Below are 230686 nucleotides of genomic sequence, written 5' to 3'. Positions count from 1 at the left end.
GCAAGAAATGAATTTGCCCTAGCGATTGATTTCGAAGAGGAGCCACCAATGTTCCAAGTATCTGATTCTCATTATGCTGCGACTTGGTTATTGCATGAAGATGCTCCACATATCGAGCCACCTGAGGCTGTAAAAAGACGGATGAAGGGCTTCTCGACTGAGGGGGACAACAAGAATGAATAAGGATAAGATTTTAGAAGTTAAAGAATTGAAACAACATTTTCGCACAAGTAAAAAAAGTGTCATAAAAGCAGTTGATGGTATCAGCTTTGATATTTACCGTGGGGAAACTTTTGGACTTGTAGGCGAATCTGGTTGCGGAAAATCAACGACTGGAAGAACGATAATCAGACTTTATGATGCAACAAGTGGTGAAGTGAAATTTAACGGTGTCGATGTCCATAGCTTGAAATCAAAGCAAGAAATAAAATCCTTCAATAGACAGATGCAAATGATCTTTCAGGATCCTTATGCTTCGTTAAATCCTAGAATGACGGTGAAAGAGATTATTTCAGAAGGTATTGATATACATGGATTAGCCAAAAATGAAAAAGAAAAAACTGATCGAGTTCATGAATTATTAGAAACCGTTGGCTTGAATAAAGAGCATGCATCTCGTTATCCTCATGAGTTTAGTGGTGGACAACGACAGCGTATCGGAATTGCAAGAGCATTAGCGGTTGATCCTGAATTTATTATTGCGGATGAACCAATTTCTGCATTAGATGTATCGATACAGGCACAGGTTGTTAATTTAATGAAGGAATTACAACAAAAACGAGGGCTCACTTATTTATTTATTGCTCATGATTTATCAATGGTAAAATATATTAGTGATCGAATAGCAGTTATGTTTGCTGGGAGAATTGTGGAATTAGCGGATAGTGAGGAGCTATACAGCAACCCACTTCATTCCTATACCAAGTCCCTGCTTTCAGCTATACCCGTTCCAGATCCAGATTATGAGAGAAACCGTCAAAGAGTTGTTTTTGATCATGATAGCTACAATCCCGAAGGAGCCACTTTAAGAGAGATAAAGAATGGTCACTGGGTGTTATGTACAGAAGAAGAGTTTAAAAAAATGAAGTAAAAAACCGGGTGTGAACCCGGTTTTTTACTTTTTCTTCCATAGTTTGTTTGGCCAGAAGGAAAATCTCCCGAGAACGGTAGTAATGGCAGGAACGAGCAATGGTCGAACAATAAAGGTATCTAATAATACGCCAATTGCTGTAACAATTCCAAATTGAACAAGCACTTGCATTGGTAGTACTGCTAACACAGCAAATGTACCTGCTAAAATTAGCCCAGCTGAGCTAATGACACTACTTGTTTCACTGACACCTTTTGCAATAGCTTGTTTCAATGGCATCTTCTTTCTATTTTTCCATATACTTGATACCATGAAAATATTATAATCTTCCCCTAAAGCAACAAGAAACACAAATGCATAAAGCGGGATTAATCCTTGCATGGCAGGTGCATCCAGAAGATAATGAATGACTAGCCATCCTAAACCTAGTGCAGATAAATAAGACAGTACGACGGTTAGTAACAGGTAAATTGTTGCGACAATAGAGCGCAAATACGCAAGTAAAAGGACAGCGATAATTAATAGTACAACTGGGATAATAAGATTTTGGTCATCTGTCGTGATCTCTTCTGTATCATATAAGGTTGCTGTTTCTCCACCAATCCAGACATGGTCACTAGCATTATTCATTTCGGCAGCACGTAGCTTCTTTTCTACAACTGATTTGATCACAGGAATTTCATTCACTGCTTGATCGGAATAAGGATCAATAGCTAAGGTGACTTCATAGGAATGATAGTTAGGATCCTTTTCGCCAGTTGCTATATCAGATACACTCTCTACGATTTCCAAATTGGAAAGCTCATCTTTTACATCGATATCCTTACCATTTGTCTGCATTATTACTTGAACAGGTGCAATATTTCCTGGTGGATAGTGCTCCTCAATTAGGGTATAGCCTTCTCTTGAAGGCATATCCTCTGGAAAGGAATCAAGTACTCCAAATGTATAGGAAATTTTAGGGACGATCAGGGCTAAACCAATAAGAAAGACACTACATATGACAATGATGCGCCAAGGTTTTTCCGTTACTAATTTCCCAATACCTTTACGAAGCTTACTTCGTTCTTTTGGGAGACGAACCGCTTTTCCTTTCTTTTTAGCAAGATCTTCTACCATACTTTCGGTTCTTGGAATAAAAGGAAAAAAAGCGACACGTCCTAACATAGATAAAATCGATGGTAGGAAGGTCAGAACAGCAAAGCCCATAATAAATATTGCTAAACTAAATGGAACAGCGAATCGGTCATAGGAAGCATAATTAGCTAACCCAAGTGATAATAGCCCTATACATGTAGTAAGGCAGCTCATGGCTATTGCTCCACCAGAACCTTTAATAGCTTGTTGCAATGCAGTGAACTTGTTATGAATGTGCTGAAGTTCATCACGATACCTTGATATAAGGAACAAACAATAATCCGTTCCAGCACCAAATAATAGTACAGTCATAATGGAAATGGCTTGTGCATCGACTTCAATCCAACCCTTGTTAGCCATAAAACCAAGTAGGGGACTAATCAAACCATATGCTATTCCGACACCTATTAGAGGAACGATTGCCAGAATAGGTGATCGATATAAAATAATGAGTAATACTAAAACTAAAATAACCGTTGCAATTAATAAGGTTATATCGGCTTCACTAAACAATTCAACTGCATCTGTAGAAATAGCTACTGGCCCTGTTAGACGAATATGAAGATTGTCACTAGATAATTTCTCATCAAATGGATTATATTCCATTTGCTGAGTTATTTTTTCTCTTAAAGTAGTAAGTGATTCCGCTAATGCTTCTGTTTCTGTATTTTTTTCAAAGAAAATTGGAGTGATAAGGGCTGATCCATCGCCTGATGCACTTTGCTTTAAGGCCTGTAGTGGCATTTCCGCAAATGGAGGAACCATGGATTGATGTGCAAGCGGGTTCTCTTTTAATTCTTGGTATATGCGCTGGACTAATTGATAATCCTCATCTGTTAACTGATTATCATGGTGCCATACAAGTAATAACGGAATTCCATTTTCATTTGGAAATTGTTCCTCCATTATTTGGTCTGCTTGTACTGACATGGCATTTTCCGGTAATAAATGGTTAGACCCTGTTTCTTCTTCATTGACTTGTGGCCATATAGATGAAAGTAAAGCTATAATGACTAGCCAAATAATGAATGTAACAAACCGGCTTTTTTTGTTAGCGACTAGATTACCCCAATTTTCTAGTAACTTCATCTAATAATCTCTCCCTCGTTGTATGTATTTAATTAGTCTGCTTTATAGAATTAATTATATATACTGGTCGGTTAATTATCAAACATTACTTATGAAAATTATGTTATAATTGTAGAACACAAAAGTTTTATAAGGAGAGAAAATCTTTGAAAGAGAAGGGATTTAGACGCTTGGGTAGGCCAAAGGATAGTGACATAAAACAACCTACCAATGAATTAATATTACAAGAGGCATTAAGGCTCTTTCTTGAAAATGGTTATCTTAATGTATCGATTGCAAGTGTTGCAAATAAATGTGATGTAACGAAAGCTTCGGTATATTATTATTATGCTAGTAAGGCAGAATTATTTACGGAAGCCATGATTATGTTAATGATCCGTATTCGAGATCAGATACAAATTTTTTTAGAAGAGGAATTACCATTAAAGACTCGGCTAGTTAAAATAACTAAGATTCACTTAGAGAAAACAATTGATATCGATGTAGAGAACTATTTAAAGGGAGCTAGAAAGGAATTATCCGAAAGTCAGCTTGAAAAAATAAAGCAGTCAGAGGAAGAAATGTATCAAGTGATAGAGAGCGCATTTCGACAAGCGATAGATATTGAAGAGATTCGTCCATTTCATCCTGCCTTTTTGACTCATTCCTATGTTTCCTTGTTAAAGGTCGGCTATATGAATAAGCAGCACCCTACCTTAACTTATTCTGTGGAAGAGACGGCAGAGCAACTAATAGAGTTACTTTGGCACGGTATAAACGTTACTAATTAAGTCTAATGAATCAATTTTGATAAATTTCAAGGAAATTACCGATATTTTAACAAAAAACTCTATTTTTTCTATATAATGAGAGTATAAAAGTAAAAACAGGTAGGAGATTGATAAAAATGAAGAAAAGCAAGAGCATCATGGAAAAACTACTTCTTCTCATTATTATTGGCTTTATTGTTCTTCCATCATATCAAGAGACGAAAGCGGCATCGTCAGATCCATTACTTGCATACCCCCATACAAGTAAAAAACTATTTAGTGCTTTATATAACATTCCAGAAACTTTTCCTTTATTCACCTATCAATCCGGATTGGAGTTTAAGTATCCTGATGCGGTAAGAGGGATTTATGTGACAGGACCGTCTGCAGGTGGAAGTCGATTTAGCCAGTTAGTGGATCTAGTAGATTCAACAGATTTAAACTCTATGGTAATTGATGTGAAGGAGGATCATGGCAATTTAACCTTTACACCAGAGAACGACTCTCCTTATAAGGATATTTCCTTGAATTACATAAGTGATATGAAGAAGCTATTAAAAACATTAGAGCAAAAACAAATTTATCCAATTGCAAGAATCGTGGTTTTTAAAGATTCCGTTTTAGCTGAAAAACGACCGGAACTTTCCTTCACGCAAAACGGTAAAGTGTGGAAAAATAGTAAAGGTGAAGCATTTGTTAGTCCTTTCCAGAAGGAAGTCTGGGAATACAATCTAGAAATTGCCAAGATGGCTGCGAAAATGGGGTTTCAAGAAATTCAATTTGATTATGTGCGATTCCCTGAAGGTTTTGAGACGAGAGATAAAGAACTCGAATATAATCAAGGTGATTATAAGGATATGGAATTAAATGAGGTAAAAAAACGTGTTGAGGCGGTAACTGATTTTGTTGCATATGCTAAGAAGGAATTGTCGAATTATGATGTGGATGTGTCTGTGGACATATTTGGTTATGCAGCGACGATTGAGGAAGCCCCTGGAATTGGGCAAAATTTTTCTAGAATATCTAGTAATGTTGATGTTATTTCATCCATGATATATCCTAGCCATTGGACTCCTTATTTCGGAATTGATTTTCCGGATAAAGAACCTTATAAACTCGTTAATGAATATGCCAAATTAGAAAATAAAGTGCTTGGAGCATTGGAGTCGCCTCCTGTTTCTAGACCTTGGATTCAAGATTTTGAAGCTCCTTGGCTTTACAGTGGACCTACCTTCCAATATGGTAAAGAAGAAGTAGAAGCACAAATAAAGGCATTAAATGAGAATGGTATCGAGGAATTTCTTATTTGGAATGCAGGAAATAGCTACACAGAAAATGTTGATTATACGCCATTAGAGTAACCTCACAATTTTGTGGGGTTTTTCCACTAATGTTTTTTCTTAGCTTTTTAGGATTAATGCAATAAAATTAAGGGTATAGTAAATATAGTGAAAACAGATTGTCAAAAAGGGGATTCAAGATTTAATGAATTGGTATGATAAATTGAAGCAATATTTTCCGATAGAAGAAATGAAGTCAAAGGAACATATGGAAATTCTTTTAAAAGAAAAAGGGGACGTCTATTATAAGGATGAAGGTCCACATCACGTACTAATGTATGCGGAGTTTCCAACCTTTCTGTTTATAGATTATGTCTATGTATCTAAAGAGTCGAGAGGACAAGGGATTGGACATCAGCTTATGCAAAAGCTTAAGCAGAAGAATAAGCCAATTATTTTAGAGGTCGAACCTTTTGATTATAAGGACACAGATTCCACAAAGAGATTACGTTTTTATCGTCGTGAAGGGTTTAAGCATGCACAATCGATTGGTTATACACGCAAATCCTTGGCAACAGATGAAAGCAATACATTAGAAATTTTGTATTGGTCACCTAGTGGTGAAAATGAGGAACAAATCTATAACCAAATGAGAAAAATGTATGAGGATATACATACATATAAAGATGAAGAAATCTATGGGAAGTCCTATCAGCCTGTTGACGAGGTGCTCACCTATGAACAAGATATTGATGGGGATGACATATTCCATTCATTGGAGCAAAACAAAGAAAATGAAAAGAAATAGTCGACTAGGATGTTTAGTCTGTCCTTAATAGGGTATAATCTACTGAAGATAGAAATATGTAAAAAGTGAAGAAAAACACATAATACTCTATCTTTCAAACACAATATGTAGTATAATGAAAACATATCCAAGTTAATTAGATTGATTTTAATGTAATAAATGATGTAAGAGGCATCAATATTATAAATTTATCCATTTGAGGAGTGAAGTTACATGGTAACACTTTATACCTCGCCAAGTTGTACATCATGTCGGAAAGCGAAAGCATGGTTAGAGGAGCACGATATCGCATTTCATGAACGAAATATTTTCTCTGAACCATTGACGCTTGATGAAATTAAAGAGATTCTACGAATGACAGAGGATGGAACTGATGAGATTATCTCTACACGTTCCAAAGTTTTTCAGAAATTGAATGTGAATCTTGACCAATTACCTTTAAAAGATTTATTTCAATTGATTCAGGATAATCCTGGCTTACTTAGAAGACCGATTATCTTGGATGAAAAAAGATTACAAGTTGGATATAATGAAGATGAAATAAGACGTTTCTTACCACGTACTGTAAGAACATTTCAGTTACGTGAAGCCCAACGAATGGTTAATTAAAGGAAAAGCAGATCTTACATGAGATCTGCTTTTTTTCACAAAGAAGGATATCTCGTTACAGTAAATTCGTTATTATAGAAAAATAGACGAAAAATGATGTATATATCTAATGACAAATGACAAAGAATAAGCTACAATCTAAAATAATACCTTATACTTATAAAGGGTAAAAATGAAAAAAATAAGTTGTTATGTTTCCAAATAAGTGTTTATTGTCATACAATAGTAATAGCATCTTTTCCATCAGGTATGGCTTATAACAATAGGGTATAAGAAAGAAGAGGGTTTAGAAAGAAAAGGTGATTCCCTTCCAACCCAACCATTTATTCATGAAGGGAGAGTTAATGTATGGAGATCGAGAGAATTAATGAGAATACCATTAAATTTTATATCTCATATATGGATATAGAAGATCGTGGTTTTGATCGCGAAGATATTTGGTATAATCGTGAGAAAAGTGAACAGCTTTTCTGGCAAGTGATGGACGAAGTGAATTATAATGAAGAAGATTTTCAAATAGATGGACCATTATGGATACAAGTGCAAGCATTAGAGAAAGGTTTAGAAATTGTTGTAACAAAAGCACAGATATCAAAGGATGGTCAAAATCTACAATTACCAACAGAGTCTGGCAAAACGATTGATATGCCAGTTGATGACAAAATAGAATCTTTGCTGGAGGAAAAGTTTGGTCCAATGAATAAGGCGGACGAGATTGAGCAGCAGTATGGTCAGGATTTTGTAGTTGTAGTAAGCTTTAAGGATTTAGAAGATATTATTCAATTAAGTCATGTCTTTGAACCTGTAGAGGGAATGGGAGAAGAGCTATATTATTATGATGACAAATATATGCTGATCACCCGTTTTGATGAGGATTATTTGTCTGATGATGAACAAGAGGACTTAATTAGTCAAATTCTTGAATTTGGCCAAGAATCGCCTCTAACTATGTTTGTTGTTCAGGAGTATGGTAAGGAAATTTTTGAAGAAGATGCGTTAGCTCAAGTAAAAGAGCACTTTAGTTTATAGGCTAGGTATTTCAGTTATGGAATACCTAGCTTTCTTTTTTTTGCCGTCTGTATATTATTCCTTCATTGGTTATGTTTACTAGAAAGGTAATTGGGTAAACTACAATCATCAGAATAGGCTAAGTGCATATATTTCGATTTTCGAAATATATTATGTTAAGATGAAGGATATTGCAAAAAAGAGAGGAATACAATTTTATGAGTGACACTTCAACAATCAACCGTACTCCACTGATGATTGTGCTCATTTCGGGTGCTTTTGTAGCTATTTTAAATCAAACATTGTTAGGTACTGCTCTACCGCATATCATGGATGATTTAAATATTGAGACTGCTACCGCCCAATGGTTACAATCTATTTTTATGCTTGTAAATGGTATTATGATCCCAATTACGGCATTCTTAATTGAACGATTTACAACAAGAGCACTATTTTTAACAGCGATGGGTAGCTTTGCATTAGGTACTGCTGTTTGTGCCATTTCGCCAGACTTCACGGTCTTATTAATAGGTAGAATTCTGCAAGCGGCTGGAGCAGGTATTATGATGCCATTAATGCAAACGATTATGTTTCTTGTTTTTCCGATTGAGAAAAGAGGCTCTGCAATGGGGTTATTTGGTCTCGTCATCGCGTTTGCGCCGGCGATTGGTCCTACATTATCAGGATGGTTAGTAGAGCATTTCCCTTGGAGAAGTTTATTTTATATTGTGCTACCGATTGCGATTTTGGATATTATCGTAGCGTACAAAATACTCGTTAATGTTACAAAACAAACCTTTCCGAAAGTTGATCCAATTTCTATTTCCCTTTCTACTGTTGGATTCGGTGGATTATTGTTCGGATTTAGCTATGCAGGGGATGAGCATCATGGATGGGGAAGTCCATTTGTGTATATACCTTTAATTATTGGAGCGATTACGTTATTTTTCTTCATCATGAGACAATTAAGAATTGAGAAGCCAATTCTTGAATTTCGAATATTTAAATATAAAATGTTTACATTAACTACTGCTATTGGAATGATTTCCTTCTTTGCTATGATTGGTGGAGCGATCATCCTACCTATTATGATGCAGCAATATCTTGGGTTTACAGCCTTTGAATCAGGACTAGCTTTATTGCCTGGAGCAGTACTTATGGGGTTAATGAATCCTGTTACCGGACGACTATTTGATAAGTTTGGTGGCAAATGGCTTGCCATTACTGGTCTAGGACTTATTGTGATTACAACCTTCATGTTCGCTGTTTTAACAACTGAAACAACGTTTTTCTATTTAACGGTTGTGAATGCAATAAGAATGTTTGGAATTGCTATGGTCATGATGCCAGTTACAACTGCAGGCTTAAACCAGCTTCCAGCTGAACTAATGCCTCATGGTACAGCCATGAACAATACAATGCGTCAAATGTCTGGAGCAATAGGTACGGCATTACTTGTATCCGTGATGATGAATCAAGCCAATCCAGATCGAGGATTACAGGGAATGATTCATGGAGTAAATGTCTCGTTCATTGTTGCTGGTGTATTCGCACTTGTAGGTTTCGTTTTAGCCTTTTTTATTAAAAATTCTATTCCAGGAAAATTATCTAATTAAGCAGGATAAAGACACCTCTACGTCGAACTATGTGGACTGGAGGTGTTTTTTGTATGTTACAAGCCCAAAATGAAAAAGGAGAGCATATCTCCCTTTATACGTGTACAATAGAAGAAATTAATCAGTATAAAGAAACCACTACTTTTATCTGCCCAGAATGTGGGGAGAAATTAATCATTAAAGCAGGAGAAAAGGTGATCCCTCATTTTGCACATCGGTCGAATACGACATGCTCCCAAGGCGGAGAAGGCGCTTATCATGAAAAAGGTAAAATAGATTTATATCAAAGGTTTAGGAACCAAGGGATTGAGGTAAGTTTGGAACAATACTTGCCAGAAATAAAACAAAGACCAGATTTGTTAATCCAGATTGAGAATAGGCAAATACCCATTGAATACCAATGTGCGAATATTACAACGAGCGAACTGATCAAACGAACAAATGCTTATCGGAGAAGTGGTTATTATCCAATTTGGATCCTTGGTGCGAATCGTTTCCAACGACTTTCCTCTCAAACCATCAAATTAACCTTGAACGAGCAATCCTACATTCATCAATTTCATTCTACATTTCCGTTGACGATATACTTTTATTGTAGTACAGAAAGACAATTTATTCTTTTTCAGGATTTTTATTTCTTGACGAGAACAAAAGCGATTGGTAAATTAAAAGCGATTCCATTAGCAAGACTTGATTTTCGGCTACTATTTCAACGAATGTATTTAGATATGTCAGCTCTTAAATCTAACTGGCAATATGAAAGAAAAAAGTGGAGGAATAGACCAGTACCAATGCATCACTCTAAAGAAACTGCTTGGCGAAAGTGGCTTTACCTACATCAGTTTACAGTACAAGACCTTCCATCCTTTATTTATCTCCCTGTTCGTTCACAATTTTTAATGAAATCTGCTCCGTGGATTTGGCAGACACGATTATTTATTGATTTAATGAAGAAAAGATCATGCTTTTCCCTACAAGAGGCCGTCGATCTCCTCCAAAACCATCATTTAGACCCTTCACAATTTCCGTTGATTTCTTCCCCGAGCAACCCTATCGAAGAATATTTACAGTTGTTGAAACGTATAGGTATCTTAAAGGCGGAAACAGAAGATAGCTATGTGGTAACAATTCATAGTGAGAAGATGTAAAAACATCATACTGTATGAATAATGGTATTATAAGTTATAATAAAAGAAACAGATAGAAATAAAGGAGGAAGCAAAATGGCAAAAGCACAAAAATCTTTACCAACTCGTGAAGAAATTCCTGTAGAATTAACTTGGAAATTAGAAGATATTTATGCCTCAGACGAGGAATGGGAAAAAGAGTGGAAGGATGTAAAGGAGCTACTACCAAAGTTTGAAACCTTTCAAGGTAAGCTGCATGAGTCCTCAGAGAAATTATATCAATTATTTCAGTTGCAAGATGAGGTTTCTGATCGTCTAAGTACGTTGTATACATATGCTCATATGCGCTATGATCAAGATACAGCCAATTCTTTCTACCAAGCGATGAACGGAAAAGCAGAAAATCTTATCACACAAGCATCTAGTGTCATGAGCTTTATCACCCCAGAAATATTAAAGCTAGAAGAATCAACATTAAAAGAATATTTAGCACAATATGAACCGCTTCAATTATATCAGCACACACTAGATGAGATTAATCGTCAGAGACCACATGTTTTGTCTGAGAAAGAAGAGGCACTGCTAGCGGAAGCGTCAGAAGTTACAGATAGTGCTTCTCAAACCTTTGGTATGTTGAACAATGCTGACATGACATTTCCAGCAGTCAAGGACGAAAATGGCAATGAAGTGGATTTGACACATGGTCGTTATATTAACTTCCTCGAATCAAAGGATCAACGTGTGCGTCATGATGCTTTTAAAGCGATGTACGATACATTCGGTAGCTTCCGCAACACCTTTGCCTCTACTCTGCAAGGTGTGGTGAAAAAGGATAATTTTTATGCGAAGGTTAGAAATTACCAATCTGCTCGTGAAGCTGCACTAAATCGTAATAACATTCCAGAATCTGTTTATGATAACCTTATTGCAGCAATTCATGAAGGTTTGCCATTACTACAGCGCTATGTGGCACTTCGTAAAAAAGTCCTCGGACTAGATGAACTCCATATGTATGATTTATACACCCCGCTTGTTAAGGATGTTAATATGACCTTTACTTATGATAAGGCACAGGAAACGGTATTAAAGGCATTATCGCCATTAGGTAAAGACTATTTAAATGTAATGAAAAGAGCCTTTGAGGAAAGGTGGATTGATGTAGAGGAGAACAAGGGGAAAAGAAGTGGTGCTTATTCTTCTGGATCCTATAGTACGAACCCGTACATCTTAATGAATTGGCAGGACAATTTAAACAACTTATTTACTCTTGCTCATGAATTAGGACACTCCATGCATAGCTATTACACACATGAAAGTCAACCATACCGTTATGGAAACTATTCTATTTTCGTTGCAGAGGTTGCTTCGACGTGTAATGAGGCATTGTTAAACGATTATCTAGTGGAAAATACCTCTGATCCTAAGGAAAAGTTATACTTATTAAATCATTTCTTAGAGGGATTTAGAGGAACAGTATTCCGTCAGACAATGTTTGCAGAGTTTGAACACGAGATACATGTTCTGTCCCAAAATGGTGAAGCATTAACCGCAGATAAACTGACGGAGCTTTACTATAATCTAAATAAAAAATACTTTGGTGATGATTTGATAGTGGATGAAGAAATTGGACTGGAATGGGCAAGAATCCCTCATTTCTATTACAATTATTATGTCTATCAATATGCAACAGGCTATGCAGCAGCACAGTCATTAGCAAATCAAATCTTAGAGGAAAAAGAGCCTGCAGTTGAGCGATATTTAGATTATTTAAAAGCTGGAAGTAGTGATTATCCAATTGAAGTCCTCAAACGAGCAGGTGTGGACATGACAGAAAAAACACCAGTAACAAATGCCTTAAAAGTATTTGAAGAGAAATTAACAGAGATGGAAAATCTGTTAGAGGAAATCGATAAATAAAGGAAAAACGGCTGGGACAAAACCGATTAGATTAAAATCAAAAACGTGACACTCACCAACAATCTGTAGGTGGGTATCACGTTTTAATTATCGTTTATTTGTAAACAAAAGCACGAAGCACAATAAAATCAAAGAAACCACACAATAACCTTCGGCGGCGTGTCCCTATGAACCATTACAGGAGAAAGTAAAATACACATAGAACCAGTTTTTTTGATTTCTTACTCCTACTAAAATGGCTCTGATTATCTTTATAAGATAACCAGAGCCATTTTTCTGTTCTAATGTAACGAATTTTTCTCGTTCTGTTTCGGATACACTCTTATCTTTTTTGTAAGGTTAGAGTTATTTGTCCAAGAACTAGATATGGTCTTACATATAATGAGATTATTGAAGTTGTTATTAGGCAAAAAGGAGGATAGATATTTGTGAAAGTTGTTATTCTAGCGGGAGGTTACGGTACTCGTCTTAGCGAAGAAACTCACTTAAAACCAAAGCCTATGGTCGAAATAGGAGGAAAACCTGTTTTATGGCATATTTTGAAAATTTATTCCTCATATGGATTTAACGATTTTATTATTTGTCTTGGATACAAGGGACATGTGATAAAAGAGTATTTTAATAATTATTATGTACAAAACTCCAATTTAATATTTGATTTTACTAAACAATCCCACCCGTTTTACCTTCAATCGATGGCTGAACAATGGAAAGTTACTTTAGTTGATACTGGTGATAATGTAATGACTGGAGGAAGGTTGAAGAGGATACAACCATATATTGGAAATGAACCGTTTATGCTAACTTACGGTGATGGTTTGGCAGATATTGACTTGTTAAAGCTTCGCGATTTTCATAACACTCATAAAAAATTAGCTACAGTCACTTCGATTCAGCCGGCAGGAAGATTTGGAGTCCTTGAATTGGGAAGTGATTCACAGGTCAACGGCTTCCAAGAAAAACCTAAAGGTGGCAACCAGTGGATTAATGGGGGATTTTTTATCATGCAACCACAAGTTTTTGACTATATCCTGGGGGATCAAATGGTTTTAGAGGAGGAACCACTCCGCAATTTGGCAAAGGACGGTCAGCTGATGGCTTATAAACATTTCGGATTTTGGCATCCAATGGATACGCTAAGAGATCGTAATGTTCTCGAAGATTATTGGAAAACTGGAAAAGCGCCATGGAAGAAGTGGGATAGATGATAAATAAAAAGTTTTGGCAAGGTAAAAAAGTATTTCTTACTGGTCATACGGGATTCAAAGGTACTTGGCTGAGCCTTTGGTTGGCCTCTATGGGGGCGGAGGTAACAGGCTATGCCTTGACTCCTTCGACAGATCCAAATTTATACCACTTATGCCGTCTTGATGAAATGCTACATTCTATCATTGGAGATATTAGAGATAGAAAGAAGTTGACTAATGCTTTAATCACATGTAATCCAGATGTGGTCATTCATATGGCTGCACAGCCATTAGTAAGGACTTCTTATATTGATCCGGTTGAAACATATGAGATTAATACAATGGGTACGGTCAATATATTAGAAGCTGTCCGCCAAGCCAGACAAAAGGAAGTGAATGTCCAAGGATTAATCATCGTGACGACGGACAAATGTTATGAGAACAAAGAGTGGGTGTGGGGATATAGAGAATCTGATCGTCTAGGGGGATATGATCCATATTCCAGCAGTAAAGCTTGTACAGAAATAATTACATCAGCTTACCGGAATTCCTATTTTAACGGCCAAAGCAACGAGCAAGATGCATTAGGTGTGGCAACTGTCAGAGCAGGTAACGTAATTGGTGGTGGCGACTGGTCCAATGATCGATTAATTCCTGACTGTATAAAAGCTATGCTTAACCATCAGGTCATCTCCATTAGAAATCCTTACTCCATACGCCCTTGGCAGCATGTCCTTGAACCGCTTAAGGGATATCTAATGCTTGCCTCAAAACTTGTAACAGAAGGATCTGCATATAGTGGAGCGTGGAATTTTGGATCAGATGAAGCAGATTGTAAACCTGTTCGCTGGATTGTGCAACGGATTAGTGAAAAATGGGAAGGTGAAGTGAGTTATCTAGTAAAGGATGATCCGTCAGCTGTACATGAAGCAACTTTTTTAAAACTGGATAGCTCTAAGGCAAAATCGGAACTGGGTTGGAGACAGACTTGGGACTTGGATCAATCCTTGGATCGGATTGTAGAATGGACTAAAGCTTATGAAAAAAAGGAAAATATGCGTTTATTTAGCTTGCAACAAATTCATGATTATATATCTGGAGGTGATCATTATAACAAATTGTAATTCGCAACCCGTCACGGCGTTAATTACGGGTGCCTCCGGTTTTATCGGTTCTCGTTTAACTCAGAGACTGGTCCGAAATGGCTGGAATGTGCATACTATTGTTAGACTAACATCCAACTTGAACTTATTAGATTCCGTAATAGACAAGATTAAAATCCACTATTATACCAACAGTTTTACCAGTTTATCTCAGATTGTTGAAAAGGTATCTCCAGATATTACCTTTCACTTAGCCTCTGTTGCGACAATCCATTATACCCCCGAAAATATTAGAAATATGCTTGATTGCAATGTAACATTCGGAACAGAACTTGTAGAGGCAATCTCTTCATCAGGAACGTCTCATTTCATCAATACAGGCACGTTTTCACAGCACTTTGACCAACAAGATTACAACCCTAACAGCTTGTATGCTGCGACGAAGCAAGCTTTTGAGGATATACTTTGTTACTATTCTGAAACAAATCGATTGAAAGTTTTAACTTTAACTTTATTTGATAATTATGGACCTTTTGATCCGAGACCTAAAATCATGAATTTACTCTATTCATCCTATGTAGATAATAAACCATTGGTTATGACGCCAGGAGAACAATATCTTGATCTTGTATTTATTGATGATGTTATAGATGCATATATTGTAGCAGCTAATCGTTTACTTTATGGGAACTCAAAAACTCAAGAGAAATTTGTTGTGTCGAGTGGAGAGTTAATCCAGTTGAAACAGCTAGTTACCGAATTTGAAAGCATTATAGGGAAGGAATTACCAATTACCTGGGGTGGCATTGATTATCGTCCAAGGGAAATCATGATTCCGTGGAGACGTGGAACACCACTTCCTCATTGGTATCCAAGAGTATCCTTAAAGGAAGGAATTAAATCTTTTCTTAAGAATAATCAAAGGGAGGAAAAACAGGAAGATGAGCAGTCATGATTCTAAAATAAAAAATGTTGAATCAAAATGTCAACATTTTTGTATCATTGTAGGAAAGAACTATTTATTCAAGGCCATTGCATTATATAATTCCCTTGAGAGAAATGCACACAATTTCCGTTTATGGATTTGTTGTATAGATAATTTAACCTACTATACGTTTGAAATGATGAATTTAAGCCATGCAAAGCTTATTAAATTAGAGAAAGTGGAAGACAGACAACTCCTAAAGGTTAAGAAAGAACGTAAAATCAATGAGTATTGTTGGACACTTAAAGCTCCTCTCATCCATTACCTTTTAACAACAAGGATGCTCGAATCAGTTGTATACTGTGATGCAGATATATACTTCTTCTCTGATCCAACGCCTTTGTTTGATGAGTGGGGGAAGAGTTCTGTTTTTCTTTGTCCCCAGAGGGATTCGGATTGGGTAGAAAAGAATTACGGGCTATACCAGGCAGGATTAATCGGATTTAAAAACGATAAGGATGGTTTGAAGAGCTTGAGATGGTGGAGATCCCAATGTTTGGATTGGTGCTTTGCCAATCCGGTTGAAGGTAAGTTTGGTGATCAAAAATATTTGGATAAACTACCAGCCCTTTTCTCTAATATTAAGATATCTAACCACCTTGGGATCAATGCCGCCCCCTGGAATTGCATTTACAACAATGATTATAAAATAGAGAAGTTCAGCAATCATTTGCATATTGAAAAAGACCCCTTGATTGCTTTCCACTTCGCGTGCCTTCAGATATTTAGTGAAGATGAATTCGACCTTTGGTCACTAGACACACTAATTATCCAAGACGTAATAAATAGAGAAATTTATGCACCTTATTTGGAAGAACTTCAAGCCGTGATAAAAATGTTTAAGAGAATGAGACCAAAAATATTAAATAGAATAGGGATTACTCGTTCAGATGAAAATGGTTTTTCAAGTGCAAAAACTCCGTATAAGTTTACTCCTTTGAAGCGAATAATGAATCGAAGGAACGAAGTTTATCATTTCTGTACTATTGTAAGCGAAGAGTATTTAGTTAAAGGTTTAGCACTATATGAATCATTAAAGAATCAATGTGATAATTTTCATTTATGGATATGTTGTGTTGATGACCCAAGTTACTTGATACTCTCTAATATGAAGTTGAGTAATGCGTCAATACTTTCTGTAGCCGAAATTGAAACACTTGAATACCAACAGGTAAAACAAACAAGGACACTAAAAGAATATTGTTGGACATTAAAGCCTCAGCTTTCGCTTTATGTATTGGACAATTTTAAGGAAATTGATCGTCTAGTATATTGTGACGCAGATATCTATTTCTTTTCTCATCCAAAGCCACTGTTTGATGAGTGGGGGAAATATTCTATATTCATGTGCTCGCAACGGGGAACTCCAGAATTGACTCGTAGGTATGGAATTTACCAGGCAGGATTGCTTGGCTTTAGACAGGATGAGAACAGCAAGAAGATTCTCAACTGGTGGAAAGATCGTTGTTTGGAATGGTGTTTTGACGAGGAGGATCTGGAATGGAATCGTTGGGGGGACCAGAAATACTTGGAGCATATCCCCTTTTTGTTTGAGAATATAAAAATTATCCGAAATATAGGTGTTAATGCTGCTCCGTGGAATTTAGTTATGAATAACCTTTATAATATCCATAAAAATGGTGATGTTGTTAGGTTAGACGAAGTAGAGCTGGTTATTTACCATTTTGGGAGTTTGTTAATTTTGAACGAGGAAGAATTCGATTTGTGGCAAATAGAGAGATTAAGCTTTACCAAAGAGATGATAGACTATATCTATGTCCCCTATATCCAGCATCTTCAACAGATTAGATTCTCTCAAATGGAGGATGTAAACTTTCAAGTTATTGTAGAACAAGAGAAAAAGCATGATCCAAAAAATTATTTTCGTTATCCCAGTAAATAATTTACCCTTCAGTAGTATGTCCCTGCTTCTCAAAGCAAATCAAAGAAGATTACATCCTGCATATAATATTCTAGATGAAAGGTGAGTTGAAATAATGGAACAGATGAAAACGATGAATCTAATTTTCAAAAGGCTGCCAAATTACCATCAGTCATTTCCTATCATTTTGATGTGGAGCCAAAAAAGTGGCTGTACTAGCTTGCTTAGTTGGTTCTTTCACCATATTGGCTTGCTTGATATAGCCAAAAAATATCATCCATGGATTCATCAATACGAAATTAATGTGTTCAAAAAAAGAGATAATTATGTTTCAGAACTAGCTGATCAGTTATTCAGTAAAGAAAAAGAGGTTTATAAACTAGTACGGAATCCTTATAAAAGAGCAGTAAGTGCATTTCTCATGTTATACTACTACGATGACCCTTATTGGTACAGTGTATGGAAAGCGATTAGAGAGCATCAATCAAGTAATAACAATAAGGGTATTTCTTTCAAACAATTTTTATACTATATCAAGGATACAGGTTCAAATATTTCATCAACTGATCCGCACTTTGCGGAACAATATATAGATGGTGAGGAACAATTTGTAGACCATTATATTTATTTGGAGGACTTTTGTAATCAAATTGCGGAAATTGAAAAAAAATATAAATTGAAAAAAACAGATATAACCCAATTATACTCCCCCCATAATACCTCTAATCATATGATTTTTGAAGGTCATTATGCAGAGATGAGTATATCCGATCCATCGTTCCCCGTATTCCCGACTTATATCAGTTTTTATGATGAGGAAACAAAAAAATTAGTAGATGATATTTATCATGGTGATTTTACAATGTATGGTTATGAAAAAAATCTAAATTTAATTAAAGCTTAGTATCACATCATACTATCAAGTAACGGTAACCAATTGATGTTCACTCACATTCCGTCCAAGGAAGGATGGAAGCAGAAAATGCTCTCTTCATTTAATAGACTAAACGATTCTTTCTATCAAAAATAAGCACCGATTATCTAAACAAGGATAATCGGTGCTTATTATTGTGTGTTTTTTTTTCAGTCATGTCACAGCCACTATATAGTGAGATAATCGTTATTTTAAATTGTAGTCGTTAATTAGGAGTGAAACCCTTTAAATTGCTTTCGATCATGGTAAAAGTATACAGCTAGGTAAATGGATACAAATAGTATAGGGATGGTTATGTACATTGGAATAAATCGCAGTAATCCTAAAAGGTTAAGTAAGGCAGCAAATACGGCAAGTAGAATAAATATTAACCTCATTAGCATTGTCAAGCCTCCTCTATAAATAATTCTACCCAAAAATAATGTATGAAGAATAGGACCATTTTAGAAGTGTGACACTTTTGTGAAATGTTGCACATAACTATTGCCATTTGTACTTGTCCTTGATATATTCTATATGAGACGTTTTACAAACAAAACCCCTTTGTTTGACTTGAAACTTTCTCCCATCCCTTATCTTTATATAGAAAACTAGAACCTGAAGAAAGAGGACTAAAACTAGTCCTCTTTCTTCATTACCATCCGATTAAAAAACTAACACAATAGTAGAACAACCATTGTGTTAGTTAGACATTATTTATTATATTTCCAAAAGGATCCGAATTTTACAGGAACCTTTTCTACATCTTGTCGAAGCTGGAGCTTTTTCATTTCTTTTTCGGCTTTATCCATTGTCCAGTCATAGACAACAGCTACTTCCTTTGTACCAACAAATTCATAATGGGATAAGAAATCTAATAATTTCGGTTTTTTTGCTGGTAAAGGTTCTTTTTGTAGCATTTGTTTTAAGACTTTTACATAGATATCATATGGATAAATACCAGAGATCTTCAAGCCTTCTTCATTTTCTGATTCATTGAAGAAAACCATTGTTGGAATATATTCTACTTCCATTTCTTTCGTGATTTTCAGATCACACTGTAATGCTTTTTTGGCAGATTTGGAATAAAGATCATTTCGGAACTCTTCGATGTCAAGATGAACAGCTTCCGCGCAATGGAGTAAGACAGTTTCGCTTGAAATATCCTGTTTATCTAGGAAAGCCAATTCCTGAATCTTTCTAAGAAATTTCTTTCCCGCCTTTTTACCTTGAAGCTCTGCTGCCTTAATCGCAATAGAGGTTAGCCATGGATAATAAATCGGGTTCTCAATCCATAGGTCACCATCGCAGCTCATTCCCGTTCGCTTTGCCGTCTTTTCCCAAATATCCTTTAGTTTTTTGGGGCGTTCAAATTTATCCCTATGCAAATCGGTTAGTTGTCCGCTTAATACAGGTCTAATGGTGAAAAACCTTCCATACTCAACGGTCAACTTTTTTAAATAAGGTTCTAATGACCAGCATTCAGGACATAGAGGATCAACAAATACATAAATCTCAACCGGTTTTTTTAACACATCAATAAAGTGATATTGTGCTATTTGGTTACGATCTTGTGGTTGCCATGAACCGGCAGAATTCCAATTCACAATGATTCTCCTTTCTCTTTTTCAGGTTCAGGTGTGTTCATCATGTGATTGGCTGTTAAGATAAGCCGATCAAACATCGCACTTCGAAACGGTTCTTCTATTTGCGCCTCTTCCAATGCACCCTCCATGCATGTTAGCCAGGCATCTCTTCTTGTAGGTGTAATGGGAAAAGGAGCGTGTCGTCGTTTCATCATCGGATGCCCATGTTCTTGTATATATAACGGTGGTCCACCAAAGAATTGAGTTAGAAATTGTTTTTGCTTTCGAGCTATCTCTGTAAAATTATTGGGAAAAATCGGAATTAAATCAGGATGCTTTTGAACTCGAGCATAAAACGCATCTACCAATTCATTAATTTTTGCTTGACCACCAATTGCTTCAAAAATGGAGCTTGCCTCTTTCATGCTATTCCATACCTTTCATGATCATTTAAAGAAATTCTTTCACTATATTGTAACAGTGAACAGTAAGAACAAGCAAATAAAGTGATTTGGTAATCTAAACCTTTAAAGGTAAGCATTTATCTGTTATTGAACAGTTTTAACCTATAGAAACTGTTGTCCTATCCTTATGTGTATGTCTTGTACATTGTTTATTCTAGTGTATGATAAAATCGCTCAATTTTGCTAGGAGTTTCTCTTTTTTCGATCTGAAATGCATCGAGCAGCTCTGTAAAGACTTGATTGCCGTATTGCTCATCCGTTGCTTCTAACTCCAATTCAAAATCCTCTTTTCCATTATATACACTGTGATCTAGAACAAGGATTGTTTCTTGATAGTTTGTTTCTTTTCGCGTTGTTTGTAGCTTGCCACCATATCGTAGCTCTTTCCAATGAACAGATAGTTTTTCTAACAATGGAGTTATTTCATTTACATGTGTCATTTTACCGGATAGCCATAAGCCTGCTTCCTTTTCAGACAACCATTGATGGGTCTCCAATAAACCAGAACCAGATGGATTGGGCTGCTTTAAGGTTAGTTGATATTGATTTTGTTTTACACGAATTCTAAGGGCTCCACCATGTCTTTTAAGCGCGAAATCAGGTGTTTCAAAATAGTGGTTGATTTGAACAATAGGTGTAACGGAATGAAAAAGTGGATCAAGCTTTCGATACTCCTGGCTAGTAAGTAAATTTTTAAATTCAATCTCGATTTCTTGTGACATAAGAAGCCCCCTATATGGTCTATAGTACTTTCCCTTAAATATTTTCGCTGTTATAGCGTAAAATTGCAAAAAATTAATCTATTATCAAATTGAAAGGAAAATGTGGTAAAATATACTTATAAGAGAAAGTAGACTAAGGTGGTGCAGGGCATGGACTGGAGAACATTTTTGGCACCTTATGCACAGGTGGTCGATGAATTAAAGGTTAAACTTCGCGGAATGCGTGCACAATTTGAATATGAGTCTCATCACTCACCAATCGAATTTGTAACAGGTAGAGTTAAGCCGATTTCCAGTATCAAGGAGAAAATGAAAAGAAAACATATACCTTTTGAAAAGATAGAAACAGACCTACAGGATATTGCTGGGCTACGAATTGTCTGCCAATTTGTTGATGATATTCATGACATCGTCAACCGACTTCGATCAAGGGAAGATTTTGAAATTATGGAAGAAAGAGATTATATTAATCATAAAAAAGAGAGTGGATACAGATCCTATCATCTAATCATCCAATATCCAGTTGAGACGATTCATGGTTTGCGTCAAATTATTGCAGAAATTCAGATTCGAACCTTAGCCATGAATTTTTGGGCAACCAATGAGCATTCTTTAAATTATAAATATGAGGGGCAAATCCCTGAGAAGATACAAACACGATTAAAGCGAGCGGCAGAAGCGGCATTCAGGTTAGATGAGGAAATGGCCAAGATAAAAGACGAAATCCAAGAAGCGCAAAGAATATATCATACGAAAAAACATAATCATACATGATGGAGGGTATCAGTCATGCGGTTTTACATCCTTTCAAAAGGTGACCATAAATCAGATATAATAAAAGGAAGAATGAAGCAGTATTTAGAAGGATTTTCCCTTGAGTATGATGAGAAGGAGCCAGAGCTAGTTATTTCTGTTGGGGGTGATGGTACTTTTTTAGAGGCTTTTCATACCTATCAGGATCGTTTAGAGCATACTGCTTTTATTGGTATACATACAGGACATTTAGGATTCTACGCAGACTGGTTACCTGATGAGGTGGAGAAATTAATTATTGAGATTGCGAAGAAGCCTTATGAAATCGTCGAATATCCTTTATTAGATATAGTTATTTATCCAGCTGGTGAAAAGAAGGCAAAGCAGTTTTTAGCGTTAAATGAAGCGTCCGTTAAGTCAGCAGATGGCACAGTGGTTCTTGATGTATTTATTAAAGGAGCTCACTTTGAACGGTTTAGAGGGGACGGTTTGTGTATATCTACACCTTCGGGTAGCACAGCCTATAACAAAGCACTTGGAGGGGCAATTATTCATCCATCATTAAAGGCACTTCAAATCACGGAGATGGCTTCCATTAATAATCGTGTGTTTCGGACCGTTGGATCACCATTAATACTGCCAAAGCATCATGTGTGTGAATTAAAACCATTACATCATGAAAAAAACTTTCTCATTACGATTGATCATTATACCGATACGTATTCTAATATAGATACAATAGAGTGCAAAGTTTCGGAGAAAAACATCCGCTTTGCTCGATTCCGTGCATTACCATTCTGGAAAAGGGTGCATGATTCCTTTATTTCAGATGAAAGATGAAAGAAAACTTCTCAGGCGAGATGACAGAAAGGAAACGTAATTAAGTTGAAATGGATCATTAACAAGAAAGAGGAGCAAATATTGCTTAGGGAATATTTGTATAGTGTAAGGGGATTTTCAAGAAGGACGCTTGCAGCAGTGAAGCATAAGGGTGGAAAGTTGTTAATCAATGGTAAGGAAGTAACCGTCCGTTACATGCTTCAGAGAAATGATGTAGTGGAGGTTATTTTCCCCCCTGAAACTCGCAGTGAATTCATGAAGCCCCAACCAATCTCCTTTCCAATTATTTTTGAGGATGACGATGTACTAGTGGTAAATAAACCTCCCTTTATGGCAACAATCCCATCAAGGCATCACCCGGATCAAACGCTTGCTAATGCTATATTATATCATTATGATGAACAAAAATTGCCTTATACAGTACATGTCGTTACAAGACTAGATCGAGATACGTCTGGATTAATATTAATTGCCAAACATCGTTATAGTCATGCTACCCTTTTTCAGGACCAGTTAACAGGAAGAGTGAATCGTAGGTATGTTGCGATAGTAGCAGGGCATCTGAAGGAGAAGGAAGGTACGATCAACGCAGCCATTACAAGAGATCCAAGCTCTATTTTAAAAAGAATGGTGAGTGAACAAGGACAAGAGGCTATAACTCATTACAAGGTGGTAAAGGAATGCCATGGCTATTCCTTCGTACAGGTTCAACTCGAAACAGGCAGAACACATCAAATAAGAGTACATTTTACCTCCATTGGGCACCCATTAATTGGGGATTCCTTATATGGTGGAGCTATGGATAAAATGGCCCGTCAAGCATTACACTGCAATAAATTGACGTTCCACCATCCTATGACAAAGGAGATAATGAACTTTACATTAGATCTACCTAAGGATATGGCGCCATTACTAACATAGTAAGAAAGAGGCTAGGAGTCGAGATCCTAACCTCTTTTTTTTATTACCTAATAAATACTAAAATAAAAACGAACAAAGTCAAAATAGTACTTACGAGAGGATTAAATGCCAAAAAAAGAAAGATTGCTGCCAATTTGGTATTTAAAATAGGTATAAGTACCAAAATGAATTCTCATGATCATAGAATTGGAGCTAAGAATAAGTATTAGAAAAACAAATTCGTTGCTAAACAAGAGAATAAAAAGCAACCGACTAGTATGAATGAAATTTTTCTTCAACGAAGGGTTGCTTTGATGGCACAGAAATAATTTTTTCCTCTGGTAAGCGAAAGGCGGTTAATTTATTTCCAAACACACAGCCTGTATCAATATTGACGGTCTTATTAACAAATCGCGCTTCTAGGACGGGGGTATGTCCATAAACAATCCATTTATCCCCATGATAATGCTGAGCCCAATCTCGTCTGACAGGTCTTCCATCAGGTAAAGTCTCACCCGTAATATCACCATAAAGCACAAAGGTCTTGACCTTTTTATCTTTTCTGCCAATTAAATCTTCTCGAATTCCTGCATGTGCGACGATTGCATCGATCTCAGGGAGATCTAGATAAAGTGGAGCATTTTCATATAATTCGATCATTTTTTTTTGGATTTCTTTTTGCTCCTGCTTCGATAATTGCTGTAATTCAGCAACCGTTGTTTCTAAACCATGCTGTTGTTTCACATTATTGCCAAGGAAATATCGATACAATTTATTACAATGATTTCCTGGTACATAATAGCTTACCTGCTGGTTCCTCACGATTTCATAAACAAAACGAATAACATGAATAGAATCAGGTCCTCTATCGGTTAAATCACCGACAAAGGCTACTCTCCGATTCTCGGGGTGAGATAAGTTTTGATGTTCATCAATATGGTAACCTAAACGGTTTAATAAAGACAAAAGCTCTTGATAGCAACCATGAATATCTCCTATAATATCTACCTTCATGAAATCATTCCCTTTCACTTGTTATAAGTATTGTTAGGATTCATCAAACATGTAGGTTTTTATACGGTAATAAATGTTCAAAACAATTCCAATTGCTATCATATAGGTTAATGTAGAGCTCCCACCGTAGCTAATAAAAGGTAGTGGCAATCCAGTGATTGGAAGTAGTTTTACGGACATCCCGATATTTTGAAAAATCTGAAAGGCAAACATTCCAATAATTCCTGTGATCATATAGCTTCCAAAGGGATCCTTAGATTTAATTGCAATATGAATAAGACGATAAATCAATAAGAAATAAATGGTAATAACAATACTAGAACCAAAAAATCCAAATTGCTCAGCGATGGAAGTGAAAATCATATCTGTATGAAATTCTGGAATATCTTGAGATACTTCAAAGCCGCCAATTCCTTTCCCTGTCAACTGACCAGAACCAATTGCTAGCATGGCACGAATAAGCTGATAAGCATCCCCTTGAGTATTTTCATCAGTGTTGAGCCATGCATTAAACCGTCCTTCGACGTGATCTAGTCCAGTACTTTCCAAAAATGTTTCAGTCTGTTCGGGAAAACTAATATATAAAATAACCACTATACAGCCTGCAATGATAATACCTCCAAGGATGGATAGAATGATTCTCCATTTGATACCTGAAACGAGAATCATACATGCAGTAATGGCGATTAGGACGAGTACACCACCTAAGTCAGGCTGTTTTACTAAGAAAAAAATAGGGATAACTGCTGCAATGCCTATTTTAACTAGTAACCACAAATCCATTTTCACGGTATGCTCTGGATATTTTTCATTATGTGTCACCATGATATGGGCAAGAAAAATAATTAAGAACACCTTCATAAATTCGGCTGGTTGGAGTGAACCAAAGCCAGGAATTTGAAACCAACCCCATGCTCCATTAACGGATTTCGCAATACCTGGTGGGAAATGAAAAAATAACATTAATAAGGCGATGACACCTAATCCATATAGAATCCATGATATTTGTCTGAAACGGTCATAATCGAATATCATAATTACGGCAATTGCCATAGAACCAGCAATATACCAAACAATTTGTTGAATATAATACGACTGATCAAGGAAGGGATTTAATGTATATAACGTGAAAATGCTAATGATCGCTAATAATATAATAATGAAGATAAGTGTATAATCAATTTTTGAATTATAATTTTGTTGATCCATAAACCAGAACCATACCTCTTTCGTAAATTATTGTCTCTTCCTAGTATAGTGGAAAATGTGTAATTTGAGAAACAAAAATGAAAAATATGCCCGATTTTTCTTTTATCATCGTGTTAGTTGTCCGCAAGCCACCTCTGATAGAGACTAGCAAACGTATAAGACAAATTTAGATAAGTTTTTGAAAAAATAGTGTAAAATTGGCGCAATTGGTTGAAGGATATGTTATTCTTTTAAAAACAGAAAATGATTATTTTTGCTTCAGGCAAAAGATCGAGACGTCATAGAGGATTTTTGCAGCGTTAGGAGGTAGTGTGATGGAGCATTTAGAACAACAAGAGAGACAGCGAGTTTGGGAGAAAATACAAAAGGCCCTACTAAATGAACAAATTGATCAATTTAGGGCTGAATTTTTAGAATTACATCCATATGATCAAGCGAGAATATTTGAGGAGCAAGAAGAAGATATTCGTTTTCTCATTTACACGTATCTATCTCCAAACGAAATGGCTGATGTTATCGAGCATGTGGATCGTGATTTAGTTAACGAGTTTATTATTGAGATGGTACCAGCGTTTGCTGCCAAGATATTAGAAGAAATGTCTACAGATGATGCCGTCGATATTCTAAATGAATTAGACAAAAATAAAGTGGCAAGCTTCCTTACTATTATGGATAAGGAAGAGTCAGAAGAAATAAAAGAATTGCTCCACTATGAAGAAAAAACGGCTGGTAGTATCATGACAACAGAATTTGTTGTTATTCACCACCAGATGACCGTAAAGGAAGCAATGAGACATCTGCGAAAGGAAGCACCAGATGCTGAGACGATTTATTACATCTATGTGGTAGATTCTGATAAAAAGCTAGTAGGTGTTATATCTTTAAGAGATTTAATTATTGCAGAAGGGGACTGGCTTATTCAAGAGGTAATGAGTGAGCGCGTAGTCTCTGTTCCTGTTGGAGAGGATCAAGAAGAAATCGCTCAAATGATGAGAGATTATGACTTTCTTGCCTTGCCAGTTGTCGACTTTCAAAATCATTTATTAGGGATCATTACAGTTGACGATATTATGGATGTCATGGAAGAAGAGGCTAGTGATGATTATTCCAAGCTAGCCGGTATCTCTGAAGTAGAACGTTTTGGAGATACAGCAATACAATCTGCTAAGAAAAGATTACCTTGGCTGATTGTATTACTTTTCCTCGGTATGTTTACTGCTAGTATTATTGGTCGTTTTGAAGAAGCACTAGATAAAGTAGCCTTATTAGCTGTGTTTATTCCTGTTATTGCTGGTATGGCCGGTAACACTGGGACACAAGCACTAGCGGTAGCAGTACGCAGCATTTCAACAGGTGATATGAATAAAATTGGGAAAGCAACTGTCATTTGGCAAGAGGCAAAAACAGGGATTATAACAGGAACAGTCTGTGGTATCCTAATCACTGGTATTGTCGGCTTCTGGTATGGAGATCTTTATTTAGGTATCCTTGTCGGGATTTCGATTATGGCTACCCTCTTTGTTGCAACCATTGCAGGTGCCTTCGTTCCAATCGTGATGGACCGTTTTAATATAGACCCTGCAGTTGCATCAGGTCCTTTTATTACGACATTAAACGACATTATATCGATGTTGATTTACTTTGGTTTGGCAACAGTATTTATGGATTTATTGATAGGGGGATGAATGAATGGAGCATGGAGGATCAATCACTTCTCTTTTGATTGTGATCATTGCAGCTTTTTTAACACCAATCCTATTACATCGATTTCGACTAAAGATGATACCTGTCGTCGTTGCAGAGATCATCGTTGGGATTATTATTGGTAACACCGGATTGGACTTAGTTGCAGAAAGTAGTTGGCTAGAGACATTGTCCACATTAGGATTTATCTTCCTGATGTTCTTAAGTGGATTAGAAATAGATTTTACCCTTTTCTCGAGTAAAAATAGAAAGAAAACAGAGAACACCATCCCGAACCCTGTTTTAATTGCTAGTTTAATTTTTGTAGGGATATTAGTACTGTCATTTGGTTTGTCCTATTTGTTTGTATTGTTTGGTTTTATCGACAATATTTATTTAATGACATTGATCATTTCCACAATCTCATTAGGTGTAGTTGTACCAACATTAAAAGAAACACAAGCAATGCAAACAACTGTTGGACAAACTATCCTGCTGATAGCAGTGATTGCCGATTTAGCAACAATGATTTTACTGGCAGTGTTTGTTTCCTTCTTTGGAGAAGAAGCAGGAAATATGTGGTTGTTATTAATCTTGTTTGGTGTCGGACTTGTGCTTTATTTTGTTGGTAAATATTTTAGAAACCAGTCATTCATTGAAGCCATGTCAAAAGGAACGATCCAAATAGGTACAAGGGCAGTCTTTACTTTAATTATATTTCTAGTTGCCTTGTCAGAGTCTGTAGGAGCAGAGAATATATTAGGTGCGTTTATTGCTGGAGCACTGGTTTCCTTATTAGCGCCAAATCAAGATCTCGTTCAAAAGCTAGACAGCTTTGGGTACGGATTTCTTATTCCGATATTTTTTGTTATGGTAGGGGTCGACTTAGATTTACGAGCATTGTTTGATGAACCTAAGGTGTTGGCATTAATACCATTACTCTTTATTGCCTTGTTAATTTCAAAGGTATTGCCAATCGCCATATTGAAAAAGTGGTATGATACGAAAACGGTATTTGCAGCAAGTATGCTATTAACTTCTACGTTGTCATTAGTGATTGCTGCTGCAACTATTGGTGAAAGGCTAGAAGTTATTACTAGTGAGATGCATAGTGCCTTAATTATGGTTGCTGTCCTATCTTGTATCATTACCCCATCCTTCTTTAAGAAGTATTATGAAAATAAAGAAGAAGTAGAATATCAACAGACGGTTTCATTCGTTGGGGTTAACCAAGCTACGATTCCAGTCTTACGAGAATTAGAACCAAAAGATTTTGAAACATATCTTTACCATACGAAACAGGATAAACTTGAAGAAAATAATAACGGTACACGCTCTATCTTTGATATTCATCATGTAGATAATTATGAATTGAATACATTAGCCTCTGCCGGGGTGTTTGACCATGATATTGTGGTTGTTTCGACAGGAGAAGAAGAGAGAAATGAGCAAATTGCAAGATTTGCAAAAGAAGCTGGTGTGGAGCGAGTTATCGCTAGAATCGAAAGACCAGATGTGGAAAAACGTTTGAAGGAAATAGGTGTAGATGTCTTTTCCGTGTTAATGTCCACGAAAACATTGCTGAAAGCATTAATAGAATCACCAAGTGTAGTAGATATTTTGACAGGACAAGAGCATGCTTTATATGAAATTAATATGAATAATACACAATATGAAGGTGTGTTCTTACGGGAATTTCCATTTACAGGTGATGCTATCATCGTACGTATTTTCCGCGGGAAGGATTCGATTGTCCCTCATGGAGATACCGAGCTTCTGTATGGAGACCGAATTATTGTTACAGGCTCGCAGGAATATGTAGAAGAATTACAAGACTTATTGGAATATGTATAGCTGGTAGTCTTCTTATATTTGAGTAATAGGTGCGATTCAGATAAAATATTAGTAGGTACTAATAATAAGTAATAAATGGATGAGGAGGCTTTATGATGAATTTTTCCTTAGAGGGGCGTACTTATGTTGTAATGGGTGTCGCAAACAAAAGAAGTATTGCATGGGGGATTGCGAAGTCCTTACATGCTGCTGGTGCTCGACTTATTTTCACTTATGCCAATGATCGCTTTGAACAGCCTGTGAAGGACCTTGTCTCTACATTAGAAGGTCAAGATGCACTGTTCTATGAATGTGATGTAACGGACGATCAGGCAGTGGCAAAAACTTTTCAAGAAATGAAACAAGATGTTGGCACGATTCATGGACTAGCTCATTGCATTGCTTTTGCAAATAAGGAGGATCTACAGGGAGATTTTATTGACACTAGTAGAGATGGATACTTACTAGCACACAATATTAGTGCTTATTCCTTGGTTGCAGTTGCACGAGAAGCTGCCCCATTAATGACTGATGGTGGAGGCATTGTAACAATGACTTATTTAGGTGGAGAAAGAGTGGTTAAAAATTACAATGTGATGGGTGTGGCTAAAGCAAGTCTTGATGCAAGTATGAAATATTTAGCAAACGACCTTGGTAAAAAAGGAATTCGCGTTAATGCCATATCTGCTGGACCAATCCGTACACTCTCGGCAAAAGGGATTGGAGATTTCAACAGTGTATTGAAAAAAATCGAAGAAGAAGCCCCATTACGACGTACGGTTACCCAAGAGGAAGTAGGGGATACTGCTTATTATTTGTTAAGTGATCTTTCACGTGGAGTAACAGGTGAAACGATTCATGTCGATTCTGGCTACAATACTTTAGGTTTATCCTAATATAAGTGGAAAATCCTCGAACATTTGGTTTGGGGATTTTTTCTTTAAGAAAGCTTCAGACTATGATAGGTTAAAGATAGGGAGGGGAAGCAGTGAAGAAAGTGATACTATTCGATGGTGTATGTAACTTTTGTAATCACAGTGTTCAATTTATTATTAAGCATGATCCAAAACAAAAGTTTCAGTTTGCCTCATTACAAAGTAAGATAGGTGAGCAGTTTAAAAAAGATTATCATATCCCACATCATATTGACAGTATCGTATTAATAGACGAGGAAAAAGCTTATACCAAATCAACCGCTGCTCTTCGGATTGCAAAAGAGTTAAAAGGATTGTACAAAGGACTCTATGTACTACTGATAATTCCAAAGCCCATTAGAGATAAAATTTATCAAATCGTGGCCAAAAACCGCTATAGATGGTTTGGGAAAAGGACCTCCTGTATGATACCAAACCCAGAAGATAAGCAACGATTTTTAGATTAAAACCCCCATTATTGCAATTCTTGCAGTAATGGGGATTTTTGATGAGCTATTCTGCCTTTTTTCGTTTCAATGTATAGTTTCTACCTTCTTCTTGAAAAGCTTTGAAGACGGAGATGACCACAAGGATCAATATAATGGCAAATGGGAATGCGGCTATTATAGACGCTGTTTGAAGGGCTTCTAAGCCACCTTGCCATAATAATACGGCCGCAGTACCTGATTGGACAACTCCCCATGCAACCTTAATTCTTACGTCAGGATTTAAATCTCCATTTGTTGTTTGCATACCAAGAACAAATGTCGCAGAGTCGGCAGAGGTGATAAAGAACGTACTTATTAAGAGTACAGCTAAAGTAATGGTAATGGTAGCTAATGGAAAGTTCTCTAATACAGTAAATAAAGCGGCTTCTGTACCTGAATCATCCATTACACCAGAAACATCGATTCCGTTATTCATTTGTAAAGAAATAGAGGATCCACCGAATACACTAAACCATAATGCACTAAAAATGGTTGGAACAAGGAGTACCCCTAGCACGAATTCACGTACAGTACGACCACGAGATACCCTTGCAATAAACATACCGACAAACGGTGCCCATGCAATCCACCATGCCCAGTAAAATATGGTCCATCCCTCTAACCATGTAGCATTATCCTCATTAAACGGAGCCATTCGAAAACTCATTTCAGGTAAGTTGGCTAAATAGGAGCCTAATGTTGTGGTGAAAAAGTTCATAATAAAGTTCGTCGGACCTGTGAACAAAACGAAAAGCATTAACAACACAGCTAAGACAATATTAGTATTACTTAAGTATTTGATTCCTTTGTTTAGACCAGTAAGCGCTGATGACATATATAAGACTGTCACGACACCGATAATAATTAATTGAAGTGTTATATTATTCACAACATTTCCAGTTAAAAATTCAATACCACTTCCAATTTGCTGTGCCCCTAAACCTAGTGACGTTGCGACACCGAATACCGTTGCAAATACGGCAATGACATTAATGAGAGTACCTAAACCACCATTCATTTTATCACCATATAATGGCTTAAGTGTACTACTTATAAGTCCAGGCTCGTCCTTTCTAAACTGGAAATAAGCAAGCGCTAAAGCGAGTGTTGCATAAACAGCCCATGGGTGGAAGCCCCAGTGGAAAAAACTATATTGCATTGCTACTCTTGCTGCTTCTGCTTCAGATTCTGTCGCATATGGTGGAGCAGTTAAATGAGAAATAGGTTCTGCAGCTCCCCAGAAGACAAGTCCAATCCCCATACCGGCACTGAATAACATAGCAAACCATGTTATGAAATTATATTCCGGCTTATCGCCATCTTTTCCGAGAACGATATTTCCGTATTTTGAGACAATTAAGAAGATCGCGAAGATTAAAAATGTGGTTGCAACGAGTAAGTAAAACCATCCAAAGCGTGTTACTAAAAATCCTTGAATATTAGTAGTAATGCTTGCTAGATTCCAAGTTGGCCAAACTTCCTTTGGGACGATACCCCAAATGATAAATAATAATGATATGATTAAAGAAATGTAAAATACTTTAGTCGTTTTTCGCACACAACCATCCTTTCTGATATTAAGTTTGATAAATATAAGACTATATTCTCCAATTCCTTATTGGAGTATCCGCATTTCACATACAAAGACGAATTTTAACAGATGATATGGCATAAATGCAAATGATATGGATATGTTTCCCTTATATATTGGAAATAAACCATCTCATTGGCAATAGAAAAAGGACTGCTAGGCAGCAGTCCTCTAATCAGAGAAAAGGGTTCATTTAGAATAAAGATACAGCTGGTAAACAAGTGATTGCACAGAAGCAGTTAAGATCTACTGTGATACAAATTCCAGTACGTTCAAGATCTGCTACTTCCTCTTTGTTGATTTGCTCACAAGGATCGTGGCAAGCATCATGCTCATTGTCGAATACTAACAATTCTAATACAGCACAGCAGTCATCTCCGACTTCTTTTACACGGAAGATAAAGCTCTCCACACAGTCAAATTTTGCTGGACCATTTCCGTGGGATTTGAATTCCGCACCAAATCCTTTAAATGGTTTATGATCTTTTCCATATAGGATAAATGGTACAGTGTCTAAACCATTTGTAGTTACAGGAGAGACAAGGCTTCTTATTGAACGTACGCAGCTAACATCACAAGTTCTATCTGCTACGTCATCTTGAGCATCAGCGATTGTACGAACAACGTCACAGACACAATTTCCGCTTTGGATGCCACCTACTTCGTTATCATTACAGCTATCGTGGTGTTTTCCCATAAATTACTACACTCCTTTTTATAAGATTTCCTTAACAATAATAATCTATGGAGAATTAGCGAATGTGTATGGACGAATGTCTCTATTTTGTAGGTAAATTTCATTCTTCTCGCACATTTATTGGGCTCTTCACATATGATTAATATATGAATTGGTGAGATAGGGAGGAATGGACAGTGAGTTCCATTAAAAGTAATAACCAAGAACCTAAGTTATATTTACACCAGCCAAAATTAACAAAGCCCGATCGTAAAATGCAAAGCTTTTATCATGCAAAGCATCCATTGAATGATAGTGACGAAATGTCTACAGAGGATCATGGTGAAGAAATAGTGGAAGATAGAAGTTCTTCTAAAAAACGATTTAAAGATATGACAATATTGGAGAAGATAGAACACTTTTCAAGAATACCTTCATACTTACCAAGAGTAAGATGTGAAATCATAACAGAAAGAAAAAAATACTATGGATATATTCTAGGTAGTAAAAGTAATATGGCACTAGTCCAAACTGTCAGTAAAGAGGAAGAAATTTCTGTTCCTATTGAGCAGATTACGGAAATAAACCTTATTGGCTTCTAAATAGGAGTGTGACACCCAATAGGTAAAGCTGCATAGGATATATCGATAATGATTTTGGGTAAAAGGGAGTGAAACAAATTGTCAGAAAAGAAAAAAGTGATTTATGTAAAAGATTTGGTTATTAAAGCAGATAATGTCCGAATCGAACCAACACGTCATCGCGATCCTTTATTCGGGGGTGCTAGGCAGGAACCTCAAGCGGATGAGCGTGAACACCATCATGACAATGATGATGTGAGAGAAGAGAGAGATGAGAGACACGATCATGAGGAGCATGATGATCACAAGGATCGTGACGATCGCCCACCTTTTTCCTGGTTATAATGCGGATAAACAGCCAAATAGATGTTTAAGAAAACGAATATATGGGTATAGTTTTAAAATGGTGTGAATGGGGGAGGGTTTTCGATGGGGTATGTTATTCCAGTTGAGAATTATCAATATCAACAGTACCAACAGCGAGTGACGAAAAGAGAACGTGATCCTTTTCCAATTGAAAGACTATACCCAATTCAACTTGACAGTAATTATGACCGACTTCGCGAAAAGGATGTAGAACAAGCATTACTAAAAAAAGCGAGAGTAAAACAAGAGCAAAAGGATTTAGAATACATGAAATCGATAAACAATCAGATATATGCAAAAATGACGGGAAAGGGTCGTCAATTCATTGCAAAAGTATAGCCAGACATCCGTGATGTCTGGCTATATTTGTTTTCTAGAATCCTTGAATATACAGTCCGTTATTTTTATCATATTCTGCATAAAATACATCTCGTATCGAATACACTTCTTCTTTTTTTAATTCTTCCTCCAGCCAAGCTTTGTCATAGCCAATCTCGGAGAGGTTATCATAAAGAATTTCCCCGTCATTAATGATCATAAACGTAAGGGCAACACTTTCTAAAGGAAGATTGAAGTCTTTACGGACAGGTGACTGATAATTTGTCTTCTTCAATACAGATACCGTCCCATCTGTTTCCAAAATAGCATATTCGACTTCTTTAACGGAAAATACCCCTTTGGAGCGAAGTAAATGCAAGAGCTGGTTCATATCTAATTTTGCTTTCCTCATTTGCTCGCGCTGTATTTTTCCTTTATGAATCATGATCGAGGGGCTACCCTCTAATAATGAACGAGACTTTTTATATTTTTGGGTAATGATCTCTGTTACATAAAGCAAAACTCCCCATAAAATAACGGCAAAACCCATGTGGAGAATGCCGACCTCTTTATCATATAAACCATTTCCAACTAATTCTCCCAAAATTAAAGCAGAAATGAAGTCAAAGGCGGTTAATTGCTTAATTTGTGTTTTTCCAAGGCTTTTAGCTAAAATAAATAAGATAATGAACCCAAAAAAGGTTTCCAGTAAAATGGCACCATACTCCATTAGGCTTATCCCTGCCTTTATCTTTAATCTAACAATAGGATAGCCAATTTAGGAAGTATACATACCTATCTATTCCATTCGGTAAGGCTTTTGATCATTTCGACATGAGGTATTCCTGCATCCATGAATTGGTCTGATACGGTTTTATACCCAAGTTTTTGATAAAACTTTTCTGCTTGAATCTGTCCGTGTAATTTTGCCTTATTCAAACCATTTTCTTTTGCATAATTTTCCATAAACAATAAAATGTCTTTTCCGTAGCCCTTTCCACGAAAGTCCTTTCGTATACAAATCCGTTCCATTTTACCATAATCATTTTGAAAGCGAATCCGGCTTGCTGCAATAGGTTTGCCTTCACTGTAACCAACGAAATGAGTGGCCATTTTTTCTAGTTCATCAATTTCCAATTCAACTGGTACGTTCTGTTCCTCGACAAATACTTCTTTCCGCACTTGATAAGCATCTTGAAGCTGCTCATCTGTTTGTACTATTTTGATTTCCAATTCCTTCACTCTCCCAATATATGTATTAGTATTTTGCGTAAGTCCTGTTGCCAATATGTCCATGTATGATCACCATTAAATTCCTCATAAGTATAATTCGATACTTTTTTAGCTAATAAATGCTGAAAGGTACGATTCTCAGCTAAAAAATCCAGCACCTCCCCAGTCGTTATCTTTACATCTGTTTCTTCTGTACCGACGGAGTGATATACCTTTAGTCCCTGAAGTTGATTGGTTTCACGAATTTTTTTTAATACCGTTTCATTGACAAAAGGGGATTGCATAACCACTTTATTGATCGTACTAGGATAACTACTTGCAATCATAAAGGCTAACGTACCAGCAAGTGAATCTCCCATCAATGTATAGGAAAGAGGGGTTATATGTAACTTTTCCTCAAGTGATGGTATTACCTCACGGATTAGGAAATCGATATACTTCTTTTGTAGTTTCCCGTCAGGATGATATTTATCCAATCTATCATATCGATCCTGATAATGAATGCCAACAAAAATAGTTGGCTCAATCTCCATTGAAGCATGAAGCTGATCACTTAATGTTGCTATACGTCCGATTCGGAAATAATCATCACCGTCCTGCATGATACATAGCTGGTAATCATGAAAAGGTGAAAATCCCTCTGGAACGTAAATTTTAACCGTTAGAGCTTCCTGTAAATATTGACTATCAATCACTAAATCCTCCATTTTTCCTTTACGCTTCATTCTATTTCCCCCATATAAACAGTACTTTTTAAAAAGTGTATCATAATTGCTCGAAAAGAGAAGAAATTTGCATGAAACGGTTCAATATGTGCAACCTAATGAAAAAGGAAGGTGTGTCAACGAATGAATTGGAAAAAAACAACTGCCATCTATTTATCGATATTTCTTGTCCTGTTTAGTGTTACTGGATTAGCGGTAAATGCTAATGAATCAACAGGAAAAACAGCCACCGTTCAAGCTGAATATTATAAAAATAACGAACAACTAAAATATCCTCAAGTAAGTGATGTTACTGATAAAAAGATGGAAAAAAGGATAAATCAAGATTTTACAAACTATATTAAGAAAGCCTATAAGGAATATAAAGAAAATGAAAAACAAGCTGAAAAGCATGGGTTTGCAGCAGATTTTCAGACAGAATTTGAAGTGAAATATAATCAACTCCCAAGGCTTAGTATCTTAATGAGTAAATATATCTTTAGTGGTGGAGCCCATGGCAACACAACTGTTGAGTCCTTTAATTATAATGTAGAGACAGGTAAAAGGGTTTATCTAACTGATATTCTGACAACAGATGAACAGATTAAAGCTGTTACCGATTATGTTTGGGAATACGCAATTGAACGTCCGGAAATCTTCTACCCAGATCTTAAAAAAGAGGATATACAATTAGGAAAACAGACAGCATTTTATTTTAATAATCAGGGCATCACATTAGTATTTCAGCAATACGAAATTGCCCCTTATGTCTCAGGCAATCAAGAAATTGTTATCCCAAGTGAAATATATGAAGAAACCTGATTCTCTGGATCAGGTTTTTATTTCGCAAATAAAGTAAGGCAGAGTTAATTGACAAAATAAGAATAATTCCCTATAGTTATAATACAGTTACATATCATGATTCCGTAGCTCAGCTGGGAGAGCGCCACCTTGACAGGGTGGAGGTCGTTGGTTCGAGCCCAATCGGAATCATACTAGAACAGGAGTCTGTATCCCTTTTATATCAAGAGGTACAGACTTACTTATTTACAAAACACATTTTCCAATAGCCTCATTATTTTATATGGTTTCTAATTGAATAACTATTGTATTAGTGATTTGAGCATTTCTTGGTGAACTATGGACACTAAAGCTATACATTCTTTCTTCTTAAGCAATTACATTTCAATCAAAGTTTGTCATTTTTTGAATATCTAGTATCATAATCGATGTTATTTGGTAATTAACTTGGTAATCTTTTTTAAAGTTGACCGCAAAATACTTTGTCATAGTATTTTTTAAACTATCAACACATATAAAAATAATTAATGTTGTCCACCAAATGGACCATATAATAGAAAGGCCTAGACACTATTGCCTAATATGAACCTTTTAGATTTAAGTCAACAAATCACTACTTTGCGTATATTCTTTTCACAGAGTTTGCAAATATACTGCGCAATAGTATTATATAAATTTCCGCATTTTATTTATGTATGAAATGCCAGTTATTTGGACGATGACTTCTTTAACAATCTGCTCCGGTGTATGCGGATTGGAGAAATCTGCCACGGTTGATTCAAAATCCTCGTCTTCCCCGCGTTGCGCGGTGATCACAGTCGCTCCTTCGTCACGTAACCGGCGAGCAATGGCCCGTCCAATCCCCGAACGTCCTCCTGTCACTAGCGCCACCTTGTTTCAAAACGCTTCATTTGATTTGTCATTATAATAACCTCCTTATTCACAATCACTACCTTATATACTATAGCTCTTCAGAATTTTGATAAAGTGTACTGTTGTTTTGTTCACTTTTTATTATTAATAATAATTGATAATTTATAGCTCACATATTTACTTAAATCTTCCAAAAATTCTTCAAGTTTGATTAACATTAATGATGTTCCCCTGAACAAGGCCATTTTTTTCTAATTTTGCTGATGAAACAGAAATACCAAAGCCTGTTTCCAAAATATCGAGGTTTTACATAGAGGATATCGTTTTTGATGATATATTCAATTCACTAACACAAAAGTAGGTCCTTTGGAGTATTGCTAATATCCAGTTATTGCGTTCAATCACAAAAGGTTTGATTGCTCGTTCTTCACCCAATATTATGTACTTCCAATTGTCTAACCTCCATAGTATGTAGTTTAATAAAAACTTTTATTAAGAATAACTGGATAAAAAAGATCCAAAAAGGGCCAATTTGTTTAGGCGTTTTTAAAAATAATTACGCATTAATCTGACGAAGGATATCATTTACATCAACGGTTTGACTTTCATTATGAAAGGATTTGACTAAATGTTAAATATTTCAGATATGCATCAATCAAAATGATCTAAGTAGTTTCAGTTGATAAAATACCCGTATAGGTATATTATGGTTGTGGAAAACAATTGTCTGATGAAGGAGGCAAAAATAAATGGATGATAGCGATCATATCAAAAATAGAATAAAACGAAATGAAGGGCAGCTGAGAGAGATATTAAGAATGATGGGGGAGAACCAGGACTGTATAGAAGTGATTACGCAATTATCTGCATCAAGAACTGCCCTTGACCGAACCATTGATTTAATTGTCAGTTCCAATTTAATAGAGTGTGTTCGGGATGCTGATAAAAAAGGAAAAATACAGATGAATTAGTAAACCAAGCTGTAAACTTACTTGTGAAAATTAGATAGATTTGGGTATTCTCTTCATTTTTTTGAAACACGTGTATACCTATAGGGGTAATTTAAAAAGGAGATTAACAAATGGAATATATATACTACGTTGTTCTTGCAATTTTGTTATTTTTTCTGTTGCGAGGGTTCCTGCCAATAAAAGGTGTGAACAATATTTCCACAACAGAATTGAAAACAGAACTAAATAAAAAGCACAAGCAATTTATTGATGTGCGCACACCTGTTGAGTTTAAAAGAAAACATATAAAAAGCTTCAAAAATATTCCTCTTGACCAACTGGCTCAAAGAGCTACAAAGGAAATCTCTAAGGAAAAAGAAGTAATTGTGATTTGTCAAAGCGGGATGAGAAGCAAGCAGGCATCTAAAATACTAAAAAAATCTGGCTGTGCAAAAGTAACTAATGTACGTGGCGGCATGCTTGCATGGCAAGGTAATGAGAAATAGAAGCATATGAACGATTTTCTTTTGGTGATTTAAGTAAAATATATAAATAAAGGAGATGTGCAATATGACAAATAAAATTTTAATTGTTGGCGGTGTAGCTGGGGGAGCATCTGCTGCTGCAAGACTGAGAAGATTAGACGAGAATGCAGAGATTATTATGTTTGAGAAAGGCCCACATGTGTCTTTTTCTAACTGTTCGTTACCTTATCATTTAAGTGGAATGGTGGAAGATAGTAAATCTCTTGTATTATCGACTCCAGAGACTTTTAAAAAACGGTTTAATATCGAAGCAAGGGTAAATAGTGAAGTAATCAACATTAATCGTGAAAAAAGAACAATTATGGTTAAGGACGCTGTAACTGGTAACACTTACGAAGAAGGGTATGATAAGCTAATTCTTTCCCCTGGTGCAGCACCAATTCGACCTGGATCAATTGAAGGCATTCACAATAAGAACGTATTTACAGTACGAAATGTTGTGGATATCGAGCAACTTAATGCTTATATAAAAGAGAACGATCTGACAGATGTTGCAGTAATCGGCGGAGGTTTTATAGGGGTTGAGGTAGCGGAAAATCTCCGTCTAGCTAAACTTAACGTGTCTGTCATTGAATTTGCTGATCAGATTATGACACCATATGATTATGACATGGCTCAAATCTTTCACAAGGAAATGGTCGACCATGGGGTGAATTTAATTGTTAATGATGGTTTAGCAAAGATTAATGATGGTTCAATCGAAACACAATCTGGAAAACAAATAATGGTACAAGCAGTTGTGTTAGCGATCGGCGTAAGGCCTGAAACAAGGCTGGCGGAGGATGCCGGGCTTGAAATCGGTGAAACTGGTGCGATCAAAGTTGATCATAACTATGTAACTAGTGATTCTAATATATATGCAGTAGGAGACGCTATTGAAGTCTATCATCGATTATTGCATAAGCCAGCACTCCTTGCTTTAGCTGGGCCTGCACAAAAACAAGCAAGGGCTGTAGCAGATCATATCTATGGCATTCCTAACCGCAACTTAGGAGTGATTGGGTCATCCTCCATTCACTTATTTGATTTAAACGCAGCTTCTACTGGATTAAATGTACGAACGGCTGACAAAGCAGGATACAGCTGGGATTCCGTCTATATCTTGCCGGCTGATAAGGTAGGATTAATGCCAAACAGTAATGTGATGCACTTTAAATTAGTATATGAAAATCCAACAGGCAGAATTTTGGGAGCACAGGCAATTGGTAAAGGGAATATCGACAAACGTATTGAAGTGATTGCAACAATGATTACAATGAATGGGACATTAGAAGACCTGAAAGATTTAGAACTGACCTACTCTCCAATGTTAGGTACAGCTAAGGATGTGGTAAACCATGCTGCCCTGGTTGCTCTTAATCAATTATATGGAAAATACCGCGAAGTCAAAGTTGCTCAGGTTCGTGAATTAGTAGAAAATAATGCCTTTATTATTGATGCGCGCGAGCAGAATGAATATAATGCTGGACATTTGAAAAATGCTGTCAATATTCCGTTAAGTGAATTTCGAGACAGACTTGATGAAATTCCAAAAGATATGGCCGTATATGTTCATTGTCGCTCAGGTCAACGCAGCTATAACATGGTAATGGCATTAAAAAACTTAGGATTTACGAACATATTTAATATATCTGGTTCTTATTTAGGAATTAGTCTATACGAGTATTATAATGACCTTGTAACAGATAGAGAGAAAATTGTAACAACATATAACTTTAAATAATACAATTTCGCAATCCTTCTATAAGACGATTATGACATGGATCTCTTTCTTTAAGTATCCTAATTTTGAATTGAAGGGAGAATAAACAATGAACCAATGGAATGAGCGCTTTAACCAAGATCGATATGTATATGGAACAGAACCGAACGAGTTCTTGGCTGGAATTCAGAATAAATTGAAATTACCTGGTGACGAGGTACTAGCCATAGCGGAAGGTGAAGGGCGTAATGCAGCCTTTTTAGCTGAGCAGGGCTTGATAGTGACAGCTTGGGATTATGCCGAATCAGGTTTAATAAAAACAGATAAATTAGCGAAGACAAAAGGTGTAAGTGTAAATACAAAGCTGATTGATCTAAAAGATGTCGATTGGAAACAAGAAAACTGGGATGAGATAGTCTGTATATTTGGTCATTTCCCTAAAAAATTACGAACAAAGACGTTTCAGGGTGTGAAGGAAGCAGTGAAACCAGGTGGCTATTTTATAACAGAAGTTTACTCACATTATCAACTTCCTTATAAAAGTGGTGGCCCGAAAGATTTGGGGATGTTATATAGACCGGAGGAATTTCTGGATACCTTCTCAGATTGGCATATTATTCACTTTTTTATAGGTGAAGTGGTTAGACATGAAGGTGAATTTCATAATGGTTTATCACATGTTATTCAGTTTGCTGGGCTTAAACCTCTATGAATTAAACATGAACGAGCGAGCTTGTAACCCTATAGCTTAAATTAAAAGTAAAAAGAGGAATTTCACATGAAAAAAGAAGTAATAATATATACAACAACACTGTGTTCAGTATGTGCGATGGTTAAAACATTTTTCACCAATCTGAATATACCTTTCCAAGAAGTGAATATAGATTTTAATCCATTAGCAATGGTGAAACTAGTGAGCAAAACATTTCGATTGACAGTACCGCAGACCAATATAAATGGAGAGTGGGTGTTTGGGTTTAATCCAGGCCTTATGTTAGAAAAATGGAATGCTTTAATCAAGTGAAAGCAATTTCTGAATAATCGCCAATCCCGTAGACTTGTGGATTGGATTGTTTTATTAATAGTAATGAAAAACAGACAGAAATGCTTTCACAATTCTGTCTGTTAAAATATATTAGAATGAGAAGGAATCTCCATCGTTTGGTATGGAAATATTAGTGGAGAATCCTTTTTCGTCAGCAAATGTCTTTAACTCTTCTCTTGATAATGTCCAGTGGTTAACAGCTTCCATGTGAACAGCAATAATTTTTCCGTTAGAAGCAGCCTTATACACTTCATAGACATCCTCTTTACCCATTACTAGAGAACCGCCCTCATTGAATTGATTATCTCCAGCATTTACCACAATAATTTCTGGTTTATGTGTGTCCATTACTTCCTTAACGGCATCATACCACACTGTATCACCAGCAACATATAATGTTTTTTCTGTTGAATGTTTGAAGACAATACCACAAACTTGACCAGCAACTTTTAAAATTTCTCCTCTTCCATGTTCACCCTTTGTTTTAACTAATTGAATACCTTCGAAGACTGTGTCTTCTTGTAAAATCTCGACATTTTGGAAACCGGCGTTGCGAATCTCTGCAGCATCTTCTTCATTTTGAGAGAATAGTTTAATTTCTTTTGGTAATGCTTCTTTAGCTGCTTCATCCCAATGATCATAATGTAGGTGTGTGACGATGACAGCATCAATATCTATGATAATATCTTCAATAGAAGTTGGCAAACTTACTAAAGGATTATACTGATCATCTCTTGGTGCATTCGGGAACGGTGGATATGCCCCCTTGTCTGCTAACATTGGATCAATTAAAAACTTTTTACCTGCATATTCTACAACTAATGTCGCGTTACGAATGTGTTGAATATTCATATTACCCAACTCCTTTACTATGAAAATTTTCCCGTACTTAGTATATTTTAAACGATGACTTGTGAATCGATACATAGAATAAATAAAGTCTTTTATCTGATTGACTTTATTAATGAAAGAAGTTAATGAACCCTTGTCCTAATAAAAAACACGGGTATAGTTCTAAGAACTGTACCCGTGTTAATGAATATCTAAGAGCCTTATTCCTATACATTTTTTTTGCATACTTGATTATTTTGAGTACAATTCATAAATCTTCCTTATTTTTTCATCTAGTTGTTTAAAGCGAACAAAACGTCCCTCTCGTATATATTCTTTGTTATTAATCATCAGAATCAATACAGGAGCTGAGAGAATTAAAAATTTCTCGGCCACTTCTTCCACTTTCGTAGCATCAATGTGACCAAGCTGAATGAGAGGATATTGATCTAGCAATTCCGTTAGCTTGGGCAGAATAGCATGACATGTACTACAATCTGGGGTGGATACGTAAAGGAAACTTAGCTCATTATCTTTAAGAAAATCCTCTGTCATTTTAATTGAAGTTAACTCATTTATCTTTTTCAAATTGCTCCTCCTTCTAAGATGGAAGGAATAGAACATAAGGACAATTTATTATTTTCCTTATGAAGCTTTTACTTTACTGTTACTTTTCCTTCAATAGTTATTTGGGCGTCTGCTTTTTTTAATATATTTCCGACTGCACATGATTTATCAGCGGATATAAATGCTCTATCAGCTGCTTGACTTTGCTTTTCTGTTGCTTCACTTGTTAAAACAATATGTGGTTGATGGATAATTTGAATGCCGTCTTCTCTTGAAACATTTGCTTTCGACTTCATCGTAAATTCAATAACAGGCAGATCTTTTGTCTCCAGCATATAGACAAGTGTTGTTGCGTAGCATGTTGCTGCAGAAGCTAACAGTAATTCTTTAGGATCTGTGCCTTCTCCACTTCCTCCTAAAGATTGGGGTATAGCGATATCAGTTTTAAGATTTTCCCCTTGTATTTTACCATTACCTTTGGTATTTCCGTTCCAAACCATTTTTATTTCAGCCATTTCGTACCACTCCTACACAATTAATGATATACAGTTTACTAGTTAATTAGTTAACTGTGAAGCGTATTGTACTAAATAGTGTATTGCTTGTCAATCTTTAGTTTCTTACTTAGTTAATTTAGCTAATTCATATAATACTTGCATTTTTTTGTTTCCTTCATTAATCTAAATATACCTAGATAACTAGTTAAGTATGAAAGGTGAGGAATTAAATATGGAACATTCAGGATTACTTTTTAAAATAGATGCTCATTCTCCTTTACCAATTAATGTGCAGATAAGGGAACAGATAAAGTGGCTAATAGGGAAAGGATTACTTAATTCTGGAGATATACTTCCTTCGACCAATCAGTTAGCGGATCAATTATCCATTAACAGGAATACGATTCAGGGGGTATACTCTCAATTAAAGGAAGAAGGCCTGTTATTGATGCAAAAGGGACGAGGGACGCAAGTTGCCGGCGAAGAAGAAATTGAAAGATTTAAAACACAGCATTCCTATTTCAACTTTGTGGAACAAACAATAAAGGATGCTTACGAATCAGGATTTAAAATCGACGATGTTTTATTAGCTGGATTTGCCTACACCCAATTGTTTGGAGAACCCCAGAAGCAGAAGACACACTACCTCTTTGTTGAGTGCAAGATCAGCTCATGTATCTTCTATTTAGATGAATTGAGACGGGTGGCTTCCGCAGAAATTGATACAATTGATGTACAGGAGTCTCCTAAAGATCGTATTATGCAGTCCATTCGCGATGCAGATGTAATTGTAACACGGTCCGACCTTGCTGAGAGATTAAAGGAGTTTGTTGATGTCACACAGAAGAAAATCATATCTGTCGGTTCTACAAACGATGTTTCGTTGTTGCTTAATATGATAAGAGGCTAATTAAACTTAATAGCCTAGTAGAGATACTTATAGGCAAATTGTTTACATGTTTGAAAAACCAGAAAATCAGGTGGAAATTTTTATTTCTACCTGATTTTTATTTTGAAAACATATGTGTTAATAATTTTATAGCTTGACAATACATTAGGGGGGTATGGTATGATGAGGGCGAAATAAAAATTAGGAGGTAATTAAAATGACAAATACAACACTTAATGTAGAAGGTATGTCTTGTGGGCATTGTGTAAGTTCCATTGAAGGAAGTGTAGGAGAACTTAACGGTGTGGAGGCAGTTAAGGTTCATTTGGATGATGCGAAAGTTGACGTAACGTTTGACTCTGAAATAGTGGATTTGAAAGTGATTAAAGAGACGATTGAAGAACAAGGTTACGAGGTTGTTTAGAACGGTCGTACTTTAATTATAGCATGAAGCATCCCGGTAAGTTTCACTGATAATCAGTGGGGTAAAAACCCTGCTGATTAAAATCTCACTATATAGCACAATCTATATATAACAATGTTTTATCAACACAGAAATTCAAAGGGAGGAATAAACAATGAACCACAGTGAACATAATCATCACCACCATGCTCATCAGCACCATCATCATGCCAAATCAGAGATTAAGACAGATGTGACCTATGAAAATGGAAAAATTCTGATTAAGCTGGAAGATAATAATGGAAAGCCGCCAGAGCTTGCTATACAACATGAGAAAGAGATGCATTTTATCATTATTTCTAATGATTTAGAGAAGTATTATCATCTGCATCCAGTAAAGGAGCAACAGGGAATCTATTCGGTAGAACAGGTATTGAGTGATGGTACCTACCAGGCATTCGTTGACATTACACCAGAAAATAAGGCTTATCAGATAAAGCCAAATACTCTTCAGGTTGGGACACGGGCAACAAGTAAAGTCACTCTCGGTAAAAAGGATAGCTGGACAAAAGAAAGTGGAGGCAAAACAGTGACCTTAAATGCTGGGAACGCAGTGGTTGGAAAAGAAGTTCCATTAGTGTTTGATACACAAGGAGAAAAATCAGATCCATATCTCGGTGCATTAGGTCATGTGGTTATTATTGACGAAAACGTTGAACAGTATATTCATGTTCACCCGGAAACAGAAGTCACTACTAAGTTTAATGCATATTTCCCAACCCCGGGCATGTACAAAATTTGGGCCGAATTTAAGTTCGGTGAAAACGTACAAGTTTATCCATTTATCATCAAAGTAAAGGAATAAACAAGGAGGTATGGTTAGAGATGAAAAACTATCAGCTTGAAGTTTACACAAGACCAACATGCTCAGATTGCCAGGACTTAAAGAAATTCCTGCAAAATCATCATATTCCTCACAAGGAATACGATTTAGCACAACAACCATCAAAAGAAGAGGATCTTAAAAAAATTACAGGAAATAGAATTGTACCAGCACTTGTATTTTCTCGTCGATCCTTCTTGGGTATAATGAAAAAGTCAAAAAGCATGATAGGGTTCGAGAGGAATAAGAATGAAATAAAGAAACTGCTAAATGTAGGTTAGGTCACGTGATAAAACCTGAATACAATTTAGTGTGTATTTTTTTATTCAGATAAATACCCTCCCCTTGTATAGTATATATGATTTAGGAAAGAAGGGGGAATGAATATGGAGACAGATGCACCAAAAATAAAAATTGCCGTAAATGGCGGAATCGGTTTTGGAGCAAAGCTGAACGCAAAACAGCTTGTAACCATCTCCAAATACATGAATGAAGAGGATGAACTGGAATTAACGACATTCCAACAGCTTTATCTAGAAATTCCGGAAAATAGAAAAGACGAAGTCATAGAGGAATTAGAAAGCGTTGGGTTAGCTTGTTACTCAGTTGGAAATTTTGTAAAAAGTTTGCGAACTTGTAATTTTTGTAAAGGGGAAGAACGAGAAGGGATGCCGATAGCAAAAGAATTAAACCGGCGATTTGCTGAAAAACCGGTCCCTTTTACACTAAAGATGGCCTATACAGGATGTCCAGTAGGTTGCGGTGAACCTATGCTTAGTGATATCGGTGTGATGAAATTCAAAGACCATTACAATATATATATTGGGGGAAAAGCGAAAGGTAAAGATGCCGAGGTTGGTTATTTACTGAAGGAAAATCTCACACCAGAAGAGTTGTACGATACTGTAGATAAACTCATTGCAGCATATTCACAAATGGGTAAGAAACGAGAGGCATTCTATAAATTCTGTAAGAGGTTTGATATAGATCAATTAGCTAATTACTCTGTTGCAGATTAAAAGTTAGATAAAGTATTTCACCTACAGAAGGCGCTAAAGATCAGTGGAGGTCAAAAATCCCTCGCTGATCATAGTATCGCTTTATTTAAGAATCAGCATTTTAACTAAAAACAAACTAATGTAATACTGGGGGGGATATTATTATGTCAGCAAATAAACAGTCAAATTCACAACTTGATCCAAATCGATGGAAAGCACTAGCAATGTTATGCTTTGCGAATTTCCTTGTGATGATGGATTCGGCGATTATTCAGATTGCCCTGCCATCTATTAAAGAAACACTCGGTTATAGTCAGGAAAATTTACAGTGGGTAATGAGTGCATTTCTTATTTTCTTTGGGGGGTTTCTATTATTGGGCGGAAGGTTAGCCGATTTATTCGGAAATCGGCGCATATTTAATTTTGGTATTATCATTTTAATAATATCTTCCTTATTTGCAGGAATATCCTGGAGTGAAATGAGTCTCAACGTATCGAGGGCAGTTCAAGGATTAGGCTCTGCGTTCATTGCGCCAGCTGCACTTTCCTTGATTATGATCCTGTTTTCTTCCAATAGTAAAGAAATGGGGAAAGCTCTTGCATTCTGGGGTCTGTCCGGGGCAGCAGGTGGTGCTTTGGGTATCGTTATGGGTGGTGTCATTACAGAGTTTGTCGGCTGGCGATGGACATTATTGATCTATGTTCCACTTGGTATCATCGTGCTTCTCCTGTCTCCAAAGCTTTTACAAAAGGCAGGAAGTAAAGCAACTGGTCGTGTTGATTATATTGGCGCGATATTAGTGACCATTTCTTCCATGCTCATTGTTTATGGCATTGTAACAGCAGAGCATAGTGGCTGGCATTCAATGAATACAATCCTACCATTATTAATTGGGGCTGTATTGTTACTTGTATTTATCATCGTACAGTCTAAAATAAAAGAACCACTCATGCCACTTAGTATTTTTAAGACACCTTATCTTGCGATAGGAAATATTTCTGTTTTCTTAATAGCAGCATCATGGTTCCCGCTAGTATATATTCTAGTTTTATACTTGCAGCAGATTTTACAGCTTTCTCCATTTGTTGCGGCAATGGCAATGCTACCGATGCCAATTTTTATGGCAATCTTCATGGTCGCCATTGCGGAAAAGGTGATGGAAAAAATTGGTATCAAAAAGACGATGGTAACTGGATTTATTTTACTCGGAACAGCGGGAATTTTATTTTCGCAAACGGCGAGTGTAGTTGGAGACTATTGGACAAATGTATTACTAGCTTCCTTAATAGCATCTTTAGGTAATGCACTTGCTTATTTACCTGCTACAACGGCATCCGTATCAGAAGTCGAATCAGGAAGGTCTGGCATTGCATCTGGTTTATATAATACTTTTTACCAAATTGGCTCAGCGGTAGGACTAGCTGTAATAGTGGCTATTGCCGGTGCAACAACTGCTTCAAGTACAGCCGGATCACAGAGAGGTGCCTTGAGTGCAGGCTTTCAGCAGGGGTTTTTCTGGATTGGAATAATTGCATTGATTGGATTTGTGTTGGCACTTCTGTTCACACGATCTTCAAAGGGCGGAAGATCAAATAGTACCCATTAATCACAAATATTATAAAAGTTTCAAGCTTTATTGATAGGAGACGAAAGTTCTATATTATTTGACAAATATACCGTAAGGGGGTATAGTATAAGTATAAAATAAAAAGGAAGTGATTTATTTGGATAAGTTCTTACAGGATCACCCAAGTAAACCTAGAACAAAAGATGAAAAGCAAAAAGTAATCAACCGTTTAAAACGTATCGAAGGACAAGTACGCGGAATTCAGAAAATGGTTGAGGAAGACAGGTATTGTGTTGATATTTTAGTACAAATTAGTGCAATACAGTCCGCGTTAAAAAATGTTGGTTTCTCTGTCACCGAACGACATCTTAACCATTGTGTTAGTGATGCGATTAAGCAAGGTGACGGGAAAGCAACGATTGATGAATTAATGAGTGTGATGAAGCAGTTTTCCAAGTAAGGAGGAAACGATTATGGGAGAAACAAATCATGCAACACTTGGTATAATGGGAATGACCTGTGCTGCTTGTTCAACGCGAATTGAAAAGGTATTAAATAAAATGGATGGAGTTGAGGCACAAGTCAATTTAACTACCGAAAAAGCAACTGTAGATTACGATTCTGAGAAGACTTCCATTGAGGATATTACAAAAAAAATTGAAAAAGTTGGCTACGGGGTTTTAATGGAAAAAACAGAATTAGATGTTTTTGGAATGACTTGTGCTGCATGTTCAACCCGAATTGAAAAAGTCTTGAATAAACAAGAGGGTGTTAAGTCTGCTTCTGTAAACTTAACAACAGAATCTGCATCAATACAATATAATCCAGGATTGGTAAACCCGAAAGCAATCATTGAGAAAATTAAAAAGCTTGGCTATGATGCAAAGCCAAAAGTGGAAGCAGCAGAAAAACAAACACATAAAGAAAAAGAAATTAAGAATATGAAGACAAAATTAATAATTTCTGCCGTTTTAGCTGCACCGCTTTTAGTTACGATGCTGGTTCATTTATTTAATATGACAATACCGGCCATCTTTATGAATCCATGGTTCCAGTTTACTTTAGCAACACCTGTCCAATTTATTATCGGCTGGCAATTTTATGTTGGGGCATATAAGAACCTTCGTAATGGTGGAGCGAACATGGATGTGCTTGTTGCATTAGGTACAAGTGCGGCTTATTTTTACAGTTTATATGAAGCATTTAAGACCATTGGTAATCCTGAATATATGCCTCATCTATACTTTGAAACAAGTGCTGTTTTAATCACTTTGATATTATTTGGTAAGTATTTGGAAGCAAGAGCAAAGAGTCAAACGACGAATGCACTGTCTTCTTTACTTAATTTACAAGCGAAAGAAGCACGTGTGATAAGAAATGGCGAGGAAACGATGATACCAGTGGAAGAAGTTGCCGTTGGGGATCGTTTAGTTGTAAAACCGGGTGAGAAAATACCTGTTGATGGTATGGTTGTAAAAGGAAGAACATCTGTCGATGAATCGATGATTACAGGAGAATCTATTCCAATTGAAAAAGAAATAGACGCAATTGTTATAGGGTCAACGATCAATAAAAATGGTTCGATTGAAATGGAAGCAACAAAAGTTGGTAAAGATACTGCCCTTGCATCGATTGTGAAAATTGTAGAGGATGCCCAAGGTTCTAAAGCACCAATCCAGCGATTAGCTGATATCATTTCAGGTTATTTCGTACCGATTGTTGTGGGGATAGCCATTCTCACATTTGTCATATGGATAGCATTTGTCCAACCTGGCCAGTTTGAACCAGCTCTAGTTGCAGCAATTGCTGTCCTTGTTATTGCCTGTCCTTGTGCTTTAGGCCTTGCAACACCTACATCCATTATGGTTGGAACAGGAAAGGCTGCAGAGAATGGAATCCTGTTTAAAGGTGGAGAGCATCTCGAGCGTACACATGCATTAAATGCAATCGTGCTCGATAAAACAGGTACCATCACAAAAGGAAAACCCGAAGTTACAAACTTTACTGGTGATAAGGAAACATTACAGTTACTTGCTAGTGCGGAGAAAGGCTCAGAACATCCGCTGGCGGAAGCTATTGTAGCGTATGCAACCGAAAAAAATATCGAATTAGTTAATGTAGATGATTTTACTGCCATACCTGGACACGGTATCGAAGTAACGATATCAAATAAACAAATTCTTGTTGGTAATCGAAAACTCATGCAGAATCACCAAATCGACGTTGGTGGAGCTGAACAAGAATTGATTGATTATGAGATAGAAGGAAAAACAGCAATGTTAATAGCAATTGATGGACAGTTTCGTGGAATTGTTTCGGTCGCTGATACCATTAAAGAAACAGCACCACAAGCAATTAGAGAGTTAAAAAAAGAAGGCTTAGAAGTTATCATGTTAACAGGTGATAATGAGCGCACTGCACAAGCAATTGCCAAACAGGTTGGCATCGACAAAGTAATTGCTCAAGTTTTACCAGAAGAAAAAGCAGATAAAGTGAAAGAAATTCAGGATAAGGGTAAAAAGGTTGCAATGGTCGGTGATGGGGTAAATGATGCCCCAGCATTAGCAATCGCTGATATTGGAATTGCTATTGGTACGGGAACGGAAGTAGCCATTGAAGCTGCCGATGTCACGATTCTTGGTGGGGAGTTATTGCTTATTCCAAAAGCAATCAAAATTAGCCATGCCACAATCAAGAATATCCGCCAAAATCTTTTCTGGGCCTTCGGTTACAATACAGCAGGAGTCCCGATTGCAGCATTAGGTCTACTGGCGCCTTGGATTGCTGGTGCAGCAATGGCATTAAGTTCGGTAAGTGTTGTCTCTAACTCATTACGCTTAAAACGAGTCAAGTTATAAAGTCCACCTTAAAGGAGGTGAATGGTCATGGAAAAAACGTTAATCGTACAAGGCATGACATGCGGCCATTGCAAAATGTCCGTTGAAGGGGCATTAAAAGAAATAGATGGCGTGTCAGCTGCTGAGGTTAATTTAGAAGCTGGTAGTGTAGATGTAACTTATGATGAGTCTAAAGTAAATATTGATGTCATGAAAGAAGCTATTGAAGAACAAGGCTATGACATAGAAGCTTAATATAAGGAGAAGCTGGTTTTCAGTAATGAAAATCAGCTTTTTTCATTATAAAGCTAAACCACAATCGGAATCATACACCGTGCATGGTTACAGCATTTTAGGTCGAAGTGTTAACACTATTTTTTTACATTGTGTTGTGGTACCTAAGTCGTAAGTGTTCCGCCTTTTAGCGTTAAAATTATTACATAGAAGGCTTTTTAAAGGAAAATGGACATCACATAAGAGTTATAATGGTAGTACGTTTGAATGGTCAAAAAAAGAAAAAAGCAATGCCGAAAGATTAGCATTGCTCTTCATATATTATTGGTTATGCTTTTTACTTGCTCCGAACAGGAATCCAAATTTCACTATAAGCATAGTTATCATTATTATCCATTTTAGTAAATGAAAAAGCAGGAGCATTGATTACTTCATAATTAGAAGAAGGAAGCCATTCTGAATATGTTTTTGCCATTGTTTCTTGTAAAGTAGATGGAAATGGTCCTTCGTTTGGAAATATTGCCCAAGTGCATGCTTCAACGGCTACTTTATCTAATTGATCACTTACTTGATTTTTAGTCGTTAAAACTCCTATCAAGTGTGTTAAATCCCCTTCTTCTTTTAAGAAATTTGCGTCAGCATTATAAGAAGCATTAACAATTTCATAGGGCTCTATATTTTGAAGTGAATGCATTTCTTTTCTTTGTTCTTCTGTTATACTTTCTGCCAATTTTACAATTTCGTTATTTACACCTTCAAATTGCATTGGAACACGTTTACTTACACCAACTAAATTAAACGCTGGTTTATCTTCAATTCTAAATTCCATAGAAATTCCTCCTTTAACAGTAATTACGAATGAAAGTTTAGGAAATGATTTGCTTATCCTTTTTTTTATTACATCTGAAGGTAAAAAACCACACCATTTTTTAAATGCCCTTGTAAAACCATCTACTGATTGATAACCATATTTAAAAGCAACATCCGTAACCTTTTCTCCACTCAATAAATCCTTATTCGCTTCAGATAGTTTTCTGTTTTTTATATATTCATTCAGGGTCAACCCTGAAAGATGAAAAAATACTGTTCTAAAATGATAGTCCGAAACCCCAGCATATTCAGAAATGTTTTCAAGAGACAGGTCATCGGTTAAATGAACTTCAATATAGTCAATCACTTCGTTTAGTTCTTTTAACAACATATCCCTCCTTTCATGAATACATCATACCAAAGCAAGTATAAAAGTACTCGACATTTTTAACAAAAAAATATCGTGTTGTTAATGGTTATGAAAACTCTGACTAAATGCATCACATCATGGTAAGATTATTTTGGTGCAAGTTCTTGCTTAGTAACTTGGGCCTTACCTAGTTTCTGCACTAACGTTGCGTGAGTACGTCTTAATAGACAGTAGGGGTACACCTACACTTGGTGACAAAAAAAGACCGCTTAATAAAGTGGTCTCCCGTACAATGTTATTAGTTAGCGATTACTTAGTATATAATTTTACTTTTTTTATTTGATCGCTCAGTTACTTTGAATTTTAGTGTATCGTGTGGTACGACTGTTTCTTCTTTTTCGTCTATGTTTTTATTAAGTATCCAGCCTGAAATAGTATCTACATTTTCATTTATTAAAGTAATTTCAAAGAAAGCATTTACAACTTGAATTGAAGTTTTGCCATCAATTAAATACGTATTATCGTTCAACTCAATAATTTATAGCATAATATTAATCTTAAATGTTAATCTACTATTTAAACGAAACGAAAATAGTTACATACAAATATCAAAAAGGAAAATGAAAATTCAACTCGATATAAGACTATATGCACCCATATTCCCTCTAACGTACTCGAATAATATTTAAGCTTTTACGTTTCTTTATCACTGAATTTGCTTTTATTGCTTAATATTTTATAATAAAGGAAGATGAATGGAGGTGAAAAAAAGTGAGGAGTTCTTTTTTACTGTGTTTAGTATCTTTTTTCTTAACTGCGACATTGGTAGTCAACACAACAGATGATATATCTGTCAATAGAAATGCTAACGATGTGGCTGTCTCTGCACAAGAGCTGGTTATTAATGATGAAGCAATAACTGATAGTGTTTCTTATACCGTGCAGAAATTTAAGTTGTTTATTTTATTGAAAGCTGATAACGAAGCGATAAATAAAAACATCAATTCTTTAGAGAAAAACAAGTTTAATCTGACAGATGAGAACAAACAATTTTTAGAGAATTGTAAAATCGTTCAACACACCTCAAACTACCTCTAACTTACATATCTACTTAGTCTAGTCTCTTCTCTAGGCTTATTTTCACGACCATAAAATTTATTTTTTTTATTTTTGCCTTGCTTAGGCTTATTTTGTTATGCCTTAAAAACTATAATCAAAAAGAAGTGTGGAAGGAATAGATAATGAAAAATAAAAAAGAGTTTTTACAAACGGTGGAGTGCTACTTAGTTATGCTGCTTTTGTTTCTAGTATTTTTTGGCTCTATTTATATTGCGGGCGAAATATCGGGAAGTAATGAAATACTTTCTGAACTACCTGACTTTTCTTGGGATATGATAAATACATGGGATGAAATTAAAAATAAAAGTAATTAAATTAGAGGGAGAAATGGATATTGAAGGAAATTTTTATAGCATTCATATTGGGGATTGTAGAAGGGTTGACAGAATTTGCCCCCATCTCCTTTACCGGCCACATGATTATTGTGGATGATCTTCTGTTACAATCCAAGAAAACTTTTTCAACTGAAATAGCAAATACATTCAAAATTGTTATTCAGTTAGGCTCCATATTAGCCGTTGTGATTGTATTCAAAGACAGGATGAAGCTATTACTTAATCTGAATCAGAAGACAGGATATAAATCTGTAAAAAGATTAACAATCCGTCATATTGTCATTGGGCTATTACCTGCAGGTGTTCTAGGAATTCTATTCGATGATTATATTGATGAATATTTATTTTCAGTTGAGACAGTCATTGTAGGGTTAGTTTTTGGTGCGATTTTGATGATTATAGCGGACTGGAAATCAAAGCGTATGATAAAAACTAATTCTATAGATCAACTAACTTTAAATCAAGCGTTCATCATAGGAGTTTTTCAGTGTTTCGCATTATGGCCCGGATTTTCACGATCTGGTTCAACAATATCTGGAGGGGTTATTTTAGGTGTCAGTCATCGTGCAGCAGCAGACTTTACTTTCATCATGGCTGTACCAATCATGTTGGGTGCAAGTACTATTTCATTAGTAGACAACTGGCAATACTTCACATTAGATACAGTGCCATTTTTTATATGCGGATTTGTTAGTGCATTTGTATTTGCGTTAATATCCATTAAGTTTTTCTCGAGTTGATAGATAAAGTGAAATTAACTCCATTTGCTAGTTACCGATTCCTAGTAGCAAACGTAAATCCTTATAAATAAAGGATATAATGCGAGTATGTTTTTGATAGATGACCTCACTTTATTTTGACAGGGTGGAGATCGTTGGTTCGAGTCAAATTCGGAATCATAAAAATAAGCCTTAAACCTTTATAACACTGGTTTGGGGCTTTAGTTAATCAAAAAAATAATAATTTTTTTGTTGACAAAATACCTATAAGGGTATATTATAGACTTCGTCAGATCGACATCACAGTTGATATATAATAAAAATGTGATTATACTCATTTTTATTTTTTTAATATCAATTATACCCGCAGGGGTAATTGTTGAGTGAATAAATATAGGAGGATTAACATGTTGGAAAAGGGAAAAACAACCATCGTTTTATTTAGTGGTGACTATGATAAAGCAATGGCAGCTTATATTATTGCGAATGGTGCAGCAGCATATGATCATGAAGTTACCATCTTTCATACATTTTGGGGCTTAAATGCACTTAGAAAAAATGAAAAGATTGATGTCAAAAAAGGTTTTATGGAAAAAATGTTTGGAAAGATGATGCCAAAGGGTGCAGATAAAATGGGGTTATCCAAAATGAATTTTGCTGGAATTGGACCTAAAATGATTAAAAATGTAATGAAAAAGCACAATGTGATGAGCTTACCCAACTTAATTGAAATGGCTCAAGAACAAGAGGTTAAGCTAGTTGCATGTACAATGACAATGGATCTATTAGGACTTCAAAAAGAAGAATTACTAGATGACATCGACTACGCAGGAGTGGCAGCTTATCTAGCTGATGCGAAAGATGGTCATGTAAACTTGTTTATTTAAATTTTCTTCGAGAGTGATAGATTGGAAAAATCCCTAGAAAAATCTGGAATGCCATACTTGAAAGAACAAGAGAATAAGAAATTTTAAGTATTTGGAGGTATTAATATGAGAGCAATTAAAGCAAATTTGTTATTAGATGCAAAAGGTCTATCGTGTCCAATGCCTATCGTGAAAACAAAAAAAGCGATGAAGGATTTAGAAGCAGGGCAAGTTATGGAAGTGCAAGCAACAGATAAAGGATCTAAGGCTGATATACAAGCATGGGCTAATAGCTCTGGACACCAATATTTAGGGACGCTGGAAGAAGGTGACGCTTTAAAACATTATTTAAGAAAAGCGTCTGAAGAAGATACTGTAGAAAGGAACCATCCAGTAACTGCTACTAATGATGAATTGGAATCTAACCTAGATAAAGATATTGTGGTTCTCGATGTAAGAGAGTCAGCAGAATATGCCTTTAATCATATTCCCGATGCCGTATCGATTCCATTAGGTGAATTAGAGGAAAGAATGAATGAGTTGAATAAAGAGGATAAAATTTATGTGGTGTGTCGAACCGGTAGCAGGAGTGATTTAGCTGCACAAAAATTAGCAGAAAATGGTTTTTTGAATGTATTAAATGTTTTACCAGGTATGAGCAACTGGACTGGTAAAACAACTAAACTAGATGGCTAATATCACTATAGACTATAGGAAGTTAAATTTTTTTACAACAAATGATACTATAGGGGGTAATTGGTGATGGCAGTAAATAGGATGACTGCACATGAGGTAACGCAAAAAATAATAGATAAACGGGAATTATTTATTTTGGATGTACGTAATGAAGATGCATTTGAAGATTGGAAGATTGAAGGAGAAAACATTGAATATTTAAACATTCCCTATTTCGAACTTTTAGACGGAGTAGATGAAATCTTTGAAAAAATTCCTTCCAATAAAGATATATTAGTAGTTTGTGCCAAGGAAGGCTCATCTGTCATGGTAGCAGAAATGCTATCTGGTGCAGGATTAAATGTATCTTATCTTCAAGGTGGAATGAAGGCATGGAGTGAGCACCTAGAGCCTGTTAAAGTAGGTGACTTAAAAGACGGTGGAGAGATTTATCAGTTTGTCCGTATCGGTAAAGGATGTCTTTCTTATATGATCCTTTCAGATGGAGAAGCTGCTATTATTGATGCTACAAGAATGACTGATATTTTCTTAGATTTTGCTAGAAAGAAAGCGGTAAGTGTCACGAACGTGCTCGATACACATTTGCATGCAGATCATATATCAGGTGGTAGAAAGCTAGCAGAATTAACAGGTGCTAGCTATTGGTTACCTGCTAAAGATGCCGTCGAGGTAACCTTTCAGTACAATGCTTTAGAAGATGGAAATGTCGTAAAAATCGGTAAAACAGCGATAGAAATTCAAGCATTGCATTCACCAGGTCATACGATCGGTTCTACATCTTTTGTGGTAGAAGAGAAATTCTTGTTATCTGGAGATATTCTGTTTATTGATTCGATTGGAAGACCTGACTTAGCTGGAAAAGCAGAAGATTGGGTTGGAGATTTAAGGGAGACTTTATATTCTCGTTATAAAGAACTGTCAGGAGATCTAGTAGTTCTACCAGCACACTTTATGAGGATGGAAGAACTAAATGACGATGGTAGGGTTGCAGAAAAATTAGATGTTCTCTTTACAAAGAATCATGGACTAAATATCGAAGATGAAACTGATTTTCGCAAAATAGTGACAGAAAATTTACCACCACAACCAAATGCATACCAAGAAATACGTGAAACAAATATGGGGAAAATAACACCTAAGGAAGAGGAGCAAAGAGAAATGGAAATCGGGCCAAATCGTTGTGCGGTACGTTAAATAACAATTAAAGGAGGAAGAGGTAAATGGATGTAACTAAAGTAATAGATGCAAAAGGTTTAGCATGTCCAATGCCAATAGTAAGAACAAAAAAAGCGATGGATGAATTGGAATCTGGCCAAATCTTAGAAGTTCAAGCTACAGATAAAGGTGCTAAAAGTGATTTAACAGCATGGGCGAAATCTAGTGGACATGAGCTACTAAATTTTTCAGAAGAAAATGATGTATTTTTGTTTTGGATTAAGAAAAGTTAATGAAAGGGAACCACGAGGATGGTTCCCTTTTATTTAGGATAGGAAGTGTGAAAATGGATTTTGCTTTTATGATTACCGTATTTTTAATCGGTTTTGTTGGATCATATATTTCAGGAATGTTAGGGATAGGCGGTTCGATCATCAAATATCCGATGCTTTTATACATTCCACCATTATTTGGTGTGGCAACTTTTTCAGCACATGAGGTATCTGGAATTAGCGCAGTCCAAGTTTTGTTTGCAACAATTGGTGGCGTTTGGGCATATCGAAAAGGAGGATATTTAAATAAAACACTGATTGCTTATATGGGGATAAGTATTCTAATAGGTAGTTTTATAGGTGGGTATGGATCGAAGCTATTATCCGGAGGTGAAATTAATCTAACATATGGCATATTGGCACTAATTGCTGCCATCATGATGTTTGTTCCGAAAAAGGGAATTGACGATATCCCTCTAGAAAAAGTTACATTTAATAAATGGTTGGCAGCATTCTTTGCTTTAGTTGTCGGGATTGGAGCTGGAATTGTTGGAGCAGCTGGGGCGTTCTTATTAGTTCCGATCATGCTAGTCTTTCTTAAAGTTCCGACACGTATGACGATCGCTTCGTCATTAGCGATAACTTTTATCTCGTCTATTGGTGCTACTATAGGGAAGATCACGACAGGCCAGGTAGACTACTTACCAGCTGTAATTATGATTATTGCTAGCTTAATCGCGTCCCCCTTAGGAGCGAATGCAGGCAAAACAATCAACACGAAATACTTGCAGATTATTTTAGCCATCCTTATTGCAGGTACAGCCATTAATATCTGGATGGATATTTTGTGAATGGAAAGGAGTAGGCATCTATGGAGTATAATGCTCAATTGAAAAATAGAATAAAAAGAATAGAAGGCCAAGTCAGAGGTTTATTACGTATGATGGAAGAACAAAAGGATTGTAGAGATGTGGTGATACAAATGACGGCTGTAAGAAGTGCTTTAGACCGTACAGCTGCATTAATTGTTAGTACAAATCTTGAGCAGTGTATTCGTAAGGAACAACAAACTGGTGAAAAATCAGAAGCGTTAATAAAAGAAGCAGTAAATTTACTTGTGACAAGTAGGTAATAGTTTTTTTGTTTATATAACACTATTTAGGTGAAAATATAATAGAAAACTGGTTTCCATTTAATAATAATTATCCAATAAGGAGGTAGACTTATGTCTGAGAAAAAATTAATCCCGATAACGCACATAAGATAATAAGTGAAGAAAGAAGATCATTATTACCACCTGAAAAAATTTTAGCAAACTTAGCAGTAAATTTGAATGATGAGGATATTGAAACAAGACTAATTAACTGTATAGATAAATGTGTTTTTCGTTACCAATCTTAGCGATAGAGGATATTATTTTCCTTTATCGTTTTTTGCTATATTCATTAAATTTTCACAATACTTTATTATCCTAAAGGAAGGAGGGAGTAATATGCCATCTGCTTGGATGATTGGATCGCTTGTGATAAAAAGTGATTTAGTTGTATTAATTGGTAGTTTTATTGTGGGGTTTCTCTTCTTTTGGTTTATGAGCCCCCACTCAAAAATGGAAACAAAAAAGTGGATAGAAGAGGCCAGTAATCTACTGGTAGTATTTGTTATTACTTTATGGATTGGAAAGATTTTTACCAATCTTCACTCCTTTATCAGTGATCCAATTTCTATATTAGCATACCTAAGTGATTCGAAGGCGTTTTACATTGCTGTTTTACTAACGGTGATATTTGAGTCCTATAGAAAAACTAAGAGAGATAAGCAAGTCATTGATTTACTGTATACGTTTTTGAACATTTTTTTCACCGCATCTTTTACATATGAATTTATCCAAGTCATATCCAGATCAGAAATTTCATGGCAGTATCTAGGATTGCTTGTTTTAATAATCATCATATTTATCATGAAACAGGAGATATGGGCTAGAGAAACGTTAGTGTTTATCGGATTATTATGTTGGAGTGGTGGACTGTGGTTTCTGTCGATTTTTTCTTCTACGATGGTTTTTCAATTTAACCTAGATCATTGGTTTTATGTTGTTATTTTTCTAACAAGTATTCTTTTATTAATTTTTAGAAAGAGGGTGAATTAATGAGCGCAGCTACGGATATTACGATATGGATTGCATTAGGGGCAGGAATTCTTTCTTTTCTTTCCCCATGCACTCTTCCAATTTTTCCTGCTTATTTATCTTATATCACAGGAATGACAGTGAAAGAAATTCAAGGTACACATAACACAAAAGTGCGCAGTAAATTATTGATACATGCCATTTTCTTTTTGATGGGAGTTTCGATTGTTTTTATAGGATTAGGGGTAGGCGTCTCTGTATTGGGACAATGGCTTCAAGATTTACTATCAGGACAAACGGGTGTTTTTTTGCAACGAATAACAGGAATTTTTGTAATAATTATGGGTTTATTTGTCGCAGGATGGATTCAATGGAAAGGACTAATGAAAGAAAAGAGGTTACATTTTAACAAAAAACCTATCGGATATTTTGGGACAATATTTGTTGGAATCGGCTTTGCGGCGGGCTGGACTCCTTGTATTGGTCCGATTTTTGCATCGATTTTAGTCATTGCAGGTAGTAATCCAACACAAGGGACTTTTTATACGATCATGTATGTCATCGGCTTTGCCATACCATTTCTTGTATTAACCTTTTTCATAGGGTCAACGAGATGGCTAGTCCGTTATAGTCAAAAAATAATGAAATTCGGTGGGGCAGTTATGGTAATTATGGGATTACTATTATTTACAGGCCAATTAGCTAAAATCTCAAATTTCTTATTAAGACTAGTACAAGATAGCTGGCTAGTTAATTTAGGATGACAGGAGGATTTTCGAATTGAAAAAAATAATCATTACAGTTGTATTATTGGCGATGTTTGGCTATGCTGTATTTGATTTAGTAGTACAGGATAAAAAAAGTGATCATGCCACTATAAACACAAATGAAAAGACAGAGAAAGAGAATGATGAAACAAATAGCCAGACTAATCCAACTGATGTTGAGATAGGGTTAGAAGAGGGAGATTTAGCACCAGATTTTCAGCTGGAGACCTTAGCTGGTGAAACGGTAAAACTTTCAGAGTTTCAAGGACAACGTGTAATGCTAAATTTCTGGGCTACCTGGTGTCCACCTTGTCGCGCTGAAATGCCTGACATGGAAAAATTTCATCAAGAGAAGGATATTACGATTTTAGCTGTTAATTTAACAAAAACAGAGGCTACTATAAAGGATATAAACAATTTTGTGGACGAATTTGGATTATCATTTCCTATTTTACTAGATCAAAAAATTGAAGTAGCTAATACTTATCAAATACGTCCGATTCCTACATCATATATGATTGATTCAAATGGAATTATTCAGTATAAAGCGCTTGGTGCACTAAATTATGAAATGATGGTATCAGAATTTGAAAAAATGGAATAAAAATAGGTGATTCAATGAAACAAACCATTCTAGTAGTGGAAGATGATAAGATGATACGAGAGCTTATTAGTATCTATTTGAATAGGGTTGGATATAACGTAATACAGGTAGAAGATGGAGAAAAGGCTAAAGAGGCTTTTTTTACGTATCATCCATGCTTGATTATACTTGACTTAATGCTCCCTAGATGGAGTGGTGAGGAGTTTTGTATATGGGTAAGGGAACAAGCGAAGAACGAAGTTTCGATTATCATGCTATCAGCAAAGGCCCGAACAGCAGATAAGATTCATGGATTGAAGGTAGGAGCTGATAGTTATTTAACTAAGCCATTTGAGCCAGAAGAATTGGTGGCTAATGTTGAGGCTGTCTTAAGAAGGTCGGGTTTATTCTGTCAAAAAATTACTTCAAACGGATTATGCATTAAGCCAAGAAAAGGAGAAGTACTGCTTTATGATAACCAGGTTAATTTAACGAAGCATGAATTTAATCTATTATATTATCTAATGGAAAATCCAAATATGGTTTTATCGAGAGAGCAATTAGTTCAGCATTTATATCCTAATGCAGATCGAACTATATTAGATCGAACCATTGATGCCCATATTAAAAAGCTAAGAGAAAAAATAGAAGATAACCCAGGATCACCAGAACGAATTAAGACTGTAAGGGGAATGGGGTATAAGTTTGTTTCGTAAAAAAAGAAACTGGTTGCCAAAAAAGTTTATATTAAGACTGACGATTTTAAATACAATAGTTGTGACCATATTCGTTTTGTTGACTGGTTGGGGGATTTACAATACCGCATGTTTTTTAGTTGAAGGAATGGTAAATGAAGTCGATAGACAGGAACAGTTTAGAGCCTCATTATTAGAGTATTTATTATTATTCAGCCTTTTTACTGTTGTTTGTGGAAGTTTACTTCATTTCTATTTTATGAATAAATTGATCGAGCCTTTAAAAAAATTAATTCAATCGACTCAAAGAATGAAGGAAGGTTTCTATCCAGAACCAATCCAAAACCATGCTTCAGATGAAATGGGAGAATTTATTGATCACTTCAATCAATTGGTAGTACAGTTAAAAATAAAAGAACAGCAATGTCAAAGAATTGTATCTGATCTATCACATGAATTTCGCACACCATTATCCAACCTAAATGGGTATTTAAATGCATTGAAAAGCGGTTTGATTGAAGGAGATAGCAAATTGTATGAATCTCTTCTGAAGGAATCCAAACGATTAATAAAATTAGTTGAACAAATGGATCAATTAAAAGAGTGGGATGTTGATTCAGAACAGCCCTTGTCTGAAAAGGAGTCTACAAATATAGTAATTTTAATTGAACAATCGATAGAAATGTTTCGTTGGTTATTGAATAAAGAAGGGCTTCGTTGTGAGATGCAAGCAGAATATCAGAAGTTGCATCTCAATATTGGGGGAATTTCACAAGTGATTAGCAACCTAATCGATAATGCAATACGATATCATAAAGGGAATAGTCTAGTAACAATTAAAGGGGAGAGTCTCGATCAAGTGTACAGAGTCTCCATTACAAGTGAAGGTCAAACTATTCCTCAAGGAGAGCAGGCAAAAATATTCGAGAGATTTCATCGGATAGAAAACTCTAGAAGTCGTGAGCTTGGAGGAAGTGGACTTGGATTAGCAATATCAAAAGAAATTGTGGAAAGGCATAAAGGCAGCATAGGATTAATTTCAAATGGCAATAGACATACATTCTGGTTTACTTTACCAATTGAAGCACAGTAATAATAGTTGAGAAGGGTTGAAAATAAACTTTTGAAGGTAGACTTTCCTTGCCTATAGACATCTTGTTTGAAAATATAAACTGGAGAATTTATGCAAAGATCGATATGCTGTAAAAATTTTGGTATAATTACATTAAAGTGTGGAGCTTATAAGCAATTTCTAGTAGCACGTATGAACATTAAAAGCGTGAGGAGGTTCTTATATGGGGTTTGTTATGGCAATTGCTCCTGTTGTTATTATCGGTGGGATTGTAGTGTTTGTTCTGACAAGGCTTAAGCTTAAATATAATCAAGGTACCTTAGGTAAGAAAAAGTCAAAAAATGCTCAATATTTATTAGATAGTTTAATACCAATCGGAATGCTCTTTGGTTGTGCTATCGGTGTTATACTAGGTATATTTCTCCCAGTGTTTTTACACCTTACCGTTAGTTTAGGAGCTGGATTAGGCTTTTTATTTGGATACATTGCTTATGAAATTTATAGTAAGAAGGAATTTGTCATTGATAAATAGCTAAATAGAATGATATTATGGAATGTCTAAGCCATAAACCTTTAAGTATAAAGGATTATGGCTTTTTTTTGAAAATAGAAGGCTCAAATTAGATGACGATTCAGTAAATAATTAAAATGCAGAAATGTGCTAATCTGCGCCTCTGTAGTTGCTTTAGGTACAAAATCCCAACCCATTTTCTTTATATAATTTGCGTATTTTTCTTTTATTTGATTTTGTTGTAATGCCATTTCGATGTGTGCATTTTTTACATTCATATTCTTCATTAACATTGCAGATTGGTAATTTTCTATAGACATATTTTTTGCTGTACTATGTGATTCTAATGCAACCCATTTATTATTTTCATCATTCCCTGCTCTTTGGAAATTATATTTCTGTTCAAAAGTACTTAATTGCGGGACTTCTATATCGTTATGATAGCTCGGATTAATAAATGCTAACATAATCCATACATGAGTGCGCATTACTTCTTCTTGTAATTTTAGGATGTTTTGTAGTTCAGTGCTAGTTACTAAATTTTGATAGTATACTAACTTATGAATGACTCCATCATGTGCTAATAAATGCTCCGACATCAGGCCGAGATCAATTGCTGGTAACGAATTCATATAATCCCTCTTTCAGTAGGCTGATTTACTACACTATATGACTAATCAAATTTTTTGTTCTAGTACGATGAATGAAGAATATAAAAAAAATGCTGAGATCCTCAACAGGATTCAGCTATATGATCTTAATTAGAACTATAAATTTCTATTTTATTATTTTTATGAATATCTTCTGTCCCAGCATCTAATGCTTCTTGATAGTAGGAACACTTATGTTCGATGAGTTCCATCGTTTTCTTAAGTTCTTCCATTTGTGCTACTACGCTAGCTTTTCTCTCCATAAACATGTCATATCTTTCCTGTAAAGTAGAATCACCTTCAGAGCACCAATCGATAAATTTTTTAATTTCTTTAATAGGCATCCCAGTCGATTTGAGACATTCAATGACTCTTAATGCTTCGATATCAGACTCCTTAAATCTTCGTATTCCACTGTCGGTACGTTCTACGAAAGGAAGGAGTCCCTCTTTGTCATAATAACGTAATGTATATACCGTAAGATTCAATTCATGTGCCACTTCGCTAATAGAATAGGTTCTCATTATTTCTCTCCTCGTTTCATTTAAACTTCGAGTTAACTCTAAGAGTCCAAAAATATTATCACACCCATTCGTTATTGTCAAATCAATGTTTACGACAAACGTGATCGATGAAATGAGCCAAATAATCAAATAATGCTTGACCTAGAGTTAACTATAAGTAATATCATAATATTGCAAGGGAAATATTACGAATAATAGATTTTCTCTTGAATAACCAAAAAATTACTAGGAGGTTTTTATTCATGGTAATTGCTAAAGCACGGGCTGTTGATGGACCTGACAAATTATTTCGAAAAGCGGAAATTCAACGTCGTGATCTTGATTCACATGATGTATTAATTGAGATTAAGTACGCGGGTATCTGTCACTCAGACATTCATACCGCTCATGGAGAATGGGGAGAAGTGAACTATCCGCTTGTACCAGGACACGAGATTGCCGGTATTGTGACAGACATCGGTTCCGAGGTGACAAAGTACAAGGTTGGCGATCGAGTAGGTGTCGGATGTATGGTTGACTCCTGCGGTGAATGTGAAAACTGCCGTCAAGGAGAAGAACAATATTGCTTAGAAGGTAATGTCCCCACCTATGCGGGAGTGGACAAGTATGGTGAACCAACTCAAGGTGGGTATTCTACACATATAGTAGTAACGGAAGATTTTGTTGTTAGCATCCCAGAGAACATTTCACTTGATGAAGCAGCACCATTACTTTGTGCGGGTATTACAACATATTCTCCATTAAATCATTGGAATGCTGGTCCAGGTAAGAAGGTAGCGGTCGTAGGGATGGGCGGACTCGGTCATATGGCGGTCAAAATCGCACATGCCATGGGTGCAGAGGTGACCGTACTATCACAAACGTTGAGTAAAAGAGAAGATGGCTTGCAATTCGGTGCAAATGATTACTATGCCACTAGTGATCCAGCTACATTTGACAAGCTTGCGGGCACTTTTGACTTAATTATCAACACTGTAAGTGCAAAGATTGATATGAATGCTTACCTCTCGTTGTTAACACTTGATGGTACGTTAGTAAATGTTGGTGCCCCTGCAGAGCCATTGGCAGTAAATGTATTTTCTCTTATCGGCCATCGACGCTCATTTGCGGGATCCATGATTGGAGGCATTCGTGAGACACAGGAGATGTTAAATTTTTGTGCGAAGCATAACATTGCTCCAAAAATTGAAATAATTTCTGCTGATAAAATTGATGAAGCTTATGAACGTGTACTAGCTTCAGACGTGAAGTATCGATTTGTTATCGACGTTAGTACCATGTAAGAGTATATAATAAGTATAGATGTCTTAAAGACTTATCTTTAGGGCATCTCCTTATATATTCCTCATGTATTATTAAACTAAAAAAGATTTATCTATTCCAAAATAGTTTTGATGATATAAAACATATATGATATACTTTCTCTAAGCAAAAAAATGAAAGAGGTTACATGCGCATGCCGATCATCCAGTCTGTCGATAGAGCTTTAAGAATACTAGATTTATTTAATGAACATAACAGTGAAATGAAAATTACCGAAATTAGCAGGAAATTAGATCTAAACAAAAGTACCACTCATTCCTTGTTAAAAACATTAAAGGAACATGATTATATTAAGCAGGATGTAGATAGTGGCAAGTACAGCTTAGGATTAAAGCTGTTAGAACGTGGCCAGTTTATGTTAAATAGTATGGATATAAGAGAAATTGCTCGAAAGTACTTAATTGAATTATCTGTAACAACTGGTCAAACAACACATTTAGTGATATTAGAAGATATGTACGGTGTTTATATTGATAAGGTAGAGGGTGCTTCGGCAGTTGTATACTCCAGAATAGGAAAAAGAGTCCCCATCCACAGCAGTGCTGTAGGGAAATCACTAATGGCATTTAGACAGCAAAAAGAGACAGTGGAACTTTTGCAGAATTATGAGTTTTATGCTCAAACACCAAACACTATCACAGACAAGCAAGTATATCTAGATGAGCTGGTAAAGGTTAGGAAACAAGGTTATTCGGTTGATAATGAGGAAAATGAACCTGGCATCTATTGTATTGCCGTACCGATATTTGATCATACCAACAATGTAGTGGCGGCTATTAGTATCTCTACTACAAAACAAACTATTACACCAACACTGGAACAAAAAATTGTCCTTACACTTCAACAAACGTGTACGGATATTTCTAAAGCTTTGGGAAATAGAAAAATTTAAATAGACCATCAGTGGGAGAAAGAGTAACCCACTGATATGGATTTCATTTTATCTGTAAAAGGATAAATTTTTTAATAGTTATATTAATGAACTTAGTTTTATATTATAAAACTAAAGAGAAAAAAGGAGGAATTATTCAATTGAAGATAATCAGATTTAAAAAGGATTCGGGTGTAGAACAGCTTGCTGTTGTGAATGATGACAATCAAATCTATGAGTTATCTACAGATTCTTTTCAGGATCTAATTCGTCAGGCAGATAAGGCGAGCAAGAGCTGTAGCCAGATTATCGAAGAAGAAATAATAAGCAAAAAGCCAATGAATAAGGATCTAACAGAATTAGAATTGTTGACTCCTATTGTATCAGAAGAAGTGTGGGCTGCAGGCGTTACCTATTTAAAAAGTAAGGAAGCAAGAAATAGAGAAGCAAAGGTAGAAAGCAATTCTTTCTATGATAAGGTGTACGATGCGGAGAGGCCTGAGATTTTTTTGAAATCTACTGCTAGAAGGTTAATAGGTCCTAATGAACCAGTAGGTATTAGAACAGATTCAAATTGGCAGATACCTGAACCTGAATTAGCATTAGTCGTAAAAGCTGAAGGAGAGATTTTAGGCTATACAATAGGTAATGATATGAGTAGTCGTGATATCGAGGGAGAAAATCCACTGTATTTGCCACAGGCGAAAATGTGGAAGCACTCTTGTTCTATTGGGCCGTCCATTTTGTTAGCGGATACAATGATTGATCCTTATAACTTAAATATAGAATGTCGAATTACACGAGAAGGTGAAATAATATCGAAAGGGTCTGCCAACACGTCTATGTTGAAAAGGACATTTAAAGAATTAGTTTCTTATTTAATAAAAGATAACGACATTGTAGACGGAACCACGTTATTGACAGGAACATGTATTATTCCAGATGACAGCTTTACATTAGAAGAGGGAGATGTTATTGAAATAGAAATTGAGTCAATTGGCATCTTAAGAAATCCAGTTAAGTTAGCCAGCAATATTCATAAAAAGGAGAGTCTAATATGAGTGGAAATGTATTCTTGAATTATATCGGTGGAGAATGGAAGAAATCATCCTCTGGGGAATTGTTAGAAAGCTATAATCCTGCAAAAAAGAATGAAGTAGTTGGAAGCGTGCAAAACTCTACAAGGTCTGATTTAAATGAGGCAATAGCCCGTGCCAAAGATGCACAAAAAGCTTGGCGGAAATTATCCGGAGCAGAAAGAGGAAATTATTTGTATCAAGCAGCGACGTTTTTAGAAGAAAATCTGGAAGAAATTGCGACAACTATGACGAAGGAAATGGGAAAGTCCTTTCCTGAAGCACAAGGAGAAACAACTAGAGGTATTCAAATACTCAAATACTATGCAGGGGAAGGCATGAGATCTGATGGAGATCTCATCCCATCTACAGACGCTAGCGCACTTATGTTTAGTAAAAGAGTACCTATCGGTGTTGTCGGTGTGATTACTCCATGGAATTTTCCAGTCGCTATTCCAATCTGGAAAATGGCACCAGCTTTAATATATGGTAATACGGTTGTTTTAAAGCCTGCAACGGAAGGGGCGGTGACAGCTGCTAAGGTAATCGAATGCTTTGAAAAGGCTGGTTTCCCAGCAGGTGTGGTGAATTTTGTAACAGGAAGTGGCTCTGTAATAGGTCAAGGATTGGCAGAAAATAAGGATGTCCATGCTGTTACATTTACTGGCTCGAATAACGTAGGAAAAAATATTGGAAAAATTGTCGCAGCACGTGGAGGGAAATATCAATTAGAAATGGGTGGTAAGAATCCCATTATCATAGCTGAAGATGCGAATATAGAAGCAGCAGTAGATGCCACTCTAAGTGGTGGATTGAAATCAACCGGGCAAAAATGTACCTGTAGCAGTCGTGTTATTGTTCAATCCAGTATTTATGAGCAATTCAAAAACCGTTTAATTGAAAAAGCAAAGAAAATTACAGTAGGTGATGGAATGGATCCATCAACTTGGATGGGGCCATGTGCAAGTGAAGGTCAGTTTAAGACAGTCAAGCATTATATTAATAGGGGAATAGAAGAAGGAGCAAGCTTAATACTAGGAGGTAAACAACTAACAGAGGGAGATTTAAAGGAAGGCTACTATATAGAGCCAACTATTTTCGAAGATGTAACTACTGATATGTCAATAGCTCAGGAAGAAATCTTTGGTCCTGTTTTGGCTTTGATGAAAGTAGATTCAGTGGAAGAAGCAATTGATTTAGCAAATGATGTGGAATATGGACTGAGTGCATCGATTTTTACTAAAAATATTGACCACATTCTATCCTTTATCGATGATATCGAAGCGGGATTGGTTCGGATCAATTCTGAAACAGCAGGGGTAGAATTGCAAGCGCCATTCGGGGGAATGAAGGCATCCAGTTCCTACTCAAGAGAACAAGGGCAAGCAGCAAAAGAATTCTTTACGACAACAAAAACAGTTTTTCTTAAAGGATAACAAAGAAAAAAAAGCAGAAACTCCTTCATATGGGTTTCTGCTTAATAGTTTGGGTTTAATAAGTCGATTCTTTCGTCTTCCTATTTTCCCTTAATACCCTCTCTCCAGCCTCTAATACTTCGATAATACGATCGACGTCATAAACACTACCTTTCCATGTACCACCACTTACTTTTTGCAAGGCAGCCCAAAGACGTGTATCATCAGGTAAATTGTCAGATGGCTTAATCTCTTTATTCATTTTTCTGGATGCAAGGATGCGAGCACCTTCTTCTGGTGTGATTTCACGTTCCTGCGTGCCTAAAAAGTTAATCGAACCCTCCAAGTTTTTAGCATCGATTCGTACTTCGATTAAATCGCCATCTTGTATTTTACCGATAGGACCATCAGCTAATCCTTCTGGCCCAACATGACCTATACAAGCACCTGTCGATACCCCTGAGAAACGAGCATCTGTAATTAACGTTACATATTTTCCATAGGATAAATGCTTTAACGCAGAGGTAACCTGATAGGTTTCCTCCATTCCTGTACCTAGGGGACCACAGCCGGTTAGAACCATGATATCGCCTTTTTTAATTTGTTGTGTTTTGATTGCCTCAATCGCGTTTGCCTCACTAGTGAATACTTTTGCCTCGCTTTTGTGATAATAAACTTTATTTTTATCTAATCTAGACGAATCGATCGACGTAGATTTAATAACAGCTCCCTCTGGTGCAAGGTTACCTGTGGGGAAGGTAACGGTAGAGGTTAGTCCTCGTTCTATTGCTTTCTCCTTTGACATAATGACTTCATCCGCATCAATCTGATCCTCTTCCTTTAGTTTTTCCTTCATTTTTTGTCGCCGTTCCGATTGTTCCCACCAATCTAAATTTTCACTAAGAGTATGTCCTGTCACCGTCATGACATGTTCACGTAGCAAACCTAAATTACGAAGATGTAGCATGACTTCTGGAACGCCACCTGCTAAAAAAGCACGTATGGTTGGGTGTGGAGTAGGACCATTTGGTAACACACTCACAAGACGAGGAGTTTTTTTGTTAATATGATGCCAATCTTCCAATGATGGTATTTGACATTTTGCAGCATGTGCGATTGCTGGAATGTGTAATAATAGATTAGTAGATCCACCGAAAGCAGCATGTACGACCATTGCATTATGAATAGCATCATCTGTGACGATATCCTTTGTTGTTATTTTTTTATTCTCCATTGCAATAATCGATCTGGCAGATTGACGAGCCATCTCTTTCCATACCTTTTGCCCTGATGGTGCTAGTGCTGCATGAGGAACAGTCATACCTAATGCTTCCGCAACTACTTGTGCTGTGGCAGCTGTTCCAAGAAATTGACATCCTCCACCAGGGGTAGCACATGCCATACAACCTAATTCGGCAGCTTCCTCTAATGATAATTCATTGTTAGAGTATCTTGCTCCTATCGTTTGAACCTTCCCAGCATCCTCCCCGTATAACGGAGGTAGAGTAACCCCTCCTGGTATGACAACAGTAGGTAAATCGTGCATAGATGCTAATGCAATGATCATTGCAGGCAAGCCTTTGTCACATGTAGCAATACCGAGAACAGCATCCCTAGTAGGTAATGAACGGATTAAGCGACGGTATACCATTGCCGCGTCATTGCGATAAGGAAAAGAATCGAACATACCTGTTGTTCCTTGAGATCTTCCATCACACGGATCGCTAACATAGGCAGCAAAAGGGATGCCAGCTTGTTTACTAACTTCATTTGCTGCTTCCTTCATGAGTATGTCTACTTCCCAGTGTCCTGTATGGTAGCCTAATGCTAAAGGGTTACCATCTTCATCCTTTAGTCCGCCCTGTGTACTTAATAATAATACTTGCTTACCATCTAACATGTTAGGACTCCAACCCATTCCCACATTTTGTGACAACCCGAATAAATTTCCGCTTGGGGATTTCCTAAGCATTTGATCAGTCAGTGGTAGCTTGCCAATCGGACCTCTTGCCACGGTCTTAATATCATAAATCTTTTCGGAATGATGCATTAATTGTTCTAATTTATTCATCGAGACACCTCTCTTTAAAGCGTTTACATTCGTAAATTAAGTATAGAAGTTAACTAGAGATGTGTCAACAATATAAAAGAAAGTTTTATATTATAAAACAATGAGCGTGAAATTTTATCACCAAACAAAAAATATAGTTATAAACACTGTAAACTAAACATAGTTTTATAATAACAAAGCTAGTTTTGAATAATAACATCGTTTGAGGGATGAAAAGGGTGGATCGTTAGATTTTAGTCATTATTGTAAGCGTTAACAAATAAGAGGGAGTTGATAGGATGTTCAAGAAAAAAATACTTTGGTTCATGTTAGTTTTTATCCTTCTTGTTCTTGAGGCATGTGGACCCACTGATTCTATGAGTAATGAGGATTCAATTGATGAAACAAATGGAGGCGAAGAAGCGGGAGATGGTAATGAGGGTGGAGAACAGGTTACTTTAACTTTATGGCATATTGAAACAGGTCCTTCTGGAGAAGCAATCGAGGCAGCAGTAAATCGATTCGAGAAAAAACATCCAAACGTGACTGTAGAAGTTTCACAGCAAGAGAATGACCCATATAAATCTCAATTAAGTGTTGCGATGGGTGGCGGTAATCCACCAGATGTGTTCCATTCCTGGGGTGGTGGTTGGTTGAAGCAATTTGTTGATTCCGATCAAGTTGTCGATATAACAAATTCTGTTGATGCTAGTTTATATAACGAAGCAGCCTTATCTGTATCTACATTTGATAGCAAGATCTATGGTGTACCAGTGAGTATGGATGTTGTACCTGTTTTCTATAACAAAGACATATTTGAGGAATATGGCTTGGAGGAACCAGAGACGTATGAAGATTTATTAAAAATTGTCAAGACACTAGTGGAGAATGGCATAACTCCATTTGCACTGGCAAATCAAACAAAATGGACAGGTTCATTTTACTTAATGTATCTAGCAGAAAGAATAGGAGGCCCAGAGTTATTTAATGAAGCTTTTGAGCGTTCTGGTAGAACCTTTGATGATGAAGCTTATGTAGAAGCAGGTAGTAAACTACAAGATTTAGTAGAAATGGGTGCTTTCCCTGAAGGTGTTAATGGCATGAACTATGACACTGGTCAATCTCGGCAAATGCTTTATACAGAGAGTGCAGCGATGATGACAATGGGAGGATGGCTAGTAAATAACGTACGTGAGGAGATGCCAGAGTTTGAAGAGAAATTAGGCTTTTTCTTATTCCCTTCAGTGGATGGTGGAAAAGGCGCGAAGAATCACGTCGTCGGTGGAGTATCTCCTGTGTTTTCTGTGGCGAAACAAGCGGAACATCCAGAATTAGCTGCTGAGTTAGTAAAGGAACTAGCGAGCTTGAAAACAGCAACAGAAATGTCCAATAATGCAGGTTCTATTTCTGCCGTGAAAGGGGTGGAATATGACGATCCTTACATCCAGGAGATGAGCGAGGTATTAGAGAACTCGGAAGCTATGCAAACCTATTATGACCAGACATTACCACCAGAGCTTGCACAGGTACATTTGGATACGACGCAAGCATTATTTGGATTGTCGATGACTCCGAAAGAAGCGATGGCAGAAGTGGAAGCAAAAGCGCAAGAGATATTAGAAGAATAATCAGAAAGAGAACTACATTAAGGATGTCTATCATGTAGTTCTCTTTATATTATCTAGGTGGTGATAGGGTGAGTAAAGCACAGGAATTTAGTATAAATGGTATGGCACGTGTTCGTAAAAGAAAGAAAAACAAAGATACTTGGGCAATTATCGGCTTTATTGCACCTGCTTTTATTATTTATGGTGTCTATGTCATTTACTCGATTTTTATGACTTTTTATTATAGTACGTTTAACTGGACCGGTATTGATGCTAATATGGTTTTTATTGGCTTGGAAAATTACAAACAATTGTTTCAGGATGGCGTTTTTTGGACATCGATTCAAAACAATTTTCTATTAGTTATTGCATCACTTTTAACCCAGTTGCCGGTTGGTTTAATTATGGCATTATTGCTTTTTAGTCCAATTAAGGGAATCAGGTTGTTCCGTTCAGTATATTTTATGCCCTTTTTAATGTCAACGGTAGCCATCGGTATCCTATTTATTTTTATTTATGAAGGAAACTACGGTTTGTTAAATTCTATATTGGGAGCTATTGGTCTAGAATCCTTAGAGACTGCTTGGATTGGTAAAGAAAATACAGCTATTTGGGCAGTAATCGCAACGGTTTGTTGGCAGTTTGCGCCGTTTTATATGATTCTTTTCAGAGCAACTATTGTTGGAATACCTGAGGAATTATATGAAGCGGCAGATATAGATGGGGCAAGTGGGTGGCAAAGGTTTAAAAACATTACGTTACCATTATTAAGACCTATCATTATCACTTCTGCCATTTTATCTGTAATAGGTTCTTTGAAATATTTTGATTTAATTTATGTTATGACTGGTGGAGGGCCGAACAATTCTACAGAATTAATGGCCACTTATATGTATAAACAAACATTTACAAACTTTAATATGGGCTATGGTAGTAGTATTTCCTTCTCGATGTTTATTATTGCTTTTATTGTGACAGCTTTCATGTTATTAGGTGACAAATCGAACGGGGGGAATGAATGATGATTAGAGTGATAAAGGGTATTCCGTTATATTGTCTGGCAATCGTAATTTTAATGGTAACCGGACTTCCTTTTCTGATTATGACTTTAACATCATTTAAAGGACAAATGGAATTCATGACTTCCCCATGGTCTATTCCTGAAAGTTTTTCATTAGAAAATTACTTATTATTAGTAGAACTTAATTTTTTCGGATATTTCGCCAACAGTCTAATAGTATCTGTGATATCGGTAATCATTGTGATTATTATCGCAGCAATGGCTAGTTATCCATTAGCAAGGTTAAAATTCCGTTTAAATCGTCCCATTTTTATCTTATTTATGGTTGGAATGATGATTCCGATTCATACTACCCTTGTACCGATTTTTATCTTAACCAATAAAATGGGGCTATATGATTCATTATTTGGACTAATTGGCCCTTATATCGCGTTTGCTCTTCCCGTTTCCATTGTCATCTTCACACAATTTATGCGTGATATCCCAAAGGAACTGGAAGAATCAGCTAAGATGGACGGTTGCAGTCACTTAAGGTTATTCTGGAATATTATTTTTCCATTGCTAACACCTGCTGTCGCAACTGTTGCTATTTATAATTTCATTCATATTTGGAATGAATTTATTTTTGCATTAGTTTTAACGAATTCGAGCCAAAATGCCACACTTCCAATTGGTCTGCGAGAATTTTATGGAGAATTTTCTGTAAATATACCAGGAATTATGGCTACCCTTACCCTTGGAAGTTTACCACTTTTATTAGTATACTTTATAGCACAAGAGAAAATTGTTACAGGTCTTGCAGCAGGATCCGTAAAAGGTTAAAGGAAGATTTGAAGATACTTCTCAGAAATGATTTATTATAATGAAACCATTAGCTCTACCTAATCGTAACTAATATTATGGAGGTTATGTTATGTTTAAAAAATTTATGAGAAAGATTTCACATGAGATGAAAAAGTATGGCAGTAGTAGTAAAAGACATAGATACCAACGTTACAGCTCTAGTAAAAGAAAACATCGCTATTACGGGAGCAGCAGTGGTCGTCGTCACCACCATCCTTATTCAGGTTCACACCGTTATAAGCGACGCGGGTTCTTTGGAAGTAGCAGTAGCTAACTACTAAGCTCTTCCAATGCTTGGTTTACATCTATTTGTATTTCCTTAGCAGAAACGTAAGGTTTTTCAATTTGCAGTAACTTTTTCAAGATTCTCGTTGTGCGGATATGTAGATTTAATTCTTCGGTCCATGGCTGATTTTTTTTAGACTTACCATCATAGGTGGAGTATAGAATAAATAGTAAAAAGTCTCCTAAGTCATAGAAATCATCCTGGACCATTTCTTTCTTATTATCAGATTTTAATAATTCCGCTAGCCCAAAGTCGATTAAGTATGGTTGGTTGTGATGGATTATGACATTCGGAATTCTAAGATCTCGATGAGCAATTCCATGGTCATGTATAAATGAGACAAGTTTCACTAACTTTTTGAAAAATAACAAAGCCTCTTTTTCATTAAATTTCTTTTTCTTATTAAATAATGAATCCTCCAAATTAACTCCATCCATAAATGTCATCGAGAAAAATTTATTATTTTCATAAGCGAATGTTTCGAGTAAGCTAGGGATGCTTGGATGGTCTAGCTTTCTAAGTATGACTATTTCTTGCTTATACAATTCTTCATTCTCTTTCTTTTTACTTTTACGCAATTGTTTGACCACAAATTTCTGTCCTGTATTTACTTCCATACATAAATAAACAATCCCATAACTTCCCTCTCCTAATACCTTTTCAACCTGATAACGTTCGGCCAAGAGAAAGTTAGCGGGATATACCTTGTCCATAAATGCTTGCCGAATTCTTTTAATTATCCAATGTATTAGTTGCATAGTTACCTCATCGCTTTTATAAATAATAATACTATTATAACAAAAGAGAATAGCTAACACTATTTAGAAATTCTCACTAAAAATATCAAAAAACAGTATAAAATAATCAAAATAAACTATTTTTATATGGAATAATATTATGTACAATACATGTAATGTTATCGATAACGTATAATTAAGAAAGGGTGATATGGATGAGGAAGCTTCAAGTTAAGCTATTGTTAGTATTTTGTCTTATGTCGTTGTTAGTTGCATGCAATAATGAAAGCGCTTCAAGCGGAGAGGGTAATGATGGGGACAGTGATGGTCGTCCAACGATCCACTTTATGACTAACCTTTTAACTCCAAATGTCCCTAATGACAAAATCTTGACCAAGGTGGAAGAGGTCACAGGCTATAACTTAGAAATTGATTGGGTTCCTGATAATAATTATAATGAAAGATTAAATTCTGCTTTTGCCACAAATTCCCTTCCTGATGTAGTAGGTATCGGATTTCAACAAATTAATCAGTTTAAAGATGCTATTCGTGATGGTCAATTTTGGGAGATTGGTCCATATCTTGAAGAATATGAGAACTTGAGTAAATTAAAAGAAGAAATCATCAATAATTCCAAAGTAGATGGAAAAGTTTATGGAATATATCAGGGGCGTCCTTTATCAAGATCTGGTATTATTTACCGAAAGGACTGGGCAGATAATCTGGGTCTTTCAGCACCAACGACAACAGAGGAGTTCTATGAAATGGCTAAAGCATTTACTGAGGATGACCCAGATGGTGATGGAAAAGATAATACGATCGGCTTAACAGACCGAAATGATTTAATCTATGGTTCTTTTAAAACGATAGCTTCCTGGTTTGGTACACCGAATTATTGGGGAGAGAAGGATGGAGAAATAGTGCCTCAATTCATGTATCCTGAATATATCGAGACAATGGATTTTATCAAAAAATTGCATGAGAATGGATATATGAATCAGGATTTCCCTGTTACAAGTAAGGAAGATCAGACCGAGATGTTTAAAAACGGAACGGCTGGATTATACGTTGGTTCCATGTCTGATGTCAAAGCAATGTATGATGATGCATCAAAAATTAATCCCGATGTCGAATATGATGTTCAAAATTATGTAGAAGGCCCTCATGGGGAATATGGTATTTGGTCGATACCTGGATTTGGGAGTTTAATGCTGTTTCCAAAATCATCAGTTGGATCAGAAGAAGAGCTGAAAAACATATTGGAGTTTTATGATTATCTCATGACACCCGAAGTAGCTAATTTAGCGCTGTGGGGAGAAGAAGGGGTTCACTATGAATTAATCGATGGTCGAGCTAAGGTAATTGATCAAACAAAGTATGATGCAGAGGTTAGACCATATAAGATCTTTGAGATTGGTGAACCAGAAACAAGTGGAAAATATGAACCTTATAATGAATATGAACCAGCTATAAAAGCAATAGAGTTGGAAAAGGATAATGAAAATTATCTTATTAAAGATCCAACCGTCACCCTAGATTCGGAAACTTACGCGAAAAATGCTGGACAGCTAGATCAAATTATTTCAGATGCAACCTATCAATATATGCTAGGAGAAATGGATGAAGATGGATTCCAGGCAGCCATTAAAAAATGGGAAGAAGCCGGAGGATCGGATGTATTAAAGGAATTTAATGAGAGTTTGAAAAATCAATAAAATGGATAATGAATGGGTGGAATCAATTTAACAGGATGATGTTTTCACCCATTTCCATAAAAAGATGAGGTGTTTCAATGGGAAAGATACTTTGGTACAATAATCCCGCTTCTAATTGGAACGAAGCATTACCAATTGGAAATGGTCGACTTGGTGGTATGGTATATGGTGAAGTAGTAAAAGAAAAAATTCAATTGAATGAGGATTCCGTTTGGTATGGAGGACCAAGAGATAGATTGAATCCAGATGCTCTAGCTCATTTGCCCAAAATAAGAAAACTCCTATCTGAAGGAAAACTACAGGAAGCGGAGGAATTAGCTAGGTTAAGTTTCTCGGGTATTCCTATGAGTCAACGTCATTATGAGCCATTAGGTGAGTTGAATATTCTTTTCAAAGGATTGGAAGGTTTCAAAGATTATAAGCGAGAGCTTGATCTCGATACAGGCATCGTTAAGACATCCTTTTCAGTAGATAATCGTACCTACAAAAGAGAGGTTTTTACAAGCTACCCTGATCAGATTATGGTAACAAGATTAACTTGTACAGAAACTAATTCCATTACTTTCCAATTGAATTTAGACAGAGGAAATAGTAGGAACTTAGATGAAAACAGTGCTCTTTCTGATACTAGTATCTTAATGACAGGGGAGACAGGTGGAAAAGGAGGTATTTCTTTTTCTACTTTAGTAAAGGTTATTGCAGAGGATGGAGAAGTGAACACGATTGGTAATCGAATATGTGTTAATAATGCAAGTGCAGTCACGATTTTATTAAGTGCTGCTACCACTTTTCGATACCAGGATCCTACACAGCAATGCAAGAGAACAATAGAACAAGTGAAAGTGATAGATGATGAGCTTTTGAGAAGGAGGCATATAGAGGATTATCAAAAGCTATTTCATCGTGTCGAATTAGATATCACCGATCATTCTGAGACAGCTGAATTTATACCTACTGATGAAAGGTTAGAAAACCTTAAACAAGGAGGAACAGACCTAGATTTAATCAGTACGTATTTTCATTTTGGACGTTATTTAATGATTGCTTGTAGCCGGCCAAACTCTTTACCTGCGACCTTACAAGGTATTTGGAATGATCAAATGCTACCACCTTGGGATAGTAAGTATACCATCAACATTAATATACAGATGAATTATTGGCCAGCAGAAGTATGTAATCTCTCAGAATGCCATGCACCTTTACTGAAACATATTGAGAAAATGAAAGAGACCGGAAGAATGACAGCGCAAAAGATGTATGACTGTCGAGGATTTACCGCACATCATAATACCGATATTTGGGGCGATACAGCTCCACAGGATATTTATACACCAGCAAGCTATTGGCCATTAGGTGCTGCCTGGATCTGTCTCCATCTTTGGGAGCATTTCGAATATACAGGTGACATCGAGTTTCTTCATGAAGCTTATGAAACAATGAAGGAAGCTGCTTTATTTTTTGTTGATTATTTAGTAGAAAATAGCGAAGGATGGATGATTACTACACCATCTGTCTCACCTGAAAATACTTATTTACTTCCAAATGGCGAGAAAGGGAATCTATGTGAGGCACCTTCTATGGATAGTCAAATAATCTACGCCTTATTTACTAGCTGTATCAAAGCAAGTGAATTGATGAAAAGTGATGAGGTTTTTCGTCAACAATTGATCGATATTAGGGCAAAATTGCCAAAAATCCAAATAGGAAAGCATGGTCAAATTCAAGAATGGCTAGAGGATTATGAGGAAGCGGAGCCTGGTCATCGTCATATTTCTCATTTATTTGCATTACATCCTAGCAATCAAATTTCGCCAATAACTACTCCGGAATTAGCCAATGCAGCGGTCGTAACTTTAAATAGAAGATTAAAACACGGAGGAGGCCATACCGGTTGGAGTAGGGCATGGATTATTAATATGTGGGCACGTTTATTTAGGGGTGAGGATGCCTATCAGAATATTCTAGAACTATTAAAGCAATCTACCTTGCCAAATTTATTCGATAATCATCCACCATTCCAAATTGATGGAAACTTCGGTGGAACTGCTGGAATTGTAGAGATGATCGTCCAAAGTCACCTTCAAGAAATCCATCTATTGCCATCCGTTCCAAAGGCATGGAGAAATGGTTATGTAAAAGGGTTAAAAGCAAGAGGTGGTTATGAAATAGAATTAAAATGGGAGAATCATCGATTGCGATATGCTACCATCTTTTCCAGCCAATCAAGAAAGTGTCGAATAAGGATTCCTTCATCTTATAGTGTTTCTATTGATGGATCTCCATTAACAGAGGTTGATGCTTGTTTATATGAGCTTACCGTTCGTGAAGGGGAAATTTACAGACTGATTTTGCATAAGAATTGAAAACGATAGAAGAAATGCTCCGATACAGTGCATTAAGAGGGGCATTTCTATTTAGGCCTAACTAAGATGAGGTGGATAATGAAATTAACTATTATTGGAATGGATGTGACATCAGCTAAAAAGATACTCAGCTGGAAATATGAAAAACCTTATGATTTCTATAATAATGAGGTGACGAAAGAAGAGCTGAAGGAAATACTTAATGGCTCATATAAAGCTATAACAGATAATAATGGTAATATGATTGGTTTTTTATGTATAGGTGAAGCAGCTCAGGTACCAGTCGGACATCAATATGGTGTCTATAATGATAAAAATGTAGATTTAGGGCTTGGTATGCATCCAAACTATGTTGGAAAAGGTCATGGGAATGAATTTTGCACATTTATCATGAAACACATAAGAGATGAATACCTAGAGGTCCCCATAAGATTAACTGTAGCAACCTTTAATAAAAGAGCCATTCATTTATATGAAAAACTAGGATTTGTAAAAAAGGATGAATTTACTACGGATATTGCAGCTTTTGTGACGATGATTAAAGAGGGTTAATTAAGGATGTGAGTGAATATAAAAACTTTCATACATTGCCTTCTTCATGATGACATTTTTACGAGTTTATGACATAATAATAGTGTTGAATAATGCAACAAGTTAGGAGTAATGTGAAATGATTAAGGCACTATTGATCGCACCATACTCAGGTTTAGCAGAAATAGCGAAAAAAACGGTCTTACCGAATGATGTTCAATTAGATGTTGTCATCGGAAACTTGGAAGAAGGGTTAAAAATAGCTCAAAAAGCTGAAAAACAAGGATATCAATTGGTGATTAGTCGTGGTGGAACGGCTACAATGATTCAAGATGCTATTTCTATACCTGTAGTTCATATCGATATTACTGGTTATGATATGCTGCGAGTGTTTACCCTTTTACGTGGACTTGAAGGTGGTGTTGCATTAGTCGGTTATCCTAATATATCAGAAGGCGCTAACACTATTTGCAATATTTTAGAATTTAATGTCAAAATGATTACGATTAAAGATAGAAAAGAAGTTAGAGGACATTTACAACGATTGAAACATGCTAACTTTTCCGTTGTTATAGGGGATGTTATTACTGTTCAAGTTGCGGAAGAGCTTGGATTGCGGGGAGTGTTAATAGCATCTGGAAGGGAGGCGCTTATGGATGCTATCGAGGAAGGGAAGCGCGTTTATCATTTCTTTCGTAAGGTTAATCGTCATTTTAATTACTTGAGAAATGCTTTTACTAATACTCCATTGCCAATCGTACTATTGGACCAGCGACAGAACATCATTGCAAAAAATGCCAAATTCGATCAAGATATTCAACCTCAACAAGTCTCCAAATCTTCTACTATTGCGCAATTAATTCAGCGAGTAATAACAGGTGAAGGTACACATTGGACTGAATTAAGAGAAGGGGATAATTGCTATGATGTTCAAGCGTTTATCGTTAATAAAATTGAAGGAATTGTCGGATTAATATTCCATTCCCCTTTATTAAATAAAAAAATCCAATCCGTAACTATTTATAATAGTGTAGGTCATGTACCTATCCTTGGTGATAGTTCCTTTGCTCGAAGATTAAAGGAAAATATCGGACATTATGTACGTATTGATGAACCTATGTGTGTGATGGGTGAACAAGGTGTAGGAAAGCTTACTCTTGCAAAGGAAATACATTTTCAACGGTTTGGTCTGGATGCACCTCTAATGATAATTGATGGTGAAAAGGTAACAGATTCGGAGATAAAGACGATTAAAAGTAAAATAAATCGATTGGATAAAGGGACCCTGTTGATAAAAAATATAGAAAAATTGACTGGGGCATTATCAGCCACGATGGAAGAAGTCATAAGTTTATTCACTCATTTGAAAGTAATTACGTTAACGAACCGAACATTGGATCATTTAGTTGCAGAGGGAAGTTTCTCGAAAGAGCTTTATCAACAGATTATGAAGTATCCGTTACATATTCCACCATTAAGGCAGAGAAAAGACGATATCCAGGCATATGTTAATTTCTTTATTACGGAGTTTCACACGCGAGAAGGAATGGAGACATTGGGAATGAAACAAGAGGCAGTGGAACTAATGCAACAATATAATTGGAAAGGTAATCTCAGTCAATTAAAACAAGTTGTACGTGAATTAACGCTGTTATCAGATGGAAGCTATATTGAATATTCACAAGTGGATCAATTGTTAGCTCAATATGAAGACGAAGAGATAAGTGAATTATCCTTACAAGGAACATTAAAGGAAATTGAACAACAAATTATAAAAACTATCTTAGCAGAAGAAAATCATAATCAATCAAAAGCTGCTAATCGCTTAGGGATCAATCGTTCAACATTATGGAGAAAGCTGAAGTCATAATGTTTATTATGTTATAAAGATAAAAAAAGACTCGGAGATAAAACCGAGTCTTTTTTGTTGCAAAATAAAACACTTATTTTTTAAAATTTAAGTAATTTGCCTTTTTTACGAAAAAAGTGTTGCAATTTATAGTTATTTTTAATATAATCATAAATGTAAACGGTTTATGTTTTTTTGTATGTTGCAAAAGATAACAAATTAATTGTTGGGGGAGGATTTACAATGAGAATAAAAGCAACCTTAGAGAAAATACCAGGTGGAATGATGGTTGTTCCGTTATTACTAGCTGCAGTATTAAATACATTTGTACCTGATTTATTAAGAATAGGTAACTTTACTCAAGCGTTGTTTGTAGATGGGGCGAGTACATTAATCGCATTATTCTTACTATGTACTGGTGCTCAAATAAACGTAAGAAGTGTTGGTGTTAGTCTTGGAAAAGGCGCAACATTATTGGCAACAAAATGGATAGTAGGTGCTGCTGTAGGGTTGATTGCTTACATGTTTGCTGGAGACAATGGATTATGGTTAGGTCTTGCGCCAATTGCAATAATTGCAGCGATGACAAACAGTAATGGAGGACTTTATGTAGCAATGGTAGGTCAATATGGCGATAAGACAGATAGGGCAGCTTATTCGCTACTTGCTTTAAATGATGGACCATTCTTTACAATGGTAGCGTTAGCTATTTTTGGCGCAATGGGATTTGTTGATGGTATGTTCTCATTTGTATCCTTTATTTCTGTCCTATTACCAATTTTAGTTGGTATGGTACTAGGTAATCTAGACATTGAGATGAGGGAGTTTTTAGACAAAGGAAGCTCGATGTTAATCCCGTTCTTTGCATTTTCATTAGGTATGGGAATTGATTTTAAAAGTATTATTGAAGGCGGATTATCAGGAATTATTCTCGGATTATTAACTGTGTTTGTTACTGGTACAGTTGGATACCTCGTATTTAAAGCATTAAAATGGAATCCGATTGCAGGTGCTGCAGAAGGATCTACAGCCGGTAATGCCGTAGCAACGCCTGCAGCAATAGCAGCTGCTAGTGCAAGCTTTGCAGTAAATGTTGATATTGCAACTGTACAGGTTGCAGCATCAACGGTGACAACTGCCGTTCTTCTACCATTTTATATTGCCTTTTTAGTGAAACGACTAGAGAAAAAAGGGGTACGTTTACCAGACGATTACGTTATCAATGAATGAGTTTAATATCGATAGAATGAGGGATCAACATGAGTAGACTATTAGGAATTATTGCAGATGATTTGACTGGGGCAAATGATAGTGGCGTACAATTAACTGAAAAAGGAGTCAAAACCTCGGTGTTGTTTGATATCCCTGAGCACTCTCATAATTTAGATAGTGGATTAGTGATCGATACAAATTCACGAGCATTATCGAATCAAGAAGCTAGGTCAATTACAAAGCAAGCCGCTTTATTTCTTAAAGAAGCTGGTTATCGCTATGTCTATAAAAAAATGGATTCGACATTAAGAGGTCATATTGCTACAGAGTTACAAGCACTATCTGAAGTGTTTTCGCCAGAGTTTGTTATCATTGCTCCTGCCTTACCTGCATATGGAAGAACAACTAAGGATGGGGTTCATTATGTGAATGGCATAAAGCTATCAGAAACGGAAGCTGCCAAAGATCCAAAGCACCCTGTTAGACAATCATATATACCAAGTTTGATAGAAGATGAAATTGATGAAGCGGTAGGTTTATTAACTACAGAAGATATAAAAGGATCTACTTTACAGGCAAAACTACAATCTTATCAAGTAAAAAATATTCAATATATTGTTTGTGATGCAGAATCTCAAGAAGCATTATTACAAATGGCACAAAAGGTTGTAAAGATTTCTGAAAATATCATTTGGGCAGGTTCAGCAGGTTTAGCTGAAGTACTGCCAGAAGTATTAGGAATTAGTCAAAAGATGGGGAAACATTCATTGACTAAATCTGAGCATGTTATGACAGTATGCGGAAGTTTGTCTCAAGTAACACAACATCAAGTACGGTTTGCAGCGGAACAGGCGGACGTTACAGCTATTGAATTAGATCCAATTCAAATGTTTACGAATGATTGGGAAATGCTAAAAGACAATCATATTGAAAAATGTGTAGATGTGATTAAGTCAGGTGATGATATTGTCGTTTATGTGCCTTCGAATGAACAAATTCGTGACAAGGTGAAACGAATTGGACGAAAACGAGATTTGTCTGACTATCAAATCGGAGAACACATCTCACAATCAATTGGTGAAATTGTTGTAGGGGTATCTGAGAGAAATAAGAATCTATCCGGACTTGTTTTAACTGGCGGTGATACAGCAAAAGAGGTTGCTCGTCAGTTAGGTGGAATTGGCTTTCGTTTGTTGAAACAATTGGAAGCAGGAATCCCGGTTGGTACATTGATCGGAACAGAGAAAGAATTTAGAATTGTAACTAAAGCAGGCGCATTTGGCAACCAACAGTCTATTTATCATGCAATGCAAGTATTGAAGGGAGTTTTAAACAATGAGTAAAAAGCCAATTATAGGGATTACAATGGGAGACGCTGCAGGTGTAGGGCCTGAGGTAATCGTGAAAAGTCTGCAACATAAAGAGGTTTATGAACAAGCTCATCCAGTAGTAATTGGTGATGCTAACATGCTAAAAAGAGCTGCTGATATTTTGGATGTGGAGATTACAGTAAAATCGTTCGATCATCAAGCAGATTTTACAGAAACAGCTTTTGGCGAGATTGCATGTGTAGACTTAGATTTACTGCCAGAAAACCTTCCGTTTGGAGAGGTTTCTGCTGATGCAGGTAATGCAGCATTTCAATATTTGAAAACAGCCATTGAACTAGCAAATGAGAAAAAAATTGATGCGATTTGTACAGCCCCACTAAATAAAGAAGCGCTGCACAAAGGCGGCCATATTTATCCAGGCCATACCGAAATTCTTGCGGAGTTAACCGATACAAAAGATTTTTCTATGATGCTATCATCGCCTAAGTTAAAAGTGATCCATGTAACTACTCATATGGGCCTTATTGATGCGATCAACAGCATTGAACCCGAGCGTGTATACAATGTTATTCGGTTAGCGCATGATACCCTTTATAAATCAGGGATTAAGCAACCGAAGATTGGCGTTTGTGGCATTAATCCACATGCAGGAGAAAATGGCTTGTTCGGAAATGGAGAGGAAGAAGAAAAAATTGATCCTGCTATCCAACGTGCGAAGAAGGAAGGGATTGATGTCGAAGGAGCTTTACCAGCAGACACGCTGTTTTTCCGTGCGCAACGTGGTGATTTCGATATAGTAGTTGCAATGTATCATGACCAAGGACATGGTCCAATTAAAGTGCTTGGCCTTGAAGCAGGAGTGAATATTACGGTCGGACTACCCATTATTCGTACAAGTGTTGACCATGGTACAGCATTTGATATAGCAGGAAAAGGCATGGTTGATGATGGAAGTATGATCGAAGCTATACACCAAGCAATCGAATTATCACCTGAAAAATAATGAAAAGTGAAACTGGTCTATTTTTGGGATATAGACCAGTTTTTGCTACATTGTCATATCAATCCTTTTAATAGGTTGGCCACCCATTAGAATCCCAATACAAGTCATTTATTAATAATCTTGGTGCGCCATTATTATTGGCATCATATGCATGGCGGACAATTACATTATTATTATAAACATCCTGGTGACCTGGTCCGATCCAACGTTCATTACCAGCATCCAAGATGGTTCCTCCCCCATTCAGCATGTTCACACCATTTTTATCATAGTAAGGTCCTGTTATGTTTTTAGATCTGCCATAGGCAATTTTGTAGTCACTATCTACACCGCGGCAGCAGTGATCAAAGGATACAAATAAGTAATAATAACCATCCTTATAAGTGATGTTAGGTGCTTCAATGGCATGGTCTGATACATTTGGTCTTGCAGCAATGGAATAAATTTGACCAGTAGGTTTCATTGTATTAGGATCTAATTTCGTTAGTTTAATACCACTCCAAAATGAGCCAAATGAAAGCCATGGTTGGCCATTTTCATCTATGACTAAGTCTCCATCGATGGCATTAAAGTTGTCTGCTGTAGTTGAACGTATAACTAAACCATCATCTCTCCAGTTTCCAGATACGATGCTATCCGTAGAAGTTAAACCAATTAGTGAGTTGTTCGAGCCAAATGAGGAAACAGAGTAATAAAGCCAATACCTACCATTGTAATATTGAATGTCAGGGGCCCATTGATTACTTGCATGTAACGGAACATAAGTACTCCACCAGCTAAGCGGTTGAGGAAAAATTACTGGTGTTGCATGCCAGTTTGATCCGTCAAAAGAACGTAAAACACGTACACCATTTTTATCAACTTCTCCGGTACCAAACGCCCACCAAGTACTACCTTCCTGTGTAATGGAAGGATCGTGTAGCATGGTATCTCCTGATATATCCCAAAAATCCGCTGAGACAACAGGAATAAATGTGATAGTCATAAAAAGGGATAAAAATAAAGTTTTCCAAATAACCTTTAAATTTTGCTTAGGCACCATCGTTTTCCTCCTTATTATTTGCTTTTTTAATCGTTACGGTCATCATACCCTATTAATGGAAGGGCACTATATTGCTTATTTTTCCTCCTTTCCTAATATATGTTAACAATATATTGTAAGCGTTGTCAAAATAAATTCATGCAGATATGTAGGTAAATATAATGATATATTTGATTAGTTGTTCGGTTAAGTTTGCAAAAGACCTATCTTATTAAGTTTGCCCTGTGTCTTTTAAATAGTTTTCATCTATTATATAATATTAGGTAAGCATTTTAATTTCGAAAACATAGTGTTACACTATGACAAGATAAACCGGTCCAGAAACGATGTGTGACTAAATACCATCTTAGCGAGACATGATGCTTCATGCATCCTTTCTGCAATTTAAAAGGGGATAAGGAAGGTAAAAATGAGTAACACACAGACAAAAACAGACGTTATCTTAATTGGTGCAGGAATCATGAGTGCAACTTTAGGTGCTTTATTGAAAGAGCTAGCACCAGACTGGAAAATCAAAGTATTTGAAAAGCTTGGCAAGGCAGGAGAAGAAAGCTCGAATGAATGGAATAATGCAGGTACAGGTCATTCTGCACTTTGTGAGCTTAATTACACTTCGGAAAAACCCGATGGTTCCATAGATATGACAAAAGCAATCAAGGTAAATGAGCAGTTTCAGGTTTCGAAACAGTTCTGGTCTCATCTTGTTAATAGCAATTTGATCGAAAATCCACAAGATTTTATTGTGTCCCTACCTCACATGAGCTTCGTACAAGGGAAAAGCAATGTCGATTTTTTAAAAAAACGTTATGAAGCGCTTTCTGAAAATCCTTTGTTTTATGGGATGGAATATACTGATGACCCAGTCAAATTGATGGAATGGATTCCATTAATGATGCAAGAGCGTAAGGTAGATCAACCTATAGCTGCTACCAAAATCGAATCTGGTACGGATGTTAATTTTGGTGCCTTAACCCGTAAATTATTCGAACATTTAGAAGCAAATGATGTTGATTTAAAATACAAGCATAGTGTTGAATCATTGAAACGGACGGAAGATGGGGCCTGGGAAGTAAAGGTTAGGGATTTAGAGACTGGTACGACTGAGCGACAAACTGCGAAATTTGTCTTTATTGGAGCAGGAGGCGGAAGTCTACATCTACTCCAAAAATCTGGTATTCCTGAAGGGAAACATATGGGTGGTTTTCCTGTAAGTGGTATATTTATGGTCTGTAAAAACCCTGAGGTCATTGCCAAACATCATGCTAAAGTATACGGAAAGGCAAAGGTTGGTGCACCACCGATGTCCGTTCCGCACCTTGATACACGCTTCATCAATAACAAAAAATCATTATTGTTTGGACCTTTTGCAGGCTTTTCGCCTAAGTTCTTGAAGACGGGATCCATGTTTGATTTGATCACCTCAGTAAAACCAGATAATCTTTTCACCATGATATCAGCAGGTGCGAAAAATTTGTCGTTGACTAAATATCTAATTCAACAAGTGTTGCTATCTAAAGAACAACGAATGGAAGAATTACGTGAATTTATTCCAGATGCAAAAAGTGAAGATTGGGATTTAGTTATTGCAGGCCAACGAGTACAGGTGATAAAAGATACGGAAGCAGGAGGGAAAGGAACGCTCCAATTCGGTACGGAAGTAGTAAGTGCAGAAGATGGTTCGATAGCGGCCTTACTAGGGGCTTCACCTGGTGCATCAACGGCGGTTTCCGTGATGCTACAGGTTTTGGAAAATTGTTTCCCTCAACAAATCAAACAATGGGAGCCAAGGATCAAAGAAATGATCCCATCCTATGGAGTGAGATTGTTGGATCATCCCGAGTTGATTCAAGATATTCATCTAAGGACGTCAAAAGCACTTGGATTAGTAAAGGAAATGGAAAGTCTAGAATAACGGCGTCTAGATTACATTCAAGAAGTTTACTATAAAAAACACAGATGAAACCCCATCAGAATTTATTGGATGGGGTTTGTTTTCTGCCTTTATTAAAATCTTGTAGACACTTCTATCAGTTCAAATATCTGATCGGTTATTTTTGCCTGTTCTTTATTTAACTATTCCTTTAAATTTTTTCTTCCAAATAATCATTCATAATTTTAGTCTAATTGCAAATGCTAATTATGGAGGGATTGATATGTCGAAAAATAAAAGGAAGCCAATATCAAATAGTGAAAAAGTAGCGAACAATCATTATAATGTCAACCATTACAATAGCCAGGATCAAACAGAAAAAGGGTTAGCAATTACTCATGAACAAGCATCTGACAATTACATGGAAGGTACAATAGACGCTAAGATTGACGAAACTAATGAAAACGATGAAGTAACAAGTCATGATGGGGAAGAAATTCCTAGAAAAGGATATGAATAAAATGGCTAGGAGAAATAAAATTTTAGTTCCAGAAGCCCGTCAAGGTTTAGATCTGCTCAAAGCAAAGGTTGCCAATACAAATGATCCTCAACGAGCGAAATATGAAATAGCGGAAGAACAGCATGTTGAGCTTAATCAAGGATACAATGGTAATATAAAAGCTAAGGATGCTGGGAAGGTCGGAGGTCAGCTTGGTGGTAAGATGGTCAAGGAATTAATTAAAATGGGCCAAGAACAGCTCCAACAGAAACAAAATGATTCTAAATAATATTAGAAAAAGATCGGTTTAACTGGAATAAGCTAAACTGGTCTTTTTATTATTTTCGAGACATTCACCCAAACGAACTTGCACGAATATAGTGGAGTATGCGTGAGGTGATCTAAATGAAGCAATTAAATTGTCAGGATATTGCTGTAGAAGAGTCCCTTTCCACTTGGCAAAAAGAAGTGCTCGAACAATTTAAAGCGAAAATGACTGATAAGAACGATCTTTTCCCATGTATTCCTGCTACAATAGGATTCTCATTGAATCAGTTAAGATATGGCTTTTTAAAAGATTCAATTAAGCACAATACGGTGCAGGAACTGGCAAAACTATTAGGGAATTTTACTGAACATGCAGATGAATACGGGGATTATACATCACTGATTGTTTTTTATGATTTACCAGAAGAAGTAAAGAAAACATATACGGTGGAGCAATATGAACAATTATTTTGGCAGCAGCTTAACGAGCTAGTAGAATATGATGAGATAGAGTGGCCAAATGAAATTCCGAGAGAAGCTCAGCATCCACTGTGGGAGTTTTGTTTTCATGGAGAAAGATATTTCGTGTATTGTGCAACCCCAGCGCATAGTAATAGAAATAGTCGATCCTTCCCTACACTAATGCTGGCAATTACTCCAAGATGGGTTTTCCAAAAGTTTAATAAAACAAAACATGCAGATAAAATCATTCATCAAGTAAGAACAAGATTACAAGAATATGATACGATTTCAAGACATCCGGAATTAAGAACTTATGGAGATGAAGACAATTTTGAATGGAAGCAATATTTTCTGCGAGATGAGAACATTACTTTAGCAAAATGTCCATTTCATAATAAAAAATAGTAACAGGCATCCCTCTGTACTTTTTCGCTTGAATGTGCTACTTTTTGGACATAACGATCGGAAAGGGATGGAATGATGAAAACAGAAGAGCAATATTTTCAAGAAGGTAGAACCATTCAAGCATATATGAATGAAATGAGTAAATTAAAAGAGGAAAGCTTTTACGTATATGAAAATTTCCAGCTACCAAATGACGGATTAATCGAACAATTAAAAGGGAGTAGTATTCATTTTTTAACGATTACCGAGGATTGGTGCGGAGATGCGATGATGATTAATCCAGTTATTCGCAAAATTGCAGAAGAAGCTGATATTGATTCAAGAGTCACTTTAAGAGACCAAGACACAGCATTAATTGACCGTCATTTAACAAATGGTGGGAGGGCGATTCCAATTGTTTTAATACTAGATGCTAAGGGTGAACTAATTGGTAAATGGGGGCCAAGAGCACCAGAAGTACAGAAATTAGTCGATCAATTAAGAGCACCATTACCACCAAAGGATGATCCGACCTTTCAGGAAAAAAACAAGGAAGTAATCACTATATTAACAGAAAAATATCAGCATGATGAATCTCTTTGGTTGTATGTGTATCAAAGCTTTATGAATGAAGTGTTATCCTTGTTAAGGAAATAAATAGGTGGGGTCAGTGCTAGACCCCAGCTCTATTCTCCACTAATCGCATCCGTGTTATTTCCCCCAGGAGGTACGATCGGATAAACATTGACCTCTTCTTCTATAAGAAAATCCAATAGTACAGGTCCATCGATTTGAAAAGCTTCTTCCATTATTTTTTCCAGATTATCTTTAGCTGTTATTTGAAAGGCCTTAATCCCGAAGCTTTTCGCTAATAAAAGAAAATCTGGTGAAGCTATTTTTACTTGAGAATATTTATGCTTATAAAATAATTGCTGCCACTGGCGAACCATGCCGAGATAGCCATTTCTTAGAATCGCAATTTTGATATTTAATCGGTACTTTGCAACAGTGAGAAGCTCTTGGATATTCATCTGGATACTTCCATCACCAGATACACACACAACAGGTTGGTTTGGTTGGCAAACTGCTGCCCCTATTGCTGCTGGTAATCCATAGCCCATTGTCCCAAAACCACCAGAGGTAAGGAAATGTCTTGGCTGCTGAAAAGGAAAATGAAGTGCTGTCCACATTTGATGCTGCCCGACATCTGTTGTAACGATGACATGATCCTCCGCATTTTTGTACAAACACTGGATAATGCTATCTGGCTTTAACTCACTCGTCGAATAACTAAATTGAGGAGAGGTTTTTTTCCAAGTTACTACCTCTTCTTGCCAATGCCCAGCTTTCAAGGTGGATAGTTGTTGATTAACGGCTTCTAAAACTTCTTTAACATCCCCAATGATAGGTAGATCGACCATAATATTTTTATTCACTTCAACCGGATCTATTTCAATTTGAATTTTCGTTGAATGGGGAGAGAATCCTTTGGTCTTACCGGTGATTCTGTCACTAAAACGGACACCGAGACAAATAAGAAGATCACATTGATGGACAGCTTTGTTTGCTGCAAAGGTTCCGTGCATTCCCACCATTCCTAGATGAAGGCGGTTTCCCACATCTATTGCACCTAATCCCATAAGCGTACTGACAAAGGGAATTTCCGTCAAGGTTAGAAATTCATTTAATGCTTTGCTAGCACCAGATATTATGGTACCACCTCCGACCAATAGGACTGGTTTTTTCGCTTTTTTTATCTCCTCAACTATCCGTTTGATTTGATGATTTTGTATAGTGAGTGATTTAGGTGGTATTATGTGCATTTGTTTAATCGCACCATTTTCCTTCCATTCTCGCTGAAAAAGCTTGTTATCGTATTCGACAATAACGACTCCAGGTCTACCAGCATTGGCAAGCGTACATGCTTTTTCTACAATAGGGGGAAGCTCAGTTAATTGTTGGAGCTTAAAATAGTGCTTGCAAATAGGATTCATTATTGCTTCTACATCTAGAGCATGTTCCTGCTGAATAAATACGACCATTGGTACACTATCTAATTGAGCAGTTGCTATACCCGTCACAGCATTGGTGATTCCGTATTTTGTTGGGATAAAAGCAATACCTACTTTACCTGTAGCTCTTGCATAACCATCACCGGCATGAAGAATGGCTTGCTCATGTGTTAACAAATATTGTGTGAAATCCTTCTTATTAGAAGTAAACATTGGATGGCTTCTTGATCCAAAAATTGTATCGACATGTTGCTTCTCTAAGGATTGTATGAAGAGTTCTTCCCATTTTTGATATTGTCTTTCCTCCACTCGTTGCATCCTATTTCGACTCCTTTAATGATTTCATTTCATTCTATATCCTTCCTTTTCGATCTTGCAGTGATTTTTGTCACTTCCTATCTATTATGAATCGTCTATTATATCTATATATAGTTATTTATTTGTTTTAAAATACTATATATTGTGTTTATATTATGCTATAGAAAGGGGTTCTAGGATTGAAGCTAATGTTGCTAAAGACAAAGGCCTGTCCAAAATGTGAAGTAGTCTATCGATTTTTAAGCCAAATGGATGTGCCATTTCAAGTCATCGATTTGGTAGATCAACAAGAAATGGCAGAAAGCTATAAAGTAATGTCTGTACCAACTACCATTTTATTGGACAATCTCAATAGGGAGTTGAACAGATGTATAGGTGTTAATCCTATGGAGCTAGAAGAAATGGTACATATAATGAAAAAAGGAGAAGAGAGTCATGTTTAAAAATTCCGAACAAATCATCCAAAAATTCACCATGAATGGGGAGGATAAGCAAACCGATTTCTTGAAACATGAAAATAGCAATTATGTGTATTCCCTCCCATTACTCCGACATAATTTAAACAATTATGCTGAGGAGGAGTATTTGTTCACACATATTTTACCGAAAGAAATAAAAACACTCTATGATGATGGGGTAGTATATGTTCATGACAAACAGCTTGCCCCGTATTGTGTATCGATTAGCTGTTTAGATATCGCAACGAAAGGTATTCCATCTCTTGCTAAGAATATGATTTCATCAAAACCAACAAAACGATTAGCCACATTACTTCGCCACTTTAGCAATGTTGTCACTTTAATTTCACAGCAAGTGTCAGGTGCAGTGATGCTAGCACAGTTATCCACGATTGCCGCATCTTATTTACATGATGAAGCGCTACGTGGAGTAAATTATTCAGATGATGAATTAAAGCAATTGTTTCAAGGGTTAATCTGGGAATTGAATATGCCTCTTCGTTCAGGGGCTCAAAGTAGTTTCTCTAATATAACATTGGAATTTGGAAAGCCTTCAGAAGAAATTAAAGAAGAATATATTATCATTGGTGGGGAAATAAGATTTATCCAGTACAAGGACATTCCAAGCAGCTATTTTGATAGAATCAATCAAGCCATCATCGATGTGATGAGTGAGGGAACAGGTAGTGAGGGTATTCCATTTACTTTTCCTTTATTAACCGTACAAATAGATGATGCATTCAATTATCAAAATCCTCTGTTTCTCGAGCTATTGGACAAGATGTACAACTGGGGTGGAGTTTATTTTGAAAATTTTAAAACTAGTCCGTTCCAGGATCCTTATTATAAAAAGTTCAATCCATTGATTCAACCGAAGGATCAAGAGGTTAGTCGTAGTCTCTGTTGCCGTCTTCAGATTAACCTTGAGACATTGTCCAAGGCCGGTGGGGGTGTCTTTGGTTCCTCTACTGGATCTACTGGAGCAGTTCAAGTATTAAACTTAAATATGAATCGAATGCTAATAGAGTTTGGTCATGATCATGATTTGTTGAAGAAGAAAATGAGGGACTATTTAGAAATTATGCAAGCGGCCCATATGGCAAAACGCCATTGGATTGAACAGAATAAAGAGTTATATCCTACCTTTTTTGCTTACAATGATAATCTGAAAAACTATTTTAATGTTTTTGCTATAACAGGCATGAATGAAGGGCTGATAAACCTTGGATTTACAGAAGGAATAAAAGACGAAGACGGGAAGATGCTTGCCCATGAATGGATGCAATATATGACAGAGATCATTAATGAATTTATTGTACGGGATAAGGTTGCATGTGGAATCGAATACGCACCAGCGGAAAATGCGGCAATCAAATTGGCACGTCATGATGTGAAGTGGGCAGCTAAACATGACCGTGAAATTTTTGTTCAAGGAGAAGGGGAGAATCCATACTTAACGAGTGGGTGTATGACTCCATTTTCTGAGGAGAATTTTCTAGCTCAATTGGAAAATAGTGCGGAATTCCAAGGCTATGCTACATCGGGAAGTGTGCTTCACCATTTCCTAGAATCAAAGGTAACACCTGAACGTTTAGCCACTTATCTCGATAAAATTTTTCAAAAGCCCATTAACTATATTACATTAACTCCAACCATTACTTCTTGCATGAGCTGTGGTCAAAAGATTATTGCAGATGATGCGAAGAATATAAAGAAATGTCCTACATGTCATTCCGTTGATATTGCTACATTTAGTCGAGTTATTGGATATTTGAAAATGATTGCACGTAATAATATCCATGTTGATCAAAAAGGGTATTATGAAGGGAAATATAATTTTTGGTCTAAAGCGAGAAGACATGACTGGACTGTACGAAACCGTGTAAAAGACCATACATTGGAAGAGGTTGTCCGTCAATAGTAGGGGGAACACTATGAAATTTTATCAGAATTTTATCCGAACCTTTTCGGATTTACCAAATCATACGACATTACTCGTTCATTCTTTATCTGGTTGTCCACTGCATTGCTTTGGATGTCATAACTATGACGAAATCATAGCCCAGACACCGAGTGTGTATAAAACTACCGATGATTATTTTCTATACTTGAAAAAAAGTGGGTTTTTGTTTGATGCAGTTATGTTTAGCGGAGGAGAATTTTTAATCGATAGTATGAAGGAGATTCGTCCATTGCTTCTGGAAACTAGAAAGCTATTTGATGGCAAGATTATTGTGACAACAAGCGGTATCTATCAAAAGAAGGTTCAACAATTATATGATGAAAATCTTGTAGATGGCATTCATATAGATATGAAGCTTCCCTATCATGCTCTTGATGTGAAAAAGGACAAGCAAATCTATCAAGATATTATGGGAATATCTCCTTCTAAGAAAATAATAGAGAATTTACTTACCAGTATTGATTTAGTAATTGCTCATAATTCCTATCTTGATCAACTTCGAACCGTTAAATATCCCATATTAGATGATGGTTTTTTTAAGAGTATTCGAGATTATATTGAAGAACGAAAAGCATATTTTCAAAGTGAAGTCCCCTATTTCTTAAATGAATTTTTGCCCCATTAGGGCATGTATCAGTAAGAGGCCCTGAAAAAGCATTTGGATATAGAGGTGCTTGAAAGGGCCTCTTTAGTTTGAAAGCTCTTGCTGCAAACGAACCACTAATCTTGAAGATACTGCTTCAATTGCCAAAAATCATAGATTAGTATTTCCTTTCGATTGTAAGTCATTATCCCGGTTTTTTTTAATTGGTTAAAGACTCGATTAACGCTTTCTCTCGAAACACCGATCATATTGGCTAATTCAGAATTTGTAATTGGTAGATGAAGTTGAATCGTATCTTCCTTCTGCCTAATCCCGAGATCACAGACAAAATGGACTAGTATGAGCACAACTTGATGAAAGACATCCTGAGTTTGCCTATATAGTAATCGATCCTGTGTTTCTTGATAATTTTTTTCTATTATACGAATCACTTTTATTAATAGCCCTGGTTTTTGAATAAGTAAAAGCTCGAATTCCTTTATCGGAATAGATAACACATGCACATTGGTAAGAGCAATAGCAGATGATGGATATGGAACATTCTCAAAAAAACCTACATATGGAAACATATCATTAGTGTGAAGAACATGTAGTATCTGTTCATGGCCGTTTCTATTTATTTTAATCATCTTGACTAATCCTGATAAGATAAAATATACATTGGTTCGGGATTCGTCTTGGTGAAACAAAATTTTGCCTTGATTATAGCTGCGTTCCATTGAAATCTCGCTCAAATGAATTAATTCATCTTCTGTAAGATTTTGAAATAAAGGAAAATGGATATAAGGCGTGCTTGTTTGTGACATATACTCCCACCTCGATCGAAAATTCTAAAATGAATTCTTTGTTACCATCCTAGCAAATAATTCATCATAAAATAATGAGGAGAATCCCTAATTTGTTTTAAATGAAATAGATAAAAAGGAAAATTAGAGAGAATAAAATCATTAAATCAAGGGAATTCCCCAATGTTGTATTAGGTCTTTCTTTCTTATAATAGTGTTGACAAATGATACAGAAGTAGGTGTTTACATGTGGACAGAAAGAGATCTGAATAGTCGTAATAAAGCAATGAAAATGCTCGAAAATGAACACCACTATTTAAGATATTTAATGGAAGAATGGCATCCGATTGTATTAGACTTTGAGAATGATCGATTTGAAGAAAAAGAGGATGCTGTGCTAGCGTTTCAAGCTTTGAGAAACAAATTAAAGGATTTCATTGAGCCATGGAAAAAACATACGGATAAAGAAGAGAAGTATTTTTTTCCTGCTCTTGGCATGTATATAGGTAAAGAACAAGGTCCGATTGTATCGATCGAAGAAGAGCATCAAGAAATTGATGGTTATATTGGACATTTCTTCCATCATTCCCGAGGAAATATAGAGGAGATGTCATATCAGGAGCTGAAAAAAGTGGTCCAGGATGCTGGTGAAGCGTTTGAGGTGATCATGATTCATTTTGTTAAAGAAGAAACCGTTTTGTTTCCAATGGTCGATAAAGTCATGAAGATAGACGACCTTCAGCAATTAACAGCTAATCTCCATTCACTTATTACAAAATAAATGCAAACAAAAAAGAGGAGTCGTCCCTGTGACAGCTCCTCTTTACATTATTAGAACGAGAATAAAGAATAGAATGGAATTAACAATTTCAACAATTCCAGAATGGATCGGCTTGACTTGGCCATCTCTAGGTGTCAGCCAATCCTTAAGTACTCCAGGAAGAAAAGCAATCGCTAAGGACTTCCAATTTAGGAGTATCGGTAGAAGTAATAACAGGGCGTGGTAAATATTAGATTTGTATTGAAAGGATCGATTTTTTAACTCACGAATCAATGATTTCACATAAAAGGCACTACCCATAAAATAAGCAGTGATTATGAACAAAAGGATCAATAGGTCCATAGTGAACTGTTCAATCCCGATGTAGTAGCTCGCCATACCCCCAATCGCAAAAATAATGATTCCACTTAAGTCATTCCACAGTGATCGTTCATTTTTAGTCTTAATAAAATACACATTAACTGCAAAGAGTGGGAGCATAAACGAACCAAATAGTAGAAGACTTGGCATAATGATCACTAATGGAATCAAACATAGTAAGGATGGTATACCATACCACAGCATCCATGGAAGCATCTTTTTCTTCTTGCGTTTATTCCTGACCACATTAAGTAATGGGGTTGACATTAAATATAGAAAAAACCAGCCAATCAAAAAGACAACATGTAGCCCTCTAGGGTTAGATAAAAAGATGCCAAGTAATGTGGGAAGAAGGAACATGGCCCACGAACCATGTTCTTTTGGTAAAATTATTTTTGTTTTTGCCATTGTTATCACCTTATCTCTAGATTGCCCTGCTATATATCGTCTTTTATGAAGCAGTAAAACGTGGGAAGAGTATATTGTTCTCTAGATGAATATGCAGAAATAGATCTGACTCTAATTCATCTAATTTTAAATAAGTTAGCTGGTACGTATTACATGCTCCTGTTGGAATAGCGTAATCGTCTGTTACTTCACGCATCAGCTCTAGCAATCTGCCCTCATGCTCATGTTCTTCCTCGAAATGATGAATGATTGCAGCTGCTGCCTCTACATCATTATCCATTAATTTAGGAAATAGCGTGCTTTCTTCCTTTTCAAGATGTGATTCTAGTTCACTTTTTAATTGATGGAATACGGTGTAAACGGTCGTAAGCTCTGGATGTGCTTCTCCATGCACGCGTTGAACCTTTGTCACATATTTGCTTAATTCAGGTAGAACTTGTTTCAAATAACCATGATGTTTTTCCACTATATGTTCAATGAGCTCTAGATTGCTTTTGCTTGTCCAATCGATTTCATCTTGATTATTTGTTTCCTCATATAGCTGGTTTATTTCAGTCAAAACCGCTTCTTTGTCGAGCCTTCTTTTTTCTAGAGCCTCTCCAATCGGACGATTCCCTCCACAACAAAAATCTATTTTATACTGTTTGAATAGGGAACTAGCCTTTGGGAATTGTGTAACTATGTCTCCTGTCTTCATTTCTAAATCAAATCTATTCATGAAAATCCCTCCAATTTAATTGTTCATGCTAACTATATCGTTATCCAATAGTAGACTCTGTGAGAAAAATCACATTTAAATATATTATCCTAATTCTTTGTCTAAAAAATGAACATTAGAGGAAAGTGATTTACCTCACTGCGAATGATTATCAGTGAAAATACAATGAAGCTAAATAAGAAAAAGGAGGCAAATACGGTGGGAAAACAAGTGGAGAATAATAAAGAAGCTTCATTAAAAGGTGCATTCGTATCTGTATTATTTTTAGGTAGTTTCATTGCATTATTATGGTTAGGTATTTGGAGCTTATTTATGGCAAGAGTTTAGAGGAGGGAATCTCGTGCATCGTTATGAAAAAATATGGTTAATTTTAAGTTCTGTTATGATTTTAGGGTTTATGTTTATTATCGGTTATCAAGCCTTTGCAGATGAGCTTGGTCCTCCCAGCAATCAAGAGACGATTGATCCACAAAAAGTCGAGCAACAAGAGCCCTTTAATAATCCTGGCGTAAAAAAAATCGGGGAAAAGGAATATGAAGTTGTCATGACTTTAGAAATTTTTAGCTTTGACCCCATGGAATTAGAGTTTCCAGCTGGTTCAACCGTGCATTTTGTCATGACATCTAAGGATGTGGTTCACGGAATGGAGATTGCCAATACCAATGTTAATACAATGGTGGTTCCAGGTTATATCCAGAGAATCACGCAAACCTTTGATAAACCAGGAAATTATTTAGTGCTTTGTAATGAATATTGTGGAGCTGGCCATCAAGTGATGTCAACAACGATTCAGATTAGTTAGTAGAGAGGGTGAGAGGATTGACTGTACTTAAAAAAAGTATGATAGAAAGAGTAGAGAACAAGCTTGGTGCAATTCCAGAAGATGTTAAAATATCAAAATCCTACATGGTGGTCACATTCATTGCCTTGCTTGTAGGTGGAATACTCGGATTAGTGCAAGGCTTAAATCGTGCAGGTTTACTCGAAATACCGAATGGATTCAATTATTATCAAATTCTCACAGCACACGGTATTTTATTAATTCTCATTTTTACTGCATTTTTTACTATTGGTTACTTTTATGCTGGTTTGTCTCATACTTTAGGTGGTTTATCACCAAAGGTAAGAAAAATGGCTTGGATCGCCTTTGGATTAAAGATAATCGGCTTTATTATCGCTCTAATTCCTATTCTGCAAAATGAAGCATCTGTTTTGTATACCTTTTATCCACCAATGGCTGCATCTCCGATTTTTTATATTGGGCTTGTATTGATTGTATTAGGAATTTGGGTCAGTGCATTTGGCGTATTTATTAGTGTGGCAAAATGGAGAAAACAACACAAAGGTCAAAACATACCGATCTTAGCTTTTTTTGCTACAGGTGTTTTTGTTTTATTATTTTTCTCCAGTATTTTTGTTGCAGTCGAAGTATTCATGATTATCCCATGGGCTATCGGATGGGTAGAAACCATCAATGTCATGCTAAGTCGGACACTGTTTTGGGCGTTTGGACATACACTCGTTAATATTTGGTATATCACGGCTATATCTGCATGGTATGTGATCATTCCCAAAATTATTGGAGGAAAAAGATTTAGTGATACGTTAACTAGAGTTGTAGTTATTTTACTTGTTATTTTAAATATTCCAGGTGGATTTCACCATCAAATTGTGGATCCGGGAATATCAGAACCAATTAAATATATGCATGTATTTATGAGTCTTGCGATAGGATTTCCATCATTAATGACCGCCTTTGCGATGTTTGCCGTTTTCGAGCGCACAGGCCGGAAGAAAGGTGGTAGAGGGCTATTTGGCTGGTTCACCAAGCTGCCATGGAAGGATGTTCGCTTTTTTGCACCGTTTGTAGCAATGGTTGCTTTTATAGCTGGTGGAGCTGGTGGGATTGTGCAGACGATGCATCAATTAAATCAAGTGATCCATAACACACTTTGGGTTGTTGGACATTTTCATCTAACGCTTGGGATGACGGTTGCTTTAACCTTCTTTGGAATTAGTTACTGGCTTATACCCTATTTATCTGGTAGAAAGTTAACCGCAAAAGTTAATACATTAGGGATCTTGCAAACTATTCTATGGACTGTCGGTATGTCACTCATGTCTATAGCCATGCATTTAGTTGGATTGATTGGCTCACCAAGGCGTACTTCATTTTCTAATTATGGGGAACATGAGGTGGCCTTATCCTGGGATCCTTATTTAATTATTCTAGCTATTGGAGGAACCTTATTAATTATTGCGGTAATCATTCAGGTCTATGCTGTATTTCATATGATGTTTCTCTCACCTAGAGGAGAGGAAGGGTTTCCAATCGCTGAAGAGGAAGAACATGCAACACCTACGCCTTATTGGACGGAAAGATGGGGAACATGGGTATTCCTGTTATTAATAACAGTAGCCATGGGCTATGTAATTCCACTCGTTGAATTTATTGTCAATGCACCACCAGGCTCACCCCCTTTTAAAACATGGTAAGAGCGACTCCGAAAATCAGGAGGCGAATTATATTGTGAAATCAAAAAACACTTTCTCCTATGTTATAGTTCTTATTGTTTGTTTCCTTATTTATTTTTTAGGGACGGATGGCTTTCGTGCTTTCACTGCCGAGACCGCAAGGGTGAATCAATTAAAGGATCAACAGCCAAAATTGCCGGAGGTTATGTTAGAGGATCATCTGAATCGAGTTTATGGATTTGATCAGTTTGAGGGAAAATACTTATTTATCACCTTTTTTTATGCATCATGTTCTTCCATATGTATTGAATTGGAAGGGAATATGGCAAAGGTTTATGAGGCAATTCCTAAAACGTACTTAGGTAAGGATATCGTTTTTCTAAGCATTACCTTTGATCCAACAAGAGATCTACCAGCAAGATTAAAATCATATCATGATTATTTTACCGATGAACACGACTCATGGCGAATGGCCCGAATTAATAATCATGAAGAGCAAGAGCGATTATTGGAGAGGTTGGGTGTGATTGTCATTCCAGATGATCAAGGAAATTTTGCACACAATTCGGCTTTTTATTTGATAGATCAACATGGTGAGTTACTAGATGTATTGGATTATAAAAATGTCGAACAAGCGATACAAAAGGTAAAGCATATCTTGAATAGTGAAGGTGGGGAACAAGTATGACTCAACCATTCATTGGTATGTTGTTATTTATATTTTTAATTATACCGCCAATTGCTCGTTTTTTTGAATCGATTATGATCCTACACATGCATATGCAGATGCCCTTATTTATCCTGTCAGGATTTTTAATGTATCCATTCCTGCGTGAGAAGGCTCCAAATTTTTTTTTAGAATGGAACAAAAATGGTAAGCCAGGACTGTTATTGTTTTTATTGATTATTGTATATTGGACAATTCCTCGCACAATGGATGATGCGTTACAAAACTATTTGGTCGAGTGGTTTAAATTTGTTAGTTTAACCTTTTTTGCAGGAATCCCACTTCGAGACAGCTGGTCCAAGGTCCCTTCATCAGCTAAACAATGGTTGTTTGTTCTTATATTAGTATTGTTTACAGTAATGGGAGTTCTTTATATTCTATCCCCTGTTCAGCTTTGTAATAATTATTTGCTAGTAGAACAAGTTACACTAGGATGGGGCTTTATAACAATGGGAATATGTATCATGATTTATTTAATCCAGAAATGGTTCATCAATCCAGGAGATTATGAATGAAGATTTTGATGAAAGCCTGCTCTTAGTCGAACAGGGCTGGTGCTCGTTTACTTAAAGGAAATAGCTCTACTATAATCAAAAAGCTCGGCTTTTCACCGAGCTTTTTTTAGATGGGTTTTTTCTTTCTCATTGCTTTGGGAATATATACACAATATGGCTCACTTTCCAAATAGTCTCCGGTGGCAGCATACGCTCGAGAGCGTGATCCTCCACATACATGTCGAAATTCGCAAACACCGCATTTCCCCTTGTAAAGGTCAGGATCTCGTAATTCTTTGAAAATGGTGGAATTCTGATAGATATTTGCAAGAGATGATGATCTAACATTTCCAGCTTTTATCGGCAATAAACCACTTGGGTAAACATCTCCAATATGGCTAACAAAAACAAAGCCATTTCCATCATTTACTCCCTTAGGTGCACGTCCAAGACCATCAATTGTACCAGTTGCCCCTTTTATTAAGGCATCCTCATAATCAATATGGTCATGCCGATTTTTATGTTCCCTCATTTTTTGCTGGATTACAACTCGTCGGTAATGCTGTGCTGCTGTTGTTTTAATATCAAAATCCACTCTTTTACTTAACTGGTATAGCCAGCGCAAAACCTTTTCATGCTCTGCAGGAGAGATCATATCCTTCGCTTGTCCCCTTCCAATCGGGACAAGAAAAAAGACACTCCAAAGCACACATTGCAGTTTTTTTACTAATTCTGCCATCTCATCTAGTACCTCATAATTATATTTGGAGATAACCGTGTTGATCTGAACAGGTATTTCTAATTCATGTAAGTATTGAATACTTTGTATCGTTAAGTCAAATGAGCCATTTGTTCCTCTAAAATGGTCATGAATTTTTGCAGTTGGACCATCTAAACTAAATGCCCATCTTGATAAGCCGACCACCTTTGCTTTTTGAATAGCTTCTTTCGTCACGTTTGGTGTTGCACTTGGTGTCATCGACACTCTGACACCCTTCTTTACGGCATATTCTGCTAGAGCATAAACATCGTTACGCATTAAGGGGTCACCACCAGTAAATACCAAAAGTGGATTATCCATCAAGTGAATCTGATCAATTAGATTTATACCTTCCTCATAGCTGAGTTCAAGAGGATGGCGTTTATATTGTGCTTCTGCTCGGCAATGAAGACATTTTAGTTCACAGGCGCGAGTTAGTTCCCATATAACGATAAATGGATTTTTATGATAATCTCGAGTAAACATTGATGAACTCCTTCTTGTGAAAAATTTAAAATATAGATGCAGTGTAATCCGAAATGGATGTCATAATAGTGAAAAAAATCACTTTTAAAGGAAAACTTTATGACAATTTATTGAATTAGCCCTAAGAATCGATAATAATAGTGTTAGATTGTGATTTGAATCACAAAGTTATTTGATAAACTTTTCTACAATAAAGAAGAGATCTCCATCATTTGGTTACTTAGCTAAGACAATGATCTGTGGGAAGGAGCAGGTTTGGATGTCTACAAATATCATTCAGGATGTTTTATGGAATGTGCCATTATTTAAAGAATTGACCAGAGAAGAAATTGGGGCTATAACGGAAATTGCTAAAATTAAACAATATGCAACCAATAGTTATGTTTTTATGCAGGGCGAGTCCTTAGAACGAGTTCATTTCATCCATAAAGGTAAAGTCAAAATATATAAAACAGATATTAATGGAAAAGAACAAATTGTATCGATCCTCAAATCTGAGGATATGTTTCCACATGCTGGTTTCTTTAGAAAAGGTAATTATCCGGCACATGCCGAGATTATAGAGCCAGCTACTTTAGTGGAAATACCAATTCTTGCATTTGAGCAATTACTATTACAATACCCATCATTAAGCATAAAATTGTTCCGAGTAATGGGTGATATTATTGTAGATTTACAAAAACGCTTAGAAGAACAAGTACTCCATAATACGGAAGAACAAATTATCATGCTATTAATTCGCCTTTCCAAGACACATGGGAAGCAATGTACGGATAAAAATATGATCCTCACCACTCGTTTTACGAATCAAGAACTAGCGAACATGATCGGTTCCTCAAGGGAAACCGTCAGTCGAACAATTAATAAATTGAAAAGAGAGGGACTCGTCAAAGGCACGAAACAAGGCTATCTATTATTAGATATGGATTGTCTACAACATTACGATTGTTAAATAGAAGGAGTAAAAAGTCGATCAATAAATGATATGCTCCCCTTATGGTAGACAGATTAAAAAATAAAAATCTGTTTTGTCTTAAGGGGAGTTTCTATGTCAAATAAATCTTATTCAAGCAAATTTAAATATGAAGTAATAAAGGACTATCAAAACGAAAATTATACATTGAAGGAATTATGCTCAAGATATCAAATTTCAAAATATACTCTTTATAAATGGATACAGAAATTTGAAAAGGAAGGTATAAGAGGGTTAAAGAACTCAAAAACATGGAAAAGGTATTCTAAAGAATTAAAGGTAAGAGCTGTAAAGAGTTACGTATCCGGAGAGTTTTCCCAAGAAGAGATTGTTCGAAAATTTGAAATTTCGAGTCGGTCGGTATTACGTAGATGGATAAAGCAGTATAATGGTCATAGGGAATTAAAAGATACGGGAAAAGGAAGGACGAGCTCTATGACCAAAGGAAGAAAAACGACTTGGGAAGAACGTATTGAAATTGTACAAGACGCTTTAGCGAACGGGAAGAGCTATCAACAAACAGCGGAGAAATATCGAGTTTCTTATCAACAAGTTTATCAATGGGTACGTAAATACGAAAATGGTGGATGGGTGCTTTACAGGATAGACGAGGACGTTCCAAGAGGGAAGAAGATCTAACTCCAGAGGAAAAGATGAAGTTAGAGATGCGTCGAATAGAAAAAGAGAATGAACGATTACGTGCAGAGAATGCTTTCTTAAAAAAGTTAGAGGAAATCGAAAGGAGGCGAAAATAAACCAAGTAAGATTTGAAAATAAATATATAGCTATAAAGGAAATCCACGAGAATGAAGATCTTAGTATTGTTTTGTTATGTGATATCGCAGATGTTTCAAGAGCTGCTTACTATAAATAGCTAAATAGTAAACCTTCCAGAAGAGAAATCGAGAATAATAAGATTATAAAAGAAATGAAGGTGATTCATAAGAAAGTAGAGGGAATTTACGGTTACCGTAGAATGACCATAAACATCAATCGAAAAACTGAAAATAATTTCAATGGAAAACGTATTTATAGACTTATGGACATCGCTGGGATTCAATCCGTTATACGTAGAAAAAAGCAACAAAATAAACGTACCAATCCTCAGCACGTTGCAGATAATAGATTGAATCGTAAATTTGAGGCTGAAAAGCCGAATGAAAAATGGGGAACCGATGTCACCGAATTCAAATATGGTTCCTCAAAGAAAGCGTATTTAAGTGCCATACTAGATTTGTATGATGGTTCGATTGTCAGCTATGTTTTAGGTCATTCTAATAATAATAAACTTGTATTTAAAACCGTTGATCAAGCTATTAATCTATTAGATGGGGAACATCCTCTAATTCATAGTGACCGTGGATTTCAGTATACCTCACAAGGGTTTAAAAGAAGGATAGATAATGCAGAGATGACACATAGTATGTCTCGAGTTGGAAAGTGTATTGATAATGGTCCGATGGAATCATTTTGGGGAACTCTTAAATGCGAGAAGTATTATATACATAAGTATGAGACATTTGAGGATCTCTCAAAGCAATTGATGAATATATTCACTTTTATAACAATGAAAGATATCAAGAACGACTAAACGGCCTTAGCCCTAGGAATATAGAACTAAAGCCGCTTAGGTCAGTTTTTATTATTTCCGCTGTCTACTTGACAGGGGGCAGTTCAAAATTTGATTGGCTTTTCCTATGTCTTTTGTTGGAATATTATGTTAACCTTTATATAAAATTCCGTAAGCTCAAGGAGGAAATAGCTTGGAAGAAGAACAGCTTAAAATCTTTGATATGAATAAAAATGAGATAGGTATCGCTACTCGAGACAATGTACATAAATTCGGCTATTGGCATGAGGTATTCCACTGTTGGTTTGTCAGTAAGGAAGAAGATACCTACTATATTCATTTGCAACGAAGGAGTAAAGAAAAGAAGGACTACCCTAACCTTTTAGATATTACAGCAGCTGGTCATTTATTGGCAGATGAAACCGTTCAGGATGGAGTAAGGGAGATAAAGGAAGAGCTAGGTATGGATATAGCTTATGAAAAATTGGTTCCATTAGGCGTATTTTCCTATAGTGTCAAGCATGGAAACCTAATCGATAACGAATTTGCTAATATTTTTTTATATAATAGCGAACATCATCTGAATGATTTTATTCTGCAAGCTGAAGAGGTGTCCGGTATGGTGAAAGCTAGAATAAAAGATTTTGAACAATTCTGGTTAGGTAAAAAAGAGAAAATTAAAATTACAGGATTTGTTTTTACTAAAGGAGAAAAGGAATGGATGGAAAAATATGTAGGAAGAGATCAGTTCGTTCCACATCAAGATTCTTTTTATCGATTCATTATTGAGAAAATAAAAGCTCAATTAACCTAACTTCGTATCCCAATAATAATGATCTTTATAATTATATAATGAAAATGATATAAATCAGAATTAAGTAAAGGGGAGGACTTGATGAGCAATAGAGAAACAGCTGAACAAAAAAGAGAAAGGCTAAGGCAATCGGAATTAAAGAATAATCCAACAACTAATGTGAGTGATGGTTTTAGTAGAGCGCAGAATGGAAGTTTGGTTGATTTGGTCGGAAGCTTGGGCTGGAAAGGGACTGGTATTCTTCTTATTATTATGGTCGTGGGTTTTATTATTTTTCTAGTCTTCTTCCGTTAACTTTGTTAGGAGTAATTCTTCCAATTGTAGGAGTAGAGGCTGATGTATAAATAAAGCAGGGGAGCAGGTGTCTATTTCATGAAAAACGCATGGATTATCTCATTTATTCGAATTCCGTTGTTGATTGTTACGTTATTTTTTGTTTTCATACTATTAAAAATATTGGGCTTTGAACCTAATTTTTTCTTTTTACCTGATTTATCGGTCATTTACTTTACTGTTGTCAATTTGATTTGCTACGTGCTTTTATATCGAATACTTAAAAAAGAAGGACGTTCTATAAAAAATTTATTAGATTTTCATCCAAATCGTATAGGGAAAGATATTTTGTACGGTTTATTTTGGCTTTTTATTTTGTATATTCCATTTGTGATAGCTGTTATTGGAACCATGTTTATTATGTATGGCACTGAGTTTATCCACCATTTTCAAACGGTTTTTGCTGGAAATGTGGAGAATTATTCTTTCACACGACCAAGATGGCTTATATGGTTTGCCGCATGTATATCATTAATTTTCCCTTTTCTAAATGCACCGATTGAAGAGCTAATGTACCGTGGATATGCACAACGAAAGTTTATAATAAAATATAAAAGAGTATGGATTAGTATTATAATTCCTTCCATTGGTTTTGCATTACAGCACGTTATGCTAGCAGCAAGTATACAGGGTGCTATTGTCTATGCAGTGGCATTCTTTGTATGGGGATTAGGCAGTGGGTTTATTTACCTTAAACAAAAAAGATTATTTCCTCTAATCATTTGTCATTTTATTGTAAACATCGCATTTAGTATACTTCCAATTATTTTTCTTATAACAGGAGTTTATTAACAATCAAGGATTTGTGCTCTTATGGACATATTTGTTGTGAAACCTGTTGCTTAGGCTACTCGTATGCAATAGTATAAATATTAAGGAGTGAAGTAAATGAGTATTGTATCTAGTCAAGGAGATTCTATAACTGTTGTATTTGTGTATCAAAAAAATGAACAAACTGAAGAGTTGACACTTCATTCTGCCCAACTATTAGCATTATTAAACTCAAAACAAGTTTGGATTGAAGCATTTCATGCTAACTTAAAAGTAGAAAACACTGTTTGGTCTTACGCCAATGGAAAGGTTTCATTACAAGTTTATCTAAAATAAATACTAAGTATTTTAGCAAGTAAATGATAAAAAACCGTGTTGGTAGAATATCTCGATTTATTTAAAAAGTTTACTGGAAATGTGTTATCAAGAGACTGTTCCCTTTAGGAAAGTCTCTTTTTTCTTTAGAAGTATGATGATATTGATGTCATCTTTAAGTGACAAAAATCACATCGAATTTCATCGAGAATGATTATCATTAATGAAAGAACTTCTGGAGGAATAATGATGAGGGAAAATCAAAATAGCTATATTGAACTGGATGTTAGAGAAGATCTTCGATTAAATAAAGAACCCTTTCAAAAGATTATGAATGCCGTCAAGTCGTTAGATCACGACCAGGCTTTTATTTTACATGCCCCATTTAAACCATTTCCTCTCTTTAAGATAATGGAGAGAAGAGGTTTTACCTATGAGGCAGAAAAAATCGGTCATAAGCATTGGGTTGTCACATTTCGTCATAGGGGAGGTGAAGGGGAATGATTCAATTAGATAACAGAGGTCTTCAACCACCTCAGCCGATGATTCGAACATTGGAAAAATTAGAGGAATTAACATCTGGTGAAAAGCTTATGATCATCAATGATCGCAGACCAATGTTTTTGTTTCAAGAATTGGATGAACAAGGAATCCATTATGAATGTGAAGCACAATCGGATGGTAGCTACATTATCACGATTTATAAATAAAGGTGATGAACGATGAATAATTCCTTTTCTCATGTAAATATAAAACTAGCACTAGCCTTTATTCTAACAAGTTTACTAGGACTGGTAGCTTCGCAATTTATTTTATTTTGGAATTCAGAATGGTTGATCCATGGCTATTTTCGAATTCCGAGCTTATGGATGGCGTTTCATTTATTAATATTAGGCTTTGCTGTAATGGTTGTCATGGGCGCTATGTATCAAATGATTCCAGTGGTACTGTTGACGCCCATTTGGAATGAACGTTTCGGATTTTATCAATACATTATCACTATATCCGGTATCCTAATATTAAGTATTCAGCTTGGTCTTAAGCCTAGTATCGCTTTCTATGGCGGGGCAATAACGATAATTGGAATTCTAATGTTTTTATTTCAAATGTACCTGACAATAAAAGCACAGAAACAAAAAAATAGGATAACAGGGCTAGTGGTTGGGGCACTTACTTTCCTTTTTCTCACGATAATAGCTGGATTCCTGCTTGCTTGGAATATTGGCAATGGGGAGATTCTACGTCATGAAAGTATTTTTTCGTCCCATTTATTGTTTGGGCTTACCGGGTGGTTTACTCTATTAATTATTGGTTTTTCCTATAAGCTTGTTCCGATGTTTAGCCTTGCTCACGGGTTTTCGATGAGGTGGATAAAAAAAGCTTATTTTATCTATCTTCTTGGTATGTTCTTTTTAATTCTATCCTTTTGGATGAATGATTCAACCTTAAGCCAAATCGGTTGGTTATTACTATGGATCGGCTTTACGTTATTTTTATTAGATATTCGAGAAATGCTTGCAAAAAGATTACGAAGACAATTAGATAGATCCTTTCGATTTGCTTTAATGGCAATATATTTTGGCTCGGTTATTCATTTCCTAGCATTTATAGTTAGTTTAATGAAAGCAAATGCCGTTATATGGGGAGTGCTTATTTATCTATATATAATGACATGGATTATTTTTAGTATATTAGGTTATTTAAAGAAAATCGTTCCCGTTCTATGGTGGACATTAAAATATGATAAAAAAATAGGCAAAGAACAAGTTCCAGCCTTAAAAGATTTAATAAATGAAAAGAATGACATCATCATCTATTGTAGCTTTCTCATTGGAATAGTTGGAACAGTAATAGCTTTCTTGACTGAAAATATTCTGCTTATGCAGGTTTTTCAAGGTTTATTATTTGTGTCCATTGTTTTATATGGTATCACAATTATTCAAATTTTGAGGAAATAGTAGAAAGGACGGAAGCGATGAGCATAAAAGATAAGGTAGAAGCAGCCCTTTATGAGGTCATCGATCCAGAATTGAATATTAATATCATGGATCTTGGTCTCGTGTACGATATCAGTGTAGAGAGTAAAAATGTCTCAATAAGAATGACACTTACTACACCAGGCTGTCCTCTCCATGCAACCATTGTTACAGGGGTAAAGACAGCTATCGAAAAAGTAAATGAAGTGGAAAATGTCGAGGTAGACTTAGTTTGGACACCAGCATGGTCACCAGCTAACATGAGTGATTACGCGAGAGTGCAGTTAATGCATCGGTAGTTGGTACAAAAACACCCTGTTCCAGTAAATGGACAGGGTGTAATCATTGGAATTAGTCTTCTGGATAGGGATCAATGGTTTGGATCGTTCCATCCTCATTATAAGTCAATTCAGTAAATTTAACAGAGCGCTGATGATTCAATCCTTTAGATAAGGAGCTGTCATGATAGAACAGATACCACTTTCCTTTAAACTCTACAATAGAGTGGTGAGTGGTCCAACCAATGACAGGCTTCAGAATCGTTCCTTTAAAGACAAATGGTCCTAGAGGATTTTCACTAACAGCATAAACTATTTTATGTGTAGTTCCTGTTGAATAGGAAAGATAATAGAGGCCATTATATTGATGCACCCATGGTCCCTCGAAAAATCTTCGATCCTCATCGCCTGCAAGAATTGGATGACCATCTTCATCGACGATGGAAATTTCTTTCGGTTCTTCTTTAAATGTAAGCATATCCTCACTTAATTCTGCAACTTGTGGCCCTAAAGCAGGTTCAGTAGGTGCTGGCCCTTCCGCATCAGGATTAAAGCTTCCTGTTTGCCATTTTTCTAGCTGACCGCCCCATAATCCCCCAAAATAAACATATGCTTTCTCATCGTTATCAATAAAGACAGCTGGATCAATGCTGAAACTTCCAGGAATATAATTATCTTCTGCCTTAAAAGGTCCAGCAGGGCTAGAGCTTGTGGCAACACCAATTCTGAAAATGTTCTCATGATCTCTAGCAGGAAAGACAAGATAATATTTACCATTTTTGTAGGCAGCATCTGGTGCCCATAGCTGTTTGCTTGCCCATGGTATATCTTTAACATGAAGTACCTCTCCATGGTCCTCACATGCAGCGCTTACATCATCCATTGACAAAACATGATAATCTTCCATTGCATATTGATCACCATTATCATTAGATGGACGATCATGCTCCAAATCATGTGAAGGATAAATATAGAGTTTTCCCTCAAAAACATGTGCAGAAGGATCTGCTGTATAAATATGTGTCACAATAGGTTTATTAGGCTTTGTCATCGTATTCCTCCTGTTTCATAAATAATTATATATAATGCTAGTATACTAGAGGATCAGAACTTTGTATAGTCGAAAAACAAACTTTTCAGAAGAATAATAGTGGAATGGTATTTCATTTATCAATTTTATTCATTGACTTCCGTTTTTATAGTTAATATAATATAGGTATTAACTATGAGGAGTGGGAAATATGTATAAGCCTGGTCTAACGATTTGGTACAATGTCAAAAGTTTTGAGCGATCTGTAAAATATTTTACAGAAGGTTTGGGATTTTCATTAGACTTTAAGGATGAGGATCAAGGAATAGCGATAGTAACAACTAATACAAAGGATTGTTGTATTGGCTTTGCTGAGTCAGAGACAGTTGTTCCTGTTACTTCTTCCGCCGTTTTTGAAGTAGAAGACATTGATTTAGCATTTTCTGAGTTGAAAAAGAAGGGTATCCAGTTCACAGGGGACATAGAAGTAATTCCTGGTTTTGTAAAGCTTGCTACTTTTCAGGATCCAGATGGTCATAGTTTTGAATTATCCCAGACGATAGTGGATTAAATGAATTTAGAAGAGGCGATTCAACATACACAACAACTATCTGGACGGTGGATAATGCCCATTTTACTTCATCTAAAGTCATCAGGAGGGCGTTTTACTCCTTTGCAAAAACAGTTACAAATATCGCCATCTCGATTAAGTGATAATTTTTCTAGACTTGTTTCGAAACAAATTGTGAAGCGGTTATCTCCATATGAAAGGCGACATCCTTTGTTACCTGAATATGAATTGACAGAATATGGGGAATTATTATTTGTGATTACACAATGCCTTCAAAAAGCAGAGGAGACTATAGAAGCTGGTCCATTACACCGCAAATCCTGGACATGGCCACTAATGATTTCCTTATACCACGATTACACCCGATTTCAATCTTTACAAAGACTTTTAGGTAACCCTTCACCACGAATCTTATCGATGAGATTAAACGAGCTTTGTGATCTAAAACTAGTAAAAAAAGAGATAACAGAACAACCGAGCCTTCGCTATACCTATCAATTAGAGGATAGATTGTATCCGATTGTTGATATGCTATGGGGAGAATTATTAAAAATAGAAATTATTCAATAGAGCATAACGAATAAATCTATAGGTAAATGACAAAGAACCCTGTTGAAAAATACAAGGTTCTTTGTCTGTTTATCATTGAATACGGTTTTTCATCACTAAACTAAACCCAATATAAGACACAAATGATAAAACAATAGAACTTACCACTGTATGCATCCCAAATGGATCAGGGTAGTAGGCCTGAAATAAAATATAAGAGCTAATCCCCACTATCATCGAAGCAAGTGCCCCAAAACGATTTCCTTTATCCCAATAAAGTCCCATAACGATTGGCCAAATAAAAGCAGCCTCCAGTCCACCTATTGCAAATAGATTTAACCATATAATTAAATCAGGTGGATTTATAGCAAGTAAAAAAACGATAATACCTAAAATTGCTGTGATCGACATACTTAGTATTTGAACTTTTTTTCTAGTTACATTGGGATTTATGTAGTTGATATAAATGTCCTTTACGATGGTTGAGCTAACTAATAATAACAGTGAATCTACCGTAGACATAATGGCAGCGAGTGGTGCGGCTAATACAAACCCTGCTACCCAAGGTGGCAATACATCTAAAGCGATTAATGGCATCACCTTATCTCCAACCTCGATGCCAGGTAATACAGCACGTGCAAAGACACCAATTAAGTGCATATTCAACATAATAAAACCAACAACAATTGTTCCAATAATTAATGCTCGGTGAAACGATTTCGTTGACCGATAGGACATAGCACGAACGGCGATTTGTGGTAAAGCAACGACACCGACCCCTACTAAAACCCAATAGGAGGAGACATATGCCTTGGTCAGGGTTCCATCAGCTCCAAAAGGTGTAATTAAATTTGGATTCTCTACTTGAAGCTTTGTCATAATTTCTGTTACTCCTCCGCCAGCAATAATCACAGCGATTAACAAGACTAGTGTACCGATAAACATAATCGTTCCTTGGATCGAGTCTGTTAAAGTAACCGCACGGAACCCACCAAATGTAACATAAATAAGTACAGTGATAACAAAAATAAATAACGCTCCATCGTAAGAGAGTCCTGTAAGGGATTGAATTAGACGTCCACCACCGATCCATTGAGCTGCCATTGCAGAGAATAAGAATATTACGATACTAAAAGACGATAATACAACCACCCACTTTGATTGATAGCGTTCCTTCAGAAAATCGACCATGGTGACCGCATTATATTGTTTGGTGATAATCGCGAATTTTTTTCCTAGTATCATTAAGGTAAAATAACCGGTTGCTACTTGTGTAACGGAAAGCAATACCCATCCTAGTCCTTCATTATAGGCGACACCAGGACCTCCGATGAAACTACTGGCACTTCCATAGGTTGCAGTCATTGTCATGGCAAGCACAAACCCACCTAAACTACGGCCACCTAAATAGTAATCTTGTATAAAAGATGTACTTGTTTTACTTTTTCTGCTAGCAAATAATCCGATGATAAAAATAATAGCAACAGAACCAAATAATGAAATAGTCGCATGCCAATTCATTTATCTTCAAACCCTTCCTCATCAAATGACACATCCACGAAAAAAAATTTTACTATAATAAATACAAGTATTGCCATGATGGTTACCCCGATAATACAGCTGTAAAAAAACCAAGCTGGGAAACCAAAGACATAGTTATACTCATTAACATCTTGGCTTCCTAATCCATAAGCAAAGCCATACCACCAGATAAAATTAAAAAGTACTAGTCCAATTCCTACCAGTGCTTCTCTGTTGGCGATTTTAAACCGAGGATCTTTTTTGTTTAGGTTAGGCTTATTCAAAAAAATACCTCCCTTATTGAAAAAAATATATAAGAATAAATTACATGATCCTCCATTGCAATTCAAATGATCGCAATTATAAATGGCGTACATCATAAAAAAATTAAATGAGACTAGTATCTAGAATTCTAATAAACCACATAAATCTTACAAAAAATCGCTTGTCAACAGCTGATAACATGTTACAATATAGAATATCATTATACAAATCACTCGTATAATCGTAGGGATATGGCCTACAAGTTTCTACCAGATTACCGTAAATGATCTGACTATGAGTGAGCAATGAAGGTTTTACTAGTATAGCTATGCTGTTCTATTCGAATCGATGCCCAAAGATCATTGCTCATCACATAGGATGAGTTTTCGATCTTTGGGTTTTTTGTCGTTCTATTTTGCAAGAATTTAAGGAAAAAATATAGAAGAGGTGAGCATCGTGGAAAAACTACAACAAAAGATTTTAACAGAAGGGATAGCATTGTCTAATACTGTTTTAAAAGTCGATAGATTTCTTAATCATCAAATAGATCCTCATTTAATGAAAGAAATTGGGGAGGAGTTTGCTAATCGATTCAAGAATGAAAAGTTAACCAAAATTGTCACACTGGAATCATCTGGTATTGCGCCAGCTGTGATGACAGGCTTAATCCTAGATGTACCCGTGATTTTTGCTCGAAAGAAAAAGTCATTAACTTTAACAGAAGGTTTGATTACTTCGAAAGTTTATTCCTATACGAAGCAAGAAACGAATGATATTTCGATATCGAGTAAATTTTTAAACAAAGATGATCGAGTTTTAATCATTGATGATTTTCTAGCAAACGGACAGGCAGCACTTGCCCTAATTGACATTATCGCTAAAGCGGAAGCAGAAGCTGTGGGACTTGGAATTGTCATCGAAAAGGCATTCCAGGACGGAGGAGAGCTCTTAAGAAAGAAAGGATATCGGGTGGAGTCATTAGCAAGAATCAAATCCTTAGAAAACAACACGATTCAATTCATCAATGAGGAGGAAAAAATATGAATTTATCAAAAGGTAAAATGGCCTCACTAGGCTTTCAGCATGTATTGGCAATGTATGCTGGTGCTGTTATTGTTCCATTAATTGTTGGTGCAGGTATTGGGCTGACAAATGAACAGCTTACTTATCTAATTTCTATTGATATTTTAATGTGTGGAGTAGCAAGTATTCTGCAGGTATGGAAAAATCGCTTTTCTGGTATTGGACTACCAGTGGTACTCGGTTGTACCTTTACAGCGGTTGGACCAATCATTGCAATAGGAAATGAATATGGGGTTACATCTGTATATGGTTCCATTCTCGTTTCAGGGCTAGTAGTGGTTGTTATTGCAAAGTTTTTTAGTAAACTAATTAAGTTCTTCCCACCTGTCGTAACAGGAAGTGTTGTGACAATTATTGGGATTACATTAATACCTGTTGCCATGAATGATTTAGCAGGCGGAGAAGGAAGCGAGAACTTTGGTAGTTTGACGAACTTAGCACTAGGCTTTGGGACATTACTGATTATCTTACTTATCTTTCGTTTTGGTAAAGGTTTTGTTCAAGCGATTGCGATTCTAATCGGTATCCTCCTAGGAACGATAGTAGCATCCTTCTTTGGACAGGTCGATTTAAGTCCAGTGGCGGAAAGCTCCTGGTTCCATATGCCAACACCGTTTCACTTTGGTGTTCCAGAATTCCATCTTACCCCAATCCTAACAATGATCTTAGTTGCGATAGTTAGTTTAGTAGAATCTACTGGTGTATACTTTGCATTAAGTGATATTTGTGATAAAAAGATTGAAGATAAAGATTTGGAAAGAGGTTATCGAGCAGAAGGGTTAGCGATTATTTTTGGTGGAATCTTTAATTCTTTTCCATATACTACCTTTTCTCAAAATGTTGGCTTAATCCAATTATCTGGTGTAAGAACGAATAATGTTATTTATACTGCCGGATTCATGCTTGTTCTACTTGGACTTGTTCCTAAAATCGGTGCCTTAACCTTAGTGATTCCCAAATCAGTACTAGGTGGAGCGATGATCGCGATGTTTGGTATGGTTATTTCTTACGGTATAAAGATGTTGAGTAAGGTGGACTTCTCGTCACAGGAGAATCTTCTCATCGTCGCTTGTTCTGTCGGAATGGGGCTAGGTGTAACCGTGGTTCCAGAAATCTTCGCAGATTTTCCTGAAAGTGTACAAATCCTGACAGATAGTGGGATCGTGCTTGGCAGTTTAACTGCTATATGTTTAAATATTGTTTTTAATGTCAGAAAATCAAAAAAAGCAATCCTAGCAGAAAAGAAAACAGCATAAATAGCTTATCACCAGGGGTTAGAGGACTCTGGTGATTTTTTTTTGTTTCATAAGAAGGCTTTTTCACAAATTATAGGTCTAATGACACCTAAAAAAGTAAAATGAAGGGAGATAAGAACCATTGAACAATATTACCAAGTTATGAGAAAATATGTTGGTATGCTAATTAAAGTGGAGGTTAGATTGGTGTGAAAAAGCATGTCAAATGGATTTCTCTTCTAATTGCTTTATTGCTAATGACAGGTTGTGGTGATAAAGAAGATGCTTCCTCGGAGGAACAACCTAGTAAAAAAAACTCAGAAGAAGGAACGAACGAAGAGATCGATAATTTAAACTATGAAACATATTTAGTATCAACCGTTGAAGAAAGGATGCAATTAGAACCTGGTGACTATAGTGGAGAGAAATATAAGGAAGAAAAGATAAAAGATTTGATTAATCAGTTTCCTAAGGATTTATCTGGTGAGGAGTATTACTCTCGCTTACTAGCATTAACAGCTGAGGATTATCGGAATTATTATGAATTTTTCAATAATGTGGATACATCTTTTGAATCGGCAAGCTCACAGCCTGGCGAAATAGAGACACCAGACCAAGCGGAACAACACAAGGTAAATATAGAAATATTGTTTGACGCAAGTGGAAGTATGGGCGCATTAATTAATGGGAAAACAAAAATGGAGCTTGCCAAAAATGCGATTGACACCTTTGTCAGTGAACTACCAGAACAAGTAAATATTTCATTGCGAGTTTATGGACATAAGGGTACTGGAAGTGATGAGGATAAAGAGCTTTCCTGTAGTAGTACCGAAGAGATTTATCCATTGGGTCATTATGATGAAAAAACATTCAATCAAGCATTAGATAGTTTTTCGCCTGCTGGCTGGACTCCTCTTGCTAGTGCCATTCAAATAGCGAAAGAGGATTTAAGTAAGCAAACTGGTGAAAATGTTGAAAATATTATTTATGTCGTAAGTGACGGTGTAGAGACATGTGATGGAGATCCCGTAAAAGTAGCAAAAGATCTAAATGAATCAGACATTGAAGCAATCGTTAATATTATAGGCTTTGATGTTGACGATGAAGGACAACAGCAATTAAAAAAAGTTGCGGAAGCAGGAAAAGGGAAGTATTCCACGGTACGAAATGAACAAGAATTGAAGGATTACTTTGAAAAAGAAAAATCTAGCTTAATCAATGAATGGTTTGAATGGGAAAGTGAAAATGTTAATAAGTATTTTCAATCAGAATCCGAAAGAGTCAACAAGCTATTCGAAGTAGAAAATGAAATGGTGACATTAGCTCAAGAGGAAGAGAACCGCATTATAGAGCTTTCCTATTATATGGAGGAAACTTTAGAAATTGATGGTTATGACATCCGAGAAATAGCACGCGATCTAGGCTATCAGCTGAGAGAATACGCACGTGATACTGCTTATCAGTATAGAGAAGAATTAAGAAACAAAGGTTATGAAAATCGCGAAAAGGTTCGAGACGAAGCATATGAAAAAAGAGAAAAATTACGCAATGATGAGTAAGATCCGATAAAGCATACTTCTTTGAAGTGTGCTTTTTTTTATTTTCTAAAAGAAGCTTTGCAGATTGACAATTAGGAATCCAGAAACTATAGTAAATCTATCGGAATAGTTTTGTTCAAAACTGACTGAACTGTCAATCGAGGAGGATTGTTCTTTGAAAAAGGATACGAGGGATCTACTGTTAGAAGTGGCATTAGAGCTATTTGCGACCAAAGGATATCATGCGACTAAGGTATCTGATGTCGTAAAAAAAGCTGGAGTAGCACAAGGAACTTTTTACTGGTATTTCGAGAGCAAAGAGGAAATTGTCTTAAAAATTATGGCAGAAGGAAGAAAAAAATTACTAGAAGTTGTCCATAGTGGTTATCGTAAAGAAGAGGGTAACATCCGCGATATGGTGGATTCATCCAAAAGGTTAATGAAAAAGCTACTAAGCTTTGCGAGCAATAATCGTAATCTAATGATTTTACTACTGTTAAAAGGACAAGGTGGTGATGAAAAACTAAGAAATGCCATTTCGGAAACATTAGTCGCAATTGAAAAAGAATTTGCCAATAATATTCAAAGGGCGATTGAATTGCAAATGCTAGAAGATCGGGATTGTGTTGAATTTCAGGCACAAATGCTAACAAGCCTTGTAACCGGAACGATATCACGATGGTTATTTGGCCCAATGCATGAACTGAATTATCAACCAAGCCTTTCCATTGATAAGGTGGTGGATGAAATGGTCCGCTATGAATTTTTTGGTCTGATAGGACAAGGAGGCAGACAATGAAAACAACCGTTAGATCAACGAATCAAACAATGATTATCACTAATGATAATGGGACACAGATTAATGGGGGAACAACTTCAGATAAGCATGGCTACACACCAATCCAGTTATTAACAAGCTCACTGGGACTATGTATGTTTATTACTATTTCCAAATTGTTTGAGCGAGACCAATTAGAATTAGAAGAAGAGGAATTTTCCGTTACGGTTGATGCAAAAAAAGCAACAACAGGTCCTTCTAGAGTGGAACAATTTATGATAGAAATAGAATGGCCAAAAGGCTTAGATAAGGCTTATCAAAATAAATTATCTAAACTAGCTGAAAGAGCTTGTACAATTGGTAATACATTAAAAAATAGTACGACCATATCCATTGTAGAGAAAGGAGAGACTAACAATGAGTAAGAGTCATAAGTCACAGCTAGAGGATTTTTCGATTCGTACGGTTCCAATCGAAGAAAGAAAAAATACATTCAATGTCTCTATTACAAGCTGTGCTTGGATTATTTCTTTATCCACATTGTTTACTGGAGGGGCACTTGTTGCAGGAATGGACTTTCAAAGCGCTGTACTTGCGGCTGTCTTTGGTATGCTGATTCTTGCTATTTTAGGATTTTTTCAAGGATGGATGGGAGCAAAATACGGGGTTTCTACTACCATGCTAACAAGACAAGCCTTTGGTAGATATGGAGCGAATCTATTCGGTATCCTTTTGGCACTAACGATGGGTATAGGCTGGTTTGGCTGGCAGATTGCATTCTTTGGAATGACGATTGCAGAAATGTTTCCTAATCAATGGTTTGCAGAGCCAAAGATTGCAATGGTTTGGGGTGGGATCTTGATGATCTTAACAGCATTTATTGGCTATAAAGGATTGTCCACCCTAAGTATGATTGCCGTACCACTAGTTGCTATTCTATCTATTTGGGGACTTGCAGAAGCAGTGAATCATTTAGGTAGCTGGGAAGCACTTCTTAGCACCAAGCCAACTGGAGACCCCTTATCCATATTTGCTGGTATTACAATTGTTGTCGGAAATGCTGCAGCAGGAGCAGTCGTATTTGCAGATGTCACTAGGTATGGAAAAACAGCAGCGAAAGGTGGATTTGGGGCAGCAGTCGGTTACTTTCTAGGAGGAGTGTTCTGTGTTATTGCGGGTGCAGCGATGACTTTAGCTGCTCAGGTACCAACAATTGGTTCGACACCAAATATTCCTGCAGCAATGAGTCAAATTGGACTTGGATTTTTTGCCTTTTTAATTTTAGTGTTTGCACAATGGACAACAAATGATAACAATTTATATACAGGTTCACTCGGACTTCGAAATGTGGTTAATCTATCAAAGACAGTGATTGTCATCGTTCTTGGAGTACTTGGATTAGGCATTGCTTTAATCGGCATTCAAGATTATTTCGTTCCATTTTTAAATGCGCTAGGGACCTATGTACCTCCGATTGCGGGTGTGATGATAGCTGATCATTGGATTGTAAAACCAAAGATTTTACATAAAAGCTACCAATTCGGTGAAGGGACGAAATATGCTAAATGGAATGTTGCTGCAATTATCGCTACCGTAGTAGCAGGAATTATTGGATCAAGGCTAATGTTTGGCATTACCGCAATTAATTCGATTGTCATTGGATTTGTCCTTTATGTCATCATTGCTTATCTTTTAACTAAATGGAATATTCAATTTGAAATTGGTGAAAAATCAGAGGAATCAAATGGTTTTTAGGGAGGATATCAATATGAATCAAGATAAGGCAACAAAATGGGTGTTAGGTGTGGATGTGGGAGGTACTTTTACTGACCTTGTTGCTTCTACAGAGGATGGCCAACTAGTCTCAACAAAAACCCCCTCCACCCCCGATCAATCAGATGGTGTAATAAACGGAGTACAAAAAATTGCTGATTTACTGGATATTAGTATAGAAGATTTTCTAGCAAACTGTCCGTTAATTGTTCATGGGACCACTGTCGCAACAAACACCTTGTTAGAATATAGTGGGGCAAAGGTAGGCTTATTAACAACGGAAGGCTTTCGAGATGAAATTGAATTCCGTCGAGCATATAAGGAAAGTGTATTTTCCGTTAGACTAAAAGCACCACATCAAATTGTGCCAAGAAGATTCCGGATTGGAATAAGGGAAAGATTAGATAAAGACGGAAATATAATAAAAGAATTGGATGAACAAGCAGTTAGACAAGCTGTTCAACGCCTTGTTGAAGAAGGTATCGAAGCAATCGCGGTTTGCTTTTTATTTAGTTTTGTTAATCCGATGCATGAAAAAAGAGTGAAAGAGATCATAGAAGAAGAGGCACCTCACTTGTTTGTTTCTTTATCCAGTGAAGTACTACCTCAAATTCGTGAGTTTGAAAGAGTATCAACAACCATTGTGAATGCTTATACTGGTCCAAGCTTACAATCATATCTTAATCACCTTGAATCTAAATTACAGGAGCAAGGTTTTCGTGGAGAATTATTTGTCATGCAATCAAATGGTGGTGTCCAAAATGTGGAGCAGACAGGAAAATTAGCAGCAGGTAGCCTGTTATCAGGTCCAGCAGGTGGTGTATCAGCAGGTGCGTTCATCGGAGAAAAATCGGGGAATGATAATATTATTACAGTAGACATGGGCGGTACTAGCTACGATGTATCGGTTATTGAACAACTCCAACCGACCATTACAACAGAAAGCTGGATTAGTCGATATCGTGTGGCTCTACCGATGATGGATATTCACACCATTGGATCAGGTGGTGGAAGTATTGCTTGGATTGATAGCGGGGGCGCCTTACGAGTTGGGCCACAAAGTGCTGGTTCCTTTCCCGGCCCTGCTTGTTACGGTAGAGGTGGGACAGAACCAACTGTAACAGACGTGAATGTTTTATTAGGTTATATTAATCCAGACAATTTTCTTGGAGGAGAAATGAAACTTGATCGGAATTTAGCGGAGCAAGCGATAATGAAACATATTGCAGACCCGTTAGGAATTAGCCCGATAGAAGCAGCATTAGCGATATCTAGGATTGTCAATAGTGATATGTCCAATGCCGTACAGTATGTATCATCGCAAAGAGGCTACGATCCTCGTGATTTTGCCCTAATGGCAGTTGGTGGTGCAGGTGCTATTCATGCAGGAAGACAAGCCGAGGATTTGGGCATTAATACCGTTATTGTACCATCCTTAGCACCCGTATTCTCTGCGTTCGGTGATGTTGCGGCGAATTTAAAAGTAACAGAACTAAAAACAAGGTTCGAAGATCTTCCTTCATTAAATTTAGAGCAAGTAAATCAAGATTTTGAACAAATGGAGAAAATAGCCCGCGAAAAATTAGGTGGGGAAAGCATAGTCGATCATTTTGAAACACGTCGCTATATGGACATGCGTTATAAAGGGGAGGTACATGAAGTTACCGTGCCGGTTCGTTCTAGAACAAAACGAATTACTAGTCTTAATTTAGATGCGACGGTGAAGGATTTTCATGAAATGCATGAAAGGCTGTATGCCCATCAAGACCCGGAACAAACGATCGAAATACTAAACCTTCGTCTAGATCTAATTGGTGTTCGTAAAAAGCTTGTTATCACTGATGAATCATTTGGAGAGGAAGATCCATCCCTAGCAAAAATAGCGGAAAGAACGGTATATTTTGAAAATAATCCAATGACTATTCCTATATATGATGGTTCTTTATTAGCACCTGGTAATTTAATCGCAGGTCCTTCCGTCATAGAGGAATGGGGAACAACCATTGTTGTTTATCCAGGGCAAGAAGCATTAATTGATGCGAATCGGAATTGTATTATCGAAGTACAGCAGATGAGGGGGAATCAGCAATGATTGAAGCCCAAATCGTTTATTCTAAACTTCAAGCCGTTTGTCGCCAAATGGGTGAAGCCCTTCAAAGAATATCACGTTCCCCATTAGTTTCACAGGATCGAGCATTTGCTACAGCTATATTTACTAATGAACTGAAGCTTGCTATCCAGCATCAGTATGAGCCTGAGCATTTATATGCTATGAAAGATAGTGTTGATCATTTATTTGATTACTTTTCATTTGATATTTCCGATGGAGATATTTTACTTGTAGCAGACCCTTATAATGGAGGAACAAAAGGTCAAACATTAACAATGGTTGCACCACTTTTTTATCATGGAGAGCTTGTTCTGTTTCCGGCAGTTCGCGTTCAAATAGCTGATCTGGCAGGTGAATTCCCAGGTGGTTTTAATCCCGATGCATTCGAAATATGGCAGGAGAGCATGCGCATTACTCCAGTGAAATTATATAAGCAGGGACTATTACAACAGGATGTTCTACGTTTTTTATTAGCAAATAGTCGTGTCAAAAGCCTTTATCAATCAGAATTAGATGCAATGTATGCTTGCCTGCGCTATGCCCAGAAAGAACTTCAACGATTAATTAAGCAATATGGACAAAGGCTGATTGAATCAGTTTATACAATGACTAACTATTCAAACCGTAGAATAGTAGAACATATCAGTCAATATCCTAAGAAAACGATGGATTCTAAAATAACATTTGCGAGTAATGGGGAGAATATAACAATTTATGTCTCGATAAATACATCAACAAATCAAGTAGCAATAGATTTTAATGGAACAGGAATGCAAGTCAATACACCGGTCAATGCCTCTTTATCTACAACAAAGGCATTTGCTACTTGGCCAATTCTCGCACCATTAGCAGATGAAATAGCTATTAATGAAGGTGTATTAGAGGCTTTTGAGATTCATGTACCAAAAGGTAGCTTGCTAAATCCAGATTTCCCAGCTTCTGTAGGGTTTAGTACTTTTATAACAGGCCATTTTATATCTGGTGTAATCACAAAAGCATTACAACAAGGAAATACTTCTACCAAGCTTTATTCTAAGATACATGGACCTGGACCACAGGCCATTTTGTTTTCGCCCTTCGGAATGTTAAAAGAAACAGTTCCACTTTTTCTCGTACCTGGGTACCCCGAATCTAGTGAAGGCTGGGGGCCATCAGCATTGTTTGGCGATCGAGAACTTGTATCAGCAGAAGAACTTGAATTTAATTATGGATTTAAAATGGTAAAGCGGGAGAAAAAAGCAAATCAAATGATTGTGGAAATAATTAATGAGAATTTTGTCTTTAATGTGATTACCATAATTCCAGAAGTAGAGAATAACACTTATGGAAATATTACGATACAAACTAATGAAAACAGGAAAACCTTTCATAAGAGCAGTACGGGAATATCTATACGTCCAGGAAATAGATTGGAATTCGTATATGAGAGGACTGGAGGTCAATAGAAATGGATCAAAGTATGATTTTATCACAAGTAGTTGGTGGTTCTTTGGATGCAATTGCCCGGGAAATGAGTGCAACTGTAACGAGAACAGCACGATCTCCCCTTTTTAATGAAGCACATGATTTTACAACAGGAATCTTTGATTTATCTGGTAGGAAGTCTAGGCTTGTCGCACAAGCTCCAGGCTGTACACTCCATTTATATGCAGTCGTAGGAGCGGTGGATCATTTAATCGAAACATTCCGATATGACCTGCACCCTGGTGATATTCTACTTGTAAATGATCCTTACCATGGTGGATCTCATAGTTTGGATTGGACGATGGTGATGCCGGTATTCTATAATCGAAAACCAATACTACTTCCTGCAGTGAGAAGTCATATGGGGGATAATGGAGGGCCAGTAGCTGGTGGATATAATCCTAAATCAAAGGATATTTGGCATGATGGCTTGCGTATTCCTCCATTGAAGATTTATGAAAAAGGGGAAAAGCGTCAGGATGTTTTTGATATGATTGTCGCCAATAATCGTTTATCACATTGGCTGGAAGGTGATCTCGATGCCATGATTGGGGCATGTAAACTTGCTAGTAGAAGGATTCAGCAAATGCTAGATCAATATGGCTCTGAACCAATGATTGGTGCGATCGACGAACGTATTCAATATACAGAGAGAAGAGTACGAGATGAAATAGCCAGTTGGCCTGATGGTACTTACTCCGCTGAAACGTATGCAGATCATGACTTTCAAGGGAATCGTGATATAAAAATCAAAGCTACTGTCACAGTAGCAGGTAGTGATTTGAAAATTGATTTTACTGGTTCCTCTCCACAGGTTGATGGATTTATCAATAGTCCATTATCGAATACGACTTCATTTGCCTTCGTCGGCATATCTACTTGCTGTGATGAGGATATTCCGATTAATGAGGGATATATGAATCCTGTCACCGTTACTGCACCTTCTGGAACAGTAGTCAATCCAGAACTCCCGGCTCCATGTGGACATGCTACGGCATGTGTGGGTGCTGAAATTGCTGAAGCTGTTTTATTAGCTATTTCCAAGTGTGCTCCCAAAAGAGTAGGTGTCAATGCACACAAGCTACCATTAGCTTATACAAACGGTGTTGATAAAGAAGGAAACCAATGGGTAAACTTGAATTTCTTTGGCTACACAGGTGGAGCGGGGGCAGCATATCAAACGGATGGATGGGGGTTATACCCTCCTGTGATGACAGGTGTTACCTTACCCTCTATTGAGATGAATGAGATTCAGTATCCAAGTAGAGTTTTGCTTCATGAATATGTGGAGGATTTCACCGGTGCAGGTAAGTGGCGAGGCACTCCCGGACTTGTCGTCCAAATTCAACATTTAGAGGATAGTTCGACAAGTGTCATGATGGCAGGTGTCCGCAATACGACAAAAGGATTTGCCGGTGGTCACGATGCCCCAAGTAATAAGGTTATCGTAAATTACGGAACAAAAGATGCTCAAATTGTGGAGGAAACAGCATTTGGAGTTAAAATGCCTGCGGAAGGAATCATTCAGTTTTATCGAGCCGGTGGTGGAGGCTGGGGCAATCCTTTGGAACGGGATCCAGAGCTGGTACTAGAGGACGTGAAAAATGAATTTGTTTCCTTAGAAGCTGCTGAAAAAGAATATGGTGTCGTAATCCAAGATGGAGAGATCGATCAACGAAAAACGAAGAAAATAAGGGAACAAATTTAAACAATTACTTAGAATATAAAAGCAAGGACCTTTTCTCTTTATCCATTTCATTATGGGAAATTAAGGAGAAAGGTCTTTTTTATTTAATTATATGAACTACTAGAGTTTTTACGTGTTTTTATCTCTAAAAAGTATTGTATATTTTTGAAGCCGATAGTGTTAAGATTATCCTTATATTTACAAAAAAATGAAAGCGATTAAATAATAAAGGAGGACTGATAATGAATATTATTGAGGCTCAAAATCTGACTAAGGAATACAAAAGGTTCAAGCGATTTCCAGGTTTTTGGGGGGCAATGCGCACGTTAATGACACAACAGTATTCAAAAGTTCCGGCAGTAAATGATCTTTCCTTTAAAATTAATGCAGGTGAAACAGTGGGTTATTTAGGCCCTAACGGTGCTGGAAAATCAACAATGATAAAAATGTTAACAGGTATTTTAGTTCCTACTGCTGGCCAATTGTTTGTCAGAGGTAAAATTCCTCATCAATCTAGGATGGAGAACGCTAGGAAAATGGGGGTCGTTTTTGGACAGAGAAGTCAATTATGGTGGGAGTTACCTATGATCGATTCATTTGAGGTTCATCGACACGTGTACAAAATTGATGAAAAAACCTAAAAAAAAAATCTTGATTTTTGTACAGAGTTATTAGATTTGGGTTCTTTTCTAAATAGTCCCGTTAGGCAGCTTAGTTTAGGCCAAAGAATGAGAGCAGAAATTGCCATTTCTTTATTACATGATCCAGAAATTTTATTCTTAGATGAGCCGACAATTGGATTAGATGTACTAGCGAAGGATAATATTCGCCAATTTTTAAGAAAGGTGAATCAAGAAAAAAATGTGACCATCTTATTAACTACACATGATCTACAAGATATTGAAGAAGTATGTTCCCGAATGTTAATCGTAAATAAAGGTAATCTAGTTTATGATGGTACCACCATGAAATTAAGAGAGAATTTAGGTAATCTACGAAAAATACGCGTAGAATTAAAAGAAAATCTGGATAAATTGGTGATAAATGATCTTACATTTCAAAATGGTGATGGAAATATAAAATATTTGATTTATGAAAGAGAATTAACAAATATTTTAGAGGTTATTGATTACCTTTCTCAGAAGTATACCGTTATCGACTTATCGATTGAAGCTGCTAGTATTGAGGATGTAATACGAAGGCTATATCATCAATTAGGTGCCTCAAATATGAATGAGCTAGATAGAGGTGTGATTAGCTGATGGGTTATATCTCTTATGGAATAAAGGCTTTCTTGCAACAAATATCGTACAGAACAGAAGTATGGTTGCAAGTGTTAGGTAATTTCTTACTGATCTTAATACAAGTATCTATCTGGAAGGTAGTGATAGGGAATGATCAAGTTGAAGGAATTTCTCTAGAACAGATGATTACGTATAGTGTAATAAATACACTTATCGCAACCTTATTATTAACAGAGGTATTTAAGTCTGTTGATAACGAACTGAAAACAGGGAAGATAGCGATATATTTAATTAAACCCGTTCTATATCCACTTTTTTTAATTGCTGAAAATATAGGACGTGCATTGTATCGATTTATTTTTACAGCTATTCCCACGATGATCATTTGTATATTTATTTTTGAGGTTCATACCCCGTTTTCATTCATGCATGGTTTCGCTTTTATCATTGCTCTTTTTCTCGGTATCATCATTTCTTTTTTGATAGGTTATTTCATTGCATTAGTTTCATTTTGGTTCTTGACAACTTTTGCACTTGATTGGTCTTTGGGTGCTTTAATGACGGTGTTCTCAGGATCTTTTTTTCCACTCTGGTTTTTCCCACCGACATGGAGATTCTTTGCGGAAATATTACCTTTTCAATTTTTAGGTTTTATTCCCGCAGCTATTTATCTTGGTGAAATTCCGAAGGAGCAATTGTTTCAGACGTTGTTTATTGGTTGCAGCTGGACAATACTGCTTGTCATAATGGTCATTCTATTATGGAAAAAAGCAATGAAGCGATTAATTATTCAAGGTGGTTAATAATGGTACATAGGGAGTTTGATATGAAGTGAAGCTGTTTTTTGTGTTTTTTAAATACCATATTAAAGAAAGAATGGAATATAGGAGTGCTTTTATTGTAGGTGTTTGTGCTCAAACATTAGCTTATGCAGCAAATTATTTGGTGGTTTGGATGTTGATGCAAAAATTTGGGGCAATTAATGGCTGGAGCTGGCCTGAGGTAGCATTTTTATATAGTATTGGTTTATTTGTATATGCAATTGGTGCTTCTTTTACTTTTGTTCAAATGCAGTCACTTGAAGAAATGGTTCGTGATGGAACGTTTGACATAATTTTAATTAAGCCAAGAAATCCTTTTTATTATTTTGTAACGAGTACTTTTAATAATGGTTATATTGCTCATTTACTATTATCAGGTACTATTCTTGTATGGTCTCTCTCTCAATTAAAAATAGAATGGAATCTATTGAAAGTGATCTATTTCTGCCTGAATATCGCAAGTGGTTCATTAGTAATTGCAGGATTATTAACTATTATAGGTTCTTTAACCTTTAGAGTAATTCGACTGCAATTTTTATTTCGGTTATTTAATCGTTTGAGAGAGTTTATATCCTATCCAATTTCTATATATAGTTTGTTTATTCAAATATTACTCGTGTTTATTATCCCCTTAGCTTTTGTTAATTTTGTTCCAAGTAGTTTTATTCTTGCAAAAGAATTTCAATACGATGGAAATATAACCTATATCCTATCTCCTTTTATCGGTCCTATTTTATTTTATATTGCCTATTTATTTTGGATGTCGAATCTTAATCGTTATCAAGGAGCAGGGGGATAACTAGCTATACTACCAATACAATAGCCTGGGCTATATTGTAATATTACGATATAGCCCAGGCTCGCTTATGACGATTCTAACTTCGACAAAGCTTCCTCATCGGCAATGATGGTAACATTCTCATGTTTTCGAAGAGCGGAGGCAGGGAAATCTTCACTGACCTCATTTGATTCAATTAGTCTCTTTAAAGCAGCTTGTTTACTTTTTCCTGTAACAAGTAGCAGTATTTCCTTGCTTTTTAGAATCGTCGCAATGCCAACAGTAATCGCTTTTCGAGGGACTTCATCGATACTGTCAAAAAAACGAGCATTTGCTTCAATAGTTGATTCGGTCAATGAAACAACATGGGTCCTTTGATTGAATGGAGTCCCTGGCTCATTAAATCCTATATGACCATTTTCTCCGATTCCAAGTAGTTGTAAGTCGATTCCACCGTATTCCTTTATTTTTCTTTCATAGGATAAGCACTCATTTGCCAAGTCAGTGGCTAAACCATTAGGTAGAAAAATTTGATCCTTTGGAATATCAATTTTGCTAAACAGTTGCTTGTACATGTAATAATGATAGCTATTTGGATCTGATGGCGCTAACCCAATGTATTCATCAAGATTGAATGATGAGACTGTTTGATAAGAAGTGTGATTATTTTCGTAATCCTTTATCAAATACTCATATGTCCTTCGTGGTGTCCCACCTGTTGCCAGCCCAAGTGTAAGTCGGTTGTTTTCATGAATTCGTTTAAGAATAAATTGGGCAGCTTTTTGACTGATATCTTCGTAGTTTTTTCCTTTAATTATTTGCAATTGAACTGTCCTCCCTATAAGTAATACCTTATCTTTAATAAAGTGTTACCATTCTTTCTATTTCTAACAAAAAGAGTTTCTTTAATAATAGTCTATCAACTTTTAGTATAGTTGTCTATACCTTTAAAGCGAAAGAAAAGGCTTATTTATTGTATTTTAGATAAATCATTTTCTTGAATAATGTCTTTTTCCAATATTTTTGCTTGCAAAAATTATACCATTTTCCATTTTAAATCTTGTTATTACATGACTTTAAGGCAAGATGCAAAAAAGTATTATAGACATTCTAGGCTAATAATTGCTAGTCTATATGTGAGAGCTATACTAAATCAATAAATTGTATACGCTTACAGTTAGAAGGAAGGTGGTAATGGTATAAAGACTTAGGAGATTAGTGGTCATTTAAAAACTAAACTTTTACGCAACTGGTCGATTAAAAGGAGGAAAATGAATGCAGGATACGCATAATAAGTTGAAGAGGTATTTTATATTAATGGCAGTATTTCTTTTGATTTTTGCGAATTTTCCAGTAATATCCACAATGGCAGCAACTGATATACCTGAGGTCGATGGCTATCAAGGTGTGTATTATAGCGATTTCGGTGATACTGAGGAATTATCTCCTGAAAATTGGGGCTTTACTACTTTTGGAGCAAACCTTTCTATTCATGATGAAGATATTGCAGGGAATGATTCACCGAAACTTGAATTTAATGTTTTAGATCAGTCAGGTGGTAGAGTTGCTACAAAGGAATTAGACCCTGAGGTAATGGGAAAACAGATCCTTGTATCCTTTGATTGGTATCCAGGAATAGTTAATGACAAAGGTGATCATTTATATGAAAATGGTGGAGAATTTCGAATTGCTGATAGTGAAGGAAAAACCATTTTTACCTTAAATAGTACAAATAAAGAGCCTATTACTTATTTTGCAGGAAAAAATGAACCTCAATCCACTTCCTTTACAGACCAGGAAGCATGGTATAGTATTTCTGTAATATTCAATTTAGCTACAAATGCTGTCACTCTTGAAATGAAAAATCAAGCTACAAATGTGAAGGAAACCTATCAGTCTTCACTTGATGAGGTTGATTTTGATGGCAGTGTTTCAATATTAAGATTAGTTGGAATCCGAACTTCTGGAAACAATCTTACATGGACAACTTATTTAGACAATGTTGGGATTTATCATGTACCGATAAACGATAATACGATTACTAGTATCCCAGCATTACCATATCAAAGAGTATATGTTGGAGAAACGACTGAGGATATAACTTCTATCGGACTACCGGAGATAATTCCAGTAGCTCTTGCAGACCATACGACAGTAGATGCTCCTGTCCAAGAATGGAAGCCAGTAGATAAGGATTGGAATCCGAACGAACCTGGTATATATGAATTCGAAGGAACGATTGCTGAATCAGAGGCAGTGGATAATGCTTTTAATCGAAAAGGAACGGTCTTTGTTTATAATCGATTAACACCACCGGAAACGAATCGGGCCACAGAATGGTTAGATAGGGGTGTAATAGCACTACAATCAGATGATGGTATCTTTGTTTCATGGAGGCTGTTAGCGGATGAATACGGCAAGGATGTAACATTTAACATTTATCGTGATGGAAAGAAATTAAATAAACAACCACTAAATGTTACTAATTTTACTGATAAAAATGGAACTCTAAACGCGACATACAAGGTAGAAACTATCGTTAATGGTAAGCCTTCAGAGCAAAATGAAGTAATGGTAGAAAAAAAGGATTATTTATCTTTACCTTTACAAAAGCCTTCTGGAGGAACTACGGCAACAGGAAATTATACGTATAGTGCAAATGACGCTAGTGTTGGTGATTTAGATGGGGACGGAGAATACGAAATCATCCTAAAATGGCGTCCATCTAATGCAATGACTGCACTAGAAGATGTTATTACAGGGCCGACTATTTTTGATGCTTATGAGTTAGATGGCACGATGCTTTGGAGAATGAATATGGGCATGAACTTAACCTCTGGTCCACAATATCATCAATTTGTAGTGGCAGATATGAATAGTGATGGAAAATCAGAATTTTTAATCAAAACTGCGGATGCTACTACCGTATATGGAGCGACTGATGGGAAATATGATAACAATAAGGTGATCAGTGTCATCGGAAATGCGGAAGATGATGGAAAGTGGATTAATGAGGGTGGACATGTTGTAGATGGTCCTGAGTATATTTCTGTTTTTGATGGAGAAACAGGTGAGGCGATTGATACCATTGACTTTGCTTTCCCTGTTGAAAAAGAAGAAGGAGATCAGGGCGCATCATGGGGTGATACATTCTACAATCGTTCGGACCGATTCTTATCAGGTGTAGCCTATATTGATGGGGAAAAACCAAGTGCTATTTATGGAAGGGGTTATTATGAGCGAACAGCATTCGCCGCCTATAGCTTAGAAAATGGTGAACTAATAGAGGATTGGACTTTTGACTCAGATGAAGCAGGTAGAGGAGGAGGTTTAGGTAATCATAACCTAGCAACAGGTGATGTAGATAATGACGGTTTTGACGAAATAATCGCCGGTTCACTAACACTTGATCATGATGGATCCATTCTTTATGCAATGGATGGTGAAATGGGTCGAGTAGCAGGCTCCCACGGTGATGCTTTACATGTTGGTGCTTTCGACCCCAATCGAGAAGGATTACATGTCTTTGGGGTAAGGGAATCTTCTGAAGTTGCATCACTCGAATATCATGATGGCGCTACTGGAGAAACGCTACAAGCATTTTATGCTTATAAAGATGCAGGACGTGGTGTAGCGGCAAATATCACATCAAGACCTGGTTACGAATTCTGGGGTACTGGAGGTTCGACTGTAGAAACTGGTGGGGGAGTATATAGTGTTCAAGGAGATGTTATAGCAGATAGCTTCCGAAATATTGGATTACCAGTCAATTTTGTCACATATTGGGATGGTGATTTGCTAAACGAACTTTTGGATGGCACAAGAATATCCAAATATGATGAAAAATCTGGTAGTGTTAATGTCATGGAAAGCTTTGAGGGTGTAGTGAGTAATAATGGGACTAAAGCAAACCCAACTTTACAAGCTGATATTTTGGGTGATTGGCGAGAGGAAGCAATCTATCCAACCGAGGATAGCTCTGAGCTTAGAATCTTTAGTACAACTATTCCGACTGAATATCGCTTACCAACCTTGATGCACGATTCTGTTTATCGAATGGGCATTGCTTGGCAAAATACGACTTATAATCAACCACCTCATTTAGGCTATTACTTAGGAGAAGACATCAGAGAAAAAGTGCTTTCCAATGATTTAGATTTACCAGAGGTTGACTATACACCTAATTTGGCGGCAATAAAGCATATGACAAACCTTGAAATTACAAAACAAAATCAAAAAGTTCTTTTAAAGAAATTAAAACAAGTAGAGCATCATTTAAACAAGGAACGTCCTGCACAAGCAATTAAACACATGCGTGGTTATCTTAAACACTTAGAAAGAAGTAGCTTCACTCAAACGATAAAAAGTAAATTAAAGCAAGATGCCCATGCCTTAATCAAAGGATGGCAAAACGAATGACATAACTTCCACAGAAATAGGTGAGCTTAAGGCAAATAAAACGAATGATTATAAACTGATCATTCGTTTTTGCCTATTGTATTTTATCTATTTTCCTTTTCGTGAAGATAGTTTTTTTACTAAAGAATTAAAGCTTATTTTAATCGCTTCTTAACTGGTTCAAATTCATAAAGCTTCCCTTCATAAATCAATTGCATTCGTTCATTTGTTCGGAAATCGTCTGGTGTTACCATTGCTGGTAGCTTATCCCAGAGATGAATTCCGGAACGTTTTAAAATTTCTGCAACAAATTGTGAACAGAAATAAGAATTACTAAATTCAATTGGCTCTTTGAGTGACACACCGATAACTCCTAAAATATTATATAAAAATTTATCATCATTTTTTATGAATATATGAAGGATACGTTTCATTTTCTCTATTTCTCGATTAGTTACTTTTAACTTATAGATAACACAGGTAGTATCTCGATATTGATTAAAGGTACCGGTTAAGACGTCCTCTTTTACAAAGCCTCCATAAAGTGGATTTTTGGGTTTTTTCCTGCCGAAGCTATACATCTCTTTTAATTCAGAATCAAATGAAATGGATGCATGATTGTATGGGGCTCTTGTATATTTTTTTATTACACTTGTAAATAGAGTACCTGTATCGGATAGCATAATATAAATATATTTCTGATCATTCATCGGTCTTCCCCACCTTACAAATTTCTTTCACCTTCTCATTATACACAAAATCTTGTAAAATGAAGGAAGCTTTTAAGAAAGTTAGGTGATGCTATGGAAGAAAAACTGTCCATATTAGCGATTATCTTTATCGTAATACTAGTTGCAACACTTTTATTAAAGTTTACTAGAATGAAGCAACCAAATAAAGATTTCTCTAATATTCATTCTCGCGTAAAGGCGTGGTGGGGAATGTATGTCGTATTTTGTTTTGCGACATTGTTTACACCTATTGTCTCTTTGCTTGCGGTCATGATCCTTTGTTTCTATTCGTTAAAAGAATACTTCTCCATGATGAAAACAAGAAAATCAGATCGACGTTTATTTCTTTGGTCTTATTTAATGATACCCTTACAGTTTTATTGGATTTACATTGGTTGGTATGGAATGTTTATTGTCTTTATTCCTGTCTACGTTTTCTTGTTTTTACCTTTACCAAGGATCATTGGGAAGGGTACGATAGGTTTTCTTCGTTCTGTCAGCTTTGTTCAATGGGGATTAATGCTAATGGTCTTTGGTCTGAGTCATTTAGCCTTTTATCAAATTGCAACACCAGAATTTGGATCGAATTTGGTCTTATTTCTCATTGTTTTAACCCAAACGGGAGACGTGGTTCAATATTTAATCTCCTTGTATATAGGAAAGAAAAAATTAATACCATCTGCAAATCCCAATATTACATTAGAAGGTTTTGTCGGAGCATTAATCGTAACAACACTGGCGTCTTACTTACTCTATGAGTATTTAACACCATTTGATTTAATATTTGGAATTTTTTCAGGTGTCATTATAAGTGTGGCAGGTTTTGTAGGGATTTTGAGTATTTCTGTATTAAAACGAGATTTGTTAATTGGTAACACAGCAAAACAAAAACAGCTACAGGGACGTTATTTAAGTCGGATAGATAGTCTTACTTATACTTCTCCAGTCTTTTTTCATATCATTCGTTACTTTTTTGACTTTATGTAAAAAATTGTATCAGCTATTTGATGCTGATACAATTTTTCCTTATGCGAAACCAGGTGTAAAACGATATTACTTAACCACTAATACAGGACAATGGGCATTATTTGTTACTTTATTGCTTACACTTCCCATCATCATTTTTTTGATTTTACCTAGACCTCGACTACCGATTACAATCAAATCTACTTTCATGTTATTCGCGAAGTCACAAATTTCCTTCGCAGGATTGCCATAAAGTGTTTCGTAATCAGCATTGTATTGAATAGATTCTAATAAGTTTCTTGCTTTTTCCAATACTTTCTCAGGAGTATGATCCATCTGTTTAGAAGCTGCTCGTTCCATCCGATTAGGAGATGGTGCCGTACCAACAAAACCGTGAGAATGTGCTGGTATGACAGTTTGTTCACTAGCAAGTGGTGCAGCATAGTTCTCATCATGAACGTAAGCGATGGTTAAATTACTCTTACATTCAAAAGCCAATTCTTTTGCCTTCTGAAGGGCAAGTACACTATCCTCGGAACCATCAAAAGCGACTAAAATTTGGCTAAATACCATCAAAAATCACTCCTTATTTTTAAATCAAATTTCCTGCAACCTCGTTCCAATGACCTTGTAGACATTCCTCGATTTCTTCCATCGTCTTTTGGACTTCAGTACCTTCAACTACAACTTTGATTTCATTCATTTGGTGATAAGTAAGAAAAAATGATACTAGGTTTGTTATTTGATTTAAATGTACAATCTCATGGTTCGCTAAGAGTAAAATATTACCTTCGTAAGATTTTTCATATTGATAAAGGGTTAGGATTTCTTTTATGGTAAGCTTGCCTTCTATAGTAATGTTTTTGGATAATATTTCTTTCATTTTATAACCTCCTTCAAATTCTCTTCGCTTTTTATATTCACTTTAGAAAAGAATATAAACTTATTTTTATATTAAAAAATGATGACAAATGTAACATCATTCGTCATGAATATTTGTTAATGCATATTATTTATCATTTATGTTAAACATATGAAATGTATTTGGGGGTGTTTGGATTGGGAAATGAAATGTCAAACGAAAAAACTTATGTAAGGTAAGAAATGAGGAATGGAAAATAATCAAAAGCAAAATTCATTAGAAAAGATTTTATGGAGTATAGCATTTCCAGGTTTTGGCCAACTTTTGAACGGAAGAATGATAAAAGGAATTATTCTTATTATATTGGAAGTGATAATTAACCTACAATCTAACTTTAATAAAGCTATTCTTTATAGTTTCTATGGAGAAATTGATCAAGCGATTACAATTACCAATTATCAATGGCTGATGTTCTATCCTTGTATTTATTTGTTTGCGATTTGGGATGCATACAAAGATTCTGGCGGAGGACAAAGCCCATTTGAATTCATTCCATTCGTGACATCCGCTTACTTTGTAACGGTTGGGCTTATTTATTCCTCTACTTTAGAGATATTCGGGATATTAATGGGACCGATTTGGTTACCAATATTATTTGTAGGAGTAGGGGTCACAATTGGTTTGATAGTAAGAAAAATATTAATTATGCTTTTTATAAAAAGTAAAGGAACATAAATAACACGGAGGGAACCCATGGAACATTCTAAGATAAGCCTTACATCTTCAGAAATAGCGGCAATATGGACAGCTTATATGAATGATAGTATGGCAGTCTGTGTATTATCACATATGATAAAATATATGGAAGACGAAGATTTAAAAGGGCCAGTACAAACTAGCCTAAATATGGCTAAAAAACATGTGGAAGAATTAAAGCAATATTTTCAAAAAGAAAATCTGGCTACTCCAGTTGGTTTTACAGAAGATGATGTTGATTTAGATGCACCACAACTAAGTACGGATACCTTTGGTTTAACGTATGTTACACAAATGGCTCGGGTCGGAATGGTTGCTTACAGTGGGTATGTCTCAATGAGTGTGCGAGCAGATATACGCAATCACTTTATTGAAGGATTACGTGAAACATCATTACTCTACGATGAAGCGATTCAAGTTGCTTTAGAGAAAGGAATTCTTGGACGAGCTCCATATATTGAAACAACAAAGGAAATCGATTTTATCGATAATAAGAGCTATTTAAGTGGTCTTGGTATATTTAAACAAAAGCGACCTTTAAATGCTGTTGAAATATCCCATCTATACTTAAATTCGATGACAAATTCAGTCGGTGTAAAATTGTGTATCGCTTTTGCCCAAACAACGAATAATCCTGAAGTACGCGATTATATGCTAAAGGGGAAAGAGATCGCCAAAAAGCATCTTAAGAAATTCGCAGAAACGCTATTAGATGGAGACATCGAAACTCCACATTTACCCGATTATGCTATTATGAATTCGACTACACCTACTTTTTCAGATAAGCTGTTAATGTTTCAAATGTCGTTGCTTAGTGCTGCAGGTATGGGGAATTACTCTACAGCAGCATCGGCAAGTCAACGGAGTGATTTAGTTTTAAGCTATGAGAAACTTTCTATGGAGATAGCGTTATTTGCGAAAAAAGGGCTAGATATTATGATCAAAAATAATTGGTTAGAACAACCACCTGGGACATTAGATAGAAATAAAATATCAAAAAAAAGTACGAATCAGCCATCGAACTAATTTGCTTCGATGGTCTTTTTCTTTTTAGAGGATCGACTTGTAATCCTTTTGAAAATGGCTGTATACTATACCATAGTAAATAAAGAGAAGGTGAATCTATTGGGATCACAGGGCAAGAATCTTCTAGCTATAAGTATTGGTGCTTCTGTCGGTACGTATTGTCGATATAGTTTGAGTATATGGATGAATAATATCCTCTTTCCACTCGGGACACTAGTGGGCAATATCATGGGAAGCTTTCTGTTAGGTCTTTTTACATCAATCTTTACAAGAATCATTCCAAAAGAATGGTTGAAGCTTGGATTAGGTGTTGGGTTTTGTGGAGGTTTTACAACGATGTCCACTTTTTCGGCAGAGGTAGCTCATTTTTATATCCACAACTCTACCATTATGATCATCGTCTATGTTACTCTTTCTGTGATAGGTGGAATTGGGAGTGCCTTACTTGGTTATTTAATTGGAAACCTATTTTGGAAAAACTCAGTTACAGAAGGCAGTGAAGCTGAATGAAAATACTATTATTAACAGTCGGAGGATCATTCGGTGCGGGGTGTCGTTATTGGCTTGGTTTACGCTTTGCAACATGGTGGAACAATTCCACATTTCCAATAGCGATGCTTCTTGTAAATATTCTCGGATCCTTTGGTTTGGGTGTATTTTATTATTTATCCTACCAAACCGTACTACCAATCGGCATCAATGATCGGTTATACATTTTTTTAGGTGTCGGTTTTTTTGGTGCTTTTACTACTTTTTCTACCTTCAGTGTAGAAGCTATGCAACTGTGGAAACAAAGGAATTATTCCCTATGTATTGTTTATGTATTGTTAAGTATATTTGGGTCTATTCTATTTTTTTCTGTTGGCTTCTATATTGTAAGACTTTTTAATTAGGATGGAAAACATTAGTTTTATGTGGTTAGCTTGCCCCAATCTTATTTTTTGTAACCATTTGCCACATTTTTTAATATTCTGACAATAATTGTTGGCAAATGCAAAAAAAATAGGTATTATGTACATAATGACAATTTTTAACTAAAAAGGCGGACATAAACATTATCCCTCGAATCGAAGATATTGTTAGAGAACAAAAAGGGGCGACAGTATATGTTGCAAAACGATTATGAGAATAATTTAAAACATCAAATTCAACAGAAACGAGAAGAGTTAATTCAATCGGGGCTTCGAAAAGGGCTTGAGCATAGGGATACCATTATGATTAGTGAAGAAATGGACAAGTTAATTTATGAAATGCAAAAGAAATTATTAAAAGTAAAAAGTTCCTCAAAAAAATAATATAATTAATCCTTGAAAACGGATACTATAATCTGAATTATCTGTTACCCTTCACGGGCATAACCTGAGCTGATAGGAACACATGATGATCATGTGTTCCTATCAGCCCAGGTTTTTTTATTTCCTTTCTAGAAAATTTTTTCTGAGGAAGTGTTTAAAATGTCGGTGGCAAGGACTAAAACAATACTTTTTAGTAAGCTGAGTTCTCCATTAATGGGGAACTCAGCAATATTCCTAATGTCATAAATTCCACTTTTCATTACTAGCTAAGCTCTTTAGATAGCAATGTTTGAATGGCATGGGCGACTCCATCTTCATGGTTAGTTTTCGTGGTGAAGTCTGCCATATCTTTAATGGCCTCTGCAGCATTTCCCATTGCTACGCCATAGCCTGCCATTTCAATCATGGATGCATCATTGAAATTGTCGCCAATTGCCATCACATCTTTCATTTCGATGCCAAGTTGTGCGGCAAATTCTTTTACTGCAATGCCTTTTTGCGCTTTTGGATGGTTAAATTCAAGGTTGGAAAAACCAGAGGAAGTAATGGCAATGCTTGCATCATCCTTAAGATTTTGCTCGACTTGCTCCAAGACCTCGTCGTCTAACGAGAACGCTAATATTTTATAGACATCGATATCTTCACGATCGAATAATTGATCAAAGTTGTCAATGATTTCGACCTCTTCATCTTGGAAACGATTTTTTGCTTGAGCTTCAACTTCTTCTCGTGTTAGTTGAGGAAAGGCTGACGCCATAATATCTACCATTACTTGGATAAACTTTTCTCTACTTTCTGAAAAAGTAGCTTTATTTGTAAACACTTCAAAATAAACATGCTGAGCTGTGCAAATCTGTTTGATTTTTTTACAAGTTGCCTTATCGAGTGGTGCAGAATTAAGGAGTTGTGCTCTCTCATTGTAAATTTTTCCGCCATTTAAGCAGATAATTGGAAAATTCAATCCTGCCTTATCAAGTGGAATTTTTGCTGCAGAGTAGGATCTGCCTGTTGCGACAATAATTTCCACGCCTTGTTCACTTGCAAGCTTAAGTGCTTCCTTGTTTGCATCACTAATTTCGTGATTTTTGCTAAGTAATGTTCCATCTAAATCTGTTGCAATTAATTTCATCGCATTATCCCCCAAACCATTTGAATCTATCTATATTCCTAATCTAATCATAATCGAAACAACGTATAATTGTAAGTAAAGTGTATCTAAATATTTGTAAACTATTTTTACTTAAAAATAAATTCAAGTTGAATTTATAAATGGAATCGAGTAGAATTTTGTGAAAATAGTGGAAGGAGAGAGCGGGATTGAATAATTTGGCAAAGAAGCGGGCGGAACTTCCGAAGACGACGATTATTGATAATCGAAAATTGTCTACATCCCATCAAAGATTAGCAGAAATACTTCAAGAAGGCATGGCAGTTTTGGATGTTGGTTGTGGTACTGGTGCGATAACCAGGGGAATAGCGGAGACTGTTGGTGAGAAAGGAAAGGTAATAGGTATTGATAATAATGAAGACATGATTCGAAAAGCTAACGAAAAGCACTCATTACCGAATCTTAGTTTTGAAGTAGCCGATATTTATGCATTACCATTTGATTCGGAGTTCGATATCGTTACCTCAGCTAGAGTACTACAATGGTTGGAAAATCCAACAAGAGCATTAAGCTCAATGAAGAATACTGTGAAATTAAACGGTAAAGTACTTGTTCTAGACTATAATCATAAAAAGATTATTTGGAAGCCTAAAATACCGAAAGAAATGGAAGCTTTTTATTCATCGTTTCTTAAGTGGAGGGAAGATGCAGGAATGGTAAATACCATAGCAGATCATTTAGCCTATCTGTTTGAGAAGATAGGTTTAGATAACATAGCTATCTACCCTCAGCATGAGCTTGTACAAAAAGGAGAGAAAACCTTTGAAAGTCAAATTAACATCTGGTCTGAAGTTGCTGAGATAAAAGGGAAGCAAATGGTTGAAGATGGGTACCTAACCGAAGAAGAACGAGTGATTGCTGAAAAGAAATATCGATCATGGACCCAAAATAAAGGAGAATATCTGTCTATGTATTTGCTTGCGGTAGAAGGGGTAAGACGAAATTAAAATTAGGTTAAGTTCTCCTACAAGCTGAGTGTTATAAATATCCCTTGCTTATTTCCACGTAAAAATCCGGACATTTTGAAAGTCCGGATTTTTGTGTTAGTATACTTTATCTCCATTAAATATCGAATTTTTCACTATAACATAATCTACGGTTCTAATGACATCAAGACTTTTTCCGCCTGCATAAGAGATAGAGGATTGCAAGTCTTGCTCCATTTCTGTTAATGTATCTTGTAAAGAGCCTTTATAATCGACATACATTTTTTTCCCTTCGACGTTTTTCTTTTCCCCTTTTTGAAATTCAGAGGCAGAGCCAAAGTATTCTTTATAAAGCTTTCCGTTCTTTTCAATAGTTGTTCCTGGTGATTCCTCATGACCAGCGAAGAGTGATCCAATCATTACCATAGATGCACCAAATCGAATCGATTTTGCGATATCCCCATGGGTACGTATACCGCCATCTGCAATGATAGGCTTAGTTGCTGCCTTCGCACACCATCTTAGAGCTGCAAGCTGCCAACCCCCTGTACCAAAACCTGTTTTGATCTTAGTAATACAAACCTTTCCTGGTCCAATCCCTACCTTAGTTGCGTCGGCACCTGCATTTTCGAGCTCACGAACAGCTTCAGGTGTACCGACATTCCCTGCAATGACAAAACTATCTGGTAAATGTCTTTTTAAGTGTTTAATCATATCAATGACAGCATTAGAATGTCCATGAGCAATATCAATCGTAATATAATCTGGGATAAGCTTTTCTTCTGCTAATTCTTCTACAAAACGATATTCTGGTTCTTTTACGCCAACGCTAATGGAAGCGATTAATTTACGATCCTGCATTTTTTTAATAAATGCCTTTCGTGTTTCTGGTTCAAATCGGTGCATGATATAAAAATAACGATTCTTTGCTAGAAATTCTGCTATATTTTCATCTATTATTGTTTGCATATTTGCTGGTACTACTGGTAATCGAAATCGATGTTTTCCAAAAGTAACAGAAGTGTCACATTCTGAACGACTATTTACAATACATTTTGCAGGAATTAATTGAATATCTTCATAATCAAATACGTTTTCCATTGTTTACACTCCTAAAGACGAATGATTTAATTGATTAAGGCGAAAATATTCGCCTCTAGTACTATAATACACATCCACCTAGATGTCAATTCAATCGTTTTTACATAAATAGAGGAATTAAAGTTATTTTGTCGAATTATTTAATAAATATAATATTTTTCTAAATATTATTGACCGAACATACATTCTGTGTTAATGTTAAGAGAGCGTGGTTTATCGTAGCACAATCACTTGCAACGAGGACAATTCCCCTATTGTTAGGAATCCGCTTTTTTCTAACTAGAATACTCATCATTGAAAAATTTCCAAGTTATCATGCCATTTTTGCAGAGGAGATACACTATGGCAAAACGAAATATTGAGATTGATGAAGCTATTAAATTTATCCATCAAAACCTTCATGAACCAATTAATCTGAAGCAGCTAGCTCGTTATGTTTCCTATAGTCCCTATCATTTTTCACGGATGTTTAAAGAGGAAATAGGTTTACCTCCATTATATTATTTATCAGCACTTCGATTACAAAAAGCAAAAGAGCTATTATTAAAAACTAATTTTAGTATTCGAGATATAAGTTTAGAGGTTGGGCAACAGAGCTTAGGGACGTTTACTTCACGGTTTACTGAGAAGGTTGGGGTAACTCCGTCCGTCTTTCGTCAATCAACTACTAAAACAGAACAACAGTTTCAACAAATAACAAAAATGCCGGATTTCACCCAACAGACTAGAAAAGTATTACATAATACCATTTATGGGCATATTAATGCTACTCAACCCTTTCTTGGAATTGTATTAATTGGACTGTTTTCGAAGCCGATTCCAGAAGGATTTCCCTTATATGGTTTGATCCTTCCCTCGTTAGGAGAATTTTATTTCTCGAATGTGAAGCCGGGGAGGTATTATTTATTAGCTACATCGGTTTCGATGGAGATGAACTCAAAGGATATCCTTTTGACAAATACAAATTTACGGGCAAAGCGAAGCGAACCGATTTTTGTTAATCATAAAGATGAAGTGCCTGCTATAGAACTCACACTTCGCTCACCTAAAATGGATGATCCACCTATTCTCATCTCGATTTCTGCTTTAATGCAACAACATATTAATAAGATCAATCCACTTTATCGAGATTTAGCGAACAGTAATCGTTTAAATAGTTAAGATAAAAGTGGAGTTTTCCTTAATTCAGGGACAAATTTTTAAGAGGAGACCTAGTAAAATTAGAATTTTCAAAGAAAAGGAGCTTAAAAATGATTAAAAAGATGTATCCGTATTTAGTTATGAATGGAAATGGACAGGAGGCAATTCAATTTTACGAGAAGGCATTAAAAGCGAAAATAGTAAATGTCCAAACCTTTGGAGAAATGCCCCCAAATCCTGAAATGCCACTTCCAAAAGAAGCTGAAAGTAGGATTTTAAACGCACATCTACAGATTGGAGATATAGATTGGATGTTATCTGATACTTTTCCAGGGCAAGAGCATCAATCTGGTAATCATGTTACCATTGCCTTAATTTTAGATAATGTGGAAGAAACAAGGGAGCTTTATGATGCTTTAAAAGAAAAAGGCAACATTGGAATGCCACTACAGGAAACATTTTGGAGTCATGCATATGGACAAGTAACCGATCAATTTGGAGTCATTTGGCAATTATCTGCAGATAAGTAAGAAGGTCGTGCCAGAAATTCAATAGCTAGATCACACTGTGGAGATCTAGCTATTTTTGACTTTTGTAACTTACTTATTATTAGGTGAAAACTGAGAAAATATCGTCCCACGTTGGTTTCCATATACGGTTCGGCCTGCAATATCGTTAATAATTTGAATATTACGATCAACAGCCAAGCCGAGGTTCGTTGCCCCTGTTCCATGAGAATGCTCCAAATTTGTTAATGTATAGAAATGATGGGAACGATTTTTGTCCTTAAATGCCAATTGGAAATTTTTGCGAACCTTAAATCTTTTTTCATCCTCCCATTCAATCTTATCTTGGAATCGATTGTAAAACCAATCTGGAATATTAGGTACATATCCTGTGGCTAGAATGAGAATATCCGTGTTGAATGTAATGCTTTCTTTTTTCTGCCATTGCTCCCCTTCAACCTTTAATTGATCACCAGTGTAACTTGCCTTATGGATTTCCGTTAATGGTTGAATGGTAATTGGTAATGGTTTATTCTCAACAGAATGATGATATAACCATTCATGAATATGGTGTAAGGTATCTCCATCAATTCCTTTACGCAGCTGTCCAAGATAATCTAATGATTCGATTCTTTCTTTAAATTCTAAATGATAGAAGTAATCCACATAATCAGGTGTGAACACTTCTTGTCCTAATTTTGACTGGTCTAGCTGAAGAAATCCAGGTGAGCGTGTATACCATGATAATTGGTAAGAGAAGTGCTCCTGTAGTTTTAATAAATCATAAAAAATCTCCGAAGCACTTTGCCCTGAGCCGACTACTGTAATGTTCTTCGCTTTTATAGTACGATCCTTATGATACAAATACTGGCTCGAATGATGGACATTTTCTATTTCTGCTCCCTCTAACTCGATAGGGATATTCGGTTCACTTCCTGTTCCCATTACAACGTGTTTTGTGAAATAAGACTCTGTAGTCTGTTTACCCCAATGGTTAACTACAACTTCATAGTGATCTTTCTGATCAATCACATCAACCACCTCTGATTGAAAGTTGCAGGTTGGTAATTGGTCTGCAACCCATTTTAAATAGGCTGCATATTCAGCACGAGGCATTTCGAGTTTTTGAAAAAAAAAGAACTTATATAGACGGTTTTTTTGATGTAAGTAGTTAGTGAATGTAAATTTACTTGTAGGATTTGCAAAAGTGACTAAGTCTGCTAGAAAAGGAACCTGAAGATCCGTCCCGGGGATTAGCATGCCAGGATGCCAGGCGAATTGGCCATTCTGATCAAAGAAGATTGTTTTTAAATCGCTTCTTTCATAGCTTAAAGCTGCAAGTCCTAAATTATAAGGTCCTATTCCAATTCCAATAACATCGTACATTGTCGAGTTACCCATTATGTTCCCTCACTTATTATAAAAATCTTTCGAAAATGTCGTCATCTTCAGGCTAGCTGAAGATTTTGTTTTTTCCATATTCAGTTACCTTCCATTATACCCTAGAGTTTTATAAAATAAAAAAAGTGCGCTTAAGCTTGCGCACAATTATTTTGTAACTGTTATTTGGTGTTCCTCATGTTCATGTAATCCTTCATCATTTGAAATATGAATGATAACCTGATAGTTTCCATTACTCTGAAAAGTATGTTGAGTGGAATAGGTGCCTTCCTGTACCTGATCTGTTTCTAATAGTTCATGGTTCTCGTCTGGATCAATCAGTTCAAAGAGCACGGTAGCATCAGTGAGGGGTTCATTTCCTAATTCAACATCTACTGTTAGGCTTGTTTCCTCTTTTAATTTGGCTTCGTTAATTTTATCAAATTGAATAGAAACATCCGCTGAAGGGGTATGTCCATCTTCTGAATTTGTTGCCTCGTGTGAATGGTCGTGAGCCGCTTCATCCTCGGAATGAGCTGATTTCTCACCAGTAATAGTAATCGATTTCTTTGGCATTGTGTGAAGTCCACCTGCTGTTGTATGAGCATAAATCTCATAGGTCCCAGGTTCATTAAAGATTACTTCAGCAGTGTATGTTCCGTCCTCTTGATTGGTCGATTCTACATTTGTCGTATTTTCTTCATCGTTAACATTCCAATATTCGAAGGTCATTTCTTCTGCATCTGTTATGGGATCTCCGTTAGAAGTAACGTTAGCTTCTAATGGAACAGTTTGCCCTACCTCCGCTGTTTGAAGTAAATTAAATTCAACTTTTAGGTCTTCTAGTGTTTTTTCTTCTGTATCTTTTTTATTATCAGAGCCACACGCAGTTAAAGCCATTATTGCAATGATTACTACTAGGACAAATTTAAAACGCTTCATTGATTTTCCTCCATATTCTTCATTAGTCATTGTTAACTATACGCTGAAATATATTTGGAATCAATGGATAATATTTGAACATTTTTTAACATCGGATAATCAAATCGTAATAATTACTATTTACAAAAATGTATTCATCCTTTATAATAAAATCAAATCGTATTAATTACGTTTTAATAAGTTATTTCAAATTCTTATTACATATTATGGGGGAATTATTTTGAAAAGATTAAGTATTGGATTGTTTATCTTGATCGCTTTATTATTGACAGCTTGTGGAGAAGAGGGTTCAGAAGCAAATGGAGAAAGTGATGACAGTCTGTCGATCTATACAACACTTTATCCATTAGCATATTTTGCAGACGAAATTGGAGGAGATGACGTAGAGGTTTCCACTATATTACCTGCTGGTGCTGATCCGCATAATTTCGAACCAACCTCTAAAATGATGGTTGAGATTGCTACTGCGGACTTATTTGTTTTTAATGGTGCTAATTTAGAAGCGTACGCAGGTGAGATAGAAGAAGCCTTGCAAGGAGAAGATGTAAAAATGATAGAAGCAGCAGAGGGGATTGATTTAGAGGAACATGTTCATGAACATGAACATGATCATGGTGATGAAGAAGGACATGACCACGAACACTCCCACGAAACCGAAGAGGCGCATGATCATGCAGGCCATGATCATGGTGATGTGGATCCACACGTATGGTTAGATCCAATAAAAGCGGTACAGCTCGCAGAGAATATTAAGGATGCACTTGTGGAGATTAGACCTGAACAAAAGGAAAGCTATGAAGAAAACTTTCAAGATTTAGAAGAAAGGCTAACAGCACTTGATCAAAGCTTCCATGAGCAATTAGAACAATCTGACAACAAAGAAATCCTAGTAACACATGCTGCATACGGATATTGGGAACAAGGCTATGGAATAGAACAAATTGCGATTTCTGGATTATCACCAACCGATGAACCATCACAAAAGCAGCTGGAAGAAATTATTCATCAAGTTGATGAGAAAGGAATTAAATATTTGTTGTTTGAGCAAAATGTAGAGCCTAAAGTTGCAAAGGTGATTCAAAATGAAGCTAATATTGAGTCACTCCAATTACACAATTTATCTGTATTAACGGAAGAAGATATAGAGAAGGAAGAGAATTATTTCACATTAATGGAACGAAATCTAGAGGTTTTGGAACAAGCGCTTCATTATTAATGAAAGTTAACCATTAGGAAATATTAAGATTATATGCTTAAATATTTCCTAATGGTTATTATTTCTTTACTTGTTGAAAGCCTGTTCGGATAGTTCCACTTAGTCATAAGCAATTGTCTTGAATTAGAGATAATTACTTGATATGCTATGTAGGCCTAGAAGTTTGAACTAGGCATGCAAAAAGGAAGGAAAGAAGGAGTTTTAGGATATGGTAAAAGTAGCAGTAATTTATTATAGTTCAACTGGAACCAATTATCAACTTGCTAATTGGGCAGCAGAAGCGGTGAAAGCAGCAGATGCTGAGGTAAGAGTGGTGCGTGCGCAAGAGACGGCGCCAGAGGCTGCAGTAGCTTCTAATCCAGCTTGGAAACAGCATTTAGAGGAAACTCAACATGTCCCTGTAGCAACCTCTGATGATATAGAATGGGCAGATGCGATTATTTTCAGTATTCCGACTAGATTTGGAAATGTTCCATCTCAAATGAAGCAATTTATTGATTCACAAGGCGGATTATGGGCTGCAGGAAAAACGATGAATAAAGTAGTAACAGCCATGTCTTCTGCTTCTAATGCGCATGGTGGTCATGAGGGAACCTTATTACATTTATATACCTCTATGATGCACTGGGGTGCGATCATCGTCCCTCCTGGATATACAAATGAATGTATCTATGGGGCAGGCGGAAACCCTTATGGAACTAGTGTCACACAAACTCCAGATGGTAAAATGCTGGAGGATGTAGAAGCAGCAGTGAAGCACCAAGCAACTCGTGTAGTGGAAGTAGCTTCAAAAATAGTTCAATCATAATTGTAGAAGGCAGATCTTCAGCAATGAAGGTCTGCTTTTTTTTGCACGTTAGGAAGATATAAAATTTCTACACAGCAGAAGCTTCGACCAAGTTTTTTAAGGTAACAAGTAAAAAAAAACTAGGTACTTGTTAAAGTAGAGAGAATGCCTCGTTTTTTTCATATCTCCAATGAAGTACACAAAACTTGAATAATTACGATAAATATGTCAAAGTATGAATGTGATAGCAATAAGATATGGACATGTAGGGGGACTGGTGTTGCCAGTTGAGATTGTATCCGGAAGATACTGACCCTTAGAACCTGATCTGGTTAGCACCAGCGTAGGGAACATATGGAATTATGAATCTATATGCGCTCTAGGCTTCTGTCTAGAGCGCTTTTTCTATATGTATCCCTTAAAAACGACATAAGGGGGAAATCAAATTGAACAAACTATTAGTTGTCTTAGCATGTATGTTTTTTATGTTAACAGGATGTGGCCAAGACTCTTCTCAAACAGACAAACAGAATTTAACAGAAGTCACGTTTGTTTTGGATTGGACACCGAATACAAATCATACCGGATTATATGTCGCCCAAGCAAAGGGTTATTTTGAGGAAGAGGGATTAAATGTCAATATTGTGCTTCCGGGTGAAGCAGGTGCTGATCAAACGGTAGCTGCAGGGAAGGCCGATTTTGGAATAAGTGCACAGGAGGCGGTTACTGAAGCAAGAGTACAGGATATTCCGATTGTATCGATAGCAGCTGTTATTCAACATAATACTTCTGGTTTTGCGGCCCCAGTAGAGAAAGGAATCCAATCCCCTGCCGATTTTGCCGGAAAGACATATGGAGGCTGGGGTGCACCAGTGGAATCAGCAGTAATCGATTCCTTGATGAAACAAGAGGGTGCATCCGTAGATGATGTTACCATTACGAATATTGGCAATACCGACTTTTTTACTGCAGTTGAGCGAGATGTAGATTTTGCCTGGATTTACTATGGTTGGACTGGTGTTGAAGCAGAGCTTCGTGGTATCGACCTAGATATGCTCTACTTAACCGATTATTCAGAAAAACTAGATTACTATACTCCTGTTATCACAACAAATGAAACAATGCTAGAAGAGAATTCTGAAACGGTTCGTTCATTGTTAGCAGCAGTAACTAAGGGTTATCAATATGCTATCAGTCATCCAGCTGAAGCAGCAGATATATTAATAGATAAAGTACCCGATTTAGACCCAGAATTGGTAAAAGCAAGTCAAGAATGGCTCTCTCCAAAATATCAGGACGATGCTACAAGATGGGGAGAACAACGTCCAGAGGTTTGGAGAAATTATTCTGATTGGATGTTCGAAAATGGTCTATTAGAAAGGGAGCTAGACGTAGAATCAGCGTTTACAAATGAATTTTTACCTGAATAAAAAGGAGAGAGAAAAATGGCAAATGCATTAGTGAGTATTCAAATTATCCCGAAAACACCAAATGGGGAAGATGTGATTCCATTTGTAGATGCAGCAATTGAGGTAATCGAGGCTGCTGGAGTGAAGTACCAAGTGAATCCATTAGAAACAACAATGGAAGGGGAGCTATCTGCACTACTAGTGATTATTGAAAAAATGAATCAACGTATGCTAGATATGGGCTGTACGAGCAACATATCCCAAATTAAAATTTATACAAGGGCGGACAATCAGGCGTCTATGGAAAAATTAACAGAGAAATATCACTAAAGTAGTGGAAACAACATAACAGAGTAAGGACGGTGTTGAGCACATGATAAAAAAATCATGGCTTCCTATCTCAGTGATTGCGATAATGCTTTTTATCTGGGAGCTATCGACGAGAATCTTTCAAATACCAGATTGGATACTACCAGCACCCACTGTCATTATACAGGAGGCACTTAACAACTGGCCGAACTATAGTCATCATATCTTCTCAACAATTCAACTAACGATACTCGGTTTGGTTATGGGGATAGTGGTTGGACTAACGGTAGCGGTTATTCTACATTTGTTGCCAAAGGTGAGAGAAGCAGTATATCCAATTATGATCCTTTCACAAAATGTTCCAATTATAGTGTTGGCACCACTACTCGTGATTTGGTTTGGTTTTGGCATGACACCAAAGCTATTGATTATAATCCTTGTGTGTTTTTTTCCGATTGCAGTAGCTACGATTGATGGATTGAGACAAACTTCGCCAGAGCTTATTCATTATATGAAAATGACAGGTGCGACCAAGCAACAGATTTTTAGAAAGTTAGAGCTACCACACGCTTTGCCTGCTATATTTTCAGGACTAAAGATTTCAGCAACCTATAGTGTGATGGGGGCCGTCATCTCAGAATGGTTAGGAGCCAATCAAGGTATTGGGGTTTATATGACATTAGCATCCTCCTCATTCCGAACAGATAGAGTATTTGTAGCGATATTATTTATCATGATATTATGCTTATTCTTTTTTGCGATCATTTTAATCTGTGAAAAAGCTTTGATCAAATGGAGAAAGGAGGGGTAGGCTTGAGCACATTACAAATTAATCACTTAACGAAAAGCTTTGAACCACATACCATTATTCAAGATTTGAATCTAGTGGTAAATGAAGGAGAATTTGTGTCATTACTAGGTCCATCTGGAAGTGGAAAGAGTACGATTTTTCATTTAATTGGAGGCTTGTATGAGCCAGATCAAGGAACCATTCTCTTAAACGGAGAAAATATTATCGGAAAGAAAGGTGCCATTAGCTATATGCCTCAAAGTCCTTCCCTTTTTCCGTGGCGTACGATTCTTGAAAATGTAGTATTGGCCGCAGAGCTTTTTGAAAGACCTGATAAACGAAAGGCAAAGAAAATGTTAAAACGTGCAGGACTTCATGATTATATTGATGCTTATCCTCATCAGCTTTCTGGCGGGATGCAGCAACGAGTAGCTTTTGTTAGAAGCTTATTAAGTCCACAATCCTTTATTTGTCTAGACGAACCTTTTTCTGCGCTAGATGAGTTTACTAGGGTAGATATGCAGAAATGGCTATTATCCATCTGGGAGGAAGAACGTCCTTCGGTTTTATTTGTTACACATAATATTGAAGAAGCAATCTTTTTATCCGATCGCATTCTAGTCTTAGGCGAACGCCCAGCAAAAGTAACCGAAGAGGTTCATATCCCTTTTGAACGACCTCGAACAGCTCGCTTACTTTTATCACCTGAATTATTAGAAATAAAGAAACGAATTTACAGAATATTAAGGGGCTCATAAACTGATGATTGATGCACATATTCACCTTGACTGGTATAGAAAGGAAGAACGGGAAACTATCCTAAAGGACTTAAAGGATAAAAGGATTGCAGGTCTTATCGCCATTTCAAGTGACTTAGCATCTTGCAAAAAAGTATTGTCATTATCTCAGAAAAACAAGCTAGTTTTTCCTGCTTTAGGATGGCACCCAGAGCAGTCATTGCCAGATGAGAAAGAATTAGCTGAATTGGAAGAGTTAATCAGAAAACACCATCATTCTATAGTCGCAATTGGAGAAGTGGGTTTACCTTATTATCTAAAAAAAGAACGTCCAACGTTAGATATAAATCCATATATTCATATTTTGGAGAGATTTATCAATTTGGCAAAAGAATATCATTTACCGATTGTGCTTCATGCTGTATATGAGGATGCTGACATTGTGTGCGACCTATTAGAAAAACATGGTCACAATAAAGCACATTTTCATTGGTTCAAAGGCTCTGGCGATACGATGAAGCGGATGATTAAGAACCAATATCGTATTTCTGTCACACCAGATTGTGTTTATGAAAAAGAAATTCAAAGGATAATAGATATCTATCCTTTAGAATTTACCATGGTAGAGACTGATGGACCATGGCAATTCCATGGCCCTTTTGAAAATAAAAGGACTCATCCAGTAATGATGGCCGAATCTATCAAGCAAATCGCAACAATAAAAAAGGTCTCTCTTCCTGAAGTAGAAAGGAAAATATTAGAGAACACAAAGGAATTCTATCAAATTTTGTTAAGGGGCTCATCTTATTTAAGATGAGTCCCTTATAGTATTCAAGCGAGACAATCTTAGTTTTATAGAAAGCGCAATCAAGAAAAATATGGTAATATTTTTCTGTTTTTGGCAGGAATTTATATAAGGGATATCGAATTAATTATTAATCTAAAAGAAGGGAGGGTAGTGATGTCATTAGGGAAAGTCAAATTTTATAAGGGAGTTGAACTAAATGAAAAAGGTTAAGATTATTGGTGCTTCCTTGATCATTCTTATGGGAATCTTGGTAACTAGTGGGATAACATTTGCTAGCCAATATCATACCTACTCAGGAAATGTACCCCGATTTGGCGGAAATTTATTCACTCCTATTCATCCTGCAATGGATCCAAAAGTACAACAGGTATACCTTCTTACTGTTGAAAATAATGCCGCACTATATGCAACAGTAGTGGACGATAATAAACGTATTCATCTTGGACAAGAAGAAGTGCCATTAGCGATAGCAACATGGCGACGTGTACGCAGCAATGCAACGAATTTAAGAGCAATCCGAGTAATGCTAGAAACAAGGCTTACTAATCCCTCTACTGTATATACAAAATATCGTGTGAGATGGTAACTTCCATTAGGGCAGTTCCATCAACTGCCCTTAGTTCTTAGGCTCCCCCATTTTTCAAATATTCTGATGGTGAATGGAGTGTAGTGATGATGGTCAAATTAATCCGTACGGAGATGAAGAGAAATCTGTTTACATGGAGTACGCTCATTGCCTTTCTATTATTTGTTGCGTTATTTGTTTTAGGTGCCGAAAAATTCCGCCCAAATACGGAATTAGGCTTAGAAAGGAATAGCTATAATTACTTCTCGGCATTCCTATATACACATGGCGTTGGCCCAAAAGCCATTTTGCCAATTGTTTTTCCCTTCATTATTGCCCTTTTATCTGGTTCATCTTTAGCATTGGATCGAAAAACAGGATATATAGAGTTTATCCTATTAAGAACGACATACAAAAAATATATTTTCTCCAAAATGATAGCTGCATCGATTATTAGTTTTCTATTCGTTTTCATTGTGGAGATACTTTGCTTTTTATATCTCCGAATATCTTTCCATCCACCCAATTCTATAACCGAAATGGAGGGCTATGTGCCAAGCTTCGGTCATGACTTATTTACTCAATCACCTTTTCTTTATATTTTCTTCATCGTGCTAAATACTGCCATATTGGCGGTGTTTATATCGCTCCTCTCTATATTATTGGCAACATGGTCAAAAAATGTCTATATCGTAATGTTTGCTCCTTTTTTCATCTTTATCATTGGTCAGCTTTTGTTCTTTGCTCTTCATATTAATAAATTCGCTCCATTTGAATTAGTGGGAGGATATATGCTGAATAGTTTCGAATATTCTTTATTAGAACTGCCGATTATACTACTCTTTTCCTTACTCATTACTTCTTTTTTAGTGTATTTTCGTTTCTCATTAAAATTTAAGAAAGGACTGCAATTATATGGAAAAACAAAGATTAATTCAATTTAAAGGTGTAAAGAAGAAACTAGGAAAAACGATGATTTTGGATGGAATCAATTTTTCTGTATCGGCAGGTGAAGTAGTTGGTATAACAGGTGCGAATGGATCTGGCAAAACAACGATACTACGACAAATATGTGGTTTTTTATACCCTGATCAAGGAGAAGTGATCGTTTCCAATGAAATAGTAGAGCCAGGACTTGTTGGGAAAATCCCAGCAGGAATAGGTGCTCTGATTGAAACACCAACATTTTTACCACAATTTACTGGCTTTCAAAATCTAGCATTACTAGCAGGAATCCAAGAAAAAATCGGTAAAGAAACGATTAAAAAAAGTTTAAAAATGGTTGGTTTAGAACCTATGGATAAGAAAAAGGTAAGGAAATATTCTCAAGGTATGCTACAACGTTTAGGTATTGCACAAGCAATTATGGAAGAACCGAAAATTTTACTATTGGACGAGCCAACAAATGGATTGGATAAGGATGGAGTTGATTTATTTCGCCAGATCTTAGAAAAACAAATTAATGATCATGTTGCGATCATTCTCGTCTCTCACATTGAAGAAGAAATAAGCAGGTTTTGCGACAAAGTTTATTTGTTAAAGGACGGAAAATTAGAACTGATCCAGAAACAAAAACAACGTGAATGGATTATTCTTGTTCGTACAGTTGAGGAATTAGAACAGTTAAGTTATGTCTTAACTGATTTCCGTATCATCAAACGGGTTGGCGGCTTTGCAACTGGCCAGTGTAAAGGGGAGTGGGAAAGTAAGCAAGAATTATTAGCTTTTTTAATGAGTTACCATATAATACCAGAAAAGATTATGATGGAGGAAGAGGTTGTGTTATGCTAACTGTCGGATTGATTCAGCTGTTTATTCATAATGGATGGCGTTGGCTTGTTGTAACAGGTACACTATTTGGTCTCACCTTTTTTATTGATCGTACAGGAGTGCAGAAGTCTGAAAATATATTTGAATTTATCGTCACGGGGCTAACCCAACATTATCTAACGTTAATTGTTATTCCATTACTCTACTTCCTTCTAATAGTGGATTTTATTCCTAAAATAATGGCTTCAAATGTTATTTATATAAGGGCTAGATCAAAGGTCAGACTTCTTTTTTATTTTATTGTAGTTCATTTTGCTGCAGCATTCACTTTTTCCGTTCTTTGTTTTATTCTGTTTTTTATTTCTGGATGGGTTCAAGGGATGCATGTGGAATTGAGCTGGGATAGTGCACAATTTTTTTATGAGGAGCAAAACCCACTGACAATCCTTACTTCGTTAATTACCTTATATATCGTGACATTAACTTCAATTGGTACATTTACGATGTTTATTTCTTTAAGATATTTTAATTCAGTGATAGCACTAGGATTCGGTGTATTTCTTTGTTTGTTGAGTTACATAGTTTGGATGATTTATCCGATACGAACAATGTTTAAATTTACGCCCATTGCACAAATGATGTTTTTCTCCCTATATCCAAATAAAATCAGTGAGCAAGTAGAGAACTTTACGATCGATTGGTCGATTCGTTATAACCTTATTGTGTTATTTATTTCTATTATTTTAATGTTTATACACATTAGAAAAAAACAGTTTTGAAGAGGGTGACAATAGAATGAGAAAAATCTTTGTGGCGTATCTTGTTTATCTTCTAAACGGGAAGACTATTTTTTCTCTTCTGTTTCTTTTTTTGTGCTTAGCAATGACTCGTATCTTCCTTGTTTCTGATTTGTCGATCGAGAATAATGTCAACCTTATGGATTATCTAGTTTATTCTTTAGCTGGCATTAAATCTCCTGATCACCTTATTAGAATGGTTGGTTGGTTAGCGAATTTATTACCTATTTTAATTTGTATAAACTCTCTAATGAGTGTTTTCTCTAAATACGATCAACTGGTATTGTTAAGAATTCATCGGTGGTCACATATGCTCATTTGTAAAGCAAGTGCTATTACTTTCTTTATTCTTCTCTATACTTTTTCTCTGTTTATCTTACATATGTTGGTTGGTTCCCTATTTTTCGAGGTTCATCTTAACCGAGAATTCATTCTAAATATTACAGGTAGCTATCTTATTCTCGTTTCTGGCCTCATGACATTATGTGCAATCGCGATTTTGGGAACTTATCTATTTCAAAAAAATCAGATCTTTTATTTATTGTATACGGTTTTACTAGTTATTTTGTGTATATTTCGAACATATGAATGGATCCCACGTTGGTTGTCACCTATTCATTATTCCTCCTTCGCACAATTGAATACTAGTGAGCTAGTATTATTCTATCATTGTTTCAATCTGCTTATCATCTTGCTTTGTTCCATGGTGACCTTGCTCATAAGTTATAAGCAAGGATAGGAGAAACAGCCCAATATACTTCGTTGGTTGTTTCTTATTCACATGCAATCCCATCTCGATCACCATCCAAATCTAAATGATATCCAAGGTCTTCTTTGTATAGGGGAGTGACCCCTGCTTCTTTAGCTTCCGCACAACTCCCATAAATAACATTGTCTTCTGAGTCCGCGTGAAATCCATCCTCTGAAACGTAATCATCTATACTCCAGATACCTATCCCTTCTTGCCTTGCTTGTTTTTCCGCCATCTTCATTTCTTCTTGATGTGTATAAGGAGGATCATATTCGTAGGCATATCTCGCTAAACCTTCTTTTAATAGCAATTTATTGAAGTTTTCTCCATCTATCCATACATAACCTAATAATCGATTATATTTATCGCGTTGTGGACCGTCAAATTCAATTTGGATTTGCTGATTTGATAACAAATTCTCCGTGAATCGTGATGCTTCTTCACCAAATGGCTGAACGGGAAGGTCGGGATGCTTCGTTTCTGGTGTATCCACAAGAAGAAGCCGCATCGTCTCTTCCTCTCCATTTATTTCTATTTTTAATGTATCCCCATCAACAACTCGTAAGACTGATGCGGTTACTAAGTTTTCTTCCTTATTTGTTACATGATTAGTTTGAACAGTTGATTGATCTACGGACATACCACATCCAGTAAGCAGGCATAAAAGTGTAATCAAACAAATGATTGTCTTTCGAAAGATCATGAGTTCCCTCCATGTTGTTTATATTCCTTAACAGTGTACTATAGAAAATAATTCCAGACAATGGCAAACCGAACAATTATGCGTTTGTCATAATGTGAAAAATTTGTGAAGCTTGATATAAGTCACTATAAAAAATAGATTTTTGGTATATACTAGTAATAGAAACACATATGAAAGGGAGTAATAATTATGAAAAAGTGGACTTTATTACTAGTATCAAGCCTATTTCTAGTATTACTACTTGCAGCTTGCGGTGGCGGTGAAGAAGATAATAAAACTGACACAAATGAATCAGCTTCAAGTGAGAATGGTGAAGTAGTAGATATAAAAGCATCTAATTGGGAATTTGACAAAGAAGAATACACAGTTCCAGCAGGAGAAGTAACTGTCCAACTTACAAGTGAAGATGGGTACCATGGAATTTCGATCGATAATACAGATATCGCAATAGAAAATGAGGGCACAGCTACTGCAAACTTAGAAGCAGGTGAATATACTATTCGTTGTAGCATCCCTTGTGGAACAGGTCATGACGAAATGGTAGCAACATTAGTTGTCCAATAATTTTTTGAACCGGGCTATATGCTCGGTTATTTTTTTGGTAAATAGTAGAATAGAAAGGTCAGAGAATTATGGTAAAATAGATTAGTGGATATACACTGAAATAAAGGAAGAGTGAAATGAAAAAATTTGAAATCGGTATCTATTCATTAGCAGAAATATTAGAGGATCCATTCAGCCGTTATATTCCTAGCTTTAGTCAAAAAATAAACGAAATGATTCAGATGGCTGATTATGCAGATAAACTTGGACTTGATTTGTTTGGGGTTGGTGAGCACCATCGTCTTGACTATGCGGTTTCCTCACCTCAAGTCGTCCTATCATCCATTGCGCAAAGAACAAAACAAATTAAACTCACTGCACTCACATCCTTACTAAATACAGCTGATCCAGTTCGACTTTTTGAGGATTTTGCAACACTCGATCTTTTGTCGGATGGTCGTGTTGAATTTACTGCAGGAAGAGGAGCGTTTGTCGAGGCATTCCCTTTGTTTGGATATGATGAAGCAAAATATGATGAACTGTTTGAGGAACATTTACAGCTATTTCTTACTTTAAATGAAGAAAAACGCGTGACATGGGAAGGTCAATTTCGACCAGCATTACAGGATGCAGAGATCTCGCCTAGACCGAAGCAAGCGAAACTACCAATTTCAATTGGGGTTGGTGGAACGATAGAGAGTGCTCAACGAGCAGGGCAGAATGGCTGTGGTTTAACCGTTGTGATGATTGGTGGGATAGTTAAAAAATATCTACCATTAATCGAAACATATAAACAATCATTTCAAGGAAATTCACCATATATCTCGATTGCAGCTCATACTTTTATTAGAGAAACAGAGGCAGAAATTGAAAAGGAATTTTACCAATACTATGGGAAATATTGGAGCCATCTCACTAGTCACGGAATTGGAGGAGCGATGGGGGTTGCGAGAACAGATATGGCATACATAACAAGTGAACAATCTACACTTTTAGTTGGAACACCTGCACAAATTATTAGAAAGATCCATTATCAAAGAGAGCTGTTTGGTCATCATCGTTTTTTGGCTCAAGTCGATTTCGGTGGACTGCCTATTGAAAAAGTGAAAAAAACAATTCATTTACTTGCAACAGAAGTAGCACCTGCGATCAATAATTCCTTCTAGTATAAAAGAATTTGGTGTGATAAGATATAATGAATGAAAGCGTTTGAAAGAAGGGGGTCTTTGATGTATTATAATAAAATTCGTATACCACTTTTAACGATATTAGTTATTTTAATGATTCTTGATTTGACTGGGGTAATTTATATTCCTGGGATAGTTATTTTTATTATTGCATTTGCTTTAATTGCTTATAATATTTATATCAGAAGAAATATTTCGAGACAACATCAGAAAAAGAATTAATCTAGGTTAGAGTAAGATCCGATTTCATTAGTCGGATCTTTTTTTATTTGAAGCAGTAGAGCTATAAGAGGCGTTTGAACATGTGTCTTTACAGATGTAATATAATGTGTATAATGAAAATGATGTGAAGAAAAATGAGGGGGAGCTAAATGAATAAAAAAGAAAAAATGTGGGGACTTATCATTCTATTTATCGTATTTCTAGGATATTTTCTCCCATATACCTTATTTTCTAATATAGAAAAATGGTATGGTAGTTTTTTGTTATGGACTATTCTTGCAATAATAGTTATTATCATCAATTATATCTTGACAAAAGAGTGGGGTGATGAAGAGTGAGCACAACAATGGTTTGGATCACCATTACCCTCCACATTTTAATTGGAATATTTATTGCTTTCCTATCTAGAGTAGGAAAACAAAACAGTATGGCTGGCTATTTTCTCGGTGACCGGAAGCTAAATGGTTTTGTTTCTGCACTTAGTTATAGTGCAACAACCTATAGTGCTTTCATGCTAGTAGGTCTTGCAGGATTAACCTACAATGGTGGCGTTGGAGCATTTGGATTTGAGATTATTTATTTCATGGGTGTTTCTTTGGTGGCTATTTTTGGCCCACGCTTTTGGTTAGTTGGAAAAAAATATGGCTATGTGACACCATCAGAAATGCTAGGTGATCGCTACCAAAATAAATGGGTAGCAATTGTGACAGCTTTATCCAGCTGCTTATTCTTAATTCCATATAGTGCAGTACAACTTACAGGGATTGGCTATTTATTAGAAGGGGTAACAAGTGGTGCAATTTCCTATACAACAGGCGTTATTATCGCAACCATTTTAGCATTAGTTTTCACATATATTGCGGGAATTCGCTCAGTTGCTTGGACTGATTCATTACAATCGTTAATTATGATCATCGCGTCTACTATTGTGGTTTTATTGATTATAGATGGATTAGGGGGCTGGAATGGATTTTTTGACTCCATTGAAAAGACAAAACCAGAAGCCTTAGCGGTACCAGGAAATGGATTTTTTAACTTTTGGACATTTTTAGGTTTAACTATTCCTTGGTTTTTCTTTAGTATTTCTAATCCACAGGTAAGTCAGCGGTTATTTATGCCATCATCGATGAAAAGTATGCGACATATGCTACTAGGCTTTTTAATTTTTGGATTTATTTATACGATTGTATCTGTTGTATGGGGATTATCTGCGACAGTTCTTTTTCCAGAATTAGATAATGCCGATTTAGCAACACCAATGCTGTTATCATCCGAATTGGTTCCAGATCTCCTAGGCGTTATTGTCATGGTAGGAATATTAGCAGCGGCTATCTCGACCATTGATTCGATTTTATTGACACTCTCTTCCTTATTTTCTAGGGATGTATATCGTAATATTATGAAGCATAAACAAACAACAGACCAAAAACAATTGCAAATAGGAAAAATTGTAATACCTATAATTGCAATTCTGGCCTATTTATTTGCACAATTACAACTAGATTTAATTGCCGTATTATCAGTAGCATCTTCTGCTGGTTTAATTGTTGTAGTGCCAGGAATTATCGGCGCATTCTTTTGGAGAAAAGGAACAGCAAGTGGTGTGATTATAAGTGTTATCATAGGAAGTATTTTTGTGATTATTCTTGAAGCCTTTCAACTTTTACCTTTAGGCTTGAAGTCAGGTATTTGGGGGATTATTATTTCTACTATTCTCTTTATTAGCACAAGTTTCATAACCAAAGCCCCTGAAGACAAAGCCAATGAATTTATCGATTATTTACAGGTTAAGTTGAAGAAAAACTCTAGATAAATCCAAAGAAGTGCTAATTTTTCCCTTTTAAATAGTTTTAAAACATGTATTGATAATACGCAATTAATGTCGATATAACTATTTAGAAGGGGAGGAAACAGCTTGAAAAAACTGAAGTGGAAATCTAGTGTATCAACTAAATTAATCTCATTAATTACCGTTATCGTTGCCATAACAGGAATTGTCATTGGAATATTTAGTTATAATGTAGCAAAAGCTCAATTAGTAGAATCAGGAGAAAGTGAATTAAGGAAGATAACAGATGGGGCATATTCCATTCTAGAATTATTAAATCAAGAAGTGGAAGAGGGAAGATTAAGCTTAGAAGAAGCGAAGGATGAGGCTCGTCTCCTATTAAATGGACCAGAAAATAATAAGCAAGAATATGACTATTCTCAAACAAATTTTGTTTATAAAAACAATGGATATGTTCTAGCTTATGATGAAGAGCTTGTCTTGCAATTACATCCTACCGAAATAGGTAGCGAGCCTGCTGATGATTTAAATCGGAGTAATCGCGCATCACTTGTAAAAGCAGGTAAAGCATCAGAACCTGATGATAGAATTGCTGAATACAGTGATCTCCAAGAGGATGGAAGCTATAAAGACAAAACAGCTTATATGAGATATTTTGAGCCATGGGATTGGACTATAGGTGTTGCTGTGTATCAGGATGAGTTTTATGAAGGGTTACATCAATTATTCTTGGTTATTATTAGTAGTGTTGTCGTAATTATCGTTATTAGTGCTATTATTTTTTATTTGTTAACAAGAAAAAAATTAGTATCTCTTACAATGGTGGCAGATGTTGCCACATCCATTGCAGAAGGTAATATTAAAAAGACAAATTTAAAAGAGTCTCAGGACGAAATAGGCTTACTTGCTGCAGCATTTAATAAAATGTCTGATCAATTAACTACATTAGTAACAAATGTTCACCAATCAAGTGATCAATTACTTGATGCAGCAACAGATTTATCAGCAATCTCGGAACAAACCTCTGCAAGCAGTGAGGAAGTTGGAAATGCGATGGAGGAAATCTCTCGAGGCACTCAAGAACAAGCAAATGATTTAGAGGATATTAGTTATAGAGTAGATCTATTATCACAAGCCGTGCAAAAAATGCAAGGCGAAACCACTAAGGTGGATACGATCACTACAGAGACAGAAGAGCTATCAAGTAATGGCCAAGAAATCGTCTCAAAATTACAGAAATCAAATAGTGAAGCCGTTCATGCATCTAGGGCAATTGCAGAAGATATCCAACAATTGAATCAAAAAGTTACAAAGATTACATCTGTTATGGATACGATAGAGCATATTGCGGAAGAAACGAACTTACTGGCACTAAATGCAAGTATTGAAGCAGCAAGAGCGGGGGAACACGGTAAAGGATTCTCTGTAGTCGCTGATGAAATCAGAAAGCTTGCAGAACAGTCTAAGGATGCGACACACCAAGTACAACAGGTTGTTTCAACCATTGTTGCAGAAACTGATAAAACCGTTGAGGCTGTTCGGAGTAACGTCCAGAGTTCAGAAGGGTTAAACAACGATGTGGAGGAAACAGAGGGTATCTTTGTGGACTTACAGCAAGCTGTTAAGGAAATTGTGGCAGCAATCGGTTCTGTTAAGACAGAGATGGATCAGATTACGAACGAAGTAGAAAAAATGAATGAAAATATTGAAAGTGTATCCAGTGTATCTGAAGAAACAGCTGCGTCTGTGGAGGAGATCACTTCATCCGTTGACGAGCAGATAAACGCGATTGCCAATGTGGCAAAATCAGCAGAAAACTTAACAGGGTTAAACCAAGATCTTAGTAACATTATTAACCGTTATACCATTTCCAAATGATGAGTGCAGATTGAATCATCATCTATAATCACGTAAAATAGAATCATTATAGCATGTAATGAGGTGAGATGATGGCAGGGATTAAATTTGAAATCGTGGAGAACATTGCTGTATTAGCTGAATCACCTTCTGGTTGGACGAAGGAAGTGAATTTGATCAGCTGGAATGACCGCGAGCCTAAATATGACATAAGAGATTGGTCACCAGATCATGAAAAAATGGGTAAAGGTATTACGTTAACAATGGAAGAATGGAAAGCATTAAAAGACTTTATGGTCGAGTCAAATTAAAAAAGCTTGATATGAGGTGCTAGACACTCATATCAAGCTTTTTCACTATCATCAAATTTTCCAATTCGATATTCCCAAAACCTCTAAAAAAGTTTGTTAGATTTCCTTACAGAAAACATGACGTTAAATGTTCGTAAATAGTAGGATGGTAAATAACAAAAGATGTTAAATGATTTAACATAAAAAAGGGGATATGAAAAATGGCGACATTAGCACCAGATAGAACGAAGGTTCACAAGACCAACTTAGAGATGATCAAGGATCAAATCGAGAAAAGACATGTAGAACTATTACATCTACAATTTGTCGATATTGAAGGTTCCTTAAAACAAGTAACCGTCACTTCGGAGCAATTAGGTGACGTGGTTGAAGGAAAAACAATGTTTGACGGTTCCTCTATTAAAGGATTCACTCCAATTAACAAATCAGATCTGTATTTATTACCAGATTTAAATACATTTGCTGTATTACCATGGACAGAGGAAGACGGATATGCAGAGGCAAGATTTTTATGTAGTGTGACGAACCCAGATGGAACTCCCTTTGAAGGAGATCCCCGTACGATTCTAAAAAATACTGTAGATAAGGCGAATGAGAAGAATTTTTCTATTCAGGTAGGTCCTGAGCTTGAATTTTTCTTATTTGAAACAGATGCCAAAGGAGACCCTACCAACAGAGTGGCCGATCAAGGGGGTTATTTTGAACCGGCACCATATGATTTAGGAGAAAAAGTACGCTTGGAAATTTATCGAACATTGAAAAAAATGGGCTTTGTAATTGAAGCTTCCCATCACGAAGTAGCCATTGGTCAACATGAGATTAACTTTAAATATGCCGATGCACTGACCACTGCTGATAATGCAACGACATTTAAATGGGTAGTAAAAACAATTGCTCAGCAATTTGGTCTTAGAGCTACATTTATGCCAAAGCCTATCTTTGGTGAAAACGGAAATGGAATGCATGTAAATATCTCCTTATTTGATCAAAAAGCTGGGAAAAATGCTTTTTTCGATGAAAAGGACTCAAGACAATTGTCAGAAGAAGCTTATCAATTTATTGCAGGGCTTTTGACACATGTTTCTTCCTTTGCGGTATTTACTAATCCACTTGTAAATTCTTATAAAAGGCTTGTTCCGGGTTATGAGGCACCATGCTATATCGCATGGTCTGCTTCCAATCGTTCTGCATTAGTTCGTATCCCAGCAACCCGTGGTGCTGGAACACGTGTCGAAATTAGATGCCCAGATCCATCAGCAAATCCATACTATGCTTTCGCAGCTATTGCACAATCTGGTATTAACGGAATAGAGAAAGAAATGAACGCACCTGCAGAAATAGTCGACGATATTTTTAGTATGGACGACGATGAAAGAATCCTACGAGGCATTCAGAATCTACCAACAACCTTAGGTGAATCCATTCGAGCATTAGTTGATGGTGAAATAGGTAAACAAGTGCTTGGAGAATACGCATTAAAGGAATACCTTTCACTAAAACAAGAAGAATGGAACAGTTATCGTACCGCTGTGACCGATTGGGAGTTGGCAAGCTATCAAAGTAAATTCTAATTATTCGCTTAATTATATACTTTTAGTTGATATACAACCCGAACTTTAAAAAGGTCCGGGTTGTTTTTTTGATAAGCGTTCTACAACGGATTGAATTCCTATAAAACTCGTATTCTTTTCAATTAATTTAGAAAATCGATATAATTCAATTATAGGTGAATGTATAGTGAGGTGTTTAAAATGGATCCTTTAGATATCATGCTTGATATGGAACGAGTTAAACCATATTATCAACCAGTGTTTAGTGCTGATAGTCATGAGGTCGTCGGCTACCAAGTACTTGGTTATTTAGAAACAGAGAGAAAAAGAGAAAGTATTCGTGCCTTCTTTCAGGACCAAAATGTCCCTGATGAATTCAAAGTAGATATGGATCGACATATTCATCGAAGAGCATTAGATATATATCTGAAGCATAATGTGGATGCAAGTATTTTCCTCATTGTCCATCAAAGCTATTTAACAAAAACAGAGGAAGAAAAGGACTTTGTTCAAGAGCTGATTTCTTATCAAGAAAAGGGATTGGATTTATCCAAGGTTATTTTAGAAATTGTTGAACAAGAATCAGTAGAGGAAATGGATAACCTATCAAACTCATTAAAATATTTAAAAACCTTTGGCGTCAAAATTGCGATTAATGATGCCGGAAGGGGTTCAAGCAATATGGATCGTATTAGCACACTTGAACCAGATATTATCAAAATAAACCTAGCTTCCTTACTAGACCAATCACTTTCTGTTAACTATCAGCATACCATTTACTCCTTATCTATCTTAGCAAGAAGAGTGGGAGCAGAACTGTTATTTGATGGAATAGAATCTAACTATCATTTTCATTATGCATGGCGAAATAACGGAAGATACTACCAGGGCCCATTTCTATCGACCCCGAGTGAAGCTTTTATAAGGAGAGACCTTTTAAAAACTAGGTTTAGAAAGGATATCCAACAATTTATCTATATTGAAAGATCAAAAATTAATGCAAAATATCAGTTAACCGAAACATTAAATGAAAAATTACAGCAAAATATTAAAATGTTAAGTTTAGAAAAGAACCTAGAGGAAGAGATTGATCGTTTTATTACCAATTGGGACGAGATGTTTTTCCGTATTTATGTGACAGATGCAGATGGCTTTCAAAAAACCGCTAACTATATTTATACCAAGGATGCTTGGAGACAGGATCTTACAGTGAAGGGAAAAAACTGGAGTTGGCGACCATACTTTATTGAAAATGTCATTCGAATGAATCATGATCAAACGGGGATACTTTCAGACATCTATAATGATATCGAAACAGGAGAAAGAATTCGTACATTTTCTTATCCTATCGACGAAAATTTATACGTATTTATGGATATTTCACCAATGTATTTAGACGAGCATGAGGATTTATTATGGTAATTATGAAAGGAGGTCTCTAATTGAAAACAGCTATGGTCATTGTAAACCCGAGTTCTGGTTCCGAAGAAAGTGAGAATTATCGTAATAAAGTGCTAGATAAATTACAGAATAAGGGGTATAGAGTGACTAGTAGAATCACACAAAAAGTAAGGGATGCGGTTCATTTTGCGCAGGAAGCTTGTGAGAGTAACTTGGATCTTATCGTAATCATGGGAGGAGATGGTACAATAAATGAAGTGATCAACGGAATTGCTCCAACTAATCATTATCCGACATTACTCATTATTCCATTTGGTACAGTGAATAATTTTGCAAAAGCATTAGAACTTCCTCTAAACCCAGATGAAGCTATTGAAATAATAGAAAAAGGTCAATTCCAAAATGTCGATATTGGCAAAGTTAATGATCAGTATTTTATGAACTTAATCAACTTAGGTGTGATAGCAGAAGCAACCTATTCTGTAACTGCTGAGCAAAAATCGAAATATGGATCTTTTGCCTATTTTATCGAAGGTGTAAAGAAGTTTTCCGAAAAAGACGTATTTCGAGTACAAATAGAAACAGATATAGACACCTTGGACACTGATGCGATGTTTGTATTAGTGGCGGTGACAGACACCTTCGCTGGCTGGAAAAATATGATCAAGGAAGCGGAAATAGACGATGGATATTTGCATCTATTCATTTTTAAAGAATTAACAAGTATAAAAAGCATAGCAATGATTGCAAAATTAATGAGTGGTTCGTTAAAGGAACAAAACAATGTCATTTATAGGAAAGCTAAGGAAGCAATCATCCAGACTAATACAACGAAAGTGATAAATGTTGATGGCGATGAAGGGGAAGAAACTCCATTAAAAATAAGAATTCTTCCAAGCCGTTTACGGGTAATGGTATAACCATTACCCCTTTTTATACGTTAGGAAAATATAAAATTTTTGTAGGAAGGAATGCGATGAAGCAAAAATTTTGAAGTCCAAAGTATAAGAAAAGCTAACGCATCCGCTAAAGGACGAGCGAATGCAAGTTTTTCTTATGTAGTAGTGCAAAAAAGTGATAATTTTACTCAAAAGTGCTAATTTATTAGATCCTTATATAATAACTAGTTGTGATTGTATACAAAAATTTATTATTGCAGGAAAAATTCCAACATAATATATTATCCATATAGTTTGGAGGTGAAAGCAAGTCTTCATTCCACCCTTTTCCTCACACTATTCGTAAGTGCTTACATTTGTGATAGAATTATTCAAGTGAGGTGAAGAATATGAGAGATAAAAAAATTTTCTCCAATATGAAAAAATGGTTTTCCTATCGTTGGCAGAGCAATTATTTTCGGAAAAGCTTTCTATTAATTTTATTTATTACTTCTATTCCAGGAATTATTTCAGGTATTGCTATTTATACATTCGGATTAAGCTCTACCGAAAAAGAGTTGCGTAAAGTACATGTAGAGGAGATTGATGATCGTGCTCAAAATATTGATACACAATTTAGTTACTTGGAAGAGTCCTTAACCTATTGGGCATTTGATCCAAGTTTTAATTATCAACTAATTACCACTGATTTTGTTTATGAGTTCCAAAAAACAAGAGAAATTATGCAGAAGTTAATGATCCTTGAAGGAAGCCAGCCACTTATTGGTGAGGTGGAATTATTTGTGGAAACAAAGGAAGGCCCTGTTTTATTCACACCTTACATAGAATACATAAAGGATGAAAAGGAACAAGAGGGCTATCATTCCTTATTAAAAACATCAAAAAATATAACTTGGGATCATACGGAAGACTTTTTTCAACATACAGGATATCGAAATAACTTAATATTAACCCACCAAATACCAGGGGTGATTAATAATCCTTTTGGTGCCATCGTTGTTACAATAGATGATAAAAGTCTTGTTCGTACACTAGAGACACTAACCCCATACAGCAACGGAGTAACAATGTTAATCAATGAAGAGAATGAATTACTTCTATCGACAGAAGGATCCTCAGATAAGGAATTCACAAAAGAATTAATTAATGTATTTACGAATAATAATAAGATGGATCGATCATTTCAAATGGATTGGAAGGATAAAACCTATTCTGTTTCGTATGGCACCTTTGATCGAATTGGATCGAAATGGACTTACATATCAGCTGCACCTATTTCAGCAATTACAACACCTATTATCACGATTTCAAAGGTCATACTTGTCGCAAGTTTAATTGTGCTCGGATTAGCCTTTTTCTTAACCTGGTTTGCCTCAAACCGTTTGTATCAGCCTGTGAAGAATTTAGCCAGTAGTTTTACAGCAACAAGTAACTTAACCTCTAATGGAAGGAAGGATGAATTTAAGCAGATTCGAGACAGATTAGATTCTTTAACATTTGAAAGTGAACAATTGGAAAAGCGTATAAATCACCAAATACCGCAGTTAAGGCAAAATTTTCTTATTCAGCTTACTAAAGGGTATTTATATGATTTTGATGAGGATGCCTTAAGAAGAAGAATGGAAAATTATCGCTGGAAGGTCCATCATCATTCCTTTGTTTTATTAGATATCCAGCTAACAAGAGGAAATGAACATCTCCAACGAACATATGAGGATGATAGCTTGATTGCTTTTGCGATGGCAAATATTGCGGATGATATGACAGCAAAATATCTCGATCAGTACACGGTTTTAAATCAATATGATTTGACGGCAAGCCTTTTTTTGATCATTCCAGATGACATGTCGAATTGGTCAGATCAATTGAATCAATTAGCAGAGGATATTATGACAGCAATTAATCGTATTCTATCAAGCTATGTGACAATAACGATCAGTTCTGAAACAACAAGAATCAAAGATATTCCTTTTCTTTTCGAGGAAATAGGGAGGGCGAGGAGGTTTAGAGACTTCAATAACCAGAATCAGATTCTTATGTTAAATGAAGTGGAGAAAGAAGTGAAGGGACAAAAATTATTTTATCCATTTGAAACAGAAAAAGAGATCATTCAAAGCATTAGAAGAGGTAAAATTAATGAATCAGAAGAGTTGATTCGTCAATTTTTTGATGAACTTTTACACAATAGTACAAAAGAGGTAAGTGTTCATGCAGGTATTATGCAGCTTTATAGTACGATTCAACACGAAATTTTACTATCAGGAGTAGATCCTGTCGTTTTATATAAAGGACGAAATATGTATGAGGAGCTATCACAGCTTCGGGAAATGGAATGGGTAGTGAAATGGTTAATTGTACAAGTGATTGAACCATATATAACCTTTTTAGAGAATAACATGAATATGGAAATGAAAGTGATAGTAGAAAAAGTAGTTTCTTACCTTGAGGAACATTATATGGAGGATATCTCACTGGAGAGTTGTGCTGAATATGTTGATATCACGCCTTATGCCTTAAGTAAAGCATTTAAAAAGATTCATGGCGTCAATTTTATAGATTATCTTACTACGATCAGAATGGATAAAGCAAAAGAGTTATTATTGTACACGAACATGAAAATTAATGAAATATCAGAAAGTGTAGGGTATAGACATAGTTACTTTAATCGAATATTTAAAAAACATGTAGGCTTGCCACCTAGTCAATACCGAAAAACAAGAGCAAGTAGTTCTTAGGAGGAAATTAAATATGGGTTTTTCTTATCAACAATTTTTGAAGCCTGATACAGAATTTTCAGCCATGCCGTTTTGGTTTTGGAATGACCAGCTTGATAAAAGTAAATTGCGGTCACAATTAATCGATTTCCAGTCTAAAGGTGTAGAAGGTTTTGTGCTACACCCACGTAAAGGAATTCCTAATAATACCCCCTATTTATCCGATGAATTTATGGATTATGTAAAATTTGCTGTAGAGGAAGCAGACAAACGAGGCATGCATGTTATCTTATATGATGAAGCCATGTATCCTTCAGGAGCAGCCAATGGAAAAGTAGTCGAGAAGAATCCTCAATATGGAAGTAGAGGATTATATGCGTTGGAGACAGACATATTTGATAGCACAGTGGAAATACCATTAAAACCGGAGGATCGAATTGTAGCAGTGTACCTGGCGTGTAAAGATTCTGATCAAGACTATAATCCAGAGAAAATTAGCTGTATTTTTCCACTTAATGCTCAGATCATTCAATTACGAGAGAATATTGCTACTATTCCAAATGAAGTGATGGATCAATTCTTTCAAACTAACCAACGCAATAAGGAAGATTACCGCTGCATAGCCTTAATAGAAAGCTATACATTCGGAACGATTCGAGGAATACATGCCAATCAAGATGATGGGGAAGTTAATGCGCCTCGATCTGCTGACCTATTAAACCCCGAAGCTGTAGAGAGTTTTATGGAGATTACTCATGAGCGATATCGGCAAGTGGTAGGAGAATATTTCGGAGGGACAATTTTTGCTATGTTTACTGACGAACCCGACATAACTGGAAGAAACGCTCAGTCAGGAGGTATTGCTTGGACGAACAATTTTGAAAGGTATGTTTATCAAGAGGGAGTACATGTGGAGGATCTTCTTGGATTATTTTTTTCTGTCGGTGAAAAAACAGATGATGTTCGTCAAAAATATGAAAAAGCCGTAAATAAACGATTAATGGAGACGTATTACATACCTATTGCCAATTGGTGTCAACAAAATAACCTTCATCTTACTGGTCATCCTGCCAAAAGCGATGATATAGAGCTTCTTGAGCCTTTTACTATTCCAGGCCAGGATGTTGTGTGGAGATGGGTAGCACCTGAAGACGAAAAAGGATTGATAGGAGAACATTCTACAGCCGGAAAATGTGGGGCAGATCTTGCTAGACATTTTGATCGTCGTCGAAATTTAAATGAGTATCTAGGAGTATGTGGTGTTGATAATTCCTGGAATTTATCTGCGGCTGATATGAAATGGTATACAGATTGGCTTGCGGTTAGAGGTGTTAACTTATTTTGTCCACATGCCTTCTATTACTCTATAAAGGGTAGAGAAAGAAGTCATGAGCGTCCACCAGATGTAGGACCAAATAATGCATGGTGGCCATATTACCATTTTTTTAGTACTTATATAAAACGTGTAAGCTGGTTAATGACAGATAGTGTCAATCAAGCGGAAATTGCGATATTAGCATCGAATAACCATTTACCATGGAAAATGGCCAAATATTTTTTTCAACACCAAATAGAGTTTAATTATTTGCATGAATCTTTATTTACTAAAGAAAAGATCATGATTTCGGGTGATCGTTTGAACATTGGTAATTATTCTTATCAAGCTGTCGTTATAGATGAACAAAAATGGCTAGAAGTGGATCAGGCAGTGAAGCAAACCTTAACCAAATTCACCCAAAATGGTGGAAAGGTATATTGGGTGACTACTAAAAGTAAAGCAGAGAGCATGCCTGATATTATCACTGTTTCACCTGATGATCTAGCATCAATCCATCATTATTTCTCCCATTATCGATATGCAAAGCTTTCTAATGAATGTCCGAATATTCGGATAACGAAAGGGAATAAATCAGGCCAATTATTTTACTTTATGACAAACGAAGGCGAGGAGCTTTATAAAGGAACGATTAAATTTTCGAATGATTTCCCAGTTGAAGAGTGGAATCCGTGGACTGGTTCACGACAGAAATTGGCAACAACTAATGGAGAATATCAGCTAGAGCTTCCGTATCGAGAGTCAGTGATCTGGATAGTAGATTCTAGTCAAGGAGAGAGAGAAAGGAAGAAGGAAGCACGACCAGCAAAATGGATCGAGATAAATCCAAGATTACAACCAGAATCCAATAAATTAGAATACTGGGATAAGCAAACACTTTCTGACTGGAGTAAAACGGATGGTTTACAATACTTTTCAGGAACGATGACATATCCGTTTGTTTTCGACTATCAGGGAGATAAGGTAGATGAAGTGACTATTGATTTGGGGGAAGTTTATGAAATAGCAGAGGTTTCCCTTAATCATAGTGAACCTGTAGTGAAAATGTGGCCTCCTTATAAGGTTAATGTTCCCGGGGAAAGTCTAGTAAACGGGGAAAATTCCCTTAACATACGAATTACCAATAATAGTGCAGTGAAAATGGATAAACAGCACTTGCCATCAGGCTTAATCGGGCCAGTTAAAGTGCTTGGGAAAATATATGACGAGTAAAGGGTGTAAAAGATGAACAGGGTATTTTTGGCGAGTGATTCAACCTGTCAGAGTTATGACAGAAAAGAGGCCCCACAGGCTGGATGGGGGCAGTTTTTACAACAATTTTTGAAAGATTGTACCGTTATCAATCACGCAATCGGAGGTAGGAGCTCTAAAACCTTCATTCAGGAAGGTAGATTAGAAGTTATTGCAAATGAATTGAAAGAAGGTGACTATCTACTAATACAAATGGGCCATAATGATTCGACAAAGGAAAAGCCAGAGCGTTATACAGAAGCGTATAAGGATTATAAGAAATTTTTACAGCAATATATTCATACAGCAAGAAAACATCACGCAATACCAATATTGTTGACACCAGTTTCTCGCCTACACTACGTAAACGGAGAGTTTTTAGTAGATTTTGGGGATTATTGTAATGCGATGAAGGAAGTAGGTGAAGAGGAAAAATGTCATGTGATCGATTTAATGAAGCTTTCCGTTCAACATCTGACTAAAGTGGGGATACAAGAAGCAACCACGTATTATATGGTGGACATAAATGGAACCGATCACACGCATTTTACTGAAAAAGGTGCAAAACAAATGGCAAAGATCCTCTCAAGCTCCTTACAATTAATCATAGAAGCATAACCATATCAACTGATGAAGCCTCTCCCCGTACTTATTCAGTATGGGGAGTTTCTTATTAAATGAAACGTCTAAGAAAATAGTTTATAAACTGAATGGGAAGGATGAATAAAAAATGAAACTAGACCTTAAATGGTTAACAAAAAAACCGAATATACCAACAAATATTACATGGGGGGTCCCGTGGCCAAAAGGTAAAATAAATAGAGATCAAGCTATAACCTTGCTCAATGAGCATGAAGAAATGCTACCACACCAAACCTGGCCTCTCGCCTACTGGCCTGATGGAAGTGTGAAATGGACGGCACACTCCGCGAACTTAAGTCAGGAACAAAGCCTGTCCCTTTCTACGGATAAGGTACCTTTTGAAAGCAAAGGTCTTGTAGTGGAGGAAAAAAAGGATAAAATGATTATCCGTAATGGAACCATGGTATGTACCGTTTATGCAAAAGGTGCTAAGATGCTTGAGTTAGAAAAGGATAGTCAATCATATCAAGGTTTTTTAGAAACATTGGTAGAAGAGCGAGAGGAACAAGGAGATCATTTAGTTATCTCACACACGATGGCTATCGGACATATTGAGCAAATCGAGCTAGAAAATAAAGGAGAGATTCGCACTGTTATAAAGGTGAAAGGAGCTCATTACACAAAAGCTGGCGAGCGTTTTCTACCTTTTATTGTCAGACTATCTATCTATCGTGATTTATCTGATCTCAAAATAGTGCATACGATCATTCATGATAGTGATCCAGATCGTTATTATATAAAAGGAATTGGATTAAAGATAACAACTAGTTTCACAGGGGAAGCATGGAAAAGGCATGTGCAAATGGCGGGGGATGAAGGAGTATATAGCGAACCAGGACAATTATTATTAACTAGAAAATACCGTAATGCAGATGGACTATTTAAAAAACAGATTGAGAATGAACAAGTGAATTTAGACGATACACCTGACTTAAAAAAATTGGTGAAAAGAAATGCTACATGGAATGATTTCAAGCTAATACAAGATAGTGCTGTTCACTATAAAGTTATGAAACGTAGAGAAAAAGAAAATGCATGGATTGATGTGTTACATGGTGGTCGTTCGCAAGGCCTGTTATATGCAGGTGGCGATAGTGGGGGTATTGCGATCGGTCAGAAAAAATTTTGGCAAAAGTTCCCGAGTTCCCTTGAAGTAAAAGGTCTAACGAAGGACACATCATCCATTATCTGTTGGTTATGGTCGCCAGATAGTGAGGCAATGGATCTTCGTCATTATAGTAACGAAACCCATGTGGAGAGTGCCTATGAAGGCTTTGAAGAAATGAGAGCATCGCCTATTGGAATTGCGAATACGAATGAGCTGTTTTTGTCACTTTACTCATCTACCCCATCTACTCATCAATTATTTGAAAAAGCCTTGGCTTGGCAGAATACAAATTTATTAGTATGTGATCCAGCCTATTATTATCAAACGAAGGCGACTGGAGTTTGGAGCTTGCCAGATAAGTCAAATGAATTCTCAAGTTTTCTGGAGAGGGAGCTTGAAAAAGCATTGCGTTTTTATCGAAAGGAAATCGATCAACGAAGCTGGTATGGCTTTTGGAATTATGGCGATGTGATGCATACATATGATCCAGTGCGTCATCAATGGCGCTATGATTTAGGTGGCTTTGCATGGCAAAACACGGAACTAGCCCCTAACATTTGGTTATGGTATGCCTTTCTCCGCTCAGGTGATCCAGCTGTTTTTGAAATGGCAGAGGCAATGACTAGACATACAAGTGAGGTGGATTGTTATCATTTAGGGGAATACAAAGGATTAGGCTCTCGACATAATGTTGTTCATTGGGGATGTGGTTGTAAGGAAGCCCGGATTAGTATGGCAAATTTATATAAAACTTATTATTACTTAACAGCTGATGAACGGACAGGTGAAATTTTAAAAGATTTCAAGGATGCCGATGAAGCTACCGTAAAGCTGGATCCGATGCGTGAATTCTATCCGAAGGATGAACACCCAACACATACTCGGGTAGGTCCTGACTGGGCAGCATTTTGTTCTAACTGGTTATGTGAATGGGAACGCAGCGAGGATAAGAGCTACTTCCAAAAAATCATTACAGGCATAGAGGATATAAAGAGTACACCATTTCGATTGTTGTCTGGCCCAACATACGGTTATAACCCAGAAACATCCCATCTTTTTCATATAGGTGATGGCAACAAAGGTGGTTTCCATATGATCATTGCCTTTGGTGCCCCCCAAGTGTGGATGGAGCTTGCAGAATTGTTAGATGATGAAGTATGGAAAGAGATGCTCGCAGAGTTTGGGGAATTTTATGCACTCTCTGACCAAGAAAAACAAGACAGAACTAGTGGCATTCTTCATAATAAGATGTTTAATTGGCCAATGTTTTCCGCAGCAATGATCGCATATGCAGCGAGAAGAAAAAAGAATCATGAATTAGCACAAACAGCATGGAGATTATTGTTAGATCCTAAACAAAATCACACGCCATTACCAATAGTAGAGCATAAAGTAACGAGCTGGAAAACCTTGAATGAAATTCCTTGGGTGACAACGAATACTATTTCGCAATGGTCGATAAATGTGATAGTATGCCTTGAATTATTGAAGGATTATCCACCAAAAAGTTCCTTGCAAAAAAGTATTAAATCAGAAATAAAATGATAATTTTCTGGTGAAAAGTATTGATAGCCATGAGATAAAAGCAATGAGATTAAAATGGACAAAAATTGAATATTGTAGGAAAAATGTAAGCGTTTTATATTTGGTTTAACGACAAGGAAGTTTGCACCTGGACACCTAAATAAAAGGAGGGGTACCTATTTTAAGTGGAGTGAAAAAGGTGCATATCCATGTCAGTTATGTGAGTAAATTGAAGGAGGGTCAAGATGAAAACAAAAAATTACCGTTATTTATGCATGGCTTTATTTGTATTTATGATGATAATCATTACTGGATGTAGTAATAGTGAATCATCTGGTCAAAAGAAGGAAGGCGAATCAGGTGGGGATGATGCAGGGGATAGAATGCATTTGCGAGTGTTTGTTCCAACCTTCTCTACCGAACCCCCAACAGATGATAGTCCGGTGTTAAAAGAGATTGAAGACTATACAAATAAGGAAATTACGATGGAATGGGTACCGAATAGTAATTTAGAAGATAAGTTTAACATTACTTTATCATCTGGTGACCTGCCACATGTCATGTATGTTCCGAATAAATCTCCGAGCTTTATTAGTGCAGTAGAGGATGGGGCGTTTTGGGAGTTAGGTCCATATTTAAAGGATTATCCTAATCTAAGTCAAACTAATGAAATTGTCTTAAATAATAGTTCGATTAATGGAAAAATCTATGGGATTTACCGTTCACGTGATTTAGGTCGAAATGGAGTTATTATCCGAAAAGACTGGTTACAAAACCTAGGGTTAGAAGAACCTAAAACGATTGACGAATTTTATAACATGTTAAAAGCCTTCTCTGAAGAGGATCCTGATGGAAATGGAGAAGATGATACTTATGGTATGGTCGTCTCTAAATATGAAGGTCCTTGGGATGTGATGCAAACATGGTTCGGTGTACCGAACAAATGGGGCGAGGATGAGAATGGTGAGCTATATCCATTCTTTATGGATGACAATTATATAGAAGCATTAAACTTCTTTAAGAAGCTTTACGATGAAGGTCTCGTAAATGAAGACTTTGCTGTAATGGACCCTGCTCAATGGTCAGAGCCAGTTATTGGAGGAGAAGCTGGTGTGCAAGTAAATGTATTGGATGAAGGCCACCGTATTCAAGAAAAAATTATTGAAGCAGAGCCTAACAATACAGATCCAATTACAGTCATTAAAGCGGTAGAAGGTCCAACTGGACTGCATAATTTACCAACTTCTGGTTACTCAGGCATGCTCTCAGTTTCCAAAACATCGGTTAAATCAGAAGAAGAATTAAAGCAGGTTCTCGACTTTCTTGACAAAATGAATGATGAAGAAGCACAAATTCTTGCTGAAAATGGTATTGAGGGTCGCCATTATGAAATAGTAGATGGAGTATACCAATCAAACATCAACGAGGATGCTGCACTTAAAGCAGAAGTTGATGGGTTTAATCAAATGTTGATGTACCTCCCAGAGCCTAAATCATTAACAGCTGAGTCCACACCATTACGTGAATTAGAAACGCAATTGAAGCTAGAAAATGAAGATATTGTGGTCGGTAACCCTGCAGAGGCGTATATTTCCGAAGTATATTCTAAAAAAGGACAACAGCTTGACAATATTATTTTAGATGCACGTATTAAATATATTGTTGGCCAAATTGATGAATCTGGTTTGGAGGAAGCTGTTGAGCTTTGGAAACAATCTGGTGGTACCGATTATATTGACGAAATCAATCAATTACATCAAGAAGCTCAAAAGTGATCGATAAATTGCGCAGGATCTCTTAAGGCAAAAGAGTGAGTGTAATGACTTTGAATTACTGACAATGTCTAGAATTCCTACACATGACAAAGTGACTAGGGCATAACTAAATAGGGAATCCGAATAATTTCCTGATTGAGAACTGTTCGGATTTCCCTTATTTAGTCCCTTCAACTAGAGATTAATTTTAGTTGCATTGAAGCAGGTGGATCGAATTTGTCTACAACAATAATGTTAAGAGGGGGATTAGATGGAAAATGTCCAACAAAGTAAGTTAAATACTTTAGATACTAAAAAGAAAAAAAGTAAATGGAATCAAATATTAAAAGAGAAATGGCTTTATTTTATGATTTTGCCTGGATTAGCTTATTTTATCATTTTTAAATATATACCGATGTGGGGAATTGTGATTGCATTCCAGGACTACTCTCCATTTTTGGGTGTGCTTGGCAGTGAGTGGGTAGGACTAGAGCATTTTAAGTATTTTTTTACCAATCCTGATTTTTTACGTCTATTAAGAAATACATTTATTTTGGCGTTGTATGATTTAATATTCTTCTTTCCAGCACCAATTATTTTAGCATTGATGTTGAATGAAATACGTCTAAGTTTTTATAAACGAACGCTTCAAACATTAGTTTATGTACCTCACTTTATGTCATGGGTAATTATTGCAAGTATCAGTTATGTATTTTTAACAACAAGTGGTGGGGTAGTGAATGAGTTATTAGCCAAATTCGTCGGTGAAGAAGTCAATTTCTTATCAAGTCCTGATTGGTTTAGACCAATGATTATTGGACAAATTATATGGAAGGAAACTGGTTGGGGAACTGTCATTTTTCTTGCGGCATTAGCAAGTGTAGATCAGGAGCAATATGAGGCTGCAATTGTGGATGGTGCAGGTCGTTTTAGAAGACTTTGGCATGTTACGTTACCAGCATTGCGGAGTACCATCGTAATTCTATTAATCCTAAGATTAGGAAACTTTTTAGATACAGGTTTCCAACAAATCTACTTAATGTCGAATTCGCTAAATCGAAGTGTAGCGGATGTGTTTGACACATATGTTTACTTTGTCGGTATTACCGAAGGTGCATTTAGTTATAGTACCGCAGTTGGGCTGTTTAAATCAGTAGTTGGTATTGTACTAATTGTTGGGGCTGATCGATTAGCGAAAAAACTTGGACAGAATGGTTTATTTTAACGAGAACCAGGAGAGGAGTATTAAAAATGCACCGCATGCATAATACAGGCCCAGGTAGGGTGTTTGATATTTTTAACCATATTTTTTTAGCACTTGTTGCGATCATCACAGTGATCCCATTTCTATATGTCGTAGCTGGCTCCTTTGCCTCAGAGACGGAATTGGCAACAAGATCTTTTTTTCTGATACCAAATGATTTTACCACAAATGCCTATAATTATATTTTCTCGACTAATGCTGTTATTAGAAGTTTAGGAGTTTCTATCCTTGTGACAGTAGTGGGGACTGCTGTGAGTATGGTGTTAACATTAACGATGGCATATCCACTTTCTAGATCAACAATGGTTGGCAGAAATCTAATCTTAAATCTTATTCTCTTCTCCATGTTATTTGGTGGAGGAATGATTCCTACTTATTTACTTGTGAAAGGCTTAGGATTATTAGATTCTTATTGGGCGTTGATATTACCATTAGCGATTAATCCATTTAATTTAATTATTGTAAAAACCTTTTTTCAACAATTACCAAAGGAACTAGAGGATGCATCCAAGATCGATGGTTGTACAGAATTTCAAACATTTTGGCGAGTGATGCTACCTTTATCGAAGCCGGTTATTGCTACTTTTACATTGTTTTATGCTGTATTTTATTGGAATGATTTTTTTCAAGCCCTTCTTTATATTACGGATACAACAAAATGGCCAATTCAATTGTTACTGCAACAATTAGTTATGGTAGCCAATTTAGGAGTAGGTGATCTACAAGAGGCACAATTATACGAACCACCAGAAGAATCGGTTAAATTAGCAGTCATTGTTATTGCCACCGTTCCTATTCTATTATTCTATCCATTTTTGCAAAAACACTTTGCAAAAGGAGTCATGTTAGGATCTGTTAAAGGATAAAATTTGCTCATGCATAAGTGTAAATATCCCACCCTTTTTTACAAAAGATAGTTGGCAAGGAGGCGGACCATATGCAAAATATTTCTTTTAAAGCTGGTGAAACCATATACACTAACACATTAGCTGGAGAAAAATCTGTTGAGGATTGGGTAAGAGAAGGTGAGGTATTAACGAAAACCTGGCAAAATAAATTATTGTTAGAAAACAAATTAGATCCAGAGGAATATGGTGATCATGCTCATTGGGTATTATGGTGTCCAGTAGAAATCCCTGATAAAGTAGTCATAAAATGGGAGTTCTATCCAATCAAAGAACCAGGACTATGTATGCTGTTTTTTGCTGCGAGAGGACGAAATGGAGAGGATTTGTTCGACAAGTCATTACCAGAACGTACAGGGTACTATCCTCAATATCATTCAGGAGCTATTAATGCATTGCATCTGTCCTATTTCCGTCATAAGCATCCAGATGAACGAGCTTTTAGAACGTGTAATTTGCGTAAAAGTAATGGATTTCATTTAGTTACCCAAGCAGCAGATCCATTGCCACCGGTCGATGATGCCGTTTCACCATATCTCATGCAATTAGTCAAATATGAGCAATATGTTCAATTTTCTATTAATAACATGGTTATTTTGGAATGGAAAGATGATGGGAGTAGCTTTGGGCCGATTTTACATGGTGGAAGAATCGGCTTTAGACAAATGGCACCAATGGTTGCAGCTTATGCGAATTTGTCAGTTAGTCATGCGATGATAAACTAGTGAATAAAGTGTGGTGAAATAGGATGCAGAATGAAGGTTTAATTGGTAAATTTTATATGTTCGGAGAAACTGTTTTTCTGTTACTCTATGTCAATTTTCTTTGGATTTGTTTTACACTTGTGGGTTTCATCGTGTTCGGTATTGGACCAAGTACTGTTGCCATGTTTACGGTATTCAGGAAATGGTCGATGGGTGAGGATGGAATTCGGGTATTTAAGCTCTTTTATAAAACATACAAAAAAGAGTTTCTTCGAGCTAATGCAATTGGCATTCTTTTACTTGTATTCGGCTATATGCTTTATGTTAACTTGAATTTCTTACAGCTTGATCGAGAATGGTTACAACAGTTGATGAAAACATTATTTATTGTTGTGACAATTGTTTATGGGATAATGCTGCTTTATATTTTTCCGTTGTATGTTCATTATGAGAATAAGTTATATTTATATTTCAAAAACGCTATTCTGATTGCGCTCTATTCACCAGTTAGAACAATCTATTTAATTGCTGCTTGTTTAACATTATATTATCTATATTTTGTACTTCCTGTATTTATTTTTTTCTTCGGAGCTAGCTTATCTAGCTTGGTCATTATGTGGATCGCTTATCGAACTTTTATTCGCTTAGAATTAAGACAAGAGCAAATGCAGGAAAGTAATGCATAATAATAGGGATAGGGAGGGGAATGCCATATGACGGTTGATAAAAAATTGTCTATGCCTTATTTACTTGGAAGAGTGGATATTTCTTCAGCAGGGAAAAATTGCAAAATGTTTCTAGGTGATTTAACAGGTGACGGTAGATTAGACATTTTGATGGTACAGCCAAATGGTGGTATTGACGATAGATATGAACCGCATCAAGTAGAATCAATGACGGCCTTTGATTTGGAAGGTAATGAATTATGGCAGGTTGGAGCACCAACAGACCAACCTGGAGGCCCTGGTAGTGACTATCCGATTCAAATTTATGATATAGATGGTGATGGAAATAACGAGGTTCTTTTTATAATGAAAAAGAGCTTTTTCATTATCGATGGCAAAACAGGTGAGGTAAAGAAGAAGCTTCCTTTACCAAGTGAGGATGCGCATGATTGCATCATTATTGCCAATATTTCAGGAAATGCCTTTCCTAATGATATTATTCTAAAGAACAGGTATGAGCAGATGTGGGCGTTAAGTAGTAATTGGGAGCTTCTCTGGACACACGAAGGGAATATCGGGCACTTTCCATGGGCATTTGATTTTAATAGAGATGGAAAAGATGAAATAATGGCAGGCTATGATTTTTTGAATGCAGCTGGTAAGATAGTCTGGTCCTGTCAGGAGCTTGAGGATCACGCCGACTGTATATGGGTAGGCAAGGTGCAACCAGACGCTGATCATTATCAGTTAGTGATTGGAGGTAGTGTAACCGTTTTATATGATTGCTTAGGAAATGAATTATGGAGATATAATGGATCAATAGAATCACAGCATGTATGTTTAGGTAAGTTTCGTCACGATTATCCTGGCTTACAGGTTGCTGGACTGGATCGAATCGTTCGAGGTTCCAATTATTCAGATGGGAAGGATGGTATTTTTTTATTAGATGCTAATGGGAAAGAGATTTGGAAGGAAAATAGAGATACTGGAGGCTGGTTAACGATTATAGAAACAATCGAAAATTGGGATGACGTTGGTCTCGATTATATTCTAGCTTATCGACGTGGTGGCAATGTTCTTCCAACCATATATGATGGTTACCAAAATGTAATTACTACCTTTCCAATCGATGGTTATCTCGTATATGGTGATTTAATTGGTAGTAATCGCAGCCAGGTTATTGTTTATGATCAGCAGGCTGCCTATATATATGGTAGTAGTAAACTAGACCTAAGAAAGAAAAATGGAAAAACACAAACACAGAGTAAAAGATTATATTCCCAAACATTATATCCTGGTGGGGAGTATATATGAGAAAATTAGTTAGTGAATTAAAAAATAAGAACACATTTACTTTTGGAAAAGTAATATGTGTTCTTTGTATATTTCTCGTTAATAGGATTAGAGCCTTCCCTTGATCCCCGTCAAGTTATATTTGAAATTTTTTCATCATCTCTTGTAATTCTTCTGATAATATTTTTAACTCATCTGATGTTGTTACTAATGATTCGCTTACTTTTAATTGTTCCTCAGTAGTTGCGGACACTTCCTCACTTATTGCAGAGGATTGTTCTGCTGTTGCACTTACTTGATGAATCGTAGAAGTTAGCACCTCTTGAGAATCACGTAATTGCTGAATAGATTCGGTAATTTGTTGGATCTTACCTGTAAAGGCAGCCATATTACTACCAACACCATTTAAGATGGTTTGCGTCTCTTCTGCTTGGGAAACCTGTTCCTTGAATCTAGGGTTTGCTTCCTGTAAAACACCTAAAGTATCATTTACTTCATGGACAATACTAGAAGTAATTTCATCTACCTTGTCAATGGATTGCTTAGATTGTTCAGATAGCTTTCGAATTTCGTCTGCGACTACAGCAAATCCTTTACCAGCTTCACCAGCTCTTGCTGCTTCAATCGCAGCGTTTAATGAGAGTAGATTCGTCTGAGAGACAATATTCGTTAACATAAGCATGACATCATTAATTTGCTCTGTGCTTGCCTTTAAAGCGTCAACTTTTTCCACAAGTGCTGTGGTCATTTCCTCGCTGTCTCTTGTTTTTTGAACTAACTCATTCATTTTTTCTAACCCTTCATGGCTTCTTTCTAATACATCAATCGCGTAATTCTCCATTTCTACATTATTTCCATATACATTTTCTACTTCATCATGGATTGTTGCAGCAAGTGTGTTTCCCTTTTCCGCTTCATCCGTTAATCCTGTTGCACCACTAGCGATTTCCTCAGAAGCAGCAGCTACTTCCTTAGCTGATTGTGACTGTGTTTGAGAAATATCGTGAAGGCTGATAGCAGCTGCTAAAACCTTACTTGTTGATAGCTTTGTCTGGTCCATCATTTCAGCAATATTTTGAAGCATATCATTAAAGCTCCTTGATAAAACGCCGATCTCATCATTTCGTTCTGTATCTATAGACTTAACACGTAGATCACCATTTTGTGCTTCGGCCATTAGATTGGATATGCTAGCTAGCGGTGTAGCAACCTTTTTCACCATTCGTGAAGCAATAAATATAGACATGAGTAAGGAAAGAACAATGATGGCAAGGGTTACATAAAAGATAACTCTTGTATCTTTCGTCAAATCAGCTTCCGAAACAGATCCAACTAGATGCCAATCGGTGATCCCAGAAGAATCTTGAAAAATTAATTCGCCATCCTTTTCACTCACATGCTTATCAGAGTCCAACTGAATCGGATAAGGGTATTCTTTTGTAATTTCATCCCCATCATAAGAGAAAACGATCTCATTGTTTTGATCAACGAGATAAACTAATCCATCTTCCCCGACGGTTACATCCTGAAGTGCTTCCTCAAAGACGACTGTGTCTAATTCGACAAAAAGTATGTAATTTTGGCCACCAATCTGTAAACTTTGTCCGAATGTTACCGTCGGTTTATCATTAGTTCCCGTAATTCCATTTTCGGTACCACCAATCCATGCTACTGCCTCATCTGCTTCCAATGCTTTTTGATACCAGCTACTATCTTTTAAGGTTTCTTCATCCAATGTCTGTGTAGAAGAAATGACTCGTTCCTTCTCGGTATGCACAAGGTACAAGCTAACATTTCCATCCACCATTGTAACTTGTGTTAATGCATCATCAATCGTACTTCTTAATGAAAAATAATCAAAGCTGTTTGGATCTTCAAATTTATCTAATTGGGAAAGTGTATTGCTAAAATTAGGTGCCATTAAGATTTCTGTCACTCGATCCCGATAACTTTCCATCATAAAATCTATTTTATCTCCTGCTTGTACCATTGTTTGCTCTGTGGCATCGGTTACTTTTTCCTTAATGATATTGTTTGATATGATGTAAGAAGAAATTCCAACGATTAGGACACTTATTAAAACGGTTGCTAAAATTCTATACAAGATGACCGAACCGATTGAATTCTTTTTGGGAACACTCGAATGGCTAACTTCCTTAATTCCATTTCGGTCTTTTTTTATTTTCAGTTTTAGATTATTCCATTGATCTTTCACCTTAACTTTCTTAAATTTAGACATGATTCTATCATAATTTTTCCGCAGTTTCTTTCTCAATTATAGAACCCCCATTTTATATTTATTTTTGAAAAGGCTTACGATATTAATGATACAATAGTAGGATGGAAATGGATAAAATAATAGGAAAATAAAATTACCTAATAGTACAAAATGATTATAACACAAGTAGGAGAAAATGACGATAAAAAATAATAAAATTTGACAGGAATGATTGGATTGATTGATTTTATATAATAAAAAATAGTGCCTATATAACTATAGACACTATCATTAAATCATCAGGATGATTTTCTTACTCTTCTACTAAAATTTACATTGGTCGCCTTCACAAAAGCTTCTTTTTTTATTAGGGGTTAAATCTTTCTGGTTAGAGTTTTCTTCTTCTGTGATCCGCTCTAATGCTTGCATAAATGTTTCGACTGGCTGTGCACCTGATATAGCATATTTTTGATTAAAGACAAAAAACGGAACTCCGGTAATACCTAAATTCTTTGCCTCTTCAATATCTTCTAAAACGTCCTGCTCAAACTGAGAAGACTCGATAATTTGCTTCACCTTTTCAAGATCTAGAGAAAGTTCCTTGCAAACCTGAAGAAGTATTTCCGGATCACTTAAATTAGAAGAATGTGTAAAATAGTGTTGAAACATATTGTTTACAAATTGCTCCTCTTTCCCTTCTGCGTGGGCAAATTTAGTAACACGGTGTGCAGTAAAAGTATTTGTAGCCTGTAATGTATCCATATGAAAGTGTAATCCTACACCTTTTGCTTGATCAACAAGTTGTTGATTCATTTGTTTTGCTCTTTCCACTGTCATGTTATATTTTTTTGCTAATATTTCGTGAATCGATTTATCCGTTGTTTTGGGAGCTTCAGGATCTAATTGAAAACTTTTATATTTGATCAAAATATCTAATTTTTTTGGATATCTTTCCACCGCTTTTTCTAATCTCATTTTCCCAATATAACAAAATGGGCAACTAAAATCAGACCAAATCTCAATTTCCATGGTTACACCTCGCTTTACAATCCTCTATATTTTCACATAAAAAAAAGCTACCTTAAAGTAATTTGCTTAAACAACGATACCTTTATTCTATAAATTTGGATTATATAGATGAGGAAGAAACAGGATGAATGCCATTTCACTTAAATGGTATTCATCATAAGATACTATATGCTCCTACAATCTTCTGTTATTCGTTTACTAGCTGCCGTTACAGCGGTAACCCCTTATTAGAGGAGGTGTTCCTATGTTAACAGATTTTAGGGCATTGTTACGGGATGATTTTTATTTTATTGTACCAGCTCTTTGGTTCATCGGCTATGCATGTAAACGAACACCACTAATACCTGATTGGTTGATTATTTGGATTTTATTAGCCTGTGGAATATTTGCAGCATGTCATTTGTTTGGTTGGAATATTCGCTCAATGGTTGATGGCATTATCGCAACAGGTGTTGCCGTATTTAGTCATCAGCTTGTTAAGCAAACAATGTGTCAAGATAAATAATGATAAAGGAGTGATTAGATGGCGGAATTTAAAGGCTTTAGAATTTCAAGTCCATATGGGTCTAGGATTCACCCTATTAGAGGATCAAAGGATTTTCATGGAGGGATCGACTTAGTAAAACAGCATAATGCCCCTATTAAGGCATTTACAGCTGGTACTGTTCTATATGCAGGCATGGGTCAAAGTGGTACAGGCTTAGGTGGCTATGGAAATGTTGTCTTATTGAAGGACACTAACAACCGTGGGCAGTTATATGCACATCTAGATCGTGTAACGGTAAGTAAAGGACAGAAAGTTCGTGCGAATCAAATTATTGGATACCAAGGGCAAACTGGTGAAGTGACAGGTTCCCACCTACATTATGAAGTTAGAAAACATGCGGAGGCAGCACCCCCATATGGCTATCGCTCTAATAAACAAACCTCTACCTTGAATCCGGTAGAATATTTGAACCAATTCACTGAAAAGTCAGATTTAATAAAAGAAGGAATGCGTGGTAGTGAGGTAAAGACATTACAATTAAATTTAATAAAGCTTGGCTACTCGCTTTCTAAATATGGAGCAGATGGGGTGTTTGGTGCGGAAACAGAAAGGGCTGTTAGAAATTTTCAAAGTGATCAAAAGATTACAGTAGATGGGATTGTTGGACCTGTTACGAAAAACAGAATAAATCAGGCATTGAAAGCATGGAGTAAATATCCTGGTACCCTAATAAGACTTGGTAGTAAGGGAGATAATGTAAAGAAAATCCAACAAAAAGTTGGAACAAAAGTCGATGGTATTTTCGGGAAGAAGACAGAGCAGGCAGTGAAAAATTTCCAGAAGAAGAATGGGTTGGCGGTTGATGGTATTGTTGGACCAAAAACATGGAATAAATTATTCTAGCAGGTTTAGAACATTTAAGATCCGAACCTTCGTTCATTTGATATGTTAGGTTCGGATTTTACATATTGTTTAGTTGGTATAGCTAATTATAGTTATAACCTTATTATCTGACTTAACTCTAAAAGTGTATTTTAGGTTGTAAAATTTATGAAAAAGCACTTGATCAACCTTCATTCTATGATATGCTAATTGAGAGAATAGGACTATATAATACTAGACTTAGTCATTAAATAAACTAAAAATAGAGGATCAAGGATCGGTACGAAAATAAGACAAAACATTTTGATTCTTTATAAAATAGTATATAATAATTTATAGTTCTTTTTTACTATATTTATTCAGTTATATTCTACTATATTGGAAGATTGCAATATTGTAATAATAAATGAGATATGGGTGAAGAAAAATGATGCTCCAAAAATGGATGAATAAGCGGTTTTTATTATATCTAATCTTCTTAACAATAGCGATCATCTTCCATGTATTTACTATTCCTCTTATATTTGGTGTCAGTATAAGTTTTGCACCTATTTTCTATTTAGCGATAATTCGTTTATTTGGTTTACGCTATGCCTTAGTTGCCACTCTAATCATTAATGGGATTTCATATACCTTCCAATTCAATGAAGCTTTTTACTTTTTAAATGTCATTGAAGTATTAGTTATTGGTAGTTTGTATAAAAAGAAAGGTAAAGACTTGTTTACATGGAGCTTTGTCTACTGTTTTTTATTGATTTTATATTTCATGATCTACCAGTTTTTTATTCCAGTGGACATATCTAGTGAATTTATTAATTTTACTATTTTTCAATTAGTGTTGTCGACACTATTCTCAGCACTAATAGCGGATATTCTATGTGACTACTTACCATATATTCCGAAAATTGGGTCTGTTTTTATGGATCGTAATCGTCTTTATTTTGGTCAAATCATCTCACATATTTTAATCTTTTTCGCTGTTTGTCCTATTTTAATTTTCATCTTGTTATATTCTAGATCGCTAGAAGCCGATATGTATGAACAGTGGAAGCAAAGTTTAACCCAGTTAAATTATACACTTAGGCAAGAGGTCGTTGAAATGGATTCAGAGGAAATCCAAAATTTTTCCCTTGATTCGGATTTAGAAAAGGCAAGATTAAAATCATTGTTAGAGCATGAGGTTGGAGACAGTAATGCGAGAATATACCTCATAAATAGTAATACTGAGGTTTGGTTATCGACAGCAGATCAGTTAGATTCTAATGAAGATGGTCAGGTATTTCAAACGGGATTTGTAAAGGAGATACACGAGAATGGGTTTATTTGGTTTTCCGAGAACAACCCGAATTTCTTAGCGTGGTATGAAGGAAAATATATAGGACATACTACGTTTCTTAATAAGGATGTGTATCTTTTAATTCCAGTAGATAAAGCTATCTATAAAGCAGCAAATAAATTGGAAAGATATTTATTAATCGCTATGCTTATCTTATTTTTTGCTTTGGTTTGTGGGATCGTATCTAATCATATTCTATCTCAATCATTAGGATTTATTACGAAGATTACAAGTGATCTTCCAAGGAAGGTTCAGACGAAGCAAGCATTTAATTGGTCAGATACGAATATTTATGAATTTGCTCAATTACGTGAAAATATCGAAAAAGTAGCATTAGAGCTCCAAAAGATGTTTCGAGAAACAAAATTGAAAAATAAATTGTTAATGGAGAAAACGAACCAGTTAACCGAATCAGAAACAAAACTATCCTATTTGGCCCATTATGACTCTTTAACCAATTTGCCAAATCGATATTCTTTTTATAAAGATATGGATGCCTTACTAAAGAATTCAGTAGATCATATTTTCGCTGTCGTTTTTCTTGATTTAGACAAATTTAAACAGGTTAATGATACATTAGGCCATAGTGGTGGGGACGAACTATTAAAACTATTCGCTAAAAGACTATTATTATTTGAAGAAGAACATCGATCGTTTCACGTATATCGTTTAGCAGGCGACGAATTTGTATCGACAATCAAAAAGAGCTTAAAGCAAGAGGTATATGCAGTTTGTGATGAACTAGAAAAAGTAATTCTTCAACCAATAAATATTAAAGGAACGTCTATTACATTATCTGCAAGTGTTGGTGTAAGTTTTTATCCGGTTGATGGTAGAACAATTGATGAATTACTACATAATGCTGACACTTTAATGTACAAAGAAAAAGAGAGAAATCATCAAAGAGAATTATCTATTATCAAGGAGAATCATAATGCAAACATCTAAGAGTTTCGTCTTGTTCTTAATGTTCTTTATACTAGCAGGATGTACGTCTCCTCCAGTACAATCGGTCCACGATTCGACCCTTATTAGGGAGACAGATTCGGAAGAGGAGACTCAAAATGCTAAAACAAATGAACTACTCATTTGGACACCAGATAATATTTTTTCAAATAGCTTAGAAGGATTCCAAGAGAAGTTTCCGGATGCTTTAATCAACATTAAAGAAATAGATCCAAATATCATAGCAGAAAAGTACCGAGATAGCTTGATCAAAGGAAAAACACCAGATATCTATGTTTTTCCAATCGATAAAATAGGAGGCTTTTCTGGGGTTCATGGATTAGAGGATTTAAGTAAACCAATGTATGATGATAGTCTTTTTATGCAAGCCTTACCCAAGGGATTGGTAGAAGAGTTTAGAACGAGTGATTCAAATAAACTGTTTGCTTTACCGCTATTATATTTTCCTTATGTAACCTATTATCGGGCAGATATCCTAAAGAAATATGGTTTTCCAAGTGAACCAGATCGACTGAGTGAATGGATTTCAGATAAGGAGAAATGGATCGAGATGGCGGAAGTCTTAAAGCAGAAGGGACATTATATTACGGAAACAGACCATCAGATCATTGAAACAGCTTTACGAACCTCTAATCTATTTAATGGCACCTATGATTATATTGCAAAGAAAAATGCTTTTGGAAAAGCATTAGAAGGTGCTGTTGAGGTCGAGGAAAATGATTTAGATCCTTCCTTGAATATATGGGAAGAAAGTGGCAAGGCAGCGCTTAAGAACGACGAGCTTGTTATGTTTTATATGGCAAATTATGTCCAAGATCAGTTAAAGGAATGGGTGCCAGACCAAAAAGAAAACTGGGGTATAACGACTCTTCCTTTTGGACTAAATGGGGTAGATAGAAAGGCGAGCACTGCGATTGCTATTTCTTCTCAAAGTCAAAATAAAATGATAGCATGGGAATTTATCAAACATATGTGCAAAGATATGATGAATATATACAAAGGTTCTAATAAAGATCCCTTTTATATAAATAAAGATATTAACAGGATTTATTGGAATTCAGTTACTAACAGCATCGCAGGACAGCCAACCATACTTGACAAAGGAAGTGAAAATATTTGGAAAGTAGCTCTTGCAGAGTTCAGAAATGGAGAAGAGATTACGGAACACGCTATTGAGCAAGTGCATCAGGATATAGGGGATTTAATTAGACAAGATCAGAAAGCATTACAAAATTTAATAAATAAAAATTAATTTTGGGAAGGATACTTCTAGTTTGGAAAGAAGTCTATCGAGGAATAGTACTTATCCTATCGAATAGTAATATGAGAATCATGCTGAATAGATATAGTTCATTCTTCAATCATTGCTATAATGAGAATATAAAAGGATTGGATGGATGTGATGATATGGAGTTTGAACTGAAGGTTTCTACAGGTATAAAAGATTTCGATCATGTAATCGATTATTTACATCTAGGAGACAATGTCGTTTGGCAGGTCGATACTTTAGAAGGGTATAAAGATATGGTAATACCCTTTGTTTTGCAGGCAATGAAGGATCAACGGAAAATAGTCTACGTTCGGTTTGGTCAGCACATGCCGATAGTAAAAGATGACCCTTTAATCAAAAAATATGAAGTCGATGCAAGTAAAGGATTCGAAAGCTTTGCAACAGAAATCCACCGTCTAATTGAAAAGGAAGGTCCAAGGACTTTTTATATTTTCGATTGTTTAACAGATTTATTATCGAATTGGTCCTCTGATTTAATGATTGGAAACTTTTTCAAGGTATGTTGTCCATATTTATACGAATTAGATACCGTTGCCTATTTTGCTATTATGCGGAATATTCACACATTTAGTACAATCGCGGGAATTAGAGAAACCACTCAAGTACTGTTAGATCTGTATCAGTTGAAGGAAAAGTATTATATTCATCCATTAAAAGTATGGCAGCGTTATTCACCAACGATGTTTTTTCCTCATTTGATTGAAGGAGATCGGTTAAAAAGTATTACTGCTAGCGCAGAAGCGTCTACTCTTTTTGCTAATATAAATCGAATTGAAGAAAGGATGGATTATTGGGATGTTATCTTCTCAAAAGCTAAGGAAAAGCTGGAAGAAGACATTGTGGAGCAGGAAAAGACAAAGCAGATGCTAATGCCACTATTGATCGGTGAAAAATCAAGAATGTATCATCTATGTGACCAATATTTTACTTTACAGGATCTATTGCAAATCGTATCAAGAGAAGTAGGGACAGGATTTATCGGAGGTAAAAGTGTTGGTATGCTTTTAGCTAGGAAGATTTTAGCGGATGATAAAAAAGGTCGCTTCTCAAGATACATCGAGCCACATGACTCTTTTTATATTGGATCTGATATTTTTTATACTTATATTGTTCAAAATGGATGGTGGAAACTTCGATTAAAGCAAAAAACGAAAAAAGGCTATTACCAGTATGCGAAGGAATTACAAGACAAACTAATGAAAGGGAAGTTTCCTGCTACTATTAAAGAACAGTTTATTCAGGTTCTTGAATACTTTGGACAGTCACCTATCATTGTGCGATCTAGTTCTTTATTAGAGGATAATTTCGGTAATGCATTTGCTGGAAAATATGATAGTGTTTTTTGTGTAAATCAAGGCACGCCAGAACAAAGATATCAGGCCTTTGAAAATGCTATACGAACTGTTTATGCGAGTACAATGAATGTTGATGCTCTCGAATATCGGATGAATCGTGGATTGTTTGAAAAGGATGAACAAATGGCCATTCTCGTCCAGCGAGTTTCTGGTGACCATCATGGAGAGCACTTCTTTCCACATATTGCTGGAGTTGGTAATTCTTCTAACTTATATGTATGGGATAAAAGCGTTGAGATGGAGGCTGGGATGATTCGTCTAGTATTTGGCTTAGGAACAAGAGCAGTTGATCGAACCGTTGATGATTATGCAAGAATTGTTACATTAGACCAACCAACAAGAAAACCGTTAATGCATATGGATGACCAACAGAAATTCTCTCAACATGAAGCAGATGTTCTTTCCATTAAGGATAATAAATGGACGAGCATCCCACTAAATAAGGCTATTTCTGATGTGTGGGATGTTGATCAAGGTTTATTTGCTTCTATTGATACAGGAACAGTTTTAAGATTAAAGGATTTAGGCTATCAACATATGCCTACACCGTATATTCTTGATTTCAAACAGCTTTTAGGTAATACTACTTTTCCTAAAGTAATGAAACAATTACTGGCAGAATTAGCAAGAGTGTATGATTACCCTGTAGATATTGAATTTACCGTTAATTTTCAACATCAGGATGACTATAAGATTAATCTCGTTCAATGTCGCCCATTACAAACAAAAGGATTGGGAAAGTCTGTTGACATCCCGAAATTACTAGAAAATGAGCGATGTTTAATAAGTACAAATGGTAATTTTATGGGGGGGAATATACGTTTACCGCTCGATTATGTAGTTCATGTAGTGACAGATGAATATATTAAATTAAGTGAACAAGATAAGTATAATGTTGCAAGATTAATTGGGAGAATTACATATGATCTAAGAAATGATAGAATACTATTAATCGGACCTGGAAGATGGGGCACATCCACACCCTCACTTGGTATTCCTGTTCATTTCTCAGAAATTCAGCATGTTGATGTAATTTGTGAGGTTGCTTCAGAGGAAAAAGGTTTTATACCAGAATTATCCTATGGCAGTCACTTTTTTCAGGATATGGTAGAAGCAGACATCTTTTATGTCGCGCTTTTTGAAGGGAATAACGGAGTACATTTTAACCCTTCTTATCTTTCTAGTTCATTCAATCTAATAGAACAATGGACCTCTCCTGCTTGGAAAGACATCCTTCACGTTTATAAGGTGGAAGGGATGGAGTTAACTGCAGATATAATTCAACAAAAACTTATCTGTAAATGATTCCTCCAATAGATTGATTTCCTCCATAGAATATGTTAACTTATATTCATTATAGGTTTACATATCATGGAGGAAGAAAAAATGACATCGACTAAATTAACAGCACTTATTCTAGCTAGTATTTTCTCAGCTATAACGGCCATTTTAGCACAGATACAATTTCAAGCTTTTATCGTTCCATTTAGTGGTCAAACATTAGCAGTGGGATTAACAGCCACGATTTTAGGTAGTAAAATTGGTGCACTTGCCATGTTCTGTTACATGCTACTTGGACTGATAGGTATTCCTGTTTTTGCAGGCTTTGAAAGTGGTCCACATGTCCTTATTGGCCCGACAGGAGGGTATATTATTGGATTTATTGCTACTGCCTACATTACAGGCAAAATTCTAGAAAAAACATCCTTTAATATGTGGATGGCAATCATCGCAAATATTGTGGGGATGTGTGTCACCTTAACGTTTGGTGTCATTCAATTAAAGTTCATTGCTGATTTATCCTGGCATGCCGCTATCGTATCAGGAGCTCTCCCATTTTTAATTGTCGGTATCATTAAAGCGATTCTTGCTAGCTGGATTGGTATTGTTGTCAGACGAAGTTTAGAAAATGCCAAACTTCTACCAGTAAATCATTCCATTAAAAAAGCTGTCTAACTATTAGAAAATCGCTCTTTTTGAGCGATTTTTTTGTTCTACAAGCGATTTGTAATCGCGTATTCTTTAGTCAATACCAAGCTCAAAGACTAAGAAACTAACTTGTGTAAACCCCCAAAAAAGAGGTATACTTATAGGTATGTATGTAGTATATTACCAATATAATAGTAGATATGTGACTGATTATACATCATAAATATAATGTTGGTTTTAAATAAAGTGCGAAATCATTGGAGGTATTTGTTTTATGAAAACTAAATTACACTTATTGTTCGGGGGAAAGTCAGCTGAGCATAAGGTTTCCATGCAAACAGCGAAAGCAGTTATGAATGCAGTTGATCAATCAATATATGAGGTGCATCCTATTTATATCGATCAAGAAGGTAGCTGGAATAAGGGCCCAGTGTTAGAAGGTAAAGTAGACGATGTTCATGCCTTAGCATTTCAAGGGGAAAAAAATACTGTATCTCCTCTCGCGATCAGTGAACGAGCAGTAAAGGGAAAAGAATTAGATTCAGCACAAGTCAATGAAGTTGTTTTCCCTTTATTACACGGTCCAAACGGGGAAGATGGAACGGTTCAAGGACTGCTAGAAATCTTAGGCTTACCATACGTTGGTAACGGAGTGTTAGCCTCATCAGCTGGAATGGATAAGATTGCCATGAAGGCTATTTTTGAGCAAGCTGGTTTAACACAAGTAAAATACGTTGGATTTATTCGTAAAGACTGGGAAGAACAAGCAGAAAGGGTAATGAGTAAGATTGAGACTGATATCGGTTATCCGTGCTTTGTCAAACCAGCTAATCTTGGATCAAGTGTAGGAATCAGTAAGTGTAAAAATCAGGAACAGCTAAAAGAAGCAGTCAAAGAAGCACTTCGATATGATCGGAAAATTATTGTAGAAGAAGGGGTAAATGCGCGAGAAATAGAGATCGGCGTTATTGGAAATGACGAGCTTGAATGCTCTGTAGTAGGAGAAATTGTTCCTAAGACAGAATTCTATGATTATCAATCGAAATACGAGGATGAAGATACAGGGTTAATCATACCTTGTGAGTTACCTAACGAAATTTATGAGCAAATAAAGGATATTGCAAAAAGGGCATACAAATCGTTAGATTGCTCAGGTTTAGCAAGAATGGATTTCTTTTTAACTAAGGATAATGAAATATTAATCAATGAAGTGAACACAATGCCAGGCTTTACGCCATACAGTATGTTCCCACTATTATGGAAGCATAGTGGTCTAGAATATCCGGCTCTTATTAACAAATTAGTAGAGCTAGCAATCGAAAAACATCAAGAAAAACTGAAAATCTCTTATACGATGGATTGAGCGGAGGATTTATATAATGATAACAAGGACGTTAGAACAAGTTGCGAGGATGGCAGAGGCTGAATTATCTCATGATAAATGGAAGGATGTTCAGATAGAAGGGGTTTCTATTGACACTCGGTCGATTCAGCAAGGTCAATTGTTTATTCCATTACCTGGTTCCAATGTTGATGGTCATAAGTTCGTGCGACAAGCATTTGAAAAAGGTGCTAGAGCTACTTTTTGGAAAAAGGGTGTAGATGGTGCACCTGAAGACATTCCATTAATTTTTGTGGATGATCCCCTTATAGCCATGCAGCAATTAGCGAGAAGCTATCGGGATCAAACTGGTGTAAGGATAGTAGGGGTAACCGGTAGTAATGGAAAAACTTCGACAAAGGACATGATAGCGGAAGTTCTTTCGAGTACATTCTCTGTTCAAAAAACGAAAGGCAATTTTAACAGCCAATTAGGTCTACCTTTATCCATTTTTGAACTGGAAAAAGACACAGAGGTGATGGTGCTTGAAATGGGTATGAGTGATGTCGGGCAGATTGAAATCCTTTCGAAGATAGCTAAACCCGATATTGCGGTTATCACGAATATTGGTGAATCCCATTTAGAGTATTTGGGGTCAAGAGAAAAAATTGCAGATGCAAAATTTGAAATCACGACAGGTCTGAAGAATGATGGAGCTTTTATTTATGATGGAGATGAGCCACTACTGCAACAAAAAATTTCTAGTAGCACATTTTCGTTTCAAACCATCTCTTTTGGTGAAACAGATACTTCCGATTTATTTCCTCTGTCCATCGAATTGAAAGATAACGGGACAGAATTTACGGTAAATACCATTCCGCAGACACCGTTGTTTTTACCTGTACTTGGTATGCATAACGTGAAAAATGCGCTTGCTTCTATCGCAGTTGGACAATTTATGGGGATTAATGAAGAGAAAATGAAGCGTGCATTAGCTAAAGTGACTTTAACTTCTATGCGAATGGAAGCACATCAAGGTAAAAATGATTGCTTGATTATCAATGATGCATACAATGCTAGCCCAACCTCTATGAAAGCTGCTGTATCATTAGTAGATTCACTAGAGAAGTACCATAAAAAGGTTTTAGTACTTGGAGATATGCTAGAGCTGGGGAAAGCAGAAAAAGAATTTCATCAAGAGGTGGGTTCCTTTATTTCAAATCTAACTATCGATTATGTGTTCACATATGGAAGATTAGGTCAATTTATTGCTAGTGCTGTTAAGGAGAAGAGCGAGGAAATAAAGACTAGAGCATTTGATGATAAACAAGATTTAAAGGAGAGCTTATTACCTTTATTAGATAGGGATACCGTTGTTTTATTCAAGGCATCAAGAGGAATGAAATTAGAAGAGATCGTAGAAGATATCATTGGATAACATGACTAGGAGAGTTTTTAATCTGATGCCAACTATTAATTACCTAAACATCAACCAAGCGCATGGACGACTTTTATTCTCGTCCATGCGCTTGGTTTTGATTCCTTTAATTACGGTAAATTTGTTGTAAGTAAGTAGATGGGGAAACCCCTGTAACCTTTTTGAATACACGACTAAAATAGAATGGATTAGAAAATCCTAGGTAATCACTTACTTCTGATACATTTTGATTGTCTTTTTTAAATAATTGGATCGCTTTTTCGATAAGAATCTCATTTTGGTACTGAGTAACACTTTTACCTGTATGGTTCTTAAAAAGGGAAGAAAGATAGGAATAATTCATTCCCATCGCATTTGCGATCTGATCTCCTGTTAGCTTTTGGTCTTCATTTTCGTGTAAAAGCTTCACCATTCGTGCAATTATCCGGTGGGATTTTTTGTTTGCGTTTTCTTGCATTTTATCCATGTATAGTTCTAGAAATATTTGGTGTGCTTCCATGCTGGAAAGAATCGGCCGCATTGGATTGGTCGATTCATACAATTCTAATAATTTAACTAGCTTCGTTTCCATCCATGGAGCATTCGTGACCTTTCCATACTTCGGAAGTGTGAAAATGGCTTGATAGGCCTCTTCGCCGATCAATGAAGTTTGGCGAAAGGGAGTGAATTCGACATTGGGAGCTCCGGTATTTTTATCAGAGAAATGAATATAGTACCATTCAGATCCAGGTAAATATAATTCACGTCCAAAATGATAGATATCTTTTCTAAGAAAAAGATAGGAACCTTTATCCACATAATACTCAATGTCATCCTCTATTACGTGTATTCTTCCTTTTTTAACGTAAATAAAGACATGTAAGTATTCCATAACCCGATCTGGATGCTTAAACACCCCATCAATATCATACATAAAGCCGACCTCGCGAATTAATGGAAGTGTATGTGCTTCAATCTTTACAGGATTTTTCATGCTTTGAATCACCTCTTGAATGGTGGTAAACTTAGTGAATTACACCTACACATCTTAATTATACCGCTAACAATTAAAGTGTTTTATATAGGTAATCTTTTCTACTTAAGATCATAACAAAAAATACAAAAAAAAGATATGTTTTCTTATTTTATGGAATGTACATTTGTAGTAATCGCCTTCATACTAGATAGTGTAAAAGTTTTTTGGAGGTGCGATGGTTGTGGAAAAAGTATACTTACTTGAAGGTATGTTTAATGAATCACAATTAAAAGGAAAGGAATATTTATTATATCTAGATGTGGATCGTCTCATTGCTCCTTGTTATGAAGCAGCTGGACAAAAGGCGAAGAAGGAACGCTACGGAGGCTGGGAGAAAACGCCTATCGCTGGTCATTCCATTGGTCATTGGCTTTCAGCAGCAGCCAATATGTACCATGTAACAGGAGATAAACGATTAAAAGAAAAACTAAACTATGCTCTAGCAGAACTAGCTCATGTTCAATCCTATGATACGGATGGGTATGTGAGTGGGTTTCCTAGAGATTGCTTTGATAAGGTGTTTACTGGTGAATTCGAGGTGGATAATTTTAGTCTTGCTGGCTCGTGGGTACCTTGGTACTCCATACACAAAATCTATGCTGGTTTAATAGATGCTTATCAGCTTTTAAACATGGAAAAAGCATTACAAATTGTTACGAGATTAGCTGATTGGGCTTATAATGGATTAATTAATTTGTCAGAGGATCAATTCCAAAAAATGCTAGTTTGTGAACATGGCGGAATGAATGAAGCCTTTGCGGATTTATATGATATGACAAAAAATCCCAATTATCTAGAATTAGCAGAAAGATTTTATCATCAAGCAGTATTGGATCCTCTGGACAATCAACTGGATGAGTTGGAGGGTAAGCATGCCAATACCCAAATTCCAAAGGTAATTGGAGTAGCCAAGCTCTTTAATATAACAGGTAAAGAAAAATATAAAAGGATTGCCACCTTTTTCTGGGAGCAAGTGACCAATTATCGCACTTATGCAATTGGTGGTAACAGTATTCGTGAACATTTTGGTCCAGAGAATGCAGAGGAACTAGGTATTTTAACAACGGAAACTTGTAACACCTATAATATGCTGAAGCTAACAGAGCTCCTATTTGAATGGGAGCATCACTCCAAATACTATGATTTCTTTGAGAAAGCATTATATAATCATATTTTAGCATCGCAAGATCCAGAGTCTGGAATGAAGACCTATTTTGTTTCCTCCGAGCCTGGCCATTTTAAAGTATATAATTCAAGGGATGATTCCTTTTGGTGTTGTACAGGTACTGGGATGGAAAATCCAGCAAGGTATAACCGAGGTATCTTCTCTCACCATGATGATCGCCAATTTTTTATTAATTTATTTATCTCTGCTAGGGCTGTGTACGAAGATAGAGGCTTGATAGTAAGGCAGGAAACAGGATTTCCATACAAAGAGGAGAGTAGTATTTTTTTCGAACAAACACCAGAGGAAGAGTTTGACTTACTAATTCGGATACCATATTGGGTGAAAGACGAAATGACATTTATGGTGAATGGGGAACAGGTAGAAGTAGTGAAGGTAAATGGGTATGCCAAAATAACGCGAATTTGGCAACAGAAGGATTGTCTAACAGTAGTAACACCGCTTTGTTTACATCGATATGTGGCAAAAGATGATGAACAGAAACAAGTTATCATGTATGGTCCTATTGTTTTGGCAGGTGCACTCGGTCGAGAGAATTTCCCTGAGACTGATATTTTAAGTGATCATTTATCATTGAATAATCATCCACTCATAGAAGTACCTGCACTTGTAACAGATCAACAGGACTTAGAAAAATGGATTCAACTGGTTGATCCTGATAAATTAATTTTTACTACAACAGAGGTTGGGCAACCAGGGAATCAGAGTCTAACACTAAAGCCGTTTTATGACATTCATCATGAAAGATATACGATTTATTGGAATATTTTATCAAAAGCAGCCTATGAGCATTTTGTAGACAACGAAAAAGATAGAAGACTAAGGGAACAAAGGATTACGATTGATGTTGTTACACCACATGAACAACAACCAGAGGTGGATCATAACATGGAGGCAAGCTTGTCTACCTCTGCTTATAAAAACGTCGTTCATAGCGGTTACCGCGAAGCAAAAGATGGGGGATACTTTAGCTACGAAATGAAGATTGATGCGTCAAAGTCAATGTATCTTGCTGTCACTTATTTCGGAGGTGATGGTAGAGAGCATATGGATGGACGTGTAGTGGAACGTGACTTTACTATTTGGATCGATGAAAACGAATTAACGCGTCAGAAATTAACCAACCAACATCCAGGAGAGTTGTTTACAGAGGTTTACCCAATACCGTTTGCTTGGATGAAAGAAAAAGAAACGATAAGGGTAAAATTTCAATCCTCTAATGGAAAAATAGCTGGCGGGATCTATCGTGTGCGTATTATAAATGAACCAGAAATATAAAAAAATCGGGCATATGCCCGATTTTTTATGTCGAATTAGCTATAGAAAGAAGCACCAACGATAATTAACAAAATGAAAAGTACAACGATCAAAGCAAATCCGCCGCCATAGCCACCGCCGTAGCCGCCGCCATAGCCACTTCCGTATCCGCCACAAGGATATCCACCATAGTAACTCACTTATATCAACCTCCTTCAATATTTTCACTATATAATGTATGTCATTTTCATTAATCGGTTAGGGTAAATGACCATGTTCACGAAAAATGGGCGGATGATTGTATAAGAAATCTTGCATGCTAAAAGGTGATATAATAAAATTACAGATATTCGACAAATTAGTGGAGGTATTCTAATCATGATGATGGCAGTGTTCTTGACAGTTATTCGATAATTACTAATCGAATAGAAGTGATACTAAAAAAGCTCCTAGAAAGGGGTTTAGTTTGACTTATTCTTTTTTAAGTATCCATTGTCCATGAACTTTATCATCAAATACCGTTCAAGCTTACTAAAGACACAGGGTAAGAACAGCTTATTCCTAGTTTACAAAAAGGTTGTGATGAATCTCAATGATGGTTCATTCACGGCCTTTTTTGTATATCGGACAGAATACCCCTGTAGTTAGCATGGATGTCTTAACGGTATTCATAAATGGGAGGCGTTAGAATGACTCTATATTTTGCGAGCATTTTACCCGGATTAGAATATGTTTTATTAGATGAAATGAATCAAAAGGTGAGTGAAGTGGAAATCATTCAAATAAAAAGAGGCAAGGTATTCTTTACTACAAGTAGTATAGATACATGCCTGCATGCTTTAAGATCTGCAGATAATTTGTTTCAAGTATTGGATCAATTTCAACTAGGACCACATAAGAAACATTTATCTCAGCTAAGTGGACGTATTGCAAGTTTGGATTTGAAAGATATGGACCACAACTCTCTATTTTGGATAAATGCCAGTCGTAAAGGAAAACAAACTTATAGTCGCTATGAGTTAGCGTGGGCCGCTGCAGAAGGTATTCAGAGACATTACCCTAATTGGTCCCTCGGAACGAATCGGGATAATCAGGTAGAATTCAGGGTTGATTTGGAGCATCAGAATCTTATTTTTTCTCTTCGACTTACCGATCCTACATTTCGCTATCGTAACCAGGTGCGTCAGTTCTCTCGTGCCGCACTTCGCCCTACAGTTGCTCATTCAATGGTTTGGTTATCCGATCCAAAATCAACGGATATTTTTGTGGACCCGTGTTGTGGTTCTGGTACTATTTTGTCAGAGCGGACTGCTTACCCTGTCAATCAAATCCATGGTGGGGATATATCTGAGTCAGTGACAAGGATAGCTAAACATAATCTTGAGCACACTAAGGTAAAAATAAATGTTTGGGATGCTAGAGAATTGCCCCTATCAACCAATTTTGTTGATAAAGTCGTCACAAATCTACCATTTGGGAAGCAAATTTCAATCGACGAGGATTTAGGATTGTTCTATAGGTATGTAATGAATGAAATAGCGAGAGTGCTAAAACCAAGGGGCAGGGCAGTGATTTTGTTGGGAAATTTCCAGCAATTACATGTTGAAGTAAATCGTTTAGGAATGGTTTGCTTAGAAGCCTATCCACTTAGCTTGAAGGGTTTGCATCCCACATTGATGGTTTTAGAGAAGCAATAAAAAAAGCAAGGCGAAAAACCGGATTCACATCGAATCCGGTTTAACTAATTCAACAAATGATGCATTGAAAATAAGCTACTGAAGGTATTTTTGAACCAACTTGCAAATACTCTTTATGTAATAATTCCAAGCTTTCTTAATCCATTGAAGATACCTGAATTCTCCACTGTAGTGGTTCGGTATTTAGCGTATTGGAATAATTCCGGGTTTGCATTCCCCATAGCAAAGCTATTTCCGACAAATTGAAGCATTTGTTTATCATTCATCCCATCACCAAAGGCAATGGCTTGATCAGGACTAAGATGAAGCTCCTCTAAAATGCTTTTAATGGCCATGCCTTTATTGACATTTTCTCGAATCACATCATAGCTATGTTCTAAACCTTTAACATTTACTTGGGAGAAGTAAATATTTTCATGATCAAGGTTATAGAGAGCAATCTCATCTGGAGATACGTTCATTATCGTAATCCCTAGAATTTGATTTCGATATTTATCTTGATAAAGTGCCGTATCGCTTAAAGCAAAATAGTCAATAAACTGCCTAACAGCTTTAGTCTCTAGCGATGTTAATAAATTGTGGCTATTAGTATAGAGAATCATCTCATGGTGGTTTTGTTTCGCAATTTTTAAATAATGTTCGATAATAGTCGCAGAAATCGGTTCATCCACTAGTATCTTCTCTTGATATAAGGCATAAGCTCCATTATAGCCTATGAAGGAATGAATACCTAATTCTTCTGCAATTGTATAAATTTCATGTAAAGGTCTACCAGTAGCCAGAAAAACTTCGATTCCTTTTTGCCTTGCGATACTGATGGCTTCCTTTGTAGATGGTTCGATCGTGTGATCTTGTCTTAATATTGTCCCATCAATGTCTAAAAACAATGCTTTATATTGCTTCATTTGATGTCTCCTTTATGATTAAAACGGAAGCTTTGAAAGCTTTTCTCCTGTATTTTCTTCATAACCCTTCATATATTTAATTCTACGTTGTGCAGCAGATTGACTTACTTGTTCATCTGCATGATAGGAGGAGCGAACTAAAGGACCAGCTTCACAATGCTTAAATCCTTTGGAAAGAGCAATTTCTCTAAGTTCTGTAAATTCATCAGGATGATAGTAGCGCTCAACCTTTAAGTGTTTTTTGGTTGGTTGTAGATATTGACCAATGGTCAAAATATCAACATTATTAGCACGTAAATCGTCCATTGCTTCCACTATTTCTTCCTTAGTTTCGCCAAGACCTACCATAATACTGGACTTAGTCGGGGTATTTGGTGCGATTTCTTTCACTCGTCTTAATAATTCTAACGAACGGTCATACATCGCAATCGCACGAACACGTTTCGTTAATCTGCGTACTGTTTCAATATTATGATTAAAAATATCGGGAGCACTATCCATTAGTGTATGTAAGCTTTCATAATCACCTTTCATATCAGAAGGTAATATCTCAATTGTGCATCCTGGTACTTTCTCACGAATTTGACGAACTGTTTCGGCAAATACTGCTGCACCACCATCCTTTAAATCATCACGTGCAACTGCAGTAACAACCACGTGCTTTAGTCCCATAATTTCTACTGATTCAGCAACACGTTTCGGTTCGCCCCAATCTAATTCATTGGGAAGACCTGTCTTTACTGCACAAAAACGGCATCCACGTGTACAAGTATCCCCAAGTATCATGAAGGTCGCTGTTTGTCTTTCGCTCCAGCATTCGTGGATATTTGGACATTTAGCTTCCTCACAAACAGTGTTGAGACGTTTATCACGCATTAGATGTTTTAAACGATTATAGGATTTATTCGTATTGATTTTTATCTTTAGCCATTCCGGTTTTCTTAAGTATTCTTCGTTTTTTGCCATTCTACCCATCTCCTATCTAGATAAATTCCATGCGTCGTCTTTATATTTTTGATTCATTACACTATGTATTTCTTCTTCTTGTTCCATTGAAAAAGTGAAATTTTCGAAGACTATGTCCAAGCCTTTTTCAAATCCTTGCTTAAATGCTCGTTTTGCTAAATCTATTTTGATCTCCCCAGGTGAAGCTTCTTCTAATGAAACTGCTTTGTCTTTAAATGCATGCATTGCCCTTGCTTTTACCTTTTCACTTGGATATTCAAATAGATCATAGAGCTTGGTGTTATCGACATGGATGGGGATGGAGCCATGCTGTAAAATAACACCCTTTTGTCGAGTTTGAGCACTGCCTGCTGCTTTTTTACCATCGACAATTAATTCATACCACGAAGGTTCCTCAAAGCAAACCGCTGATTGAGTTGTCTGTAGTTTACCTTCTGGAATTGCAAAAGATGCTTCGATATCAAGGTTTCGGAATCCTTCTAATAATCCTTTAGAAATTACTTTATATGCCTCTTTAACGGAAGCAGGCATTTTCGGGTGGCTTTCTGCAACGATCACGCTATAGGTCAGTTCTTGATCATGAAGAACAGCCCTACCACCTGTTAATCGCCGTACTAATTCAATATGATGTTCTGTTAATGCTTTGAAATTAATTTTACCCTTTGTTTTTTGAAAATACCCGACAGATAACCCAGCAGGCTCCCATTCATAGAAACGTAAAACTGGAGGGATTTCTTTATTCCTATGCCACTTTAATAGACATTCGTCTACTGCCATGTTATAGGCGGGGGTATTTTTTTCCGTATCTAGATAATACCATGTTTCTCCCATACGTAATTGGCGAAAACTACTTCTTATCGCCACTAACCTCCCATACTGTATCCATTGTTGAAACTGTTAAAAATATACTAATTTGCAATCATTATCATGGTACTCCTTCTCATGCTCTCTGTCAAAAATATTATTTTTAGTTTATCCCCATTTGTATTTCATCTATGCTATAGTGAAAAAAGTATTCATTATTACAGCATAGAACGAAGGAGTATTTACATGGATGGTTTCAATGAACAATTTTTAATTTCTGTTTTTATCATTGCGATTGGGTATCTATTAAAGAAGGGGAATATTGTTAAGGAAGAGGATGGGGAAGCGATTGCAAGAGTGGTGTTTAATCTAACCCTTCCATGTCTCATTATTGTTACATTTAGTGATGTAGAATTTTCCAACTCCTTACTTTATTTAATTGTGATTGCTTTTGTTTATGGTCTTGGAATTGGTTTACTTGGACTTATTCTCTTAAAGAGGGATTCTAGATATGATCGTGGTATGTTTGGCATGATGATTCCTGGCTTGAATATTGGGTTATTTGCTTATCCATTAGTCGAGGGCTTGTGGGGCTTCGAGGGATTAAAGTATTTTGGTATGTTTGATGTTGGAAATGCTTTTATAGTATTTGGTATGAGCTATATTATCGCAGGCATGTATGCAGAGAGAGCGAATATGCTTGAAACAAGAACGATTATCTATAAGCTGTTTCAATCCATTCCATTAATGACCTATCTTATCATGTGCTTACTAAGTATCATGAAGATTCAACTGCCAAGCTTTGTCGTGGATGTATCGAGTATTATTTCGATGGCGAACATGCCATTGTCCTTACTATTATTAGGATTGTATTTGAATTTTACGTTTGCGAAAGGATATGGAAAACTAATATTGAAGTTTTTAGCTGTAAGATATGGAATTGGGATTATTACAGGGTTATTATGTTATTACCTTCTTCCCGTTGATGAAATGTTTCGTTTTACATTGCTTATAGGCTTTATTTTACCAACCGCTGTATCTGTCGTCCCATATTCCATTATATTTGGCTATAACCAACGGCTTGTAGGTACAGCCTCTAATCTGACCATGATCATTAGCTTTGTATTAATTTGGGGAATGGTTAATCTAATTATGTAAGGTTTTAAGTATATTCTTATACTAATACAGTTGAAATTCAAAATCTATGGAAAAAGATCGTTTCATTATGATAAAATGGATAACGTTTACAACCTGGATAATAGCGTCTAAGTAGAAGTGGGGGGATGAATATGTTTGACTTATCGGTTTTTGAATGGATTGTTCTAGTTATAGCTGCAATGCTAATTGGTTTTTCCAAAGCAGGAGTATCGAGTATGGGGATCCTTGTAGTCACGCTCTTTATGATACTATTCCCTGCAAAAGAATCTGTTGGAATACTACTACCATTATTAATTGTTGGCGATCTATTTGCCGTTACATATTATCGAAAAAATGTGGTCTGGAAGTATTTGTTCTCTCTAGTTCCATCCGTTCTTGTAGGGGTTTTAATAGGGTATTATGTATTGAGCTATGTAACAAGTGATCAATTAAAGCCAATGATTGGCATTCTAGTTTTAGCATTAATCATACTCCATATAAGTAGAGAACGATTAGGAGAGAAATTTAATCAGATGCTTCCAGAAGCAAAAATTTTCACCATGATGATGGGAGCATTAGCTGGATTTGCGACCATGATTGGAAATGCAGCTGGTGGTGTGATGGCGATTTACTTTTTAGTAAAAGGACTACCAAAGAAGGAATTTGTTGGGACAGGGGCATGGTTCTTTTTATTTGTTAATATGATAAAGGTTCCTTTTTATATTAGCCTTGGTATGATTAATATGGAATCTATCATGTTTAACCTATGGTTAATTCCAATGATTTTAATAGGAGCAGTTATTGGAGTAAAGGTTTTACAACTAATGCCTCAGCGTTTATTTCAGATCCTCGTACTAGTCTTTGCGGGTATTGGTGCCATTCGTTTATTAATAGGTTAATAGATATAGAAAGGACGCTTTATAAACTGTATTTCAACTTAAACACCAGACCAAGTTGCGGTTTATTCACTTTATAAACGGCATTTCAAGCGAAGCAACAGCCAAATTTGCGGTTGATCCGATCTATAAACGGCATTTCAACGGAAGCACTAGGCAAATTTGCCGTTTATTCACTTTATAAACGGCATTTTAAGCGAAGCAACAGCCAAATTTGCCGTTTATTCGCTTTATAAACTGCATTTCAACGGAAGCACTGGGCCAAGTTGCCGTTTATAGTCTTTTTAACCGCACTTCAATTGAGGCAAGAAGCCAAATTACAGTTTATCGAAGCGATGCATTTAGGAAATCAAGCCCCCAGTCCTTTTCTCTTCTCCTCTATAATGGAAGGCTTAATTTGCTTTGTTGGAAAGATTGATTAAGATCCTTGATCAAATCATCGACATTCTCTATACCTACAGATAAACGGAACAAGCGATCCTCGATCCCTCTTTCTTTTCGTTCATGTGGAGGCATTGCTGCATGAGACATGGTAGCAGGATGAGAAAGAATAGATTCCACAGCCCCTAAGCTTACGGCAAAGACTGGTATTTCTAGCTTTCTAACGAATCCCTCTATGTCAACATTTTCTGATAATAAAAAGGATAGGACTGCTCCACCACTTTTGGCTTGAGAATGATGAACGTTAAAACCAGGATGATCCGTAAGACCTGGATAATACACTTTTTCAATCGCATGATGTTCATCCAAAAATTTAGCAATTTCAAGTGCAGATTGGCTTGATTTGGTTAGTCGAGTCTCCAAAGTTTTCATTCCTTGAATTAAGGTATAGGAATCCTGTGCACTTAGAATGGATCCAATTGTATTCTGAATAAATTTTAGTTTTGCAGCTAACTCGTCTGTTTTTGCCACAGCTAATCCAGCTACTACGTCACTATGACCAGATAAGAATTTAGTCGCACTATGGAGCACAATGTCTACACCAAGATCTAGTGGATTTTGATACAATGGTGTCATAAATGTATTGTCTAAATAAGTATAGCAATCATTGGCTTTAGCTAACTCCACCACTTTCTTAATGTCAGTGATTTGCAATAAGGGATTTGCTGGTGTTTCCATATAAATAACCTTTGTATTACTTTGAATAGCTTTTTCAATTTCTGCGATGTTTGTCATGTCAACAAAAGTATGGCTAATCGAGAAGCTGGTCAATAGCTGACTGATAAATCGATAGGTACCTCCATAAACGTCTTTTGTCACAACGACATGATCTCCCGCTTCCAATAATAAAAAAGCTGAGGAGATGGCTGCCATGCCTGAAGAAAAGGCATAGCCTGCGTATCCATTCTCTAACTGCGCAATCGTCTTTTCTAAAATTTCTCTGGTTGGGTTACCTGAGCGGCTATAATCGAATGGTCCGAATTCATTTATTTCTTTCTGATGATAAGTAGATGATAAATAAATCGGAGGATTTACGGCACCTGTCACCTTTTCGTTAAATCCTTGTTGTAGCCCTGCATGAATAAGCTTTGTATCAAATTGGTTAGACATGAAGTAATTCCTCCTTGCTCTTTAGTAGAGCTTGATCTAGATCTTCTTTTAAATCTTCTATATGCTCAATACCGACAGAGAAACGTAACAGCCTTTCACAAATACCACGTTTTTCACGTTCTTCTAAAGGGATATCTGCATGCGTTTGTGTTGTTGGATAAGTGATAAAGCTCTCCACCCCACCTAAGCTTTCCGCAAAAGAAATGACTTTTAAATGGGATAAGAAGGGGCCAACCATTTGTTTCTCCTTAATCCGGAAACTAACCATTGCACCTTTACCGGGATACAGAATGTCTGTTACTAAAGGGTGCTCCTTGAAAAACTGTTCAAGTGCTCTAGCATTTTCCTGTTGCTTCTCAAGGCGAAGACTTAACGTTTTCATGCCTCGAATAAGTAACATACAATCAAATGGTGACAATACAGCTCCTATGGCATTGTGTAGATGGGTTAGTTTTTCTGCTAACGGTTGATCCTTCACAGCAACTAGTCCAGCAAGAACATCATTATGTCCACCTAAATATTTCGTTGCAGAATGGACGACAATATCTGCTCCTAGTGTAAGTGGCTTTTGGAGATATGGTGTGAAAAAGGTGTTATCTACGATTAAAAGCAGCTGGTGTTCTTTAGCGATCTGGGCAACTTTATGAATATCTAACTCGATTAACAGTGGATTTGTTGGCGTCTCAATAAATATTGCCTTTGTTTTCGATGTGATTTGTTCTGCAATTTCTTCTGGTTTCACATAGAGAAAATCGACCGCATATGCTTCACTATAGTGACTAAATAATCGGTATGTTCCACCATAAACATCCTCTGTCACGATGATTTGATCTCCTTTTTCAAATATGGCAAGCACTAATTGAATCGCAGCCATACCGGATGAACAAGCAAATCCCTTAGTGCCTTTTTCAAGGTCGCTTATGGCCCTTTCTACAATATCTCTGGTTGGATTACGCGTTCGCGTATAATCAAAACCGGTAGAATTGCCAATTGTTTCATGCTGGTAGGCTGTCGATAAATAAATAGGTGGCTCGACGGCACCTGTCTTTGGATCAGATTTATTCCCAATTTGAGCTAATGATGTTTCGATATGCTTCATTTCGATCATTCCTCCTACGATATGCTATAAAACGAAAAGGGACTTTCTCCCGATAAGAAGAAAGTCCCCACATTTATACATACTTCTTATCTTCGGTAATTACCTTCTGGATTTAGCACCATGCATAAAATGCTGGTTGCTGAGGCATCATCGGGCCAGTCCCTAAACCTCTCTTGATAAGCTTAAAATATTTAGTTGTTAAAAAGTTTTGGAAATACTATACAATATATCATACAATCACCAGTAAAAAAATACAAGAAAAAATTTAAAAAAATTAAACCTAGTAAAACCATTGGTTATAAAGGATTTTTAGTGGATTGCAGTAGCAATCCAAGGAATTGACCTATTGACATTAATTGTATTTACCATTATATTCAATACAAATCATTTAATAACTTAAAACATTATATGCTTTCTTATCCAGAGAGATGGAGGGACTGGCCCGATGAAATCTCAGCAACAGGCATTTGAGGCACTGTGCTAATTCCAGCAAGACAACCTTGGCAGATAAGAAGAAGTATTTAACTTCTACTTTTAGACCAAGTAGAAGTTTTTTGTTTTTTTGAAAGAAAATAGGATCTCGCTAATAAATCTGGACGCGAGGGTAAGAAAATTAGCGGCAACCCTATACGACATTTTGATGAAGCATTATGTTGATATGGAGAGAAAAGCATTCACGCCCGGAGATTCACTTGAAATAAAAATGCAGGTTTCATTTCTAAGAAGATAAAAATAGAGGAAGTAGGATGAAAAATGTTAGTCATTTTAGCTTTTTTTGCCGCATGTTTATTTGCTTTTAATATCGGCGCTAGTGGCTCTGCCGCTAGTATGGGAGTCGTATATGGAAGTAAGGTAATAAAACATAAAAAAGTGGCATTATTTCTAGCTGGTTCAGGAGCCATAGTTGGTGCTCTTTGGGGAGGAAAGCATGTTACTCATACACTAGGAAAGGGAATTATTCCAGAGGAAATCATGGATGTTCGCATCGCTACAATTATACTGGCAGTTTCTGCGTGTACTTTATTTGTTACGAATTATATTGGTATTCCACTTTCTACTAGTGAGGTAACCGTTGGTGCTATTGTCGGAATTGGTTTGTCTTTTCAGCAAATATATGCCGTTTCTATATTAGAAATCGTCGGTTTATGGCTTCTTATCCCAATTTTAGCTTTTTTTGTGACATATACGCTTGAAAAAGTAAGAATGAAATACCGAGACAAGATAAAGGTCTCATTTTCTAGTAAAATATTAGCAGGACTGTTAATTATAACAGGTATTTTTGAGGCAATAGCCGCTGGTATGAATAATGTGGCGAATGCGTTAGGACCATTGGTGGGAGCAAATTTAGTAACAATGGAGATTGGTTTACCTGTCTTAGCGTTAGTGGTAGCGCTTGGTAGCATCTTATTTGGGGGAAAAGTGTTAGATACCAATGCTAAAAAGATCACAAATCTATCACTGGCAAACGGTATTGTTGTTTCAAGCACAACAGGGATATTAGTTATTGCTGCCTCCTTTTTAGGAGTTCCTATCCCAATGACCCAGGTAACGACGACGGCAATTGTTGGAATCAGTGCTACGAAAAGCTGGCAAAATGTTTGGAAGGAAAAAATCATCCATCGTATTGCAAAGGTTTGGATTTCTTCACCAATCATTTCATTAGTGATTTCCTATAGTTTAACCGAAATCATTATTCGTCATTCTTACTATACTGTAATCTTATTATTCTTAACGATACTTATTACAATCGTGTTAATGAAATATCAAGTAAAGTCAGAAACAAAGCAACAAGAACATCAATTAAGAAGGGAATGGGAAGAGATTGGGTAAAGTATATTTAGTAGGGGCAGGACCAGGCGACAAGGAACTAATTACGTTAAAAGGAATTAGAGCGATTGAAGAAGCAGACGTTATTTTATATGATCGTTTAATTAATCAAGAATTATTAAACTATGCAAGAAGTGAGGCAGAATTAATTTTTTGTGGGAAGGAACCGAAATTGCATGGTGTTATTCAGGACGAGATAAATCGTTTACTCGTTCAATATGGAACAGAGGGAAAAGTCATCACGAGATTAAAAGGTGGCGATCCGTTTATTTTTGGTAGAGGCGGGGAAGAAGCACTTGTTTTAGAAAAAGCTAATATTCCTTTTGAAGTAGTACCTGGTATCACATCAGGTATAAGTGCACCTGCATATGCTGGAATTCCATTAACCCATCGTGGGCTCAGTGGTTCCGTAAGCTTTATTAATGGGTCCAATCCTGAATCAAGATCATTAAAGGAATGGCAGCATATAGCTAATGGAACAGAAACTCTTTGCTTTTACATGGGTGTGAGGAATTTTCCTAAAACTGCTGAATACCTTATCCAAGCAGGTTTAGAAAAGACAACACCTGTAGCAATCATTCACTGGGGAACGACTAATAAACAAAAAACGATTGTAGGTACACTCGAAACAATCACGGATCGATTAGATGAGATCACGAATCCGTCAATGATTGTTATAGGTCAAGTTGTCTTATTGCATGATCAACTACAATGGTTTAATAAGCAAGCATTAGAAAATGCTGGAGCTTCATCATTATAAGTAATAAAACCTTGATTCATTACGATGAATCAAGGTTTAGTATATTTAATCGACATCTTTCTCTCGTGCTTTTTGCATTTGTTCTTGTTCTTGCTCCCAACCCCATTCAGGATTAATTTGATTAATCAATTGATCTATCTCTTCTTGTGACAAGTCTTTCTTTCCATTGGAGTTGTTAATATAGGATTTTAGCTCCCATTCACCACCTTTTTTATTATCTAATTCCTTCCATTTTACCGTAAATATATAATCATTGCTATGAATATCGGCATGTATAAGTAGTATATCTTTATGAAGTATTAGCTTCGACAATCTCATGTTATACCTCCTTTTCTTAAAGAAAATTCACAACATTGCTAGTATTCGAAGGAGACGAAGAAAATAAGCTTCCAATTATAAGGACTAAAAATAAACGATATTTTAGTCTTTGAATATTTCATATTCATTATACCATAAATGTAAGGGTTTTCTTTAAGTGTTACCTAAATCCTTTCGTTCAAACCTGGTACATTTTGAAAGCTTTTTGAATATAAAGAAAGTAGGTAAGGGGTGAAAGAATTGGCGGTAGTGAAAGCAACGGAAGAAGATGTGAGATTACTAGCTAGACTCATGCGAGCTGAAGCAGAAGGTGATGGCAAATTAGGTATGCTTATGGTAGGTAATACGGGAGTAAATCGGGTAAGAGCAAGATGTCTTGATTTTACGGATATTAATACCATTAGAAGGATGGTATTTCAAAGTCCAGGAGGCTTTGAGGCCACACAAAAAGGCTACTTTTATCAACGAGCTAGAGAGCAAGATATAGAGCTTGCAAGAAGGGTTATTAATGGGAAAAGATATCATCCTGCAAGCTATGCATTATGGTTCTTCATGCCAGGAGGTAGCTGTCCTGCACAGTGGTTTGGACAATGGAATTCAGGTAGGTTTAAAAGTCATTGTTTTTATACACCACTTAGTTCTGAGTGTCCGGAAGTTTATGGCACATTTTAAAAGCAGAAGAATTAAGATTCCTCTGCTTCTTCTAATTGGACATTTGGGAAGAAGAGAATAATTAGGAAGGCTAAGATTCCTATGATAAAAAGACCGTTAAACACATGATCTAACCCGAAGCTAAGCCCATTTTGAATCTTCTCTAACATCTCTGTATCCATTGATTTTCTTCTATTTTCATCAAGTAAAAGGTCTATATTACTAACATCTAAGGACTTGCTTTCTGTTCCTATAAATGCTCGCATTTGTAGATTTAAAATCCCTCCTAATAATGCAGCTCCAACCGCACTTCCTACAATTCGCATAAACATGTTAAGAGAAGTGGCAACTCCACGTACATTCCAATTTACATGATTTTGGATGGATACAATAAAGGTTGTACTTGAAAGGCCCATTCCTACTCCTACGATAAATGAACTGATCCCAGCATAAATGGGGCCTTTTTCAGCAGTTAAGCAGAAAAACATAAATGTTCCAATTAAAAGTGCGCAACCACCAAGTAAAGCTGTTTTACGAAAACCAATTTTTAAAACTAAGTGACCTGCGATGGTCGAAGATATCGGCCACCCAATGGATAGAGTACTTAATGTAAAGCCAGCGATAATGGCGGATTCCCCCATAACACCCTGTACATAGGTGGGTAAGAAGCTAGATAATCCGAGAATTATCATACCTGAAAAAAATGTAGCCAGATTAGCGATGAGAATAAGCTTATTTCTCCATAGAAATAATGGCATGATAGGAGACGGTGCTTTCCCCTCTTGAAAAATAAAAACAATCATAAAAATAATAAATAAGGAAAATAAAGAAATGGTTTCCCAATCAAGCCATGCCCATACCGTTCCTGCTTGAACGAAAACGATAATTAAAGAAGAGATGCCAATCAGGAATAATCCTGCTCCATTGTAATCAATTGCCTTCTTCTCTTTATTCACTTGTTCATGGAAATATCGAATGACACCTAGAAGGCCAATAATACCAAGTGGAATATTCATCCAGAAAATCCAAGACCATTCTACGAATTGGACAATAATCCCACCTAATAATGGACCAATAACAGAAGAGATCCCCCAAACACTTGCAAGGTACCCTTGAACCTTTGCTCTTTCTTTAACAGTATACATATCTCCAACAATTGTTGTTACAATTGGCTGAATAGCCCCTGCTCCAACACCTTGGAGTAAACGAAATATGACAAGCATTGTCATCGTTGTTGCAAATCCACATAACAATGATCCGATTAAGAAAATACTTACACCGATGATAAAAATCGGTTTTCTTCCAAATAAATCAGCTAATTTTCCGAAGATCATCGTCGTAATAGCTTGCATCAACAAAAATCCAGAGAAAACCCAGCTATATAATCGAAAGCCACCCAAATCAGCGACTATATTAGGCATTGCAGTTGCTACTATGGTCCCTTCAATGGCTGCCATGAACATCGAGAGGACTAGTGCTATTAGAACTAATGTCCGATTGGTTTTTTTCTGCATCGATTCTTCCATCCCTTCTTGTCTAAATGCTATTGTAGCAAATAAATCAAGACTTGAGCAGTAGAAAGATGATATCTTTTTTAAAGATATGGTAAAATAAAGTAAACGATTGCAAAAAGGAGGAAGGTCGAATTGAAACAACATGTGGATAGATTATTAAAGCATTTTATAGAAAATGGACCAAGTGGTGTCGCACTTTCGGTTAGACGAAATCAACACACCCTATATGAGAATTATTTAGGTTATTCGGACATTGAGAAAAAAGTTCAAATCTCTGCGGATACGATTTATCGCATTTATTCTATGTCAAAGCTAGTTACATGTGTTGCCGCATTACAGTTATATGAACAAGGAAGGTATCTATTAAATGATCCCGTTTCAAATTATCTACCAGATTTTGCGGAGATGAAGGTCTATAAATCTGGACAAGAAGAGAATATCCAAGTGGAAGCCGCACAAAATCCAATTCTTGTTAAGGATTTATTTAAGATGACTTCAGGCATTTGCTACGGGGGCAGTGGTTCCGAAGTAGAAAAGCTAACAAGCAAAGTAATGGCTACTGCTCACAAGCTAGAGAAAAAAGAAGGTTCTTCCAACTTACGAGAATTTGTGAAGCAATTGGCAAAACTTCCTCTAGAATTTGAACCAGGCTCACACTGGAAATATGGTTTAAGCCATGATGTATTAGGCGCATTAATAGAAGTGATATCTGGTAAATCTTTCGGAGAATATCTTTATACAAACATCTTCGAACCATTAGGAATGAAAGATACCTTTTTTCAAATTCCAAAGGAAAAAAAGCATCGCTTAGCTACTTTATATGATAGATTAGAAGATGGGACGCTTGTGCCGAATAACGCATTAGACCGTGACTCAGAACCAATTGCAGTCTTTGAAAGTGGTGGTGCTGGATTACATTCCACCTTAAATGATTACCAACGGTTTGCCCATTGTTTAGCAACTGGTGGTACAGCGAATGGAATACATATACTCAGTCAAAATACAATTCAGTTACTTGCGCAAAATCATTTGCTCGATTCACAGCTACCGGACCTTGGTTGGAATTATGAAAATGGCTATGGATATGGTTTAGGAGTTCGGGTGATGATGGATCAAGTTATTGGTGGAAGTAATAGTAGTTTAGGAGAGTTTGGCTGGTCCGGTTTAGCAGGGACCTATGTCTTTATCGATCCGAAGAAAAAATTATCCGCTGTTTACATGCAACAAATGCTTCCTAACCTTGAGTTTTATCATCAACCTAGAATTCGAAATGTGATCTATGGAGCTATTCATTAGGAGGGATAGAAATGGCACTAATCCAATGTAATTTTTTCTCAGAGGTTTTATCTGTAAGTACCTCCATCACCGTTATATTGCCACAGGAAACATCTAATCAGATTGGAATGAACAATAAACGAAACCATGAAAAAATCCCAACACTTTATTTGCTTCATGGCTTTAGTGATGATCATACAATTTGGACAAGACGTACTTCCATTGAGCGATATGCTGCCGAATATGGATTGGCAGTTGTAATGCCACAAGTGGACCATAGTTTTTATGCCGATATGGTTTATGGTAAAAAATATTGGACATTTATTTCGGAAGAGCTTCCGAGAGTGGTGCGTTCCTTTTTTCCTCTATCGGATAGAAGAGAAGATAACTTTGTAGCCGGATTATCAATGGGAGGCTATGGTGCCTTTAAATGGGCCTTGAGAAAGCCAGGAATGTTCTCTGCTGCTGCAAGTCTCTCTGGTGTCCTTGATATTGTTGAACATACAAATCGTGTACAGGGTGAGAATAATCCTATACGTCATGCATTAGATTGTGTATTCGGAGAAAAGGACATCAAAAATACGGAAGAGGATTTATTTTATCTGCTGGAAAAAAGGCTTAAGGAAGATCAAGCATTACCAGCTTTGTTTCAAGCCTGCGGAACAGAAGATTTCCTGTTTGATGAAAATAAACGATTTTTCGATTTCACCAATGCTAAAGGGGTAGGAATTACGCACACTTTTACAACAGGCAATCACGAATGGGACTATTGGGATAGTAAAATACAAGAAGTTCTAGCATGGCTTCCAATTCAAAAATAGAGAGGGGAACCCCCTCTCTTTCTACATTTGATTGACAATATCTGCTACTAGTTCATAAGAATATAGGCGTTCATTATGATCATAAATTTGACTATTAATAATTACTTCATCTGCATTTGTTTCATCGACGAATGCTTGTAATTTATTTTTAACTGTTTGTTTATCTCCAACGATGGTTGTTTTACTATTCACTGATTTCTCCACAGAAGCCTTTTCATAAACATTCCATGCTTGATCAATATCATCAATAGGTGGCATCAATTCAGAAGGTGCGCCACGAACTAGACTTAAGAATTGCTGTTGCTGAGAGGTAGCTAACCATTTAGCTTTCTCAACAGTATCTGCTGCAATAATATTGACTCCAACCATCGCACGTGGCTTTTCAAGCTGCTCTGAAGGCTTAAATCGATCACGATAAATCTTTAAAGCAGGAATAGTGTAGTCTGGTGAGAAATGACTCGCAAATGCAAAAGGAAGTCCTTTCTCTGCTGCAAGTCGAGCACTGAAATCGCTCGATCCAAGTAGCCATAGTGGAATATTTGCGCCTTTGCCTGGAACTGCTGTTACATTTGCAGTGCCTTTAAAATAAGCTTCTAGCTCTTCTACTTGTTGAGGGAAATCCTCTGCACTACTATTCAATGTTCTTCTAAGAGCGTAGGCAGTTGCTTGATCACTACCAGGTGCTCTTCCAAGACCTAGATCAATTCGATTAGGATAGAGAGCATCGAGTGTTCCGAACTGTTCTGCGATGACTAAAGGGGCATGGTTTGGTAGCATAATTCCACCTGCACCGACTTTGATTTTGTTCGTATGACTTGCTACATGGCTAATAACTAGTGATGTAGCAGAGCTTGCGATTCCTGGCATATTATGGTGCTCTGCAAGCCAATAGCGGTGATATCCCCATTTTTCCGCATGCTGAGCTAAATCAGCACTATTTTGAAAGGACAAGCTTGGGGTATGACCATAAAGCACTGGTGCCAAATCTAATACAGAAAATTGAACATTGGTAAAGGATTGAGACATAAGATCACTCCTATTTATCATATTGGACTACCTTTTCCTAGGGAAGGTCTCTACTTTTGTTACTCAATGTAAAAAATGATACGCTTATCTTCAAGGTTCGTCTAATATTATGCTTAACGGGAGATGAAATCATGCAATTAAAGAGAGTATATGAAGAGGCAGAGAAAAAAGATAATTTTCGTGTATTAGTCGATCGAATCTGGCCAAGAGGGGTTTCTAAGCAAGAAGCGAAACTAGATTTATGGTTGAAGGAAATCGGGCCATCGAAAGAACTACGCAAATGGTTTGGGCATGATCCAGACAAGTTTGATGAATTTCGCCAAAAATACTTAAAAGAATTAGAGGAAGATACAGAAAAAAAAGAGGCTTTTGATCACTTAATACAATGCTATGAAGAACAGAACGGAGAAATCACACTCGTTTTTGCTACAAAAGAATTAAAATATAATCATGTTGTTATTATCAAGGAAAAGCTTATAAATGAACGGAAATAGTTAAAACGAAGGGGGAACTTTAACCCTTCGTTTTTTTTAATACCACAGAAGGGGTGTAAGTGAAATGTTTTAATCCATAGTTAACGGGTAGATTTGTTATAAGGTTAATTTGACTAAGGAGTGGATCGAATGAAAGCCGGAGATGCTGTAGTTGATATATTAAAAGATTGGAATATTGATCATGTTTATGGTTATCCAGGGGACTCTGTTAATAACCTAGTAGAGGCATTAAGGAAAGCAAAGGAACAAATAAAATTTATTCAAGTTCGTCATGAAGAAACTGCTTCTTTAGCAGCAGCTGCAGAAGCAAAAATAACGGGTAGAGTGGGGGTCTGTTTATCTATTGGAGGGCCTGGTGCTATTCATCTATTAAATGGCATGTATGACGCAAAAGAAGACGCAGCCCCGTTGGTTGTGATTACTGGACAGGTCTCACACCAGCTTTTAGGAACAAATAACTTTCAAGAAGTAAACTTGGAAAGAATGTTTGACGATGTAGCTATATTTAACCGACGAGTTACATCTGGTGAACAAATACAACCATTATTAAAACAAGCTTTTAAAGAAGCATATGAACAAAAGGGTGTAGCCGTATTAAATGTCCCAGATAATATCTTTAAAGAGACGGTGAATAAAGTGGAGCTTCGCTCATCAAAAGTAGCCGAATATCATCTTTTTCCTAATAAAGAAAGTGTGAAACAAGCTGTTTCATTAATACAGCGTTCAAAAAAGCCTGTAATTTTAGCTGGAAAAGGAGCGATGGATGCACGAGAGGAATTAATAGAGTTCGCAAAGAAAATTGCAGCCCCGGTTGTTGTTTCACTAAGAGGAAAAGGAGTGATACCAGATCAACATCCATTGAATCTAGGAAATTTGGGACAGATAGGGACAAAACCTGCATATGAAGCAATGGAAGAGACTGACTTACTGCTACTTATAGGGACTTCCTTTCCATACCGAGAATTTCTACCGAAAAAGGTACCTGCTATTCAGTTAGATATTAACCCTGAAAAAATAGGAAAATGGTATCCTGCAGAAATAGGTTTAATAGGTTCAGCAAAAGAGATACTAAGTAGATTTAATCAACAGCTGTTTCATCGTAAAGATCGAAAATTCTTAGAAGCATGTCAGGAGAATATGGTCAATTGGTGGAAGCACATGGATCATCTTGTCGAGGTGGAGGAAGGTAAAAAACTAGAGGGACCACAGGTTATTCACAAGCTCCAAGAATATACAGAAAATGATGCGATACTATCTGTCGATGTTGGAAATGTCACCACATGGATGGCGAGATTTTTTCGAATGCAGAATCAACAATTTGTCATTTCGAGTTGGTTAGCAACAATGGGCTGTGGCTTACCTGGAGCGATCGCAGCAAAATTAACCCACCCAGATAAACAGGTTATTGCAATTTGTGGTGATGGTGGTTTTTCTATGGGTATGCAGGATTTTCTGACATCGGTAAAATACAACCTACCTATTACTGTTATTGTCTTGAATAATGAAAAAATTGCGATGATTGAGTATGAACAAGAGGAAATCGGCAATATCCCATATCAAACTGATTTACAAAATTTCCAATACGCTAAATTTGCAGATATATGTGGCGGGAAAGGTTTCATGGCTCAAACAATAGAAGAACTATCAGATGCTTTACATGCCTCTAAAAATAGTGAACGTCCTACATTGATTGAGGTAATGATTGAAGATCGTGCACCATTACCAGGGAAAATTGAATGGAATCAAGCCATTCAATATTCTAAACATTTATGGAAAAGGTTGATAGAGCGTGAAGGGGATTTTGAGATGCCATCCTTAAAAACAGTGCTAAAACGGCTATTGTAAGGAGCAAAAAAGATGAAACAAATTATCTATCTATTTAGCTTGATGGGTGTTTTCTTGAGTGGATGTCACATTCGCGTACTAAATCCGAAGAGTGATACTGCGGAAGCACAAAGCTTTTTAATTTATTTTAGTTTTGGAATCATGATCCTTGTGCTTCTTACCGTATTTTTCCTTTTGTCCCGATTAGTGCGTAAATATCGTAACAGGACAGGAAATCATCAGGCTTTAAAACATGAGAAAGGCAATAAGAAACTTGAAATCGTATGGACAATCATTCCTGTTTTGTTACTGACAATATTGGCCATTCCAACCGTTATCGTAACCTATAATCAATCACCTAATCAAGCGGATCAGTCAGGTGATAGAAGGGAAGAGGTTCATATTAATGTAACAGCAGAGCAATATCAATGGACCTTCATCTATGAAAATGGAAAAACGACATCTGGTGAATTATATCTCCCAAGTGATAAAACGATTGTTTTACATTTGCGATCAAAGGATGTCATTCATTCCTTTTGGGTCCCGTCTATCGGGGGAAAGGTGGATGTTTTACCACATAAAGAGAACACCATGAAATTAGAAAATATAGAATCCGGAGTATATCAAGGGAAATGTGCTGAATTTTGTGGCACTAATCATACAGATATGAGATTTACGACAAGAGTTATTTCTTCTAAGCAATTTTTAGATTGGCTAGATGAATAAGGATAGCATTGGCGAGATGTAGAGTCTTGTCAAAATAGCAAATATCATTTAGCAGGAAAGAAGGGTAAGAATGGATATGGATCTTACATCACAAGCCTTATATCAAGCATCTGATATTATTGTTGCATGGATTTTTTCAATCGTGTTGGCTCTTTTTATTGGCTATTATATATGGAAAAAAAGAAAATGGGGAATTTTATGGGATTATGTAACGACCACTAATCATAGAAAAATTGGAACAATGTATATTTTAAGTGGCTTGCTTTTCTTTTTTCGTGGTGGAGTAGACGCCCTTTTGATTCGGACACAATTAATAGCACCAAATACTGAATTTTGGGTATTTCAAGGAGATAAATACAATGGTTTGTTCACAACGCACGGAACGATCATGATTTTTTTTGTTGCTATGCCAATATTAATAGGATTGATGAATGTTGTTGTTCCGCTTCAGATCGGTGCAAAGGATCTAGCCTTCCCCATTCTTAATTCATTAAGCTTTTGGCTGTTCTTTAGTGGTGCAATTTTATTCAATCTTTCCTTTTTCTTTGGTACACCACCGAATGCTGGTTGGACTGCCTATGCGCCGTTAAGTATATCCCAATTCACTCCAGATGTTGGTAACAGCTTTTACATATTTAGTATCCAGCTATCTGGCATAGGGACATTGCTAACAGCCATTAATATGATTGTCACCATCCTTCGCTTACGAGCGCCAGGTATGAAAATGTTTCGCATGCCATTATTTACATGGAGTACCTTCGTGACATCTGTGTTAATATTGATTGCTTTTAGCACTTTATCGGTTGCTCTTTATTTGTTGATGTTTGATCGAATGTTTGGAACGAGCTTTTTTACTGGTTCAGAAGGTGATCCTGTTTATTGGCAGCATCTATTCTGGATATTTGGGCATCCAGAAGTATACATTTTGGCATTACCTGCATTTGGTATCTTCTCGGATGTTATCTCAACTTTTTCGAAAAAGATTATTTTTGGATATTCATCCATGGTGTTATCCATTATTTTAATAGGCTTTTTAGGTTTTATGGTATGGGTGCATCACATGTTCACAGTTGGTTTAGGACCAATGGTGAATACATTTTTCGCGATTACGACCATGCTAATTGCTGTCCCCACAGGAATTAAAGTATTTAATTGGCTATTTACTATGAGGGGTGGCCAGATTCAGTTAACAGTACCCATGTTGTTTGCCATCGGATTTATCCCCTCTTTTACAATGGGAGGGGTAACAGGTGTTATGCTAGCAATACCTTCAGCTGATTTTCAATTTCATGACAGCTATTTTGTTGTGGGACATTTTCACTATACGATTCTTGGTGCTACCGTATTAGGTATATTCGCTGGAATCTATTATTGGTATCCTAAAATTACTGGGAAAATGCTAGATGAACGATTAGGTAAATGGCATTTTTGGCTTTTTATCATTGGATTTCACTTAACCTTTTTACCAATGCATTTCGCTGGACTAAATGGTATGCCCCGCCGTGTTTTTACTTATACAAAGGAAGATGGTGTGTTTTTCTTTAATAGTTTAAGCACAATAGGTGCTTTTGTGATGGGAATTGGAATGCTATTCTTTGCATGGAATGTGTATAAAACCTATCGATCAAAACAACAGGTGGAAAATGATTGCTGGGATGGACGGACATTAGAATGGGCAGTCTCTTCTCCCCCTAAAGAGGATGATTTTAACACTGCACCAATTGTGGATAGCTTAGAGCCCCTATGGCAACTAAAGAAGAATCAACAAAAATGGACAAATAAACTACCACAACGGCCTAATCCTATTTCCACCAAAAGTGTCATTCCTGCTGTTATTGCAGCAACTTTGTTTCTTTTTTCTCTTGCAATGATCTATCAGTGGCATACACTTGCCAGCTTAACAGCTGTAGTGACAATAATCATCATTATTTTTTTATCATGGTGTGACAAAAGAGTAGAGAATGTACAAAAGGGAAATCTATTAAAAAAAGATTTAAATATTCTATTTGATGACAAGAAAATGGGTTTCTTCCTATATCTAGCAATAGATGGTATTATGTTCGCTGTCTTGTTTGCGACTTATTTCCTTTATACACCAGCATCTATTGGACCGAGGCCAGAGCAGGTATTCGAATCGAAAACCGTTATTCTATCATCTATTTTCCTATTAACATCGAGTGGAACCATCGCTTTGTCAGAGAGAGGTCTTAAAAAACAAAATAATAAGATCTTTCATACAGGATTTATTATGACGACTATTTTAGCGCTAGCTTTTTTAAGTTCTACTTTTCATGAGTTTTACAACTATTGGATGAAAGGATTTGTGATAGACCTTAATGTCTTTCTTTCTTCCTTTTTCGTGCTTGTCGGTTTACATGCAGCACATGTTCTTTTTGGATTAGGTTGGCTACTTCAGCTTTATATACAACTGAAGATGCATAAAATTCCTTTAGTCTTGTATCAGGAAAAACAAACAATTTTAAGTTATTATTGGCATTTTGTTGACATTGTGTGGGTGTTCATCGTGCTAATCGTATATTTGCCATATTTAGGTTGATAGGAGTGAGAGTAAAATGAATACTTGGTTTATGATTTTTTTCATTACGATCATTGTGATTTTAATGATTCCAGCTTTCTTTTTATTATGGCTTTATCTTCACGATATTAAACAATCAGAGCATTCGGTTCTACAAAATTATCCGCTCCTTGGAAAAATACGCTATATTTTAGAGAAGGTTGGACCAGAATTAAGACAATATTTATTTCACCATGATTTAGAAGGAAAACCATTTAATCGCAAGCAATTTGAATATGTTAATAAGGCAGGAAAATATCAAACAAGCTTAATGGGCTATGGAGCGGAAAGAGATTTTGATAAGGATGGATTATATCTTGTTAATGACATGTTTCCAGCTAAAACAGAGGAATTGAAAATAAATCAAAAACCTAAAATAGAGACATTTATTTATGAAATAGAGGATGAAAGCTTATTCAATCGTAAGGAGCACCACAAGAAAGTAAAAATTAATCCAGCATATCTCCAAGAGGAAGATTATGTTTTATTAGGCGAAAATACCGTTAAAAAGCCATTTCGATTGAAGGGGTTGATTGGCCAATCTGCTATGAGCTATGGTTCACTTGGCGAAAATGCCATTACCTCTTTATCATTAGGCCTTGGAATGGCAGGTGGAACATGGATGAATACAGGAGAAGGAAGTATATCACCATACCATTTAAAAGGGAATGTCGATATTATAATGCAAATTAGTCCTGGATTATTTGGAGTCAGAGATAAGGATGGTCACTTTTCATGGGAAGAATTTAAAAAACATGCCGATACCGACCAGATTAAGGCATTTGAATTAAAGCTCGGTCAAGGGGCAAAAACTCGCGGTGGACATGTGGATGGGGCTAAAATCACCGAAGAAATTGCACAAATTCGAAAGGTAAAGGTTGGAGAAGATATTAATAGTCCTAATAGATTCCCTGGCATCTCAAATGCGGAGGAATTGTTATCCTTTTTACAGCAATTACGTGAATTTGGTGGTAAGCCGGTTGGGATAAAAATTGTGGTTGGTAGCGAAGAACAAGTAAACAATTTAGTAGGCGCTATGAAACGAACTGAAATCATTCCTGATTTTATAACAGTGGACGGTGGAGAGGGTGGCACAGGTGCTTCCTACTATGCCTTGGCGTATTCCGTTGGATTACCGTCTTTTTCGGCAGTGCCCTTAGTAGATGATTGTCTACGAAAGTACGATTTAAGAGATAGGACAAAGATTATTGCTTCTGGAAAGCTTTTGACCCCTGATAAGATTGCGATGGCCCTATGTATTGGTGCAGATCTTGTTAATATTGCACGTGGGTTTATGATGAGTGTTGGGTGTATCATGGCACAAGTTTGTCATAAGAATACTTGTCCCGTTGGGGTTGCAACTACTGATAAAAAATTACAAAAAGCATTAGTGATTGAGGAAAAGAAATTTCGTGTATGTAATTATCTTGTCACTTTAAGACAAGGATTGTTTGACTTAGCAGCTGTTTCTGGATTGGATAGTCCAACGAAATTCAAGCGGGACCATATTAAATTTCATTCTGAATTTAAAAACTTTACCAATTGGAGTGAAGTGCAAAGCCGAAGATAAGTGAAAGAATTTTTTTATTAATCAAAAAAAACACTAGTTAGAATAACTAGTGTTTTTTTGATTGCAAGCTATATTAGTTTTTTTCAACGTTAGCTGCTTGTGGTCCACGGTTACCTTCTTCGATATCGAAAGTTACGCTTTGACCTTCTTCAAGTGTTTTAAAGCCTTCGCCTTGGATAGCAGAGAAGTGTACGAATACATCGTCTTGTCCTTCTACTTCGATAAATCCAAAACCTTTGTCTGCGTTAAACCATTTAACTGTACCTTGTACCATAATTCTTTTCCTCCTAGTGTGAACCGTTCACACAAATGTATTACTATTCTTGCTCTTGCCTCAAAACGAAAACTTTACGTTACGATACTTGAAGGTGTCATCGAACAAAATAGCTAAAATCATTATAGCAAGTGAAACAATAAATTGCAAGCGTATCCCAAAAATAATTGATTTTTGTTTGAGTCAGTAAGGAGTCTTATATGTCGAAAATTAGAATTTTGAATGGGATTAGGTAGATTTTCCATATTAATAGTACTATACTTTGTTAATGTAAAAAGCTTGTTAGGAATGGAAGTGTATGTTCAATTGTCTGTTATTTTTGATAAAATCAAGCATTTATTTCCTGGATACTTTGCATTGGTAATGGCCACTGGGGCTTTATCCATTGCTACATATTTACTCGATTATGATAAATGGAGTAACTATTTGTTTTACCTCAATACTCTTTTTATTATTACTCTAGCGATTGTTGTTACGATTCGGTTTTTATTTTTCTTTTCATATGTGAAGGAAGATTTAACAAGTCACTTAAGAGGGCCTGGTTTTTTTACGATTGTTGCAGGTATTAATGTTTATGCAACAGAGCTTCTTTTTTTCGTAAACAAAACTAACCTGGCATTAATCTTATGGTTGATCTCCATTATTTTATGGACTGCCATTATGTATACATTTTTTACAGCCATTACGATTCAAGAGGATAAGCCGAGCTTAGCGGAGGGGATTAACGGAGCATGGTTAATTGCAGCTGTGGCAACACAGTCGATCTCTGTTGTCGGGACACTACTTGTGTCCTCGATTCGGGATGAGCAGTGGGCAGAGTTTATATTCTTTGTTTCATTATCTATGTATTTGTTAGGTTGTATGTTGTATTTAAGTATTATAACCTTAATCTTTTATCGATTTACTTTTCTGCATCTTAAATATTCTTCCTATACTCCACCTTATTGGATTAATATGGGTGCGGTCGCGATAACTACTTTAGCTGGTTCCCTAATTATTCTGAATTCACAGCAATCACTTTTGATCCAACAATTCATTCCATTTGTGAAAGGATTCACTCTTTTTTTCTGGGTAACAGGAACATGGTGGATTCCGTTATTAGTCATTCTAATGTATTGGCGCTATATCATACATAAATTTCCGCTTAACTATGACCAGCAAATGTGGGGGATGGTTTTCCCTGTTGCAATGTATACAATAGCCACCTTTAAATTATCAAAGGCGCTAGAAATTCCTTTTTTAGCTAATATCTCTACATTTTTTATTTATCCAGCCTTCTTAATTTGGCTATTAGGTATTATTTTAATGGTTATCCATTTAGTTCGTGACATCCTTCTGAAGGATAAATGAAAACTTGATTTATTGCCTTATACCAATTATGATAAAGGGATGTAATGAATCGGAAAATTGAAATGAGGTATTTATAATGAACAAAGTTTCCATCTATTCATTAACCTTTGATGAATTGACTAGTTGGTTACTCGAACATGGACAAAAGAAATTTAGAGCGAAGCAAGTTTGGGATTGGTTATACAAAAAAAGAGTGGATACTTTTTCAGCCATGTACAATTTAAATAAAGATTGTCTTTCACTATTAGAGGAACACTTTATCCTTGGAACATTGACGGAAGAAATTAAACAGGAATCAAAGGATGGTACGATCAAATTTTTGTTTAAAATGCAGGATGGGAATCTTATAGAAACAGTTCTGATGAAGTTTAATTATGGTTATTCCGTTTGTGTTACCACACAAGTAGGTTGTAATATTGGTTGCTCCTTTTGTGCGAGCGGTTTGCTGACGAAGGATCGCGATTTAAATGCAGGTGAAATAGTTGAACAAATTATGAAGGTTCAGAAACATTTAGATCAGCGTGGGAAAGACGAGAGAGTGAGTCATATTGTTGTGATGGGAATAGGGGAACCTTTTGATAATTATGATAATACAATGAGCTTTTTAAGGATCGTAAATGACAAAAGTGGCCTCTCAATAGGTGCAAGACACATAACCGTGTCTACAAGTGGTTTAGCAAAAAGGATATATGATTTTGCTGATGAGAATATTCAAGTCAACTTGGCATTATCTCTACATGCGCCAAACAATGAGCTAAGAACTAAAATAATGAAAATAAATAAAGCATTTCCTTTAGAAAAATTGATGCCTGCAATTGATTATTATCTAGAAAAGACCAATCGAAGAATTACATTTGAATATATCTTGCTAAGGGATGTAAATGATCATGTAGGAGAGGCGAAGCAATTAGTCCAGCTATTAAAGGATAAAAGACATTTATCTTACGTCAATCTTATTCCTTATAATCCAGTAGATGAGCATAATCAATATAATAGAAGTGAGAAAAAGGCAATTCTTGATTTTTATCAAGTATTACTTGAAAATGGGATAAATTGTGGTGTGCGTGTCGAGCATGGTACAGATATTGATGCTGCTTGTGGACAATTAAGAAGTAAACAGATTAAAAAAGATAAGCAAAAGGTATCCCAATGAAAGCCCAAAGGCACGGGACTTCTTGACAAAAGAAAGACATTTCATTAAACTATCAGAAAGTAATCAACAATTAAAGTAAAAAAACGATGAAGAGGAATAGTAATAAAGCAATTAGTTCAAGAGAGATGGCGTTTGGTGAAAGTCATTACTAATCTTTACGAACTCACCTCAGATGTTACAAAAGTGAAGCAGTAGCTTTTGTCGTAATCCGCGTTAAGGAAATAAAGTGAGTGTAAAATACTAACACTAATGTTGGGTGGTACCGCGGGAATCTCTCTCGTCCCATAGCTGGGATAGGAGAGTTTTTTTGTGTTTAAGAACAAATGTTCGTTTGTTGTTAATAAGGAGGGAATAAAATGTCATTTGAGCATTTAAAAATAGAAAAAAAATGGCGTGATTATTGGATTAATAATAAGACTTTTGCGACTGATACCCATTCCGATAAAGAAAAGTTCTATGCATTAGACATGTTTCCATACCCATCTGGAGCGGGACTTCACGTGGGGCATCCAGAAGGGTATACCGCAACAGATATTTTGTCAAGAATGAAAAGAATGCAAGGCTACGAGGTGTTACATCCAATTGGTTGGGATGCTTTCGGTCTTCCTGCAGAACAATATGCATTGGATACAGGTAACGACCCTGCAGTTTTTACAGAGCAAAACATCAATAATTTCCGTCGTCAAATTCAAGAACTAGGCTTTTCCTATGATTGGGACCGAGAGGTAAAGACAACCGATCCAAATTACTATAAATGGACTCAATGGATTTTTCTAAAGCTTTATGAGAAAGGGTTAGCCTATATTGATGAAGTACCTGTCAATTGGTGTCCAGCTCTAGGTACTGTGTTAGCTAATGAAGAGGTTATTGATGGGAAAAGTGAACGCGGTGGACATCCAGTGGAACGGAAGCCAATGAAACAATGGATGTTAAAAATTACTGCATATGCCGACAGACTTATAGAAGATTTAGAAGAGTTAGATTGGCCTGAGAGTATTAAAGATATGCAAAGAAACTGGATCGGACGTTCTGAGGGGGCTGAAGTAATCTTTGAGGTGGAAGGCTTTGAAGAGACCTTCACTGTTTTTACAACACGGCCTGATACTTTATTTGGTGCGACCTATGCCGTGCTATCTCCAGAACATCCACTTGTAAGTAAGATCGTTTCACAAACAGAAAAAGAAGCAGTTGCACAATATATTAATCAAGTGAAAGCTAAAAGTGACTTAGAACGAACAGATCTTGCTAAAGATAAAACAGGTGTATTTACGGGAGCATATGCCGTTAACCCTATTAATGGGGAAAAGCTTCCAATTTGGATTGCAGATTATGTATTAATGTCATATGGTACAGGAGCTATTATGGCTGTGCCTGCACATGATGAAAGAGACTATGAATTTGCGAAAAAGTTTGGCTTGAAGATTGTACCTGTATTAGAAGGTGGGGATATTGAAAAAGAAGCCTTTACAGGAGATGGCCCTCATATTAATTCAGATTTCTTAAATGGCTTAAACAAGCAAGATGGAATAGAACAAGCGATTAAATGGTTGGTAGATCATAATAAAGGGGAAAGAAAGGTAACCTACCGATTACGCGACTGGTTATTTAGTCGTCAACGGTACTGGGGTGAACCTATTCCGATTATACATTGGGAAGATGGCACGATGTCGGCAGTCCCTGAAGAAGAATTACCATTGGTTTTACCAAAAACAGAGGAAATAAAACCGTCGGGAACGGGAGAATCACCATTGGCTAATATGGATGACTGGGTAAATGTCGTGGACGAAAAGACTGGCAAAAAGGGTCGTCGTGAAACAAATACTATGCCTCAATGGGCTGGAAGCTGTTGGTACTTCTTAAGATATATTGATCCACAGAATTCTAAACAATTAGCGGATCGACGATTGCTAAATGAATGGCTGCCAGTAGATGTTTATATTGGCGGTGCAGAACACGCGGTACTTCACTTATTATATGCACGCTTTTGGCATAAATTTTTGTATGATATAGGTGTAGTCCCAACAAAAGAACCATTCCAAAAATTATATAATCAAGGAATGATCCTAGGCGAGAATAATGAAAAAATGAGTAAGTCAAAAGGGAATGTAGTGAATCCTGATGAAATCGTTAAAAGCCATGGAGCAGACACACTTCGGTTATATGAAATGTTTATGGGTCCTTTAGATGCTTCCGTAGCATGGTCAACTAACGGGCTGGATGGAGCAAGAAGATTTTTAGATAGAGTGTGGCGTCTTTTTGTAACAGATGATGAAAAGCTTTCGGGTAAAATCTCTGATGATAAAGAATCTCAAGAATTGGAAAAAGTTTATCATGAAACAGTAAAAGTAGTGACACAAAATTTTGAGGACTTACGTTTTAATACAGGCATTTCACAAATGATGGTATTTGTTAATGAAGCATATAAGACAACTAGTATTCCTCTAGCTTATGCTGAAGGATTTGTAAAACTTTTATCTCCTGTTGCCCCACATCTGGCCGAAGAATTGTGGCAATTTCTAGGGCATGATGGAACTATAACGTACGAAGAGTGGCCGACCTATGATGAATCTAAGCTTGTGCAAAATGAAGTCGAGATGGTCATTCAAATTATGGGGAAAGTAAGAGCGAAAATGATGGTGAAAAAAGATGCACAAAAAGAGGAAATGGAAGAAAAGGCATTGTCTCAAGAGGCAATAAAGGAAAAATTAGAAGGGTTAACCGTTCGAAAAGTAATCGTGGTACCTGGGAAATTAGTTAATATTGTAGCAAACTAGTATAGATAAAAAAGCCACAATGACATCTCTAATGATGTTTGTTGTGGCTTTTTTCGTTTTTGAATGCAAAGAGATTCTTTTGTTATGACTACAAGGAAAGTGACACATTTTAACTACTAAAGAACATGAATGTTTAGATCACTGAATTACCATTATTTTCTCGCGGAATTTTGTTGACTTTTTTTATCAAAGTATGTATTATAGAAAAAGTCGACATTACAGATAAACTTTTTATCGGGTGGTTGACAATTTTCTAGTGTATTTGTTATAATTTATATGTCGCTTTAGACATTGATCATTGAAAACTGAACAAAACAACCAGTACAAAAAAGTAAGAACATGCTAGCTTTAAGCGAGCTTGATCAACACAAGCACTTCGGTGCATCTATTTTATGGAGAGTTT

Annotated in this window: 223 protein-coding genes, 1 tRNA gene, 4 pseudogenes, 4 riboswitches and 1 other annotated feature (1 of these 233 cut by a window edge); of the genes and pseudogenes, 175 read left to right on the top strand and 53 right to left on the bottom strand. The window is 36.3% G+C overall.

Annotated features, from left to right (window positions below; genetic code table 11):
* Positions 1-183: the 3' portion of an ABC transporter ATP-binding protein gene (locus DLJ74_RS14820; protein ID WP_109985050.1), read on the top strand. Its footprint begins 867 nt before the window's first position; only the last 183 of its 1050 coding nucleotides appear in the window; the start codon falls outside the window, past its left edge; it ends in the stop codon at positions 181-183.
* Positions 176-1090, top strand: coding sequence for an ABC transporter ATP-binding protein (locus DLJ74_RS14815; RefSeq protein ID WP_109985049.1), 915 nt, complete (start codon positions 176-178; stop codon positions 1088-1090). The genes DLJ74_RS14820 and DLJ74_RS14815 overlap by 8 nt, the downstream gene beginning before the upstream one ends.
* Before the next feature lie 24 nt (positions 1091-1114).
* Here DLJ74_RS14815 and DLJ74_RS14810 read toward each other — a convergent pair whose 3' ends face one another.
* Entirely contained in the window at positions 1115-3316 is a 2202-nt protein-coding gene (locus tag DLJ74_RS14810) for an MMPL family transporter (RefSeq protein WP_109985048.1), read from the bottom strand.
* A gap of 146 nt (positions 3317-3462) precedes the next feature.
* Here DLJ74_RS14810 and DLJ74_RS14805 point away from each other — a divergent pair, with 146 nt between their 5' ends.
* From DLJ74_RS14805 to DLJ74_RS14745, 13 genes are all read left to right on the top strand, one after another.
* Positions 3463-4086, top strand: a complete 624-nt coding sequence (locus tag DLJ74_RS14805) for a TetR/AcrR family transcriptional regulator (RefSeq protein WP_109985047.1) — start codon at positions 3463-3465, stop codon at positions 4084-4086.
* Positions 4087-4202: 116 nt separating this feature from the next.
* Positions 4203-5426: a putative glycoside hydrolase gene (locus tag DLJ74_RS14800; RefSeq protein ID WP_109985046.1), complete on the top strand. Its 1224-nt coding sequence runs from the start codon at positions 4203-4205 to the stop codon at positions 5424-5426.
* Between the two features lie 124 nt (positions 5427-5550).
* Positions 5551-6153: a GNAT family N-acetyltransferase gene (locus tag DLJ74_RS14795; RefSeq protein WP_054788982.1), complete on the top strand. Its 603-nt coding sequence runs from the start codon at positions 5551-5553 to the stop codon at positions 6151-6153.
* A gap of 213 nt (positions 6154-6366) precedes the next feature.
* Positions 6367-6762: a transcriptional regulator SpxA gene (gene spxA / locus DLJ74_RS14790; protein ID WP_054788981.1), complete on the top strand. Its 396-nt coding sequence runs from the start codon at positions 6367-6369 to the stop codon at positions 6760-6762.
* Between the two features lie 348 nt (positions 6763-7110).
* On the top strand, positions 7111-7791 hold the full coding sequence (mecA, locus tag DLJ74_RS14785) for an adaptor protein MecA (protein WP_054788980.1): 681 nt from the start codon (positions 7111-7113) through the stop codon (positions 7789-7791).
* A 197-nt stretch (positions 7792-7988) separates the two neighbouring features.
* A complete protein-coding gene (locus tag DLJ74_RS14780) occupies positions 7989-9386 on the top strand; it encodes an MDR family MFS transporter (RefSeq protein ID WP_109985045.1) in 1398 nt (465 codons plus the stop codon).
* Between the two features lie 53 nt (positions 9387-9439).
* The gene (locus DLJ74_RS14775) at positions 9440-10534 is read left to right on the top strand and encodes a competence protein CoiA (protein ID WP_181397590.1); all 1095 of its coding nucleotides are present in this window, start codon (positions 9440-9442) and stop codon (positions 10532-10534) included.
* Between the two features lie 75 nt (positions 10535-10609).
* Entirely contained in the window at positions 10610-12430 is a 1821-nt protein-coding gene (gene pepF / locus DLJ74_RS14770) for an oligoendopeptidase F (RefSeq protein WP_109985043.1), read from the top strand.
* Between the two features lie 428 nt (positions 12431-12858).
* Positions 12859-13638 (top strand): glucose-1-phosphate cytidylyltransferase, encoded by a 780-nt coding sequence (rfbF, locus tag DLJ74_RS14765; protein WP_109985042.1) that lies wholly within the window; start codon positions 12859-12861, stop codon positions 13636-13638.
* Positions 13635-14741, top strand: coding sequence for a CDP-glucose 4,6-dehydratase (rfbG, locus tag DLJ74_RS14760; protein WP_109985041.1), 1107 nt, complete (start codon positions 13635-13637; stop codon positions 14739-14741). Before rfbF ends, rfbG begins: the two co-directional genes overlap by 4 nt.
* Positions 14701-15675: an NAD-dependent epimerase/dehydratase family protein gene (locus DLJ74_RS14755; RefSeq protein ID WP_181397588.1), complete on the top strand. Its 975-nt coding sequence runs from the start codon at positions 14701-14703 to the stop codon at positions 15673-15675. The genes rfbG and DLJ74_RS14755 overlap by 41 nt, the downstream gene beginning before the upstream one ends.
* 169 nt (positions 15676-15844) lie before the next feature.
* Positions 15845-17608, top strand: a complete 1764-nt coding sequence (locus DLJ74_RS14750; RefSeq protein WP_146202438.1) for an O-fucosyltransferase family protein — start codon at positions 15845-15847, stop codon at positions 17606-17608.
* Positions 17609-17702: 94 nt separating this feature from the next.
* Positions 17703-18491 (top strand): sulfotransferase family 2 domain-containing protein, encoded by a 789-nt coding sequence (locus tag DLJ74_RS14745; RefSeq protein WP_425454587.1) that lies wholly within the window; start codon positions 17703-17705, stop codon positions 18489-18491.
* Positions 18492-18730: 239 nt separating this feature from the next.
* Here DLJ74_RS14745 and DLJ74_RS20495 read toward each other — a convergent pair whose 3' ends face one another.
* The 4 genes from DLJ74_RS20495 to DLJ74_RS14730 form a co-directional block, all read right to left on the bottom strand.
* Complete coding sequence (locus tag DLJ74_RS20495; RefSeq protein ID WP_181397599.1) at positions 18731-18904, bottom strand: hypothetical protein; 174 nt, start codon at positions 18902-18904, stop codon at positions 18731-18733.
* 309 nt (positions 18905-19213) lie between these two features.
* Entirely contained in the window at positions 19214-20107 is an 894-nt protein-coding gene (locus tag DLJ74_RS14740) for a ClpXP adapter SpxH family protein (RefSeq protein ID WP_109985038.1), read from the bottom strand.
* Positions 20104-20511: a globin domain-containing protein gene (locus DLJ74_RS14735; RefSeq protein WP_054788643.1), complete on the bottom strand. Its 408-nt coding sequence runs from the start codon at positions 20509-20511 to the stop codon at positions 20104-20106. The genes DLJ74_RS14740 and DLJ74_RS14735 overlap by 4 nt, the downstream gene beginning before the upstream one ends.
* Before the next feature lie 188 nt (positions 20512-20699).
* Positions 20700-21272 carry a CYTH domain-containing protein gene (locus DLJ74_RS14730; protein WP_109985037.1) on the bottom strand — a complete coding sequence of 191 codons (573 nt, stop codon included), beginning with the start codon at positions 21270-21272 and terminating at the stop codon, positions 20700-20702.
* A 150-nt stretch (positions 21273-21422) separates the two neighbouring features.
* Between DLJ74_RS14730 and yjbM the strand changes: the two genes are divergently transcribed.
* From yjbM to DLJ74_RS14715, 3 genes are read left to right on the top strand one after another with little or no spacing between them, the layout of a single operon-like run.
* Positions 21423-22046, top strand: coding sequence for a GTP diphosphokinase (gene yjbM, locus DLJ74_RS14725; protein ID WP_054860572.1), 624 nt, complete (start codon positions 21423-21425; stop codon positions 22044-22046).
* A 15-nt stretch (positions 22047-22061) separates the two neighbouring features.
* Positions 22062-22865 (top strand): NAD kinase, encoded by an 804-nt coding sequence (locus DLJ74_RS14720; protein WP_109985036.1) that lies wholly within the window; start codon positions 22062-22064, stop codon positions 22863-22865.
* Positions 22866-22910: 45 nt separating this feature from the next.
* Entirely contained in the window at positions 22911-23786 is an 876-nt protein-coding gene (locus DLJ74_RS14715; RefSeq protein ID WP_109985035.1) for an RluA family pseudouridine synthase, read from the top strand.
* Positions 23787-24038: 252 nt separating this feature from the next.
* Here DLJ74_RS14715 and prpE read toward each other — a convergent pair whose 3' ends face one another.
* Both prpE and DLJ74_RS14705 read right to left on the bottom strand, forming a co-directional pair.
* Entirely contained in the window at positions 24039-24779 is a 741-nt protein-coding gene (gene prpE, locus DLJ74_RS14710) for a bis(5'-nucleosyl)-tetraphosphatase PrpE (RefSeq protein WP_109985034.1), read from the bottom strand.
* Positions 24780-24812: 33 nt separating this feature from the next.
* The gene (locus tag DLJ74_RS14705; RefSeq protein ID WP_109985033.1) at positions 24813-25988 is read right to left on the bottom strand and encodes an FtsW/RodA/SpoVE family cell cycle protein; all 1176 of its coding nucleotides are present in this window, start codon (positions 25986-25988) and stop codon (positions 24813-24815) included.
* A 314-nt stretch (positions 25989-26302) separates the two neighbouring features.
* On the opposite strand from DLJ74_RS14705, the gene mgtE reads away from it, so the two are divergent.
* The 4 genes from mgtE to DLJ74_RS14685 all read left to right on the top strand — a co-directional run bounded on the left by mgtE (position 26303) and on the right by DLJ74_RS14685 (position 30885).
* Entirely contained in the window at positions 26303-27673 is a 1371-nt protein-coding gene (gene mgtE / locus DLJ74_RS14700; RefSeq protein WP_109985032.1) for a magnesium transporter, read from the top strand.
* 4 nt (positions 27674-27677) lie between these two features.
* A complete protein-coding gene (locus DLJ74_RS14695; RefSeq protein WP_109985031.1) occupies positions 27678-29525 on the top strand; it encodes a monovalent cation:proton antiporter family protein in 1848 nt (615 codons plus the stop codon).
* Positions 29526-29620: 95 nt separating this feature from the next.
* A complete protein-coding gene (gene fabI / locus DLJ74_RS14690; RefSeq protein WP_109985030.1) occupies positions 29621-30400 on the top strand; it encodes an enoyl-ACP reductase FabI in 780 nt (259 codons plus the stop codon).
* A 92-nt stretch (positions 30401-30492) separates the two neighbouring features.
* A complete protein-coding gene (locus DLJ74_RS14685) occupies positions 30493-30885 on the top strand; it encodes a thiol-disulfide oxidoreductase DCC family protein (protein ID WP_054860575.1) in 393 nt (130 codons plus the stop codon).
* A gap of 46 nt (positions 30886-30931) precedes the next feature.
* Here the strand turns inward: DLJ74_RS14685 and DLJ74_RS14680 are convergent, their stop codons facing one another.
* Together DLJ74_RS14680 and DLJ74_RS14675 are read right to left on the bottom strand one after the other, a co-directional pair.
* Positions 30932-32464, bottom strand: coding sequence for a glycine betaine uptake BCCT transporter (locus tag DLJ74_RS14680; protein WP_109985029.1), 1533 nt, complete (start codon positions 32462-32464; stop codon positions 30932-30934).
* Positions 32465-32690: 226 nt separating this feature from the next.
* Positions 32691-33194 carry a CotY/CotZ family spore coat protein gene (locus tag DLJ74_RS14675; protein ID WP_054788645.1) on the bottom strand — a complete coding sequence of 168 codons (504 nt, stop codon included), beginning with the start codon at positions 33192-33194 and terminating at the stop codon, positions 32691-32693.
* Between the two features lie 176 nt (positions 33195-33370).
* On the opposite strand from DLJ74_RS14675, the gene DLJ74_RS14670 reads away from it, so the two are divergent.
* From DLJ74_RS14670 to DLJ74_RS14660, 3 genes are all read left to right on the top strand, one after another.
* Positions 33371-33775, top strand: coding sequence for a CotO family spore coat protein (locus DLJ74_RS14670; RefSeq protein WP_054860576.1), 405 nt, complete (start codon positions 33371-33373; stop codon positions 33773-33775).
* Positions 33776-33853: 78 nt separating this feature from the next.
* The gene (locus DLJ74_RS14665) at positions 33854-34099 is read left to right on the top strand and encodes a hypothetical protein (RefSeq protein WP_109985028.1); all 246 of its coding nucleotides are present in this window, start codon (positions 33854-33856) and stop codon (positions 34097-34099) included.
* Between the two features lie 84 nt (positions 34100-34183).
* Complete coding sequence (locus DLJ74_RS14660) at positions 34184-34459, top strand: hypothetical protein (RefSeq protein ID WP_109985027.1); 276 nt, start codon at positions 34184-34186, stop codon at positions 34457-34459.
* Positions 34460-34493: 34 nt separating this feature from the next.
* Here the strand turns inward: DLJ74_RS14660 and DLJ74_RS14655 are convergent, their stop codons facing one another.
* The 3 genes from DLJ74_RS14655 to DLJ74_RS14645 all read right to left on the bottom strand — a co-directional run bounded on the left by DLJ74_RS14655 (position 34494) and on the right by DLJ74_RS14645 (position 36396).
* Positions 34494-35168, bottom strand: a complete 675-nt coding sequence (locus DLJ74_RS14655; protein WP_109985026.1) for a DUF421 domain-containing protein — start codon at positions 35166-35168, stop codon at positions 34494-34496.
* 65 nt (positions 35169-35233) lie between these two features.
* Positions 35234-35671 (bottom strand): GNAT family N-acetyltransferase, encoded by a 438-nt coding sequence (locus DLJ74_RS14650; RefSeq protein WP_054788660.1) that lies wholly within the window; start codon positions 35669-35671, stop codon positions 35234-35236.
* Positions 35672-35676: 5 nt separating this feature from the next.
* Positions 35677-36396 (bottom strand): alpha/beta hydrolase, encoded by a 720-nt coding sequence (locus DLJ74_RS14645; RefSeq protein WP_109985025.1) that lies wholly within the window; start codon positions 36394-36396, stop codon positions 35677-35679.
* A gap of 123 nt (positions 36397-36519) precedes the next feature.
* Here DLJ74_RS14645 and DLJ74_RS14640 point away from each other — a divergent pair, with 123 nt between their 5' ends.
* Together DLJ74_RS14640 and DLJ74_RS14635 are read left to right on the top strand one after the other, a co-directional pair.
* A complete protein-coding gene (locus DLJ74_RS14640; protein WP_109985024.1) occupies positions 36520-37197 on the top strand; it encodes a DUF3298 and DUF4163 domain-containing protein in 678 nt (225 codons plus the stop codon).
* 98 nt (positions 37198-37295) lie between these two features.
* Positions 37296-37368, top strand: a tRNA-Val gene (locus DLJ74_RS14635).
* A 474-nt stretch (positions 37369-37842) separates the two neighbouring features.
* On the opposite strand, the gene DLJ74_RS14630 is transcribed toward DLJ74_RS14635, so the two are convergent.
* Positions 37843-38058, bottom strand: coding sequence for an SDR family oxidoreductase (locus DLJ74_RS14630; RefSeq protein ID WP_245902350.1), 216 nt, complete (start codon positions 38056-38058; stop codon positions 37843-37845).
* A gap of 740 nt (positions 38059-38798) precedes the next feature.
* Between DLJ74_RS14630 and DLJ74_RS14625 the strand changes: the two are divergent.
* The 5 genes and pseudogenes from DLJ74_RS14625 (at position 38799) to DLJ74_RS14605 (ending at position 42270) form a co-directional block, all read left to right on the top strand.
* A pseudogene (locus tag DLJ74_RS14625) lies at positions 38799-39058 on the top strand (metal-sensitive transcriptional regulator).
* Positions 39059-39130: 72 nt separating this feature from the next.
* A complete protein-coding gene (locus tag DLJ74_RS14620) occupies positions 39131-39505 on the top strand; it encodes a rhodanese-like domain-containing protein (RefSeq protein ID WP_054860579.1) in 375 nt (124 codons plus the stop codon).
* 64 nt (positions 39506-39569) lie between these two features.
* Positions 39570-41267 (top strand): FAD-dependent oxidoreductase, encoded by a 1698-nt coding sequence (locus DLJ74_RS14615; protein WP_109985023.1) that lies wholly within the window; start codon positions 39570-39572, stop codon positions 41265-41267.
* A gap of 88 nt (positions 41268-41355) precedes the next feature.
* Entirely contained in the window at positions 41356-41958 is a 603-nt protein-coding gene (locus tag DLJ74_RS14610) for an SAM-dependent methyltransferase (RefSeq protein ID WP_109985022.1), read from the top strand.
* 66 nt (positions 41959-42024) lie between these two features.
* On the top strand, positions 42025-42270 hold the full coding sequence (locus DLJ74_RS14605; protein WP_109985021.1) for a glutaredoxin family protein: 246 nt from the start codon (positions 42025-42027) through the stop codon (positions 42268-42270).
* Positions 42271-42381: 111 nt separating this feature from the next.
* Here DLJ74_RS14605 and DLJ74_RS14600 read toward each other — a convergent pair whose 3' ends face one another.
* From DLJ74_RS14600 to DLJ74_RS14590, 3 genes are all read right to left on the bottom strand, one after another.
* A complete protein-coding gene (locus tag DLJ74_RS14600; RefSeq protein ID WP_109985020.1) occupies positions 42382-43143 on the bottom strand; it encodes an MBL fold metallo-hydrolase in 762 nt (253 codons plus the stop codon).
* Between the two features lie 231 nt (positions 43144-43374).
* The gene (locus tag DLJ74_RS14595) at positions 43375-43710 is read right to left on the bottom strand and encodes a thioredoxin family protein (protein ID WP_054860582.1); all 336 of its coding nucleotides are present in this window, start codon (positions 43708-43710) and stop codon (positions 43375-43377) included.
* Positions 43711-43778: 68 nt separating this feature from the next.
* Positions 43779-44204, bottom strand: coding sequence for an OsmC family protein (locus tag DLJ74_RS14590; protein ID WP_109985019.1), 426 nt, complete (start codon positions 44202-44204; stop codon positions 43779-43781).
* 214 nt (positions 44205-44418) lie between these two features.
* On the opposite strand from DLJ74_RS14590, the gene DLJ74_RS14585 reads away from it, so the two are divergent.
* From DLJ74_RS14585 to copZ (DLJ74_RS14545), 9 genes are all read left to right on the top strand, one after another.
* The gene (locus tag DLJ74_RS14585; protein WP_181397586.1) at positions 44419-45096 is read left to right on the top strand and encodes a GntR family transcriptional regulator; all 678 of its coding nucleotides are present in this window, start codon (positions 44419-44421) and stop codon (positions 45094-45096) included.
* A gap of 196 nt (positions 45097-45292) precedes the next feature.
* The gene (gene copZ / locus DLJ74_RS14580) at positions 45293-45499 is read left to right on the top strand and encodes a copper chaperone CopZ (protein WP_054860586.1); all 207 of its coding nucleotides are present in this window, start codon (positions 45293-45295) and stop codon (positions 45497-45499) included.
* A 154-nt stretch (positions 45500-45653) separates the two neighbouring features.
* Complete coding sequence (locus DLJ74_RS14575; RefSeq protein WP_109985017.1) at positions 45654-46343, top strand: hypothetical protein; 690 nt, start codon at positions 45654-45656, stop codon at positions 46341-46343.
* 20 nt (positions 46344-46363) lie between these two features.
* Positions 46364-46642, top strand: coding sequence for a glutaredoxin family protein (locus DLJ74_RS14570; RefSeq protein ID WP_054860588.1), 279 nt, complete (start codon positions 46364-46366; stop codon positions 46640-46642).
* Positions 46643-46747: 105 nt separating this feature from the next.
* On the top strand, positions 46748-47380 hold the full coding sequence (locus tag DLJ74_RS14565; RefSeq protein ID WP_109985016.1) for a nitrite reductase: 633 nt from the start codon (positions 46748-46750) through the stop codon (positions 47378-47380).
* A gap of 143 nt (positions 47381-47523) precedes the next feature.
* Complete coding sequence (locus DLJ74_RS14560) at positions 47524-48966, top strand: MFS transporter (RefSeq protein WP_109985015.1); 1443 nt, start codon at positions 47524-47526, stop codon at positions 48964-48966.
* 118 nt (positions 48967-49084) lie between these two features.
* Positions 49085-49387, top strand: a complete 303-nt coding sequence (locus DLJ74_RS14555) for a metal-sensing transcriptional repressor (protein WP_054860589.1) — start codon at positions 49085-49087, stop codon at positions 49385-49387.
* 13 nt (positions 49388-49400) lie between these two features.
* On the top strand, positions 49401-51785 hold the full coding sequence (locus DLJ74_RS14550) for a heavy metal translocating P-type ATPase (protein ID WP_109985014.1): 2385 nt from the start codon (positions 49401-49403) through the stop codon (positions 51783-51785).
* A gap of 27 nt (positions 51786-51812) precedes the next feature.
* Complete coding sequence (gene copZ / locus DLJ74_RS14545; RefSeq protein WP_054860591.1) at positions 51813-52019, top strand: copper chaperone CopZ; 207 nt, start codon at positions 51813-51815, stop codon at positions 52017-52019.
* A gap of 316 nt (positions 52020-52335) precedes the next feature.
* On the opposite strand, the gene DLJ74_RS14540 is transcribed toward copZ (DLJ74_RS14545), so the two are convergent.
* The gene (locus DLJ74_RS14540; RefSeq protein WP_109985013.1) at positions 52336-53196 is read right to left on the bottom strand and encodes an AraC family transcriptional regulator; all 861 of its coding nucleotides are present in this window, start codon (positions 53194-53196) and stop codon (positions 52336-52338) included.
* 295 nt (positions 53197-53491) lie between these two features.
* Positions 53492-53707, bottom strand: a complete 216-nt coding sequence (locus tag DLJ74_RS21040; RefSeq protein ID WP_181397584.1) for a transporter associated domain-containing protein — start codon at positions 53705-53707, stop codon at positions 53492-53494.
* Between the two features lie 242 nt (positions 53708-53949).
* Between DLJ74_RS21040 and DLJ74_RS14530 the strand changes: the two genes are divergently transcribed.
* The 15 genes and pseudogenes from DLJ74_RS14530 to DLJ74_RS14460 all read left to right on the top strand — a co-directional run bounded on the left by DLJ74_RS14530 (position 53950) and on the right by DLJ74_RS14460 (position 64114).
* A complete protein-coding gene (locus tag DLJ74_RS14530) occupies positions 53950-54276 on the top strand; it encodes a hypothetical protein (protein WP_109985011.1) in 327 nt (108 codons plus the stop codon).
* A 143-nt stretch (positions 54277-54419) separates the two neighbouring features.
* Positions 54420-54611: a hypothetical protein gene (locus tag DLJ74_RS14525; protein ID WP_109985010.1), complete on the top strand. Its 192-nt coding sequence runs from the start codon at positions 54420-54422 to the stop codon at positions 54609-54611.
* A gap of 20 nt (positions 54612-54631) precedes the next feature.
* Positions 54632-55443 (top strand): annotated as a pseudogene (locus tag DLJ74_RS14520) (undecaprenyl-diphosphate phosphatase).
* Positions 55444-55758: 315 nt separating this feature from the next.
* The gene (locus DLJ74_RS14515) at positions 55759-56238 is read left to right on the top strand and encodes a DsrE/DsrF/DrsH-like family protein (RefSeq protein WP_109985009.1); all 480 of its coding nucleotides are present in this window, start codon (positions 55759-55761) and stop codon (positions 56236-56238) included.
* 105 nt (positions 56239-56343) lie between these two features.
* On the top strand, positions 56344-56913 hold the full coding sequence (locus tag DLJ74_RS14510) for a sulfurtransferase TusA family protein (protein WP_109985008.1): 570 nt from the start codon (positions 56344-56346) through the stop codon (positions 56911-56913).
* Between the two features lie 66 nt (positions 56914-56979).
* Complete coding sequence (locus tag DLJ74_RS14505; RefSeq protein WP_109985007.1) at positions 56980-58107, top strand: MBL fold metallo-hydrolase; 1128 nt, start codon at positions 56980-56982, stop codon at positions 58105-58107.
* Between the two features lie 26 nt (positions 58108-58133).
* Positions 58134-58361, top strand: coding sequence for a sulfurtransferase TusA family protein (locus tag DLJ74_RS14500; RefSeq protein WP_054860594.1), 228 nt, complete (start codon positions 58134-58136; stop codon positions 58359-58361).
* A 53-nt stretch (positions 58362-58414) separates the two neighbouring features.
* Positions 58415-59191, top strand: a complete 777-nt coding sequence (locus DLJ74_RS14495; protein WP_054788661.1) for a sulfite exporter TauE/SafE family protein — start codon at positions 58415-58417, stop codon at positions 59189-59191.
* 20 nt (positions 59192-59211) lie between these two features.
* Complete coding sequence (locus DLJ74_RS14490) at positions 59212-59472, top strand: metal-sensitive transcriptional regulator (protein ID WP_109985006.1); 261 nt, start codon at positions 59212-59214, stop codon at positions 59470-59472.
* Positions 59473-59832: 360 nt separating this feature from the next.
* Positions 59833-60486 (top strand): hypothetical protein, encoded by a 654-nt coding sequence (locus DLJ74_RS14485; RefSeq protein WP_109985005.1) that lies wholly within the window; start codon positions 59833-59835, stop codon positions 60484-60486.
* A complete protein-coding gene (locus tag DLJ74_RS14480) occupies positions 60486-61229 on the top strand; it encodes a cytochrome c biogenesis CcdA family protein (RefSeq protein WP_109985004.1) in 744 nt (247 codons plus the stop codon). The genes DLJ74_RS14485 and DLJ74_RS14480 overlap by 1 nt, the downstream gene beginning before the upstream one ends.
* A 16-nt stretch (positions 61230-61245) precedes the next feature.
* Positions 61246-61836 (top strand): redoxin domain-containing protein, encoded by a 591-nt coding sequence (locus DLJ74_RS14475; protein ID WP_109985003.1) that lies wholly within the window; start codon positions 61246-61248, stop codon positions 61834-61836.
* A 14-nt stretch (positions 61837-61850) separates the two neighbouring features.
* On the top strand, positions 61851-62531 hold the full coding sequence (locus DLJ74_RS14470) for a response regulator transcription factor (RefSeq protein ID WP_109985002.1): 681 nt from the start codon (positions 61851-61853) through the stop codon (positions 62529-62531).
* The gene (locus DLJ74_RS14465; protein ID WP_109985001.1) at positions 62521-63603 is read left to right on the top strand and encodes a HAMP domain-containing sensor histidine kinase; all 1083 of its coding nucleotides are present in this window, start codon (positions 62521-62523) and stop codon (positions 63601-63603) included. The genes DLJ74_RS14470 and DLJ74_RS14465 overlap by 11 nt, the downstream gene beginning before the upstream one ends.
* A gap of 202 nt (positions 63604-63805) precedes the next feature.
* A complete protein-coding gene (locus DLJ74_RS14460) occupies positions 63806-64114 on the top strand; it encodes a hypothetical protein (protein WP_054860596.1) in 309 nt (102 codons plus the stop codon).
* An 83-nt stretch (positions 64115-64197) separates the two neighbouring features.
* On the opposite strand, the gene DLJ74_RS14455 is transcribed toward DLJ74_RS14460, so the two are convergent.
* Together DLJ74_RS14455 and DLJ74_RS14450 are read right to left on the bottom strand one after the other, a co-directional pair.
* The gene (locus DLJ74_RS14455) at positions 64198-64725 is read right to left on the bottom strand and encodes a hypothetical protein (RefSeq protein WP_054860597.1); all 528 of its coding nucleotides are present in this window, start codon (positions 64723-64725) and stop codon (positions 64198-64200) included.
* 125 nt (positions 64726-64850) lie between these two features.
* Positions 64851-65267: a MerR family transcriptional regulator gene (locus DLJ74_RS14450; RefSeq protein ID WP_054860598.1), complete on the bottom strand. Its 417-nt coding sequence runs from the start codon at positions 65265-65267 to the stop codon at positions 64851-64853.
* 242 nt (positions 65268-65509) lie between these two features.
* On the opposite strand from DLJ74_RS14450, the gene DLJ74_RS14445 reads away from it, so the two are divergent.
* From DLJ74_RS14445 to gucD, 4 genes are all read left to right on the top strand, one after another.
* Positions 65510-66550 (top strand): NAD(P)-dependent alcohol dehydrogenase, encoded by a 1041-nt coding sequence (locus DLJ74_RS14445; protein WP_109985000.1) that lies wholly within the window; start codon positions 65510-65512, stop codon positions 66548-66550.
* A 173-nt stretch (positions 66551-66723) separates the two neighbouring features.
* Positions 66724-67482 (top strand): IclR family transcriptional regulator, encoded by a 759-nt coding sequence (locus tag DLJ74_RS14440; protein WP_054860600.1) that lies wholly within the window; start codon positions 66724-66726, stop codon positions 67480-67482.
* A 140-nt stretch (positions 67483-67622) separates the two neighbouring features.
* Positions 67623-68522, top strand: a complete 900-nt coding sequence (locus DLJ74_RS14435; protein ID WP_109984999.1) for a fumarylacetoacetate hydrolase family protein — start codon at positions 67623-67625, stop codon at positions 68520-68522.
* On the top strand, positions 68519-69973 hold the full coding sequence (gene gucD / locus DLJ74_RS14430) for an alpha-ketoglutaric semialdehyde dehydrogenase GucD (RefSeq protein WP_109984998.1): 1455 nt from the start codon (positions 68519-68521) through the stop codon (positions 69971-69973). Before DLJ74_RS14435 ends, gucD begins: the two co-directional genes overlap by 4 nt.
* 55 nt (positions 69974-70028) lie before the next feature.
* Here the strand turns inward: gucD and DLJ74_RS14425 are convergent, their stop codons facing one another.
* On the bottom strand, positions 70029-72023 hold the full coding sequence (locus DLJ74_RS14425; protein ID WP_109984997.1) for a YjhG/YagF family D-xylonate dehydratase: 1995 nt from the start codon (positions 72021-72023) through the stop codon (positions 70029-70031).
* A gap of 278 nt (positions 72024-72301) precedes the next feature.
* Here DLJ74_RS14425 and DLJ74_RS14420 point away from each other — a divergent pair, with 278 nt between their 5' ends.
* The 4 genes from DLJ74_RS14420 to DLJ74_RS14405 all read left to right on the top strand — a co-directional run bounded on the left by DLJ74_RS14420 (position 72302) and on the right by DLJ74_RS14405 (position 75754).
* Positions 72302-73630: an extracellular solute-binding protein gene (locus DLJ74_RS14420; RefSeq protein WP_109984996.1), complete on the top strand. Its 1329-nt coding sequence runs from the start codon at positions 72302-72304 to the stop codon at positions 73628-73630.
* A gap of 68 nt (positions 73631-73698) precedes the next feature.
* A complete protein-coding gene (locus DLJ74_RS14415; protein ID WP_109984995.1) occupies positions 73699-74631 on the top strand; it encodes a carbohydrate ABC transporter permease in 933 nt (310 codons plus the stop codon).
* Positions 74631-75452, top strand: coding sequence for a carbohydrate ABC transporter permease (locus DLJ74_RS14410; protein ID WP_109984994.1), 822 nt, complete (start codon positions 74631-74633; stop codon positions 75450-75452). The genes DLJ74_RS14415 and DLJ74_RS14410 overlap by 1 nt, the downstream gene beginning before the upstream one ends.
* A gap of 137 nt (positions 75453-75589) precedes the next feature.
* On the top strand, positions 75590-75754 hold the full coding sequence (locus DLJ74_RS14405; protein WP_181397582.1) for a hypothetical protein: 165 nt from the start codon (positions 75590-75592) through the stop codon (positions 75752-75754).
* Here the strand turns inward: DLJ74_RS14405 and DLJ74_RS14400 are convergent.
* On the bottom strand, positions 75744-76517 hold the full coding sequence (locus tag DLJ74_RS14400) for a protein kinase domain-containing protein (protein WP_109984992.1): 774 nt from the start codon (positions 76515-76517) through the stop codon (positions 75744-75746). The two genes, DLJ74_RS14405 and DLJ74_RS14400, sit on opposite strands and share 11 nt — an antisense overlap.
* A 194-nt stretch (positions 76518-76711) precedes the next feature.
* Between DLJ74_RS14400 and DLJ74_RS14395 the strand changes: the two genes are divergently transcribed.
* The 7 genes from DLJ74_RS14395 (at position 76712) to pdxA (ending at position 86500) form a co-directional block, all read left to right on the top strand.
* Positions 76712-78211, top strand: coding sequence for an extracellular solute-binding protein (locus tag DLJ74_RS14395; RefSeq protein ID WP_109984991.1), 1500 nt, complete (start codon positions 76712-76714; stop codon positions 78209-78211).
* Between the two features lie 77 nt (positions 78212-78288).
* Positions 78289-80574: a glycoside hydrolase family 95 protein gene (locus DLJ74_RS14390; RefSeq protein ID WP_109984990.1), complete on the top strand. Its 2286-nt coding sequence runs from the start codon at positions 78289-78291 to the stop codon at positions 80572-80574.
* A 78-nt stretch (positions 80575-80652) separates the two neighbouring features.
* Entirely contained in the window at positions 80653-81126 is a 474-nt protein-coding gene (locus DLJ74_RS14385; RefSeq protein ID WP_109984989.1) for a GNAT family N-acetyltransferase, read from the top strand.
* Positions 81127-81244: 118 nt separating this feature from the next.
* Positions 81245-82975, top strand: a complete 1731-nt coding sequence (locus tag DLJ74_RS14380) for a PrpR N-terminal domain-containing protein (protein ID WP_109984988.1) — start codon at positions 81245-81247, stop codon at positions 82973-82975.
* 222 nt (positions 82976-83197) lie between these two features.
* A complete protein-coding gene (locus DLJ74_RS14375) occupies positions 83198-84184 on the top strand; it encodes a 2-keto-3-deoxygluconate permease (protein ID WP_109984987.1) in 987 nt (328 codons plus the stop codon).
* 29 nt (positions 84185-84213) lie between these two features.
* A complete protein-coding gene (locus DLJ74_RS14370; RefSeq protein ID WP_109984986.1) occupies positions 84214-85509 on the top strand; it encodes a four-carbon acid sugar kinase family protein in 1296 nt (431 codons plus the stop codon).
* A complete protein-coding gene (gene pdxA / locus DLJ74_RS14365) occupies positions 85502-86500 on the top strand; it encodes a 4-hydroxythreonine-4-phosphate dehydrogenase PdxA (protein ID WP_109984985.1) in 999 nt (332 codons plus the stop codon). Before DLJ74_RS14370 ends, pdxA begins: the two co-directional genes overlap by 8 nt.
* Before the next feature lie 67 nt (positions 86501-86567).
* On the opposite strand, the gene abnA is transcribed toward pdxA, so the two are convergent.
* Positions 86568-87542: an arabinan endo-1,5-alpha-L-arabinosidase AbnA gene (abnA, locus tag DLJ74_RS14360; protein WP_109984984.1), complete on the bottom strand. Its 975-nt coding sequence runs from the start codon at positions 87540-87542 to the stop codon at positions 86568-86570.
* Between the two features lie 409 nt (positions 87543-87951).
* Here abnA and DLJ74_RS14355 point away from each other — a divergent pair, with 409 nt between their 5' ends.
* From DLJ74_RS14355 to DLJ74_RS14335, 5 genes are all read left to right on the top strand, one after another.
* Positions 87952-89454, top strand: coding sequence for a malate:quinone oxidoreductase (locus DLJ74_RS14355; protein ID WP_109984983.1), 1503 nt, complete (start codon positions 87952-87954; stop codon positions 89452-89454).
* A 241-nt stretch (positions 89455-89695) separates the two neighbouring features.
* Positions 89696-89932, top strand: a complete 237-nt coding sequence (locus DLJ74_RS14350) for a YozQ family protein (RefSeq protein ID WP_054860606.1) — start codon at positions 89696-89698, stop codon at positions 89930-89932.
* A 1-nt stretch (position 89933) separates the two neighbouring features.
* Entirely contained in the window at positions 89934-90200 is a 267-nt protein-coding gene (locus DLJ74_RS14345; RefSeq protein ID WP_054860607.1) for an alpha/beta-type small acid-soluble spore protein, read from the top strand.
* A 116-nt stretch (positions 90201-90316) separates the two neighbouring features.
* Entirely contained in the window at positions 90317-91045 is a 729-nt protein-coding gene (locus DLJ74_RS14340; RefSeq protein ID WP_109984982.1) for a YqcI/YcgG family protein, read from the top strand.
* A gap of 75 nt (positions 91046-91120) precedes the next feature.
* Positions 91121-91681, top strand: coding sequence for a thioredoxin family protein (locus DLJ74_RS14335; RefSeq protein ID WP_109984981.1), 561 nt, complete (start codon positions 91121-91123; stop codon positions 91679-91681).
* Between the two features lie 29 nt (positions 91682-91710).
* Here DLJ74_RS14335 and ilvB read toward each other — a convergent pair whose 3' ends face one another.
* Positions 91711-93354, bottom strand: coding sequence for a biosynthetic-type acetolactate synthase large subunit (gene ilvB / locus DLJ74_RS14330; RefSeq protein WP_109984980.1), 1644 nt, complete (start codon positions 93352-93354; stop codon positions 91711-91713).
* A gap of 188 nt (positions 93355-93542) precedes the next feature.
* Here ilvB and DLJ74_RS14325 point away from each other — a divergent pair, with 188 nt between their 5' ends.
* From DLJ74_RS14325 to DLJ74_RS14315, 3 genes are read left to right on the top strand one after another with little or no spacing between them, the layout of a single operon-like run.
* The gene (locus tag DLJ74_RS14325; protein ID WP_245902354.1) at positions 93543-93797 is read left to right on the top strand and encodes a thioredoxin family protein; all 255 of its coding nucleotides are present in this window, start codon (positions 93543-93545) and stop codon (positions 93795-93797) included.
* Positions 93790-95733 (top strand): anaerobic ribonucleoside-triphosphate reductase, encoded by a 1944-nt coding sequence (nrdD, locus tag DLJ74_RS14320; protein WP_109984979.1) that lies wholly within the window; start codon positions 93790-93792, stop codon positions 95731-95733. Before DLJ74_RS14325 ends, nrdD begins: the two co-directional genes overlap by 8 nt.
* A 13-nt stretch (positions 95734-95746) precedes the next feature.
* On the top strand, positions 95747-96400 hold the full coding sequence (locus DLJ74_RS14315; protein ID WP_109984978.1) for a 4Fe-4S cluster-binding domain-containing protein: 654 nt from the start codon (positions 95747-95749) through the stop codon (positions 96398-96400).
* 95 nt (positions 96401-96495) lie between these two features.
* Here the strand turns inward: DLJ74_RS14315 and DLJ74_RS14310 are convergent, their stop codons facing one another.
* Positions 96496-97185, bottom strand: coding sequence for a Crp/Fnr family transcriptional regulator (locus DLJ74_RS14310; protein ID WP_054860614.1), 690 nt, complete (start codon positions 97183-97185; stop codon positions 96496-96498).
* 226 nt (positions 97186-97411) lie between these two features.
* Between DLJ74_RS14310 and DLJ74_RS14305 the strand changes: the two genes are divergently transcribed.
* Positions 97412-97945: a hemerythrin domain-containing protein gene (locus DLJ74_RS14305; RefSeq protein WP_109984977.1), complete on the top strand. Its 534-nt coding sequence runs from the start codon at positions 97412-97414 to the stop codon at positions 97943-97945.
* Positions 97946-97987: 42 nt separating this feature from the next.
* Here DLJ74_RS14305 and DLJ74_RS14300 read toward each other — a convergent pair whose 3' ends face one another.
* Both DLJ74_RS14300 and ric read right to left on the bottom strand, forming a co-directional pair.
* A complete protein-coding gene (locus DLJ74_RS14300; protein ID WP_109984976.1) occupies positions 97988-98713 on the bottom strand; it encodes a YwiC-like family protein in 726 nt (241 codons plus the stop codon).
* Between the two features lie 43 nt (positions 98714-98756).
* Positions 98757-99431, bottom strand: a complete 675-nt coding sequence (ric, locus tag DLJ74_RS14295) for an iron-sulfur cluster repair di-iron protein (RefSeq protein WP_109984975.1) — start codon at positions 99429-99431, stop codon at positions 98757-98759.
* Positions 99432-99629: 198 nt separating this feature from the next.
* Here ric and DLJ74_RS14290 point away from each other — a divergent pair, with 198 nt between their 5' ends.
* From DLJ74_RS14290 to DLJ74_RS14270, 5 genes are read left to right on the top strand one after another with little or no spacing between them, the layout of a single operon-like run.
* The gene (locus DLJ74_RS14290) at positions 99630-99758 is read left to right on the top strand and encodes a cytochrome c oxidase subunit 2A (RefSeq protein ID WP_245902349.1); all 129 of its coding nucleotides are present in this window, start codon (positions 99630-99632) and stop codon (positions 99756-99758) included.
* A 55-nt stretch (positions 99759-99813) separates the two neighbouring features.
* Positions 99814-100233 carry a cytochrome c oxidase subunit II gene (locus DLJ74_RS14285; RefSeq protein WP_109985105.1) on the top strand — a complete coding sequence of 140 codons (420 nt, stop codon included), beginning with the start codon at positions 99814-99816 and terminating at the stop codon, positions 100231-100233.
* A gap of 38 nt (positions 100234-100271) precedes the next feature.
* Positions 100272-101927, top strand: a complete 1656-nt coding sequence (locus DLJ74_RS14280; protein WP_109985104.1) for a cbb3-type cytochrome c oxidase subunit I — start codon at positions 100272-100274, stop codon at positions 101925-101927.
* Between the two features lie 34 nt (positions 101928-101961).
* Positions 101962-102594: an SCO family protein gene (locus DLJ74_RS14275; RefSeq protein WP_342767751.1), complete on the top strand. Its 633-nt coding sequence runs from the start codon at positions 101962-101964 to the stop codon at positions 102592-102594.
* Entirely contained in the window at positions 102591-103148 is a 558-nt protein-coding gene (locus DLJ74_RS14270; protein ID WP_109984973.1) for a hypothetical protein, read from the top strand. Before DLJ74_RS14275 ends, DLJ74_RS14270 begins: the two co-directional genes overlap by 4 nt.
* Positions 103149-103254: 106 nt before the next feature.
* Here DLJ74_RS14270 and DLJ74_RS14265 read toward each other — a convergent pair whose 3' ends face one another.
* Positions 103255-104373 (bottom strand): TIGR04053 family radical SAM/SPASM domain-containing protein, encoded by a 1119-nt coding sequence (locus DLJ74_RS14265; RefSeq protein WP_109984972.1) that lies wholly within the window; start codon positions 104371-104373, stop codon positions 103255-103257.
* Between the two features lie 259 nt (positions 104374-104632).
* Between DLJ74_RS14265 and DLJ74_RS14260 the strand changes: the two genes are divergently transcribed.
* The 10 genes and pseudogenes from DLJ74_RS14260 (at position 104633) to DLJ74_RS14215 (ending at position 111424) form a co-directional block, all read left to right on the top strand.
* Positions 104633-105325: a Crp/Fnr family transcriptional regulator gene (locus tag DLJ74_RS14260; RefSeq protein WP_109984971.1), complete on the top strand. Its 693-nt coding sequence runs from the start codon at positions 104633-104635 to the stop codon at positions 105323-105325.
* A gap of 96 nt (positions 105326-105421) precedes the next feature.
* Positions 105422-106977, top strand: a pseudogene (locus DLJ74_RS14255) (IS3 family transposase).
* Between the two features lie 132 nt (positions 106978-107109).
* Complete coding sequence (locus tag DLJ74_RS14250; RefSeq protein WP_109984970.1) at positions 107110-107730, top strand: NUDIX hydrolase; 621 nt, start codon at positions 107110-107112, stop codon at positions 107728-107730.
* Positions 107731-107811: 81 nt separating this feature from the next.
* Positions 107812-108024 (top strand): DUF6366 family protein, encoded by a 213-nt coding sequence (locus tag DLJ74_RS14245; RefSeq protein ID WP_054787393.1) that lies wholly within the window; start codon positions 107812-107814, stop codon positions 108022-108024.
* A gap of 78 nt (positions 108025-108102) precedes the next feature.
* On the top strand, positions 108103-108855 hold the full coding sequence (locus DLJ74_RS14240) for a CPBP family intramembrane glutamic endopeptidase (RefSeq protein WP_109984969.1): 753 nt from the start codon (positions 108103-108105) through the stop codon (positions 108853-108855).
* A gap of 96 nt (positions 108856-108951) precedes the next feature.
* Positions 108952-109170: a hypothetical protein gene (locus tag DLJ74_RS14235; protein ID WP_054860623.1), complete on the top strand. Its 219-nt coding sequence runs from the start codon at positions 108952-108954 to the stop codon at positions 109168-109170.
* Positions 109171-109398: 228 nt separating this feature from the next.
* Positions 109399-109653, top strand: coding sequence for a DUF2249 domain-containing protein (locus DLJ74_RS14230; protein ID WP_109984968.1), 255 nt, complete (start codon positions 109399-109401; stop codon positions 109651-109653).
* Positions 109653-109859 (top strand): DUF2249 domain-containing protein, encoded by a 207-nt coding sequence (locus DLJ74_RS14225; RefSeq protein WP_054787469.1) that lies wholly within the window; start codon positions 109653-109655, stop codon positions 109857-109859. The genes DLJ74_RS14230 and DLJ74_RS14225 overlap by 1 nt, the downstream gene beginning before the upstream one ends.
* A gap of 12 nt (positions 109860-109871) precedes the next feature.
* A complete protein-coding gene (locus DLJ74_RS14220; RefSeq protein ID WP_109984967.1) occupies positions 109872-111107 on the top strand; it encodes a hypothetical protein in 1236 nt (411 codons plus the stop codon).
* Between the two features lie 17 nt (positions 111108-111124).
* Complete coding sequence (locus tag DLJ74_RS14215; protein WP_054787398.1) at positions 111125-111424, top strand: metal-sulfur cluster assembly factor; 300 nt, start codon at positions 111125-111127, stop codon at positions 111422-111424.
* Between the two features lie 52 nt (positions 111425-111476).
* Here the strand turns inward: DLJ74_RS14215 and DLJ74_RS14210 are convergent, their stop codons facing one another.
* Positions 111477-112454, bottom strand: coding sequence for a glycoside hydrolase family 43 protein (locus tag DLJ74_RS14210; protein WP_109984966.1), 978 nt, complete (start codon positions 112452-112454; stop codon positions 111477-111479).
* Positions 112455-112644: 190 nt separating this feature from the next.
* Here DLJ74_RS14210 and DLJ74_RS14205 point away from each other — a divergent pair, with 190 nt between their 5' ends.
* Positions 112645-113004, top strand: a complete 360-nt coding sequence (locus DLJ74_RS14205) for a VOC family protein (protein ID WP_109984965.1) — start codon at positions 112645-112647, stop codon at positions 113002-113004.
* Complete coding sequence (locus DLJ74_RS14200; RefSeq protein ID WP_109984964.1) at positions 113005-113574, top strand: winged helix-turn-helix transcriptional regulator; 570 nt, start codon at positions 113005-113007, stop codon at positions 113572-113574.
* 72 nt (positions 113575-113646) lie between these two features.
* Here DLJ74_RS14200 and panF read toward each other — a convergent pair whose 3' ends face one another.
* Positions 113647-115074, bottom strand: coding sequence for a sodium/pantothenate symporter (gene panF / locus DLJ74_RS14195; protein WP_054860627.1), 1428 nt, complete (start codon positions 115072-115074; stop codon positions 113647-113649).
* On the bottom strand, positions 115071-115358 hold the full coding sequence (locus DLJ74_RS14190) for a YhdT family protein (protein WP_245902348.1): 288 nt from the start codon (positions 115356-115358) through the stop codon (positions 115071-115073). Before DLJ74_RS14190 ends, panF begins: the two co-directional genes overlap by 4 nt.
* A gap of 193 nt (positions 115359-115551) precedes the next feature.
* Positions 115552-115653, top strand: a riboswitch (purine riboswitch).
* 141 nt (positions 115654-115794) lie between these two features.
* Between DLJ74_RS14190 and DLJ74_RS14185 the strand changes: the two genes are divergently transcribed.
* The 12 genes and pseudogenes from DLJ74_RS14185 to DLJ74_RS14130 all read left to right on the top strand — a co-directional run bounded on the left by DLJ74_RS14185 (position 115795) and on the right by DLJ74_RS14130 (position 129870).
* The gene (locus DLJ74_RS14185) at positions 115795-116382 is read left to right on the top strand and encodes a xanthine phosphoribosyltransferase (RefSeq protein WP_109984963.1); all 588 of its coding nucleotides are present in this window, start codon (positions 115795-115797) and stop codon (positions 116380-116382) included.
* The gene (locus DLJ74_RS14180) at positions 116379-117677 is read left to right on the top strand and encodes a nucleobase:cation symporter-2 family protein (RefSeq protein WP_109984962.1); all 1299 of its coding nucleotides are present in this window, start codon (positions 116379-116381) and stop codon (positions 117675-117677) included. Before DLJ74_RS14185 ends, DLJ74_RS14180 begins: the two co-directional genes overlap by 4 nt.
* 188 nt (positions 117678-117865) lie before the next feature.
* Complete coding sequence (locus DLJ74_RS14175) at positions 117866-119215, top strand: VWA domain-containing protein (protein ID WP_054860631.1); 1350 nt, start codon at positions 117866-117868, stop codon at positions 119213-119215.
* Positions 119216-119369: 154 nt separating this feature from the next.
* The gene (locus DLJ74_RS14170; protein WP_054860632.1) at positions 119370-119993 is read left to right on the top strand and encodes a TetR/AcrR family transcriptional regulator; all 624 of its coding nucleotides are present in this window, start codon (positions 119370-119372) and stop codon (positions 119991-119993) included.
* Positions 119990-120397 (top strand): OsmC family protein, encoded by a 408-nt coding sequence (locus DLJ74_RS14165; RefSeq protein WP_054860633.1) that lies wholly within the window; start codon positions 119990-119992, stop codon positions 120395-120397. Before DLJ74_RS14170 ends, DLJ74_RS14165 begins: the two co-directional genes overlap by 4 nt.
* Positions 120390-121727 (top strand): purine-cytosine permease family protein, encoded by a 1338-nt coding sequence (locus DLJ74_RS14160; RefSeq protein WP_109984961.1) that lies wholly within the window; start codon positions 120390-120392, stop codon positions 121725-121727. The genes DLJ74_RS14165 and DLJ74_RS14160 overlap by 8 nt, the downstream gene beginning before the upstream one ends.
* A 13-nt stretch (positions 121728-121740) precedes the next feature.
* The gene (locus DLJ74_RS14155) at positions 121741-123837 is read left to right on the top strand and encodes a hydantoinase/oxoprolinase family protein (protein WP_109984960.1); all 2097 of its coding nucleotides are present in this window, start codon (positions 121741-121743) and stop codon (positions 123835-123837) included.
* A complete protein-coding gene (locus tag DLJ74_RS14150; RefSeq protein WP_109984959.1) occupies positions 123834-125300 on the top strand; it encodes a hydantoinase B/oxoprolinase family protein in 1467 nt (488 codons plus the stop codon). Before DLJ74_RS14155 ends, DLJ74_RS14150 begins: the two co-directional genes overlap by 4 nt.
* Positions 125301-125302: 2 nt before the next feature.
* The gene (locus DLJ74_RS14145; protein WP_109984958.1) at positions 125303-127027 is read left to right on the top strand and encodes a hydantoinase B/oxoprolinase family protein; all 1725 of its coding nucleotides are present in this window, start codon (positions 125303-125305) and stop codon (positions 127025-127027) included.
* Positions 127028-127248: 221 nt separating this feature from the next.
* Positions 127249-128268: pseudogene (locus DLJ74_RS20925) on the top strand (ABC transporter ATP-binding protein).
* Entirely contained in the window at positions 128268-129053 is a 786-nt protein-coding gene (locus DLJ74_RS14135; RefSeq protein ID WP_109984957.1) for an ABC transporter permease, read from the top strand. The pseudogene DLJ74_RS20925 and the gene DLJ74_RS14135 overlap by 1 nt, the downstream one beginning before the upstream one ends.
* A 28-nt stretch (positions 129054-129081) precedes the next feature.
* Positions 129082-129870, top strand: coding sequence for an ABC transporter permease (locus DLJ74_RS14130; protein WP_109984956.1), 789 nt, complete (start codon positions 129082-129084; stop codon positions 129868-129870).
* A 65-nt stretch (positions 129871-129935) separates the two neighbouring features.
* On the opposite strand, the gene nagB is transcribed toward DLJ74_RS14130, so the two are convergent.
* Positions 129936-130673 carry a glucosamine-6-phosphate deaminase gene (nagB, locus tag DLJ74_RS14125; RefSeq protein WP_109984955.1) on the bottom strand — a complete coding sequence of 246 codons (738 nt, stop codon included), beginning with the start codon at positions 130671-130673 and terminating at the stop codon, positions 129936-129938.
* A 451-nt stretch (positions 130674-131124) separates the two neighbouring features.
* Between nagB and DLJ74_RS14120 the strand changes: the two genes are divergently transcribed.
* Complete coding sequence (locus tag DLJ74_RS14120; RefSeq protein ID WP_109984954.1) at positions 131125-134268, top strand: rhamnogalacturonan lyase family protein; 3144 nt, start codon at positions 131125-131127, stop codon at positions 134266-134268.
* A 134-nt stretch (positions 134269-134402) separates the two neighbouring features.
* On the opposite strand, the gene DLJ74_RS14115 is transcribed toward DLJ74_RS14120, so the two are convergent.
* Positions 134403-134957 carry a hypothetical protein gene (locus tag DLJ74_RS14115; RefSeq protein WP_054860638.1) on the bottom strand — a complete coding sequence of 185 codons (555 nt, stop codon included), beginning with the start codon at positions 134955-134957 and terminating at the stop codon, positions 134403-134405.
* Between the two features lie 93 nt (positions 134958-135050).
* On the opposite strand from DLJ74_RS14115, the gene DLJ74_RS14110 reads away from it, so the two are divergent.
* The gene (locus DLJ74_RS14110) at positions 135051-135965 is read left to right on the top strand and encodes a phosphatidate cytidylyltransferase (protein ID WP_109984953.1); all 915 of its coding nucleotides are present in this window, start codon (positions 135051-135053) and stop codon (positions 135963-135965) included.
* Between the two features lie 66 nt (positions 135966-136031).
* Here DLJ74_RS14110 and DLJ74_RS14105 read toward each other — a convergent pair whose 3' ends face one another.
* Both DLJ74_RS14105 and DLJ74_RS14100 read right to left on the bottom strand, forming a co-directional pair.
* Positions 136032-136517, bottom strand: a complete 486-nt coding sequence (locus DLJ74_RS14105) for a universal stress protein (RefSeq protein WP_109984952.1) — start codon at positions 136515-136517, stop codon at positions 136032-136034.
* Positions 136518-136536: 19 nt separating this feature from the next.
* Positions 136537-136827: an HPr family phosphocarrier protein gene (locus DLJ74_RS14100; RefSeq protein ID WP_109984951.1), complete on the bottom strand. Its 291-nt coding sequence runs from the start codon at positions 136825-136827 to the stop codon at positions 136537-136539.
* Between the two features lie 228 nt (positions 136828-137055).
* Between DLJ74_RS14100 and DLJ74_RS14095 the strand changes: the two genes are divergently transcribed.
* The 5 genes from DLJ74_RS14095 (at position 137056) to DLJ74_RS14075 (ending at position 139883) form a co-directional block, all read left to right on the top strand.
* A complete protein-coding gene (locus tag DLJ74_RS14095; protein WP_109984950.1) occupies positions 137056-137541 on the top strand; it encodes a hypothetical protein in 486 nt (161 codons plus the stop codon).
* A gap of 18 nt (positions 137542-137559) precedes the next feature.
* Entirely contained in the window at positions 137560-138588 is a 1029-nt protein-coding gene (locus DLJ74_RS14090; RefSeq protein ID WP_109984949.1) for a DUF3231 family protein, read from the top strand.
* Positions 138589-138687: 99 nt separating this feature from the next.
* Positions 138688-139098, top strand: a complete 411-nt coding sequence (locus DLJ74_RS14085) for a fluoride efflux transporter FluC (RefSeq protein ID WP_245902347.1) — start codon at positions 138688-138690, stop codon at positions 139096-139098.
* On the top strand, positions 139095-139481 hold the full coding sequence (gene crcB, locus DLJ74_RS14080) for a fluoride efflux transporter CrcB (RefSeq protein WP_054860645.1): 387 nt from the start codon (positions 139095-139097) through the stop codon (positions 139479-139481). The genes DLJ74_RS14085 and crcB overlap by 4 nt, the downstream gene beginning before the upstream one ends.
* Before the next feature lie 213 nt (positions 139482-139694).
* Entirely contained in the window at positions 139695-139883 is a 189-nt protein-coding gene (locus DLJ74_RS14075) for an aspartyl-phosphate phosphatase Spo0E family protein (RefSeq protein WP_109984947.1), read from the top strand.
* 262 nt (positions 139884-140145) lie between these two features.
* On the opposite strand, the gene DLJ74_RS14070 is transcribed toward DLJ74_RS14075, so the two are convergent.
* Positions 140146-141012 (bottom strand): Cof-type HAD-IIB family hydrolase, encoded by an 867-nt coding sequence (locus DLJ74_RS14070; protein WP_109984946.1) that lies wholly within the window; start codon positions 141010-141012, stop codon positions 140146-140148.
* A gap of 188 nt (positions 141013-141200) precedes the next feature.
* Between DLJ74_RS14070 and DLJ74_RS14065 the strand changes: the two genes are divergently transcribed.
* A complete protein-coding gene (locus tag DLJ74_RS14065) occupies positions 141201-141998 on the top strand; it encodes a methyltransferase domain-containing protein (protein WP_109984945.1) in 798 nt (265 codons plus the stop codon).
* A 96-nt stretch (positions 141999-142094) separates the two neighbouring features.
* Here DLJ74_RS14065 and guaC read toward each other — a convergent pair whose 3' ends face one another.
* Positions 142095-143078, bottom strand: a complete 984-nt coding sequence (gene guaC / locus DLJ74_RS14060; protein ID WP_109984944.1) for a GMP reductase — start codon at positions 143076-143078, stop codon at positions 142095-142097.
* A 342-nt stretch (positions 143079-143420) separates the two neighbouring features.
* Here guaC and DLJ74_RS14055 point away from each other — a divergent pair, with 342 nt between their 5' ends.
* Positions 143421-144239, top strand: a complete 819-nt coding sequence (locus DLJ74_RS14055; protein WP_054787420.1) for a helix-turn-helix transcriptional regulator — start codon at positions 143421-143423, stop codon at positions 144237-144239.
* A gap of 89 nt (positions 144240-144328) precedes the next feature.
* The gene (locus DLJ74_RS14050) at positions 144329-144748 is read left to right on the top strand and encodes a VOC family protein (protein ID WP_054787421.1); all 420 of its coding nucleotides are present in this window, start codon (positions 144329-144331) and stop codon (positions 144746-144748) included.
* A gap of 69 nt (positions 144749-144817) precedes the next feature.
* Here the strand turns inward: DLJ74_RS14050 and DLJ74_RS14045 are convergent, their stop codons facing one another.
* Entirely contained in the window at positions 144818-146125 is a 1308-nt protein-coding gene (locus DLJ74_RS14045; RefSeq protein ID WP_245902346.1) for a lysine N(6)-hydroxylase/L-ornithine N(5)-oxygenase family protein, read from the bottom strand.
* A gap of 147 nt (positions 146126-146272) precedes the next feature.
* A complete protein-coding gene (locus DLJ74_RS14040) occupies positions 146273-147046 on the bottom strand; it encodes a FixH family protein (RefSeq protein WP_181397580.1) in 774 nt (257 codons plus the stop codon).
* 220 nt (positions 147047-147266) lie between these two features.
* On the opposite strand from DLJ74_RS14040, the gene DLJ74_RS14035 reads away from it, so the two are divergent.
* The 12 genes from DLJ74_RS14035 (at position 147267) to DLJ74_RS20290 (ending at position 156973) form a co-directional block, all read left to right on the top strand.
* Positions 147267-148262: a metal ABC transporter solute-binding protein, Zn/Mn family gene (locus tag DLJ74_RS14035; protein WP_109984942.1), complete on the top strand. Its 996-nt coding sequence runs from the start codon at positions 147267-147269 to the stop codon at positions 148260-148262.
* Between the two features lie 208 nt (positions 148263-148470).
* Positions 148471-149070, top strand: coding sequence for an NAD(P)H:quinone oxidoreductase (gene wrbA, locus DLJ74_RS14030; RefSeq protein ID WP_109984941.1), 600 nt, complete (start codon positions 148471-148473; stop codon positions 149068-149070).
* Between the two features lie 236 nt (positions 149071-149306).
* Positions 149307-149416, top strand: a riboswitch (TPP riboswitch).
* 118 nt (positions 149417-149534) lie between these two features.
* Positions 149535-150479 (top strand): ABC transporter substrate-binding protein, encoded by a 945-nt coding sequence (locus DLJ74_RS14025; protein ID WP_425454588.1) that lies wholly within the window; start codon positions 149535-149537, stop codon positions 150477-150479.
* A gap of 15 nt (positions 150480-150494) precedes the next feature.
* Positions 150495-150788: an MTH1187 family thiamine-binding protein gene (locus DLJ74_RS14020; RefSeq protein WP_109984940.1), complete on the top strand. Its 294-nt coding sequence runs from the start codon at positions 150495-150497 to the stop codon at positions 150786-150788.
* A gap of 43 nt (positions 150789-150831) precedes the next feature.
* Positions 150832-151578: an ABC transporter permease gene (locus DLJ74_RS14015; protein WP_109984939.1), complete on the top strand. Its 747-nt coding sequence runs from the start codon at positions 150832-150834 to the stop codon at positions 151576-151578.
* 2 nt (positions 151579-151580) lie between these two features.
* Positions 151581-152315, top strand: coding sequence for an ABC transporter ATP-binding protein (locus DLJ74_RS14010; RefSeq protein WP_054787424.1), 735 nt, complete (start codon positions 151581-151583; stop codon positions 152313-152315).
* 4 nt (positions 152316-152319) lie between these two features.
* Positions 152320-153111 (top strand): TatD family hydrolase, encoded by a 792-nt coding sequence (locus DLJ74_RS14005; protein WP_109984938.1) that lies wholly within the window; start codon positions 152320-152322, stop codon positions 153109-153111.
* Positions 153112-153298: 187 nt separating this feature from the next.
* Positions 153299-153688, top strand: coding sequence for a hypothetical protein (locus DLJ74_RS14000; protein ID WP_054787425.1), 390 nt, complete (start codon positions 153299-153301; stop codon positions 153686-153688).
* Between the two features lie 86 nt (positions 153689-153774).
* On the top strand, positions 153775-154611 hold the full coding sequence (locus tag DLJ74_RS13995; RefSeq protein WP_109984937.1) for a hypothetical protein: 837 nt from the start codon (positions 153775-153777) through the stop codon (positions 154609-154611).
* The gene (locus tag DLJ74_RS13990) at positions 154583-155458 is read left to right on the top strand and encodes an ABC transporter ATP-binding protein (protein ID WP_109984936.1); all 876 of its coding nucleotides are present in this window, start codon (positions 154583-154585) and stop codon (positions 155456-155458) included. Before DLJ74_RS13995 ends, DLJ74_RS13990 begins: the two co-directional genes overlap by 29 nt.
* Positions 155452-156216, top strand: coding sequence for a hypothetical protein (locus tag DLJ74_RS13985; RefSeq protein WP_109984935.1), 765 nt, complete (start codon positions 155452-155454; stop codon positions 156214-156216). Before DLJ74_RS13990 ends, DLJ74_RS13985 begins: the two co-directional genes overlap by 7 nt.
* Before the next feature lie 16 nt (positions 156217-156232).
* The gene (locus tag DLJ74_RS20290) at positions 156233-156973 is read left to right on the top strand and encodes a hypothetical protein (RefSeq protein WP_146202437.1); all 741 of its coding nucleotides are present in this window, start codon (positions 156233-156235) and stop codon (positions 156971-156973) included.
* Positions 156974-157007: 34 nt separating this feature from the next.
* On the opposite strand, the gene DLJ74_RS13980 is transcribed toward DLJ74_RS20290, so the two are convergent.
* On the bottom strand, positions 157008-157688 hold the full coding sequence (locus DLJ74_RS13980; protein ID WP_109984934.1) for a thermonuclease family protein: 681 nt from the start codon (positions 157686-157688) through the stop codon (positions 157008-157010).
* Positions 157689-157877: 189 nt separating this feature from the next.
* Here DLJ74_RS13980 and DLJ74_RS13975 point away from each other — a divergent pair, with 189 nt between their 5' ends.
* The 19 genes from DLJ74_RS13975 (at position 157878) to DLJ74_RS13880 (ending at position 182607) form a co-directional block, all read left to right on the top strand.
* Positions 157878-158252 (top strand): cupredoxin domain-containing protein, encoded by a 375-nt coding sequence (locus tag DLJ74_RS13975; protein WP_109984933.1) that lies wholly within the window; start codon positions 157878-157880, stop codon positions 158250-158252.
* A 116-nt stretch (positions 158253-158368) separates the two neighbouring features.
* Complete coding sequence (locus tag DLJ74_RS13970) at positions 158369-159397, top strand: LLM class flavin-dependent oxidoreductase (protein WP_109984932.1); 1029 nt, start codon at positions 158369-158371, stop codon at positions 159395-159397.
* Between the two features lie 392 nt (positions 159398-159789).
* Positions 159790-159978 carry a hypothetical protein gene (locus DLJ74_RS13960; RefSeq protein ID WP_054860656.1) on the top strand — a complete coding sequence of 63 codons (189 nt, stop codon included), beginning with the start codon at positions 159790-159792 and terminating at the stop codon, positions 159976-159978.
* Entirely contained in the window at positions 159975-161453 is a 1479-nt protein-coding gene (locus DLJ74_RS13955) for a sodium:solute symporter family protein (protein ID WP_109984931.1), read from the top strand. Before DLJ74_RS13960 ends, DLJ74_RS13955 begins: the two co-directional genes overlap by 4 nt.
* Positions 161454-161555: 102 nt before the next feature.
* The gene (locus DLJ74_RS13950) at positions 161556-163307 is read left to right on the top strand and encodes a methyl-accepting chemotaxis protein (RefSeq protein ID WP_109984930.1); all 1752 of its coding nucleotides are present in this window, start codon (positions 161556-161558) and stop codon (positions 163305-163307) included.
* Between the two features lie 71 nt (positions 163308-163378).
* Positions 163379-163597: a YdbC family protein gene (locus tag DLJ74_RS13945; RefSeq protein ID WP_054787435.1), complete on the top strand. Its 219-nt coding sequence runs from the start codon at positions 163379-163381 to the stop codon at positions 163595-163597.
* Positions 163598-163797: 200 nt separating this feature from the next.
* Positions 163798-165168, top strand: a complete 1371-nt coding sequence (gene glnA, locus DLJ74_RS13940; RefSeq protein WP_109984929.1) for a type I glutamate--ammonia ligase — start codon at positions 163798-163800, stop codon at positions 165166-165168.
* A gap of 180 nt (positions 165169-165348) precedes the next feature.
* Positions 165349-166569, top strand: coding sequence for an EAL domain-containing protein (locus tag DLJ74_RS13935; RefSeq protein WP_181397578.1), 1221 nt, complete (start codon positions 165349-165351; stop codon positions 166567-166569).
* Positions 166570-166589: 20 nt separating this feature from the next.
* Positions 166590-167468, top strand: coding sequence for a diacylglycerol/lipid kinase family protein (locus tag DLJ74_RS13930; protein WP_109984927.1), 879 nt, complete (start codon positions 166590-166592; stop codon positions 167466-167468).
* Between the two features lie 368 nt (positions 167469-167836).
* The gene (locus DLJ74_RS13925) at positions 167837-170182 is read left to right on the top strand and encodes an AraC family transcriptional regulator (RefSeq protein ID WP_109984926.1); all 2346 of its coding nucleotides are present in this window, start codon (positions 167837-167839) and stop codon (positions 170180-170182) included.
* Between the two features lie 13 nt (positions 170183-170195).
* Positions 170196-172709, top strand: a complete 2514-nt coding sequence (locus DLJ74_RS13920; RefSeq protein ID WP_109984925.1) for a glycosylhydrolase-like jelly roll fold domain-containing protein — start codon at positions 170196-170198, stop codon at positions 172707-172709.
* A gap of 12 nt (positions 172710-172721) precedes the next feature.
* Positions 172722-173345: a rhamnogalacturonan acetylesterase gene (locus tag DLJ74_RS13915; protein WP_054787445.1), complete on the top strand. Its 624-nt coding sequence runs from the start codon at positions 172722-172724 to the stop codon at positions 173343-173345.
* 112 nt (positions 173346-173457) lie between these two features.
* On the top strand, positions 173458-176022 hold the full coding sequence (locus tag DLJ74_RS13910; protein ID WP_109984924.1) for an exo-rhamnogalacturonan lyase family protein: 2565 nt from the start codon (positions 173458-173460) through the stop codon (positions 176020-176022).
* Between the two features lie 224 nt (positions 176023-176246).
* Positions 176247-177776, top strand: a complete 1530-nt coding sequence (locus tag DLJ74_RS13905) for an extracellular solute-binding protein (protein ID WP_109984923.1) — start codon at positions 176247-176249, stop codon at positions 177774-177776.
* A gap of 250 nt (positions 177777-178026) precedes the next feature.
* Positions 178027-178980: an ABC transporter permease gene (locus DLJ74_RS13900; RefSeq protein ID WP_109984922.1), complete on the top strand. Its 954-nt coding sequence runs from the start codon at positions 178027-178029 to the stop codon at positions 178978-178980.
* 26 nt (positions 178981-179006) lie between these two features.
* Positions 179007-179885 (top strand): carbohydrate ABC transporter permease, encoded by an 879-nt coding sequence (locus DLJ74_RS13895; protein ID WP_109984921.1) that lies wholly within the window; start codon positions 179007-179009, stop codon positions 179883-179885.
* A gap of 71 nt (positions 179886-179956) precedes the next feature.
* Positions 179957-180649: a DUF1961 family protein gene (locus tag DLJ74_RS13890; protein ID WP_109984920.1), complete on the top strand. Its 693-nt coding sequence runs from the start codon at positions 179957-179959 to the stop codon at positions 180647-180649.
* Between the two features lie 23 nt (positions 180650-180672).
* A complete protein-coding gene (locus DLJ74_RS13885; RefSeq protein ID WP_109984919.1) occupies positions 180673-181314 on the top strand; it encodes a YesL family protein in 642 nt (213 codons plus the stop codon).
* A gap of 27 nt (positions 181315-181341) precedes the next feature.
* On the top strand, positions 181342-182607 hold the full coding sequence (locus tag DLJ74_RS13880) for a hypothetical protein (RefSeq protein WP_109984918.1): 1266 nt from the start codon (positions 181342-181344) through the stop codon (positions 182605-182607).
* A gap of 115 nt (positions 182608-182722) precedes the next feature.
* Here DLJ74_RS13880 and DLJ74_RS13875 read toward each other — a convergent pair whose 3' ends face one another.
* The gene (locus DLJ74_RS13875) at positions 182723-184861 is read right to left on the bottom strand and encodes a methyl-accepting chemotaxis protein (protein WP_245902345.1); all 2139 of its coding nucleotides are present in this window, start codon (positions 184859-184861) and stop codon (positions 182723-182725) included.
* A gap of 267 nt (positions 184862-185128) precedes the next feature.
* Positions 185129-185833: a DsbA family oxidoreductase gene (locus DLJ74_RS13870; protein WP_054861273.1), complete on the bottom strand. Its 705-nt coding sequence runs from the start codon at positions 185831-185833 to the stop codon at positions 185129-185131.
* A 244-nt stretch (positions 185834-186077) separates the two neighbouring features.
* Here DLJ74_RS13870 and DLJ74_RS13865 point away from each other — a divergent pair, with 244 nt between their 5' ends.
* The 8 genes from DLJ74_RS13865 (at position 186078) to DLJ74_RS13830 (ending at position 196838) form a co-directional block, all read left to right on the top strand.
* Positions 186078-186338: a phage holin family protein gene (locus DLJ74_RS13865; protein WP_054861274.1), complete on the top strand. Its 261-nt coding sequence runs from the start codon at positions 186078-186080 to the stop codon at positions 186336-186338.
* 18 nt (positions 186339-186356) lie between these two features.
* On the top strand, positions 186357-187223 hold the full coding sequence (locus tag DLJ74_RS13860) for a peptidoglycan-binding protein (RefSeq protein ID WP_109984917.1): 867 nt from the start codon (positions 186357-186359) through the stop codon (positions 187221-187223).
* Positions 187224-187629: 406 nt separating this feature from the next.
* Positions 187630-189486, top strand: a complete 1857-nt coding sequence (locus DLJ74_RS13855; RefSeq protein WP_109984916.1) for a diguanylate cyclase domain-containing protein — start codon at positions 187630-187632, stop codon at positions 189484-189486.
* The gene (locus DLJ74_RS13850; RefSeq protein ID WP_109984915.1) at positions 189473-190756 is read left to right on the top strand and encodes an ABC transporter substrate-binding protein; all 1284 of its coding nucleotides are present in this window, start codon (positions 189473-189475) and stop codon (positions 190754-190756) included. The genes DLJ74_RS13855 and DLJ74_RS13850 overlap by 14 nt, the downstream gene beginning before the upstream one ends.
* A 155-nt stretch (positions 190757-190911) precedes the next feature.
* On the top strand, positions 190912-193455 hold the full coding sequence (locus DLJ74_RS13845) for a PEP/pyruvate-binding domain-containing protein (RefSeq protein ID WP_109984914.1): 2544 nt from the start codon (positions 190912-190914) through the stop codon (positions 193453-193455).
* 81 nt (positions 193456-193536) lie between these two features.
* Complete coding sequence (locus tag DLJ74_RS13840; protein ID WP_109984913.1) at positions 193537-194106, top strand: biotin transporter BioY; 570 nt, start codon at positions 193537-193539, stop codon at positions 194104-194106.
* A gap of 247 nt (positions 194107-194353) precedes the next feature.
* Positions 194354-195442, top strand: a complete 1089-nt coding sequence (locus tag DLJ74_RS13835) for a D-alanine--D-alanine ligase (RefSeq protein WP_109984912.1) — start codon at positions 194354-194356, stop codon at positions 195440-195442.
* A 16-nt stretch (positions 195443-195458) separates the two neighbouring features.
* Complete coding sequence (locus DLJ74_RS13830; RefSeq protein ID WP_109984911.1) at positions 195459-196838, top strand: UDP-N-acetylmuramoyl-tripeptide--D-alanyl-D-alanine ligase; 1380 nt, start codon at positions 195459-195461, stop codon at positions 196836-196838.
* A gap of 106 nt (positions 196839-196944) precedes the next feature.
* On the opposite strand, the gene DLJ74_RS13825 is transcribed toward DLJ74_RS13830, so the two are convergent.
* Positions 196945-197811 (bottom strand): helix-turn-helix domain-containing protein, encoded by an 867-nt coding sequence (locus DLJ74_RS13825; protein WP_109984910.1) that lies wholly within the window; start codon positions 197809-197811, stop codon positions 196945-196947.
* Positions 197812-198028: 217 nt separating this feature from the next.
* Here DLJ74_RS13825 and DLJ74_RS13820 point away from each other — a divergent pair, with 217 nt between their 5' ends.
* Complete coding sequence (locus DLJ74_RS13820) at positions 198029-200317, top strand: beta-L-arabinofuranosidase domain-containing protein (protein ID WP_342767749.1); 2289 nt, start codon at positions 198029-198031, stop codon at positions 200315-200317.
* Between the two features lie 35 nt (positions 200318-200352).
* Here DLJ74_RS13820 and DLJ74_RS13815 read toward each other — a convergent pair whose 3' ends face one another.
* Positions 200353-200496 (bottom strand): YjcZ family sporulation protein, encoded by a 144-nt coding sequence (locus DLJ74_RS13815; RefSeq protein WP_109984909.1) that lies wholly within the window; start codon positions 200494-200496, stop codon positions 200353-200355.
* Between the two features lie 489 nt (positions 200497-200985).
* Between DLJ74_RS13815 and DLJ74_RS13810 the strand changes: the two genes are divergently transcribed.
* Positions 200986-201993: a methyltransferase domain-containing protein gene (locus tag DLJ74_RS13810; protein ID WP_181397576.1), complete on the top strand. Its 1008-nt coding sequence runs from the start codon at positions 200986-200988 to the stop codon at positions 201991-201993.
* A 113-nt stretch (positions 201994-202106) separates the two neighbouring features.
* Here DLJ74_RS13810 and DLJ74_RS13805 read toward each other — a convergent pair whose 3' ends face one another.
* From DLJ74_RS13805 to DLJ74_RS13795, 3 genes are read right to left on the bottom strand one after another with little or no spacing between them, the layout of a single operon-like run.
* Positions 202107-202898 (bottom strand): Cof-type HAD-IIB family hydrolase, encoded by a 792-nt coding sequence (locus DLJ74_RS13805; protein ID WP_054787458.1) that lies wholly within the window; start codon positions 202896-202898, stop codon positions 202107-202109.
* An 18-nt stretch (positions 202899-202916) separates the two neighbouring features.
* Positions 202917-203864 carry a lipoyl synthase gene (gene lipA, locus DLJ74_RS13800; protein WP_109984907.1) on the bottom strand — a complete coding sequence of 316 codons (948 nt, stop codon included), beginning with the start codon at positions 203862-203864 and terminating at the stop codon, positions 202917-202919.
* Between the two features lie 12 nt (positions 203865-203876).
* Entirely contained in the window at positions 203877-204695 is an 819-nt protein-coding gene (locus DLJ74_RS13795; RefSeq protein ID WP_109985098.1) for a lipoate--protein ligase family protein, read from the bottom strand.
* Positions 204696-204914: 219 nt separating this feature from the next.
* Between DLJ74_RS13795 and DLJ74_RS13790 the strand changes: the two genes are divergently transcribed.
* Both DLJ74_RS13790 and DLJ74_RS13785 read left to right on the top strand, forming a co-directional pair.
* Entirely contained in the window at positions 204915-205826 is a 912-nt protein-coding gene (locus DLJ74_RS13790; RefSeq protein WP_109984906.1) for an AEC family transporter, read from the top strand.
* Between the two features lie 131 nt (positions 205827-205957).
* Complete coding sequence (locus tag DLJ74_RS13785) at positions 205958-206704, top strand: sulfite exporter TauE/SafE family protein (protein ID WP_109984905.1); 747 nt, start codon at positions 205958-205960, stop codon at positions 206702-206704.
* A 375-nt stretch (positions 206705-207079) separates the two neighbouring features.
* Here the strand turns inward: DLJ74_RS13785 and DLJ74_RS13780 are convergent, their stop codons facing one another.
* Positions 207080-208252 (bottom strand): aminotransferase class I/II-fold pyridoxal phosphate-dependent enzyme, encoded by a 1173-nt coding sequence (locus DLJ74_RS13780; protein ID WP_109984904.1) that lies wholly within the window; start codon positions 208250-208252, stop codon positions 207080-207082.
* Complete coding sequence (locus tag DLJ74_RS13775) at positions 208245-209351, bottom strand: methionine biosynthesis PLP-dependent protein (RefSeq protein WP_109984903.1); 1107 nt, start codon at positions 209349-209351, stop codon at positions 208245-208247. The genes DLJ74_RS13780 and DLJ74_RS13775 overlap by 8 nt, the downstream gene beginning before the upstream one ends.
* Positions 209352-209434: 83 nt before the next feature.
* Positions 209435-209534: riboswitch (SAM riboswitch) on the bottom strand.
* 230 nt (positions 209535-209764) lie between these two features.
* Positions 209765-209865: riboswitch (SAM riboswitch) on the top strand.
* A 239-nt stretch (positions 209866-210104) separates the two neighbouring features.
* Here DLJ74_RS13775 and DLJ74_RS13770 point away from each other — a divergent pair.
* Complete coding sequence (locus DLJ74_RS13770; RefSeq protein WP_109984902.1) at positions 210105-211181, top strand: inorganic phosphate transporter; 1077 nt, start codon at positions 210105-210107, stop codon at positions 211179-211181.
* The gene (gene cobA, locus DLJ74_RS13765; protein WP_109984901.1) at positions 211174-211938 is read left to right on the top strand and encodes a uroporphyrinogen-III C-methyltransferase; all 765 of its coding nucleotides are present in this window, start codon (positions 211174-211176) and stop codon (positions 211936-211938) included. The genes DLJ74_RS13770 and cobA overlap by 8 nt, the downstream gene beginning before the upstream one ends.
* 45 nt (positions 211939-211983) lie before the next feature.
* On the opposite strand, the gene DLJ74_RS13760 is transcribed toward cobA, so the two are convergent.
* Positions 211984-212256 (bottom strand): hypothetical protein, encoded by a 273-nt coding sequence (locus DLJ74_RS13760; RefSeq protein ID WP_054787460.1) that lies wholly within the window; start codon positions 212254-212256, stop codon positions 211984-211986.
* 240 nt (positions 212257-212496) lie between these two features.
* Between DLJ74_RS13760 and DLJ74_RS13755 the strand changes: the two genes are divergently transcribed.
* Positions 212497-212928, top strand: coding sequence for a cell wall hydrolase (locus DLJ74_RS13755; protein WP_054787461.1), 432 nt, complete (start codon positions 212497-212499; stop codon positions 212926-212928).
* 11 nt (positions 212929-212939) lie between these two features.
* Here the strand turns inward: DLJ74_RS13755 and DLJ74_RS13750 are convergent, their stop codons facing one another.
* Positions 212940-214421 carry an MDR family MFS transporter gene (locus DLJ74_RS13750; RefSeq protein ID WP_245902344.1) on the bottom strand — a complete coding sequence of 494 codons (1482 nt, stop codon included), beginning with the start codon at positions 214419-214421 and terminating at the stop codon, positions 212940-212942.
* Between the two features lie 132 nt (positions 214422-214553).
* Here DLJ74_RS13750 and DLJ74_RS13745 point away from each other — a divergent pair, with 132 nt between their 5' ends.
* Positions 214554-215717, top strand: a complete 1164-nt coding sequence (locus DLJ74_RS13745; RefSeq protein WP_109984899.1) for a serine hydrolase domain-containing protein — start codon at positions 214554-214556, stop codon at positions 215715-215717.
* An 11-nt stretch (positions 215718-215728) separates the two neighbouring features.
* Positions 215729-216517, top strand: coding sequence for an alpha/beta hydrolase (locus DLJ74_RS13740; RefSeq protein WP_109984898.1), 789 nt, complete (start codon positions 215729-215731; stop codon positions 216515-216517).
* Positions 216518-216538: 21 nt separating this feature from the next.
* Here the strand turns inward: DLJ74_RS13740 and DLJ74_RS13735 are convergent, their stop codons facing one another.
* Entirely contained in the window at positions 216539-217543 is a 1005-nt protein-coding gene (locus DLJ74_RS13735) for an LLM class flavin-dependent oxidoreductase (RefSeq protein ID WP_109984897.1), read from the bottom strand.
* A 131-nt stretch (positions 217544-217674) separates the two neighbouring features.
* On the opposite strand from DLJ74_RS13735, the gene DLJ74_RS13730 reads away from it, so the two are divergent.
* From DLJ74_RS13730 to DLJ74_RS13710, 5 genes are all read left to right on the top strand, one after another.
* Positions 217675-218037 carry a DUF488 domain-containing protein gene (locus tag DLJ74_RS13730; RefSeq protein WP_109984896.1) on the top strand — a complete coding sequence of 121 codons (363 nt, stop codon included), beginning with the start codon at positions 217675-217677 and terminating at the stop codon, positions 218035-218037.
* A gap of 120 nt (positions 218038-218157) precedes the next feature.
* Entirely contained in the window at positions 218158-219882 is a 1725-nt protein-coding gene (locus DLJ74_RS13725; protein ID WP_109984895.1) for a pyruvate oxidase, read from the top strand.
* Positions 219883-219894: 12 nt separating this feature from the next.
* On the top strand, positions 219895-220587 hold the full coding sequence (coxB, locus tag DLJ74_RS13720; protein ID WP_109984894.1) for a cytochrome c oxidase subunit II: 693 nt from the start codon (positions 219895-219897) through the stop codon (positions 220585-220587).
* A gap of 70 nt (positions 220588-220657) precedes the next feature.
* Entirely contained in the window at positions 220658-223144 is a 2487-nt protein-coding gene (ctaD, locus tag DLJ74_RS13715) for a cytochrome c oxidase subunit I (protein ID WP_109984893.1), read from the top strand.
* A 16-nt stretch (positions 223145-223160) separates the two neighbouring features.
* Positions 223161-224732: an FMN-binding glutamate synthase family protein gene (locus DLJ74_RS13710; protein WP_109984892.1), complete on the top strand. Its 1572-nt coding sequence runs from the start codon at positions 223161-223163 to the stop codon at positions 224730-224732.
* Positions 224733-224805: 73 nt separating this feature from the next.
* Here the strand turns inward: DLJ74_RS13710 and DLJ74_RS13705 are convergent, their stop codons facing one another.
* The gene (locus DLJ74_RS13705) at positions 224806-225006 is read right to left on the bottom strand and encodes a cold-shock protein (RefSeq protein ID WP_035726336.1); all 201 of its coding nucleotides are present in this window, start codon (positions 225004-225006) and stop codon (positions 224806-224808) included.
* Positions 225007-225228: 222 nt separating this feature from the next.
* On the opposite strand from DLJ74_RS13705, the gene DLJ74_RS13700 reads away from it, so the two are divergent.
* The 3 genes from DLJ74_RS13700 to leuS all read left to right on the top strand — a co-directional run bounded on the left by DLJ74_RS13700 (position 225229) and on the right by leuS (position 230283).
* Positions 225229-226356 carry a tellurite resistance/C4-dicarboxylate transporter family protein gene (locus DLJ74_RS13700; RefSeq protein WP_245902343.1) on the top strand — a complete coding sequence of 376 codons (1128 nt, stop codon included), beginning with the start codon at positions 225229-225231 and terminating at the stop codon, positions 226354-226356.
* Between the two features lie 76 nt (positions 226357-226432).
* Positions 226433-227509, top strand: coding sequence for a dual-specificity RNA methyltransferase RlmN (rlmN, locus tag DLJ74_RS13695; RefSeq protein WP_054861293.1), 1077 nt, complete (start codon positions 226433-226435; stop codon positions 227507-227509).
* A 77-nt stretch (positions 227510-227586) separates the two neighbouring features.
* Positions 227587-227797 (top strand) — a binding site (T-box leader).
* A 68-nt stretch (positions 227798-227865) separates the two neighbouring features.
* Positions 227866-230283, top strand: a complete 2418-nt coding sequence (gene leuS, locus DLJ74_RS13690; RefSeq protein ID WP_109984891.1) for a leucine--tRNA ligase — start codon at positions 227866-227868, stop codon at positions 230281-230283.
* Positions 230284-230686 lie beyond the last annotated feature (403 nt).

The organism is Gracilibacillus dipsosauri (assembly GCF_003176895.1).
In the GTDB taxonomy this organism is placed as follows: domain Bacteria; phylum Bacillota; class Bacilli; order Bacillales; family Amphibacillaceae; genus Gracilibacillus; species Gracilibacillus dipsosauri.
Note: the sequence above shows the minus strand (reverse complement) of the source record. Positions and strands in the feature narration are given on the sequence as shown.

Coding starts and splice junctions, on each gene's coding strand:
- DLJ74_RS14815 (WP_109985049.1), top strand. CDS start 176: ATGAATAAGGATAAGATTTTAGAAGTTAAAGAATTGAAACAACATTTT.
- DLJ74_RS14810 (WP_109985048.1), bottom strand. CDS start 3,316: ATGAAGTTACTAGAAAATTGGGGTAATCTAGTCGCTAACAAAAAAAGC.
- DLJ74_RS14800 (WP_109985046.1), top strand. CDS start 4,203: ATGAAGAAAAGCAAGAGCATCATGGAAAAACTACTTCTTCTCATTATT.
- DLJ74_RS14795 (WP_054788982.1), top strand. CDS start 5,551: ATGAATTGGTATGATAAATTGAAGCAATATTTTCCGATAGAAGAAATG.
- spxA (WP_054788981.1), top strand. CDS start 6,367: ATGGTAACACTTTATACCTCGCCAAGTTGTACATCATGTCGGAAAGCG.
- mecA (WP_054788980.1), top strand. CDS start 7,111: ATGGAGATCGAGAGAATTAATGAGAATACCATTAAATTTTATATCTCA.
- DLJ74_RS14780 (WP_109985045.1), top strand. CDS start 7,989: ATGAGTGACACTTCAACAATCAACCGTACTCCACTGATGATTGTGCTC.
- DLJ74_RS14775 (WP_181397590.1), top strand. CDS start 9,440: ATGTTACAAGCCCAAAATGAAAAAGGAGAGCATATCTCCCTTTATACG.
- pepF (WP_109985043.1), top strand. CDS start 10,610: ATGGCAAAAGCACAAAAATCTTTACCAACTCGTGAAGAAATTCCTGTA.
- rfbG (WP_109985041.1), top strand. CDS start 13,635: ATGATAAATAAAAAGTTTTGGCAAGGTAAAAAAGTATTTCTTACTGGT.
- DLJ74_RS14755 (WP_181397588.1), top strand. CDS start 14,701: ATGATTATATATCTGGAGGTGATCATTATAACAAATTGTAATTCGCAA.
- DLJ74_RS14750 (WP_146202438.1), top strand. CDS start 15,845: ATGAATTTAAGCCATGCAAAGCTTATTAAATTAGAGAAAGTGGAAGAC.
- DLJ74_RS14745 (WP_425454587.1), top strand. CDS start 17,703: ATGGAACAGATGAAAACGATGAATCTAATTTTCAAAAGGCTGCCAAAT.
- DLJ74_RS20495 (WP_181397599.1), bottom strand. CDS start 18,904: ATGCTAATGAGGTTAATATTTATTCTACTTGCCGTATTTGCTGCCTTA.
- DLJ74_RS14735 (WP_054788643.1), bottom strand. CDS start 20,511: ATGAAAGAGGCAAGCTCCATTTTTGAAGCAATTGGTGGTCAAGCAAAA.
- DLJ74_RS14730 (WP_109985037.1), bottom strand. CDS start 21,272: ATGTCACAAGAAATCGAGATTGAATTTAAAAATTTACTTACTAGCCAG.
- yjbM (WP_054860572.1), top strand. CDS start 21,423: ATGGACTGGAGAACATTTTTGGCACCTTATGCACAGGTGGTCGATGAA.
- DLJ74_RS14720 (WP_109985036.1), top strand. CDS start 22,062: ATGCGGTTTTACATCCTTTCAAAAGGTGACCATAAATCAGATATAATA.
- prpE (WP_109985034.1), bottom strand. CDS start 24,779: ATGAAGGTAGATATTATAGGAGATATTCATGGTTGCTATCAAGAGCTT.
- DLJ74_RS14705 (WP_109985033.1), bottom strand. CDS start 25,988: ATGGATCAACAAAATTATAATTCAAAAATTGATTATACACTTATCTTC.
- mgtE (WP_109985032.1), top strand. CDS start 26,303: ATGGAGCATTTAGAACAACAAGAGAGACAGCGAGTTTGGGAGAAAATA.
- DLJ74_RS14695 (WP_109985031.1), top strand. CDS start 27,678: ATGGAGCATGGAGGATCAATCACTTCTCTTTTGATTGTGATCATTGCA.
- fabI (WP_109985030.1), top strand. CDS start 29,621: ATGAATTTTTCCTTAGAGGGGCGTACTTATGTTGTAATGGGTGTCGCA.
- DLJ74_RS14675 (WP_054788645.1), bottom strand. CDS start 33,194: ATGGGAAAACACCACGATAGCTGTAATGATAACGAAGTAGGTGGCATC.
- DLJ74_RS14660 (WP_109985027.1), top strand. CDS start 34,184: ATGGGGTATGTTATTCCAGTTGAGAATTATCAATATCAACAGTACCAA.
- DLJ74_RS14655 (WP_109985026.1), bottom strand. CDS start 35,168: ATGGAGTATGGTGCCATTTTACTGGAAACCTTTTTTGGGTTCATTATC.
- DLJ74_RS14645 (WP_109985025.1), bottom strand. CDS start 36,396: ATGAAGCGTAAAGGAAAAATGGAGGATTTAGTGATTGATAGTCAATAT.
- DLJ74_RS14640 (WP_109985024.1), top strand. CDS start 36,520: ATGAATTGGAAAAAAACAACTGCCATCTATTTATCGATATTTCTTGTC.
- DLJ74_RS14620 (WP_054860579.1), top strand. CDS start 39,131: ATGGAATATATATACTACGTTGTTCTTGCAATTTTGTTATTTTTTCTG.
- DLJ74_RS14615 (WP_109985023.1), top strand. CDS start 39,570: ATGACAAATAAAATTTTAATTGTTGGCGGTGTAGCTGGGGGAGCATCT.
- DLJ74_RS14610 (WP_109985022.1), top strand. CDS start 41,356: ATGAACCAATGGAATGAGCGCTTTAACCAAGATCGATATGTATATGGA.
- DLJ74_RS14605 (WP_109985021.1), top strand. CDS start 42,025: ATGAAAAAAGAAGTAATAATATATACAACAACACTGTGTTCAGTATGT.
- DLJ74_RS14600 (WP_109985020.1), bottom strand. CDS start 43,143: ATGAATATTCAACACATTCGTAACGCGACATTAGTTGTAGAATATGCA.
- DLJ74_RS14590 (WP_109985019.1), bottom strand. CDS start 44,204: ATGGCTGAAATAAAAATGGTTTGGAACGGAAATACCAAAGGTAATGGT.
- DLJ74_RS14585 (WP_181397586.1), top strand. CDS start 44,419: ATGGAACATTCAGGATTACTTTTTAAAATAGATGCTCATTCTCCTTTA.
- copZ (WP_054860586.1), top strand. CDS start 45,293: ATGACAAATACAACACTTAATGTAGAAGGTATGTCTTGTGGGCATTGT.
- DLJ74_RS14575 (WP_109985017.1), top strand. CDS start 45,654: ATGAACCACAGTGAACATAATCATCACCACCATGCTCATCAGCACCAT.
- DLJ74_RS14570 (WP_054860588.1), top strand. CDS start 46,364: ATGAAAAACTATCAGCTTGAAGTTTACACAAGACCAACATGCTCAGAT.
- DLJ74_RS14565 (WP_109985016.1), top strand. CDS start 46,748: ATGGAGACAGATGCACCAAAAATAAAAATTGCCGTAAATGGCGGAATC.
- DLJ74_RS14560 (WP_109985015.1), top strand. CDS start 47,524: ATGTCAGCAAATAAACAGTCAAATTCACAACTTGATCCAAATCGATGG.
- DLJ74_RS14550 (WP_109985014.1), top strand. CDS start 49,401: ATGGGAGAAACAAATCATGCAACACTTGGTATAATGGGAATGACCTGT.
- copZ (WP_054860591.1), top strand. CDS start 51,813: ATGGAAAAAACGTTAATCGTACAAGGCATGACATGCGGCCATTGCAAA.
- DLJ74_RS14525 (WP_109985010.1), top strand. CDS start 54,420: ATGAAAAATAAAAAAGAGTTTTTACAAACGGTGGAGTGCTACTTAGTT.
- DLJ74_RS14515 (WP_109985009.1), top strand. CDS start 55,759: ATGTTGGAAAAGGGAAAAACAACCATCGTTTTATTTAGTGGTGACTAT.
- DLJ74_RS14510 (WP_109985008.1), top strand. CDS start 56,344: ATGAGAGCAATTAAAGCAAATTTGTTATTAGATGCAAAAGGTCTATCG.
- DLJ74_RS14505 (WP_109985007.1), top strand. CDS start 56,980: ATGGCAGTAAATAGGATGACTGCACATGAGGTAACGCAAAAAATAATA.
- DLJ74_RS14500 (WP_054860594.1), top strand. CDS start 58,134: ATGGATGTAACTAAAGTAATAGATGCAAAAGGTTTAGCATGTCCAATG.
- DLJ74_RS14495 (WP_054788661.1), top strand. CDS start 58,415: ATGGATTTTGCTTTTATGATTACCGTATTTTTAATCGGTTTTGTTGGA.
- DLJ74_RS14490 (WP_109985006.1), top strand. CDS start 59,212: ATGGAGTATAATGCTCAATTGAAAAATAGAATAAAAAGAATAGAAGGC.
- DLJ74_RS14485 (WP_109985005.1), top strand. CDS start 59,833: ATGCCATCTGCTTGGATGATTGGATCGCTTGTGATAAAAAGTGATTTA.
- DLJ74_RS14480 (WP_109985004.1), top strand. CDS start 60,486: ATGAGCGCAGCTACGGATATTACGATATGGATTGCATTAGGGGCAGGA.
- DLJ74_RS14470 (WP_109985002.1), top strand. CDS start 61,851: ATGAAACAAACCATTCTAGTAGTGGAAGATGATAAGATGATACGAGAG.
- DLJ74_RS14460 (WP_054860596.1), top strand. CDS start 63,806: ATGGGGTTTGTTATGGCAATTGCTCCTGTTGTTATTATCGGTGGGATT.
- DLJ74_RS14455 (WP_054860597.1), bottom strand. CDS start 64,725: ATGAATTCGTTACCAGCAATTGATCTCGGCCTGATGTCGGAGCATTTA.
- DLJ74_RS14450 (WP_054860598.1), bottom strand. CDS start 65,267: ATGAGAACCTATTCTATTAGCGAAGTGGCACATGAATTGAATCTTACG.
- DLJ74_RS14445 (WP_109985000.1), top strand. CDS start 65,510: ATGGTAATTGCTAAAGCACGGGCTGTTGATGGACCTGACAAATTATTT.
- DLJ74_RS14440 (WP_054860600.1), top strand. CDS start 66,724: ATGCCGATCATCCAGTCTGTCGATAGAGCTTTAAGAATACTAGATTTA.
- gucD (WP_109984998.1), top strand. CDS start 68,519: ATGAGTGGAAATGTATTCTTGAATTATATCGGTGGAGAATGGAAGAAA.
- DLJ74_RS14425 (WP_109984997.1), bottom strand. CDS start 72,023: ATGAATAAATTAGAACAATTAATGCATCATTCCGAAAAGATTTATGAT.
- DLJ74_RS14420 (WP_109984996.1), top strand. CDS start 72,302: ATGTTCAAGAAAAAAATACTTTGGTTCATGTTAGTTTTTATCCTTCTT.
- DLJ74_RS14410 (WP_109984994.1), top strand. CDS start 74,631: ATGATTAGAGTGATAAAGGGTATTCCGTTATATTGTCTGGCAATCGTA.
- DLJ74_RS14405 (WP_181397582.1), top strand. CDS start 75,590: ATGGCAGTAGTAGTAAAAGACATAGATACCAACGTTACAGCTCTAGTA.
- DLJ74_RS14400 (WP_109984992.1), bottom strand. CDS start 76,517: ATGCAACTAATACATTGGATAATTAAAAGAATTCGGCAAGCATTTATG.
- DLJ74_RS14395 (WP_109984991.1), top strand. CDS start 76,712: ATGAGGAAGCTTCAAGTTAAGCTATTGTTAGTATTTTGTCTTATGTCG.
- DLJ74_RS14390 (WP_109984990.1), top strand. CDS start 78,289: ATGGGAAAGATACTTTGGTACAATAATCCCGCTTCTAATTGGAACGAA.
- DLJ74_RS14385 (WP_109984989.1), top strand. CDS start 80,653: ATGAAATTAACTATTATTGGAATGGATGTGACATCAGCTAAAAAGATA.
- DLJ74_RS14380 (WP_109984988.1), top strand. CDS start 81,245: ATGATTAAGGCACTATTGATCGCACCATACTCAGGTTTAGCAGAAATA.
- DLJ74_RS14375 (WP_109984987.1), top strand. CDS start 83,198: ATGAGAATAAAAGCAACCTTAGAGAAAATACCAGGTGGAATGATGGTT.
- DLJ74_RS14370 (WP_109984986.1), top strand. CDS start 84,214: ATGAGTAGACTATTAGGAATTATTGCAGATGATTTGACTGGGGCAAAT.
- pdxA (WP_109984985.1), top strand. CDS start 85,502: ATGAGTAAAAAGCCAATTATAGGGATTACAATGGGAGACGCTGCAGGT.
- abnA (WP_109984984.1), bottom strand. CDS start 87,542: ATGGTGCCTAAGCAAAATTTAAAGGTTATTTGGAAAACTTTATTTTTA.
- DLJ74_RS14355 (WP_109984983.1), top strand. CDS start 87,952: ATGAGTAACACACAGACAAAAACAGACGTTATCTTAATTGGTGCAGGA.
- DLJ74_RS14350 (WP_054860606.1), top strand. CDS start 89,696: ATGTCGAAAAATAAAAGGAAGCCAATATCAAATAGTGAAAAAGTAGCG.
- DLJ74_RS14345 (WP_054860607.1), top strand. CDS start 89,934: ATGGCTAGGAGAAATAAAATTTTAGTTCCAGAAGCCCGTCAAGGTTTA.
- DLJ74_RS14340 (WP_109984982.1), top strand. CDS start 90,317: ATGAAGCAATTAAATTGTCAGGATATTGCTGTAGAAGAGTCCCTTTCC.
- DLJ74_RS14335 (WP_109984981.1), top strand. CDS start 91,121: ATGAAAACAGAAGAGCAATATTTTCAAGAAGGTAGAACCATTCAAGCA.
- ilvB (WP_109984980.1), bottom strand. CDS start 93,354: ATGCAACGAGTGGAGGAAAGACAATATCAAAAATGGGAAGAACTCTTC.
- DLJ74_RS14325 (WP_245902354.1), top strand. CDS start 93,543: ATGTTGCTAAAGACAAAGGCCTGTCCAAAATGTGAAGTAGTCTATCGA.
- nrdD (WP_109984979.1), top strand. CDS start 93,790: ATGTTTAAAAATTCCGAACAAATCATCCAAAAATTCACCATGAATGGG.
- DLJ74_RS14315 (WP_109984978.1), top strand. CDS start 95,747: ATGAAATTTTATCAGAATTTTATCCGAACCTTTTCGGATTTACCAAAT.
- DLJ74_RS14310 (WP_054860614.1), bottom strand. CDS start 97,185: ATGTCACAAACAAGCACGCCTTATATCCATTTTCCTTTATTTCAAAAT.
- DLJ74_RS14305 (WP_109984977.1), top strand. CDS start 97,412: ATGTGGACAGAAAGAGATCTGAATAGTCGTAATAAAGCAATGAAAATG.
- DLJ74_RS14300 (WP_109984976.1), bottom strand. CDS start 98,713: ATGGCAAAAACAAAAATAATTTTACCAAAAGAACATGGTTCGTGGGCC.
- ric (WP_109984975.1), bottom strand. CDS start 99,431: ATGAATAGATTTGATTTAGAAATGAAGACAGGAGACATAGTTACACAA.
- DLJ74_RS14285 (WP_109985105.1), top strand. CDS start 99,814: ATGATTTTAGGGTTTATGTTTATTATCGGTTATCAAGCCTTTGCAGAT.
- DLJ74_RS14280 (WP_109985104.1), top strand. CDS start 100,272: ATGATAGAAAGAGTAGAGAACAAGCTTGGTGCAATTCCAGAAGATGTT.
- DLJ74_RS14270 (WP_109984973.1), top strand. CDS start 102,591: ATGACTCAACCATTCATTGGTATGTTGTTATTTATATTTTTAATTATA.
- DLJ74_RS14265 (WP_109984972.1), bottom strand. CDS start 104,373: ATGTTTACTCGAGATTATCATAAAAATCCATTTATCGTTATATGGGAA.
- DLJ74_RS14260 (WP_109984971.1), top strand. CDS start 104,633: ATGTCTACAAATATCATTCAGGATGTTTTATGGAATGTGCCATTATTT.
- DLJ74_RS14245 (WP_054787393.1), top strand. CDS start 107,812: ATGAGCAATAGAGAAACAGCTGAACAAAAAAGAGAAAGGCTAAGGCAA.
- DLJ74_RS14240 (WP_109984969.1), top strand. CDS start 108,103: ATGAAAAACGCATGGATTATCTCATTTATTCGAATTCCGTTGTTGATT.
- DLJ74_RS14235 (WP_054860623.1), top strand. CDS start 108,952: ATGAGTATTGTATCTAGTCAAGGAGATTCTATAACTGTTGTATTTGTG.
- DLJ74_RS14230 (WP_109984968.1), top strand. CDS start 109,399: ATGAGGGAAAATCAAAATAGCTATATTGAACTGGATGTTAGAGAAGAT.
- DLJ74_RS14220 (WP_109984967.1), top strand. CDS start 109,872: ATGAATAATTCCTTTTCTCATGTAAATATAAAACTAGCACTAGCCTTT.
- DLJ74_RS14215 (WP_054787398.1), top strand. CDS start 111,125: ATGAGCATAAAAGATAAGGTAGAAGCAGCCCTTTATGAGGTCATCGAT.
- DLJ74_RS14210 (WP_109984966.1), bottom strand. CDS start 112,454: ATGACAAAGCCTAATAAACCTATTGTGACACATATTTATACAGCAGAT.
- DLJ74_RS14205 (WP_109984965.1), top strand. CDS start 112,645: ATGTATAAGCCTGGTCTAACGATTTGGTACAATGTCAAAAGTTTTGAG.
- DLJ74_RS14200 (WP_109984964.1), top strand. CDS start 113,005: ATGAATTTAGAAGAGGCGATTCAACATACACAACAACTATCTGGACGG.
- panF (WP_054860627.1), bottom strand. CDS start 115,074: ATGAATTGGCATGCGACTATTTCATTATTTGGTTCTGTTGCTATTATT.
- DLJ74_RS14180 (WP_109984962.1), top strand. CDS start 116,379: ATGAATTTATCAAAAGGTAAAATGGCCTCACTAGGCTTTCAGCATGTA.
- DLJ74_RS14165 (WP_054860633.1), top strand. CDS start 119,990: ATGAAAACAACCGTTAGATCAACGAATCAAACAATGATTATCACTAAT.
- DLJ74_RS14160 (WP_109984961.1), top strand. CDS start 120,390: ATGAGTAAGAGTCATAAGTCACAGCTAGAGGATTTTTCGATTCGTACG.
- DLJ74_RS14155 (WP_109984960.1), top strand. CDS start 121,741: ATGAATCAAGATAAGGCAACAAAATGGGTGTTAGGTGTGGATGTGGGA.
- DLJ74_RS14150 (WP_109984959.1), top strand. CDS start 123,834: ATGATTGAAGCCCAAATCGTTTATTCTAAACTTCAAGCCGTTTGTCGC.
- DLJ74_RS14145 (WP_109984958.1), top strand. CDS start 125,303: ATGGATCAAAGTATGATTTTATCACAAGTAGTTGGTGGTTCTTTGGAT.
- DLJ74_RS14135 (WP_109984957.1), top strand. CDS start 128,268: ATGGGTTATATCTCTTATGGAATAAAGGCTTTCTTGCAACAAATATCG.
- DLJ74_RS14120 (WP_109984954.1), top strand. CDS start 131,125: ATGCAGGATACGCATAATAAGTTGAAGAGGTATTTTATATTAATGGCA.
- DLJ74_RS14115 (WP_054860638.1), bottom strand. CDS start 134,957: ATGAATGATCAGAAATATATTTATATTATGCTATCCGATACAGGTACT.
- DLJ74_RS14110 (WP_109984953.1), top strand. CDS start 135,051: ATGGAAGAAAAACTGTCCATATTAGCGATTATCTTTATCGTAATACTA.
- DLJ74_RS14105 (WP_109984952.1), bottom strand. CDS start 136,517: ATGGTATTTAGCCAAATTTTAGTCGCTTTTGATGGTTCCGAGGATAGT.
- DLJ74_RS14100 (WP_109984951.1), bottom strand. CDS start 136,827: ATGAAAGAAATATTATCCAAAAACATTACTATAGAAGGCAAGCTTACC.
- DLJ74_RS14095 (WP_109984950.1), top strand. CDS start 137,056: ATGGAAAATAATCAAAAGCAAAATTCATTAGAAAAGATTTTATGGAGT.
- DLJ74_RS14090 (WP_109984949.1), top strand. CDS start 137,560: ATGGAACATTCTAAGATAAGCCTTACATCTTCAGAAATAGCGGCAATA.
- crcB (WP_054860645.1), top strand. CDS start 139,095: ATGAAAATACTATTATTAACAGTCGGAGGATCATTCGGTGCGGGGTGT.
- DLJ74_RS14075 (WP_109984947.1), top strand. CDS start 139,695: ATGTTGCAAAACGATTATGAGAATAATTTAAAACATCAAATTCAACAG.
- DLJ74_RS14070 (WP_109984946.1), bottom strand. CDS start 141,012: ATGAAATTAATTGCAACAGATTTAGATGGAACATTACTTAGCAAAAAT.
- guaC (WP_109984944.1), bottom strand. CDS start 143,078: ATGGAAAACGTATTTGATTATGAAGATATTCAATTAATTCCTGCAAAA.
- DLJ74_RS14055 (WP_054787420.1), top strand. CDS start 143,421: ATGGCAAAACGAAATATTGAGATTGATGAAGCTATTAAATTTATCCAT.
- DLJ74_RS14050 (WP_054787421.1), top strand. CDS start 144,329: ATGATTAAAAAGATGTATCCGTATTTAGTTATGAATGGAAATGGACAG.
- DLJ74_RS14045 (WP_245902346.1), bottom strand. CDS start 146,125: ATGGGTAACTCGACAATGTACGATGTTATTGGAATTGGAATAGGACCT.
- DLJ74_RS14040 (WP_181397580.1), bottom strand. CDS start 147,046: ATGAAGCGTTTTAAATTTGTCCTAGTAGTAATCATTGCAATAATGGCT.
- wrbA (WP_109984941.1), top strand. CDS start 148,471: ATGGTAAAAGTAGCAGTAATTTATTATAGTTCAACTGGAACCAATTAT.
- DLJ74_RS14025 (WP_425454588.1), top strand. CDS start 149,535: ATGTTAACAGGATGTGGCCAAGACTCTTCTCAAACAGACAAACAGAAT.
- DLJ74_RS14020 (WP_109984940.1), top strand. CDS start 150,495: ATGGCAAATGCATTAGTGAGTATTCAAATTATCCCGAAAACACCAAAT.
- DLJ74_RS14015 (WP_109984939.1), top strand. CDS start 150,832: ATGATAAAAAAATCATGGCTTCCTATCTCAGTGATTGCGATAATGCTT.
- DLJ74_RS14005 (WP_109984938.1), top strand. CDS start 152,320: ATGATTGATGCACATATTCACCTTGACTGGTATAGAAAGGAAGAACGG.
- DLJ74_RS14000 (WP_054787425.1), top strand. CDS start 153,299: ATGAAAAAGGTTAAGATTATTGGTGCTTCCTTGATCATTCTTATGGGA.
- DLJ74_RS13995 (WP_109984937.1), top strand. CDS start 153,775: ATGATGGTCAAATTAATCCGTACGGAGATGAAGAGAAATCTGTTTACA.
- DLJ74_RS13990 (WP_109984936.1), top strand. CDS start 154,583: ATGGAAAAACAAAGATTAATTCAATTTAAAGGTGTAAAGAAGAAACTA.
- DLJ74_RS13985 (WP_109984935.1), top strand. CDS start 155,452: ATGCTAACTGTCGGATTGATTCAGCTGTTTATTCATAATGGATGGCGT.
- DLJ74_RS20290 (WP_146202437.1), top strand. CDS start 156,233: ATGAGAAAAATCTTTGTGGCGTATCTTGTTTATCTTCTAAACGGGAAG.
- DLJ74_RS13980 (WP_109984934.1), bottom strand. CDS start 157,688: ATGATCTTTCGAAAGACAATCATTTGTTTGATTACACTTTTATGCCTG.
- DLJ74_RS13975 (WP_109984933.1), top strand. CDS start 157,878: ATGAAAAAGTGGACTTTATTACTAGTATCAAGCCTATTTCTAGTATTA.
- DLJ74_RS13970 (WP_109984932.1), top strand. CDS start 158,369: ATGAAAAAATTTGAAATCGGTATCTATTCATTAGCAGAAATATTAGAG.
- DLJ74_RS13960 (WP_054860656.1), top strand. CDS start 159,790: ATGAATAAAAAAGAAAAAATGTGGGGACTTATCATTCTATTTATCGTA.
- DLJ74_RS13945 (WP_054787435.1), top strand. CDS start 163,379: ATGGCAGGGATTAAATTTGAAATCGTGGAGAACATTGCTGTATTAGCT.
- glnA (WP_109984929.1), top strand. CDS start 163,798: ATGGCGACATTAGCACCAGATAGAACGAAGGTTCACAAGACCAACTTA.
- DLJ74_RS13935 (WP_181397578.1), top strand. CDS start 165,349: ATGGATCCTTTAGATATCATGCTTGATATGGAACGAGTTAAACCATAT.
- DLJ74_RS13925 (WP_109984926.1), top strand. CDS start 167,837: ATGAGAGATAAAAAAATTTTCTCCAATATGAAAAAATGGTTTTCCTAT.
- DLJ74_RS13920 (WP_109984925.1), top strand. CDS start 170,196: ATGGGTTTTTCTTATCAACAATTTTTGAAGCCTGATACAGAATTTTCA.
- DLJ74_RS13915 (WP_054787445.1), top strand. CDS start 172,722: ATGAACAGGGTATTTTTGGCGAGTGATTCAACCTGTCAGAGTTATGAC.
- DLJ74_RS13910 (WP_109984924.1), top strand. CDS start 173,458: ATGAAACTAGACCTTAAATGGTTAACAAAAAAACCGAATATACCAACA.
- DLJ74_RS13905 (WP_109984923.1), top strand. CDS start 176,247: ATGAAAACAAAAAATTACCGTTATTTATGCATGGCTTTATTTGTATTT.
- DLJ74_RS13900 (WP_109984922.1), top strand. CDS start 178,027: ATGGAAAATGTCCAACAAAGTAAGTTAAATACTTTAGATACTAAAAAG.
- DLJ74_RS13895 (WP_109984921.1), top strand. CDS start 179,007: ATGCACCGCATGCATAATACAGGCCCAGGTAGGGTGTTTGATATTTTT.
- DLJ74_RS13890 (WP_109984920.1), top strand. CDS start 179,957: ATGCAAAATATTTCTTTTAAAGCTGGTGAAACCATATACACTAACACA.
- DLJ74_RS13885 (WP_109984919.1), top strand. CDS start 180,673: ATGCAGAATGAAGGTTTAATTGGTAAATTTTATATGTTCGGAGAAACT.
- DLJ74_RS13880 (WP_109984918.1), top strand. CDS start 181,342: ATGACGGTTGATAAAAAATTGTCTATGCCTTATTTACTTGGAAGAGTG.
- DLJ74_RS13870 (WP_054861273.1), bottom strand. CDS start 185,833: ATGGAAATTGAGATTTGGTCTGATTTTAGTTGCCCATTTTGTTATATT.
- DLJ74_RS13865 (WP_054861274.1), top strand. CDS start 186,078: ATGTTAACAGATTTTAGGGCATTGTTACGGGATGATTTTTATTTTATT.
- DLJ74_RS13860 (WP_109984917.1), top strand. CDS start 186,357: ATGGCGGAATTTAAAGGCTTTAGAATTTCAAGTCCATATGGGTCTAGG.
- DLJ74_RS13855 (WP_109984916.1), top strand. CDS start 187,630: ATGATGCTCCAAAAATGGATGAATAAGCGGTTTTTATTATATCTAATC.
- DLJ74_RS13850 (WP_109984915.1), top strand. CDS start 189,473: ATGCAAACATCTAAGAGTTTCGTCTTGTTCTTAATGTTCTTTATACTA.
- DLJ74_RS13845 (WP_109984914.1), top strand. CDS start 190,912: ATGGAGTTTGAACTGAAGGTTTCTACAGGTATAAAAGATTTCGATCAT.
- DLJ74_RS13840 (WP_109984913.1), top strand. CDS start 193,537: ATGACATCGACTAAATTAACAGCACTTATTCTAGCTAGTATTTTCTCA.
- DLJ74_RS13835 (WP_109984912.1), top strand. CDS start 194,354: ATGAAAACTAAATTACACTTATTGTTCGGGGGAAAGTCAGCTGAGCAT.
- DLJ74_RS13830 (WP_109984911.1), top strand. CDS start 195,459: ATGATAACAAGGACGTTAGAACAAGTTGCGAGGATGGCAGAGGCTGAA.
- DLJ74_RS13825 (WP_109984910.1), bottom strand. CDS start 197,811: ATGAAAAATCCTGTAAAGATTGAAGCACATACACTTCCATTAATTCGC.
- DLJ74_RS13820 (WP_342767749.1), top strand. CDS start 198,029: ATGGTTGTGGAAAAAGTATACTTACTTGAAGGTATGTTTAATGAATCA.
- DLJ74_RS13810 (WP_181397576.1), top strand. CDS start 200,986: ATGACTCTATATTTTGCGAGCATTTTACCCGGATTAGAATATGTTTTA.
- DLJ74_RS13805 (WP_054787458.1), bottom strand. CDS start 202,898: ATGAAGCAATATAAAGCATTGTTTTTAGACATTGATGGGACAATATTA.
- lipA (WP_109984907.1), bottom strand. CDS start 203,864: ATGGCAAAAAACGAAGAATACTTAAGAAAACCGGAATGGCTAAAGATA.
- DLJ74_RS13795 (WP_109985098.1), bottom strand. CDS start 204,695: ATGGGAGAAACATGGTATTATCTAGATACGGAAAAAAATACCCCCGCC.
- DLJ74_RS13790 (WP_109984906.1), top strand. CDS start 204,915: ATGGATGGTTTCAATGAACAATTTTTAATTTCTGTTTTTATCATTGCG.
- DLJ74_RS13785 (WP_109984905.1), top strand. CDS start 205,958: ATGTTTGACTTATCGGTTTTTGAATGGATTGTTCTAGTTATAGCTGCA.
- DLJ74_RS13780 (WP_109984904.1), bottom strand. CDS start 208,252: ATGTCTAACCAATTTGATACAAAGCTTATTCATGCAGGGCTACAACAA.
- DLJ74_RS13775 (WP_109984903.1), bottom strand. CDS start 209,351: ATGAAGCATATCGAAACATCATTAGCTCAAATTGGGAATAAATCTGAT.
- DLJ74_RS13770 (WP_109984902.1), top strand. CDS start 210,105: ATGTTAGTCATTTTAGCTTTTTTTGCCGCATGTTTATTTGCTTTTAAT.
- DLJ74_RS13760 (WP_054787460.1), bottom strand. CDS start 212,256: ATGAGATTGTCGAAGCTAATACTTCATAAAGATATACTACTTATACAT.
- DLJ74_RS13750 (WP_245902344.1), bottom strand. CDS start 214,421: ATGCAGAAAAAAACCAATCGGACATTAGTTCTAATAGCACTAGTCCTC.
- DLJ74_RS13740 (WP_109984898.1), top strand. CDS start 215,729: ATGGCACTAATCCAATGTAATTTTTTCTCAGAGGTTTTATCTGTAAGT.
- DLJ74_RS13735 (WP_109984897.1), bottom strand. CDS start 217,543: ATGTCTCAATCCTTTACCAATGTTCAATTTTCTGTATTAGATTTGGCA.
- DLJ74_RS13730 (WP_109984896.1), top strand. CDS start 217,675: ATGCAATTAAAGAGAGTATATGAAGAGGCAGAGAAAAAAGATAATTTT.
- coxB (WP_109984894.1), top strand. CDS start 219,895: ATGAAACAAATTATCTATCTATTTAGCTTGATGGGTGTTTTCTTGAGT.
- ctaD (WP_109984893.1), top strand. CDS start 220,658: ATGGATATGGATCTTACATCACAAGCCTTATATCAAGCATCTGATATT.
- DLJ74_RS13710 (WP_109984892.1), top strand. CDS start 223,161: ATGAATACTTGGTTTATGATTTTTTTCATTACGATCATTGTGATTTTA.
- DLJ74_RS13705 (WP_035726336.1), bottom strand. CDS start 225,006: ATGGTACAAGGTACAGTTAAATGGTTTAACGCAGACAAAGGTTTTGGA.
- DLJ74_RS13700 (WP_245902343.1), top strand. CDS start 225,229: ATGGGATTAGGTAGATTTTCCATATTAATAGTACTATACTTTGTTAAT.
- rlmN (WP_054861293.1), top strand. CDS start 226,433: ATGAACAAAGTTTCCATCTATTCATTAACCTTTGATGAATTGACTAGT.
- leuS (WP_109984891.1), top strand. CDS start 227,866: ATGTCATTTGAGCATTTAAAAATAGAAAAAAAATGGCGTGATTATTGG.